The following is a 230686-nucleotide window of genomic DNA, read 5'->3' as shown; positions in this document are numbered from 1 at the left end:
TGATATGCTGCTCGGAGCCTATGATTTATTTCAAAAGCAACCAACCATTTTAAGCCGTTATCAACAGAGATTTTCTTATGTTTTTGTTGATGAATTTCAAGATACTAATAAAATCCAATATGAGCTTATTTCGATGTTAACAAAATCGAAAAATCTCTGTGTCGTCGGTGATGATGATCAATCTATATATGCTTTTCGTGGAAGTGATCCTACTTACATGCTTAAGTTTCGTCAATCGTATCCTGAAGCGAGGATGATCGTACTCAATCAAAATTATCGTTCAACTCATGAAATTGTATCTGTCGCTAATAACATGATTATCTCTAATCGAACTAGGTTGCCAAAAGAGCTCATCGCCCAAGATCAATCAAATATAAGACCTCTCTTGTTTTTTCCTTTTAATGAAGAAGAAGAAGCGTCAATGATTGTTAATGAAATAAAACAAAAAATTGGAAATGGCAGTCAACCAAAAGATTTCGCCATTCTATTTCGTACGAATACAACTGCACGTGCGATCACTGAGAGATTTATCCAATCTAGTATCCCAATTTCAATTAGAAATGGATGGTGAATCCTTTTATAAACGGAGAACAATTCGCAAAGTGCTCGCGTACTTCAGACTAGCTCTAGATGAGAATAATACAAAAGCACTTGAGGATCTTGTCAGTGCACTATTTTTAAAGCAACAGGCTATTGGCGACGTGAAAGCAATTAGTATTACAGAAGATTGTTCACTTGTTCATGCACTAGCTAAATTATCAGGGTTACAACCGTTTCAGCAGCGTAAACTGCAGTCACTTCCTACTAAATTTAAACAGTTAAAACACCTTACCCCATCCAAAGCAATTGATTTCTTGGAGCGAGAAATGGGGTTAGCCGATTATGTAAAAAAGCAAGGTAATGAAGGGAACAAAATGGAACGTGGTTCAGATGACGTGAAAGACTTAAAAGAAATTGCCAAGCAACATGAAACATTGCCAGATTTCTTACAATATATCGATCATATGACTGCTAAATATGATGAAATCCGTTCACAGCCAACACTTCCAAACGCTGTTCAATTGTTAACGATTCACCGTTCTAAAGGATTAGAATTCGAACATGTTTATATAATTGGGGCTGTAGAAGGCGGTATACCACATGACTATGCACTAGAAGCGTTGCGAGAAGGTGATAAACAACCTTTAGAGGAAGAAAGAAGGTTAATGTATGTAGCTGTTACGCGGGCGATTAAGTCAATTTCGATTTCTATTCCGACAAAAAGAAGAGGAAAGCAAGTGCAACGTTCAAGATTTGTGAGGGAAATGAATCAGCTCGCCACGAAAAAAGTAATAGGAGGAGTAACGACATGATAGAAAATACAATTGTGAAAAAACAGAAGAATGGGTCAAATGTAAATTAGAGAACGATTCATCCGGTCACGACTGGTATCATATTAAACGAGTGACTAATATGGCCATCGAAATTGCTCAAATAGAAGGTGGCAATATATTCGTCATTACGTTAGCGGCCCTTCTTCATGATGTTATTGACGATAAAATTGTTGTGAGTGAAGAAGAAGGCATAATAGAAGTGAGAGAATGGTTATCGGCAAATAATGTGTTAGAGCAAGACATCCAATCGATCCTATCAATCATAACCACAATCTCATTTAAAGGAGGTAATAATGCACCTGTGACTTCGCTTGAAGCACAAATCGTCCAAGATGCTGACCGCCTTGATGCAATTGGTGCGATTGGTGTTGCCCGAACCTTTATGTATGCTGGTAACAAAGGTCACCAAATGCATGATCCTACAGCCGAATACAGGGAATCAATGACATTAGAAGAGTATCGGCAAAGACCATCAAGTGCGATTGGACATTTTTATGAGAAGCTCCTTAACTGAAAGACCTTATGAATACGACAGAAGGAAAAAAACGAGCTCTTTTACGTCACGAATTTATGTTGCACTATTTGAAACAATTTAATCAAGAGTGGGAAGCTTCAAACTAGCTTACTACGTTATAAGGCCCTAAAGACGTCTTTCTCCTTTAGGGCTTTATTTGAATCATGCTGGATTTACCTATTCCTTTATTTTCGCTGATTGAATCTCTTTTATCGAAAAGCTAATCCTTTCATTCGAACTCGGATCAACCTGACAAAAAACGAGATCTCCTTCTAATGAGATTGTTCCAACGTACATAGCATCGGCTACTTGCAATTCAACTTGCTTTTTTTCTTTACTTTGTTCCTTTAATAAACTTTCTAACGAAGCATTGTTTATTCCAGAGAGGTCTACACTATAATGCTCCCCTTCCATTAAATCTCCATCAACATCGTTGTCCTGTTCTAGTTCATCATATTTTGTATAGACAAATTCTTGACTAGGTGGATCAACTTCTGCTTCCTTTTTCTGATAAATATACAGTAAAGGGAATGCACGTTTTGTCATGTTTGGACTCCTTCCAGTTATCAAGTTATTACACTATACGAAAGAAATAAGCGAGTTATGTTACTTTTTCAACCGACTTGACTAACTTTTACTTCTCGAACGATCTATTTGGACATATATATAGATAGATATTTAATAGAAAGTGTGGTGTATTATGAACAAACACAATTTAATAGAAGCATTTGACCAGTTGAAAGAGGCAATTAAATCATATGAACGAAATAAAGAAAAAAGCCATGACCTAAAAACAGTTAAACAAATGAAAATCTTTATTAAAGAAAAAGAACACTTTATCATGGATGAAGAAAATCATTCTCTTTTACCAGGACAATCCGTTTCGTTATATTACAAACGCAAACCTATCTCACACATAGATTATTTTCATCTTAAACCACAGCCATTCAATCAATGGATTGCTAGAGGTGTGTGGAAAAAAACATAAACCAAAAAGGTGTTTGTTACGAATAATAGTAACAACACCTACGCTTTAGGCATTATAGTGAAACGATATTATAACCGCTATCTACGTGAAGAATCTCGCCTGTAATCCCTCTCGACCAATCACTCATTAAAAATAACGCCGTATCTCCAACCTCTTCTTGAGTAGTTGTCCGACGAAGGGGAGCACGTTCTTCAATTTCTTTTAATACATCGTTGAAGCCACCAATTCCTTTTGCAGCAAGTGTACGAATAGGACCTGCTGAAATGGCATTTACACGAATATTTTCTTTACCTAAATCATTAGCTAAATATTTCACACTTGCATCAAGAGATGCTTTCGCTACTCCCATTACATTGTAATTTTTAACGACTTTTTCTCCACCTAAGTACGTTAATGTTAAAATACTTCCACCTTCTGAAAGCACTGGACGAGCTGCTTTAACAACAGCTGTTAATGAATAAGCACTAATATTATGTGCCAGCAAAAAGCCATCACGGGTCGTATTCAAATACTCACCTTCAAGCTCCTCTTTATTTGCAAACGCAATACAATGAGCAATCCCATGAATAGTGCCAACTTCTTCTTTAATTTGCGAAAAGGTTTTCTCAATTTCAGCATCATCTGTTACATCACAAGGTAAAATAAGGTGATCTGAGCGCTCCAATGTTTCTGCTAAACTGCGGACATTCTTCTCTAAACGCTCACCTGCATATGTAAAAATTAGTCTAGCCCCAGCTTTCGCGAGCGATTGAGCAATGCCCCAAGCGATACTACGCTTATTCGCTACTCCCATTACAACAAATGTGCGGTCTTCTAAAGAAAATTGAATCATTTTATCTCCTCCGTTATTAGTTGTTCTTAATACCTAGTACTAATAAGTATAGCAGATATTAAGATAGAATTATACACTTCACTTATAGTTGTAATGAATTCAGCTTCCCATTCCTGCGAAGTGTGTCCAAATACAGATAAAAGCTGTCCAAATTAGTCAAAAGAAGACCTTTTTCGGACAGCCTATGGTACATATCATCAAAGCTTCTCTGTAATATTAATCATATGATTTGTTGGAAAGAAACGTTTTCGGCACATCCAATCCTCTCGTTCCACGGGAGCTAACCTTATTCTCTTCTGTTGGATACACCATAATAAAGCTTTTTGATGTAGCATTAGCTAAAACTCGCGGTAAGAGTTCAAGTTGCGGATGCCAAGCAATCGTCCCTCTTCTCGCACTGAAGACGATAACGATATCATCTTTTTTTAATTTAGGTAAGTACTCTTCATTCCATTCATGCCACGACTCAAGCTTCGTTATCGTTACTTGAGCATCTGGCTTCACTTTTTGAAATCCTTTTTGATAAGGCTGAACTTCATCTTTCATCACATAGACAGCAATGGTTGCACCAATTTGATTAGCCATCCGCTTGGCAACTTTGATCGGTTCATAAAAGCCTATTTTATGATCAAAGCCAGAAGGTATTAATATGACAATTCGTTTCGTCGTGTTGAGTGGCTGCTCTAATTTCGATACTAAAACCATTTGTGAAGTACGCTCTAGAAGTTGATCGAGTACGCCACCAAATATTTTCTGAGGTGTTGACAGTTTACCATTCCAACCTATGACAACATTTGTGATTCGTGTGTCTTCAATTGCTCTAACAATTCCAGTTGCAATGTTTGGATCAACACGTGTTAACATGTGGATCGGTACTTCAGCCCCTGCAGCATATTGTACAGCATGACCTAATAGCTTTTCTGCTTCAACCACTTGAGACGATGAATCTTCATCACTACTTCTTGCAACCGACAATGTATACAGCGACTCTGATGTTGATTCCCTCACGATAAATGCTAAATCCATGAGTGACTCTAACGTATGAGGGTTCGCTATGGGGATCATCACACGTTGTGGTGCATTGGTTGGTTCATAAGGCATTTGTGATTCTTTTAAAACGAGACGACGAGCATACTTTTCTACTAAATAAGGTCCAATCATACATGTAACTAAAATCATAACAATTACAGCGTTTACAGTCGCTTTATCAAATAACCCAAGATCGAAACCAACAAGCGTCGCAGCAAGGGTTGCAGCAGCTTGCGGAATCGTTAACCCAAACATTAACCACAACTCCTCATTTGAGTAACGATAAATTTTCTTTGTAATCCATGCAGCACCAAACTTTCCAGCAATAACTAGTGTTATGACAAGAGACGCAATGATCCATGCATTTGGGTCAAGAAACAAAACTCTTAAATCCATTAACATACCGACAGATAAGAGGAAAAACGGGATAAAAATTGCATTTCCGATAAATTTAATTCGATTCATTAGTGGACTTTGCTCAAAAATAAACCGATTTAAAGCTAGACCTGCTAAAAAAGCTCCAATAATTGGTTCGAGACCAGCCACTGTAGCAAAATAAGCCGAAACGAACAAAACCGTCATGACAAAAACAAACTCTAACGTTCCTTCACTGCCATAAGAGCGGAAGAAAAACTTAGCGATAATCGGGATGATAAGGAAAATTGCCGCAACGTAAATAGCCATTGAAAGTAAGAGAGTTAACCAAAATTCAACGGTTAAAGCATCTTGTGTTGATCCGGCTACTACAGCTAATATTAATAATGCGAGCGTGTCAGTTATAATACTCCCGCCCACTGCCATCGTAACTGATTTATTTTTCGCCACTCCTAAACGACTCGCAATCGGATAAGCTAATAACGTATGTGAGCCAAGTAAGGAACCAAGTAATATAGCAGCTGCTAACGGATAACCATAGTATAATATCGCAATACACCCTAATATAAATGGTAAATTAAACGAAAGAAAACCAAACGTTAAACTACGTTTACGATATTTTTTAAATCCTTCTAAATCAATTTCCAAACCGGCAATAAAGATTATATACAATAAACCGACCGTGCCTAATAAGACAATCGTTGGATCACGGTCTAATATACCGATGCCATTGGGACCAACAATAACTCCTGCAAAAATAAGCCCAATAATACCAGGTATACGAAGTTTTCTCATGATAATAGGGGCAATTAAAAAAATCGCCATCGCTATTGCAAATATTAACACTGGGTTTGTTACAGGCTCTAACATGTTGTCATAACCCTCCTTTATTCTACTCTATTGTATATATCATCTAACATGATCAAATCTTGAATGATTAGAAATTTACAGGTATTTGCACACTTATAAACAGATAGGCTATGATGGTTATTAAGAATTTCTTATGGTACGTTTTCTATTCACGTAAATTCATATCATTGGAGGCTCACATGAATATTGATATTATCGGTGATATCCACGGCTGCTACAATGAATTAATCCTATTAATAAAGAAATTAGGTTATGAACAAGAACAAAATGGCTTTGTACATAAAACAGAATCACGAAAGTTAGCATTTGTTGGGGATCTAACTGATCGTGGTCCACGATCGCTTGATGTTATCCGTTTAGTCTATGAGCTTGTCCAACAAGATCAAGCTTACTATGTACCTGGGAATCATTGTGACAAGCTCTACCGTTATTTTATTGGCCGCAATGTCCAAATCAAGCACGGGCTTGAAACAACGGTAGCAGAGCTTAACGCATTAACCAAATTCGAATTTCAACAAATTAAGAAACAATTTATGCAATTAGTTGATCAATCTCCACTTTATCATATACTAGACAAAAGTAGGCTCATTATTGCTCATGCAGGAATTCGCACAAGTGATATCGGTAAACGAAATAAGAGAATAAAATCTTTTGTTTTATATGGCGATATTACTGGTGAGACAAATCCTGATGGAACTCCAGTACGGCGAGATTGGGCATTGCACCACCACGGAAGTGAATGGATCGTCTACGGCCATACCCCGACAAAGGAAGTACGGTTTTTCAACCATACTGTCAATCTTGATACAGGATGTGTATTCGGTGGTGCCCTTTCTGCATTACGATACCCAGAAATGGAGGTTGTTCAAGTTCCATCCGAACAGCCTTTCCAAAAAGAAAAATTTAGAACATTTGATACTTAGAAATAGAGGTGTTTGCATGAAACGAGCGTTAATCTTTAGCCTGCTAAGCTTTTTCCTAGCAGGATGTGGACCACAATTATCAATAGTCATTGACAATGAACAGACACGAATCTTTCTAAATGAGGAAGAGACTCGCTTTAGTATGTATGTGCGCTTTGAAAACGATGGTCAGCTACCAAGCCCTGAACTATATGCAATCTTTGCTTTCTCGGATTCTATACAAGAAAAGCTAGGTGGTCAGGAATCATTGCTTTTTGCCAATCGTGACGGTGAACCAGAATTTTTTCAAATTGATGGCGGGAAAAGCTATGCGATTTCCTCAGATATTATTGAAGTTGACTCGATTACGACAAATGAATTAAAAAATCAAATTACAGTTAAACTATATAACACGGATGATGAACTCCTTGCTGAACAAGTCATCGAAACAATTGAAATAACAGAATGAGATAAACTCGGAGCCATTTTACATATTTTACGCCCCCACATTATTTTCGAGAAAATCGCAGTTTTATCTCGAAAATATCGTGTGGAGGCGGGTCTCTTTCCAAAATCCTACTTCTCCTACTTAGACTAGCCTTATTTTCTAAGAAAAGTCGGTAGATATAAGACTTGCCAAATCTTCCGATAATGGTGAATGAACCTCAACTTCCTTACCCGTAAATGGATGGAGAAATGTCACTTTACTACAGTGAAGTGCCTGACGTAGAATCAAATCCTTCGATCCTCCATATAAATCATCCCCTAATAACGGATGACCTATATAAGAAAAATGAACTCGGATTTGATGGGTTCTTCCTGTCTCTAATCGGATTGAAAGTAACGTATAGTGAGGTTTATGCATGATTACTTCATAATGGGTAATTGCCCTTTTACCGTTTTTCGTCACCGTACGCGTAATGATACTATCAGTAGAACGTCCAATAGGTGCATCAATCGTTCCCTTTCGTTGGTTTACATGTCCTTGAACAATTGCATGATAATTACGTTTTACTTTTCCTTCTTGTTGAAGTGTTGATAATCGATCATGAGCAAAACGATGTTTAGCTATAATTAAAAGCCCTGAAGTATCACGATCCAAACGATTAACTGCATGAAAAGTTGTTGTTAAACCAATACGATCATAATAACCTAATACAGCATTGGCTAATGAGCCGTTTGGATGTTCTCTTGAAGGAATCGTTGACATTCCAGCCATTTTGTCAATAACGATAAAATGATCATCTTCAAATACAATTGAAAGCGGAATATGCTCCACATCCAGTGCCCCACTTCGACGTTCAGCAGGTAAACCAACAGTCACAATGTCACCACATTGCAACGGTGAACGGACTGTTGTTTCAATCCCATTCACCGTAATTAATCCTCCATTAAATTTTATATCAGCTAACCCTTTTTTCGACATTTGACAGTCTTCTCTTAAAAATTGACGTAATACTTTCTGATGGTGCCGCTCCACTTTCCACGTAAACGTTACAACAAACTTACTCACGTATAAACGACTCCTTCACTCTTTTCCAGAAAGGAAACGGACGAAAGCGAGCAAAGCGAATTTTTTCATCGGCTACTCGGCATTGTAGTGAGTGAATATGACGATAATCAAGTGTGTAATGATCAATTGTTACTTGCACTTCTATTTCATTCAACGGTCGTAATAAGCAAACATGGTGTTTAGGCAAAACAAGAGGAGAACCAATTGTTCGATAAACACGATTATTGATAGAAGCCATTTCTGAAATTTGAATCGAAGCTAGAGACGGATGGAGAATTGCACCACCAAGAGCTTTATTATAAGCTGTACTACCCGAAGGTGTTGAAATACAAAGTCCGTCCCCTCGAAATACTTCGAATGTATCGCCTTTAATTTCGACATTACTTACGATCGAACCACCTAACCCTTTAATTGTCGATTCATTTAATGCTAAATGACGCTCATTTTCTCGTTCATTTTGATAAATAATCACTTCAAGCAAAGGGTATTCAACAACTTGAAAAGGATTATAAACAATTTCTTCAATTAGACGGTCAACTTCAGAAGGCACCCAATCCGCATAAAATCCTAAATGACCTGTATGTATACCAACAAAGGCTGTTTCCTCAAGGCGGTTCGAGTAATCGTGGAATGCTTGCAATAATGTGCCATCGCCACCAATCGTAATGACAAGCTTAGGCATATTTTCATCGTACTCGAGCTGGTGTTTTTCTAACTGTTCAATTATTTTCTTTTGTAAATCGTTTGATAGGTCATCTCCTCTTGAGGTTACAGCAAATTTCATTATTTACCCTCCCAATTGGCTACATTTTTCCACTTTGCTCTTGCTTTGCAGTGAGAATTTCTTGAGCATCTCGAACTTCATCCCGAATAATAGATACTTCTTCATCTAATAGAAAAGCCGCTTCAGCAGCCCTCTGCAGTCTCATTTTTATATCTTCAGGGATTTCTCCACTGTACTTATAATTTAATGAATGTTCAATTGTTGCCCAAAAATTCATTGCTAGTGTACGGATTTGTAATTCAACAAGTACTTTCTTTTCACCAGCAATCGTTTGAACTGGATAACGAATAACTAAATGATAAGATCGATAACCACTAGGCTTTTTATGATTAATATAATCTCTTTCTTCGACAATTTCAAAGTCTTTTCGACTTCGAATTAACGATAACACCTTTTCTATATCTTCTACAAATTGTGTCACAATGCGGAGTCCCGCTAAATCTTGCATTTCTACTTCAAGCCGATCCAGAGGTATATTTTTCCGTTCTGCCTTATCAAGTATGCTCATAACTGGTTTTACACGACCAGTTACAAATTCTATAGGTGTATGCTTTGAAGTTTGCTGATATTGTTGACGTATCCCTCTCAATTTTACTTTTAATTCTTCAACCGCCTGCTTATAAGGAGTTAAGAAAATTGTCCAGTTAATCATCTAATCACCATCCATTTCGCTACTTCTTCGATGATTAAGAAACATAAAAACTACTAGGTAGCATTTCATTAAGACAGACATAATAACTTATAGACTTCGCTCCTATGTAGACCCTTGATATTCCAAATATTTGATAAATCATTCTTAAAAAAGTAAATCCAGAAATGCTCCCAACATTGCAGTTAATTAAAAAGCTTCTAAATCAATCGAAATGACTCATTCGTTATCTAAAAACATATATCTAACAGCTTCTTCCATTTCTACACCGTAATTTCCGTTACCTTCAATATTTGATACTAAGTATTCTAATTCATCAACAAACTTCGTTAGTTCCAATTTAACTTTTTCATGAAGATGTACAATACATCGGTGTTCTTGCTTCCTTAATTTATTCAACGATTCCCAAATTGGTTTAGCGAAAGCCAAATAATAATAGCCCTCTTCATTCTCTAGAATATAAAGAAACTCAAGCTGATCTGAATCGACCAACATCCGCTCTCCAGGGTTCAAATCCTTTGCTAAGCTTAATTCAATTGGTTCATCTATTAAAACAACAGTAGGTTCTCCAACTTCAACTGCAGTAACATATATTTTTTTCATCTATGTAACCTCCATTACACCAACATTCATTCTTGTATTACACTATTCTTTACATTAATAGTGTACCATAATCCGTTTTTATTCGATATGAAATGTCTATTTGATACCTGTCTTTAATCTATGAGATACTATAGATAAGTAAATAGATAGAGGGCGTGTCAAAATGAACCAAGAGATTGAAATTGAAGTAAAATCAATGCTTACATATGAAAATTTCAATAAACTATTGCACTTTTTTAATGTACAAAATGACCGGCTAGTCTCTCAGCACAATCATTATATTGAAACAACTTCTTTTTCATTAAAGGAGAAGGGAGCAGGTCTTCGTGTACGTGAAAAAGAAAACAATTATACATTTACGTTAAAACAACCACATTATATTGGGAAGCTTGAAACCCATCAAAAATTAACTAAAAATGAGTGGTTACAAATAAAAACACGAACAACAAATACCAGATGGAGATGTAAAAAAACAGCTTATTACATTAGAAATTCCACTTTTAGAGCTTCGATATGTAGGAACCTTGACAACTGATCGAATTGAAATTGCTTATAACGATGGGACTATTTGTTTAGATCGGAGTAGCTACTTTAACCATGTTGATTACGAAATTGAATTTGAAGGAAAAAACGATGAGCATGCAAAAACTACGTTATATGATTTACTTGGAAAATGTGATATTGAACCGGTCCCGACCGAAAATAAAGTCAAAAGATTTTTCAGACAAAAAGAGATTAACGAACGTCAATAATTCGTTGCCGATGGGACAATGATTTGATATGATCAAAATAAGTACCTATACTGAAGGAGGGATATAATGAACATATCATCCTACTTACCTTTACAACCATTATCAACAAATGCACAAGCAACAAAAATACAACCTACTATTATGCAATCATATTTTTCTACTTTTTTAGCGGAACAAATGGAACGGCTGCAGATGGAATCAAATCTTAAAACACAGCAACGGGGATTATTTTTAGACCCTACTTTAAATGAAATCAAACACAAAACATCAACAGTTTTACCAGCTATAGAAAATAGAAATAAACCAACTACTGTGGATAATAGTGAAATCCAAATTTCCATAGATCGAGCAGCCCAAAAATATCAATTGGATCCTAAGCTTATTTATGCGGTCATTAAACATGAATCTAATTTTAATCCAAAAGCGGTTAGCCCTGCAGGTGCAGCGGGACTTATGCAATTAATGCCAGCGACAGCTAAGATGCTTAACGTGAATAATGTTTTTGATCCTACTGAAAATATTGAAGGCGGTGCTAAATACTTACGTCAAATGCTGGATCGCTATAACGGAAATGTTCAGCTAGCTTTGGCAGCTTATAATGCAGGACCAGGTAATGTAGATAAGTACGGTGGTATTCCACCATTTAAGGAAACAGAAAGCTATGTCCCACGTGTATTTAATACGTATTTAACACTATAATACATACATTCAATAATAGTTATAGGATTTGTCGTAAAAGGAACATCCCCTTGTACGACAAATCCTTTTTTTGATTGTAAACAGTTTATTTGCTGTAAATAGATGACCTTGCTAAAATAAGAACAACAATGAGAATGAGAAAAAAACAGATTAGTGGCACTTATTCTTTTTAGCATATATACTTATGTCTAGCTTATAAGAAGGAGAATGAAAATGGCACAAACTCCGTATGATTATATTGGGGAAGAAAAATTACACGAGCTTGTGGATACATTTTATCGTCATGTTGCAGAGCACAGAGAGCTCTCGCCTTTATTTCCTGATGATTTGACTGAAACCGCACGTAAACAAAAACAATTTCTAACTCAATTTCTAGGCGGACCTATGTTATACACTGAAGAACATGGTCATCCTATGTTAAGAGCCGTCATATGCCTTTCGTTATTACTCCAAAGCAAGCCGAAAACTGGCTAGCATGTATGAGGAAAGCTATGGACGAGGTACATTTGTCTGGAGAAATACGAGATTATATATTAGAACGATTAACTATGACAGCGCACCATATGGTGAACCACCCGTAATAGAAAGGAGAATGACCATTGAACCGTAAAGATAAAACAACTTCTTGTAATCAGCTACTGGGAATATGTGGTCTAGATCCTAACGAGAAAGTAAAACAACATAAACCAATTGAAATCTATACATTTATTGATCCTCTGTGTGCAGAATGCTGGGGGTTCGAGCCGATTTTAAAAAAGCTTCAAGTCCATTACAGTCGATATTTTCGTATTCGCTTCCTTGTAGCAGGACGATTAGAAGCCTGGAATGCATGCAAAAAAACAGAAACAGGTCTGACAAAAACGAAACAAGAATTTGCAAAGGCTTGGGAGGAAATTGCTTCACAATCAGGTATGTCATGTGATGGAGATTTTTGGCTTGAGCACGAACTTGATTCTCCTTATTTAGCGTCCATTGCAATAAAAGCAGCAGAACTTCAAGGACCTCATGCAGGTAAACGTTTTTTAAGAAAAATGCGTGAAGCACTTTTCCTTGAAAAAAAAGATATAACAAAGCAACAAGTTCTACTTCAGTGTGCACAACTAGCCGAATTAGATTTAGATGAATTTAGAAATGATCTAAAATCAAAAAATGCCGTCAAAGCTTTGCAAAGTGATATACACACCACTCACGAAATGGGTGTTGACTTAGTTCCAACCTTTGTCTTCTTTAACGTTGATAATGAGGAGGATGGGATTAAAATAACAGGAAAATACCCTTACCATGTCTATGAAGGAATATTACAGGACTTACTAGGCTTCAAGCCGGAGCCTAATCCGTTGATTTCCTTAGAGGAATTTCTAAAATGCTATGACTTTGTTTCAACTGTTGAAGTGGCCGTGGTTTTTGATCTTACTGAGCAAGAGGCAGAAAAGAAATTAAAAGCTTTAATGCTCCAACAAAAAGTGATTCCTGTCCCAGTTAAATATGGAATGTTTTGGCGGTCGTTACCTTAAGTCCCTTTTTTTCTCAAAGCGACTAACATTTAAATATTGCCACCACTCCACATGAAACGAATAAATTGATCATGTGGAGCAAAATGAAATGGATACGAAGCTGCTTAAAGTAATACATTTACTTTCTTCCTCCTCAACTTCTAATTATTTGCTTATTGCATATCGTTTTTATGAGGAAACTTGGAGGAGGATGACCGACATTGAATCGACTAAAATTGTTAGTAGGTATTCCATTTATTATCATTAGCTTTTATTTTCTTTTACTATCCATCATGAAAGTTTTCCCTATTTGGATTTCTGCTCCCCTTTTATTTATTTCCATTGTGATTACTCTTTCACCTTTGTCTACTCGTAAACGTTTTAAAGGATTTAAAGGATGAAGATATGCTTATATAAAAAGGCCAATAGCCTTTAAGGGAACGTTTATTCCTTAAAGGGCTATTCGTCTTACTTAATTGCCTGCTTATACGTCTGCCAATAACTTTTCCATTTCAGCTAATGTCTCTTCAAACACATCAAGTGCCTGCTCAATTGGTTTAGATGAGGTCATATCTACTCCAGCTTGTTTCAACACTTCAATCGGATAATCGGAGCTACCAGCCTTTAAGAAGTTCATATACCTTGTTACAGCTGGTTCTCCTTCTTCAAGAATTTGCTTAGACAATGCTGCAGCCGCACTATAGCCAGTAGCATATTGATAAACATAAAAGTTGTAATAAAAATGAGGAATTCTTGCCCACTCTAGAGCAATTTCTTTATCAATTGTTAATTCCTCACCAAAATACTTCTCATTTAATTGATAATATATATCCGAAAGAAGCTCAGGTGTTAACGCCTCACCTTTTTCTGACATCTCATGAATTAATTGTTCGAACTCTGCAAACATTGTTTGACGGAAAACCGTTCCTCTAAAGCCTTCTAGAAAATGATTTAATAAATATAGCTTCTTCTTCGGATCCGTTGTTTCTTTCACTAAATAATCATTTAACAGTGCTTCATTAACAGTAGATGCAACTTCCGCAACGAAAATCGTATAATCACCGTATACATACGGTTGGTTTTTCCGAGTGTAATAACTATGCATGCTATGCCCAAATTCATGTGCAAGTGTAAATAAATTGTTCACATTATCTTGCCAATTCATTAAAATGTACGGCATTGTCCCATATGCTCCAGAAGAATAAGCACCACTACGTTTTCCGACGTTCTCCTCAACATCAACCCAGCGCTTATCAAAGCCTTCTTTTAATATGGATACGTACTCCTCACCTAACGGCGAAACACCTTTTGCAACGAGTTCTTTTGCCTCTTCATAAGGAATCTTCATGTCTACATCTTTTACAAGTGGAGTATATAAATCATACATATGTAGTTCATCAACACCAAGCACCTTTTTCCGTAATTTCACATAACGGTGTAGTAAATCTAACCGTTTATTAACAGACTCTACAAGCTGATCATAAACGACTTCTGGTATGTGATTTTTACTCAATGCAGCTTGACGAGCCGAATCATATTTTCTTACCTTTGCATAAAAGCGGTTTCTCTTAACTTGACCTGCCAACGTTGATGCAAAAGTGTTTTTAAACTTCTCATACGTATTATAAACTGCTTTAAATGCCTCTTCACGAACGCTTCGGTCATCGCTTTCAAGAAAAGTTATATATCGTCCGTGTGTAACTTCTACCTTTTCTCCACTCTCATCTGTAATCTCAGGAAACTTCATATCTGCATTATTTAGCATCCCAAACGTTTGGCTGGAGGTATTAACCGCTTCACTTGCTTGTGCTAAAATCGCTTCTTCTGCTTCAGTTAAGACATGATCTCGTTCCCGATTTAGTTCATCAAACATTTGTTTGTAAAGCTGTAATCCTTCCTCTTGCTCCACAAATGTATCAATTACCTCTTTATCAAGTGACAACAATTCTGGGACAATATATGAAGAAGTTTGTGATACTTCCGCTGCTAAACTCGTTGCCCGGTCATTTAAGCCCTGATAAAAGGAATTTGTTGTATCCTGATCATATCGCATATGTGCATAAGTATATAATCGACCGAGCTCTTCGGTAATTTCGTTACTCTTTTGTAATACAGCTAATAATGCTTGTGGTGAATCTCCTAGTGTTCCTTTTCCTTTTAGTAAACCAGGAAGCTTGGACTTAATGGATAGAAAGGACGCCTCCCATTCTTCATTCGTTGCATAAATAGCTTCTAAATCCCACGTTTTTTCTACAGGGATTTCTTCACGCTTTTTAACTGCTTTGCTCATTTTAATAGCACCTCCATTTGGATTCCTTTCATTTTTATTCGACTTTCTTAGTTTAATTCCTTTTTCAAATTAGAATTCAAGTATAATCGATTTTTTTCAATTACGCGAAACATACACTTATGATCTAATTGAATTGCTTGCTTGGCGTTTTCTGGATAAATCGCATCACGAAGCCTAACATACTTCATTTGAGATGGATCATGCTTCTTTATATAACGCATATCCTCTAACCAATTAAGATAACCGTCAATAGCTAGCGTCCAATCGTTCATTTGAAAGAAGGTTCGTTGTGGAAATAGTCGATTTCTGATTAAGCCTTGCATTGTTTGAATAACAATATGCTTATGAAATGGTTGGTGTATAGGTTGATGTTGAAGGCACTCTAATAGGAGGAAGGTTTGCCAAATATATGGTGAAGTTTCAAGAAGTTCGTATTGCAATGAAGGCCATCCAGCTTCAATCGGAAATAAACTTGGAGAGAGACGATGCTTATAATGTAGTTGCTGGAAATATCGTTCTGTCGCTCGAGGGTAAGGATTGGGGTTTTGATAGCGCCAATGCTTTTTAATTGCTAACCATTGTTGTATCATAAAAGGAGTTTCAGTATTTGGAGATAAAACCGTGGTAATCGTCATTTTCGAAAGCGGTGTTTCCTTATATCCTGCTAATACTTTTTGGGACGTATACGGAGTTAGTTGAATTAATTGACTAAACGCTTTTGCTTCAGTGCAATAATACGTTAAGTTCCGCTTCTTTTCGTGCTCATATGAAGCAAACCATTCAAATGTGTGTAACGTAAAATGATGCTGCCCATTTCTTTTTAGTCTGTTACCTCCAAAAATCCATAACGGTATAATCCCTTGTTGTATATAGCCTTCAGTTCGTTTTTCAATACTATCCATCCCTATCGTGGCACATTGAAATTCTAATGCATAGAGTTGATTTTGATAGCGAAATAAAAGGTCTGGTCGTTGACTAATAATTGGGAGATAGTATTCCATCTTAACTTGAACATGTTGTTTCGTTAACCAATCATATAAATCGCGTTTTCCTGTCAAATGATAGTGTGTTTCTCGTTCAGGTAAATATGAGCATCCTTGTTTTGAATGATGAGCAAAATGAGAGTGGTTTTTTCGTCCTATTTTTAAAACGACGGGGTTTTTACAAACGGGGCAATAAAATTGATCCTTTTTGCGAAGTTCCTTTAATTCTTGGAGTGGCCAATCATCTACGAGTGAGATTGTCGTTCCATTTGCTAATGAAGCAGTAAACATTTCACACCTCCATTTAAATTATCATATTTTTGTTTCGACAAGAACGCTCCCTATTCCTGCAAATGTTTTTAATTTTCTTTTCTAAAAAGCAATAGGATTGACCAATTGTGTAATTGATCAATCCTATTTTGTTCCTTTAGATTTACAACAACGGCGACAATAACCGTGATGTCGATTCAATTATTTTATAAAAAACGAACGTTGCCCAAACGAAACAGAATCGAGTTTCGTTGAATGTTCAAAATCATAAATAAAATCACTGACTAATTTATTGACACTTTTTGTTCGATATAAATAAGCATTCACTTCAAAATTCAAATGAAAACTTCTCATGTCCATATTAGATGTTCCGATTGAAGCAATTTCATGATCTACTATGAGAACTTTACTATGTAGAAAACCTCTTTTATATTCATAAATATTAACCCCGGCTTCAAGTAATTCAGGGAAATAAGAACGTGATGCATGAAATACAACTCGCTTATCCGGGCGATTTGGTACAACAATTCTAACATCAATGCCACTTAATGCGGCTATTTTTATTGCACTTAATATATCATCATCTGGAATAAAGTATGGACTGGCAATCCAAATCGACTTTTTCGCTGATGTAATCATTGAGAAAAAAGCTTTTTATTGATTTCCCAACGAGCATCAGGTCCACTCGCAATCATTTGAACACCGCCGTCCCCTTTTTGATGAGGAGAAACTGGCGGCAAATACGTTGGGGTTACAATGGACTCATTGGTAACATAGTACCAATCTTGCAAAAAGATTAATTGTAAATCTCTCACCGATTCACCTTTTACAAAAAGGTGAGTATCTCTCCATAAACCGAAATACGAGTGTCTGCCTAAATATTCGTCTCCAATATTTAGTCCACCAACAAAGCCGATAACACCATCAATTACAATAATTTTTCGATGGTTACGATAATTAATTTTATGGTTGAGAATCGGAAATTTAACTGGAGAAAAAGCCTCGGTCTTAATCCCCGCTTTACGTAAGTCTTCAATATAAGAACGAGCCAGACGCCAGCTTCCAACCGCATCATATAGAAAACGAACCTCTACACCTGTATTTGCTTTTTCAATTAAAATCTCTTTAATCTCTTCACCAATTTTGTCATGTCTAACAATATAATACTCCAAATGAATATGGTGTTTAGCTAACCTTAATGATTGAAGAATGTGAGCAAAGGTTTCCTTCCCATCTGTTAACACTTTTGTCTCGGTTGCAAATGAGACAGGTGTTTTCCCTAGTCGATGTGCTAATTGAAATAACAGCTTTTGGTGCTCACCCATTTTTTTAAATTGTTCTACTTTTAACGTTCTTTCTCCCTCAATTACTTGGAACACTTGTTCATCTTTAATCGCTTTCTTTGAAAATGTTCGTTTTTTTCGAATATTCTGTCCAAATAATAAATAAAAGAAGAAGCCCAGCATTGGAAATGCCGCTAATACAAGAAGCCATGTCAATGTTGTCGTCGGATGGCGATTTTCAAAGAAGATAACTATCGCAATAAAGATAACAGATAGAGTAAAAGCAATACTTATTGCCCCAACGATCCAACCTTCCCAATAGGACCTTGTCATATACAATGCAGCTATAATAATAATTAAAAAAATAAACACATTTAACCGAGTTTTCATATACATCTCCTACTAGTGATATATCATCGTCCGTATGGAGTCTTTACATGCGAGAGTTATTAGGTGAAAGTGAGGTAATGTTCCCATACAAATGGTGAGTGAGCACTCACAAAAATTTCTCCATATAAGTTTTATTTTAGTACAATGTTTGCTGGTAAAGCAAAACACATGTTTATTTATCTTGAAACATATCTGACTAAAAAAAGCCCCAACAGGTCATCTAATATACCTTTTGGGACATGTCAACTTATTGCTCAAATGATGAGCGAATGGCTTTCAATGCATCAGTACCTACAATCTCTTTCCCATACTCTTTAATACGGTAAATAGAAACATCAGATTCATAACCATACTCTAACATTTGACTTAAAATATCATCTTGTTCGTCTTCGTTATATCGTTCATCATTAAAGAGTACATAAACATAGTATGACCCTTCGAAAAAATGCAACTCTGTGTTTAAGTCTTCAACTACTATTCCGTGACTTAAAGAGATCACATCTTCAAAATCGTTAAATCCAATAACAATTTCAAGTTGCTCTATCTCGTCTTCTTGTTGCTCTTCTTCTGCAAGCAAATCAAGCACCGTTTGCTCATCTGAATCCTTGTCGTGGGTAACAGGAATTTCAAGCTTAACACTACCATCGGAAACTTGACCTCTTGTTACAACGATTTCTAGACCTTTATCTAAAGCATGAACTTGAATCCATAATGGGCCATCAAGTTCAAATTCATCATGATCACTTGCTTCGTTCATCATCTCAAAGAAGAGCTCTTCTCCACGCTCACGATTATACCAGATCTCGTCTCGATCAAAACCTCGAGCCTCAATATCATTATACGTTATAAAAAACTTAATCGTTGTTTCATTGACGCGTTCAATATCCATAATTCGCTCTCCCCCCTATTTTCGAATTGTTCCTTGCCAATAGAGATCAATACTAACTCTATCATATCAAGGATAAACAAAGGATCAAAGGATAATATACTGGATCCTTCTAAATTATATTCTATGATAAAACGAATAAAAAAGAAAATCCTAACACCTATTTCATATTAAATTATAATGCTCTTTATTACTAGATCCCTATCATTAGTTTAACAGACATAAAATGAAATATCGAGCCATACAATTAAAAAAGACAAGCATTCCCTTAACAATTATCAATAATAACACTCAAAACAAATGATATGTGAAGAAGATTACATTTATGTTATAAAAGGATGATGCATTTATGGATAGCGAATTTCTCTTTTCATTATTAACGATAGTAGGAATTGATATTATTCTCGGTGGTGATAATGCCATTGTGGTTGCATTAGCTTGTCGCCATTTACCTCCCAAAATCAGAAACCGTGCGATTGTATTAGGAATTTTATTTGCCTTGTTGACGCGAATGGCTCTGACCGTTGTTGCAGTTCAATTGTTAGAAATCCCGTTTTTACTGGCAATTGGCGGTGCATTACTTATTTATATTGCCTATAGTTTGCTCACGGAACAAGAGCAAGAACATAAAATCAAAGGAGGAGCTAATCTATGGGAAGCAATTCGTGCCATTATCATTGCAGATTTAGTTATGGGATTTGATAATGTCATAGCTGTTGCTGGAGCCGCACACGGAGATCATCTTCTCGTAATGATTGGTTTAATTGTATCGGTACCAATTATTATCTGGGGGAGCAAATTAATATTATTAATATTTGACCGTTTTCCAATAATCATTTATTTTGGTGCTGCCATTTTAGCCTTTACAGCATCTCGAATGATTACTCATGAGCCGATGCTAACACCACTATTTGTTGGTCATCCAACCTTTACGATTTTTATTCAAATATTGATCATTACTAGTGTTATCGTAATTGGTGCATATAAAGTTAATAGACAAAAAGAAAGTAGCTCGATAAAATGAGCTACTTTCTTTCTTAATTTACAAGTCGCTGTGCTTCTTGTAATTGGAATGTACGAACTTTTCTTGGTAAGAAACGGCGAATTTCAGCATCGTTATAGCCAACCTGTAAACGCTTCTCATCAAATATAATAGGACGGCGTAACAACCCTGGATGATCACTTATAATTTGAAATAACGTTTGTAGTGGAAGTGTTTCTAAATCCACATTTAACTCTTGAAACACTTTCGAACGTGTTGAAATGATTTCATCCGTACCATCTTCCGTCATTCGTACTATATTTTTACTTCTTCAACCGATAACGGTGATGTAATAATATTTCTTTCTTCAAACGGAATATCATGTTCTTCTAACCATGCTTTTGCTTTCCGACATGAAGTACAACTTGGTGATGTTAATAGCGTAACCATCAGATGACCTCTCCTTTTCTAAACTAAATTTGAGATCTACGAAGAGCTACTTTAAATAGTCTCATCCTAAACCATACAATCGTAACATAGCTTAATCGATTAGCTCACTATTTATTACCCTAATATGTGAACCACTAAACATATTATAACTGATTTTTCTTTTTAAACAAATATGTTTATAAAGTTTTTGAGAATTTTTTTTCATTTTTAGAATTATTATTTCATTATTCCTTCACTTTTTCTAGCGTTTCATCGTACGTTAGTACATCATGAACTTCCTGATAGGATTCACCATATAATTCCTTGTCCTTATACGTATGAATATTTTCATACGTATGCTTCATCTTCTCAAAAATACTTCTTTCTGATTCATCATCCGGAGACCAATATAATATTTCTAACTCATTAATTTCGTTTGTAGCTAAAGACCTCCTGCGATACCCAATAGATTTAGCATGTTTAAATCCTTCTCGACTATAAAAATGCTGTCTTTTTTGGGAGTCCGTATCCTCATAATCAATTGGCTCGACCTCAAGGATGATTGGTTTATTTTTTTCCTTCAATGAATGGATTAACATCTTACCTAACCCTTGACCCCTTGCTTCTTTCGCAACAAATAAATAATCAACAAAAACAAAGTCATCTGTTTCAACATACATTAAAACATGGTTTTGACCTTCGTCTTTTTGATAAATATCAGCTTTTTCTTTTAAAAGTAACTCCATATGTTCTTTTGACTTCATTTCCTCTATTGGAAAATACTGATTTAATTTCTCATACCAATTCATGTTTGATTCCCCCTGCTAATCAATTCTTTTACTATATTCCTCGTTTAAATCAATTTTAAACAGAAAACACACATTCATACTGTTTTCCTTCAGTACAACATAAAAAGCTCTAAAAGGATGAGATTGTCCTTTTAAAGCTTCATTATCCTTTAGGGATTACTATAATTGACACCTTCACTGTAACGATTGGACGCATTCCAAAGTAAAAATTCGTTTATATCTGCTTCATACAGTGCTCGAATTTGATCTTCAACTTCTTTTTTTCCATATGTTTTATAATTTCCAGTCCCTAACCAGCTTGCTGTAAAATCTTGAATCCATGGTCGTGACGTCGGTGGATCATCTAGCTGACCTAGTACTTCATTTTCAACTTCAGCATACGCTTTTGTCAACTCATACGGAAATAAATCTGGCTTATCAATTCCAAAATAAGGTGTCCAGTGACTTGGATAAATCATCGAAGAAATGACGTCCACATTTTCAGCAATTTTCGAGAAATTTTGACCAATCCCTGGTGCTTCATTAATTGTTGCCGCATAACCAAATATATCGACGGAAATATCTACGTTATACTTTTCCAACTGTTCCTTCGCATAAGCAACAAAATCAGTAACAGCAGTGACTCGTTTTTGGACATTGTCACCTTCCCCAACATAATCACCTACTGAATATTTTAAATCCTGATCTCGCCTTTCAAACCCTTCAGGAAACCTAACATAATCAAATTGAATCTCTTGAAAGCCAAGTTGTACTGCCTTTTTAGCGATTTCAACATTATATTCCCACACTTCTTTTAAGAATGGATTTACAAACGATTCACCACGACGATTTTCCCATACTTGTCCATCCTCTACAAAGGACCATTCGGGTTTCTCTTTTGCTAAAACAGAATCTTTAAACACGACAATACGTGCGATTGGATATACTTCATGTTCTTCGAGTATAGTCATTAATTCTTCAATATCTGAAATATAATTTTGCGAAATATCGAAAAATGGTGAACCTTCATCAGGTCGATACGTTAAATACCCATGATCATCTTTTATATCAATGACCATTGAATTTAAGTCGGTCTCATTCAATAGGTCAAGCAATGTGTTAAAACGTTCTCCTCCAGCTGAATTACCAGTTACATAAATTCCTTTTACACCATCTTCTGGATATGAAAATTCGTAATCGGGGCCACTTGTAAAACGAGATAGACCTTCCGGTAACGATAATTGAGCTTTACTAACCTGTTTCGTTGAATGCGTTTTAACTTGTCCCACATCTTCTTGCTCTGCCTGTACAATAATAGGACTTACCAAGTTCAATCCAATTAGAAAGAGGACAATTAACATTTTTTCCCCATGTATATCACTCTTTTCTCAATGGTTGTCTTCATTCTATAGCATATGTATTAATCTTCATCTTTAGCATCCCAATCCTCGGGAAGTGATTCAAGCTCTGCTAGTAACTGTTTTTTTAAAAGATCCAATTGTTCCTTATGACGTTGAAAATAATCCTGATTCACTAGCCAATTTTGACCATCAAAAAGTGCTTTAATATTGCCTTCATGTATTTGTTGTTCTAAATACGCTTCAGGAAGCTCTAAGAAATCAGCCAATTTCTTTAACGTAATATACATTCTTATCCCCCCCAAAGGTGTGCATACCCTCTTTTCTACTTTACGAAAGAGGGAGCACATGAAGTAAAATCATAAAGAAATGTAAGATAGAACCAGCAAGGACGAATAAATGCCATATTGCATGATGGTATTTAAAGCCACGCCATATATAAAAAATCGTACCCACTGTATAGCAAATTCCACCTGCTACTAATAGCACCATACCAGTTGTGGACAAATTAGAAGCGATCGTATTCATTGGAATAATTGCCATCCAACCCATTGCAATATAAAAGACTGTTGACAATATTAAAAAACGCTTCACAAAAAACACTTTAAAGATGACACCAATTGTCGCTATTCCCCAGATTACTCCAAACAAACCCCAACCAAGTGCTCCTTGAACGACGATAAATAATAGAGGCGTATACGTTCCAGCTATATACAAATAAATGGAAGCGTGGTCGAATATTTCAAATAAATTCTTTACTTTACCAGGAGGAAATGCATGCACTAATGTTGATGATAAATATAATAGCAACATTGTTACACCATAAATAGTAAAACTTACTACGTGTAGTGCAGATCCATATATTGATGAAAAACGATTAATAACACAAGTCCAGCAACACTTAACAACGCCCCTAAACCGTGTGTGATCGCATTAGCTATTTCTTCTTGTTTTGTAAATGTGTGAGTGGTCGCCATATTCTACTCACTCTCCTTTCATTACTATCACTACTATAACATAATTTGAAATATCGCGGAGGTCTCATTACAATTTAATTTGTAAAAGAGTATGTAAATCTGTATAATAGAAAAAATACACTTTTTTTCAATAGTTTAAGGAGGAATACGTATGAGACATGTCACGTTACTTGACATATATGAACATCCGATTACACAAAAATATATTAAACGCTCAGGCATGGCTCATGCTATTGCTTGTGCCTACCAGGCTTATCGCCTTTCTTTTAAACACAATGTTGATCCAGATATAGCAACAAAGGCGGCCTTTTTACACGATATTGGCCATTATACATGGTATCGAAATGGACAGTGGGATTACGATCTTTACAAAGAATATGATATTCATGCAATAAAAGGATCTGAACGTGCTCACAAGTTGCTTATTCGTTTAGGTGAACACCCTAAGACAGCTAAGGATATTGCACTCGCTATTCTTTTTCATACTGATTCTTACCTACCAGGTGGCAAGCTCGAACTTAGTCCATTACAGCGTGTAGTCACTTTAGCTGATGAGGCTGATGAAGAACCGGGAGGAAAACACCATTACCGTCAAATTAGTGATGATCGGGCGAAGAAATTACTTGCTCGATTAGATCACAAAATTGAGGAAGAATTTAAAAAGCGGACAATTGGAATTGTTTAAAGAGGAGGCACCCCTCCTCTTTATCTTTATCCTCTGTGAATGATTAGTGATTAAAAATTACAGAATCGATCATGTCTTGTGACAACATCCCATTTAATCGTTCGACAATAATCCCCTCTTCATCAATAACTAACGTTGTCGGAATCCCAATAATTTCATATAAGTCCATTACTTCTCCTTCTTCATCCATCAATGGATCAAATGTGGCACGGAAATAATCTAAGAAAGGCTTTACCTCTTGCTTACTTTTTTCCTGACTCGTTAAATTGACGACAACAAGCTCTCTATTTTCCTTTTTTAAGCGATCATTCAAATGAACTATTAACGGCATTTCCTCTTGACACGGTGAACACCATGTCGCAAAAAAATGTAATACAACTCCTTTACCATTATAATCACTTAAAGCTACTTCTTGACCCGATAAAGTTCGAAGCGAAAAATCCCTTGCTTGTTGACCAACTTGCACACCTGGCTTGACCATATTCGCAACGGCTTCTTCCAACTTTTGAAACGTAGACTGAGATTGACTATACATGTAACCTACCACACATAATAAAACAATTAATACACTACGATAATACATTTGCTTACTTTGGCTGAACATACACTTCCCCTCCAACTTAATGCTGTTATAATGAAACGTATGTCCAATTTGTCCAAATCATGCAATATAAGCTTAATACCTATTTTTTTCCTTTTGGTTACTGACAACTCGTGTTCATACTAAAAGAAGAGATTTAATATCCCATTTACAACTATTGTCCGTAACAATTTTTAGCTAATTACATCATCTGTTTAGCAACAACTTCCTCCTCAACAACCATCTTCCTTTTCTTACTTAGTATTAATCGTTTTTGGTCGTCTATACGTTTAAAGGTGATATACAAAAAAACGCTCGTAAACGTTTCAATAAATAGAGTTTTCATGCCTGTCTCTAGGCATTTGCAATCGGATTTGTTATGATTTGAATATGGAATGTAGAAAGGATGGACATAATGAAAACAGTATTTTCTGGAATACAACCAAGCGGAACATTAACATTAGGTAACTATTTAGGAGCAATGAAGCATTTTGTCGACATGCAGGAGGAATTTAATTGTTATTTTTGTATTGTTGATCAACATGCAATAACAGTCCCACAAGATCGCCTACAGCTAAGAAAAAACATTAAAAGCTTAGCTGCACTTTATTTAGCGGTTGGAATCGATCATAATAAATCAACCTTATTTATACAATCAGAAGTTCCTGCACACGCACAGTTAGGTTGGATTATGCAATGTGTTTCTTACATAGGTGAACTTGAACGAATGACACAATTTAAAGATAAGTCAGAAGGAAAAGAGGCTGTTTCTTCTGCATTGTTAACATACCCACCACTAATGGCTGCCGATATTTTACTATATCAAACAGACATTGTTCCTGTTGGAGAAGATCAAAAGCAACACCTTGAGCTTACACGTGATTTAGCAGAACGCTTTAATAAAAAGCATAATGATATCTTTACAATCCCAGAAGTGAAAATTCCGAAAGTTGGAGCTCGGATTATGTCATTAAATGATCCCCACAAAAAAATGAGCAAATCAAACCCTAATCCGAAAAGCTATATTTCAATGCTTGATGATGAAGCTACGATTAGAAAAAAAATTAAAAGTGCGGTCACAGATACAGAAAGCTCAATCCGTTTGATCGCGATAAAAGCCAGCAGTCTCTAATTTACTAACTATTTATTCTTTATGTTCTGGCATCGAAATTAAGGATTTAGAAGTACAATATGACGGCAAAGGCTACGGAGATTTCAAGTCAGACTTAGCTGAGGTCGTGGTCAACACGTTAAAACCAATCCAACAACGTTATAACGAACTAATTAACTCTGAAGAATTAGATGCAATACTTGACCTTGGGGCTGAAAAAGCAAACAAAGTTGCCGCTAAGATGGTTAAAAAAGCAGAGCGGGCAATGGGGCTAGGACGATAATAGTGATCGTTATGAATGAAAAAGAGGACGCCACTTTTTTTAAAAAATGGCGTCCTTATTACAAAGCAATTAATATCCAGCATTACGCTTCATCACTTTTCCAACGAAAAATGATAAGCCTAACGTTCCCACTAAAATAACTACGGTTAAAATTTGCATCACCGTATATGCAAAGTTATCCATTAAAACACTCTCCCTTCTATCGTTCATCCTTTTTATTATTATAGGAGAGTTCTTTATTCATGTAAATCCTTTTTAACTCTATTTAACACTCTCACTTTGCTCCAGTTCCCAAAGCTTCTCAAAAAAAGCTTGTCCTTTTACCATTGCCTCACATAACGTCTCATGCTTTTGACTCCAACCATCCTTAACAGCTGAATATAATTGAGTCCAAGCTTCCTCTCTGTTTAATAACTGGATCCGTACATAGTCATGAGGACTCCATTCTGTATACCAATACCGTACTTCGGCATCTGTTCCTGTAGTATATAGTTGATCTAATGTCATATACAGAAGCTGTTTAAGCTGTCTCTCCTTACGTGTTAACCCTTTTAACTCATTTGGATGGGGAGAAAGAAGATGATATTCTTTTTCCACCTTTTCATGTAATTCAAAATAAGCTAAGCTCTGCTCGTTTAATTTTTCATATACTACTTGTTCTTGGCGTGGTGTTAATCGGCTTTTTCGAATTGGTGTCTTATACCCCATCGTATCTATAGCGATAGTGCGATCTCCATCAGTTGCAATGAAACAATAATCAAGCTGTATACGTGACATGTTTTTTCGTAAGTAGCTTTGATGATGAACATATGAAAGCAAATCTTCAGGTAGCTCTAACAATTGATTTTCAATAAAATCAAACAATTCACGATTTACCTTTACTAATACAGCTTGATCTAACACTTCAATTCGATCATCACTTCGCCATTCAAAAAAGTCGCATACATTATAACCATTTTCCTCCCCTTCAAACCAATTAACCCATACATCACGGATATGGACCATCGTACCCCTCCTTACTGTAAATCGGTTTTGTATCCACAGTATAGGCAGAGCTCAACCAGTTTATTCCACAGAAATAAGGATTTCTCTCATCCTAACGGTCCTTTCCTTTTTTTCGCCACAATATTTCATAGGTAATGCATATTAAAATTAAGATAATACCGGTTATAAATAGATATAACTCAACTCTTCGAATAATAAATGAAAGGTACATCGAAAATTCATAACCAGCTGTTAGTAAATTTAAATATGCTACTAGCATAACCCCACCAACTGCTGCTAACATAAAACCTAACATAAGAAAAAATAAACGAATCATTTTTTCACCCACTTTTTAAAATTGGCCTCAGTCTCCTTTCTAAATCGACTAAAATTAACTTCCGTAAGTAGATTTCTTATATAAAGACAATGCATCAACTTCCAGCATTTCCTTCGTTGTTTCATATTTCTTCGCTGCCGATTCAACCAATTTATACCCTAAATAATATCCCAACCATATTGGAATACCATTTTCCGGGTCTCCGTATAGCAAAGTATGATAAGATCTCCGTCCCTTTTTAAAGAGGTTGGGCTTTATATATCGCTGAAACCAATGATAGTCATATGGCGTATGGTCATAATAAGTAGTCCAAATTGCACATTCTTTTCCGCCAAGCTCTTCTCTAACTGCCCATTCAGCAAGGCCTTCCATGCAAATGGATTCCAAGAAAGTCATTTTATCTTCTTTTTCTTTTGTGAAGGCTAAACGGCAAGCATGATGGTATTCATGAATGACTAGTGCTCGAATTTGTTCTTTTGATAATGTCGGCTTTATGAACAAAATGATAGTATTTTGTAATGTTATTCCTGTTTTATAGCCTAATTCCTTTAATAGGCGTGGTGGTTGATGTATAAGTGGTAATAGATAAATTTTACAAGCTGGACCGTCCCACTTTTTACGTAATCGCTCATACTCTTTCTTTACAACCGACCAAGGATGATTTTTGAACCAAACTTTTATCTCTTCGCCTAGATCCTGATCTGGTGTAAACAAACCTAATTGCCATAGATGGGCTTGCAAACTTTCTAAATGGTCTGTTTCAAATAAAGAACTCAACGGTTCAATCATCCACTTTTGCTGTCGTACAGTCGCTTCGCTCGAATCATTCACATATGCTTGAAGCCATTTATCAGTTCTAACTACACCCATCTTAACTCACTCCTTATTGCTACTATATGAGTCAACATGAAAATTTGAACCATTCATTGGTGTGTTTTATGAACAAAAATCAACTTACAAGAATAAAATACATAAAGACGTCTGTTATAAGTAGGTGAAAAAATGAGCGATAATACATCTGGAATGATTTTATTAATTGTTACGCTTTTTGTAGTTTTTAGCTTTGTAACAGGTATTGGTGTTAGAGAAGGAGATGTCACATCTGAGGGCCCAGCAAGTCCATTGCTACTATTTGAACAATCTTAAGTGAACAGAGGAGGGGTTATCCATGTATCAAAACGGTCCACCTCATTACAACCCCTATTATGGTCAACAATCATACAAAAATCAGCAGTCGCAAATGACACCTCCACCTTATCAACCTCAACATTCTTCTAATCAGCGCAATAAGAACAAGCCACACATCTCACCAAATACACTTGCTGTTGTGACCGCGCTTTTAACTGATGCCTTAAGAGTGCAATCTATACTGATAGATAAGGATAAGACGATTCAAGTGCTACTAGAAGGTTCTTTACAGGTTAACAAAAAATCAGATCTTGACGTTTTGATCGATCAAGTACGTGATGTCCCTGTTGGAGATTTTATTAAATCTTTACTAAATCAAGACCAATAATGCAAGCTACGTGAAAACTCATGAAAAAGTTCTCGCGTAGCGTATCCTTTTACTATCGTCCAATTTTTCAAATTATGATTCTATCGACATTCCCATTCACGGTCTATTCCAAAAATAGAGTATCAATGTTTCCCACATACCTTAACTCTCCATTTTATGATATAAAGATAGGTGTACGATTCATCCATTACATTGAAATATTAACTAGGAGTACATAATATGAAAATAGTCATTGCTGAAAAACCCGATCAAGCTGCTAAATTGGCAGCTCCCTTTTCTTTCATAAAGAAATCTGGTTATTTTGAAGTTAGAGCAAATTCCTTGTTCCCAAAAGGAGCTATCATTGTTTGGGCTATAGGGCACCTTTGCGAATTAAAGCCGCCTGAGGAGTATAATCCCCTTTGGAAAAAGTGGTCCATCGAAACGTTACCAATGATTCCAGACCTATTTGAATATAGAGTAGCAAATACAAAAAAGAAACCTTTCTCAATCATTAAAAACATTCTAAATAGAAAAGATATTACTGAAATTATCATAGCTGGTGATGCTGGTCGTGAAGGGGAATTAATTATTCGAACAATTATTCGGCTTTGTGGCGTAAATAAACCAATGAAACGATTATGGATATCCTCTTTAACAGAAGGTGCAGTTAAAAAGGGGTTTTCTCATTTACTTACAGAAGAAGAGACACGTTCAATTTATTATGAGGCTTTAAGTCGGACGTGTGCAGATTGGCTTATCGGTATAAATGCATCAAGAGTTTACACGATTCTTCTAACAGAAAAAGGGTTAGCAGATGTCTTTTCAATCGGAAGAGTCCAAACTCCCACTCTCGCTTTAATAGTCAAAAGAGAGCAGGAAATTGCAAACTTCCAATCAAAGCCTTTTTTTGAAGTAAAGGCAACATTTGATTTTAACGGGAGCAAGTTAACTGGGATATGGCATAAAAACAATGAAACGAGAATATTTGAGGAAAAACAGGCAAAGGCCATTGCTGATTTTTGTAAAGATAAAGCTGTTAAAATAACAAACATAACTAAAGAAAAAGAAAGAGTACAAGCCACCCTTCCTTTTTAACCTTTCAGCGTTACAGGCAACGGCAAATAAAGGACTGAAATTTCCTCCTCAAAAAACATTAGACATCTTGCAAAAACTTTATTTAAAAGGATATATTTCCTATCCACGTTCAGATTCTCAATTTTTAACGAAAGAAGAAGCGGTAGGTCTTCCAAATATCCTAAACCAAATAAGGAATATAACAAAATATAAAGACTTTTTCCCTCTTCCCTATCAATCTATTTTAAACAATAAAAGATATGTAAATGAAAAAAGGTAACCGATCATCACGCAATCATCCCGACTGAACAAATACCAATCATTTCGAAACTAACTCCAGATGAGGAAAAATATATGCTCTTATCGTTAAACGTCTAATTGCTGCTCATTATCCCCCTGCAATTACTCTGTACACAACGGTACATTCTCTCGTTGATAGCCGAGCTGAGTTTATGACAAAAGGGAAAGAGCAGCTTGAGGAGGGCTGGAGGAGGCTATTTAACGGCACTAACGAAAACGTTAATAAGGACGTTGATCAGAAGCTTCCCCATATAAATGAAAATGAAATTGGTACGGTAGCAAACCTATCCATTAACAAAGGGGAAACTCAACCACCTAATAGATATACAGAAGGAAATCTCATTACGTTGATGAAAACAGCCGGAAAACATATTGATAATGCACAATTAGAAAAAGTATTAGCACAAACGGAAGGTTTAGGAACAGAAGCAACAAGGGCGGGGATTATTAATTTATTAAAAGCTCGAAATTATATTCAAATTAAACATAACCAAGTATATGCTACAAAAAAAGGAATGATCCTTATTGAAGCATTAGGTGAAAGCATTTTAACTTCACCTAGCATGACAGCCAAATGGGAACAACGACTATCTGAAATTAGCAGCGGGACTGCTTCTCCACAGAATTTTATTGGTCAAGTGAAATTGTTATCACAAAAATTAGTAACAGATGCAAAAGAACAAGCAACTAAATGGTCCTTTGATCAAAACACACTGAAACAGCTTGCTCCAAATTCTGTACCCGCTACATACAAAAAAATAAGTAAGACACCTTTAGGAAAATGCAAACTTTGTAATGGAACGATTATCGACTTAGGAAAATTCTATGGCTGTTCAAACTACAAATTATCGAACTGTACCTTTTCGATCTCAAAAAAAATACTCGGAAAAACGATATCAAAAGCCAACCTGAAAAAACTATTGGAAGCAAATGAAACAAACCTTATCAAAGGCTTCAAAAAAAAGGAGAGAACGTTCGATGCAAAGCTCACATGGAACGAGAAGGAAAAGAAAACAGAATTCCGGTTTATGAATAAAATTAAATGAATGCATGTAAATCAATTAGGTACATTTTCTCTACAAGAAATGATAGTATTAAACCATACTATCATGATTAAAGGAGATTTGTATGTCAACTTCACATCAAAAAGCCCATCTGTCAACCTATACAACCTTTACAAGACAAGAATGGGCTACTTTATCTAAATCAACGCATGACATCTTATCTGAAGAAGAACGCAAGAAAATTGGCAGTATTGATCAAACCATCTCCGCTGATGAAGTGAATGATATTTATTTGCCGCTTTCTCAGCTTCTTTATTTAAATATGGAGCAAGCGTTATCATTACATCGGAATATTAATCTTTTTCTTCAGAAGCAAACGAAAAAAACACCTTATATTATCGGAATTGCAGGTAGTGTTTCGGTTGGAAAAAGCACAACGGCGAGATTACTCCAAGCTTTAATTAGGCGTTGGCCAACGAAACCAGCTGTTGAGCTAGTGACTACCGATGGATTTCTTTATCCAAATGCAATATTACAAGAAAAAAACTTAATGAAACGGAAAGGATTTCCAGAAAGCTATGATATTGAACGGTTAATTCACTTTCTTTATGATTTAAAATCTGGTACACGTAACATTCAAGCACCTGTTTATTCTCATTTAACATATGACGTGTTGCCTAATACGTATCAATCGATTGAAAATTGCGATGTTGTCATAATTGAAGGAATAAATGTGTTGCAAGTCAATAAAAAAATCGCCGCATCCCACATGTGTTTGTATCCGATTTTTTCGACTTTTTCCATTTATGTAGACGCTGAAGAGCACGACATTCAATCATGGTATATAGAACGCTTTAAATTATTACGAAATACGGCGTTCCAAAAACCAGAATCTTATTTTCATAAATATCGCCATTTAAATGATGATGAGGCAGAAAAGATTTCAAAGGAAATTTGGCAAACAATTAATGCTGTTAATCTAGAAGAAAACATTAGGCCAACTCGCCACCGTGCTGATATGATCTTAAAAAAAGCAGCGGGTCATAAAGTCAAAGAAGTAAGGCTAAAAAATTTATAAAACACTAGCAAAATTCATTCCGTGAAACGTGACGTGCTGTACTTAGTGAACCCTCTTACTATCTTATAGCTCTTATGGAGCCGTACAACAGGTGCCCTTTTCGAAGCTTGGCTGATGGAATGAGTTCTATTTTCGACTTGTTCGTTTCCATTTGTAGTCACTTCTTTTTTCTCTGGGTCCATTTCTAGCGATTGCAAAATTGCCGATGTTAGACGATTGTTATGTTGATCAATTATTCGTAAAAGTCCTGAATCGTTCACATATACATTCGTCTTCTCCCCCTTATTTTGTACATATTGAATATCTTCTTCTACGTAAAACTGCTTTTTTGTATCTGTTTTAAATATTTCGCCAGCTTTAATTGTATTTAGCTCAAACGTATCAAATCCATAATCTAATAAAGCTGCTGTATCAGCATAAGCAAGTGAAGCGGATGGAGAATTTAACGTAACAGCAATTAACTCCATCCCATTGTGCATTGCTGTCGTCACTAATGTATAACCTGATTGACTAACATAGCCATTCTTTACACCTGTTACCCCTTCATAGTCCCAAAGCATTCGATGATGGTTGTAAATCGTTGTCTCCCAACCTTCCCCGTGCCAATCCAGTTCTTTCGTAGCAACTATTTCACGAAAGAGCTCATTTTGCATTGCATACTGAGTGATTTTTGCCATATCATAAGCGGTTGTTACATGATTATCATCATATAAACCGTGTGGATTCGTAAAATGTGTATTGCTAACTCCAATTTGTTCATAAATGAATCGGTTCATTTCTTGGGCGAAGGCCTCTTCACCACCTGATAAATGATAGGCAATCGCCGTTGCAGCATCATTTCCCGAATTAATTAATAACCCTTGAACCAACGTTAATAATGGAACTTCTTCTTCTTCTAATAAGTATACTTTTGTTCCTATAACGTCTGTCGCTTCTTTCGGTACAACAACTATATCATCTAATACACCTGTTTCAATCGCTATAATAGCTGTAACAATTTTCGTAATACTAGCTGGATACATCGTCCGTTTACTCTCTTGATCAAATAAAACTTGTCCAGTTTGTGCATCCATTAAAACCGCCGTTTCACTATGTAGAACGATTGGCTCTTTTCCATAAAGAGGTGTTACCTTTAAGAACATAAATAATATAACGAAACCCAAAATTAGTGATTTATGAAACTTCATACTTTCCTCCTACTCTCCAATCATCAACTCCCCCTATTATAACGAATATATAAAGAATTCATGTTACAATTCGTTATCATTCTATTTACGCACATGAAATAATAGGATCTTAGAACTATATTCTGTATTAAGATTTCATTTTGATTTCATTTCTCGTTACATAAATGTAAAAAAGTGCAATTGCTATTAGAGTAGCAAGAGCTTTGAGGAAACTGGCAAATAACTCCTAAAGAAAACCTATTATTTTTCTGGTAGGTTAATAGTCGAACAGTTTTTAGGAGGGATTAACAACATGAAAAAAATGATCATGACTATTTGTGCATCAGCATTATTATTACTAGGTGCACAAGGCGTACAAGCACAAACAACACATGAAGTTGTATCAGGTGACACTCTTTATCTATTAGGTCAAAAATATGGTGTGTCCGTGACGGATATTAAACAAGCAAACAATAAGCAGGTAGATACGATTTATATCGGAGAACAATTAAACATTCCACCAAGTATTTCCGCAGCAGAAAAGGATTTGCTCGCAAGACTCGTACATGCAGAAGCGAAGGGAGAGCCTTATGCTGGAAAAGTAGCAGTTGCTACAGTGGTATTAAATCGAGTTCAACATGATGACTTTCCGAATTCAATTTATAATGTTATTCATGAAGTAGCACCATCTGGACATTACGCATTCTCTCCTGTCCAAAATGGCCAAATTAATCAAGAAGCAGATGAAGAAACGAAACGAGCAGTTAATGAAGCCTTAGCATTTAATGGACAAGGGTCCGGTTCACTATTTTTCTATAATCCAGAAATTGCCACAAACCATTGGATCGCCACTCGTACCGAAACAACGAGAATCGGTAATCACGTATTTGCTAAATAGGCTAAATGGGATTATCATGTACATTCTGGTAATCCCGCTTTTTTGATAATTTTTCATAGATCGTTCATCTTTATGAATAGTAAAACCTTTTCATTGATTTTCTATGTTATTTTGTCATAATAAGTAGTGAAGATCATGCAAAGCTGAGGGGAATAGCTATGGATATAGAAAATCTTGATTTTAATATAAATCAACTAAAAAAGTTTAAGCTTGAAGTAACCCGCTTTATGATGGCATATAAATTTGCACTCGATAAGATGGATACAAAAATTGATATTTTAAAACAGGAATTCGAATACATACACGAATATAATCCGATTGAACATGTCTCATCACGTTTAAAGTCACCGGAAAGCCTATTATCAAAAGTGCAACGAAAGAAAATTCCCTTATCTTTAAATGGAATTAAAGAGCAAATCCATGATATTGCCGGTATTCGGATTACATGTTCCTTCCTATCAGACATTTATACGATTAGCGACATGATCCAACGACAGAAGGATTTACGAGTGATTGAAATAAAAGACTATATTGCCGAGCCAAAGCCTAATGGTATAGAAGTCTTCATTTAATTATAGAAGTACCCGTTTTCATGTCTGATCGAGAGATTCATGTTTATGTAGAAGTGCAAATTCGTACCATTGCAATGGATTTTTGGGCTAGTTTGGAACATAAAATCTTTTATAAATATAATAAAACGATTCCAAAACGGTTAGTTAATGAATTAAAAGAGGCTGCTGAGTCTGCTTCAGCACTTGACTACAAAATGGAATCGATCCATAAAGAAGTGACAAACATTAAAGCAGCTCAGGAAGAAGAAGAGTCATTACGTACACTTAATTGGAACAATGAAACGTTTAAGCTCCCTACAGGCTTACTCCAATCAATATTAAGCAGTGAGAAATGAAAATCTGCTAGAATATAAAAGGCATTAGAAGATTTGAAATGAATCTTTATCAATGCCTTTTCCCCCCAAAAAACTCTCATCATTTGTTAATTTTCGCTATCTTAATATAGAGTTTACATTATATTCATATTCATTTGGTACAATCGTCATGATTCTATAGACGGGGGTGTCATGAATATGAACGACGAGAAAGAAAAAAAAGTATCATTTTATCAAAAAATAATGACTAGGCTAAACTTACGTGTACGATTATTTATTTTATTTTTCTCACTATTAACCATCTCAATTGTTACCGTAGGATTAACTTCCTATATATTAGCAGAACGAGCTACGTTAGAATCAATGGAAAATCGTTTAAAAAGAGAAACGGAACTTATCGGTCATTTAGCCGAAAACTTGCGTTTCCTTTACGTAAGTGATGATGATTATTTTATGCAAATGCTGAATACGAGTATACGAAATCAGCAACAAACTTTCTTAGATGAAGGGATGGATGCTGAGTTCATGTATATTACAAACGGCGCTATTATTCCTTTCAATGTTAGTCAAGATTCGTTACCTCCGGTAAACGAAGACGTAATTTCAGACATAGCCAATCTTAAAAATGGAATAATACATACTTCGTTGGATAATACATTTTATACAATAACATTTCGTGAATTACGCGAATTAGATGGGGTCTATGCGATTCTTATTCCGAGAAACGATTATATGACATCAGTTCATCAAATGGCACGGTTGTCTATTATAACGGGAATTTCAATCATACTCATTTCAGCTATTTTACTCATTTTATTTGTTCGTTCAATCAATAACCCATTAACGACTTTACGAAATACGATGAGAGCAGTGAGAAGTGGTGATCTACAGCAAATTCCAACATTAAGAACGACCATTCCAGAAATTATGTCTTTACATAAAAGCTACATTGCGATGATACAACATATGCGTTCCATGTTAAGTGATTTGAAAAGGACTACTCACGAGCTAGAATCAACAGGTGCACAATTAAAAGGTTCATCAGAAAACACACTCTCCTCTAGCCAACAATTAGTTCAATCTATAAATGTTGTTAAAGAAGGGGCTGAACAAACAGCACTCGGTTCTGAAACTAGTTTAAGTAGCTTTAAAGAGATGAAGAATAAGATTGAAGAAATGATTAATATGATGGAGAAAATGACACTTCAATCTAGAGATGTTAGCCATTCAGCTAAAAATGGTGAGGAAACGATTGCCAATTTGATTCAAACCATCCATACATTTGAACAAGATTTTAATCAATTAAATCAAACAATTAGAGATGTGAACAATCATTCCACTTCCATAATTAACGTGGTTGATTTAATTCGTGATATTGCCGAACAGACAAAGCTACTAGCATTAAATGCTACTATAGAGGCTGCTAGAGCAGGAGACACGGGAAAAGGGTTTGCCGTCGTTGCTAGTGAAGTAAGAAAGTTAGCGGATCAATCAACTAAGGCGACAGAGGAAATCAACAATACCATTACCAATATGGAAAATACGACAAAAGTGGCTACTCTAGAATTTGACCAACTTTTAACAAAGACGAAGTCAAATTTAACAATGGCAAATGACTCAAAGCATTCTCTTGATCAGCTTTTGCACGAATTTTTAGCTGTGAACAATAAACTTGAGCAAATGAAGCAACAATTAGATCAATTCAATGACCTGCTTCCGACACTTGAGCAAACGTCTCATCAATTAACTTCCATTTCACAAGAAACATCAGCAAGTGCGGAAGAAATGCTCACTACTAGTGAAGAACAAATCCAACAAGTCAATCAGACACACAAAATTGGATTAACATTATCTGATCTCTCTGCTTCTCTTGCAAAATTAACAAAACAATTTAAGGTGAATGAATAATAAACATACATATTTCTATGGATTTTACTCGATCACAGTTTTTCTGTGGTCTTTTTTTATTATGCCTATTGACAAATCAGTTCATTACCTTTATGGTTAATTACATAAGTAACTAACCAGTTAACGAAAGAGGTGATAAAATGGATCATCATTTTGATGACGATAAACCATTATTTCTACAAATCGCCGAACGAATTGAAGAAAGTATTCTTGATGGCTCTATTAGCGAAGGTGAGCGAATTCCGTCCACAAATGAATTAGCAAAACATTACCAAATAAATCCAGCGACTGCTGGCAAAGGCATTAATCAGCTAGTAGATCAAGAAATTATTTATAAAAAGCGAGGGATTGGAATGTTTGTTGCAGAAAGGGCTAGAACCATTATTTTAAAAAAAAGGCAAAGTGAATTTTATGACGAGTATATTATTCCATTAAAAGCAGAAGCAAAAAAGCTCGGAATCTCTACTTCAGCTTTAATACAATTCATTAAGGAGGATGAGGAAAAATGATTACATTTAAAGGTGTTTCAAAGTCATATGAGAAAAAGTATGCTCTAAAAGATGTCAACTTAGAACTTACTCCAAACAAAATATACGGTTTACTAGGTCGCAATGGGGCCGGTAAAACAACGATGCTACAACTCTTATCCGGTCATATTTTACCTGATCAAGGACGAATTCTCATTAACGGACAGGAGCCGTTTAATAATAAAAAAGCATTGGACCAAATTTGCTTTATTAGTGAAAGTGGTAATTTTAAACAACGCCTTAAAATTAAGAATGCTTTAAAAATTGCTTCCCTTTACTATCCGAACTGGTCAAACGATGTCGCGTTACGATTATTGGACGTTTTCGAGCTTAATCAAGAGCTAAATGTTAAAGGACTTTCGAAAGGAATGGAGTCAGCATTAGGGATTATTATTGGTCTAGCAAGCCGTTCTCCTATTACGATTTTTGATGAGCCTATATTGGATTAGATGCCTCTTTGCGCTATACATTTTACGATATCTTACTAGAAGAGTACGAGAGCTTACCACGTACCATTATTTTATCAACCCATTTAATTGACGAAGTAAGTGATTTGTTTGAAGAAATTGTTTTAGTTAAAGACAAAAAAATATTGTTACATGAAACTGCTGAGCAACTAAAAACAAAAAAGCGTTAAAATTACAGGTCCTAAATCTATTGTTCAATCATTTTGTGAAGGGAAACAAGTACTTCATCTAACTGAAATGATCGGAAAACAAACCGCTGTTACTTTTGGAGAAACTTCAATAGAGGAAGCAAAAAAAGCTGGCCTTGAGGCTGAGCATTGTCACATTCAAGAACTAATGGTTCATTTAACCACAAAAAAGGAGCGAAAGCCATATGTATCGTGATCTTCGTGCAAATCTCTATTTTCTAAACAATTGATTTTCGATTTTCAATTATAGTATTTTGGTCTATCTTTATAGCTAGTTCCTTACTTCTTTTCGCTTTATCCTTATCTTTGCCTTTCGAGACAACTATTATTCTGTCACCTAGTATGGCGATTTTTGTTTATTGTGGCTTTTCAGGTTACTTAACGGTAAAAGATACCTTTCCATTTATGATTAAAATGGGCTCAACTCGCACTGCATTTGTCGTAAGTGTTATCGTGTTTAATCTTATTCTTGCCTTTATTATGTCGGGAATATCAACGTTCTTAACCAAATTAATAAGCTTTTTCAACGAAACATTCGATAATAACAATCTAAGTATGTATGCTACGACACAATTAACCTCTATAAACGATACATGGTACAATACACTATTGCTTGATTTTTTATCTGTTTCTTCCTGCTTACTGTATTCGTATTTATGGGGTCACTCTTTTATCGTTTTGGCTTAATTGGCGGTGGGAGCGTGGTAGCAGTCTTTCTTATTTTAAATTTAATTGCAAATATTCGTAATTGGTTAATCGGTTTATTTATTGAGATCCAAGACTATCTTATTACCTTTGATTTTTTAAATAGTGTACTATTTCTACTTATTACAATTTTCACCATTTGGCTTATTCTAAGAAAAGCCTCCACAATTGCTAAACCTATACGATAAGACAAAGTATCTGATACGATATAATGTGTAAGTTTATTGCACATAAATAATGGGAAATAGAATGGAAACGAAATTACACTTAGGAGGCTTAAAGTGAAATGGAATTAACCGTATATTTAGCTGGCCAAATTCATAATAATTGGCGTGAGGAATTGATTAATAAAGCGAAGGAAAAGAATCTGCCAGTGAATTTTGTAGCACCGCAAACAAATCATGAACGATCTGATAGCATTGGTGAAGATATTCTAGGAAAACAGCCTGGTAATGTTTATCGTGATGACGCAGCATCCGCCATAAACAACTTTAGAACAGAAGTGCTCATACAAAAATCAGATATCGTTATTGCTTTATTTGGAGAAACGTATAAGCAGTGGAATACAGCAATGGATGCAACAACAGCAATTAACCTTAACAAACCAACGATTATCATCCGACCTAATTCCCTCATTCATCCGCTAAAGGAGCTTTCTAATAAAGCTAATGTAACTGTAGAAACAGTGGAACAGGCGTTGGACGTCATCGGGTATATATTTGAATAGATATAAGTACTGGAGCCATCAGATAAACTAGTAGCAACTAGAATCCTACTTGAACTAGCTACGCTTGGATTGAGCAACACACCAACAAATGGCTCCCCTTCCCTTTTTGTATAAGAGTTCAAAGTAATGAACTCTTTTTGTTTTATTAAATAAAATGACTTGAACTAGAAAACAATACAATTAAACGAGCAAAAGGGGGGATTCGTATGAGCAAACGTTCAAAATCTAAACGTAATATGATTGAAAGCAAAGATGCCGCTCAGCCGAGAACTGGAAAAGAACGAACAACCATTTCAAAAGCCAATCAAGAGCTTGGAATAAAGAAGTAAAGATCAATCACATTAGTAAAGCACTGTGCTTTTAAAATGATTCGTTAAGAACCATGTGTGAAAGCCAGTGCTTTATTCTCATAAGCGTCATCTAACTAGTAGTCACAATTTAGCTATTTTTTAATCCACGATACTGTCCCGTTCGAAGCTCTATTGTATACTCGTTTAGTTCAGGCATATTAACATCAATCGCTCGTTGTATCGCTAAATCGACATCATATGGAACACGCATAAATTGAATGGCAAATGTCCCCTCTTTGGTTTCGTTTGGCTCTCCTTCCAAAATAACGTATGAAGCTTGAATCTTATCAAGTGGATTTCCAACACTGCCAACATTTATGATCGTTTGTCGGTTATGATGCTGTATATATGCATTATGAATATCTCCGTACGCTATTACATTTGGTTCCGTGATCCCCGCTATGTTTTCTGTTAAATTACTGTTTTGTAACAAACTTAACCGTTCTTCAATAGCATCCCAAGGTTGGATTCGCTCATAAACACTTCTTGGTGAAGCGTGAAATACTCGAATCAATTGTCCACTTAGCCAAAATTCATAGGAATGTGGAAGACTACGTAAATAGTCAAAATCATGTTCTGATAATTGCTTTTGATGCCATTTAATAACATCATAATCTGTGGGCTTTGTAATAAAATCATCCCAATTTCCCATTACAACATGATCACAATGCTGTCTAATTAAATCAACGGCCTTTTTTGATTCAGGTCCTTTTCCGACAAGGTCACCTAGACAAATTAACTCATCGATCGTCCTTGCCCCAATATCCTCTAATACAGCTTCTAATGCAGGAACATTACCGTGAATATCAGATATAAGTGCTATCCTTTTCATGTTGCCCTCCTCGCTTAACAGCTTTCGTTATACAAATTTCTTTATTGAACATAAAACTCCTGCTTCTCGTACTATTTTTTAAACGTAAAGAGGTTTCATTCCTTAAAAAAGGGAATATATGTAGTATAAACCTTTTTTATAAGGAGGAGTAACAATGAGCTATAATCGGATGCGATTAGAAAGAATACGCTCAAATTACGTAAATCGTTTAACTTCTTCAACTACAGTTCAAGCTGTTGAAAAAATTGAAGCTACTCGTCCAGTTGAAAATGAAACGAAACATCCGACAGATAACTTTATTCTTTCTTATGAACGGTACTACCGTGCCCTCCAAGAATTAAAAGAAGAATTCAAACAATTTTATCACCGTGAGCAGGAACTAAAAAACGCCATTGAACAATTGGATGAGAATGGAACACTGATTTATCAAACTGAACAACTGATTCAGAAATATAACAAAGCCATTTCTGCACTGATGCAATATGATCGAATAACTGGCTCTGCCCATACTGATGTAATCATAACGATTCTACAACATTACGAGGAAGCCTTTTCCAAAGTCGGAATTTCAATCAATCACCATGCCTATTTATCATTCCAGTGCAATAAATTACTACATTTTTTAACAACAACGTCTAATACTCATGTTACGGAGCTAATTAGAGATTTTAAATCACTCATTATAAAAGAGTACTACTCTTTTATAAAAGTTAAAAATAGACAATCAAAAATGGAAAACACGTATGAGCCTCCCCCATTAATAACAAAAGGACTAATGATTGAAGAACAATGTTGACCGTTTTCTAGTTGATCGCTATGCTAGAAGAAAGCAGTGACCGGAAATAATAGGTATACGAAAGAGGTAACTATGATATGGAAGTGATTGTTTCACATGTGAATTTAGATTTTGATGGCCTAGCTTGTATGTTAGCAGCAAAAAAGCTTTATCCTAATGCAACCGTTGCCCTAACCGATAAACAACAAGCTACTGTAAAATCTTATTTAGCGATCTATCGTGATAAACTATCGTTTAAGAACTACGAGCAAATTACTTGGGAAAGTGTCAGTACACTTATCGTCGTTGACGTTTCTTCATTAGAACGAACTGGAATACCCATTAATCGGCTGCCACATCAAAAAGAAGTGATAATATACGATCATCATCAACCAAAAGATCATGATTATCAAAAGGGAACGAAAATAATAAAACATTATGGTGCAGCCATTACGATTTTAATTGAATATATTCGCGAAAAAGAAATGACTATTTCCGCCTTTGAAGCAACATTATTTGGGCTCGGTCTATATACTGACACTGGTAACTTCACCTTTTTGCAAACACAAGCAGCGGATTTACAAGCAGCAGCCTTTCTATTAAATAATGGAATGGACATCTCCTTAATTGAACGTTTTTCTGAAACAGGTTTTACAACAGTAGAAATTCAGTTGCTACAGACGTTATTATTATCTGGCAATGAACTAGAAAAAGACGGATTAAGACTTTTTATCACTAGTCATGAACTTGACGATTATCAAAGTGGATTAGCAGTTATTACAAGAAAGTTATTGGAGATGACTCATACTGATGGTGTGATTACCATTGTTAAAATGAAGAAACACGTTTATATCGTTGTGAGAAGCAGTTCTGAACGAATTGACTTCCAATTCATGCTAAAGGAGTTAGGTGGTGGTGGACATTCACAGGCAGGTTCAGCGACGATAAAAAATGGCTCACTTGATCTTGCTTTAGAATCCGTCCATTCTCTAGTACATACTATTTTCCAAAAACCAATAACGGCCGCGGACATAATGTCGACCCCCATTAAATTTGTTCTACCTGAAACAACCATTCAATCGACGTTAGATCAAATGTTTCAATTTGGACATACCGGGTTTCCTGTTCTCAATGAAAACGAGCAACTCGTTGGCGTCATTTCTCGTCGCGACGTTGATAAAGCGATTCATCATGGACTAGGACACGCCCCCGTAAAAGCGTACATGTCGACAAAGATCGTAACACTTCCGAAAGAAGCTTCACTTGAGACGATTCAAGCTGTCATGATGAAGCATAATATCGGGAGAATACCGATTTTAGATGGACAAGCAGTCGTTGGTATCATTTCCCGCACTGATTTAATTGAACAGTTGCATCAATCTTTACCTATTGAAATAGACAAGAAACAATTAACTCAAAAAACAATGCTTCATAGACTGAATAACGGATTAACTCCCTCTGTTCTCCAACTGTTAAAAAAAATTGGACAACTAGCTGATCAATATCATTATCCCGCTTTTTTAGTTGGTGGAATCGTTCGTGATTTAATTCTTGAAACACAGAATGAAGACATTGATATAGTTATTGAAGGAAATGCAATTTCCTTTGCCTTGCAGCTTGAACAAACATACGGTGGGACAGTTAAATCTCACGAAGAATTTGGAACGGCAACATGGACAACAAAGGATGGTTTCAAAATTGATTTAGTAACATGCCGAACAGAATATTATCAAAATCCTGGTGTTCTTCCGAGTGTCAAAGCTTCGAACATTCGTGAAGATTTAAGTAGGCGAGATTTTTCAATTAATGCATTAGCTATTCAATTAAACAAAGAAAAGTTCGGATATTTAATTGATTATTACCAAGGTATGGATGACCTTGACCAGAAAGTCATTCGTGTTCTTCATTCCTTAAGTTTTGTAGAAGATCCTACTCGAATCTTTCGAGCCGTTCGCTTTGTTCTAAGATTAAACTATCAATTGTCTACACAAACAAGGAAATTAGCCCTTGATGCTGCACATATGGTTAAACGTATTAGCCCACAGCGACTTATTCGCGAGCTCAAGCTATTTATGCAAGAAGGACAACTTTATAATGGGATGATTCAATTAAATGATCTAAACGTTTGGCAAGAACTCTTTCAAGCTCGTATCACTGCAAAACGGACTCAAATCATTCGTTCATTAACGGAGCTAGATATTAAAGAGATTTTTCCTTATCTTCTCATTTTCTTAGAAGGACACAATGAAGGAATGATTCGCAAATATGCCTTACAACAGAGAACAAGCAAATGATAAATGAAATACAACAATTAGAAATTGATGTAAAAACAGTTGATTCCTTTTATACTGCCCATAAAAAATGGCACCATATTCAAGAAGTCAGCTTGCTTTTTTCAGTGTTCAAACAAACAATGACTGGGTATTGAATTATATTGAACGGCGAAGACAGCTTTCACCACTTTTAACGGGAAAGGATTTAATTTCATACGGTTTAAAACCTGGACCAACATTTAAATCACTTCTTTTCGAACTTGCTTGTTTACAAATTAATGAGCAGATCCATACGAAAGAAGAAGCAGATCAATGGATTAAGGGCACCTTAAAAAGGGAAGGTTAATCCTTTTTAAGTGCCCTTTATCATTTCAAGACTAGTTATTCTTCATACGTCTTAAATACTAATGTAGCATTATGACCGCCAAAGCCTAAAGAATTACTCATCGCTGCTCGTACTTGTTGTTTTCTTGCTTCATTCGGGACATAATCTAGATCACAATCTGGATCAGGTGTTTCATAATTAATAGTTGGAGGAATCATTCCATCTTGGATCGTTTTAACTGTGAGAATTGCTTCCACTGCACCTGCTGCTCCTAATAAATGCCCGGTCATCGACTTTGTAGAACTAATCGCTAGTTGATAAGCATGCTCTCCAAATACCGTTTTTGCAGCCATCGTTTCAAACTTATCGTTATATGGCGTACTCGTACCATGTGCATTTAAATAGTCAATATTTGCTGGAGTTAACTCTGCATCTTCAATCGCTTGTTTCATCGCCCGAGATCCTCCTTCTCCTTCAGGTGCTGGAGCAGTGACGTGGTACGCATCACCAGTAGCACCATACCCTGCAATTTCTGCATAAATACGTGCCCCTCGTTTTTTTGCTGACTCTAAGCTTTCTAGAATGAGGATACCAGCACCTTCACCCATAACAAAGCCATCGCGATTTTTATCAAATGGACGTGAAGCCGTTGCAGGATCTTCGTTAGTTGATACAGCCTTTGCAGCACAGAAACCAGCAACAGCCATATTTGTAATAGGAGCCTCAGATCCACCCGTAATCATAATGTCAGCATCGCCTCGCTGAATTACTTTAAAAGCATCACCAATTGAATTCGTTCCGGAAGCACACGCGGTTACGGTACAAGAATTAATTCCTTTTGCACCTGTTATGATTGATACTTGTCCTGAGGCCATATCAGGAATCATCATTGGAACGAAAAATGGACTAACACGACGATATCCTTTATCTAAAAACTGGTGAAAATTCTTTTCGTATGTTTCCATTCCACCGATCCCAGATCCAATCCATACACCAACTCGTGGTGCAATTTCATCGGTAATCGTCAAATCAGCATCCTTCAAAGCCATTAATGAAGATGCTACAGCAAATTGCGTAAAGCGATCCATTTTACGTGCTTCCTTTTATCGATAAATACACTCGGGTCAAAATTGTCTACCTCAGCAGAAACATGAATAGGAAATTGATCAACATCAACACGTGTTAACGGGCCAACTCCAGATTTTCCCGCTAAAGCATGATTCCATGTTTCATCAACATTCAATCCAAGCGGGTTCACAGTACCCATTCCAGTTACGACTACTCGGCGTTTATCCATAATTACCTCTCCTTTACCCTATTTTATAATGAACTGTTATTTACCCCATCTTAAAGCTACAGCACCCCACGTTAACCCAGCACCAAAGCCTACTAATACAATAACATCTCCATCCTTAATTTTACCAGCCTTCCACTCATCAACGAGTGCCATTGGAATTGACGCTGATGAAGTATTTCCGTACTTTTGTACTGTTAAAGCCATTTTATCCTTATCTAAACCTAACCGCTCTCGTGCTGCTTCCATAATACGAATATTAGCTTGATGAGGAATAAGAAAATCACAATCTTCTTTAGTCAGACCAGCCTTTTCAAGAACATGAACAGACGATTCACCCATCTGGCGAACAGCAAATTTAAATACTTCACGTCCATTCATCTCTAAATATTTATCTTTTTGATGGATATGAAAAGCACCTCCACCGTCTGCACCTAATTCAAATGATAAAATACCACGATCATTTGATACAGGCCCTATTACTGCTGCTCCAGCACCATCACCAAACAATACAGCCGTATTTCGATCATTAAAGTCGGTAATCTTTGATAGCTTCTCAACACCGACTACAAGTATATTTTTATATGCCCCTGTTTCAATAAATTGCTGTGCCGTCACAATGCCATATATAAAACCCGCACACGCAGCACTAATATCCATCGCTGCAGCCTTATTTGCTCCTAGTTGTTCCTGAATAATCGTTGAAACAGTTGGAAAAGGCATATCTGGCGTAACTGTTCCGACTAAAATTAAATCTAGTTCTTCAGCAGAAATCTCCGCATGCTCTAATGCTTCTTTAGCTGCTGCTAATGCCATATGTGAACTATCAATGTCTTCCGTTGCAAATCGGCGTTCTTCTATACCTGTTCTTGTGCGAATCCACTCATCAGAAGTATCTATTTTTTTCTCAAAATCAAAATTAGTCACTACCTGTTCAGGAATATAGCTTCCAATCCCAATAATACCTGCTTTTGTCATTTTTAATCCCCTTTCATCGGAGCGATCTTTTTTGGGTTCATATTAGTACCTGATACTAATTATATTTTAATTCTAACGTTCTGTCCAGTTGTAACCTAGTTTTAGGCTTTTACCTTTACACAACTGGTTATTTCAACCATACACTAACTTAGGAGTAAACTTCTATTTGATAAGGAGGTATATAAATGGCAGAAGAAGAACAACAACCAACGCGTGATTTTTTTCGGAGTTAATGTTTGGACGACCTGAATCAAACGAATCAGCCGTTGAACAAAAGGATACTGACATAGACCAACAACAAATTAAGGAAGAGGACCCATCAGAACAACAAACAGAACAGCAAGCTGGGTATCAACCAACACCAAATCAATTGGATGCAATCATATCACTTGCACAGTCGTTAACTCCCTTGTTCACAGCTATTTCTGGTTGGTTAGCTAAAAAAAGCAAGGACGGTAACGATGCTAAAGAGGAGAAGAGGGAAGAATAACAATTTCCATTACACTTCTCTCACATTCGCTTAGAAATAACATAACATTCAACTAGCAAAAAAAGGCTCACAAGTGAAAGTTCACTCATGGGCCTTCTTTATATTAATAAACAAATTCATTACCATGCATAATATGGTCTTGGTGGAGCATAACCACCATAAGACGGACCGTAATTTGGACCATATTGTGGACCAAATCCGGGACCATAATTTGGACCAAAGTTTGGTCCGTAGCTAGGTGCGTAAGCGTTAGGACGTCCTACCCCACCAAATAAAACAGGGCCAACCGCTAAACCTGCCAGGAATGGTAAAAAAGGGAATCGCTGATCTTGGCCATGGTGATAGCCTGATTGATTACGAAACCCTTGCATGTGAGCATGATGATACATGTATATAGCAACTCCTTCCCATAGGTTAGTAACATCCTATGAGCTGAAACGTAAAATGGAGCTAGTCCACTATGAATGTTCTCGATCTAACTCATTCATCATTGTTTCAAATAATTGATCTAGGTTACTCTTTAAACGCTTTTCCTCTTCATTATTTGCTTTCATTTCTTTGACATTTGCGTACGTTTCAAGAAATCCTTCCATATCACCTGTTCGAAATTGGGCAATGCCATAAGAGACAAAAAGTCGTACATGAGGTGCGTCTCCTTGTTTCATTAACTCAATAAAAGGCTTTAGTTTTTTTAGGGCTTCTTCATATTGTCCGTCTTTTAAAAGAGTAAATCCTTCTTTCATTTCCATTGCAAAAGCCTGGAGCTTTGTTGCCTTTTGTGTCAAAACATTCACTCCTCAAACTATGTATTCAAGTAAGATATATTCAAAAGTAGCATTTCTAAATTGCGACATACGGAGCTGTTTCAATGTTCTAGTTTTGCTCGTATCTTCTGTGAGTTTATTTCGTTCACAAAAAATGAACGGAGGTAGCAAGGGAATTCCCTTTGACATACCTCCTCATCAATAATAGAAACATGTAAAGCGTTTATTCCTCTTGTGATGCTTCTTGTTTTCCTAATTCATATGCTTCATTCATCACATTTAAAAGGATTTCAAGCATTGGCTGTAAATCTTCCATATTCAATTCTATCCCTTTTTCATCAAGCATCTTTTTTCCCTCAGGTAAATATTTCATCGCGATTTGCATAAATTTCATATTTTGTTCTTGATTGATCATATTTTCCACCTCTTGTCCAAATCTTCCCTCATAACCATACTATGCGATCACAGTGAAATCAAGCAAACTGATATAATCGTACGTTTTCATTTTATCCAATTCATAATCTTAAAATATCGAGCTTGTAGGTAACTCACCCGTTTCAATAAAATGATCAACAGCCTCCATCATTTGTACTTGCACTTCTTCAGGAACGTTTGAACCGAATGGCCCTAACGAAATAACTCCATCTTCAAAATTATACATGTAGTTACCCCCTGTTAACTCCCCATTTCGATATTGCTCTGCAACTAACTCATATAGCAAGTCCACCTTTTGAATCGTACTCGTTAAAACCGTTGCTTCACCAAGATCAATTTGATCACTGATATAACCAATCGCATATAACCCTTCGTTTTTCGTTTCTTCAACTAATCTGACATGAAACCCATCACCTGCTGGGTAAAACACATCTACTCCATCTGATACCATTTCTCTAAATATAGCTAGTGCCTTTTCATCATCTATCCAATCTTCTACATAATGAATTTGAACGGTCGTATTGTGATCTAAAGATGCCCCCTCATAAAAACCTTCTACTTCAGATTGCCATGGAAAAGCGGCAATCACTCCCACTTGTTGAGTTTCTGACATCTTTGCAGCAATGATTCCTGCAAAGAACCCCATGGCATAGCTATCAAAATGAAGACTTGTCACATTTTCCCCTTCCACTGAACCATTAAAGCTAACAAAATGAAGGTTATCATATTGTTGTCCCAACCTAGTGAATGGGATTGCATAAAAATTCCCATGGCCAAAAATGAGGGACACTCCTTCTTCTGCAAATTCCTCGACAGCTCGCTCAACCTTTGCTTCTGTATCAATGTTTTCTTTAAAGACAACGTCGATACCAAGTTTAGAATGAATATTTAAAAGTCCTTGATATCCTTTACTATTCCAGCCCTGATCATCAATTGTTGCTTCCATCAATAAACCAATTTTCGAAGAGGATGAAGCTTGCGATTCATCGCCTTCTGAACACCCTACTAATAAGCTAATCATAACGACTATAATAAATAAATAAAGACGGTTGTTCATCGTGTTGACACTCCCTACCCTTACTAAAAGTAGCTTACTATAAAGCTTAAGTAAATTTCAGTCTTATACTTTCGTTACATCTATGCTCAATTCCTTTAATATTGAACTAAATTAACATGATGTAATAAGATTGTAATATTATAATTAGATAACCTAATCCACATACTTTTACATAGTAACATAGAATGCAAAATGATTTATACATTGTTTAACATTTTTACACGCTTCCCCATAATAATTAAATTGTGAAATTGTTTGACTACATTGATATAATAGAAAAGCATAAAATAAGTACAAAGAATTGAGGAATGTCAGAATGTCATATAATGAAGCTGTACGGTCACGTCGTACATTTGCGATCATCTCCCATCCTGATGCTGGAAAAACAACCTTAACTGAAAAACTCTTACTTTTTGGAGGAGCTATTCGTGAAGCCGGAACGGTTAAAGGAAAGAAAAACACGAAACACGCTGTTAGTGATTGGATGGAAATTGAGAAACAGAGAGGTATTTCAGTTACGAGCTCTGTTTTAGAGTTTCAATATGATGGATATCATATTAACATTTTAGATACACCTGGACATGAAGATTTTAGTGAAGATACGTATCGAACGTTAACTGCAGCCGATTCTGCGACGATGTTAATAGATGCAGCAAAAGGGGTCGAGGCTCAAACAAAGAAATTATTTAAAGTATGTAAAATGCGCGGTATCCCTATCTTTACTTTTATGAACAAACTTGATCGACAAGGTCGTGACCCTTTTGAATTAATGGAAGAGCTTGAGGAGCTGCTCGGAATCAGATCTTATCCAATGGGCTGGCCCATTGGTATGGGCCAATCATTCTCTGGTGTTTATGACCGTCTAAATAAGAAACTTGAGTTATACAACCCTGATAATCCAAAGGATATTGATGTAATCCAATTAACAGGACCAGATGATCCTAAATTAGATGAGGCCATTAATGATGACGATTTAGTTGCACAATTTCGTGAAGAATTAGAATTACTAGATGTTGCGGGGGACCCCTATGATTTAAATTTAATCAAATCTGGCGAATTAACGCCAATCTTTTTCGGAAGTGCCATTTCAAGCTTCGGAGTTCAAACGTTTTTAGAGCACTTTTTAAAGCTGTCTCCTTGTCCATCGCCTCGTATGAGCTCGATTGGAGAAATTAATCCATTAGATCATAAAGATTTTTCAGGCTTCATATTTAAAATACAAGCAAATATGAATCCAGCTCACCGTGACCGGATTGCTTTTTTGAGAATTACATCAGGAGCGTTTGAAAGGGGTATGCCGGTTAATCATGTACGTTTAGGGAAGCAAATGAAGTTAACACAACCAACGCAATTTTTAGCACAAAACCGACAAATTGTTGATAAAGCGTACCCTGGCGACATTATCGGTTTATTTGATCCAGGAACGCTACGAATTGGAGATACACTCGTTCAAAACAGTAGTTTTAATTTTGATGAAATGCCTCATTTCTCTCCTGAGTTTTTTAGTGTAATTACGGTAAAAGAAGCTCTGAAACATAAATCATTTGAGAAGGGAATTCTTCAATTAACAGAAGAAGGAGCTATTCAACTTTTCAAAACGTATAATCGCTTTAGTGAACAACAAATTGTTGGTGTAGTCGGTGTCTTACAATTTGAAGTACTTGAATATCGTTTAAAGCACGAATATAAGGTTGATATTCAGCTTGAACGTCTTCCGTTTTCTTTGGCTCGTTGGGTGACGGCTGATGAAGAAACATTAAATACATTTAAAAAATCTCAACGTAATTTAGTTACAGACAGGGATCATCGAATTGTTGCACTATTTGAAAACGAATATCAAATGCGCACGGCGATGGAGAAATATCCTGACGTAACGTTTCATGAAAATTCTTATACACACTCCACTTAATATTCCTCCTTACTAAAATGAGGTTGTACTTTGAGATTCTATCATCTCAAAGTACAACCTCTCTCCATTCCGATTAGAATTCCTTAACAGACTGAAGACGGAAGATACGACTAACTCCATTTCCTGCGTATAAAGACTTCAACTGCAAATCCAGCAATTAAGGCAATTAGCACACTAATACCTTCATGCAATTGAACGACGACTGATAACACGTAAAAGCTTACAATCGTAACGATAGCAAAGACAATTATTCCAATAAATGCTTTCATGCTCCTCCTCCATCCAGTATATCATTTAACTTGTCTTTGCCATTGTTCCACATGTTGACGTTGCTTTTCAATCCCTTCTTTAAGCGATGTTTTCACTTTAAATCCCAAATCCCCTTCTGCCTTATCGGCAGACAATTGCACAATTGGCTGTTGTTGAGTTAATTTGGGATGATTAGGATCAATAAGTGAAAGTGCTCTGAACCATTCGCCCACTTTCCCTGTTGATAGATGATAGGTTTCATTTTCATTCTCTGAATTTGCAGCAAGTAATAAGCCATTTACACAATCCTCTACATAAACGAGGTCAATCGTTGAACGATCAAGGTTAACGTTCTTTTTTCCTAATAATAACTGTTGAAACATCATATCGCCCCGTTGCCATGGCCCATATATGGTTGGCAATCGAAAAATGTAATAGGAAATCCCTTTTTTCTTACATTCTCTAATAATTAATCGTTCGCTTGCTAATTTTGTAATCCCGTATGGTGATGTTGGATTCGTTGGCGTTTTTTCAGTAATCTTACCAGGTCTCTCTCCGTAAACTTCAACTGTTGACGTATAGACGAACTTTGTTTTACTTCTGCAGGCATGAATAAGACGCTCTGTGACCGTTACATTTTTCTCAATCACTTCAGTTAACCTAGGCCATTTACTATCTGCATGTGTTAAAGCAGCTAAATGGAAGACAATATCAACTTTTTTTAGGAGACTTTTCAAATCCATGTTTTCAAGTGAGTCATTAATAAACGTCAATAAATCATGACGCCCGATCCTCATCCACTTTTCCTCTTTTTCAATATCCTTCTCCTCTTGAAATGTATCAATGACGATCACTTCATACCCTTCATATAATAGCCGTTCACATAAATGATAACCGATAAATCCTAACCCACCAGTAACTAATGCTCTACGCATCTTCATCTCCTCCATAACACCACTTTATGTTCTTATACGACGAATATTATAGAAATCAGGCTCTTTCTTCCGTATATGCCCATGCTTTTTTTGTGTGTAAGCTAAGATACTTACACATTTTCACAGCTGTGCTTCATGCTTTTTAAAGAAAGGGTATGCTGCCTGTACGGTACGATAGAAGGATCTCTCGTTCCCATGTATTCGCAAGTTAATATACGTATCGAGCTCAGCTAACTCTTGTAAAATGGTCTACTGTGAACATGTAGTGGAAAACGTTTTTCATTTATATCACAGTGAATTGATAAAGGAGGGACATGATTAATAGTAGTTGGAGGGGAAATCATTCTTATCAGGTTATCCGTCACATTACTTTCGTCTTCATGATAAACATTCGCTATCTCTTTAACAAATCGTTTAAAAAACCACCTGTTTTCCTGTTCTTGCCTGAAATACGCTAACATGTTAAAACATGGATTAATAAAATAACTAGATCGTACTTGTTCTACGTTCTTTTCAAACCATCGCAAAGCTAGTAATGCACCTGTACCTTCAGCCAAAACATGGACTTGTTTATTTAAAATTTCTTTTTTTAACACACTGTGATACATATGCAATACCATTTGATAATCATTTACACTTCCCCAATGGTTTGCATGAAGTGGTGGAACGACAACCGTATATCCACGCTGAAGCAGTCCATTCACGAATCGTTCTTTTTCAGGATGAGCTTCCCAATCACTATCTGATGCCCTTGTCATTACACCATTATCACTTAATAGGAAGACGGCAAATCCATTAGGCCTCTCAGGCAGATACGTAACGCTCCACTCTTTGCCTATTTGTTGATAACGTGCATCTTTCATCATTTAGTTACTCCCATCTTCTCAATGTTCTCCTACTATCGTTACTACATTATGCAGTAAAACGATAAAACGGAAGGGTGATAGTAACCTTTTATCATGTTTAAATGCTAAATAAGGTGTGTCGAAAGGATTAATTAATCCTTTTGACACACCTCACAAATACAATCCTGAAATCAGTACAGCCTAAATCATAGATTAATGTCCTGATCTTCTCTTACTTTTTGGTGACCATTTCCGATTATGATTTGAAGTATCTGGGAAAACATCTCCAGCTTCCATTTTTAGCGATTTAGGATTTTGCACCATATCCCCCGTTTCACCAATTTCAACATAAATCCCATTGTTCGGAGCTTTTTGACCTGGTTCGAACTGTTTATTTTGACCCATTCACATTCCCTCCTTCACTCGGTAGAATACCCAAGGAGCGAGCAAATCATGAATTAGACATTAAAGCGACAAGGATTGACTTTTGTGCATGAAGACGATTTTCAGCTTGGTCATAGATAACAGAATGAGGACCATCAATTACTTGTTCTGAAACCTCTTCTCCTCGATGTGCAGGCAAACAATGAAGGAAAATATAGTCATTTTTCGCTAACGAGGCTAATGATTCGTCAACTTGGTAGACAGAGAATTTACTGATTCTTTCATTCTGCTCTTCTTCGTAACCCATACTTGCCCAAACATCAGTGTAAATCACATCTGCCTCTTTAACTGCTTCTTTTGGATCATTCGTTTGGATAAGTGTTGCACCCGTTTCTTTTGCAGCTTTTTCTGCTTTTTTAAAGATATCTTGATCAACCTCATAGCCTTCCGGCGTTGCAATTGATATATCCATTCCAACCTTTGCTCCTACAGCTAATAAAGAATGAGCGACATTATTGCCATCTCCAACATAAGCAAGCTTCAATCCTTTGAGCTTTCCTTTATGCTCTAAAATTGTTAAAGCATCTGCCATTGCTTGACATGGATGATATCCATCCGTCAGAGCGTTAATAACAGGAACAGAGGCATGTTGGGCTAATTCTTCCACAAGCTCGTGTGAATTCGTACGGATCATAATCGCATCAACATAGCGCGATAGTACATTGGCTGTATCTTTCACTGGCTCCCCTCTACCGATTTGCATGTCACGTGGACTTAAAAACAATGCATGTCCACCTAATTGTGTCATACCAACTTCGAATGAAACGCGTGTACGTGTGGACGCATTTTCAAAAATCATTCCAAGTGATTTTCCTTTCAGTAAATCGGACTGCTTTCCGTTCTTCGTCTCTTGCTTCAGCACACGGGCATGCTGAAGCAAGACATCAATTTCCTTTGGATCAAAATCAAGTAACGTTAAAAAATTCTTACCTCTTAGTGAAGAAATATTGACTACTCCCACTTAAATCACTCCTTACATAGTTAGTTCTTTTCCTTTTTTCCACCATTCTTGAATCGCTTCATACTGCTGGTTCTCAACCTTTATTGCCTTAATCATCCATGATAATGTCGTTAATTCGGAAACGACTGCACAACGTTGCTTTAATGCTTCCTGACGATTTAGTTTACCTTCTTTTGTTCCAAGCTTCGGTAAACTGATAAGTGCAATCGCGTCATCCTGTTGCACCCAATTCTCAAAGTCTTCAGATATGATCGTAAACCCTAACTCTTCTAATTGTGTTTGATATGGAGCAAATGCGGCCTCATATTCAGTTGCGACATCAATATAGATCGTTCCTTTTTGTGTAAAAAATTTCGGCTTTGCTTGTGACCAAACAAATGCTTTTAAGAATGCTTCATCTAACTGATCACTCATACTCATTAATTCACCTGTTGACTTCATTTCAGCTTCTAATAACGGATCAAGACCAGCTAATTTTTGATAAGAAAACACCGGAGCCTTTACAGTATAAAAATTCGGTTCAAAAATTGTGCCATCTTCTATGTTCAGTGCCGGTAAACTTTCCCCTAGCAATAATTTAATCGTATGCTCTATAAATGGCTCATTTGAAATCTTACTTAAAATTGGAACGGTTCTGGAAGCACGAGGATTAATTTCAATCACATATAGGTTTCCTTCATACAAAACAAATTGGATATTAAATATGCCTTTAAAGTCCATTCCTTGGGCAATTTTTTTCGTATAATTGTGAACAAGCTCCTTCACATTTTTTGAAATGCTAAAAGGAGGAACGACAGCCATACTATCACCTGAGTGTACACCCGCTCTTTCAACATGTTCAAACATCCCAGCAATGGCGATATGTTGACCATCCGTTAGTGCATCTATTTCTAGTTCTGTCCCTGGGTAATAAGCATCAATTAATAATGGGAAAGCAATTGTTTGTTCAGCGTCTTCTAAATATTCAACAAACTCAGATTCTGACTGAAATAACATCATTCCTTGCCCGCCAATAACATAAGATGGACGAATTAAAACTGGATAGCCAATCTCTTTCGCCTTTGTTAAGCCGTCCTCTATGTCATTCGCTGTCACACCAGGAATATGCGGAACACTGACAGATTTCATAAAGGAATAAAAGCGACCGCGATCCTCTAATTGGTCAATCGTATCTTGGTTTGTTCCATAAAGCTTCACACCAGCTTCCTCCAACCCTTCGACAAGAGAAATTGCTGTTTGACCACCAAGCTGGATGATCACACCTTCTACTTTTTCTAGCTCAATGACATGAAGGACATCTTCAACTGTTAATGGTTCGAAATATAAACGATCTGCCGTAGCATAATCGGTACTTACTGTTTCAGGGTTATTATTCATCATGATCGCTTCATAACCTAGCTTGTGTAAGCTTTTTATACCTTGAACTGAACAATAATCAAATTCGATCCCCTGACCAATTCGGATAGGTCCAGAACCGATCAAAAGAATCTTTTTCTTATTAGATGAAGGTTGAACATCAGAATCTCCATGCCAGCTTGAATAATAGTAAGCAGTTGAAGCTAGAAATTCACCCGCACACGTATCAACCATTTTATAAGATGGATACAATGATAGCTCTTTCCGCTTTTGACGGACGGCTATTTCCGTAACTCCCCACGTTTTTGCTAACCATTCGTCTGCAAAACCAGCTTCTTTCACTTTCTTTAAGAAACTAGCATCAACGTTTGGAAAAGATTTAGCACGAATCTCATTTTCTAGCGTTATCAGTCGTTCGAAGGCATGTAGGAAGAAAAGATTTATTTTCGTCTCCAGATGCAATTCTTCACTGCTAATACCTCGTCTTAGTAATTCTAATAAGACAAAAAATCTCCGGTCATCAGGCTGTTTAGCAAGCTGCCATAACTGCTCTGTCGTTTTTGCAGTAAGCACCGGCATTTGCAGCCCATGTATTTTTAATTCTAATGAACGGACCGCTTTTTGAATTGCCGCCTCTAAATTTCGTTCAATTGCCATCACTTCTCCGGTAGCTTTCATTTGTGTACCGAGTTGTCGTTGAGCATGAACAAATTTGTCAAATGGCCAACGTGGGAACTTAACAACGACATAATCAAGTGCTGGCTCGAAGCTCGCAAAAGTATGACCCGTAACTGGATTAATAAGTTCATGTAGTTGATATCCCAGACTCACTTTCGCTGCCATCCGAGCAATTGGATAGCCTGTTGCTTTAGAGGCAAGTGCCGATGACCGACTTACTCGCGGGTTCACTTCAATTAAATAATATTGCTTGCTATATGGATCCAATGCAAATTGAATGTTACAGCCGCCAACAATGCCAAGGGCACGAATAATTTTCACTGATACCGTTCGCAGCATTTGATACTCAACGTCTGTTAACGTTTGTGATGGAGCGACAACGATGGAATCTCCTGTATGAACGCCGACTGGATCAATATTTTCCATGTTACAAACGGTTATGCACGTATCATTACTATCACGCATTACTTCGTATTCAATTTCTTTAAAGCCGGCAATGCTCTTTTCAACTAAACATTGGCTAATCGGACTAAGTGAAAGACCAGCTTTAATAATTTGCTTTAATTCAGCTTCCGAATGTGCAATACCTCCACCTGCTCCTCCTAACGTATACGCTGGGCGAACGATAATTGGATAGTCAACTTCCTTGGCAAAGGCCAGTGCAGCTCTTCAGTTGTCACAATATTACTTTCTGGAACGGGCTCATTTAACTCTTGCATTAACGCCCGAAATGCTTCACGGTCCTCTCCCTTTCGAATCGAATCAATTGGTGTTCCTAACAATTCAACATTATATTTTTCTAACAGACCATGATCATATAGATCCATTGCCAAATTTAACCCTGTTTGCCCACCTAATGTTGCTAAAATACCATCAGGCTTTTCTTTTTGTAAAATAGCCTCTACACTTTCGATCGTTAACGGTTCAAAGTAAACACGGTCAGCACATGCTTCATCCGTCATAACTGTTGCGGGATTATTATTGATTAGGACAACTTCTACTCCCTCTTCCTTCAAAGCTAGACAAGCTTGTGTACCGGCATAATCAAATTCCGCCGCCTGCCCAATCACAATGGGGCCAGATCCAATGACAAGTACTTTTTTAATATGTGTATATTTAGGCATAAACTTTTTCTCTCCCTTTACGCTGAAGCATTTCAATAAATTCTTGAAAGAGCTGGCCACTATCAGAAGGACCAGGATGTGCTTCTGGATGAAACTGTACTGTGAAAATTGGATATTTCGTATGGCTTAACCCTTCGATTGAACGGTCATTAATATTCAAATAACGTGCTTTAAAACCTGTATTAGCTAATGATTCTTCCTGAACGACATAGCTATGATTTTGTGAGGTCATATAGACCTGATTTGTCTCTAAATCAATAACAGGCTGATTTGCTCCTCTATGACCAAACGTTAACTTCTTTGTATCTGCCCCAAAGGCCAGAGCTAATAGCTGATGCCCTAAGCAAATCCCCATCGTCGGATACGTTTGTGCTACTTGCTTAATATTTTGCAACAGATCTTTGACGCGTTTTGGATTACCAGGTCCATTAGAGTAAAGACTCCGTCTGGATTTAACTGTTCGATTTCTTTTGCCGTTGTATGAAACGGAGTAATTGTAACGCGCAAGCCAAGATCGACTAATGAATCGACGATTGATTTCTTATATCCGAAATCGACGACAACAATGTGCTGCTCACCACTTCCAAACGTTTGCTGCTCACCAATGGCGACATCAGGAATCACGTCCTTTTGGTCTAATGGTTCGTATTCGTCAAAAGAAACTTCTTCTGGTGTCGTCGTTACAATCGCTCGCATATCACCATGCTGGCGAATCTGCTTCACAATCGCTCTCGTATCAACATCCGATATAAGTGGAATAGAATATGCTTGACAATATTCAGCTAACGATTGTGTAGATTCATAGTGATAACCTGTATTTGATAACGTACTAACAATGACTGCCTCTACTTGTGGTTGTTTGCTTTCAAAATCATTTACATTTATCCCATAATTTCCGATTAATGGATATGTGAAAACAACCATCTGCCCTTTAAATGATGGATCTGTCATTACTTCTTGATAACCTGTCATCCCTGTAAAAAAACAATTTCTGCATGCACGTCTTCTTGCTGCCCTTGAAGGTGCCTGCAAATGTTGCACCGTTTTCTAGTACAATATACCCTCTCATTTCTCCACCCCACAAACGAATACTTATACTTAAATGTTGATTTTTATGCACTAATATACTTAGAGCAGGGTGCCGCTTAGACACCCCATCTATTTAAACTATACATTTAGATGCTGCTTTTCATCAGCTGACTTTAAGACCGACGCCAATACTGAAACTGCTTGACTAATCTGTTCATCGGTCACAACAAATGGTGGTAACAGTCGAATCACATTTGGTCCAGCTGGTAAAACGAGTAGCCCTTGTTTTCGACAAGCATACAACAGATCTGCAATCTCTACTTTACATTCTATGCCAACCATGAGCCCTTTGCCGCGAATATCCTTTACAATATTTAATGCTTTTAACTCTTCAGTCAAATTCTTCATTAACAATTGGCCCTTTGCTTGACTGACTGCAATACGCTATCAGATAACGCTTCTTCTAAAACAGCAGCTGCTGCAGCCATCGCTAATGGGTTACCTCCAAAAGTCGAACCATGACTACCAGGACCGAACGCCTCTTTCAATGATGCTTTACCGACCATTGCACCAACAGGGAATCCGTTTCCTAATCCTTTCGCCAATGTAAAAATATCAGGAGATAAGTTCCATTGTTCATAACCAAAAGCTGTCCCTGTGCGTCCTATTCCCGTCTGAACTTCATCAACAATTAATAGACAGCCTTTTTCTTTACAAATTGTTTTAATTAGCTCACTGAAGCTTCATCCATTAAATGAACACCGCCTTCACCTTGTATAACCTCAACCATGATCGCTGCTGTCGCATCGGTTACAGCATTTTGCAGGGAATCACAATCGTTTAACTCAACATATGAAAAGGAAGGAAGCAATGGCCCGAAACCTTCGTGTACTTTTTCTTGACCAGTGGCTGCTAACGTTCCTAACGTGCGACCATGAAAAGACTGTTTCAGCGTTACAATATGATGCTTGCTTGTTGCTTTACGTGCCAATTTAATCGCAGCTTCATTAGCTTCAGCACCACTATTTGTAAAGAACACATAATCTCCGACACTATGAAGAGTGAGCATTTTTGCTACTTTTTCTTGACCCTCGTGATGAAATAAATTAGAAGCATGCCACAACTTATCTACTTGCATTTTGACAGCCTCATTGACACGTGGATGACAATGTCCTAAATTACATACAGCGATTCCTGCCATAAAATCTAAATATTCAGTACGGTTTTGATCTATTAAAATGGCTCCATTGCCTGAGACGGCTTGAACTTCCCATTTTGCATAGGTCGGAAATAGTGCACTCATTCGTTGCTCCTCCTTTTTATACGTGAAATTGTACAGGCGATTTTGTTATAACGGTTCCTTTAATTGATCCATCTTCTTTTACAGTCGTATTTTTGCCGTTCATAATCATCACTGAATCAACATCTGATAAAGAAGCTAATGCTGCTTTTACTTTCGGGATCATCCCACCATAAATGACTCCATCCATTATTAACGTTTCAATTTCTTCTGCTGTAATAGCTTGTAAGCATTCCCCATCTTTTAAAATTCCATCAACATCTGTTACAAACACAAGCTGGTCAGCTTGCATAGCTTTTGCAATTGCCCCAGCAGCACTATCAGCATTTACATTGTAATGTAAGCCCAATCGATTAATACCGATAGGAGCAATTACAGGAATCATCTCCTGATCTAATATCGAGTTTAATAGACTGCTATTAATCGAAGTCGGTTCTCCTACATATCCGAACATATCTTCATTAATTGGCTCAACTTCAATAAGTTTGCCATCACAGCCAGATAATCCAACAGCAAGCCCACCTGCTAATTGAATATTCGTTACAAGTTGCTTATTTACTTTTCCACAAAGCACCATCTCGCAGTCTCTAATACATCTTCTGTCGTTTTACGTAAGCCGTCAACAAATTCAGACTTGATTTCAAGCTTTTGTAATAGCTGATTAATCATCGGACCGCCACCATGTACGATAATCGGAAACTTTCCGTCCTGTTTCAATTGAATCACACTTTTAAAAAAATCGTTAGACAGCTCAGCAATTGTACTACCACCACATTTTATGACTACAATTTCTTTCAAGACTAGTCAACTCCTCAGTTCATTCACTTAAGTCCGATAGCCAGCATTAATTCGCACATAATCATATGAAAGGTCACAACCCCATGCCTTACCGTTGCCTTCACCTAAATGTAGGTCAACATCAATCGTAATCGTATCATTTTCTTCTAAATATGCCTTAGCCTTTTCCTCTGAAAAGCGAATAGGCTGGCTATTTTCAAGGGTTTGAATAGGTCCTATCGCAATGTCAATCGTTTCTGGATTAATTTCACAACCACTATAGCCAATTGCACAAATGATCCGTCCCCAATTCGCATCTGTCCCGTAAACAGCTGATTTTACAAGATCTGAGCCGACAACCTTTTTGGCAATTTTTCCAGCATCTTCGTTTGTTAATGCCCCTTTTACACAAACTTCAATGAGTTTAGTTGCCCCTTCTCCATCACGAGCAATTTGCTGTGCTAATGATTGGCATGTTAATGTTAATGCTTGATAAAAGCCTACCCAATCTGGATGGTGTGGAGTTAGTTTCTCGTGGTCAGCTAAACCTGAAGCCATAACAACGACCATATCATTCGTTGATGTATCTCCATCTACTGTAATTTGATTAAAGGTGTTATTCGTAATATCAGTTAATGCTTGCTGCAAGACGCTTGAATCAATAACAGCGTCAGTTGTCACAAATGATAGCATTGTCGCCATTTGCGGATTAATCATTCCCGAACCTTTTGCTACTCCACCAACGGTTACCACTTCGCCATTAATAACGGTTTGAAAGCAGGCTTTTTTGTTGACAGTATCGGTTGTTAAAATCGCCTGATTAAATGCCTCGGCTCCATCATAGGTCGCTGATGGCTGCAATTGTTCAATTCCTGAAAGTAGCTTATCCATATCCAAATATTCACCAATCACACCTGTTGAAGTTACCGCTACATAATGCTCTGCTAAGTTAAAATGATTAGCTCCTTGCTTTCTCATCGCATAAGCATCAGCAAGGCCTCTTGCCCCTGTACAGGCATTTGCATTACCACTATTTACAACAAGAGCTTGTAGTTTACCTTCTTTTGCTAAACTCTCCTTCGTTACTTTCAGAGGAGCTGCTTGAATTCGGTTTGTCGTATAAACAGCAGCTGCTGAAGCTGGAACAGAGCATACAATCGCTCCAAGGTCAAATCGCTTTCTTTTCATTCCGGTATGAATTCCAGTAGCAGCAAATCCCTTAGGAGACACGATGCTCCCCTGCTCTACTTCGACTACTGAATTTGTTGCTATTTCTTCCATGCTGCTCCACCTTTCCTACGGATACATTGGAACGTTATTCAATGACGTTCCTTCCTCAAATCCATTCATTACATTAAAGTTTTGAATTGCTTGCCCTGAGGCACCCTTTACAATATTATCAATGACAGAAACAATCGTAATTCGTCCTGTTCGTTCATCATATGTTAATCCGATATCACAATAATTGCTTCCATAAACTTCTTTCGTAGCTGGGAATTGCCCCTCTGGTCGAATCCGAACAAAAAGTTCATCTCGATATACTTCCTTGTATAATTCTCGAAGTTCTTTTTCAGACATTTCCTTTTTTGCATTCATATACATCGTTGACATAATTCCTCTTACCATCGGAACTAAATGAGGTTGAAATGTAACCGCAGCTGCATCCTCATTCCAGATTCGTAGCTGTTGTTCAATTTCTGGGACATGTTTATGTTGATTGATTTGATAAATTTTGAAATTTTCGCTCATTTCACTATAATGTGTCATCATACTAGCTGAACGGCCAGCACCTGAAGTTCCCGATTTCGCATCAATAATAATCGATCGAACGTCAATTAATCCTTCTTTCACAACTGGAGCTAATCCTAATAACGTTGCAGTCGGATAGCAGCCAGGATTGGCAATGAGTCTCGCTTTTTGTATCTGCTCACGATTCCATTCTGTTAACCCGTACACTGCTTCTTGTAGCAATTCCTCGGATGCAGCCTCACGTTTATACCATTTCGTATACGTTTTTGGACTGTTTAAACGAAGATCACCTGACAAATCAATCACTTGACAGTTTGACTCAAGTATCGCTATTGACCATTTAGACGATACGCCTGGTGGTGTCGCTAAAAAGACCGTATCAACTTCTTCATTTAAGCTATCCGTCGTTAATGCTTTTAGCGGCTTTTCATAAATCTTCGCAAGGTGAGGATATGTTTCATGTATATTCATACCTTCTTTTGAAGAAGTGTATAATACAATATCTGATATGTGAGGATGATGGTTAAGTAATCGAAGCAATTCAGCTCCACCATATCCAGTTGCACCAACAATACCAACTCTCATCCTAATCTCTCCCTAATTCCGTTTTCTCTCTTCTTTTGTCTTGCTACTCATTATATATATGTATAAAAATAAATTCAACTGTATTTTTAAAACTTCTTTATTTTTCTGAAATAACGTATGATTCTCAAAATAAAAAAGTGCCTATTTTATAAAATTCAAACAAAAAACAAGCACTAATAGAGGTCTCACCTCATACCAGTGCTTGTTTACTTATGGCATATTTTCAAATTGCTCATAAATTAAATTAGCAGTTGCTTCTATTTGCTCGCCCCACATATCATTTTGCTGATGGTAAATATACGCACCATCTTTATCTAAAATACTAAATCCTCGATACGACATCTCACTATTCATCATGTTAACATGCTCTAGCGTTTCAAACGTTTCATCAGATAAAAACGTAAATGTAAATGAGCCTGCTTCTTTTAACATTAAGGAGTTTTCCGGAGTATCAACACTAATGGCATAAATATCAGCATCCAAATCTGAAAATAATCCTAAATTCTCTTGCAACTGAACTAGTTGCATTTGGCAAAGGCCTCAACCAACCTCTGTAAAATGAAATAAGATCGTTGCACGCTCTTTATTTACTAGCGTTACTTCATTTCCTTGTTCATCTTTAACTACTAAATCACTATCTGGTAGCTCCCCTGAAGCATTAGAACAGCCACTAATGATCAAAACAATTAGTATAAATAAAGCCCAATAATTCTTCCGAATCATAAACTCACCTCTTTTTCTATCAAGTCTTTTAAACTCGGTCTAGTTTACATACATTCATTATAATAAGCCATTTATTTGCTTACCATTTTAGTAGTAAAAAATCTCTTTACCTCCATAGCCGAAAAAACTGTTTAAGTTTATTTAATCGTATTTTTTAAATCAGAAATAATAGATTCTTGGTCCGTTGAATAACCATCATACGTACGAATCATTAGTCCTTCAGGGTCAATTAAATAAAAATAAGTTGGATGCATAATATCGTCCTCTGTTGGTTGAACGACCGCTTTAAAACTATCTCGAGCAAATTGAGAAATCTCATCTTCATTATAACCAGTTATAAAATGCCAAGATTCTAAATCTGCCCCCACATTCTGTCCATACGCCTTTAATATATCAGGAGTGTCTCTTTCTGGGTCAACGGTAAATGATATAAAGGTTACCGGAATATTAGCAGCAATCATTTCTTTTTGTAAGTTAAGCATATTAGGTGTCATGATTGGACAGACTGAGGACAATTCGTAAAAATAAAATTTGCCATCCAATATTGTCCTGATAACTGTTCCGTTCCGAACGGTTCACCTAATTCATTTGTAAATTCAAATGGTTCAATGACATTTCCAGCTGCTGACACATCTGCATTAGAGTTTGTTTCTTCTCCATTTGTACCAATTTCGTACATCCATCCACACCCCGTCAATAAGGCAATCATGACGATGTAGAAAACTATTTTTTTCATATTTAACACCTCACCTCTCTTACGGTCTTGCAGTAGGAGCATCACTTATTGTTAACTTCCCATCCTGTTGTTTCTCTTTGGCTAACCATTGCTTAAATACGAATCCAATGGCAATTCCATACACAAGCTCTTGGAATACTTTCATCATCACTCCAGCTAATTGCTGATCAGTACGTGGTTCTAAAAATGCAAATGAGCTTGGTCCAATAAAAAGCTCAGTTGGAATACTAGCTCCTGCTGGTAGCAATAAGCCATAACGTTTGCCCATACAAGTGGATCTGTATACGTGCTATACATCGCCGAACTAGCAAAAATAATTAATGCACAAGCTGGTGTAATTAAAAGCCCATTACCGAAAATATACCCAATTCTTTTTAAATCAGATAATGGTGTCATAACAGGTAAAGGCGTTAGCATAAACCACCACATTAAAAAGGACGCAAAAAGCAATGCGTATTCATACATGCTATGCAAAATAGCTGATTGCATTAACGTATCAAACATAAGTGGTACGTGATAAAAAGAAAATAAACCATTGAATAAAAACAAAGCGACAATGGGACTCCATACTATTTTAAATAAACGAATAGTAAAAGGATTACGGTATTTATTTATAACAGCATGCAAAAACCATTTCGGTATACCTAACAAGAAAAGAGGCACTGCAATAAAATAGGCAAACACCATTTGTAACATGTGAAAGCTAATCATCAAATGCCCTGTAATATAAAGCGGGCTCCCCCAACCTAAATACAATGCAAACAAACCTAGGAAAAAAAACACTTTCTGTCTCGTTTTTACCGGTTCTGAATTTGTAAAGCGACTACGCCAACTCGTAACGAGTAACATATATAATAAACCAACGAAAGCTAGTCCAACGAATAACTCCGGTGTCCACATGACACGAATACTAAATGTATCGAATAACGAAGTCATACTCTCACCCCTTATTAGGATATCAGTCATACTCAATTAGTTATATCCTTACACGTATCATACCATAACTTCCTTCATTATAATTTGAACGAATTAAGACAAAAATGATTGATGATTTTTTATTCTGTTTAAACGATAATTGCATACAATATGTTAAAATAAGGAGTCGTTACATGTAGTTGCTTCTAAGTAAAGACGATTTCTTCGTCTTACTTATTTCAATTCGAAAGGAAGATAGGATGAGCTATAATCAACATTTAATTGTCTTAGATCTTGACGGTACACTATTAAAGGATGATAAAACGATTTCCGATTTCACTAAACAAGTATTGTCTAAAGCTCGTCAACACGGACATCTCGTTATGATTGCAACCGGGAGACCATATCGTGCAAGTAGAGCTTATTATGATGAACTTAATTTAAATACAGCCATTGTAAATTTTAATGGTGCCTTTGTTCATCACCCGAAAGATAAGAGCTTTGGGCTGTTCCACCATCCTTTAGATCTAGAAACTGCCAAAACGATTATTAAAACATGTCAAGCATTCAATGTCAGCAATATTATGGTTGAAGTTCTAGATGATTTTTACCTTCATTCTTTTGATCAAGTCATCGTTGATGAATTTCTTGCAGGACAAAACCCAATTGAACATGGTAATTTACTTAAGCAATTACAAACTGACCCTACAAGTATTCTTGTGCATCCTGAGGAGCACCATGTTCAAGAGCTTCGCCACCTTCTAGAAGACGCCCATGCGGAAGTCATTGAACAACGGATGTGGGGAGCACCATGGAACATCATTGAGATTATTCGCTCCGGTATAAACAAAGCGATCGGCATTCAAAAAGCTGCAGAATATTACAATATCCCGAAAGAACGAATTATTGCTTTTGGTGATGAAGATAATGATTTGGAAATGATTGAATATGCAGGACAAGGGGTGGCGATGTCCAATGCCATTGAACCTCTTAAATCGATCGCAAATGCAGTTACTTCATCTAATGAGGAAGATGGCATCGGTTTATATTTAGAAGAAGCTCTTAAGCTTTAACTTCTAAAACAGGTTCGTCAATGCGTCGGCTAAACCATCCATTGGTAGGTCATTCTTCAAGTGTAACGAGTGGAGTCGACGCTTTTCCATTTCCATGAAGCAACTAACATCTCCGTTAATTGTCCACTTTTAACAAATAAACGTGAAAATGTATACGTTTACAAATTTGTGACTAACCAAATTGGTTTCCCACCCAAATTCAATAGAAAGTAGGCGATTCACTTCTTTTTTCCCTATAGTCTTCATATGATATAGCAATCTAATTGAATACGATGTAGGCGTCAAAGGAGCGTGCATGTCATGAGAAATTCTTTTATCGATGTAGAATTTACGAATATCCAAATTAAGTTATCCAAACCTGCTCTACATCAATTTATTAAAAGAATGATGAATGAACACTATTCCCTTTATTGGCGATATGATTCCAAGACTATTTATCTCATGATCGAACGTGATGAGTCTGTTCATGAACTTCCCTTTTTACGCAATACAGAGTTCTTAACTCTTTCAGCAGAATCACTCTATATTAATGATGAAGGCTTGGCTAGTGCACTAGAAAGTCTCCTCCAACATGAAAAAGGAACTGGGATTGTTAAGCGTTCGACAGATGGCCCACTTTATATTATTTCATATCAGTCCGGTGATATTGAATCAATGATTGAAATTGATGGGAGTGAGAAGGTAATGATGAATCAAAATGGATCTATGATTCATTACAAGGGAAATGATAAGTCCTTGAATGCTAAAACGATTTACAATGTTATGAACCTTGAAATTGATTATGTACTAATGGAATTACATGAGGCAATGAAATGTTCCAATAAAGAGATGGTCGAAGTTCATAAGCGTAAGTTAAAACAATTACTGTCCAGACGTGAACAAGTCGAGCAACTACTCTAACGTTTAAAACCTCATTCGTTTCATCGCAAGCACTAAAAGGGTGCTTGCATTTTTTAAGCAAAATCCTCTGTTAGCCTTCTTATCATGACTACTCTTACTCACACCTTTCTTTCTTTCAACAGAAACGATACAATGTAAGAATGGACTCATTGAAGAGGTGACGAACATTGATTCATTCTTACACGTTGAATGAAACTGATTTTCCACAATTGAAAGTCATGGTTGAAGAAATGTACGATCAATTAACAGCAACTCGATATGTAACAAATCGTTCACTAGAAACGTTAGTGCAAGACACCGTCCGAACGATCAGCCATTCAAATTGGAGGCCTAAATGGTTAGTAATTATTTATATAATTGATTCACTATCGAAATCCTCACACGCTGACAACACATATGAATTATATGAACGAAGATTTCATTTTGTGTTTGAAGCACTATTTCAAGCTTTATTCGAAAATGAAGAATTAAAAAATGATTGTTTAATGAAAATTACTGAACTAATAATAGAACAAGCAACGTTTGAGCAATCTCCTTGGCCGGGATTAATACAGGTACATGCTGATTGTCTGCAACAGAGTCAATATGAATACATTTATGAGGCCTTATCACATGTTGATAAAACGAATTCTTATTCATTCGCACTTTTGTACGCATACATTGCATTAATAAACGGTCATGAAGATAAATCGTTACATCACTTATTACAGCATAAGCACACGATAATTGAGCGAGACATTTATCCACATTTTTCTATATTAAAACAGCGGGAGCGTTGGCTTACAATTGAGCGATGGTTTATGAGTCTATTTATAAAACACAGACCATCTTATGGTTCATTGCAACCAATATGGGAAGAACAACAGGCCTTCCATGCAAAAACAACGAAAGATCAGGATAAAGTCTGGAATCGTTGGCTCATGACGCCAAATTTCCAGCGCTTCCTTCACCTGAGTCAACATTTAACCCCGGAGGAAAAAGAGGTGAGAGCGTTGACTTTATTAAATGAATTGGAAAACCACCTATACCATGTAGACTCTGCTAAAGCATACGAACAGTTGCTTTTATATACAAAACAATATGAGAGAGCACAAGAATATTTGCTTCTTCATGAACTGGACCCAGTGAAAATGCGCGCTGAAAAAAAGGAATTATTGGATATGCTCAAAAAGGAAAGTCCCAAATTAGCGATCTCTATCTATCACCAGCTTATTATTCGACTAGTTGAACGGAAATCTAGAATCCATTACCAGCACGCTGCATTGACTGTAGTAGAACTTCAAAAGTTATATGGAAAGCTTCATGAAGAAGAACGATTTCATTCCTATCTAATTCGACTAAAAAAGCAATACCGAACGTACAAAGCGTTCATTGAGGAGTTGAAGGCATTTGAACTCTAATTGTATTATTCATGGAAGTTGGATAGAGCAATCATTTTTTATATGGGGTGAATGCTCTCCAACGTCACGTTTCGAACAAAAGGGGAACTTCCAATACCCTTTTTTATATTCACCCTTTGAGTTAAAACTACGTCTTTTTCGCAAAGACCCTATTTCCTTTTATGGAACCTTTATTGAAGAAGGAAGAGGTGTTTTGAAAGCACCAATTAAAGAAAGGCGATATCAGTCCTTTGCAGGTGAAGCAACGATTTATCAAGCAACAACAGCAATGAAGGAATACCCTTTTCCAATTGAAGGATTATGTTTATCGATCGAATCTCTACTTTCCTATATATCGCTATTTAAGTGTTGGCATGATGACGATGCTATCATACTAGCTCCAGATTTCAAATGCTGGTTCGAACTATTTACATTTGTCAAAAAGATGATCCAGCAAGGTTATTTTGAGCCAACTACTGAGGGGACCTGGCAATTAACTCAGTTTCCACTGACAAAATGGTATAACTCTTTGCCAAAGGCTGCTAAAGCAGTTTATCCAGTTCGTTCACACATTAGTATAAATGATGAAGGAATGACGCTTGCCAATTTTGAAGCAATGATTCAGAAATTAACTGATCACTGGATTCGTTCAATTATACAGAAAAAGGACATCACTCCTTTATTTCATCATTGGTTAGCAACGGTAGATGATCCAATTAAGCAAACAGTGAAAACGTTGCAAACAGACAAAAAGCATTCAGCAAAAATGCCTGTACAAGAATTTAATATAACAGCAGGAATTACTGCTTCAAAGCCATTTCGTTCAGGTCTTGTACTTGAAGAACCAAAAACGGAAGACGAAGCTTGGACGATTTCTCTTTGTATGGTTGATCGTAAGCATACGAACCGGGTCATTAAGATGGAACAACTCCAATTAGGAGAACACCCTTGGCATGAAAACCCAATTGCCCAATTAAAAGAAGATGTCCAAAATCTTAGGGAACAAATTCCTTTATTAAAACCTTTACGCATTTCCTCCCCCTCACTATCTTTAACGTCAGAGGAAACATTCGACCTATTTATGAACGAGGATGAGGTCATGCGTAAGTTAGGATTTCATTTAATTATCCCAAAGTGATGAGTGAACGTCCAAAACCAAAAATAACTCTCATGCTTGAAAGCAATCAGCAACAATCACCTACAGAGCCTTTATTAAATTGGCAAAGTGTTGCCTCCTTTTCTTATCAGGTTGCTCTTGGTGATGAGCTAATTAATGAAGAACAATTTGAACGATTTGTCGAAGAACAAAAGCCTTTTATTTTTATGAATGGTCAGTGGATTGCATGGGACCGTTCTCTAGGGGATAAGTTATTAACGAACTTAGAATATATGAAGCAGCGCACTTCATATTTAGAAGCATGGAAGCTAGAACAGACAAACCATTTAGACGAGTACCTCGATGATATGGATGTTGAGCTTGACATTGCTTGGCAAGAAAACCTTAAGCTGGGCTTAGAACAACTCTATACACAAAATCCACCCGAAGTTAAATTGCCTAAACAGTTAAAAGGAGAGCTTCGTCCTTATCAGCATCAGGGTGTTTCTTGGCTCATCCATTTACGTCATATTGGTTTTGGTGGTTGTTTAGCCGATGATATGGGGTTAGGGAAATCAATCCAAACAATAGCATATATGCTACATATTATTGAACGACAACAGAAAGAAGATATGGAACGAAAGCCGTTTTTACTCGTTTGCCCAACGTCACTTTTACAAAATTGGGTAGACGAATGCCAACGGTTTGCACCTTCTTTATCTATCTTCATACACCATGGTTCAAATCGCTTGATTGATGTTGAGGGTGTAATGAAATTTGATTTGATTATTACGACATATCAGCTAATCGTAAAAGATCAATCATTCTTTAATGAAATTGAATGGAATAGCCTCATTTTAGATGAAGCACAACATATTAAAAATATTGAAACGAAACAAAGGAGAGCGGTTAAACGTATTAATGCTGTTCATCGAATTGCGTTAACGGGTACACCAATAGAAAACCGATTACGAGAATTATGGTCTTTACTTGATGTTTTGAATCCTTCATTCCTAGGCTCTTATTCATCTTTCCAAGCTACTTTTATGAAGCCTATAGAACAGGATCAAAATCAAGAACAATTACGTAAATTACAAGCTCTCATTCGCCCATTTTTACTTAGAAGAACAAAAGCTGATAAAGCACTCGCTTTAAATCTTCCAGAGAAAAACGAAAAGGTACACGAAGTCTATTTAAGTGTGGAACAAGCAAGCCTTTATCAAGCCGTTGTAGAAGAAGCGGTATCCTATTTAAATGAAGCCCCAGCACTAGAGCGGCGTGCACATATATTGCAAACCTTAACGAAGCTGAAGCAAATTTGTAACCACCCTGCCCACTTTTTGAAAGAGAAATTATCAGGACATCAATCAGGAAAATGGGATCGCTTGGTTACACTAATAGAAGAAATGTATGACCAACAAGAAAAGGTCCTTATTTTCACTCAATACAAAGAAATGGGGCAATTAATTGTTGATGAGCTAACGAATCGCTACAGTCAAGACGTTCCTTTTTTACATGGCGGCTTATCACGAACGAAACGCACAGAAGCCATAAATACATTCCAGAAAAATAGTCAAACTCCATTTTTTGTATTGTCGTTAAAAGCCGGTGGAGTTGGGTTGAATTTAACTGCTGCTTCTCACGTTATCCATTTTGACCGATGGTGGAACCCCGCTGTTGAAAACCAAGCAACTGACCGTGCGTACCGAATCGGACAAACAAAGGATGTTACGGTTCATAAGTTAATTACGAAAGGAACATTGGAAGAAAGAATTGACCGATTATTAACTCAAAAACAACAGCTTGCCAACCACATACTCGCAGCTGGAGAGCAACGAATTACTGAACTTTCAAATGAGGAAATTATGGAGCTCATTAAGCTTACATAAAAAAACTTTAGGAGGATAAATAAACATGGCAAAGTTTGAAGAACCATTTCACACTTTTTGGCACGGGGAAGTACGGCAATTACCTAAACCAAAAATAGAGAAGCTTTCTTCTGCTAATAATAAAGACCATCCTTATTACAAATTAAAAACAGCCATCCAGCAAGAAATTGTTAAAAACGATTAATCGTAATAGACTTAACTTACAGGGGTTGTCCTATTAAAATAGGACAACCCCTTTTCTAAATTTAGGCTGCAACACAATAATGAGTAATCTGTCGGAACAGCTTACTCATTAGCAGTCTTAAAATATTATCTCTTAGTTAATTTCCACTCTTTCTTCTTTTTTAAACATTCCATCTTCAGGTTCGTTGCCATCTATTGAAACAATTAGTAATTTTGCTTCAAGCTCGTATTGTCCGCTATCAATCCCATCTAACGGTATTGCCTCCGAAAAAGTTAAGGATTCACCTGGGGATAGTTGCTCTATCATAATCGCCATTGTAAACATTTTCCCTTCGGAATAACGATATAAAACTTCGTCAGATTCATCTCTTATTATTAGTTCATACTGCTGTCCTGAGGAAAATTCAATTTCGCTTGCTTTCTCTAGATGGTTTGACACAGTCATTGTAACGTGAAGCTCATTATCCTTTTGTACAGTTTCAACCTCATATGACCACTCTTTTATCTGTTCCATTTCTTCTTCCCCTTCACTTCCTGATGTTGGAGTATTTCCTCCTTGTCCACATGCGACTAAGACAAGCAATATTAACATCCCCACCCATATATAGCCTTTTTTCATACCGATCCCCCTTACTTTATCTTATCCAAATGAGATATTAAGCAGATTAATCCTTTTTAAAGAAGCCGAAAATCCCTGCTGTCTCTACAATATTTGTAAAAGCTTCTGGATCTGTCTCCTGAATAATTTGCCTTAGTTCATATAATTCATAGCGTGTAATGACAATCATGAGCACTTCCTTATCTTCTGAGGAATAGCCTCCTTTTGCTGGAATTCGTGTGATTCCTCTGACAATCGAATTATAAATGGCTTTAACGACCTCATCTGCCTTTTTTGTTACAACCATAGCCGTAACCTTTACATGACGAGTATAAACTGCATCAATTACCCGCGATGAAACGTAAAGTGCAACGAGAGTATAAAGAGCCTGTTCAGCATCAAAAAGAATACCTGCCGTTAAAACGATAATGCTATTTAAAACAAAGAAATAAACTCCAACTGGTCGATCGCTGACTCGTGATAAGATAAGAGCGATAATATCTAAGCCACCTGAAGATGCACCCCATTTTAACGTAATTCCAGCACCAACCGCTAATAATACCCCACCAAACACAGCATTAAGCAATATATCCGGAGAAAAGTGGACGATTGGAACAACTTCTAAAAAGAATGTTGTAAGCACGACATTTAAAAAGCTATATAACGTGAAACTTTTTCCTACCTTTAACCAACCTAAAATTGCAACAGGGACATTTAATAGAAACAGAATAACACCTGTTGATAAAGGAATGACAACAGCAATTAGTTGTGCGACACCTGTAAATCCACTTGCAAAAACATTTCCTGGAATTAGGAAGAAGTTTAATGCCATGCTATAATTAAAGCCCCAACTACAATGATAGCCGTTTTCTCTATTTCCTTAATAATGGACATTATGAAATTTGATCCTTTAGTAAATGTTTCTCAAACCATTCAATCGAGGATAAAACCGCAGTTCGCGAAACTTTATGGGCAACACGATCCTCAGCAATAAACTTCAAACGATGTGGATGCTCTTCATAATACCTTTCTAATTCATCATATAGCCGTTCAGAAAATGGATATGGAACAACTTGATCTTCCTTACCATGCCAAATCATCAATGGCCGACCATTTAGCCTGTCTAATTGTGCGGTTAGATCATATGGTTTAATTTGGTTTAGGACTTCTTGTTTAAGTTGACCTAATTCAATTTCTTGTTCTTCTAATGACTGTAATTGTTCTTGTAAAAACGCTTGATAGTAGGCAGTACCCATAAAAGATACAGCTGAAGCGATCCAAGGATAACGCGTTAATGCCCCATACATCGTAATTGCTCCCATTGAAGTACCTATGACACCAAATTGCCCATTAGCTAATCCTTTAATGACAATATCATTTTTTAACTTCTCTAATTCATGAATGGAGGTTAAGACAATTTCCCAAAATTTCAAATCACTATGTCCCTCCGTAACTTGTCGTTCTCCATGATAAATGGCATCAGGCAACAAAACACGAAATCCTTTTGTCGCTAACATGTATGCAATGTGTAAATTATGCTCTTTTGCACTCGTATACCCGTGAAAAAAGAAAATTGTCGGGAGCTTTTCTTTCTGCTTTTTCTGATCTACTACATGTAACGTAGGAATTCCCTCAATTGTTTCATGATCAATTACTATCATACACTCACTTCCAATCCATTCTTTTTTCCTAATTATAGCATTTCCCATTCAAAAAGAGAAAAATGTAGAACGATTAGAAAAATATGCAGTTTATTTAAACGAATTCTCTGCTTGAATATATAGTAACCTATTTCCCACAGAAAAAGATCACCTTACTGGTGATCTTTTTGCTGAGCCCTATTGAAGTAATGAATACTCGTCATCGCTCCTTCATCGACCATATTGTTATCTTCATAATCATATGGATGAGAATGGCCAATTTTTTGCATTTGTACTTTATTTGAAACAACACTTTTTCTAAAAATATTTTTTACCTGTCCAGAATTTTTTTTCACCTTTAACCGAAGTTGTTCATTTGTGAGCAGCCATGTTACCGTACCAGCTGCACCAGCTAACAGCAGCCATCTTTTTCTCTTTTTCATTTCCATCACCCCATTAGATTGCTTAGTTACTACTTACCCTTTCTATACTTCTTTAAACATTCATATTTCACGGAAAAACGGAAACGCTAAAATTGAAATGAGGTGACATTATGGCAAATACAGGAGACAATAACAAAAAGAAAAAGGACAATAATGCAAAAAATATGCTTAAAAATGAACAAGCTTTAGAGAATGCACGACATGGAAAGCATTCTTATTCTAAAAAAACGGATCACCTATAAAATAAGGTGATCCTCTCTCTAGACTATCCTTCATTTCCGTCTAACTCTTTAACATCCTTTACAACCCATTCTAGGCCTGACTCTACTTCACCGTCCCAGGTTAACATTCCACCTGCAAAGTTTTTCACATCATCAAAACCTTGCTCCTTTAAGTATAAGGCAACCTGTTGACTTCGACTTCCGCTTCGACAAATAAATAGATAAGACTGACTTTTCTCAAGCTTTTCTACATGCTGTGGAATTGTATGCATTGGGATTAGTGGAATGCCAGGTATATGAGCTTGATCATATTCATCATATTCACGTACGTCAATTACGATTGTATCGTTTTCTTCTTTTAATAATACTGCTAATTCTTCCGCGTCTAGCTGTTCTATACCATCGATTACATAACTCAACTTTAAACACCTCTTTTCATTACGATACGATACCTTTCATACTACTCATTGTCAATCAGTAGGTTTACTTCTTAACCGCCAAAGACGATATGAGTGGGAAACGATCACCTTTCCTACAGCATACGTCGGAACGGCAAGCAATAAACCAAAAAAACCAGCAAAACGTGCTGCAACTAATAGTAATAAAATAATCGTTAATGGGTGAATATCTAACTTCCTCCCCATCACCTGTGGAGAAATAAGGTTACTCTCAATTTGTTGTACAACTACTACCACAATAATAACGAGCAAAGCCATAAATGGGGATTCAATTAGCCCTACAATAACCGCTGGTACCGTTCCAATCCATGGCCCAACAAATGGTATCACATTTGTAAACATTGCTACTAAGGCTAATACAAGCGAGTATTCAACACCGATAACCAGATAGCCAATATACATCAATACCCCAACACAAACACTAACTATAATTTGTCCTTGGATATAGGAACTTAATGCATAATCCATATCTTTTAAGATGCGACGCCCCTCCTGCTGTTGCTTATCTGGTAATATCCGTAGAACTTGCTTCGGAGCTTTCTCCCCTTCTTTTAACATATAAAAGAGAATAAAGGGAATCACGATTAAAATGATAACCACATTAGCAATAAACCCGACAAAGCTAGCAATATTTGATCCTAAAGCTGCAACAAAATTATTCAAATATTCACCGAAATCAGCAATGATAGTATCAATTGAAAATTCATTCCCTTGTTGAAAGCGGGCTATGTATTCATTTTCCTGCAGTGCATTATACATCGATTGAACTTCTCGCGTAAATGCTGGAATTGTCTCAATTAAACTATTAAACTGCTTCTGTAGTTCTGGACCAATTATTAAAACAAATATAGATACGAGCAATATCCCCATTAAATATAAAATAAGAATCGCTAACCCACGCGGAATCTTTCTTGATAATAGGTTGACAAAGGGGCGTAATAAATAAAATAAGACTCCTGCTAAAGCAATCGGAGCAAATAATGTTTGAACTAAAACGACAACAGGTTTAAAGATCCAATCTACTAATGTACCTAAATAAATAATGAGTAAGATTAGAATCAATGCATACATAATGCGAAATGATTTAGTTTGTGGCATTTATGTACTCCTCTCTGACATATTATACCTATATTATAGCATTATCTTCTACATATAACTGTCCTTTTTCACGTTTCATTTCGTTACTTAATATTTATCTCTTTTTTACACACAAATGACTGATTATAGAGTATAATCTTCAAATGATGATTTTTGAGGTGAGGAAATGGACGTTCAACAACAAAATAAAAAGAAAGTTCAAAAGCTTTCCCTTTTCGCCTTAACGTGGCCTATTTTTATCGAAATCATGCTCCATATGATTATGGGGAATGCTGATACATTAATGCTTAGCCAGTATTCTGATGATGCTGTCGCTGCTGTAGGCGTAGCTAATCAAATCTTTATGTTTGTTATTGTTATGTTCGGTTTTATTGCTACTGGCACAAGCGTACTTGTCGCACAACATTTAGGTGCGAAACAGCGAAAAGAAGCTGGTCAAGTAACCGTTGTCTCGATTGGGGCGAATTTAGTGATCGGCTTATTACTTAGCATTGTACTGATTTTTTCGGTGCACCTTTATTAACGATGATGGGGTTACCTGAGGAATTGTTACAAGAAGCAACAATGTATCTAGTAATCGTCGGGGGCTTTTCATTCGTTCAATCACTTTTAATGACCGTAAGTGCGATCTTAAGAAGCTACCAATTCACTAAAGATGTGATGTATGTCACAATCGGAATGAATATTCTTAATATAATAGGTAACTATTTATTTATTTTCGGAGAATTTGGCTTTCCAGTATTAGGAGTAACGGGCGTTGCCATCTCCACTGCAGTTAGTCGCTGTATTGGCCTGATCATTGTAGCTTACTTGCTGTATCGTAGAATTCCTAATGACCTACCGTTTTCTTATTTAGTTAGAGGTATTCCTAAAGTTGAGCTACGTAACTTATTGAAAATTGGAATTCCTGCAGCAGGTGAACAAATGTTTTATAACGGTTCACAGCTTGTCATAATGTCATTTATTTTAATGCTCGGTGCTGAGGAGCTAACAACACGAGTTTATGTACAAAATGTAACGATGTTTGCTCTCTTATTCGGTTTAGCTGTCGGCCAAGGTACACAAATTATCGTCGGCTACCAAGTGGGAGCTAAGCAGCTTGATGCTGCTTATAAACGTTGTATCCACAGCTTACAGTTAGCCATTATCATATCGCTTGCTATGTCGGCGATCTTCTATTTCTTAAGTAATCCGATCTTACGTATCTTTACTGATAATCCTGACATTATTGCATTAGGAAGCATCCTCTTGCTCCTCCATGTCATAATGGAACCAGGTCGATCGTTTAACTTAGTCGTCATTAACTGTTTACGAGCAGCCGGTGATGCAAAATTCCCTGTTTATTTAGCCGTTATCTCGATGTGGGGAGTTAGTATTCCGATTGCTTACTTTTTCGGTATTCACTTAGAGCTTGGCTTAGCTGGTATTTGGCTTGGCATGGTTGCCGATGAATGGTTACGTGGCTTTTTAATGTATATGCGTTGGCGTGGTGGGAAATGGCGTGAAATGGCGTTTGTTGGTAAGAGGCAAGGAGAGCATGCTGCTTCTTAATGTAAACCTTTGTTGAGATTAACATTCTTTGCGAATAACTTCATGATTAAGTCAATATTAAAAATCCGAACGAATTCAAATTCAACTTTAGAATTTTGAAGCATCGTTCGGATTTTTATCTGTTATAGTATCTATTTCTTAATTAAACCACTCTACTTTTTGTGCAGCAATGAAAACATTGGCCTTCTTAATTCATGATTCATCGTTGGCTCACGTTCCATCCATTCATTACTGAGGGATCTTTAATGATCGAATGCAATAACCTTCAAAAGTAGATCTATTAACACTTTCTCAATTCACGCACGTTTTATACTAATTATAATTAATCACTCTAGAAAAACCTCATTTCCCCTCCGCTTAATCTATTATGAATATTTTCGCTTCAGATCGTTCTATGGTATGATTCACAAAAGAGCATACATGAATAGAATTGAGGGATTTTTCTATGAAAACCGTCTTAACGACGTTAAACGCAAAGTATATTCACACTTGTTTAGCACTACGATGTTTAAAGGCTTACGCTGAGCCAGACTTTCCGATTGACATGGTTGAATTTACAATTAAAGATCCAACGATGAACATCGTTAGTGATTTATACGCACGTAAGCCAGATGTTATCGGTTTTAGCTGTTACATATGGAACATTGAAGAAACGATTAAAGTAATTGAGATGTTAAAAAAAGTGATGCCTCAAGCAAAAATTGTCCTTGGTGGACCAGAGGTGTCATATGATACGAAAGATTGGATGGAAAAGCTTTCATCAGTTGATTTTATTATTATGGGTGAAGGAGAAGAAACGTTTAAGCATTTACTAGAAGAAATTTCTACTACGCAAAAATATCATATGGTTTTTGGGCTAGCTTATCGTAAAGAAGGAGAGATATTACTTAACGCCCCCCGACCAAAATTGAAGTTAGACGACCTTCCGTCACCCTATCGCTTTTCAGAGGATTTAGACGGGCTTGCAAAACGAGTAACCTATTTCGAAACGAGTCGAGGCTGTCCTTATAGTTGTCAATTCTGTTTATCTTCTATTGAAGTTGGAGTACGTTACTTTCATATCGAACGTGTAAAAAGCGATCTCCTTTATTTAATTAATAGTGGAGCTAAATTGATTAAATTTGTCGACCGAACCTTTAACATCAAACGCGATTATGCACTAGAAATTTTTCAATTTCTCATTGATAACCATAAGCAATGTGTCTTTCAATTTGAAATTACGGCAGATATCATGCGTCCAGAAGTACTTGAATTTTTAAATGAGCATGCACCGCCTGGGATTTTTCGCTTTGAAATTGGGGTTCAATCAACAAATGATACGACAAACGAGCTTGTCCAACGTCGACAAAACTTTAAGAAGCTATCCCGAACAGTCACAATGGTCAAAGAGGGTGGAAAAATTGACCAACACTTAGATTTAATTGCTGGATTACCTGAAGAGGATTACTCCTCCTTTCGCCGTACATTTAATGATGTATTTGCGATGCGACCTGAGGAGCTCCAGCTCGGCTTTTTAAAAATGCTACGAGGTACAGGCTTACGTATTCGTGCAAAGGATCATGACTATATTTATATGGATCAAGCACCGTATGAAATCTTGAAAAACAATGTATTATCGTTCGATGAAATCATTCGAATTAAACGTGTCGAAGACGTGTTAGAGAAATACTGGAATGACCATCGGATGGATCGAACAATAGAATATCTTGTTACACATGAGTTTGAATCAGCATTTGATTTCTTTCAGCTCTTTGGCGATTATTGGGATGTTCAAGGCTGGGCTAAGATTGGTCACCAGCTTGAAGACTTATTCAAACGTCTCTATCAATTCCTTGAACATCACGGAACAAAAGCGAAAGCTTCATACATTCAAAGCTTAATGATCGTTGATTTCTTTGAAAATCAAAAGCATAAACCACGAAAAACGTGGTGGACATTCTCACTTAATAAAAAAGAACAAACCGATTATTTAACGCTACTAGCTGAGAAGCCGTCAATTGTATCAGCAGATTTTGCAGCATTAAGCTTACAAGAAAAAGAGTTACATAAACATACGATGGTTGAAGTCGTTCCATTTGAGATAAAAGAGGATTCTTATGAAAATAGGCCGTCTTTGCTTATTGCCTATTTCTCGCCAAAGGAACATAAATCGTACTTGTTTACAGTTCCACTTTCACTTTTAGAAGAAGCCGTATCCTAACTTTTTTAAAGGAGTTCATCTAATTGCTTTTTTAGCTGAACTCCTTATTTGCTTTTAATGATAAGTCATTCCTTACTTTTCTATTTAACGTTCGAATAACGTCTAACACAGCCTCACATACGACAGTTCCTGGTCGAAAAATTGACTCAATCCCCAAAGTCTTTAAATAAGGAATATCCGTATCGGGAATAACACCCCCAACAACAATATGAACTTTGCTTTTCCCTAACACATTTAATTCGTAAACAAATTGCTTTATTAATTCTCGATGTCCACCTGCTAATGAACTAATTCCGACACAATCGACTTTTTCTTTTTGACAAAGTCTTGCTGCCTCTGTTGGTGTTTGGAACAGCTGTCCCATTCGCACATCAAAGCCAAAATCAGCAAAGCCTGCTGCAATCACCTTAATTCCACGATCATGCCCATCTTGCCCAAGTTTGTTAACAAAATCGAGGGAATCTTTCCTGTCCACTCTTCATACCATTTTATTTCTTCTTCAATTTTCTTTCTTTCATCTTTATACATCCATTCTTTTTTATAGACGTCTTTCACATAAAAAAGCGTATCTTCATAGCGGCCAACAACCTTTTCAATTGCGTATGAAATCTCTCCTAACGTAGCTCTTGCTCTAGCTGCATCGATAGCTAATTGAAGTAAACGACCGTTTTCTCGCTTCATACTATTTGATAATTCAGCTAATCTTTCTCTAACTACTCGCTCATCCCGCTTCTTCTTCACTTCCTTTAGTTTCGCTATTTGCCTTTCACGAATTTGTTGACCTCCTGAGTGATGGATATCATGATCCTCTTTTTCCTCTCTACTTCTATGTTTATTTAAACCTACTATTACTTCCTGATTTGTGTCAATCATAGCCTGACGTTCAGTCGCAGCTAGTGCAAGCTTTTGTTGAGGGATCCCTGCCGTAATTGCCGCTAACATCCCACCATTTTTTTCAATATCTACAATATGCTGCAATGCCTTTTCATACAATTGAATAGTTAACGATTCAAGATAGTACGAACCCCCAAAAGGATCGATAACATCCGTTACTCCCGTTTCATCACGGAGAAACTGCTGAGTTTGCCGTGCAAGCTTTGCCGAATAGCGACTTGGTAATGCAAGTGCTTCATCATAAGCATTCGTATGGAGAGATTGTGTATGTCCAATCACTGCAGCTAGTGCCTCTAATGTCGTACGGACTAAATTATTATATGGTTCTTGAGCCGTTAAGCTCCAACCAGATGTTTGAGTATGGGCTCTTAGGCGATACGAGTGTTCATTTTCAGGGTGAAAACGCTTCATTTTTTCTGCCCATAATAGCCGTGCCGCCCTCATTTTAGCGATTTCTTCAAAAAAAGTCCATTCCGACTCCCCAAAAAAATGAAATTCTAGGTGCAAATTGATCAACACCTAATCCAACTTCCATCCCTGCTTTTACATATTCCATCCCATTGCAAATGGCATACGCAAGCTCAATGTCCGTTGATGCCCCTGCTTCTTTCATATGGTAACCTGAAACACTTACACTATTAAATGAAGGAATCGAATGAGCTACATACGCCATAATATCAGTTGCTATTTTTATTGCTGCTTTCGGAGGATAAATATACGTGTTTCGAACAATATACTCCTTTAAAATATCATTTTGGATCGTTCCTCTTAGCTTTGTTTTATCAACTCCTTGTTCCTCGGCAGCAACAATAAAAAAGGCCATGATCGGTAGTACGGCACCATTCATAGTCATTGAAACACTTATTTTGTCAAGGGGGATACCTGAAAATAATTCAACCATATCATCAACCGTATCAATTGCTACCCCAGCTACTCCAACATCACTGAATACAGCAGGATGATCAGAATCGTAGCCACGATGAGTTGCTAAATCAAAGGCTACCGATAAACCTGTTTGACCTGCTTGTAAACATGAACGATAATAACGATTGCTAGCTGATACATTCGAAAAACCACCATATTGCCTAATCGTCCACGGTTTCTTTTTATACATTGTTGAATAAGGACCTCGTACAAATGGGCGTATACCAGGGAGTGAATCAAGATACCGATAAGAACGGTCGACTTCATCATTGTAAAAAAATGCTGACCCTTTTTGATAGTTTGGTTCATGTTCAGATCGAATAAATGAAAAAAGGGTTTCGGAAAATTGCTGCCTCTTCATATTTTCCCTCCCATTATATGTTTTTCTAACCATCCACCTGTCCAAGCTGCTACAATTCCACCTTGTCGCTCAATATCCAAAAACAAATTCCAGGACTTCTCCGCTAGCTGTTCTGTTAAAGCTTCAATGTAATAGGAGCCACCGACACTATCAATTGGGAAATATAGAAAAGCCTCGTCTCTTAAAATAAGTGCCGCTTGACGTGCAAGATGTTCATCTAAATTTGGACGAATGAAAAGATGGTTTGCCCCGCCTAATATCGCTGCTAATCCACTAACTGTTGCCTTCACAATTGACATATGTGGATCATTTTCAACTTGTAGCTCACGAGCTGTTCTAGCTTCTATCCAAGCTTGTTGTGCTAATGGATCCGCTTTATATTCCTTCATTACGCTTGCCCATAACGTTCGAAAGGCACGCAATTTTGCTATTTCAACACCTATATAACTGCCGATTGAAAAGGTAAACATCATTTTTTTGCTTACTTCATTTGGTTCAATGTCATGTTTTCGCAATTGCTCTATATATTCAACTCCAACAGCCATAGCAAGTGCCAATTCCATCACAACATTTACTCCTAATAACCGATAAGGCTCGGTATCAATCTGGAGTAGCCGGATATGTGGAAATATAGACATCTCTATACAATCAGCTAGCGACCGATATCTTTCCTTTTGTTGATCATTGTTATTCTTAAAGATTAACGACTGCAGTGGATCAACCAATATAGCACCTTTTATTTGTGTTTTTTCATGCCAATTAGTACACGACGTTAGTTTCTCTATGATCGGTTTTTGTAACTTCCCCGCTTCCATAAGGAGCTGTACTTTCGTATTTTGAAAAATGCGTATCATTTTCTCGATCTCGTGTTGATACTCAAATACTTCTTCTGACCATATATCACAAGGTAGTATTAATTGCAGACAATCGATGTCAGCCTCGCTCATTTCCTTTACTCGTCTTTCTACTTGTTCTTCGCCGTCTCTCATATTGACTTTTTGCATGATAAGCGGCTTTTGTAATTGAGAAGATCCACCTCTTGTATATGGAAAGTTTCCCGGATTATGATAAGGGATTTGACGATTTTGATCACTTCGATATAGAAGTTCAATGACCACATCTTTATCAATTATCGTTTGTCCCTCCTCGAACGGGAATGTATCCTCTACCGCTTTCTTCCACCGATCATAGTCTGCCACTCTTAATTCCTCCATTTTTTTACTATTTTATTAGGATATGAAGGTTGTTATGATTATTACGTCACTTTAATTTCAATTTCACCGTTTAATTTACAGGTGGAAAGAATGTGATCGATTCCACAGCATTGAATATGAGATTTTGATGGCAATCAAAAAACTTAATTATTAGAACCTACTATTTATGACTGATGGCTATATCATACATCGTATGCTTTCTGGAGATGATCTTTCAGATTACGAACTAGACAGCATATGGAATTTACTTTGGAATGGCTTAAAAGTTAAAGAATAGGAGAGGAGACGATCATGATCCTATTTCACTTTTTAATATTTTATGTCACGTAAAATAGGATTTACAGAGGAAGATTTGTTTAATTCAACACATACTTGTTAAATATCAAGAAAATAAACGGTTGATCTTTACCTGTACGCAAAATTACTAGCAATTAAATCATAATATAAGAAGCCCCAAGACTTGTTGTTGGAGCTTCTCATTTGTTGGGTGTGTTAAATTTCCATCCCATAATCTTATAACTTCTCTGGGGTCTTAAGGCCAGCGCCATTTTGAACCTCAGTTATTATGGTGCCTCCCGAAAAAACGTAATACTTTAGTGTTCAAACGGTAAGTATACTTGAAATCCATCTTCACTAATTATCTTTCCATCTGCATGCTCAACAAGCAATTCTTTATACTCTTTGGAATATCGTTGAAAGCTTTCCTTATCTCTTTCTAATAACGCTCGATCTATCGCTACCTGTAACTGTTCCTTTTTATAATGATATAGCGAATATTCTAGAATCGCTTGTGCGTAGAGAGAATGAACCGTCTTTTGCGAACGACTTTGTAATGAATTAATTAACTTTAATTGCTTGATCACCTTTTTATCTAATTGTTTGTCCATTTCTTTTCCCTCCCTCGCCTTTCTATTTTACTAATACCCGCTTTTCTTCATTTAAAACATAAATTTTTCTAAATCTACACCGTTGTATTTCTATAACGAACGGAGTATAATAAGAACATAAGTTCCCTTTGATGAGGTGAGAAATGTGAAGCTAACAACCGAAGATCAACGCATCATCCGTCTATATATCCTCCTTTCTATATCGCGAAAAGCATTGGAAAATGATTGGATTCAGCTAGAAAAAGCTTCTCTACGTTTACAAACTCCTTATTTGGAGTTAACTCGTTCTACATTAGATCAAATTAGTAAAGAGATGTCCACCATCAAACAATATATGTTTCGCCACCATATGAAAATAGAGAAATACAAAAATGATGGTCTATTTACCGAATATCGTTATATTTGTCGTGGTTATGAAGGAAGTATGAAAGTTCTTAACTCACACCTTAAAAACCAAGTATTTGACTATATCACTTCCTGCTTCCTAACAATAAAACACCCTTCCTAAAAAACGGTTTTCGTTCTTAAAATAAAAAACAAATGCAAAAGGTGTAACCCTTTTTGTGCATTTGTTTTTTATGTAGATTATTGCGATTTCCTTTTGAAGTACATGTTTAGATCAGTTTTGTCGGTAAATACGAGAATGGATAATTTATCAGAATTATAGAAAGATTAGTCGTATCTCCGTACACATAAATGTATTTGCAACTCTATTAGATCTGTACCGTGGCTACTGCTCTTAAACAAAGAAGCTGACAAATAAAGCATTACAGCTTTATTGTCAGCCTCTTCAAATTACTATCCTAATACTTTATTAATTGCATCAAGAACACGATCAGCTTGGAACGGCTTTACAATAAAATCTTTCGCTCCTGATTGAATTGCATCAATAACCATTGACTGCTGTCCCATCGCTGAACACATAATGACTTTAGCTCCTGAATCAATTTCTTTAATTGCCTTTAATGCTTGGATACCATCCATTTCTGGCATTGTAATATCCATCGTCACTAAATCAGGCTTAATTCTTTATATTTTTCAACAGCTTCAGCACCATTTGCTGCCTCACCAGCAATCTCAAAACCATTTTTAGATAAAATATCTTTAATCATCATCCTCATAAACGCTGCATCATCTACAATCAAAACAGATGCCATTACTATCACCTCATTACTCTTCTTTAACAATTAAGATACATCAATCACTTTTTCTAAATTCAATAATGTAAATAAACGTTTTTCAATTTTAACAACCCCACGTAAGTACTCAGCTTCTACACCACCAACAACTTCTGGAGTTGGCTCAATCTTCTCAACAGGGACATCAATGACATCGTTGGCTCCATCCACAATGAAGCCCATCTCCATTTCATCTTGATGGATCACTAAAATACGTGTTGAGTCATCGTACTCTTTCTCCTGTAACCCAAAACGAGTTCGCAAATTAATAATCGGTGTAATCACACCGCGCAAATTCATCACACCCGTCACAAACGGAAACGTACGAGGGATTCTCGTTACAGGCTGCATACGTTCAATCGATTGAATATAATCTACTTCAATCGCATACTCCTCGTCACCTAATTGAAAAACAATTAATTTTAAATCCGTCTTTATCAGTGCTTCGCTTGTCAAAAGGATCTCCTCCCCTCTCGTTTCCTATTTAATTAAAGCATTGGTATCAACGATTAAAGCAACTTGTCCATTACCTAAAATCGTCGCACCTGAAATGGCAAAAACATCTTTCAAATAGTTTCCAAGTGATTTTAAGACAACATCATGCTGTCCAATTAGGGAATCGACTACTAAACCAGCCACCTTCTCACCTTTATGTACAATGACAAGTGAACATAAATCGTCTTCAATCGTTTCACCTGGTATTTCAAAGACATCTTTTAAATAAACGAGTGGGACTACTTTCCCTCTAAAGTCAATCACCTTTTGACCATGTGCACTATAAATATCTGACTTGTTCACAATTGCCGTCTCAACAATAGAAGATAGTGGAATAGCATACTTCTCTTCTCGAACTTCAACAAGCATGACATCAATAATTGATAATGTTAATGGCAACCGAATTGAAAAAACGGACCCTTTCCCTAATTCCGAATTAACAGTAACCACTCCACCTAACGATTCAAACGTACTACGAACAACATCTAAACCAACCCCTCGTCCCGAGATGTCCGTGATTTTTTCAGCTGTACTAAAGCCAGATGAAAAGAGTAAGCTATAAATCTGTTGGTCTGTCATCTTCTCAATGTCGTCTTCTTTAATAATTCCATTAGACAATGCTCGTTTTATGACTTTTTCACGGTCAATTCCAGCACCATCATCCTCAATTTCAATAAACACATTATTACCGGAATGATAGGCTCTTAAAATAACTGTTCCCTCTTCCGGTTTCCCGTTCGCTAAACGTACATTCGGCGTTTCAATGCCATGATCGATTGAATTTCTCAATAGATGAACAAGTGGGTCACCTATCTCATCAATAATCGTTCGATCTAGCTCCGTTTCAGCTCCAATAATCTCTAAGTTTACCTTTTTGTTCAGTTCCTTCGATAAACTACGGATCATGCGTGGAAAACGTTTAAAGACTTGTTCAACCGGCATCATTCTCATATTTAAAATAATTTCCTGCAAATCACTTGAAATCCGTGACATACGTTCAACTGTTTCATTTAATTCAGAGTTACGTAAATCAGAGGCAATTTGTTCTAAACGACCACGGTCAATAACGAGCTCTTCAAATAAATTCATCAAAACATCCAAGCGCTCAATATTTACACGAATCGTCTTATTAGCTTCCGACCTCTTTGTTGCCTCAACTGTCCGTTCTTTCTGATCGTTGTTCACTGCTTTTGGTGTAGGTGCGGTTGCGGTTGCCGCAACTTCGTCCGCTGCATTAGGCTCTTCAGAAGGATTAGAAGAAGGTTTCAAATCAACTTTCTGAATTTCAACTTTCTCAATTTCAGATACCTGCAAAACACGTTTTTTCACATCATCAGCTGTTAACTTCGAAACAACAATTAACGTAAAAGAATGATCAAACCTCTCTTCTTCTAAGTCCTCAGCAGAAGGATTTGTCTTAATGACTTCACCTACTTGTTCTAGAACGTCTAAAACCATAAAAACACGTGCAGCTTTCAGAAGTGCTTTCTCATCTAATGTAACTCTCAGTTGAAAAGCTTCAAATCCTTGTTCAGCAGACTGCTCGAGTACAGTGCGTTCAAATTCATCTAGGCCCTCTTCTTTCAGAGCGTCAGATTTTTCTTGATCTTGAGAAGAGTGATCCTTGGTAACAGATTCGCCTTTTTCAATTTTTTCTAACTGTGCAACAACTTCGCGTACATCGTGCTTCCCATCACCGCCACCTGCAATATCTTGAACCATGGCTTCTAAATCATCAACCGCAAGGAATACGACATCAAGTACATCCGATGTTGCTTCTAACTTTGACTGACGAATCCCATCTAAAACATTCTCCATAATGTGGGTTAATTGAGCAAGATCCTCAAACCCCATTGTTGCAGCCATTCCTTTTAACGTATGAGCTGAACGAAACACTTCTCCGACAATTGATAAATCATCAGGGGTTTGCTCTAGTTTCAAGAGATTATCGTTAATCGCCTGGAGATGTTCCTGACTTTCATCTAAAAAAACATCTAAGTATTCTGAATTAACCAAGACATTATCACCTCGATGTATTTTAAAATAACCGATGAGGTTCACTAGTATATGTAAACAACATACGGAGCTTTTGTACCATCATAGCATATTTTTAAACAAAAATAGTACCTAAAAATTAGGAAAATAGAAATAGTTCAAATTCTCCAATAAAACCCTTTGTTACCCTAACTAAATACTCTCTCAATTGAATGCTTGCCCTCCTTTAGTATGTCCCATCTAGGTATGTAGTCATAAATCAAGTATACCATCCCTATTATGATTTCAACAATATAATCTAATAAATAAGTACGATTTATCATAGTAGTTGAAGGTTCATAGATTTACCGATACATAATAGTAGATTGAATTACTTCTCTAACTGTTTATTAAATTATTGTAATGTATGTAAAATTTTTATTGAGTTATTGTTAAAAATAGTATATTCCATTGATTTGAAACTAGTAATCCTTCAAAATCACAGATGTACGACAAAATGTTACATAAATTCAAAAAGGGGTTGAATGAATTGAAAAAATTATTACCTTGGTTACTAGTTCTAATGCTAGCAATCGTACTTGTTGCCTGCGGTACAGGTGATTCAGATGATGATGCAGAAAATAACACTGGTTCTAGTGAGACAGAAGAAACAAACGATAACAACGAAGATGATGACGCAGCCGAAACAGATGATGCACCTGAAGCAGAAGCATCAGAAGATTTACCAAGTGAAATCGTAATGGGATTCGTTCCATCTCAAGATTCAGCTAATATTGCTAGCACTGTTGAACCGCTTGCTGAGCGTCTGACAGAAGAGCTTGGGGTCACAGTTCGCGGTGAAGTTATGACAAATTATACTGCTCTAGTTGAAGCAATGGGAAATGACCAGGTACACATTGGTTTCATCCCGGCATTCGGTTACGTATTAGCAACTGACCGTTATGACAATATCGAGGCAATTTTGAAATCTATTCGTCACGGAAGTTCGACTTATAAAGCACAATATACAGTTCGTGCAGATTCAGATATTGAATCAATTGAAGATTTAGAAGGGAAGATTTGGACTTTCCCAGATCTAGCCTCTACAAGTGGTTTCCTATACCCTGCTGCACAATTAATGGATGATTATGACGTTGAAAATGTAGAAGATTTCTTCTCTGATATGATACAAGCAGGTTCACATGACAATGCAATCATTACCGTTTTAGAAGGTGATGCTGATGTTGCAACAACATTTGATGATGCTCGTACAGCAGTTGAAGAAGATTATCCTGAGGTTATGGATGAATTACGAGTATTAGGGTACACAACAGAAATTCCAAATGACACAATTTCTATTAATACGAACCTTCCTCAAAGCTTTACTGATCAAGTAATCTCTGTATTCCTTTCTTTTAATGACGATGAAGAAATGATCACGATTATGGATGAAGTTTACAACTGGACTGGAATTGACAATGCAAGTGATAGTGACTATGACGTTGTACGTAGTGTAGCTGAGAAATTCTCAGATGAGGTTTCATTAGATTAACAGCATTTTGGAGGGAGAAAAGATCTTTCTCCCTCCTCTTATGCTTTTTTGTTTAAAAAGCATAAGAGGAGGATGAAACCCTTCTACATTTACATTTATATAAAAGAATCGAGGGGGATTACCATGATTGAATTTAAAAATGTTTCACTAACTTATCCTAATGGAACTCAAGGTTTAAAAAACGTAAACTTAACAATAAATAAAGGTGAGTTTGTCGTGATTGTAGGTTTATCAGGAGCCGGAAAATCAACTTTAATTCGTAGTATGAATCGTCTCGTTACACCTACAGATGGGGAGTTACTTTTTAACGATGATAATATATTAACATACAATCAACGTAAGCTTCGCTATTTACGGACAAAAATCGGCATGATTTTCCAAAATTATAATCTCGTTAAACGTTCTACTGTTATGAAAAATGTGTTATCGGGACGTTTAGGACAAACCAATACAATTGCAAGTATTTTTAACTTATTCCCAAAGGAAACAGTCTCATTAGCCTACCGTAGTTTACAACGTGTTAATATTGCTGAGAAACTATATCAACGAGCGGATCAGCTTAGTGGAGGACAGCAACAGCGTGTAGCCATTGCTCGTGTATTAACACAGCAACCCGATGTTATTTTGGCGGATGAACCAGTTGCTAGTTTAGATCCCCCGACATCTCACCAAGTTATGACTTATTTAAAAAAGATTAATAAAGAAGATCATATTACAACCATTGTTAACTTACATTTCATTGATATGGCAATGGAATATGCTGACGAATTATTGGAATGCGGGCTGGAGAAGTTGTTTTTGATGGCCCTGCAAGCAGTGTCACAACAAAAACATTTGAAGAGATATATGGTCGAAAAATTCGAGAGGATGACCTTGTAGGAGGTCAAGATAATGACTAATACACCTAATAAAATCACAGTTATACCAACAAAAACGAAAATAAGGATTACCATTATTTTTCTTTTAATTGTTGGTATCTATGCTTATACTTCTTGGGCTACCCGCTCTACTCCTTTAGATATTATTCGAGGTTGGGGAGGAATTCAAAATATAGCTGTTAACCTATTCCCGCCAAACTGGGGCTATGCACCACAAGTTTTAGATAAGTTATTCGAAACAGTTCAAATGGCAATAATAGCCACAACATTTGCAGCTATTATTAGTATACCTATTTTCTTATTGTCAGCTGCAAATCTATTTCCACAACCGTGGATTCACCAGCCTGTTCGATTTCTTATGAACGTTCTACGTACGATTCCTGATATTTTATTAGCGATTATTTTCGTTGGAATATTTGGAGTAGGAGTTTTCCCAGGTATTATGGCCCTTTTTATCTTTTCACTTGGACTCCTAGCAAAGCTTATGTATGAAACGATTGAATCAATTGATATGAATCCGTTAGAAGCGATTCGGTCCTCGGGTGGGAACACGATCCAAGTTATTTGGTATGCTGTTCTTCCGCAAGTATTACCTCAATTTGTTTCTTTTGGATTATATGTATTTGAAGTAAATGTTCGAGCATCAACTGTACTTGGCTTTGTCGGAGCCGGTGGTATCGGACTCCTTTTACAACAGCAGATAAGCTTTTTTAATTATCCAAGAGTTATGACCATCATTATCATTATCTTTATTGCTGTTGTGCTTATCGATTATACTAGCAATAAAATAAGGGAGAGAATTGTATAATGGAATTGATTATGCCACCTAAAAAAGAACGATCAACCCTTATCCTTATACGTAATATTATCATTACTATTTTTCTAGTTTCTTTATATGTTTGGACGTTTACAACAATCGATGTCAAATGGGAACGAATTTTTAGTGAACGCACAATTACTAATTTTGGGAGAGTTATTCCACAGCTGTTTTCTCCAGACTGGGGAGCTTTTCAAAATGTTATGAAACTCATGTGGCAAACTCTACAAATGGCTTACACAGGTACGTTACTAGCTGCTATTTTAGCGATTCCTTTTGGTTTTGTTGCTGCAAGTAATATGGTTAAGAACAAATGGCTAAATACATTATCAAAATGGATTCTTGATGCTATTCGTGCCTTTCCGGAACTTGTCTTAGCTCTAATGTTTGTTGCCGCTATTGGCCCTCGTCCATTTGCTGGTGTGTTAGCAATCGCAATCGGCTCAATTGGGATGCTCGGTAAATTATATAGTGAAGTAATTGAATCGATAGATATGAACGTTATCGAATCATTGGAAGCGAACGGGGCAAATAAAATTCAAATTTTATTTTACGGGATTATCCCACAAATTATACCTGAATTTCTATCTTACGCAATCTATCGCTTTGAAATTGATGTGCGTGCCTCAACAATTCTTGGAATTATCGGAGCCGGTGGTATCGGAACTTTAATTACCATATCTATTCAAAATCGAAATTGGGACGAAGTTGGAATGATTCTCCTTGTCATTATTGTCGTTGTTACGATCATTGACATCCTAAGTGCCCAAATTAGAAAACGAATTGTATAAGTTACTCAGCTTTCTCTACTTGAGCTTTGTGTAAACTCATGCCCCATACTACCTGCTACGAAAGCTGGCTAATCATTAAAGAAGCAGAGGATCTCCATAATCCTCTGCTTTCCTCTATTTTGTTTTCGCTTCAATATACTCTTGTCGACCGGCTTCCTTTTGTCTTAAAGCAATTAACCTCTTTATAGCACTCAACACCTTTTCTTCTTCCTCTTTCTTAAATGATAAAGTATGGATCGGTTTCTCTCTATCGTTAAAAAGGTAGAGAGAAGCAGAGGCTACAGCTTTCTTTGTCTCCTTCTCATAAGCATAGCTGTATAAATAGAGTTGTGGCTTGTAATAATCAAGCCACTCTTGACTTGATCGAACACGAACATTATTCGTTTTAAAATCATAAAGGTGAATATGGCCATCTTTCTCAACAATTTTATCAATTTCACCAATCATTTCTACACCATCATATGTTGTTACAAATGCCCATTCATTCGCAATTGGTTTTCCTAATGATTGACGAACCTCATCCGAATAATTGGCCATCAATCGTTCCATTCCCTTTTTATAAATCATTATTTCTTCACTGTCTACCTCTTTAAGAGCAGCATCGATTGCATGTTTCGCTGATATGCCATGATCGCGGAGTTCGCATGCACGGTGTACTAAAGTACCAAGTAAAGTAGGGTTATACCCCTTATATTCTGGCTTTGACTGCCATGATCGTGCTCACTTTCGATAGGAATACCAAGAACAAATCGTTGATAATACATATCTGGATCATGCATAAACATCATAATTTCAGAAACAGTCAAAGAAAAGTTCTGTGTATTTCTTTTCTCTATACGTGGTAATGAATACGATCTCGTATTCTCTCTTTGCCAATTCCTCTCATCGTATTTTTGAGATTCAATGATATATCGTTGCAATTGATGTTTCTCCAATGCACTTTTTAAAAAAGACAACCATGTTCGATTGCCTGTAGACTCATTACCAATTAAGTATAAATAATCACGGGCACGTGTCATCGCTACATATAGCAAACGCTTCGACTCCTCAAGAGCCTCTGCATCTGCTATTGATTTAACCAATTCGTACCCTGGCGTATCGATAATCTCTGACTTTTCATCGAGGTTATCATGCTCTTTTTTGACATTTAATACAAATCCAAACTGTGGATGAAACCGTACCCTTCCGCTGTCTTTTCGTAACGCTCGTTCTAATTGTGGCAAAAAAACGATCGGAAATTCTAAACCCTTTGAAGCATGGACAGTCATTATTTGTACAACATCACCTTGTACACGTTCAATCTCTGAATCGCCTTCTTTTTCACTGAGTTCAATACGTACATCTAATTCAGCTAAAATCACTTCTAAATTTCCTTCTTGACGTTCGACCATCCAACGAATCACTTTTTCAACATTTTTCACCTTTTGCAAACCATGCTCTTGTAGTAATAAAGATGCACGTAACCCTGTATCAACAAATACTTCCATTAAAGAATCTTCCAAACCGTTCACTTCAGTTAATGGGACCCATCTATTAAGCCAGCTTTGTATTCGCTCAAAGACTTTTTGAACTTCATTTGAAAGAAACATCCATTTATCTGAGTATTCATATACTATTTCAAATAGAGCTTGTCCATCATCCAAAGTTTCCTCAATTTGAAAGAAGTCTTCTACACTTAGACCATTTAAAGGACTACGTAGCACGGCCAACAAATGGATTTCTTCAAACGGTCGCGTTAACCAACGAATCATCGTTACAAAATCAATCACTTCCTGGCGTTCAAAAAAACCAACTCCACCATTAATGACATAAGGAATATTCTTTTTTGTTAACGATTGTTCCAGTGATAGTAAATTCGTTCTCGAAGGAATCAATATTGCCATATCTCCCCATGTAGGAGCACGCCAGCTTTTATCTTCAACTAAAATTTGTTTATCTTCCACCATTGCAACCATTCGATTAGCTAATTGGTCAAATTGGCTTTCCTTTTCTAAGTCTTCTTCAGACATAATCATAAGCTCTACTCGTTTTTGTTCAATATCCTGATCTAAATGACGATGACCAATCAACGGGGTATAAACAGTTTGAAAGTCTTCTGTTCTTTCTTTCACCATAACAGTTGCAAATAATTCATTAATCGCATCAATGACTGGAGAAAGAGTTCGATAGTTTTCATTCATTAACAATGCTTCAGCATCTTCCTCATTCTTCGCTTTTTCCTCCATTTCATTCATTAAGCGAACATTAGCTCCGCGGAAACGATAAATAGATTGCTTTTGATCTCCAACAATAAATTGATAATACGGATCAATTTTTTCCAATACCTCTAGCTGCAGGCGATTTGTATCTTGAAATTCATCTACCATCATATGGCGAAACTGCTCTTTGCAATACCTTTGAATAGATGGTTTATTTAACAAGCTAACTGCTTTTTGTTGAAGATCATTAAAATCGAGTAAAGTAGCCCGCTGCTTTTCAAGCTGATAGCGATGATTGAATTCTTTAATAAGCGATACAATCGCTTCTAACAAAACAGTTGCTTCCGTATTAACCCGAGTCGGACCTCCTATTTTTTTCCAATCCTCTTTAAGTGGTTTCCAATGCTTTTCGTACAACTCGTATAAAGAGGGTGCCTGTTCTTCCCATGACTTATTCGTCCGTTTAGGCATAGCCTTCATTGCAGCATCCATATAATTATTAGGATCTTCGGGAGATATCCCGGTAAATATCTCTTGAATTGCTAGTAAATGCTTCTTTATTGTACTAGATACCTCGTTACTACTCGGAAATGCTTCGATGCAGCTAATGCCTCTTTATGAAATGACTGGAGAATAACATTTTGTTCCATTCGTTTTGCTTCCATTTGAACATGTAACATTTTGTCTACTTCAAGTTGGTTAATCGCTTCTTCTCCAACCGTTAATTCTACAATTTCGCCATGTAGCTGTTCGATCGTTTCCATCAGTTGTTGCTCACTCATGATAGAAAATAATGAATAAGCACGTTGGAATAGCTCTTTTTCTTCAAACATTTGATTTAAGATTTCTCTCTTTTTAACAGTTGATTCGAGATCATCGAGTACTCTCGTACGCGGAGGTAAATCTGCATGTAGGGCGTATTGTGATAATAACCTTTGACAAAAACTATGAAAAGTTGAAATAAAAGCACGCTCAAGTAGTGTTTGCTGCTCTTTCCAAAACAACGCTTCTCCCTCTGTAGCAGCATGATTTTCCTTCTCTTTCATCCTTTTCCTAATACGATCTTTCATTTCACGGGCTGCTTTTTCAGTAAATGTAATTGCAACAATTTCATCAACAGAAGCTCCTAATGGATTTTCAGGGTCATTGTAACGAACTTCACATAAATAAACAAAACGTTCGGTTAAAACACGTGTTTTTCCTGAACCGGCACCTGCAGAAACTAATAATAATGATTGATTACTAAAAATTGCCTGTCTTTGAACCGTATTGAACTCCATTGTTCATCTCCTCTCATTGTTTCCCTTGCCTTTGTTCAGGTGTCGCACGGCAAATACTTATATACGGGCAAAATGACGAACACTCTTGCGGGGCGACGTCATAGAACTGAGACATCCCCTCCCACAATGTCGCAACCTGCTCCGTAATTTGATATTTATCTAAAAACGCTCTCGTGCCAAATTCCTCTTCTTTATTTTTGCAAAATGAACTTACATGATAGGGAGAATCCTTGCCAACTAGATCCACACGCCAAATCCCATTGTTTGAGCGTTTATCTGGCTCCTTTAACGAAATATATGATGCTCCATCTACGAAGATTTTTTTCTTTTCATTTCGTTCATACTGTTCACGAAGAGCATAAGCATATAATGGTAATTGTAGCTTTAATCCGGACTGTACCTCGTCCATTTTTATTGATGCTAAACCTGTTTTATAATCATAAATCACTATAGAGTCTTCTTTTCGGTCTACCCGATCAACTTTACCTACTAAAATAATTGATTCCTCTTCAGATAAAGGTAGTTCAAATCGTATTGGGTGTTCAAAAGCAACTATCTTCATACTCGCTAAAGCATTATTATGCCAAAAGTGTTTTAATTCAGCTTGCCACCATCTACTTAAGCGTTGCTGCCACTGTTCCTTTTTTAATACTAAATGAAACCGTGACAACTCAACGTTCTCTTTCTCAACCTCTAACCACTTTTCCTCAAACCGTTCACGTAGTCGAATCGGAACATGTTGCAGTTCTTTTTCTGAAACGGAACCAAACTCTCGGTTGATTAACTGACAATCTTTATATACACCTTCTATCAAACTATGAACGATTTGACCAATAGTAAGCGGAGATACGTCTGATTGTTTCTCCTTTAATTCACCAACCTTTAATTCACGGTCAAGCGCATACCGAAATGAGCACCGTGCATAACTTTCTAGTTCTGTCACAGCTACAATATGTTTTTTTCTCCTAGTGGCATATTCCACTGAAAGCCGTTCTTTAGCATCTGTTAATCGTAATTGATGCTTTTTAATGTCCGATAATGTACTCGGTATTGGCTCGACTTTGTATCCTTCACCGATTTTCACTGCAATCATGTCGATGTACGATTGCTCTGTTACACTGACATCTTTTTGCATCCGCCCGAGCCACGTCCATTCCTTTTCAATATCATAATCTACAATATATGGTGAAGGATGATGTGGATGTTCTGGATCAACACCTTTTACATACGTAAAAACAATTTGATCAATTCCAAGGTAATCAAGCTGTTCAAAATATGCATCTTGCTTCAATTGAAAATGCTTCTGTGTTGGCGGGCTATATCGAATACTAAGGTCCATTAAATCACGTTCAGTCACATAGCCACTTAAACGATGTCGAGCTGGGAAACTACCTTCATTCATCCCAACAACATATAAACGTTTCCCTGAAAATGAACGGACGTCACGCCACGTATGAACAGCAACTCCCTTATTTTGAGCTCGTTCTTTAAAAATCGTTGTTATTAAACCTAACTCACGGAACCATTCAACAAACAGGTCATGAGTTACGCTAACATCAATTTCTTTTTCAACTAGCTCTGCCAACTCGGCCTCTACTTTCCGTTCGATTAAATCTAATGCTTTGTATTCATCGGCTATCTTTTTTAGAATAGTAGGTGATTCATTTCCTTTTAATTTCCCCATCCAATAGTCCATAAGTGGTAATTCTCTTAACCAGCTTAATAACCTTGACAAATACTCTGTAAACAATCCTTCAGTAGGCCATCTTAACTCATTCAATTTATCATACAGTAGCTCATACTTTTCCTCAGTCCAATCTCCATCCTTAATAAATTGTTGCTTTTGTTTCGAATATGCTAATCCGCTCACATGATATAGTTTTAATATTTGTTCTACTTTAGGAAGCTTATCCCACTTTGTGAATGTTATTTCAGCTTCAATTGCCATCTTTACGAAGGAGAAAATCGCCGTAGTTGATAGTGAACGTTTTTTGGCGATTTGCAATGGAATAGAATACATTTCAGCGTAACGTTGTAATTCTTGTATATCTTCCTGTTCATCGACGATTACTATTCCGATTTCTTCAAGTGCATCACAATGACTAATCTCTTCCATTAGACCTCGCCACTGCTCCTCAGCAGTTGTTGCGGAGACAACTAATTTATCACTATCTGCAACGTTCCGTTCACACCTGTTCAAATGATTATCAAAGCCTATTTCTACGAGTTCAGCAACTGTCTGCTCAACAATCTCAAACGACTTCTCATAAGGGAGAATGATTTCAATCCTTACTCCTAATCGACATAACGCTTCAATAAGTAGAGATTGCAATGGGCTAAAGTCAAAAAAGCCGTCAATCACTACAACTGATAAATGAATCTCCTTTATATTCTTTAATCGTTCAATTGCATGTAATATCTGATTTTCTGGGTCAAGCATCTGTTTATTTTGTACAATTTCTTGTTCATACTTCTTAAACAACGGAATTAGCGTTTTTAACGAGCCGGTTACCCTATCTAAAGAAAGTCCTAAACGCTTTATTTGTCCATACGTATCGGCGTATGCTCTTGCTTTTGCTAAATTCCACTCCTGTTCAAATGATCGTTCATGTTTAACAAATTGCTGAAAAAAAAGAGTTCGTTCCTGTTCCGTCAATGGTAAATACGTACAATTTGTTTGTTCAAGAATGTAAGTTGCTAAATCATCAAATGTACAAATCATTAACCCCGGTTGTACTTCCCTCGCTTTTTTCATCCATGTATATGAAGGTAGTAGATAGAAAGCGGGTTTATTCTCTTTTTGCTGACGTTTATAAGCTTTTTCTAATCTAATTTGACTCGCTACATCTTGTAATGCTGTACCTACAATAATTTGCTCACCCATTAGTAAATCACTCCCTCCAATTAAATTCCTTCTACTAGTTTACCACTTCAAACAAAAAAGAGGCACCTCAAAAGGCTGATCACCTTATGAAGCACCTTATAACATGTAATATTGTAACTAGAAACGAATAACGCCAAATCCCATTAAGACGACAATAATTGTAATTAGAGCAAATGCACCCAAATAGATCCCAGCCTGTTGTTGGAGAGTATTTTTCTTCGTTCTCACTAAGATCATTTCCATAACATAAATAAGGATAAGTGCTAATATTCCTTTTACAATCAGAACCACTGGGAATTGGTAGCCAATTAACGTACCAATTCCAGATACAAGCATGATAATATAAAATAGTCTTGTAATCATATGTACGATTTTCGCACCTATATCCTTACGCAGCTTATAAAGAAGAAAAGCAACAACGAACAAAATAAGTAAAATCGCCCACGATCCACGATGTGCCTCATAAAATATATTAATCAATGATTGTGACATCCATTTCTCCTCCTTTCATATACTCTTTCCTTAAGTATAATCGACTCGGTGCTGTTTCACAAATTCAAACGATACATTTTTATTACAGATTTATGAATTGTGTCATGTATTCTATTTTAAAGATCTTAATATAAGAAAAAATCCGTTTGAGTTTCAAATCTCATACGGATTAAGCTATCATTAGTTTAAATCAAAGTGCTTACCATTCACTTCATATATAACCCATTCAGCAATATTTGTAGCATAATCGGCAATTCGTTCAATAAAGCGTCCAATAAAAGCTAGTTGAGTAATTTGGTTAATTTCAATCGTCTCATCTTCGTTTGAAAACAAGGTACGAATAAACTGTCCGTACATTTGATCTACTTTATCATCCATATGAGCAATTTTTTGTGCAGTAAGTACATTTGTTTGCTTATATGAATCCAAAGAGACTCGCAACATCTCCTGTGCTTTTTCACCCATTTGAATAATGAGAGGATGAAAAGGAGTCTTATGAGTTATTCGTTTTGATTGTTTAGACATATCCACTGCTAAATCAGCTACACGTTCAAGGTCGCTAGAAATTTTTAAAGCTACCACTAATTTACGTAAATCTGTAGCAACGGGCTGTTGTTTTGAAATTAGCAAAATGATTTGATCATGCATACTTAGCTCTAGTTGATTTATTTTCTCATCACCATTAATGATTTTCTCCATTTGAGCATAATCTGCTAGATCAAATGCTTTCATAGCTTCTTTTAACACTAAGCCAACTTCATTACCCATTTCAAGTACATTCTCTTTTATAATATCAAGCTGGCTATCAAATTGTGATCGGATTGACATATACTAACCTCTCTTTATCCAAAACGACCTGTAATATAGTCTTCCGTACGTGAATCGCTAGGGTTTGAAAAAATATGATCTGTTTTATCAAATTCAACAACTTCTCCATTTAAAAAGAATGCTGTTTTATCAGAAATACGTGCAGCCTGCTGCATGTTATGAGTTACAATAATAATTGAATATGATTCTTTTAATTCTTGAATGAGCTCTTCAACTTTTAACGTAGACTTCGGATCAAGTGCAGAAGTTGGTTCATCCATTAAAATGACATCCGGTTCAATTGCTAAACATCTAGCGATACATAAACGCTGCTGTTGACCACCCGATAATCCGTAAGCATTTTCTTGTAAACGATCCTTCACTTCATCCCAAATATATGCACCTTTTAAGCTTTTCTCCACAATTTCATCTAATACTTTTTTGTTACGTATTCCATGAATACGTGGCCCATATGCGATATTATCATAAATTGATTTAGGGAAAGGATTTGGCTTTTGAAATACCATTCCTACACGAGTTCTTAAGTCTTCTACTTTATAGGATTTATCAAGAATGCTTTTACCGCGATACATAATATCACCGGAGATTTTTACAATTGGAATTAACTCTACCATACGGTTTAATGTTTTTATATACGTTGATTTTCCACAGCCAGAAGGCCCAATAATTGCTGTGACTTCTTGTTCATGTATAGATAAATTAATATTTTTAAGTGCATGATCTTTTCCGTACCATAAATTTAATGATTTTGTATCATACACAACAGATTTATCTGTATTTACTTTCTTTTCCTGCCCGCCCTCTACATTATTCACCACTTGATTTTGCTTTGCTGATGCAAGTACCATATCATACAACCTCCTTAAATTAATATCTTTTTTGATATTTATTTCGAATGATGATAGCAGCCGAATTCATTAAAAAGAGTACTAATAGTAAAACAACAATTGTCGCTGCTGCCAAATTCGCATATTCCGCCACTAACGCAGCATCAATCGTCCAATAATAAATCTGCATCGGTAATACGGTAAAACGATCCATAATACCACCAGGAAATGGAATTAATAAAGCTGGAATACCAATAACAACAAGTGGTGCAGTTTCTCCAATAGCACGTGACAACGAAAGGATTGCCCCAGTTAAAATACCAGGTATAGCAACTGGTAAAATAACATTTTTAATTGTTTGCCATTTTGTTGCTCCCATTCCATAAGAAGCCTCACTTAAGAATCCAGGTACAGCTCTAATTGCCTCTTGACTAGCAACAACGATAATTGGCAAAACGAGCAATGACATCGTTAAACCACCAGCTAATATAACATTTCCAAGACCTAACAATCGGACAAATATTGTTAAACCTAAAATTCCGAATACGATGGAAGGAACTCCAGCTAAATTGGAAATATTCGTCTGAATAAATGAATGAAATTTCCCTCTTTTTGCATAACATTCTAAATAAATTGCCGTACCAACCCTAAAAACAATGTTACGGGTCCTACTATTAGCATGAGCCATAACGTTCCTAGAACTGCTCCCATAATACCAGCATTATCAGCGTTATTAGATAATCTTCCTGTTAAAAAATTCAAATCAATCCATCCGATACTTTCAGAAACAACTCTTGCAATAAGTACTGCTAGCACAGCTAGACCAAATAATGTCGATAGGAAAAAAGTAATTTTACAAATTTTATTAAAAAGTAGCCGTGAATTCATTCGTTTTGCAACTTGTACATGATCAATGTATTTCATGATTAATATTCCTCCCTATACCTACGAGAAATATATTGCGCTAGCAAATTCATTACTAATGTAAACACAAACAATGTCATCGCCACCGCATATAGACTATAATATATCGTCGAACCAGCAGGGGCATCTCCACTGGAGACTTCAACAATGTATGCAGTCATTGTCTGCATAGATTGGGTAATATCAAAAGTAAAATTCTTTGAGCTTCCACTCGCAATTGTTACAATCATCGTTTCACCAATTGCACGAGAAATACCCAAAACAAAGGATGCAATAATACCAGATGTTGCAGCCGGAATAATGACTCGACCTGTTACTTCTAACTTAGTCGCCCCTAATGCAAGTGCTCCTTCTCGCATTGAATTCGGTACTGAACTCATTGCATCTTCGGATAAGGAAGCTACCATTGGGATAATCATAATTCCCATTACAATACCTGGACTTAATATATTCGTCAACTCTAAACCAGGTATAAATGAACGTAATAGAGGTGTTACAAACGTGAAAGCGAAGAATCCATAAACAATCGTTGGAATACCTGCTAACACTTCAAGCATTGGTTTTAAAATTCTTCTTACTTTATCTGATGCATATTCGCTTAAAAAAACAGCTGTCATTAATCCAATTGGAATCGCAACAAGCATTGCAATGACAGAAGACAATAACGTACCCATGATTAAAGGTAGTACACCGAATTGAGGTTCTTGACTCAATGGTCGTAATACAGTACCTGTAAAGAAATCAATTAGTGGAACTCTACGGAAAAATTCAAAAGTTTCGGTTAGTAGTGTAAATATAATACCAATTGTTGTTAAGATCGAAATTGTTGCAATGAGTAATAATAGTTTTGGAATAAGTTTTTCAAAAACACTTAAAAAACTCCTAGAACTTTTCTTTTCAGCTATTAATTGTTGAACATTGACAGCCTTCCCCATTTTCATTTCCACTTTAGGATTTCCCCTTTCACCCAGTTCCTTATAAAACTACTTGCTTTAAAAAACAGAGAAGATGAGAGTAGTAATCCCTCATCTTCTGCTACCTCTTCGTATTGCTTATTTTAACCCTTCAAGGATTTCAATATATGATTGTATTTCTTCATCTGGAAGTGGTGCAAAACCAGTTTCGCCTGCAAAATCATTGAATTTGCTAACAGCATAGAGAGCAAAATCTAATACTTGCGGCTTTTCTTTTGCCATATCAACATTTAAGTAAGTGAATACAGGGCGTGTAAATGGAGCATAATCACCTGATTCATCAATTGTGTCTAGGCTTGGCTCAACTGGGCCATTACCAAAGTCAACTTTAACTGCTTGTACCTGATCTTGATTGTTCACATAGTAACCAAAACCAAAGAATGCAATTCCGTTTACATCTTCAGATACTAGATTAACAAGTGTAGAATACTCTTGTTGAAGATTAACTGAATCAACTAAATCTTCTTTTTCTAAGATCACTTCATAGAAGAATTCATATGTTCCGTGGTTTTCATTTGGTCCCATTGGTTTAATTTCATCATCTGGGAAACTAGGGTCAAGATCAGACCACTTTGTTACGCCACCATCATGCTTAAAGATACTAATAAGTTGTTCTTCTGTTAATTCAGTTGCCCAATCGTTATCAGGGTGAATAACAAATGTTAAACCATCTAACGCAACCTTGAACTCTTGTACTTCTATTCCTAACTCTTCTGCAAGCTCTAATTCTTCTTCTTTAATTTCACGTGATGCATCGTTGAAATCAGTTCCGTCTTCTGCTAAGAAGCGTTGGAACCCAGCACTCGTTCCCGCACGACTTACTTCAACTGATACATTTGGCTGAGCATTTACCATATAATCTTCAGCAACAACTGACATTAATGGGAAAACTGTACCTGAACCATCAATAACCACACTTCCGCTTAAATCAGCTGCTTCTTCTGTTTGAGCGTCCTCATCAGTTCCTTCATCCTCTGAACCATCATCAGTAGTCTCTTCTGTTTCAGCACCGCCCGTATCTTCCTCAGGAGCATCTGTTTCATCTCCAGCTCCACACGCTGCAGCAACAATCATAAGAGCTGCCATAATTAAAAGCATTAATAGTTTTTTCACTTCATTGTCCTCCCTTTTTCTTTAACGAGAATGTGTAATAGGTTTCCCTCTCACATTTGCTAGTATAGTTGTGCATTATTAAGTGAGTATGAGCTGTATGTAAAGGTTTTGTAAATAGATGTTGAAATCTATCAAATGATCGTATAATGAGCCGATTATCTCTACAAATTTAGAGCATTGTCCCTTTAACAAAACAAAAAACACCTAGATTATTATTCTAAGTGTTCGTCTCTGTATAATCGCTTTACTCATTGATCTACTTTACTGCTTACATTTCCTAATATAAGGTTTTATTTAATCCTAGATTTCCAATCACAATCTTTGCTTCCATGAATAAAAATGAACGATATCTAGTCAAAGTTCAAAATAACTATAATGTAAATCATAGTAAAACTGCAGTTGAAACTAGGTTCAATCCTTTATTCAAGTGAACGTTAACCATCCTAATTCTTACTATGATCTCGGCTTTTGAATTCGCACGATCAGCTTCACAACATCTACCTTACCATCTTTGAATCTTAAAAGGAAAACTGATTTGATAGTAGCACATATAGAATGATTTGATTTTGCTAGAAAAAGGTAAATACGATGATTAGAAAAAGTTCTAATCATCGCATATTTTCCATTTAATGTCCTGAAGCTTTTGATAAACCACCAATTTTTTCTTTTAGTTGTGCACTTTCACTATTTAAGCCAATATACGTAACACGAATCTTATTTTGTTCGAATTTACTTTCGATTTTATCTAGTGCTCCGATTGCGGAATCATCCCATAAATGAGCGTTTGTTAGGTCAATTTCAACATGCTTAACTGGAAGCTTAAAATCAAATTTATTGACAAAATCCGTAACAGATGCAAAGAATAATTGTCCTTTTACACGATAAATTAGTTTATTCTTTTCCTTTACGTTCACTTTTTCAACATCAACCTTTGAAATTTTTGCTGCAAAGAAAATCATACTTAAGAGAACACCTGCAAGTACGCCAATTGCTAAATTATGTGTCCATACAACTGTGCCTACTGTAACAACCATAACGATTGCATCTGTTCTTGGTAGCTTATGAATGTTTCGTACGGATCCCCAATCAAAAGTACTAATTGATACCATGATCATGACGCCAACTAGTGCAGCCATTGGTATTTGTACGACAATATTACCTAATACGATAATTAAGAACATAAGAAATGTACCAGCAACGAGTGCCGATAAACGCCCGCGGCCACCTGATTTAACGTTAATAACAGATTGTCCGATCATTGCACAGCCTGCCATCCCTCCAAAGAAACCCGCTACAATGTTCGCAATTCCTTGACCACGACTTTCCTTGTTTTTATCACTTTCCGTATCTGTCATATCGTCGACAATATTTGCTGTTAATAAAGATTCAAGTAAACCAACGATTGCTAACGCTAACGAATATGGAAAAATGATCATTAATGTTTCAAGCGTAAACGGGATATCAGGTATTAAAAAGATAGGGAAGGTTTGTGTTATTTTACCCATATCTCCGACTGTTGAAACGTTGAATCCACCAAATATTACGACAGCTGTAATAACGATAATTGCTGCCAGAGCAGATGGGAATGCTTTCGTAATGCGCGGTAAACCATAAATGATAAAAAGCGTTGCGGCGACTAAAACGTACATTAACCACGTTGCACCTTCAAATTGCTCAAGCTGGGCCATAAAAATGAGTATCGCTAATGCATTCACGAAACCGATCATAACTGACCTGGGGACAAATTTCATCACACGAGCTAGCTTAAACACGCCAAACAAAATCTGTAAAACTCCGGTTAAAATGGTTGCTGCCAATAAATATTGTAGACCGTGATCTGCAATGAGTGTAACCATAACAAGTGCCATCGCACCTGTAGCAGCGGAAATCATCCCGGGGCGTCCACCAACAAAAGCGATGACAACAGCAATACAAAAAGAAGCGTACAACCCAACCATCGGGTCGACTCCTGCGATAATGGAAAAGGCAATGGCTTCTGGAATCAATGCAAGTGCGACGACAAGACCAGCGAGTACATCTCCTCTCACATTGCTAAACCATTCCTGTTTGATTGTTTGTAAATTCAATTCTACACCTCTCCTATTCTTGTTGTAAAATGACTTTTGACTCTCACAAAAGTCGGGTCCGTTTTTCACAAATTGTATCATATCATCATTCACAAAAATAATAAACTATCATGTAAGCGTATACATATAATAGATGCTTCGTAATACTTATGTATTCATAGATTTAAAAAAGAAATCATAAAGTTGTCATATTACCTTGCTTTTTGTCAACCTATTTTTACCAATTACTTAACCGTAGCCATAAGAGTATGAACATTATCCATACATTTCTCAGATTATATATTTGAACTATTTGTTTCTATTCTCATTTATTCTTTTTCGTTCCATTTCTAAAATCAATTCCGTCAATAATCTACGCTGCTTGTGATCATTTGCATCGCAAAGTTGTTCGCGTATTATGTCAATACGATCTTGTGTTTTCTGTTTCACTACAAACTCTCCTTCATTAATACATCATGTGTACAGAAGTTAGTATTGACATATTTTTGCAAATAAACAAAGGGTATGGCAAACAGAAGACTTCTCCTTTAGCCATACCCTTTTCATAAAGAAAAGCTAACAAAAGGCAATAAACCGTTTGTTAGCTTTCCAAATCATTATTGTGCAGCTGGATAAACACTTACTTGCTTACGGTCACGACCAACACGCTCAAACTTAACAACGCCGTCTACCTTTGCAAATAACGTATCATCTCCACCTTTTCCTACGTTCACACCAGGGTAAATACGAGTACCGCGTTGGCGAACTAAGATTGAACACCTGTTACTGCTTGACCGTCTGCACGCTTAGTACCAAGGCGCTTCGATTCAGAGTCACGACCGTTCTTAGTACTACCTACCCCTTTTTTCGATGCGAAAAATTGAAGATTCATTTTCAACATGGAAATCACCTCCCGCTTTTTTCATTTATTTCGATAAATGCACTGTATTCCTCAGCAATTGATTGTAACGAGACTAACATCCCTTCCAAAAGAAGCTGAACCTTCTCAAATGTTGTTTCATCTAAACCAGATGGTATACAACAGCGGAGAAACCCTCCATCTTCTTTCGATTCGACATCCAATTCTACGTTACACAAAGTTACAATTGCATTAAGTGTTCCAATTGAAATAGCTGAAGCTCCAGCACAAACGAGATCTTGACCATAAGGACCTGAGTCGGCATGACCACTCATCGTAAACGATTCAACCTTTTGATCACGATTACGTCTAACATCTACTTTAATCATCTTACGCGTTAATCTTTTCGATGATGACTTTCGTATATGGTTGACGATGTCCTTGCTTACGACGATAGTTCTTCTTCGCCTTCATCTTCCAAACAATGATCTTCTTCTGACGACCGTGCTTTTCAACTTTACCTGTAACAGAAGCACCTTCTACGTATGGGGCACCGACCTTTACATTATCGCCACCTACGAATAAGATGTTATCGAAGCTCACTGTTTCTCCAGCTTCTGCATCTAATTTCTCAATGTAGATTTCTTGGCCTTCTTCAACTTTAACTTGTTTACCACCAGTTTCAATAATTGCGTACATTTTCTGCACCTCCTCATATACTCAGACTCGCCATCCTAGGTAAGGGGAACCCCTTTTTAAAAGAAACCTATTCTGTGCGGTTATAGTTGTTTGGGTGCGACCAAATAACTAACAAGCGAAATTGTACCATAAATTAGAGTCCCTTGTCAATTGGACTTTAATCGCTCCAACTGCTTTCCTGCCTCTTCTAATGCTCCAACATAACGTATTTGTGCTCCCACTACTAACCGTTTATTCGGGTATAATAAAATCCTCATGCCTAGGGCTTCCTCTAACCTTTTCAAATGCTCACCATTTGAACCAGCAAACACTGACAAAATTGCTGATGGAAGTTCTACAACCATTGCTTCGTGATCTGTGTCTTTATGTTCCCATAGAAGTCGTTCAAGCTCAAACGCCTGTGTCTCATCCGCAGGTACCGCCCCTTTTCCTTGACATGTAGGACAAGATTTCATTAATGTATCCTGTAAATTTTGACGTACTTTTTTACGTGTCATTTCAACTAAACCTAATCCTGTAATACCAACAACGTTTGTTTTCGTTCGGTCATTTTTAAGTTCAGCTCTTAGTAATTGCACAAGTAATTCACGATCTTCTTCTCTTCGCATGTCGATAAAATCAATAATAATCATTCCTGCAATATCTCTTAAACGTAGTTGCCTTACTATTTCCTTTGCTGCTTCTTTATTCGTTTTCCATATCGTTTCGTTAAAATTATTTTTGCCAGTAAATTTTCCCGTATTAACATCAATTACGGTTAACGCTTCCGTTTGATCTATCGTAATATAAGCACCGCTTTTTAGCCAAACTTGTCGTCGTAAGGCTTTTTGTAATTCTTTATCGATATGATACTCTGTAAAAATAGGTGTTTGTTTTTTATGAAGCTTAATGCGATTTTGCCACTTGGAGCTCTCAGCAAATATTTCCTTCATTTGTTTATACGTTGTAAAATCATCGACAATAATTTCTTGTAAATCGTCATACATATGATCACGAATGACGCGCTCTGTTAACGTTGCATCCTGATATAAAAGTCGACCAGAAGATTGTTCATACAAACGTTTATTTACTCTATCCCATTTTCTCCGCAGGTCACTTACTTCCTCTTCTAAAACGTCACCAGGACGACCTTCACATGAAGTACGAATAATAAGACCTTCTTGACCTTCTGTGATCTTCTCGCCATATATTCTCCACTTTTCCCGTTCTGTTTCTGATGTAAAGCGTTTTGAAACACCAATATAATCTCCGTACGGCATGTAGATTGCATAATGACCTGGAAACGCGAGAACACCTGTTAATCGTGGACCTTTAGATCCAAATTCTTCTTTCGTTACTTGAACAACTAACTCTTCTCCTTCATGAACAAATTCCGAAACAGACCGTTGCTTCTTTTTTTCCTCTGCTTCATTACTTAGATGAAAGGATAGAAGATTATCACGATATAGGAAACCATGCTTATCACGTCCGATATCAACAAATGCCGCTTGCATTCCAGGTAATACTTTCACAACACGACCTTTGTAAACATTGTTTACAATCCGCTCTTCTTCATTTTGTTCAATCATCATTTCTGTTACACGTCCATTTTCAATAAGAGCAGCACGTTTTTCTCTTGTTACTAAATTAAATACGATTTTTTTCACTAAGAATAAGCCCCTTTTTTCCTTCATACTCTTATTGTACACAATTTCTCATAAAATCTCGATTCTATACACGAAAGCCCGTCTATGAGCATTTTCATAGGACGGCTAGTAAGGTGAGAGCTGATGACGTATTTTCAATGCGATTCGATAAGTGCAGTCAAGGGATCATCAATCAATGTCCGATTTAAATAAGCCTTTCTTATATCTTCCTCAGATACTTGAACCATTTTTCTATGTTTATCGTCATAAAAGTGAAATGTTAATGAATATCCTCTTCTGCAAAGCTTGATCGCTTCTTTTACTAACAACGACCCTGAAACACGAACCGTTAATTGCTTTGTCAATCCATCTTTTTCTTCCTTACCTATAATAAATTTCATAAAGTTGTAATGCCGTCGTTTCCACTCCAAATAATGAATAATTGAAATATAACAAAGAATTAACCACAAATGTAAAGAGCTATAATAGAACGATGCAACAAAAAAAAGCAGTAATAATAATAAACTTGAAACTTTTCTCATTACATTTATTCCTTTAGCAAACGGTAAGTAATACATCAATAGTATTTGAAGTAATCTACCTCCGTCTAAAGGTAGAATAGGTAATAAATTAAAAAGAAGGATCATCAAATTATGCCAAACAAATAACTGATGATCATATGCTGACCAAAACGAAAATTGAATACAATAATATGAGAACATCATGAGCCACAGATGTTGGATCGGGCCAGCTAGGATGACAATCAGTTCTTCATGGAAAGGTTTGTTAGATGTGTCTTCTACCTCTGCAACTCCTCCAAATGGGAGCAATTCAATTTTGTAAATAGTCCATTGAAAATATCGTGCAGCGATAGCATGCCCAAGCTCATGAACAAACACAATAACAAACACCATCATCATTTCTTTAAAATAACCTGTAATTAGTGCAGATGCAATAACAAGCCAGAAGAAAGGGTTTATTTTTACTTTTGTTAAAAGATCGATCATAACATTAGTCAAATGTGAGCACTTCACTAGGATCAATGTAGCCATTCTCATCTTTTAGTGCAAAATAAAATATACCTCTATTCATCCCTTCCGCTGACTGAACCGCCCCAATCTTCGTTCCTGCTTGTATATGGTCATAAAGTTGAACTTCTATTTCGTCAAGCATGCCATAAATCGCTTCCGTTCCATCATAATGTTCAATAACAACCACTTTTTCGATTGTTGGGTCTTCACTTTGACCAATTGAACGAACAACACCACTTTTTACCGATTCAATATACGTATTTTCAGCAGTTTCAATTAAAATACCTTGTCCACTTTCTTTAAAATCTTCACGAATTGTCCCACTTGCAGGTAATGCGTAAATCAATTCCATTTGCTCATTTGGATCACCTTGTGCAATATTAGAATCAAGTGGTAACAACGCTAATGGACGTCCAAATTGATCTTCATACCAGCTTGCAATTGCTGCAAATTGAAATTCATTTTCAAATGTTTGCCGAACAAATTGTTCAATTTGGTCTGATTGTGGAAGTTTTGATTGAAATGCAATACCGACTAATAAAAATAGAAAACTAGCAATTAAACAGCGAAATATAAAAAATTGAGCCGTTCTTGTTGGTGGTTTGTTTTTATCCGATCGTTCAGTCGAAGCAGCTTCGATCTCTTGATTTCCATCTTCATAATACGTATTTGATGGTATAATCGTTCTTTCTCTATGTTTAACGGAATGATCAATTGCTCTTCTTCTTGATTCAAGTTGTCTTCGTAATTTGTTTAGATCCTTAGCCATGCCAATCCCGCCTTTTTTCTTTCATTCTATATTGAAAGATATGCTCGTCTCTCACTCTTTATTACTTTTATAAAAGTTATAGAAAATGGTTAAGAAAAGACCAAACTATTCGCTTTTAGCAGTTTTACTTGGTAATATACATGTAAACAAACAGTATGGAGGGATTTCTGTGAAGAAGCGTAGGCTTGGACAATCTGAGTTATTTGTAAGTGAAATTGGGCTCGGTTGCATGAGTATCGGTACAAATTTATCAGCAGCGAGAAGAACGATTGATGAAGCGTTAGCTTTAGGAGTGAATTACCTCGATACAGCCGACCTCTATGATCAAGGTATAAATGAAGAAATCATTGGATCCGTTTTGAAAGGGAAAAGACAAGAGGTCATCCTAGCAACAAAAGTGGGAAACCGTTTTGAAAAGGGGAAAGAAGGATGGACATGGGATCCTTCAAAGGTTCATATAAAAGAAGCGATTAAAGATAGCCTCAAGCGTCTGCAAACAGATTATATTGATTTATACCAATTACACGGCGGAACGATTGATGACCCAATTGATGAAACAATTGAAGCGTTTGAAGAATTAAAAAAAGAGGGACTTATTCGAGAATATGGTATCTCGTCAATCCGACCAAACGTTATTAAAGAATATGTAAAACGCTCCTCCATTGTAAGCGTAATGATGCAGTATAGTTTACTTGATCGTCGACCTGAAGAGTGGTTCCCATTATTAGAAGACCATCAAATAAGTGTCGTTGTACGTGGAGCTGTTGCAAAAGGGATTCTGACTAATCGTTCGTTTTCTACACTGAGTGCAAGTATTCAAGGAAATGGCTATCTTTCATATACAGTAGACGAATTGAAGCAATTACGTGAGCAACTCGCTCAATATGAATCCTATTCTCTTAACGAGCTCGCTCTGTCTTATGTTCTCTCCTCAAAAGTTGTTGCTTCTGTCGTTGCAGGAGCAAGTAAGGTCGAACAGGTAAGAGAGAATGTAAAAGCTAGTCAAATAGAACGTCTATCAACAGATGCTTTAAATGAACTAAAACAAATAACAAAAGAAGATACATACCTGCAACATCGCTAGATAGATTTTCGCACGTAAAACGAAAGCGACTTACGAAAGCACTAGCTCTCATAAGTCGCTTCTTCAATTAAAAAGATGTATTCGAAACTTTAACCTGATCAAGTAAAATTTCACGTACAACTTGACTAATTTCAGGAAGAATAATCCGTTCCATAGCCATCTTCACTGCTCCTGTTGCACCTGGCATTGAAAAAATTGCCTTTCCGTCTCTAACTCCTGCAACGGCTCTGCTTAGGATCGCTGCTGTTCCCACTTCTTCAGTAAAGCTTAAATGGCGGAACAGTTCACCAAAACCTGGCATTTCTTTATCTAAACTATCCCGTACCGCTTCATGAGTCGTATCATTTAAGCCAATTCCGGTACCTCCAGTAATTAGAACAGCATCAACATCAGCACGAATAGCGGCAACTTTAATCCAATGTTGAATATGACTATATTCGTATCCAACCTGTTGATATTCCGTCACTGAATGACCTTCTTTTTCTAACAATGATCGTATAAGCTGACCATTGTTATCATCTTCATAAGTTGTTGCCTCAGAAACAGTTAAGATCATACAGCGTATTGACTTTGTTGATTCATTTACATGCCCATCAAGAGTCATAAATGAATGTTCCTCCCTCTCTTTTCTTCTAAAAATAATCATACCATACGCTTCCAATAATTTGGTTACTATAAATGAGATAGTGCATTATATGATCAGAAAGTGAAGAATCAAAAGTCATAGTCAGCTCAGATAAAGTGACGCATATTCACGAACCATTTTCTCGAAAAATGCACTTAAATGGATTGATTTCATATTAAATAATGGCAAAAATATACTTTCATTTATCCCCTATCCAGTGAACTTGAATAAGTAATAAAAATGAGCCCATATGTGGATGTAACGAGCGGGCATCGCCGCTTCACCATCAAATTATTTTAATTCATTCGCTTTACCCTATCCAATCAGGCTAATCTAAGATTTACCTAACACTAAAAAATTGCTTAATCTTCGCCATAACACCCTTTGAATCTTCTATCGACATTAGAGGAACCGTCTCACCAAGAATTCTGCGAGCAATATTTCGATATGCAATGGAAGCTTTACTTGAAGACTGTAAAGCAATCGGTTCCCCTTTATTCGAACACTTAATAACATTTTCATCATCTACAATTATACCTATTAGATCTATTGATAATATAGAAGCAATCTCATCGACATCTAACATTTCACCGTTTTTCATCATATGAGAACGAATCCGATTGACAATTAAACGTGGAGGTTCAATATCCTCCTTTTCTAATAATCCGATTATCCGATCAGCATCACGAACAGCAGACAATTCTGGTGTCGTTACAACAATCGCTCGATCAGCACCTGAAACGGCGTTGCGGAACCCTTGTTCAATACCAGCTGGACAATCGATAATAACATAATCATTTTCCTGCTTAAGTTCATTAATTAAATTCTTCAACTGATCAGGTTCTATATCTGTTTTATCCTTTGTCTGAGCAGCCGGTAATAAATATAAGCTGTCAAAACGTTTATCCTTAATAAGAGCCTGCTTTAGCTTACAACGACCTTCTATAACGTCAACGAGATCATAAATAATACGGTTTTCTAATCCCATAATGACATCTAAATTTCTTAAGCCGATATCTGTATCAACTAAACAAACCTTTTTACCTGATAGTGCAAGAGCAGTCCCTAAATTTGCTGAGGTGGTTGTTTTACCAACACCACCTTTACCACTTGTAATAACGATCGCCTCTCCCACGTTCATAACCCCTTTCTGTCTATTCCATTACCTGATCTAAAGATTTACTTAGATGCCGGTGTGTATGAACAAGTTGCTGAACTCTAGCTATTTTTAATGATTGAGATTCATGATCAATATATGCAGATGTCATAATTGCTTCATCTGGCGATGGATCAAATATTTTCACTTTATCTGCTATCCTTAACTGAGAAGGATCTAACACTGATGCTGAAATAACAGCTGAATGATCCCCTTTTATGCCAGCATGAGCAATCCCTCGTAATGCACCCATTATGTATATACTGCCAGATGCTTGCAATTTTCCACCTGGATTGACATCACCAATTAATATAATATCACCATCAACTTCAATTACTTGCCCTGAACGGACGATACTTGTAAGTGTGACCGTTTGATTTTTCCGCTGAATCTTCTTAGCCTCTTCCAGTGAAATAACGTTTGAATGAAACACTTCTATAGCGAGATTACGGCCATCAGTAATAATCGCTTCTATTTCTTCTTTTTGCTCTTCTTTTAAATAACGATATCCACTTTCAACCTTTACAAGTAAATTGGGACCATCTGATAGTTGATAATGCTTAGAAGTAAGCTTTTCCTTTAATTCATTTATTAATAGCTCATAGGAACAACGATCATCTAACAAAAAGACCAACCTTCTTTTGTCCCTTTAATCGTAACATGTTGTTTGTTCGGAACCATCACCGTGTTCACCTCTGTCTCCCTTACCTTTTGTGTTCCTATTTTGATATTGTGTTTATAAAATGCGTATTGTGTTAATTTACATTCAATGAAGGTGAAGGGCCCGCTTTAAACACAATACGTCTAACGTACATCGTACATTTATACATTCAACATTAAAAAAGAGAATCCCTTTTTCTTTTAAGAAAAAAGGTTTTATCTTGTTCTCAATCTCTCTTGACTCTGAACATAATCCATTAACTTTAGAAATGGATAATAGCATAAAATGGCAAAAGTAAGATTAAAAACAACACTTGTCAATAAACGTTCTTGTAAAAATACATTATGCAATGTATCGTTAAGTCCAATTAACATATACAGCCCGAATTGATAGTATTCAAAAAAGGATATTGCAATAACTATGATCGCCAACTGTAATAAAAAGCGGTCCTGAACTTGTTTATATGGAAAAACGAAGAAATAGCCAATTAAGGCAAAGCCGAAAGTATAAACACCTAAAAGCTGTGTATAAACAACATCGTACATTAAACCAATGATGAGTCCATATACTAAACTTACTGATCGGGCAATATGGATACCGATTAATATGATAAATACAATCATAAATCGTGGAACAAAGACATATGACCACTCATGATGATGCGGAACAAACAGCTGTACTAAAGTTCCTTCTATCACAAAGAAGAGGAATACAACGATAGGAATATAAGTTCGACTCACTACCTTTCCTCCTCTAACAGCCCAGGATCAAGCGATGTACTTGCTCGTTCTATTACAAACACATAATCCAATGAATAAAAGTCTGCTGTCGGTTTAATATAAGCATTTTGCGTCAGTCCATATTCATCCGGTTCAACACTAACAACTTCACCTATTAAAATCCCACTTGGGTATACTCCGCCCATCCCTGTCGTCGTTACAATTTCCTCTTCTTCGATTTCTGCTTCAAGGTCAATCATCCGCATAATTAACAAACCTTTGTCTTCATCATACCCTTCAATAAAGCCATTAATCGTTTGATCTGAAGAAATCATTGCTGATACCCGGTTTGTCCGATCATTGTCACTCAATAACTGAATCCTTGCTGAGAATTCACTCACTTGTTGAATTTTACCGATTAATCCACCTTTTGAATCAATAACGCCCATATTAGGCTGAATTCCGTGTTCCGTACCTTTATTAATACCAATATATTCTGTCCAGCGATCAGGATTTCGATGAATGACGACAGCCGAACGAAGTAAATAATCGTTTAAGCTTTCTTCGAGATCAAGCATATTTTTCAAAGTCTCATTTTCATTACGTAACGTGTTGCGTTCAATTGAAATTTGTGCGTACTCATCTAATCTAGCTTTTAATAATTGATTCTCGTCATAGACTTGCTTAATATCCTGAATATTTTCAAAGAAACCCGCAATTGAATATGCGGGTTTCATGAAGACTGTCTGCACCCAAGCAACAGAGTCTCTTATCACTTGTTCTGGGCCAGATACGGTTTCTCGATCACGCATTGTATAACCGATCAGGCCAACTAAAATAATTATACCGACAAGGAGAACAATGAGCTTTTTATTTGAGAAGAAAGATGACATCACCGACACCTACTTACAATTTTCGATCTGATCGTGATGTAATACCATTTTTAGAGCGGAATAAATGGAGATTTTCCAATGCTCTACCAGTTCCAATTGCGACACAGTCTAATGGATTCTCCGCAACAACGACAGGCATACTTGTTTCATCACTTAAAGCACGATCAAGGTTACGCAATAACGCTCCCCCACCAGTTAAGACAATTCCACGATCCATTATATCGGCAGCAAGCTCAGGTGGCGATTGCTCTAATGTATTTTTAACGGCTTCAATGATTATTGATACCGTATCAGACAGTGCTCCTGATATTTCTTCTGCCGTAACCGTAATCGTTTTAGGCAAACCTGTTAATAAGTCACGTCCACGAATATCCATATCATCAACACCATCTGGATCTCCTGCAGACCCAATTTCTACTTTCAATGATTCAGACGTACGCTCCCCAATCATTAAATTATATTTTTTCTTAACGTATTGAATAATTGCATCGTCCATTTCATCACCAGCAACTCGAATCGATTGACTTGTTACAATCCCACCTAATGAGATAATCGCAACTTCTGTCGTACCGCCACCAATATCAACAACCATACTACCCGTCGGTTCCCAAACTGGAAGATCTGCACCAATCGCTGCTGCAAATGGCTCTTCTAACGTGTATGCTTCTTTCGCTCCTGCTTGTTTCGTCGCATCTTCAACTGCACGCTTCTCAACCGCAGTTATACCTGATGGAACACATACCATGACTGACGGCTTGCGTGTAAATAAAGAACGATTTTTTAATGCTTGACGAATAAAGTATTTTAACATTGTTGCTGTAGTATCAAAATCAGCAATAACCCCATCCTTCATAGGTCGTACTGCAACAATATTCCCTGGCGTACGCCCAATCATGTTTTTCGCATCATTACCTACTGCTTCAATTGAACCTGTGTCAGTTCGTAAAGCGACAACTGACGGTTCACGTACAACAATCCCTTTCCCTTTTGCATATACAAGTGTGTTAGCTGTACCTAAATCTATACCTATATCTTTTGAAAAACCACCAAACATCTATGTATCTCCCTTCAATTATATCCGAAATCGTACGATTCATTATATCGAAATTCGCGAAAAAAAATAGCTTCCGTTCCCCGAATTCTAAAAAAAAGTCATAAGCAGTTAACTTACCATTCTCTATGTTACCACTCTTACCTCTCCTACGCTATCCTCAAAACGGACGATCTTTTTGAATTTTTTAGACGTAACCTTTCTCCTTAAGACTAACAAAACGATGATCACCTATAATAATGTGATCAAGTAAATCAATACCTAGTACTTTCCCTGATTCAGTAAGTCTTTTTGTTACTTCAATATCTTCACGGCTTGGCGTTGGATCGTAGGGTCGATCATGTGCGCCTTTTAAAAATTCACAGGTTTCACATATCTCCCTCAGAACCGTACGTACCTCTTTCAAAGTATACGGCTCGCCGATTGACCTTTATAAACACTTCATTCCTTAAAATCACTGTACTTCAACAAACGATACATAACTTCCTTATCATCTTGTCCGTTATCTAATAACGTTAAGCAGCCTTGCCTATACTTTCTCATGCTTTTAGCCACTTTACGAACCGTCGTTTTCCGTTTATAAGCGATTGTCTTTAAAAAGCTTCCCTCAGCATAAAAGAACAGTAATGTAAGCTGTGAATGATTAGAAGCTAGCCTGTATAAACGAACAAAGCGATCAAGTTCATTATTATAGATATTCAGAATATCAATTTCCGATTTGTTTGATAAGTGAGGTCGATGATAAATTTTCCTATTTTCTATATTCCATATCCTTTAAGTTGAATAAACCGTTTCATTTCATAATATGGGATCAAATACTTCATAAAATACAGCCTTGTTTTAGGATGCCTCTTAGCTAACATATCATACTGGTGAAAGCGAGAAGAATCTGTTACATGACGGATTTGTAAGCTTATTTGAACAATCTCTTCACTTTTAATGCTTTTAAGAATATGTTTTGCCACTAATTTTCTTCCGACCACCCCGATTCGAAAGTGTGAATGACAACGAACATAGTAAATGTGATTCGATTGTTGCTGTAAAGGAACAATCAATTGATCTAATTGTTGTAAATAGCAGTTTATACATATGCTCAATAAAGGAGTTTTATCCGAAAAATACTGTTTCTCCCACTCAAAAACCACTGAGAGCAAAGCTAAAAAACGGCGATCGTCAATTTTCTTCGCTAAAAACTCTAATAGTAGCGGCTGCTCATTTCCTTCTTGAATTGTCCCTTCAATATACCATGTAACAGCTGGAAAGACTCGTCTTAGGTGAAATAATGCTTCGTGAACATCATCATAGACAGCACAATTGCGATATCTCCTATCATAAGGGGGATAGATCGTCAACAACACTATCTTTATAACATTCATTAATGCCTTGAGCCGGCGTAATGAAGACGTAATGGTCAAGAAGTCTCCCTTTCTTAATGCACAGCATAATAGCTCTATTTCAATATGATTCAACCTAGTTTTATTTTGTTGATTATAAAGTACATGCTCCCATAATAAATGATTATAAAGAAGCCGGTAACAATCAGTGATTTTACGGTTTTGTAACGAAGCATTTTTTATCACGTCTAGTTGTTGCAATGGATTTCGTGCCATCTTCATGACTCCTTCCCATTTAGACGATCGTTCAATCTTTCTCCCTTCCCCATGACTTACTCATTACAAGCAGACGTTGAGTACTACGGAGAATCCGTTACCCTATGCAAACATTGCACTTAGGCAATCCCTGAATTATATCATTTATTAGATACGTAATGGTTAGGTATCCCGTTTGACGTTTTTCTCAACTTGAGAACTGCAAGGTAGTCTTTGCTATAACGTATGTTCAGGTGATACATAGTATCCTACCTACATTGCCTATTAACGACCGTAGACAATGGTGCACCCTACACACATCCATCTAGGATTCAAGCAGTTTAGCCTTTACCATACATTACTTGGTCTGAAGAACGGACTCGACTAGATCGTTTCGTCGTCTCTTCTCCTTTTCCCATCATGCTATTGTCCCTTACTCCGTTTCCTCATAAGGTAAGAGGGTGACCATAGAATCATGCAAAGAATTCTAAATCAAGATTGCTAATAAACCATACCGTACAGGCGCACACCTGATGGGTGATTATGCAAGCAAATGATCGAAGCTGCTGATCGCTTCAACGCTTCTTTGAACACCTCTCTAGGGTGTACAATGCTTGCATTTAAACTGCCAATAAAAACCGTCTTACGAAGAATAACTTGGTTCTTAGTGTTTAGATAGAGGCAATCGAAATGTTCCTGCTGCAAAAAGCGCATATCCTCCATCACATAATTAGCGACATCCTCAGGAGAACGAATGACATACCGTTCTCCTGTTTTTATACAATGAATCCGTCTGCCAAGTTCAATTGCTGCAGCAAGTTCTATCGCTTTCGCTTCACCAATTCCGTTAATTAGACATAACTCTTCAATAGCCGCTTCCTTTAAATGGACGAGACCATCGAAGGCAGCAAGTACACGCTGAGCAAGTTGAAGAACAGATTCGTTTTTTGTACCATTACGTAATAATATCGCAATGATCTCTTGGTTTGATAGGGAACAAGGACCTAACTTTAACATACGTTCACGTGGTCGTTCAGAATGGGGTACATCCTTTATAAGTAACGTAGTAGCATTTACTCGGTTCAAATCCGAAGCACTCCTCTCAAATGTCGGATCGACCGTGTGAGGAAGCAAATATTTTTTTAGAGAGGATCAATCGCAAATGCTCGTAATGCACGTACTGTTTTTGCTAGCGGCAATCCCATTACTGTATAATAATCACCTTCCATTCTTTGCACAAAATAAGCACCAAGCCCTTGGATGCCATAAGCACCAGCTTTATCAAATGGCTCTCCACTTTTTACATACCAATTGATTTCTTCTGACGTTAGCGAATAAAACGTTACATCCGTATAATCGAAAAATCGAACCGTCTTCTGCTCAGAATAAATTGTTACACCGGTATACACTTGGTGAGACCGACCTGATAATTGTTCAAGCATACGTTTTGCGTCATATTCATCAACTGGCTTACCAAGGACCTGGCCACGATCGTAAACAATCGTATCGGCTCCTAATACAATTTCTTTTTGATCCTGTCTCCAAACGTCTTCTGCCTTTTGCTCGGCTAATGCCATCACAAGTTCATGTGGCGGCAAAGCATCATCGACTTTTTCTTCTTTTTCACTAGCTTTCACAATAAAAGAAAGATTCATCTGTTCTAGGAGTTCTTGTCGCCTCGGGGAACGTGAGGCTAAAATGAATGGCTTCATGAAGGGTCACCTCGACAATAAGTTTTATACTATTGTACAAGGTATTATTAAGAATACCAAATTGACTGATAATTAACAATGGGGGAAACGAAAGTATTAATAATTTCATAAAATGAATATATTGCCTTTCCTATTCCATAAATAAGCTAAAGAGAGGTATCACAAAGTAGTACTTTGAAATACCTCTATGATCATTTTACTAACCTTACTGCACCTAGTTAAGCATATGGATAAATTCCTCATAGGTAATCATAGTGTCTAATAATATTTGTTGACCATTCCACAAATTCTCTTCATTACCATCCGAAGCATAAGCTTTCAATTCATCCTTCGCTTGCATTAATTGATCGCCCATTGTTAATGCAATTGGTTGAACATCCTCCTCTAAAGGGGCGAACGCCTGATTACGTTTATCTTGTAAAGAATCAAAAGCATTCTCAATCTGATCTATTCGCTCACTCGTAATCATCGTCCCTCCGTTTAAACCGTCTATAGAGAGCTGTACCATATCATAGTACAGACTAATCGCATTTGTAAACCATTCGTATAATTCTGGTGCTTGTCCGCTCACATTCTGTCCCTCAACACCATACGATTTTAAATACGTATCTTGGCCGTAGCCTTCATAAATCTCATTTATTTTCGCTGCTTGAGCACGATCACCTGCTACACCAATGAACATATAAATAGGTTCAGTTTCACTTGTCAATGTTGCAGCAAAGCCTTGATCCATAATTGCATCACGACTTTTCTCAGCTTGTTCCAAATCAGTAAATGCAGCCCCTTGCACAATTTCTAAAGATAGATTAGGCATTCCTTCTTTATCTTCAGTAAAGCTTGGAATTGCTCCTGTTGTTTGTTCCGCTTCATAAGAAACATCACCATTTTGCCCGGTAAACATATTTAAAATGACTAAACCTAGACTAACCCCCACTATAATCGCTGAGCCTAATGCTGCAACTAACATATACGGAAACGTTTTACCTTGTGAATATGGTTTCTTTTTTCGTTTAAATGGTATTTTTGGTCCCGTTTCACGATTGCCATCATCCAGAATGGCTGCTCACTCTGCTTTCTCACTTCCTGCTTCTCACCAAAATCAATCACATTATCTTGGGGTGGTATAAAGGGATGTTTAGTATCTTTTCTTTCATCTGTCACAATGGTTTTTTCTTGCACATTATGCTCTTTACCATTTAAACGTACGGAAATCGACTGTTTCTTTTGCTCCATTTTATTTGCACCCCTTTCTATCATGTCTAATTGCTATACTGTATTCTATTAATAAATTGTATATGATAGAACTATGAATTGAGAAGATATTATCTAAATATTATAACGTTTAAAAATATAAAACGAAGTTCAATTCTTATTTTAAAAGACTTATATATAATTGTATTAAAAAGGAGCCAAAAAAATAAGTAACCATAGTACCTATCGCAATATAAGGGCCGAATGATATTGGCTGTCCTTTACTAACCTTACCAAGCATCATTCCAACTCCACCGATGAGTGCACCAAAAAAACAAGACAACATAAAGGCTAGCAGAACACCATTTAACCCAAGAACAATCCCTAGCACTGCAAACAGCTTCACATCACCTCCACCCATACGTCCATGGCTGATCGTTTTAATTAACCACAACATTATAAATCCTACTAACATCCCTGCTAATGATTCAAACGCATTGGAAGCAGGTGCAATTGTATAACGCAATAACAGAAAGACAGGACAGAAAAAAAGTAGAATTCGATCAGGAATAATCATATAGCGAATGTCACTAACGGTGATAATCATCAGAAGGGAAATAAGTAGTAGAGCAACGAGGAGTTCGGCTGTTAAACCTAAATGGAAATAAGCTACTAAAAACAATAAACCTGTTAAAAGTTCAACTAGAGGATAAATCGCCGAGATTTTTTTCTTACAACTTTGACAACACCCTTTAAGAAGGATAAAAGAGACCAGTGGGATTAGCTCAATTGTTGTTAAAGATCGCTTACAGTTAAAACATTGCGATCTTGGCCAGACGATTGATTTTCCAATTGGAATACGTAAACCTATAACATTATAAAATGAACCTAAAATAAGTCCTAGTGCCAATACGAATATTACTATCAAATGATCCATTATAAAATACCTCAATCTAATAGTTTTACTGTCGAATGTTTTTTGGGAACGATAATGTTTTTAATGGGGATTCTTTTATAGAAGGATGGGGGATACATGACAAATAGAGTATAAACTAACTTTTCAATTGATTTTACTATATTATAATCAAAAATTGGAAAAATCTGAAGTGGCAAACTAAAAAAACTTAGAGGAAACCTCTAAGTTCTAACATTTAGCCACTTCCTGACGTTCGAAATAAAGTACAACGAACCGCAAACAATTAACATATTTTGATCATCTAGTTTTTTGCTCGATTCTAACAATGCATTCTTCCAATCTTCGTTCACCTGTGACGTTGCCTTTAATAGGCTGAGTTCTTATATAAGTCGTTTGCTTTGGCAGCACGATAAAATGGAAATGTTGTAAATGTAACTGAGCAATCGTGACGATCTAATGGTTGAATAACTGTACGCACATCTTTTTCCTTTGTCATCGCGACCACAAAATGATACCTTTTATTTGGATAATGCTGATTTAAAGTAGCGGCAAGTGCTTGAATACCTTCAACATTGTGAGCTCCATCTAATACGATAAGAGGTTATTTTGAATAACTTCAAATCTCCCGATCCACGAAGTACGCTTCATCCCTTCTTTTATCTTATGTATATCTAATGGAAACCCTCTATTTTGTAATAACTCAATGGTCTTTATTGCAACTGCTGAATTATCACGTTGGTGTGGACCTCTTAAGTGAATACTAACGTCATATATCTTATCTCCGCTATAATGAAGCTGTTGAACATCTGCGGTGCTATGAATAAAATCTACTGTGAAATCTTCGCCGAGCTGATAATAACTTGCACCTTTCTCTTTTACAACTTGTTCAATAACCTTTTTTGCCTCTAATTGTTTAACGCCGGAAACGACGATTCCACCTTGTTTTATAATTCCCGCTTTCTCGAAAGTGATTTTCTCCAATGTGTCCCCAAGTATATTCATATGATCATATCCAATTGATGTAATGATTGAAACGAGTGGTGTAACAACATTAGTCGAATCAAGCCGTCCACCTAGTCCAACTTCTAATAAAACGAGATCTGGATTCGCTTTTTCAGCAAAGTATACAAACGCCATTAATGTAATAACTTCAAATTCTGTAGGCTGATCTCCCGTTTCTCTTATAAGCTCATCAACACATTTCCGTACTTTATTTGCACAGTAAACGAGATCTCCCTCAGAAATTGGTTGACCATTTAAGGAGATTCTTTCTTCAAATCGCTCTATATATGGTGAAGTGAAAGTACCTACCTTATATCCACCTTGTTCATATACATGACTTAATAAACTTACCGTTGAACCTTTGCCATTCGTTCCAGCTACATGGATCACTTTTAACTTTTGTTCTGGATGACCGAGCTTTTCTAATAGAATTTCCATTCTCGTAAGTCCTGGTCTAACGCCAAATTGCAATAGACCATGAATCCATTCAATTGCTTCTTCACCACTTTTCATGATGTCATCCCCTTAACTCTAACTCTGTATTTATTTCTTTATTTTAAACTTTGTCAAGCTGAATGATTCTCGAAAACTGTGTTCATTAAAAAGGAGATTTCATAACTCATTTGTTATGAAATCACCTTCTCGTCTACTTGCTGTTATCCTTCTAGCTCTGAAATACGAGTTCTTACAGCTTCCCGCTTTGTTTCATAGTCGGCCTTTTTCGCTTTTTCGTCCTCTATTACTTTTTCGGGTGCTTTAGCTAGGAAGCCAGCGTTACTAAGTTTCTTATCTACACGTTCCACTTCTTTATCAAGCTTTTTGAGCTCATTTTCCAAACGTGAAATTTCGGCATCTAAGTCCAATAGCCCAGCTAATGGTAAATATAGTTCGACTCCTGATAACACTTGTGACATTGATTTTTCAGGTGCTGTTAATCCAGTAGCCATCGTTAACGTTGCAGGATTACAGAACTTTTCAATATAGCTTTTACCACGTGTTAATTGATCAAGTACATCATCTGATGACGCTTGAATTAAAAGTTCAATCTGTTTACTCATCGGTACATTTAATTCCGCACGGGTATTACGTACAGAGCGAATAATTTCTTTCAACAAATCCATATCCTTCACAGCATCTTCAAAAATGAAGTCGTCATTTTTTACAGGCCATGAACTTACAGTAATTGATTCGCCTTCATGCGGCAAGTGTTGCCATATTTCCTCGGTAATAAATGGCATCATCGGATGTAATAATCGCATCGTTTCATCTAAAACATATGCTAGTACAGAACGTGTCGTATGTTTTGCAGCTTCATCCTCACCATATAATGGGAGCTTAGCCATTTCAATATACCAATCACAAAAATCATCCCAAATAAAGTTATACAAAATCCGTCCAACTTCACCAAACTCGTACGCATCCATCAAACGTGTTACGTCTTTAATTGTTTGTTGCAAACGTGTTAATATCCATTTATCAGCGATTGATTTTTCGCCCGTTAAATCGATATCTTCGACTTTTAACCCATCCATATTCATTAAGGCAAAGCGTGATGCATTCCAAATTTTATTACCGAAATTCCATGTTGATTCGACCTTTTCCCAGTAAAAACGCAAATCATTTCCCGGGGAACTTCCAGTTGACAAGAAGAAACGTAGTGAGTCAGCACCATATTTCTCAATAACATCCATTGGGTCAACACCGTTCCCTAGCGACTTACTCATTTTCTGCCTTCTGAATCACGAACAAGTCCATGGATTAAGACATCATGAAACGGTTTCTTACCTGTGAATTCCAATCCTTGAAAAATCATTCGAGATACCCAGAAAAAAATGATATCGTAACCTGTCACAAGTACATCCGTTGAATAAAAGCGGTTGTAATCACTTGCTTCTTCATCAGGCCAGCCCATTGTCGAAAATGGCCAAAGAGCAGAACTGAACCACGTATCTAATACATCTTCATCCTGATCCCAGTTTTCGATATCCTTAGGGCTTCATGACCAACATATACCTCGCCCGTTTCTTTATGATACCATGCTGGGATTCTGTGTCCCCACCATAGTTGACGGGAAATACACCAATCGCGAATGTTCTCCATCCAACGTAAATACGTTTTTTCAAAGCGATTTGGAACAAAGTGAACTTTTTCCTGATCTGATTTTTGTAGCTCAATGGCTGCATCTGCTAATGGCTGCATCTTAACAAACCATTGCGTAGATAAGTAAGGCTCCACAACTGCCCCACTTCGTTCTGAATGCCCAACCGAGTGTGTGTGTTCTTCAATCTTGAACAAAACACCTTGCTTTTGTAAATCACTTACTAGTTTCTTACGACATTCAAAACGATCTAATCCCTGATATTCACCTGCATTTACGTTCATCGATCCATCTTCATTCATGACTAAAATCCGAGCCAAATTATGACGATTTCCAAGCTCAAAATCATTCGGATCATGAGCAGGTGTAATTTTTACAGCCCCTGAACCAAATTCCATATCAACATAATCATCAGCTACAATTGGAATTTCCCTACCGACTATCGGTAATGTAACTGTCTTACCAATTAAATGCTTATAACGGTCATCATCAGGATGTACAGCAACGGCTGTATCACCAAGCATCGTTTCAGGTCTAGTCGTTGCCACTTCAATTGATCCTGTGCCGTCTGATAATGGATAATTCATATGATAAAATGCACCTTGAACATCTTTGTAAATAACCTCGATGTCGGATAGAGCTGTTCTTGTTTCAGGGTCCCAATTAATAATATATTCTCCTCGATAAATTAGCCCTTTTTCGTATAACTTAACAAAAACTTCTCTTACCGCCTTTGATAATCCTTCATCAAGGGTAAAACGCTCTCGCGAATAATCTAACGAAAGACCAAGCTTTGCCCATTGATTGCGTATAAATGAAGCGTATTCCTCTTTCCATTCCCATGATTTTTCTAGAAACTTTTCGCGACCAAGCTCATATCGATTCGTTTTTTGCTCTTTAAGCCTTGCTTCAACTTTCGCTTGAGTAGCAATTCCAGCATGGTCCATACCTGGTAACCATAACGTGTCATAGCCTTGCATTCTTTTCATACGAACTAAAATATCTTGTAAGGTCGTATCCCAAGCATGGCCTAAATGGAGCTTCCCTGTTACGTTTGGTGGTGGGATAACAATCGAATATGCTTCCTTACCTTCCTCACCTTTTGCTTTGAAGAATCCTCCTTCAAGCCAATAGGAGTACCATTTCGCTTCTGTTTCCTGTGGATTGTATTTTGTCTGCATTGTATGTTCCTGATTTTCCATCTAACTAACCTCCATCTTTCTTTATGTAATCATTATTCTCTCTTTAAATATTGCCTCAATTGCACTAATAGGAAGTATACGTAACTACAAATCACTCCCTAAATCTGTACAATCAAAAAAACCCCCTCATCCAAAGGACGAAGAGAGTTTAATTCGCGGTACCACCTTTGTTTGTAGCCATACTAAAGCACTACACACCTCAGTCTGTTAACGGTCAGCTCCGTCCGAGCCTACTTACTGTTCAGCTCAGCTGCTCCTAGGCGACATTCAACTCGTACATCTTAAGAAATCTCTCAGCAACTGATTTCTCTCTCTGAAAGGTTCCGAGCCTACTCTTCCTAATCTTCACATTCATTATTTGGTACTATTTTAGTTTATCTTTAACGATACGTCAAGAACAGCTATATCCATATTTTCACTTCGTTAAACATGCTAATCACCCAAACTAAGCAAGTAACATAACGTAGTAGTATGAAAGCTTGAGAAAGTGGGATGAACATGTTTAACAAACGATTTCGATCATATCACCCCTACCACGGACCACCAAATTGGTGGATGAAGTGTAAGCTATTGTTTCTGCAAATCTTAGTGCCTCTAATTATTTTTCAACTTATTCGGACATTATTATTTCCTACAACATTTGATGTTATTTTGTTAACGTTAATGATTGTATTATATTGTTCGTTAAAGTTGAGATTACTATAACAATGACAGAATGAGCGAAGTTGCTTCTTAATTAAAATGGGCATTCGCTCCTTTTTTCGTTTAAGTGCTTTTTAAGAAGATCAACGTATACTCGTTACATGTATAGAGACAATAGATCTATTTTCAAATATAACATTTAGATAGAAAGGACCAGTAATGAATACTCTGATCAAACTCGTATAATGATAGGTTTAGCAACTTTAGCCGTTCTTTTATCGATTAACCTTTAACTTACTAGAATTTGCAATTTCGTAATGCCTTAAAGGGGCACTGTAAAAGGTAGTTTTACCTTCTACAGTGCCCTCATAATTGTATTTTTAATCTTTATCAGGAATAATGATTAACTTTTGTGTTACCCTTTGTATTCTCCTCATTGACATTAATCGTTTTTCTAAACGTTGGACATGCTCCAGCTCTTTCATTGATTTATGTGAATGAACGTACGATTCAACAGCATAGGCAATTGGTTCAGGGAAATTCAAGTAAGCACAAGTTAAGTACTTCTCTTCTTCAAGCAATGGCAAATGACGTTCATATCTCATAAACCATGTTAAAATATCCTCATCAGTCCAAAAACCTTTTGAAAAACTATAGCGACAAAAGCTAGCTAAGTCGCGAGCTGGTGTATCAATAGACGCACGTTCAAAATTTAATAAATACGGTTCATTTTCTTGATTAAAAATCGCATGGGATCGTTGCATTCTACCATGACATAGTACAGTTCGATACGTTTCTTTCTCTAAACAGAGCTCATACCATTTTTTCAAATATCCCTTCGCTGTTTCAGCCATTTGATCTAACATATATGCATGTGTTAAAAATGTTAATTCGAACGGAGACATGTACGTTCTCTTTTCTGCTTGATCAGCAAAACGTGTTAATTCAAGGCGACGAAGCTCCCAGCGCTGTAATAACTGATTATACGATTGATCTACGTTTTCCTTTAAAAAAGGTTGGGTTTTTACTGATATCCGATGAATAATCCCTAGCTGACCTGCTAGCTTTTCCTCCATTGATTCGCGTGCAGTATATTCAACTGGTTCAATCCACGGCATAACATAATACGTATGCGTATTCGTTGATACCGTATATTCGCCATACTTTGTCGGTAATATTGGAACAAACTTATTGTAGCCATGCTTCATTAATTTTTTAAAGAGTGAATAAATTCATCTGCTTGCTGTCTTGAAATGGTGATTCCTTTAAAGCAACGTCCCACGATTTGTTGTCACTTTCTTAATTTTTCCTAGTTCTTCAATCTCAATTGGATATATATCGTAATAATACAAAATAGATTCATAGCTCATGAAATCGACACCTTCTTTTTATCGATCGTCATACTGATTATTTGAACGAGTTGTTTTGTTATCTCCCACTGCTCTTGCATCCGCTGAAACGATTCAGCCAAACGGCTATTATCCAATGCAACATGCTGGCTCCAATTGTTCCATTCATTAGGCTTCACAATTTCAGCTAGCAACTGAATTGCCTGATTTCGATCAAGCTTTTCAATTAAATGCTCAATAAGCTTCCTACTTGAACTCTCTCCTACTTGTAAAAACATTTCCCTAAAAAACTGATCCAAGCCAACATAACCTTTTATCGGTTCATCCATCGTTCCGACCCAGTATAAAACATTAGCAGTTGTTCTAACTTGTTTCACGGATAGAATTGGATCAAGGGTTGGTAAACGAGTTGATTTAGTCGTTTGCAGAAGGGCAGCAGCCTTTTCTTCTCTACGTATTGCTTCTTTCCGATAAAAGTGATAATCCGTTAGTCCTTCAGTTTCTAGGAACATATGGTCTGCTGTAAACAACTCTTTTTCAAGGTGTGTAGAGCTATGCTGCTCTCTATTACTTTCTACTTTCAACCCATAATGAATAAATGTAGCAAGAGCACTAGCTACAGCCGACTCTTGTCCTTTTATTAAGAAAGGTTCAACAATTTCGTCATGGACAGTTACATATGCACCTTCAAATGAAACAAACGGTTGCTGCTCCTTTGTCCGTAGCATTCGATCAACTAGTAGATAAGGCGTGTCACTACAGTGATCACGCCAATTTATATGCCAATCTAATAGCTGTTTGTCAGACCAATATCGAATTCGTTTTAAGCCTTTATCTGTTTCTATTAAATCATTATCTATAAAACGCCCCTCAACCCAATTATATTGCTCTTTTAATAAGTCGATTAACATAATAAGACGACCCCTTTAAGATTCTACCGATACAGGTATATATAAAATTTGCCCTTCCTCAACTTGTTCACCTTGAAGACGATTCATACGTATTAATTGACTCAAACTAATATCATAACGTTGGGCAATCGTTTCTAATGATTCATTCTCTTGAATGATGCACATTTTCCATTTTGAAAACCTTTCTTCACCCTTCGAAAGCATCTTAGTTAAATACAATGCATTTTCTTCACGAGGTTTTTCCTCTTGCACTTCTTGCTCATGATGAATAACGTCTTTTTGATTACTAGGTTCATTTGATTCGTTTAATGGAATATCATCGAATTCCTTAGATGAAAAATGAACATTCAGCTCGGGTTGCGTTTCATTGTATTCTTCACGAACTAGCTCTTCTTCATTTTGATCTAACTTTTCTTCATCTTGATTCTCTACTAGTACTTCTTCGCTCTCATTGTCTTCTACTTTTCCATGATCTTCGTTCACTAACTGTTTTTCTTGCTCTTCGTCTTTTAGTAGATCTGATTCTTCATTATCTATCTGCTTCAGATCTACCTCCTCAAGTCTTTCCACCTGTTCTTCTTTCCTTACTTCACTTTGTTTTTGAATACTTTGCTCCTTCTTTGCTTCAAACGAAAAAGCAGTTGGAGCTGTACTTTCTACCGATTCTACTCTTTCCTCTGTTCGTTCTTCATGTTTATAGGTCATCCCACTAATCGCAATATCAGCTGTCAACTGAATGCAGCTTGGTTCAGGTAGATCATAATCGAATGATTCAACTTGAACAAACACATCATCTAAATTTTGAATTCGATTGCTAGGAATTGTGACATCAATCGGAAAGTAGTGCTTTATTTCTCCGATACCATTAGATGACACTGCCACATCTTTCACTGAACGAAAAGTGACTTGCTGTTCCAAAGATCCTCCTTCCGCAATCGTTTCATTATCAGTTGAACGATATTCTCCTAATAGACGTAATCCCCCGCGGATATAGACATGATGATCCCGTTCCTCAATGACAATCTCTGGTTCTAATGACATCCCAAGCACTTCTTCTACTTCTTCACCTTTATTCAACCAAACCGATTCCTCAATTGAAAACGATAGTTTCGATGGATGTTCAAATGACACGTTTCATTCCTCCTTGTCAAAATGATACGTTCCTATTCAGTACAATATCACTCTATGACAAGTCCCTGCCGTTTATGCTAACAATATAAGAAAAACACAGAAAGCAGCTTTTCTTTCCGTGTATCATATCAATTGGATATAGCTCCTTTCTTTTAACTGTAACACTGCACAAATAACACTCACGCTTCATTCATATAATAAAAGAAAAGAATGCTCTCAAATAATCTTTATGAGAACATTCTTCCATTTATATCATTATGAGCTCTTTATGACCGCAAATGCTTTTTCTGCTGCTTGAATCGTTTGATCAATATCCTCTTCCGTATGTTTTGTTGATAAAAACATTCCTTCAAATTGAGAAGGTGGAAGTGAAATGCCTTGTTTGAGCATCTCTTGGAAGTAAGTTGTGAAATACTCCAGATTAGATGTAGAAGCTTTTTCGAAATTAATGACCTCTTCATCTGTAAAGAAGAAACCGACCATTGACCCAGCACGATTAACCGTGTGTGCGATTTCGTATTTTGTCGCAGCCTTTGACAGTCCATCCGCAAGCCGTTTTCCTAGACGTTCAAATCTTTCGTAATCGTTTGGTGTTAATTGTGATAATGTTTCGTATCCCGCACACATTGCAAGAGGATTTCCAGATAATGTCCCCGCTTGATAGATAGGACCACTAGGGGCTATTTGTTCCATTATTTCTCTTTTTCCACCGTAAGCTCCGACAGGTAATCCCCCACCAATCACTTTTCCAAGGCAAGTGATGTCTGGAGTAACCCCAAATGACCCTTGTGCACAATTGTAACCAACTCGAAAACCTGTCATCACTTCATCAAAAATAAGCAATGTACCGTTCTCTTCCGTGATCTTTCGAAGTTCCTCTAAAAAGCCCGGCAAAGGTGGGACAACCCCCATATTACCAGCAACTGGTTCAATAATCACACCCGCTAAATCATCACCATATTGTTCAAAGACGTAACGAACGCTTTCTAAATCATTATAAGGGACGGTGATCGTATTTTGGGCGACTGATTCCGGTACCCCTGGACTATCAGGAAGTCCTAACGTCGCAACTCCTGAACCTGCCTTGATTAATAAGGAATCACCGTGCCCATGATAGCAGCCTTCAAACTTCAAGATTTTACTTCTACCTGTATACCCACGTGCTAGCCGAAGTGCACTCATCGTCGCTTCCGTACCAGAGTTAACCATTCGCACAACCTCTATTGAAGGTACTCGTTCAATTACTAACTTTGCAAGCTTTGTCTCAAGCTGATTTGGTGCACCAAAGCTTGTCCCTTTTTCAGCAGTCTCTTTTAAAGCTGAAATGACTTTTGGGTCGGCATGTCCTAAAATAAGAGGCCCCCATGACAAGACATAATCAAGATATTCATTGCCATCAATATCATAAATTCGTGTTCCTTCACCTTTTTCCATGAATACTGGATCCATTTTAACTGATTTAAAAGCACGAACTGGACTGTTCACGCCACCTGGCATTAAAGGCTTTGCTTCCTCAAACGCTTGTTTTGACCTTTCTAAACTAGTCATTTTTTCCCTCCTTATTCTTCTAGTAACCACGCCGCAACATCTTTTGCATGGTACGTTAAAATTAAATCAGCACCTGCTCGTTTCATACTAATTAATTTCTCGAGCACAATCTCTTTTTCATTTATCCAACCATGCTCACTCGCAGCTTTCACCATTGAATACTCTCCACTTACATTATAGGCAACAACTGGTGCACTGACATGATTTTTCACTTCACGGACAATATCTAAATAAGATAGTGCTGGTTTTACAATGAAAAAGTCAGCTCCTTCTTCCATATCTGATTGTGCTTCTCGAATCGCTTCCAAACGATTAGCAGGGTCCATTTGATAAGTCTTTCGATCGCCGAACTTCGGAGAACTATGGGCTGCGTCGCGGAATGGTCCGTAGAAGGCTGATGAATATTTAACAGCATAAGACATAATCGGTACATCTATGTAGCCCGCTTCATCTAGCCCTGCCCGAATTGCCGCAACAAAGCCATCCATCATATTAGAAGGTGCGATAATATCAGCCCCAGCAGCTGCTTGTGAGACAGCTGTTTTAGCTAATAAGGTTAACGTTGTATCGTTCACAATTGTTCCATCTTCAATTACACCACAATGACCGTGATCTGTAAATTGACATAAACACGTATCGGCAATGACTGTTAATTCGGGATGATTACTTTTTATTTGGCGAATAGCTCGTTGAACAATTCCTTGTTCCTCATAGGCACATGAACCTACCTCATCTTTTTCACTAGGAACGCCAAAAACAATAATCGCTTCGATTTGCAAATCGACAATTGACTTAATTTCATCATCAAGTAAATCTAAAGACCACTGAAAAACATTCGGCATTGATGGTACCTCATTCTTCACATTTGATCCTTCCGTCACAAAAATCGGATAAATCAAATCTTCAGTATGTAAATGTGTCTCTCTAACTAAATTTCTAATCGCCTTTGTTTTACGTAAACGTCGATGGCGTTTAAATTGTAGATCCATTTCTTTTCTCCTCCTCTAAATAAGTAATGATCTCCTCAACTAGTGCCTCAATAGTATAAACACGTGGCATGACATCTACTTTTAAACCTGATTGCATCGCACTTTTCTTTGCGATTGGTCCAATGCAAGCAATTTTACTTGAGATGCTAGATAACTCTATACCTATGTCAGAACATAATTGAACAAAATGACGTACAGTTGATGAGCTAGTAAATATGAGAAACGTAGGATCGAGCTGCATTGCACATTTGAATTCTAGATGGTTTGTAGGACAATACGTTTCATATACAACTATTTCTTTTACCTCTATACCTTTTCTAACCATGCCTTTTATTAACGTTGCTCTTCCTAACTGACCACGTGCAACCAGAACTTTATCGGTTGGTTTTAATTTACTGTGTAATGTATCTAGCAGATCTTCTGCCACATATTCACTCGGCAGCAAATCTGCCATTAGACCGTAAGTTAGTAAGGCTTCTGCTGTTTTTTCACCTACTACTGCAATTTGAAAATGATCTCGAAATTGTTTAATATGCTCTGCATATGATTGTAATGTATATCGCACACCATTTGCACTCGTGAAAATGAGCCAATCGTATTCGTATAGTCGCTTCATTTCCTTCTTTAGCAACTGTTCATTAACTGCACGAAAGGCAATTAGTGGTACTTCGATCGGAACTCCTCCTGCCATTTTAATGGCATTTGATAATACATATGCTTGTTCTTTTGCTCGTGTCACTAACATTCGATGACCAATTAATGGTCGTTCACTCATTGTTGATCAAGCTCTTTCTTAACTTGATCCAAAATATCCTTTGCTCCACGTTTTATCAGCTTAGTAGAAGCTTCCATTCCAATTGAAACGGGGTCAGAGCCTTTAACCGTTTCTTTCAACAATATCTGTCCATCCGGAGAGCCAACAAGTGCAGTTAACGTTACTTCTTCACCGTTAACAGTTGCATATCCAGCGATCGGAACTTGGCATCCCCCTTCCATCTGATTCAAAAAGGTACGTTCAGCAGTTACAGCTTTAGCTGTCTGTTCATCTTGAATCTTTTGTAACAGTTCTATTAATTCATAATCATCAGTACGACATTCTAATCCAAGTGCCCCCTGTCCGACAGCTGGTACACACACTGAGGCTCTATATACTCAGTTACTATATTTTCGGGAAATTCAAGTCTCTTTAAACCAGCTGCAGCTAATATAATCGCGTCAAAATCCTCTTCTCTTAGCTTACGTAAACGGGTTTCAACATTACCACGAATCCATTTGACGGTTAAGTCAGGCCGTTTTGCTAAAATCTGTGCTGAGCGTCTTAAGCTGCTCGTACCAACAATTGCTCCTGTAGGTAAATTAGCTAACTTAATATGATCATTGGAAATCAATACATCGCGAGGATCCTCCCGTTCTGTAATAGCAGCCAGTGTAAATGGTTGTTGCAATACAGATGGGACATCTTTCATACTATGAACTGCTAAATCTATTTCCCCTTCCAATAAAGATTGTTCAATCTCTTTAACAAACAGTCCTTTTCCACCGACTTTAGAAAGCGTCACATCTAAAATGCGATCACCCTTTGTTACAATTTTCTTAACCTCAAATTCAAAGGGCACATTTAACGCTGATAAGCGATCAATAACCCAATTTGTCTGCGTTAAAGCCAAGTTGCTTTTACGTGATCCGATGACAATTTTCCTCATGCTTATCCTCCAATTTGTCAGCTTAATACCAAAAATGAAATTTTGAATATTGACCTGACAAGAAATAATTAATTAACAAAATTAAAAAGCCAGCTATCGCAAGTAAAGCCATATTATAACCTCTTATCAATTTGACCACTCGCAAGTATAAATAAACCCCATAGATCGACAAAACGAGTAATGAATTGATAACTTTTACATCCATAAATGGGAGACTTTCTAATTGGCTGTACGCCCAAACGAAACCTAGAATAAGACCTATAAATAATAAAGGCCATGCTCCCAGCACAGAAAAATAAGAAATTGAATCTAGTCTAGATAATGCACCAAAACGTCCTAAACGCTTTCCCCACTTTTTCTTTTTCAACATATGATGCTGCATGACATACATAAGCTGACACGCAAATGCAACCGTAAAACCTGAGTATGAAAGGAAAATCATTGAAATATGTATGATGAGTAATTCTGATGCGAGCAACTCCGACAAAGCTTGGGGTACCTCCAGATCAGGGGTGAATAAACTAAAGGTCATCATACTAAAACCAATTACATTTGTGAAAAAAACGAGGAAGTCGACACGAAAATACCAGTTAATGATTAATGATAGAGTGACGACAAGCCACGCATAAAAGAACAATCCTTCAAACGGTGTAACGAGTGGTACTCTATCTAATTCAAACAATCGAATAATAAAAAACGTTGTTTGCAAAAGCCATACAATCGAAAGCAACCAGAAGGCCATCCGATTGACCTTCCGGTTGTTTTGTAAAAAATCAAGAAAATAGCCGAATACACTAAAGCTATATAAAACAATTGTAATAGGATAAATCCAATTCATAAACAGTCCTTCTTTCTTAAGAACGGACAACCGCTTTACGCTTCGTTGCAAGGGTTACATACTCTTTCTTGCTTTCTTCCCACTGTTTCTCAAGTTTCACTATGCGCTCTTCTTCCTCTAGAGAGGCTAATTCCTCTTCAAGTGCAAAAATTTTAGTAAAAAGCTCTAGTGCTTGGTCAGCATCGTCCTCACCTGCTAATTCCTTTACGCGAGTGATCGGATCACGAAGCAGTTGATTAACAATGCTCTTTGTATGCTTACGAAGTACTTTCTTTTCTCGCTCCGATAAATTGGGAAGCTTGCGTTCAATACTTTCCATTGTATCTGCTTGTACGTTAAGAGCTTTAGTACGTAATGCGGTTATAATTGGAACGACACCAAGTGTATTTAACCATTGGGCAAAATCAGCAAGCTCCTTTTCAATCATAAGCTCAATTTTTTCTGCTTCTTGCTTTCTTTCGGCTAAATTAGATTCAACGATATGTTGTAAATCATCAATGTCATATAAATAAACATTATCATAATCAGCAATGTTAGGATCTAAATCACGAGGAACAGCGATATCTACCATAAATAGTGGACGACCTTTACGCTTTTTTAACGCTTGGGCAATCATTTCTTTTGTCACAACAAAATGGCGTGAGCCTGTTGAGCTTATAAAAACATCAGCATCAATTAGCATTTGTTCTAACTCAGAAATAGACTTCGCTTCTCCACGAAATTGCTCAGCCAATATCTGAGCTTTTTCAATCGTGCGATTTATGACCGTAATCTCTTCAGCCCATTATCATGTAAGTGCTTAGCTGTTAATTCGCTCATCTTCCCAGCACCTAGCAAAGAAACTTGCTTGCCTTTAAATTGACCGAAGATTTTTTTTGCAAGTTCTACCGCTGCATAACTTACCGAAACAGCATGCTCACTTATTTCTGTCTCCGTGTGTGCTTTCTTTCCTAATGTGATAGCCTGTTTAAATACTTGATTAAAGATTGTACCCGTTGCTTTTTCTTCTTGTGCTAGTAAAAAGCTTGATTTCACTTGACCTAAGATTTGTGTTTCACCAAGAATCATCGAATCCAATCCACAGGCAACACGGAATAAATGCTCAACCGCATGCTCATTTTCACGAATATCTAAATAAGGAGTGAAGTCTTCCTTCGCCATCTGAAACCAATCGGCTAAAAATGTTTTTGTATAATGTCGACCTGTGTGAAGTTGATCAGCAACAACGTACACTTCTGTCCGATTACATGTCGAAACAATTGTGCACTCTAAAATACTCTTCATTTGTCTTAGCTGTAATAACGCCTTAGGAAGCTCTGACTGTTGAAATGCAAATTTTTCTCTCAACTCAACAGGTGCTGTTTTATAATTAAATCCAGCAACAATAATATGCATCCTGACGTTCACCCCTTAATTCATATCCATACATCATCATTATTTATTTTTATTATTCTTTACAATTCATCATTAAACTCCTAGTTCACTCAACATTATAACATGTCTCTCTTCGAGCTCAAAAAAAATTGTGAACAGTTCATGAATCTATTCTTTTATAATAATTATTATAATCTAATAATTTAACTAATTCAACTACCTTGCTTCCGGAACTTATTCTATGAATGTTACTAGTTATGTATACTAAAAAAGAACCTACATTCTTAACTTTAGCAGGTTCTCTTTAATCATTTATGAACAATAGTACAAAATCGTTTTCCAAATTTGTTCTTTTCCATACGCTGTTTCCGATGAAAACAGCAGTAATGGATCAGACTCTTCCTTTTGTAATTCTTTTTCTATTATTTTTAAGTGCTTTTGCCATTTTCCTTTAGGGATTTTATCACATTTGGTCGCTACAACAATAACTGTCATATCAAAATGCTTCAACCATTTATACATCGTTTTATCGTCAGCAGTTGGCGGATGACGCACATCAATAATTTGGACAACCGCTTTTAACGCTGGGCGGTTTTCAAGATATGTCTCGATCATTCTTCCCCATGCTTCGCGTTCTGACTTCGGTACTTTCGCATAACCATACCCCGGCACATCAACAAAATAAAGCTGTTCATTAATTTCATAAAAATTTAATGTTTGCGTCTTACCAGGACGTTGTGATGTACGAGCTAACGATTTCCGATTAATCATTTTATTAATAAATGAGGACTTCCCCACATTCGAGCGGCCTGATAACGCAATTTCCGGTAAATGACCGGTTGGATATTGCTCTGGTTTAACCGCTACATGTGCTAATTCAGCTTTAATTACTTTCATCTTTCTCTCCTAACGCGTGTTCAATCACTTCATCTAAATGACTAACAAGAACATATGTCAACTCTTCTCGGACACTTCCAGGTACATCTTCTAAATCCTTTTCATTATCTTTTGGAATAATAATCGTCTGTAATCCAGCACGATGTGCACTCATTGATTTTTCTTTTAAACCACCAATTGGAAGAACACGTCCACGCAAAGTCATTTCCCCTGTCATTCCAACTTCTTTTTTACTTTACGTCCGGTTAATGCTGAAATAAGAGCTGTTGCCATTGTAATACCTGCCGACGGGCCATCTTTAGGAGTTGCCCCCTCAGGGACATGGATATGAATATCATTTTGTTCATGAAAGCTTGGATCAATATTTAGTTCATTTGAACGTGAACGAATATAACTGAACGCAGCATGAGCAGATTCTTTCATGACATCTCCTAATTGACCAGTGAGAGTCAACTTTCCCTTCCCAGGTGCAACGGATACCTCAATAGATAGGGTATCACCACCTGCAGCTGTATAAGCTAGCCCCGTTGCAGCTCCAACCTGATCCTCTACTTCAGCGAGACCATATCGGAAACGCGGTTTTCCTAAGTAAGTTTCAACTGTATTTTCTGTTAAAATAACGCGTTTCTTTTCCTTTGATACGATTTTCTTTGCGGCCTTCCGGCATATTGTCGCCATTTGCCGTTCTAAATTTCGTACACCAGCTTCTCTTGTATAATAACGTACAACCTTCTTAATTGCCCCATCTTTCATTTGTAGCATACCTTTTGTTAAACCGTGATCCTTCATTTGACGAGGTAATAAATAGTTCTTTGCTATTTGGATCTTTTCAACCTCTGTGTAACCAGCAATTGAGATAATTTCCATACGATCACGCAATGGGCCAGGAATTGTGGCAATATTGTTCGCTGTTGTTACAAACATCACTTTAGATAAATCGTACGATTCCTCGATATAGTGATCGCTAAACGTATTATTTTGTTCGGGATCTAATACTTCTAGCAATGCAGCAGAAGGGTCTCCACGGAAATCATTAGCCATTTTATCAATTTCATCTAATAAAAAGACCGGGTTGATCGACTGGGCTTTTTTCATTCCTTGAATAATTCGACCGGGCATTGCCCCAACGTACGTGCGCCGATGACCACGAATTTCAGCTTCATCACGAACTCCTCCAAGTGAAATACGGACAAATTTCCGCTCAAGCGAACGAGCAATAGAACGAGCTAAAGAAGTCTTACCGACTCCCGGAGGGCCTGCTAAACAGAGAATTGGTCCCTTCAATTCTCTTGTTAACTGTTGGACTGCTAAATATTCTAGCACTCGTTCTTTTACTTTTTCTAATCCGTGATGATCTTTATTTAATATCTCCTCAGCACGAATGACATCAAGCTGATCCTCTGTTTCGTATGTCCATGGTAGTTGAATAAGCCAATCAAGGTACGTACGTAACACAGAGCTTTCTGCGGAATTAGCTGGCATTTTCTCAAATCGATCCAGCTCTTTTAATGCTTTTTCCTTCACATTATCAGGCATGTCCCCTTCTTCAATTTGCTCCCGAAGAGAGGCGACTTCCCCTGTACGTCCTTCCTTTTCACCAAGCTCTTTTTGGATCGCCTTTAATTGTTCACGTAAGTAATATTCCTTTTGCGTTTTCTCCATTGATTTTTTAACACGTTGTCCAATTTTTTTCTCTAATCCCAGTACCTCTTGTTCATTATTCAAAATTTCAATCAATTTAATTAGACGTTGCTTCACATTCGTTGACTCGAGCAAGTCTTGCTTTTGCATTAATTTCAACGGCAAATTGGCAGCAATAATATCCGCAAAACGACTTGGGTCATGAATATCTTTCACAATTGTAACTGTCTCATTTGATACCTTTTTTGATACTTTTGTGTATTGCTCGAACATTGTGATAATATTTCGCATTAATGCTTGTATTTCTGTTGTCGGCTGATGTTCCTCATCTTCTAAAACAGCTGCTTCTACCAAAAGATAGTCTTCATGCTCCATATATTTTTCAATTCGTGCTCGCCTTAATCCTTCAACATGAACACGAACTGTTCCATTCGGTAATTTTAGTACATTTTTTACATTTGCAATTGTTCCTACCTTATAAATCTCATCGTCCATTGGTTCATCAATTGAGATTTCTTTTTGCGTAGCTAACAATATTTCACGATCTTCTTCCATAACCTGCTCTATCGCTTGCACTGATTTACGTCTTCCAACATCTAAATGTAACACCATTGAAGGAAAAACAAGTAAACCACGTAACGGTAGAAGCGGAATTTGTCGGATTGATTCGACCATCCGCAAACACCTCCATCCTATTTCCGAAACCTAATCTTATAATCCGCATCATTAAGTGAATATTCCTCTTATTTCATTCTATCGTATCATAGTATGTTTTGTCTAACGTTTACACCGGTGCGATTGTTGGACTTAATTCTCCACTTGCCGGAAGAACTTCTGTATTTCCTTCCTCTAGTGCAAGATCTAACACTTCGTCCAAATGCTCAACAGCGACAACTTCAATTCCTGTTATGTTTTTAATTAGTGATTGTTCGTTTTCTTTTGGAATAATGACAAGTTTTGCACCAGCAAGTTTTGCTGCTTCAACTTTTGCAACAACTCCACCGATTGGCTTTACTTTTCCATGTATCCCAAGCTCTCCTGTCATTGCTACTGTATTTTTCACTTTAAATCCTTGAATCGCAGAGTATATTCCTGTTGCAATTGCTATACCAGCTGAAGGGCCATCTACCGGACCTCCACCTGGGAAATTCACATGGATATCGTAGTCATATGTCGGGATTCCCATCCGACGAAGTACAGTGACCACATTTTCAACTGAACCTTTTGCCATACTTTTCCGACGGATAGACCGCATCTGATTTCCAGTACTTTCTTCTTCTGCAATACCGGTTATATTCACTGTTCCCTTTCCTTTATTCTCAATCACATTCACTTCTATTTCTAACAATGCCCCTAAATTAGGACCATATACTGCAAGTCCGTTTACTAGACCAACCGTAGCATCTGCATGTATTTTCTTTTCAGGGCGTGGTGTAAGCTGACTTGAATGTAATACCCACTCAACGTCGGCTATTTTTATTTCTTTACGTCCCTCTGCCGTCGCCACCCCAGCTGCGATTTGAACGATATTAACTGCTTCACGTCCATTCGTCGCATAGTTAGCAATTCTCTCAATTGCTCCTTCTTCAACTTTAGCTTGAATTTTCTTTGCCGCCTTCTCAGCAATTTGAATAATTTCTTGTGGGTGTAATGCTCTAAAATATACTTCCAAACATCGTGACCGAATAGCAGGAGGTAGTTCATTTGGCGTTCTTGTTGTTGCACCAATTAAGCGGAAATCTGCCGGTAATCCGTTCTGAAAGATTTCATGGATGTGTCTTGGTATTTGTTGATTTTCAGCACTGTAATAAGCACTTTCAAGGAATACTTTACGATCTTCTAATACTTTTAACAGTTTATTTAGCTGGATAGTATGAAGCTCACCAATTTCATCAATGAACAATACGCCACCATGTGCTTTTGTGACCGCACCATGCTTCGGTTGCGGAATACCCGCCTGTCCCATTGCACCTGCACCTTGATAAATTGGGTCATGAACAGAACCAATTAATGGATCAGCTATCCCACGCTCATCAAAGCGGGCAGTTGTCCCATCTAATTCAACAAACACAGCATCTCTTGCAAATGGAGAATCGGCATGTTTTTTGCTTCCTCTAAAACGAGTCGAGCAGCTGCGGTTTTCCCACGCCAGGTGGTCCATAGACAATGACATGCTGAGGATTAGGTCCACATAAGGCAGCTCGCAATGAACGAATACCTTCCTCTTGACCAATTATATCTGAAAATGATGACGGTCGAACTTTTTCTGCTAACGGCTCACTAAGTGAAACAGATCGCATCTTTCTTAACTGTTCCATTTCCTTTTTTGATTCACGATCTACCGATACTTTTTGACTACGCTGACTCTTTAATAAATTCCAAAAGTAAATTCCAATAACGACACCAAAGAACAATTGAATAAATAACACTATTCCTGTCCAATTCATCATGTAACCTCCCAGAAGTATTCATTGTTTTTTTAGTATGACCGGGAAAAAGCTCCCTAAACAAAGAAACTTCTGTAAGAAATGAACTCCTAATTTTACCAATAACCTAGATTACTATGCAGCAGTGTGACTAATCATTTTTTCGTTTGGATTGAAGCAAAAAGAAAAAGCGTTTTAGACTTAATTAGTCCAAAACGCCTTCTGATTTTATGCACTTTCCTTTGGTTCTTTTTTCGATAAAGTCATTTCTGTCCCATCTTCAGTTAATAATGTCGGTGCATCATTATCGGTAATACATTTTTCATGGATAATGCATTTTGCGATATCCTCTCGAGATGGTAAATCAAACATAACATCCAACATAATTGCCTCAATGATCGAGCGTAAACCACGTGCACCTGTTTTACGTTCAATGGCTTGATTAGCAATTTCTCGAAGAGCTTGCTCTGTAAATTCGAGTTCTACATCATCTAGCTCTAGCAACTTTTTATACTGCTTAACAAGGGCATTTTTTGGTTTTGTTAAGATGGCAACTAATGCATCTACATCTAATGGCTCTAAGCTCGAAATGACCGGAAGTCGGCCGATAAACTCTGGGATTAATCCAAAACGCAATAGGTCTTCAGGTAGCACTTTAGCTAAGTATTCCCCTGGTTTTAAGTCATCTTGCTTAACTTCCGAACCAAACCCTATCACTTTTTTACCTAGGCGACGTTTAATAATTGTTTCAATTCCATCAAATGCCCCACCACATATAAACAACACATTAGTTGTATCAATTTGAATAAATTCTTGGTGAGGATGCTTACGTCCTCCTTGTGGTGGAACGCTTGCTGTTGTTCCTTCTAATATTTTTAACAACGCTTGCTGAACCCCTTCACCTGACACGTCTCTTGTAATGGAAGGATTTTCAGACTTTCTTGCTACTTTATCAATTTCATCGATATAAATAATACCTTTTTCTGCTTTCTCAACGTCATAATCAGCTGATTGAATAAGCTTAAGCAAAATATTTTCAACATCTTCCCCGACATATCCAGCCTCTGTCAACGATGTAGCATCGGCTATCGCAAAAGGAACATTTAAAATACGTGCTAACGTTTGAGCTAGTAACGTTTTACCGCTACCAGTAGGTCCAATCATACAAATGTTACTTTTTGCTAATTCAACCTCATCTGCACGGCTTAATGAGTTAATACGTTTATAATGATTGTATACTGCAACAGATAAAGACTTTTTAGCCCGGTCTTGACCGATTACATAATCATCTAAGATTTGGCGTATTTCGTTAGGCTTTGGAACTTCTTGAAACTCAACTTCTTCTTCAGTCCCTAATTCCTCTTCCACAATCTCCGTACAAAGCTCAATACATTCATCACATATATAAACGCCGGGACCAGCAACTAATTTACGTACTTGATCTTGCGTTTTCCCGCAGAACGAGCACTTAAGCTGACCCTTTTCTTCGTTAAATTTAAACATGCAATCACCCCTCTGAAAGTATTGTACCATCCTCACGCATGAAATGCTTTTATGAAGACTTTTTAACAAAATGGACATATATCCACTACAGTAAGCTGCCATTTTTCAATGGCCGCCCTTTAACTTTTATGCCTCCTTACCCTTCCCTATGGCTTATTAGCATAAACGAACAAATTTAGCTTATGCAAGAACAATCATTATGTATGGATTGATTATACATTCAATATTCACATCTAAAAATCCTTTTTCTTTTCTAATAAATGTGAATCCAAAACATTTGCTGTTTCTATGTCCTTTTGTTCTATTTAGTTTTCACCATAATCCGAAAGCTCATACATCATTCTTAATCAGAAGACATAAAGTATTGAAAAACAAGGCACGAATTTCCGCGCCTTGTGTATGAACTTTATTCACTTTATTGCTAAATTATGCTGATTTTTTACTGTGATCAACTAAAAATTCAACAGCTTTTTGAACTTTCAAATCAGCTTTTAAGCTATCCACTCCACCTTGAGCAGCAAGAAGGCTTCTAATTTCATCAGCAGAACGTTTGTACATCTCTGCCATTTTTTCTATTTCCTTATCAACATCTTCATCAGATGCTTCCAAATTCTCGGTTTCAGCAATAGCTTCTAACGTTAAATTCATTCGTACGCGCTTTTGTGCATCTTCCTTAAATTGTTCACGCATTGCCTCTTCATCTTGACCAGAGAATTGGAAGTACATTTCAAGGTTCATTCCTTGAGCTTGTAAACGTTGCTCAAATTCTTGCAGCATACGGTCAACTTCTGATGCAATCATTGCATCTGGAATATCGATCGTCGCATTCTCACTAGCCTGTTGTACAAGGGCATCACGAACTTGGTTCTCAGCCTGATTCTCTTTATCTTTTTGTAAGTTTTCTTTTAGGGAAGCCTTTAGTTCATCTAATGTTTCGACTTCTTCATTAACGTCCTTTGCAAATTCATCATCTAATTCAGGTAATTGCTTACGTTTAATATCATGCACTTTCACCTTAAACGTAGCTGGCTTACCGGCAAGGTTTTCAGCATGATATTCTTCAGGAAATGTTACTTCAATATCTTTTTCATCTCCTGCTTTTAAACCAATTAGTTGATCTTCAAAACCTGGAATAAATTGACCAGAGCCAATTTCAAGTGAGTAATTCTCCGCTTGTCCACCTTCAAACGGTTCGCCGTCTACAAACCCTTCAAAATCAAAGACGGCCGTATCTCCTTCTTCTATTTCACCATCTTCTAACACGACAAGTTCTGCTTGACGCTCTTGAAGAGTCTTTATTTCTGCTTCAATATCCTCATCCGTAACGTTTGTATCAGGAACTTCAACTTCCAAACCTTTATACTCACCAAGTTCAACTTCTGGTTTGACAGTCACTTTGGCAGTAAATACTAATTTGCTTCCTTTTTCCATTGACTCAATATCAATTTCAGGACGATCAACTGGCTGAATACCTGTTTCTTCCACAGCTTGAGCATATTCTCCTGGTAAAAGAATATCAAGTGCATCTTGATAAAGTGATTCAACACCAAATTGCTTTTCAAAAATCGGGCGTGGTACTTTCCCTTTGCGGAACCCAGGTAGATTCACTTTTTTGACGACCTTTTTGAAAGCTTGATCTAATGCTGTATTCACTTTATCAGCTTCAACTTCAACTGTTAATACTCCTTCGTTTCCCTCTAATTTTTCCCATTTTGCAGTCATGTGCTATTCCCTCCAACTTATTACATCTTCTACATTTTATGAACCATTCATTCATTCTTAGACTTTGGCAACCATTCTAGTATACCATAACGTTTCATCAATTCAAATAATACTATTTGTTAATCATATTGATTATAGCCGATAATCAGCAGACTCTATATCCATTACCTCTTCTACCTTTTGTATCAACAGCTTTTGATCGATTTCCTCAAAATGAATAACCTCTTGACATTCTAAGCCGATTCTTTCTGCAGCGCAAGCATAAAATACACAAGCCCAAACCCTTTCATCTTTCGGTTCAGGGAAAAGTGGATAAATGGATAACATATAAGTAACACACAATTGCTTGGCAATATCTAATAATACAGGATCTTCATTCTCAACCAAATCCTCTAATTTTGCCACAATCGCTCTTTGAAATGTTTCTAATCCATCTTGATCAATTTCATTCGGATTTGTTTGTTTTGTTTCTTTACCTCTTTGATATGTAACTATTTGATTTAATCCTTTGTCTTTCAACGCTTGGATCGCTAATGAAACAAGAACTGGATCTCGATTATCTTCGTTTATGTATGCAATTAATAAAGAGATAGCATCTTTTGCATCTGAATCCTTTAACATAGTAATCGCAGAAGCTTGTAGTTCTATTGATTCTGCTTCTAACATTGGTTTTACAGTATCTGAGATCGATTCATCTTCCCTAGAATTACTCCATTGTTGACCACTTACCATTTGTCTACTAAAATGAAGCAGCTGATAAAAGGATTCAGCATATTGAGATGGGAGCTTTTCTTCTGTTATAACAGCTTCTAGTAATTGAACAACTTCATTATAATGTCCAAGTTGAACGAGTAAAGAGATATGCACTTGTAATATTTCATAATAATCTCCTGTTCCACCATGTAAAAGTTCCTTGGACTGTTTCAAAGCTTCGTTCAAACGTCCTAACTCAATTAGACTTAACATTTTACCAAATGTAACTTGAGGGTTTGCTTCATCATACGTTTCTGCCTCTAAAAAAAACTCCAATGCCGCTTGCCCATTTTTATCCTTTAATGCATCCATTCCCTTTTCAATTAAACGTTTTACTAAACCAGGGTATAAAATAAGATTATCCTTCTTATCACGCTTATCCACTATAGAATCGCTCCACTCTATAAATTGTCGTTGTTCCTCTCATTTTCTCACCATCATCCTCATAAGTAGCGGTTGCGGTAGCTATGATTGTTGAACGACAGGAACGCTCGTACTAAGAATCAATTCCAACTGAAAATCTGCCTATTACGTATATTATAACCGTTTAATTTAATTATACGTTCATTTGCCAATTGTCTTTTAGTAAAGGCAATAGTGGTTACACAGTTAATAGACTACTTTTTAAGTGGTGGTTGTTCAATTTAGTTTAACAGCAAGTATAATAAATCACAATGCTCATATACCTAAACATATCTATATTAAGTCATTCATCACTATACTTACCGAGAAGCAATAACTATAACAAGTATTTCACCGTCTTTAATTTTAACAAAACCACTGAAATAAGAAGTTATCTTCTTTTATTCAGTGGCTAAGAACACTTGTTGTTATGCAATTAATTTACTTGTTTTTCAAATGCAGTAATTTCCTTCTCAAATTTTAACGTTAAACCAATCTCATCCCAACCGTTTAGAAGCATCTCTTTCCAATATGGATCAATACTAAATGATACTTGAATATTTTCCCCAGTAATTGTTTGATTTCTTAAATCTACCGTCAGAGTAAATCGTTCGGTTCCTCTTCCGAGAAGTTCGTAAACAGTTTCTTCTTCTAATCTGATCGGTAACATCCCGTTTTTTACACAGTTATTATAAAAGATATCAGCAAAACTAGGTGCGATAATCACTTTAAAGCCGTAATCCGCTAATGCCCACGGGGCATGCTCCCGTGACGAGCCACAACCGAAGTTATGCGCCGCTACTAGGATACTAGCTCCCTTTGTATGAGATTTATTTAATTCAAAATTAGGGTCAGGTGAACCATCGGTCAAAAAACGCCAATCATAAAATAAAAACTGTCCAAAGCCCGTACGTTCTACCCTTTTCAAAAATTGTTTTGGAATGATTTGATCGGTGTCAACATTAACACGATTCATCGTAGCTACAATTCCTTCATGTTTCACAATTGGTTCCATCACGATCCCCTCCTACTTGGCAACTTTCTCAGATTTCCACTTACGTATATCGACAAAATGACCAGCAATTGCCGCTGCAGCTGCCATTTCTGGACTTACTAAATGTGTACGTGCCCCTTTACCTTGACGACCTTCAAAATTTCGGTTAGATGTCGAGGCACATCGTTCTCCCTCAGGTACAACGTCGGGTTCATACTTAAACACATACTACAGCCAGAATGTCGCCATTCAAAGCCTGCCTCGATAAAAATCTTATCCAATCCTTCTTCTTCTGCTTGTTTTTTCACCTTTTGTGAACCTGGTACAACTAACGCACGAACATGATCTGCCACTTTATGACCTTTAACAATTTGTGCTGCTGCACGTATATCGCTTAATCGTGAATTTGTACATGATCCGATAAATACATGTTGAATGTGAATATCGGATACGTTTGTTCCTGGATTTAAATCCATATATTCAAGTGATTGTTCAATTGCCCGACGACTTGCTTCTGTTTTAGCGTCTTCTGGAGAAGGAACCGTTTGACTAATCCCAACTCCTTGAGAAGGATTTGTGCCCCAAGTAACCATCGGTTCAATTTCTGACGCATCAATCGTAACGACACGATCATACGTTGCTCCTTCATCTGTGGCAAGCTGCTTCCATTCCTCTACTAATGCTTCATACTCTTCACCTTTAGGAACATATTGACGACCTTTTAAATAGTCAAATGTCACCTGGTCTGGACTGATTAAGCCTGCTTTCGCTCCAGCTTCAATTGACATATTACAAATTGTCATTCTCTCTTCCATCGTTAATCCACGAATTGCTTCTCCAGTAAATTCAACAATCGACCCATTTCCAACATCAACACCAAACTTTGAAATAATCGCTAAAATAATATCTTTCGCTGCTAGATTAGGATCTAGTTTTCCAGTTACATGAATTTCAAGAGTTTTTGGTTTGGATTGCCAAATGGTTTGTGTTGCTAATACATGCTCAACTTCACTTGTTCCTATACCGAAAGCTAATGCTCCAAACGCACCGTGAGTAGACGTGTGACTATCACCACATACTATTGTTTTTCCTGGCTGAGTTAAACCAAGCTCCGGCCCGATAACATGAACAATTCCGTTTTCTGGATGCTCTAAATCAGCTAAATCAATACCGAATTCTTCACAATTCTTTTTTAATGTATCCATTTGCGTACGGGCAATTTGATCACTAATATCATAACGGTTCACAGTTGGAACATTATGATCCATTGTTGCAAAAGTAAGGTCTGGTCTTCTTACTTTTCGATTAGCTAGCCGTAAGCCCTCAAAAGCTTGTGGGGATGTTACTTCATGAACCATATGCAAATCAATATAGAGTAAGCTCGGCTTTCCCTCTTCTGCTAACACTTCATGCTTATCCCAAATCTTTTCTATAATTGTTTTTGCCATTTACTATTCCCCCTTATCTCCTCATAGATTTCTTTTTACAAAACCCGCTATGAGATTGGACATCATAACGGGCGTAACGTTTTACTGAACCTTTTTCCGCAATGCTTCAACTACTTTTCCAGTCATTTCTGTTGTTGTAAGTGCTTGTTCACGAATGCTCGTTAAGTCTGCTGTACGGTAACCAGCATCCAAGACATCATTAATCGCTTCCTGCAATGCATTGGCTTCTTGATGCATACTAAATGAATAAGCGAGCATTAACGCAACAGACGATAAAGTTGCCAAAGGATTCGCAATATTCTGACCAGCAATATCCGGTGCTGATCCATGAATTGGCTCAAACAATCCCGGACCATCAGCACTTAAGCTTGACGATGGTAACATTCCTAATGAACCCGTAATCATTGAAGCTTCATCACTTAAAATATCGCCAAACATATTTTCAGTTACCATTACATCAAACTGCCGAGGATTACGGATTAATTGCATAGCAGCATTATCAACTAGCATATGAGAATATTCAACTTCAGGGAAATCTTTTGCTACTTCATCCACAACTTCTCGCCACAGTCGACTCGATTCTAAGACATTCGCTTTATCAACAGATGTTAAATGGTTTCGGCGACTCTTAGCGAGCTCAAACCCTTTACGTACAATTCGTTCAATCTCAGAACGGGAATATTGTAGTGTATCAATCGCAAGTGTTTCTCCGCCTAACTCACGGCGTTCGCGTGGTTCACCAAAATATAGTCCACCTGTCAGCTCCCGAACAATTAATACATCTACACCTTGAATAATCTCATCCTTTAACGGTGAAGACTGTGCAAGAGCATCATAAATCATAACTGGGCGTAAGTTAGCAAATAATTGAAGTTCCTTTCTTAGACCTAGTAAGCCTTTTTCAGGACGTTTGTCTCCAGGAAGCTGATCCCACTTTGGACCACCGACAGCTCCTAATAAAATTGCATCGCTTTTTCGGCAAATTGTCAATGTTTCTTCAGGTAAAGGAATTCCATATTTATCAAGCGATGATCCACCAATTTCCCCATACGTGTAATCGAACTGATGATCATAAAGCTTCTCAATTTCTTTTAAAACGTGAATAGCCGCTTCACAAACTTCTGGTCCGATCCCATCACCCGGTAGAATTGCAATACGCTTTTCCATTCTTCTTTCATCCCCTAGACATTATTTACAGATAATCGCTTCATTGTACGTTGCAACCTGAGGATGTTACTACTTCTTGGTCCACCTTCTAAAATAATAGAAGGGACACCAACAAGTTCAGGTGTCATTTAATCGACTTCAACGCAACTATTTTTTCTCCGAAAATGCTTTTCATTGAGGCCAAATATAGCCTCAATGAAAAGTGTGGTGCGTATATGTTAAATATTTGATTTTTCTTTAACGAATGGCATCATTGCACGTAGTTCACGGCCAACCACTTCAAGTGGGTGTTGACTTTCTGCACGAGTAATTGCTGTAAACTCTGGACGGTTTGCTTGATTTTCAAGAATCCAACCTTTTGCAAATTTACCTGTTTGAATGTCTTTAAGTACTTTACGCATTGCTTCCTTTGTATCGTCAGTGATAATCTGTGGTCCAGCAACGTAGTCACCCCATTGTGCTGTATCAGAAATGGAATAACGCATTGTTTCTAATCCACCTTCATACATTAAATCAACGATTAGCTTTAATTCGTGTAAACACTCAAAATAAGCAACTTCTGGTTGATACCCAGCTTCTACTAGTGTTTCAAAGCCAGCTTTTACAAGTGCTGAAGCTCCACCACAAAGTACTGCTTGTTCTCCGAAAAGATCTGTTTCCGTTTCTTCTTGGAAAGTCGTTTCAAGAACACCAGCACGTGCTGAACCAATTTGCTTCGCATAAGCTAGTGCAATATCCTTTGCTTTACCAGTAGCATCTTGATATACAGCGATTAAACCTGGTACACCGCCACCTTCTTGGAATACACGACGAACAAGGTGACCAGGCCCTTTTGGTGCAGCTAAAAATACATCAACATTTGCAGGTGGTACAATTTGATTAAAGTGAATGTTGAAACCATGTGCGAATGCTAATACTTTCCCTTCAGTAAGCTCAGGCTCAATTTCGTTTTTATAAACAGTTGGTTGAAGCTCATCTGGAAGTAATACCATAATAACATCTGCTTTAGCTGTTGCTTCACGTACAGAGTATACGTCAAAGCCATCATTAACAGCCTTATCCCAAGATTTACCTGGTCGTAAACCGATAATAACATCTTGACCACTTTCACGCATGTTTAGTGAATGAGCATGCCCCTGTGAACCATAACCGATAACTGCTACTTTCTTTTCTTTTAAAATTGCCTCATTTACATCTGAATTGTAATAAACCTTTGCCATAATTTACTCTCTCCTCTTTTATAAATCTGTTTTATATGAATTTTCAAAATTCAACGATAGTTAGTTAATTAGCGTCAAACGATGTGGGTCAACAGACGTTTTCTTTGTACTGCGATTAAAAGCTGTTATTCCTGTTCGCGCTAATTCTTTTATTCCATATGGACGAATTAAATCGATAAAAGCTTCTACTTTTTGTTGATCACCTGTAATTTGTACCGTTAAGCTTTCCCTTCCAACATCAATCGTTGATGCACGGAACGTATTTACAAGTGCAACTACTTCTCCTCGTTGTTGAGGGGTAACAAGAATTTTAATTAAAGCCAGTTCGCGAGCAACAATTGATTCATCCGTAATATCTTTTACTTTCAGGACATCAACTTGTTTATTTAATTGCTTAATGACTTGCTCTACATTTTGCATACTATCAACAGCGACAACAAATGTCATTCTTGACACAGCAGGGTTTTCTGTCATTCCAACTGTAATACTTTCAATGTTATAATGACGTCTTGCAAATAAACCGGTAATTCGATTTAGTACACCAGAAGAATTATTAACAGTTGCTGTTATGATTCGTTGCATGGTTTAACCCCCTCCATTTGATGTTGACCTTTACCAGGAGAAATCATCGGATAGACATTTTCTTCTTTTGCAACACGAATGTCCATTAAGACTGGTCCAGGATGTGCCATCATTTCCTCTAGTGCAGCCTTTAAATCTGACAAGTGATCAACTCGAATCCCTTTAACATCATAAGCTTCAGCTAACTTAATAAAGTTAGGTTGAATTGGGAATAAAGAGTTTGAATAACGTTCACCGTGGAACAATTGTTGCCATTGGCGTACCATGCCAAGTGCAGCATTGTTTACAATGACAATTTTCACCGGTAAATTTAGCTCTTGTAAAATTGATAATTCTTGAGCAGTCATTTGGAAACCGGCATCACCAAGTACAGCTACAACTGGTGATTTTGGTTCAGCAAATTGGGCTCCAATAGCAGCTGGGAATCCGAAGCCCATTGTTCCAAGCCCACCTGAAGTAACCCAGCGGTTCGGCCTATTAAAACGATAAAATTGTGCTGACCACATTTGATGTTGACCAACATCAGTCGTAACAATCGCATCACCGTTAGTCACTTCATGAATCATTTCAATTAATTGTTGAGGCTTAATTGTTTCTCCGTCTTCTTCATACCACAAAGGATATTCTGTTTTCATCTTATTTAGTTTTTCAACCCAAGCTGTTGTATCTCCACGTTCACTTTCCTCTTCATTAAGCATTTCAAGTGCTTGTTTTGCATCACCTACGACTGGAATTTCCGTCGGGATATTTTTCCCAATTTCAGCAGGGTCAATATCAATGTGGCTACTTTTGCATTCGGTGCAAAATATTCTAAATTACCAGTTAAGCGATCGTCAAAGCGTGCACCGAAATTAATTAATAAATCGGATTCGTGCAAAGCCATATTAGCGGTATACGTACCATGCATACCAGCCATACCATAAAACAGCTCATCATCTCCTGGGTAGCCCCCAAGTCCAAGAAGTGTATTGATTACAGGAATACGATAATGCTTCGCAAACGTAAATAGCTCCTCAGATGCTTTGGCATGGAGAATACCAGCTCCTGCTAAAATAACTGGCTTTTCCGCTACTTTTAACGCCTCTAATACTTTTTTAATTTGTAAGCGATTCGGAACAATCGTCGGTTGATAACCTGGCAAGTTCACATCTTTATCATAATCAAACATCCCGGTTGTTAGCGAAACGTCTTTAGGTAAATCAATTAATACAGGACCAGGTCGTCCAGTTGTTGCGATGTGGAATGCCTCTTTTATAATTCTTGGCAATTCGTCAACGTTACGTACTTGGAAATTATGCTTTGTGATTGGCATTGTAATGCCGATCATATCCGCTTCTTGGAAAGCATCTGTACCGATTACAGTTGATGCCACTTGACCAGTTATAACTACAAGAGGTAATGAGTCCATCATTGCATCAGCAATTCCTGTAACAACATTTGTTGCTCCAGGGCCAGATGTTACAACACAAACGCCCGGCTTACCAGATACTCGTGCATATCCTTCTGCTGCATGAATCGCACCTTGTTCATGTCTTGCAAGCACATGATGGATACCAGTTTTGTAAATTTCATCATAGGTTGGAAGAATCGCTCCGCCTGGGTATCCGAAAATGACTTCAACGCCTTCCCTTCTTAATGCTTCGATGACCATGCCCGAACCTGAAAGTTCTTGAATCAATTCTTCCTCTGACTGATTGTTTTGTTCATTCTTTTGATTGGGCTTCCATTTTGTGTTCATCACTCATGCCTCCCTATTTATATATTCAATAGTACTAATAACCCTACATACGAAAAAAACCTTCCCACCCCATATAAAGCCACTATTTCACTGTAGCTAAAAGGGGCGAAAAGATTCCTTTCCACGGTACCACCCTTATTCATCAAACAACGTGTTTGATCTTATGGATAAGCTTATACTTATCACATTTTGATAACGAGTGCTGTACAACACTCGATTAACCTTACTTTTAACATTCAGGTTAATACTCCGAGGTGAGTTTCATTGTTAACGACAACACCGCCTCTCAGCAAATGCGGCTCTCTGTAGGAGTCTATTAACAACTACTTTCCTCTTCAACGCTTTAACATCTTATATTTTCATAACTCCACCAGTATTAGCAGAAGTCACTAATTTTGAATATCTTGCCAGATAGCCTTTTTTCACCTTTGGTTCTGGTTCAACCCAGCCTACTTTACGTTTTTCTAGTTCCTCATCTGATACGAGTAACTCTAACGTACGATTAGGTAAGTCTATCTTAATTTTATCACCATTTTCAACGAATGCAATAGGCCCTCCTTCTGCCGCTTCAGGAGAAATATGACCAATTGAAATGCCTCTAGATGCACCCGAGAACCTTCCATCAGTTAATAGGGCAACATCCTTCCCTAGTCCTCTACCGGCAATTGCTGAAGTTGGTGCTAGCATTTCTGGCATTCCAGGGCCACCTTTTGGTCCTTCATATCGAATGACGACTACATGACCTGCCTTTACCGTTCCTGCATTGATTTCCTTCTGTGCTTCTTCTTGTGATTCAAAAACGATCGCTTCGCCTTCAAATACTTTAATAGAAGGATCAACAGCTCCTACTTTAATGACAGCACCATCTGGTGCTAAGTTTCCGTAAAGAATTGACAATCCACCTACAGGGCTATAAGGATTATCCTTTCTTCGTATCACTTCATCATTTGTTATATCGGCATGCTTATGTGTATCATATAAACTCTTGCCGGTAATCGTAATACGATCTGGATGGATAGCACCTTCAATTGAGCAAAGCTCCTTAATTATGGCACTAACTCCACCAGCTTTATGGACATCATCCATGGAATAGTCTGAGGCTGGGCTAATTTTACATAAGTATGGAACACGTTCTGCAACTTCATTGATTCGATTTAAATCATATTCAATTTCCGCTTCATTTGCGATAGCTAATGTATGCAAGACTGTATTTGTTGAACCACCCATTGCCATATCTAGTGCAAACGCATCATCAATCGTTTCTCTTGTGACGATGTCACGCGGACGAATATCTTTTTCAATTAAATTCATTAAATGCTTAGCAGCGTCTTTAATTAATTGATGACGATCTACAGATGTTGCCACAAGCGTTCCATTTCCTGGTAACGCTAGTCCTAGCATTTCCATTAATGAATTCATTGAGTTAGCCGTGAACATTCCCGAACAGGAGCCACACGTTGGACAGGCTGACTGTTCAATTTCAAGCAACTCTTCACGTGTCATTTTACCAGATGAAAATGCACCGACACCTTCAAATACTGAAGCAAGTGACAAGCTCTGTCCATCCTTCGTACGACCAGCTTCCATCGGACCACCTGATACGAAGACAGAAGGGACATTTGTTCTCATTGCAGCCATTAACATACCTGGCGTAATTTTATCACAGTTTGGAATGAAGAAAACTCCATCAAACCAGTGAGCGTTAATGACTGTCTCTGCTGCATCACAGATAATTTCACGGCTCGGTAGTGAATAACGCATTCCGATATGCCCCATTGCAATGCCATCATCAACACCAATTGTGTTAAATTCAAATGGGATTCCACCAGCTTCTCGGATCGCTTGCTTTGCCACTTCAGCAAATTTATTTAAATGCATATGGCCTGGAATGATATCTATATAAGAATTACAGACACCAATAAAAGGCTTATCCATTTCATGTTCCTGAACTCCTGCTGCACGTAATAAACTACGATGCGGGGCACGATCGATCCCCTTTTTAATCATATCACTTCTCATATTATACTCGCTCCCTATTCGTTTGCTTTTTTCTTATTTCTCTAACTATTATAAGCATCCGAAACACTTAAAAGAGGATGTTGAATTTTATCTCTAAAATAGTTGTTGTTTGAGGTTTATCATACGCTCATTCATGGTTATGGTCAACCACTTTTTTAAAAATAATTAGACTATTTTGATTAGTCCATACACTTGAAAGCGTTTACTATACTATCAATTCTTTATTCCTCATTTTTAACTTCCATATATTCCTAAATGTAGCATATGGATTTGATTTCTAGGACATGATATAAATGGGTGATAAAATATGCTGAAATTCATTAAACGTAATGTTAGAATAATTAAATCATTTCCATTTATTAAATTTAATCGAGCTTTTCAACCTTCCTTAGTTATTGTTGAGGACCTTGAACATATTTGTAGGACAGATGTAGAAATACTGCTTTATCAAAAATTACGAAGACACATGTATTATCCAACCCCTCATTACCGTGTTAATCACATCGTTGTCAATATAGCACTCATTCCTTTTCGAGTTGCACTAATCGAACAGCATAATGGGGTGGACGAGAAACAATTAAAGAAATATTTAAATCGAAAAGCTGGTCGGTTATTTTCTATAATCCTCAACACTTAATAAAGGAAGAGCAACATTTCGTTAATCGAATCGTTGCATTGACAAAGAATCATACACAAGCTAGTCTATGATTTTTCTAACGATCAAGGAAGCTACAGCAGAAAATGAACAATGTAGCTTCCAAAATAAACCTTTCATTAGCTTAAATAACTATTTTACCTACTCGTTCTATGTGGGACTCTACATTCACTTCGATATCTATTGTTGAAAACACTTGTTGCCACTTTTCTTTTGTTTTAATTGAGTCATTCCATAATTCTGAATGTTGCCCTCTTACAATTTCTCCAATTCCTATAATATCAGATTCATCATTTTGTAATCTCTGTACTAATTGTAACATTACATTCTTAGCTCTTTTCGACCATTCCTCTTCAATTTTACGAATATCATTAGAATCAAACTCTTTACTTAAATGAGTTTTCTCTTCTATTGCTCCGTATAAGGTAACATCAAATGTTGCTTTTAAATTCCCATTTTCATTTTCAACAGTCATATTAGATTTTCTTCGTTCTACACGGATAATTCCGCTTTCATTATGAACATCAGGTAAAGGAATCGCTCCTCTATATCCCGATGGATTTTCCCCTCTTAATGCCATAAACGTACCAATTTCAATTGGTGCAGTTCGTCCTACCATCTTGTCTCCTTTAAAGTAAGCTAGCCCATCAAGCAATATATTTTCACCATTGACAACTTTAATATAGGGCAAAAAGCCGTCTCTTCCTTTTCTTGAAGTAGCTATCCAAAAATGGCCAATATATTGTTTAGGTAGCTTTCCCAATCGAACAGAATTGTCTAATGTTTGTGATAAAAATAATGAAGGAATTTTAGTAACTGGTGGAGCTGCTTTCAACGTATCACCTGCGTTTTCTCCATTTACCAATAACCAAGCTGTCCTTCTTACCTCATTATTTCGATGCAAGTAATCATTAATTTCCCCAACTCCCTCTCTAGCAATTTCTTCAGAAAGAATTACTAATTGCAAATGCCCTAAATACAGTTTTTGTGATAGTTCTTGCTGCAAATTTTCCATAGCATCTGCGAGCGTGTTTCCTAATATTTCTATAACCCAAACAGTATCTTTAGAATCCCCTTGTCCGTCATTTGGCCCTAAAGGGATTGACCTGGTAGGGCAATCTGAGTAGTTAGACGAATCAACTTCTTATCTGCTGGAAACTCATCTAAATGAGTTGCTTGTGGATTTATTAACGTATTATATTCTTCTTCCGGTAAATCCTCCACCAAGTCAAGTGCAATCCCTAATATATTAGCTCTCTCTTCTATTTCAAAGCGATCCCAGCATCCTGTTAATATGCAAAGAATTAACGAAATAACCGTTAGTTGTTTAAAATGTCTCATTAGTTGATTCACTTCCCTTCATCTTATGTACAACTATGAGAAAAAAGGGATAACCAATTACAACAATTATGCCGATATTAGATACAAATTTAATCAATTCATACATCTCATAAATATCTTTAGGATATAACGAAATCAAAAAAACGATTAAAAATAAAGTTACCGCCATGATTCGATGTCTAACACTACTAATAAGTTCTGAAGTAGCTCGTACAATGAAAAAATATGTTGAATACAATGTTGTAAACACAGCGAACAGCCAAGCAACTAGTAATATCGCATCTAATCGCTGAAATATTTCTGCTGGAATTCGTACAAGCCTCCCTAAGACTAAGATAGGCCACATCAAATATTCTAATTCAATACTTCCAAAGATCGCTAACGAAAAAACATCGATGATATGAACAATATCGTGACAATTCCCCAACTAATAAGGCTTGCTAATATTGCTTTTTCGGGCTGCCTCATAAAAGGAATGACAATTGAAATTACAAAGAAATTAAGCATAATCTTTGTGACGACAATTGCTCCGTTCATGAACCCACTCCATGTTGTTTCATTCCCTAACAGCGGTTGGATATATACCCAATCAATCTCAGAGATTGAAGCGACTAAAATAAAGAGAATGGGGGCAACAGTAAAACCAATATAAAAGAAATGAATATACGCAAATATATTTACCGAATGTAAACTGACTATTAAACAAATAAACGCCATGATCATCATTGGGATTATAATAGGAGTTTTAGGAAGAAGAGCTCCAATAACCACCTCGCCAAATTGCCGTAATTCAAGACCTGTTAAAATAATAAAAAGAAACAATGATCATCAAACTAAAGAAGGAACCAATTTTTTTCCCTAGTATAGATTGGCTGTACCCCACAAATGTTTTGTTTCTATATGTTTTACCTAAGTAAGAAACAGCTATTATTCCTATCAGAGCTATACAAGCACCTACAGATGTAGCTAATATAGAAGCAGTTTCCGCTTCAACTACAACAAATCTTGGAAATGCTAACATCGAAACGCCGATGTTTGTACTAATTAAAATAACCGCTAACTGTGTTACCGTAATTTCACGATTATCCATATCATTTGTCCTCCTTCGGTAAAAGAGGTGAGTGTGGTTTTCTTCGTTTTCTCTCACTCCTAACTGTATTATAGGTGTGTAGTTCTTCTGGTCTTTTCAATAACCAACGTAGTGGAAAACGAACAATTGAGTCACGTAAACTATACCAATCTGCAGGAGAAATAGGGCTCAAATAAGGGACACCAAATGACTTTAGGGCGAGCATATGATTAAACATGAGAAGCATCGCACTAACTAACCCAAATAAACCGAACATTCCTGACAGTAATAATATAGGAAAGCGCAACAAGCGAAAGGCTATCGCAACATTGTAAGCCGGTGTAGCAAAGGAGCCGATAGATGATAGTGCGATAATAACGACTGTTACTGGTGAAACGAAGCCAGCCTCTACAGCTGCTTGTCCAATGACAAGTACACCGACAATTGAAAGAGCACCACCTACTTGCTGTGGCATTCTAACAGTGGCCTCTCGTAATATTTCCATTGCAATTTCCATAAGTAAAACTTCTACAACTACTGGAAACGGAATGCCACCTCTTCCACTAGTAACTGCGACAGCAAACTCTGCAGGTATCAACTCTGGATGAAAGGATAAAACCGCAACATATAACGAAGGAAATAAGAGTGATGAACCTAGTGCTAATATACGGATCATTCTTATAAGGCTAGATATTAGAGCACGTTCATTATAATCTTCAGATGTTTGCAGGAACTGATTAAAGGTAGCTGGACATATCAATACGAGGGGCGTCCCATCGATGATAATGATCACCCTACCTTCGACTAAATTCCCTACTGCTTTATCTGGCCTTTCTGTGTATTGAACTTGTGGAAATGGAGAACTCGGATTATCTTCAATTAGTTGCTCGATATACCCACTATCCAAAACCCTATCAATATTCGCGTTGCGGAGACGACTTTCAACCTCTTCAACTAACTTTTTGTTTACAGTCTCATCAAGATAGCAAATGGCAACTGACGATTTTGTCATTAACCCTACCTTTAATTCTTTAACCCTTAGCTTCGCTACTGGTATACGACTTCTTATTAAAGCAATGTTAGTTTGTAAATGTTCTATAAAACCATCTCTTGGTCCTCGTATTACTTGCTCCCCTTGTGGCTGTTCAATCGCTCTTTTTTCTAATTCTTTTTCATCGAATAAAAACGCTTCCGTTAAACCTTCCATTAAAACTGCACACTGACCAGTTAGAATTCCTTCAAGTAATTCGTCTACAGAAGCGACTTTTTTCCTTGAGAATGATAAATAACCGCTTCAAATAATTGATCCTTTATTTCACTCTTGCTCTTTTTTAAGTCATTATTATTTTGCTGATCTGTTAGAGCTAGCATGGGTTTTATAATGTGACTGTTAATGCTGTCCTTATTTACTAAACTCGCTAAATAGATAACCATTATTTTTTGGTTTCCTAGTATTTCAAGTTCACGTTCGTTATAATCAAGATCTTGCCCTATAATATCTTTAATTTCTTTCACACTATTTTTTAATGTAGGATCAATGCTCTTTTTTTGTTTATTCACATACTTTATGGTCTTTTTCCACTGTCGCTTTTTTCTAAACATCGCTCGAAAAACTCCTCATGGAAAATGATCTAACCTATTTACGCATATATAAATAGGTTAATCGTATTGTTACTTAACTTAGCTCATTCTATGCATTCCTTTTTAAAACTTCTTCTTTATACACAACCTTTACGTTATTTTTCTAAGTGAGTACAGCATATTATTCGAAGAGGTACTTTAAAATTATAGGAAACCGATACGAATCATCGTGGTGCTAACTTGTTTTGGAGAGAAAGAATGGGGAAAAAGCCCTTCACACATTTGTGAAGGCTTTTTAAGCTAGACTCTCAGATGATAATTTAATACGGATTATTTCAATCCACACTTCCTTTGCAGGTCGTGACCTTTTCTACTAGTAATAATATACATCTTCACTTAAAAAACGCTTAATTTCTCATTCAACAGAACCGAGTAATCATGCATATGACAGGGATTACGGATCATTAACATCCGTTTAGTATTATGGAAACTTCGACCAATAAAACAATTTGGAGGGTTTTCATTATTCAATATTCTTATCTATCAACAAACAGCCTGTAGCTCATTAATACAGAGGAAAATAAATATTTTATAATTGAACAAATAACCCCTATCATATTGTTGTTAATGCAGGAATTATACATTGCCTAATTGAAAATATTAATTATCAAATCATGGGAGAATTAATCTTAATGGACATGAAGCAGAGAAGGATTTGGAATGAAAACCATAAAAAATTAAAAAGAGCACATGAAAAAAGCTGAACAACATTCAGAGGCAGTTAAATTATTTCAATCTCAGCATTCTTTACTACACTCTTCCTCTATGACATATACTACTGATGTCACTCTAGAAGATGCCGTGTTGAAAGATTTGGATGAAGAATCATTTAGAAAGTATCCAGTTACTAATCCTGATACAAAAAACTCTATTGTCTGGCATTTATGGCATATCACTAGGATTGAGGATATATCAATGAATATTCTAGTAGCTAATGACCAACAAGTATTAAATGCTAGAAATTGGCTTGAAAAAATGAATATTGATTACACCCATTCAGGGAATGATATGAGCCAAAAGGACATTGCAAAATTAAGTTCAAATATTAACCTTCATTCATTATTAGCATATAGAGCATCTGTAGGAAAGCAAACACAAAGAGTTATATCCTCCTTAGAACCTGGACAATTTAAGATGCAAGTTGACCCAGCTAGAGTTAACAGATTATTTGATGAAAACGCAGTAATGCAAAATTCTAAGTGGTTAGCTGACTACTGGAGCAAAAAAGACATTGCAGGTTTAATATTGATGCCCGCAACAAGACATATTTTTTTTCATTTAAATAAATGCATCCGCATTAAGGATAAACTTAATAGAAAAAAAGGATAATTAACATCTAGATTACATTGCTGATATATTAGTTTAGCATCACAGGACATAGGCATTCAAGAACCTTGTAATTTCGCTCGCTAGGATGATATGGGGGCTGCCAATTCTAAAGCATACTGTTTATTTTCTTCTAATATATCAACAACAGTAACTTCTGCACCTACTATTTTGATAAAGGAACTGTTTTCTGCCATTAGAGCCACAAAGATGGGCAATTACTTTGCGGAGAAGTTTTCAAAATACTGTATATTTTTTTAGTTGTGATTTAGGATTTTCTTATATTTACTTAGCTTTGCTTCTAGATGTCCAATATGTCCGACACTCCCAAGCTTTTTTATTTTGAGTGGTTTAATCATTCATCATCTATACCTCCCTCATAAAAAGAATTTTGGTTCTTTCTTTGGACCCGGTTACACTCTTCTGCTGAATACCTCTCTAAGTCTCTGCCACCTTTCTTGTCTTAACATATTCAACAAAGATGACCTTTATCATAGTCAGACTACCTCCTCCAGTAAATAAACTAGGAGGTTAGAACCTTTAATTAATATTGTAGATATAAAAAAAGATGCTCCCACAGTATTCTAATCTGCGTTAGCATCCCTTATTTGTCCAAAACCCTTTCATATCAAGGGTTAAAGTGTTATGTAATGGCGTCCCAGGAGAGATTCGAACTCCCGACCGACGGCTTAGAAGGCCGTTGCTCTATCCTGCTGAGCTACTGGGACATAAAAGCGGGTGATGGGAATCGAACCCACGACATCAGCTTGGAAGGCTGAGGTTTTACCACTAAACTACACCCGCATACGGACTACATTTTTCCTCTTTTGTTTTTCATGTCTCTTCCTCTTCCAGTATCGCTTTGATGTATACTGCGTCGAGACAACTCGCTAGCTTTTCATTGATGTCTTGCTCGTGGCTGAGGTTTTACCACTAACCTACACCCGCACAGTTTTTCAGCGACATCTATAAATATACAGCCCTATAATCAAAAAGTCAACCTTTTTTTCAATTTTTTTATTCGTAAGGAACTACGTAAAGTTTCGTTTTACGTAGCTCCTTCTCTTACTCTTTAATCATAAACCTTTGTTAACTCTTCAACAATTTCTCCGTCTGTTTGTTGATGAAACGTCACAGTCGTTACATCATTTATGCGTTCACAAATGGCATAAGTTTTTGTTCTTCCGCCAAGAGGAAGTTTAATACTTCCCGGGTTAATATAAATCACTCCATTTTGTTCAAAGGATGTTGCAATATGTGTGTGGCCAAAACAAGCAATTGCTGCTCCCATTTCTTCAGCACGATAAGAAAGTCGATCTGTTGTCAATTTCACATTATATAAATGCCCATGAGTAATATAAAAACGAACACCTTTCACGTCTTCTTTGATCTCATTGGGAAAATCAACTCCAAAATCACAATTCCCTTTAACTACATTTGCATCTTTTAACACTGGATGATCTTGGTCTAACTCTGAATCACCACAATGGTATACCACATCAACCTCGTCGCGATGACGGTCAATGATTTCCTTTACTTCATTCGTCCAGCCGTGGCTATCACTTAAAATTAATGCCTTCATTTTTACACCTACTCTTCATTCCATTCATGTTCATGAGCAAATAATTGTTCAATGGCCTTTGCTCGATGACTTCTACTATTTTTCTCTTGAGGACTTAACTCAGCCATCGTTCGTTGTAAATCCGGCAAGAAAAATATCGGATCATAACCAAAACCATTCATTCCTGACTTTTCTCTTATGATATACCTTCACAGTCGCCCTCATAAATCAATGTAGCTTTGTTCGGTCTAGCCACAGCAATTGCACAAAAAAAACGTGCTGTCCGATCGCCATTAGGAACGTGCTCTAATTCTTGAAGAACTTTACGAATGTTCGCTTCATCATCTTTCGCTAATCCTGCATACCTTGCAGAGTAAATCCCTGGTCGACCGTCTAGAGCATCAATGATCAAACCTGAGTCATCCGCGATTACAAGTTTATTTAGCTTTTGACTTAAAGCCTCTGCTTTTATTGCTGCATTTTCAGCAAAGGTTTGACCGTCCTCTTTAATATCAGGAATGTCTGGATAATCCTTTAGCGAACGTACAATCCACTCATTTGATGGAAATAGTTCGCGAAATTCACGTACTTTCCCTTCATTTGTCGTAGCAATGATTACTTCTTTTTTCATCTGTTTCTCCTTTATTTAAAACGTTCTGCCACGTGTCCTAACGCTTCTTTTTGTGCAATTAATAACCTATCTATACCTAACTCTGCTAATTCTAGCATCTTATGTAATTGTTCTTTTGAATACGTTGCTTCTTCACCCGTTCCTTGTAATTCAACAAATTGATGTGAGCCAGTCATAACGACATTCATATCAACTTGTGCAGTGGAATCCTCAACATAGTTAAGATCTAGAATTACCCCATTCTTTTCCTCAATTCCAACCGAAATCGCAGCTAAATAATCTGTAATCGGCCATTCTTTCACCTTTTTCGTAGATATCGCTTTCTCCATTGCTAATGCAAGAGCAACAAATGCACCTGTAATAGAGGCCGTTCTTGTTCCACCATCTGCTTGAATGACATCACAATCAATCCATACCGTACGTTCACCTAATTTGTTGAGATCAATAATTGATCGAAGAGCTCTTCCAATGAGACGTTGAATTTCCATCGTACGCCCCGTCACCTTCCCTTTCGAAGACTCACGAATCGTTCGCTGCTCTGTTGCTCTTGGTAGCATAGCATATTCAGCTGTTACCCATCCTTTCCCTTGCCCACGTAAGAATGGTGGAACACGCTCCTCAATACTCGCGGCACAGATCACCTTTGTGTCTCCCATTGATATAAGCACTGACCCTTCAGGATGTTTTATGTAATTCGTATCAATGACAATCTTTCGTAATTCATTTGCTTGCCTACCATCGTTTCTCACAAGCGAACCTCCTATGTACTCAAACTTTCCCAACTGCTATTAAAGTAACAGCAAGAAGGTGATTCAAGCGGAATCACCCTAATTCACCTTTATCTTTTTATTATAAAGAAGTTTCTATACCTCGTCCAACAAATCACTTATTAATATGCTCCAAAATTATATTGTTCTGGTCTAGATACATGCTCGATCGATTGACCAGATTCATTTAAAACATTTCCTTCCCCTTCAACCTCTATCGCTACTTGTTCAACGCCTTCCTGTTCCGTTAACGTTAAAGCAAGCATATCTAAGACATCAGAAGAAATGGCTGTAGATTGTAGTTGACTTAAAATGTTTTCATTAAAATTCAAAGTCACAACACCATTTTGATAGTGAGGTTCTTCTAACAATTCTACTCCTTGACGTAAATCAGTTAATAGCGGAGATTCAAGCGCTGGACCTTTTATTAGTTCATTTACGGCTGTCTCAAGCAGTTCTCCTTCCATTTTCACTCGTCTAGTAACTGGTACATAATAAGTGTTGTCCCCATTTTGTGCAAGGAAGTAAAGGGTCACCCCTTTACTATTTACCATATCTGCTAATCCACCCGTCTCAATGTTAATTCCATCTGCACGACTAACACCTTCACCTATTGGGGTTCCACTGATCGGCATCGTTTCTTGTAGATGGCCATTTACTTTTATCTGTACTTTCTCAACATTTTCAAATTCGGTTAAAGTCCATGTAATTGCTTGAAGAATTTGCTGTTCTAATTCTGGATTATATTCATTAAATTCATTTGAAAAGTCTGCAATAGCGATACCCTCTTCTAAATGAACATCTACCTCTGTACCAGCAGGTATAACTGCACTAAAACCACTCGGTAATAGATTCGTAACAGGTCCACCATCAACTAAATATTCAAGAGATTGTCTTAGCACACTTTCTGTTTTCGGTAAATTTAATGTTTGCGGAACGACCATCCCGTTTTCATCAATTAGATAGAGCTTTCTAGTGACCTGATCTAAGTCATCTGTTTCATTTTCATCAATTTGCTCATTATCTCCTTCTGGTTCTTCATAATCTGATGGATCGGGTGTTTCTTCTTCATGATTACTATAATCAGTAGGTGGTATATCCATTTCATTAACGCCATTATTTGCTCCGAATGAGCATGCCGCCATTAATAATATAAATAAAACACTATATAATCCCTTCATTAACCTACTTCGCATTGTTTTCCCTCCTAAGATAGTTTGTACTACATGTATACGAGCTATCTCATACTTTAGACCAAAAATATAAGAAAAAACTTATAAACGTTTTGGTCTCAGTACTTGTAACAAGGGGAGGGCTTTTAAAAATCACCTTTATCGTTATCGTCAGGAAGAGGATGGATTATTTGTTCTGGACAGATTTTATGAGTGGATTTACAGTGAAAGGCACAGTTCTCCTTTCGTAAAAAGTAGAATCCTATTGTTATAGGTCCTGCAAGCCTTTCATTGTGGAACGTACCCAATTAAGCTCCGCTTGATAGGTGGAAATTCCATTTTTTAAAATAGACTCCCACAAAAATTTTTCTTTTGCTGTTCTACTTCTTTTCCATGTTTTTTTGAAGTACTTCACTTTCATATAGAGCCAATCTCTCTTCAAGCTGCTTACCATATTGATTGAGTTGACTAAGAATCTGTTCCGTTGGTAATCGATCTGACCATGAAAGCTGGACTAAGAGTTTATGTCTAATAGGGGGAATTTCAGTAGGCTCCATTACCCAATCATACAATGCCTTTTTGCCTTTTTCGGTTGCATGAAAGATTTTTTTGTTAGGGAGGTCTTTCTGATAGACAAATTCTTCCTTTACCCATTCGTCTTTTTTCATTTCATCAAGCGTTCGGTATATTTGACTATGCGTTGCACTCCAGTAGAAATTTACACTTGCCTCAAACATTTTTTTCAAATCATAACCTGACATTGGCTCCATATCAATAAAGCCTAGCATCGCGAACTTTAAAGACATTCGCTCACCACCTCAAACTTCTTTTTGTGACGTTTGTTTGACTATCATTATACACACAAACCATTATTTTAAATCATATATTTCTCGGTAAAGAGTTTCTTCAAGCCTTCCTGCTCTTCTATACAATGCTTCCTCCATGGGGAAAGACCTCCTGACCATGAGGATAATAACTTCTCGAATGCACTATAAAACTGGATACCGATCGTTAACCGAATATTCGTATCTTCCGAATCTATGCTTTCAAAATCAAAAAAACAATGAGTATTACTTTTACTATCAATCTCTTTCCAGGGCAGTTTAATTTTTATATGAGACGGTGTTGAATTGTAACGAATTCTTTCATTTTCAATAACTTCTGAGACAACATATTTATGTAGAGCGGTTTGATTACTCACAGACTCCAAACAATCTAAAATAGAACCAACTTCTAATTGATTTCCCTCCCTTAAAGTAAGGTATTCATGATCCTTTGATATCTTTTGATAATACTTCGATAAACGATTACTGACGAAAAAGTCAAATACTTGATCAACACTCACTGGAACACGAATAATATGCTGAATAAACACTGTATTTTTCAATTCAGGTAATGGCCTCACGATTTACCAACTCCTCAAGTTTTATAGTCCACTTGTATACTATGTGATATTGTATTATCAAGTATTTGATTTATAGCAACAACGCAAATTAAAAAAGCCGCTGCATGAAAAGGATAAAACCATCCTTCATGCAGCGGCATGCCTTCAAATCCTATTTAGAGCCCAGTGAAACTGTCTCAACGCGTTCAATACTAACCTCAAGCCATTGATCTGCTAATACTTTGAAACGCTCAGCATTACCAGTTGTCAAAAAATGATGAACTGGAATACGTTCAGCAGTATAAAGCAAATTCTTGTGATATAGTAAGCTACTTACTTCACGAGCTGCTTCAGCACCCGATGAGATAATGTTGACATGCTCACCAATCGATTGACGGATCACATCTAGTAATAAAGGATAATGAGTACAACCTAGAATTAACGTATCAAACTCGCGACCTTTTAATTCTTTTAATGTCTCATCAACCGTTCGTTGTGCCTCTTCGCCAGTAAATATCCCTCTTTCCACTAAAGGGACAAAGCCCGGACAAGCTAGGCTATCGATCGTAATCGTACTTTTTATAGAATGAAGTGCTAGTTCGTAAGCTTTGCTTTTGATTGTTCCTTCTGTTCCTAGTACAGCTACGTGGTCATTTTTCGTTACCTTTAATGCACTTAACGCTCCAGGATGAACAACACCAATTACAGGAATTGACAGCTTTTGCTTCACTTCCTCTAGTACAACGGCTGCAGCTGTATTACAGGCAATTACTAGCATTTTCATCTTTTCTGCCTCAAGTCGCTGAATCATTTCCCAAGTAAACGATCGCACTTCATCGGGTGTTCTAGGTCCATATGGACATCTAGCAGAATCACCTAAATAGACAATCTCTTCCTTAGGCAACTGTCTCATGATCTCTTTTGCTACTGTTAATCCGCCTAAACCAGAATCTATAACACCAATTGGTCTTTCCAACAATCTTCCCTCAATTTCTGCTTTATCGTAATAGTTTCATTTTTCATGTAATACAAATAAGCTTTTCTCTAAATAATCAACTTCATCCTGTGTAAATTGTGATAATACTGATTCTAAATAATCCTGTCTCTTATTAATGACCTCTTTAATTATCACACGACCTCGGTCTAATAATTGTATCCGAACCACCCGTCGGTCCTGTGTATCCTTCACTCGTTGAACGAGCTCGTTCTTTTCCATTCGGTCTATTAGATCGGTTGTCGTACTACAGGCTAAATACATTTTTTGCGATAATTCACCAATCGTCATATCGCCATATTCATTTAACCATTGCAAAGCAATAAACTGTGGCGGGGTAATAGGAAATTGCGTTAAGATTTCACGACCCTTTTGTTTAACGATATCTCCAATTCTTCTTAATGAGCGTTCAATATCCTCAATTTGACGATCGTCCACCTTACGCACCACCTCAATTTTATCCTTAAATTAACCCACCTTACATTTTCTCTTTTTTAGAACGATTTTCAATCGTCTTTTTTTGACAATTATTTGAACTGTTAATTCTTCAAGTATTAAAAAGAGACAAAAGCTGTACACTTCTGCCTCTTTGATAAACGTTTATTCAACCGAATGTAATAATTCTTTTACTTTTCGTTCAACCTCTTCTGCAGTATCCATATAAAGCATATCATTAGCAAAAGACTGTAACTCTTCCTGTGATAGTGATAACAACTGACTTCTAGCTGGTAAAATTGATGTCGCACTCATGCTAAATTCGTCTAACCCTAATCCTAATAATAATGGGATCGCTACTTCATCACCAGCCATTTCACCGCACATGCCAGCCCACTTCCCTTGCTTATGCGCTGCGTCAATCACCATCTTAACAAGTCGCAGTATAGCTGGGTGATATGGTTGATATAAGTAGGAAACACGTTCGTTCATACGATCTGCAGCCATTGTATATTGGATTAAATCATTCGTTCCAATACTAAAGAAATCAACTTCCTTTGCAAATAGGTCAGCCGCTACTGCTGTTGACGGGATTTCTACCATCATTCCTACTTCAATATCGTCTGACACTTGTACCTGTTCTGCAAGAAGCTTGTCTCTTTCTTCAGCTAGCATCGCTTTAGCTGCCCGTAATTCTTCAAGTGTAGCAATCATCGGAAACATGATTTTCAAATTACCAAAAGAACTCGCTCGTAATAATGCACGTAGTTGAGTACGGAATATATCCTTTTCTTCTAAACAAAGTCGAATCGCACGAAAGCCAAGGAATGGATTCATTTCCTTAGGAAGATTTAAATAAGAAAGTTCTTTATCGCCACCAATATCAAGCGTACGAATGACTACTGGCTTTCCTTCCATCTTTTCAACCACTTCTTTATACGCTTCAAATTGCTCTTCTTCCGTTGGAAGCTCAGTACGATCCATGTATAGAAATTCAGTTCGATATAAACCGACACCTTCGCCGCCATTTCTAATTACGCCTTCAACGTCTTTCGGAGTCCCGATATTAGCAGCAAGCTCAACATGTTTGCCATCTTTTGTTGTCGTTTGTTCATTGACTAATTTAGCCCATTGTTCCTTCTGCTTTAGAAAATCTTCACGTTTCTTTTCGTATTCGCGAAGCTCTTCATCTGTTGGATTAATAACAATGTTCCCATCAATACCATCAACAATGACAACATCACCCTGCTGTGCTTTTTTAGTAATCAATTTTGATCCTACAACAGCTGGAATTTCTAATGACCGAGACATTATTGCTGAATGTGATGTACGCCCGCCTATATCGGTTGCAAACCCTTTTACAAACTCCGGATTAAGCTGTGCGGTATCTGACGGTGTTAAGTCTTCAGCTATAATAATCGTTTCTTCTGAAATCGTAGCGAGTGACTTGACTTGAACATTTAACAAAATTCCTAAGACGCGCTTTGATACATCTCGGATATCAGCAGCACGTTCCTTCATATATTCATTATCCATACCTTCAAACATTGTAACAAACATCGAAGATACTTCATTCATCGCGTATTCAGCATTTTGCTGTTCTGTATTAATTTTATCTTTAACAGCATCAACGAGCTCTGGATCACTTAACACAAGAATATGAGCAGCAAAGATTTCTGCTTTATCTGCTCCTAAGTCTTTTTCTGTTTTATCCTTAATTTCACTTAACTCCGATATTGCCTGCTTTAGTGCAGCATCGAAACGTTTTACTTCCTCATCTGCATTCTCGACTTTACGTAGCTCGACAGATAAATCCGGTTCTTGGTGTATAAAAGCCTTAGCAATCGCAACACCGGGAGATGCTGCGATGCCAGTAAGTTTTAAATGCATTTGTTATTCTCCTAACCCTTCCTTAATCACTTCTTCGATAGCTTGTAGTGCTTCTGCTTCGTCAGAACCTTCTGCTTTAATTGTCACTTCTGCACCTTGACCTACTCCTAAAGACATTACGCCCATAATTGACTTTAAGTTAACAGATTTCCCTTTATATTCTAAAGTGAGATCAGAAGAAAATTGACCTGCTTTATTTACTAGTTGTGTTGCTGGACGTGCATGAATTCCTGTTTCAGCTGTAATTTTAAATGTTTTTTCTGCCATCATTAATCAACCTCTCTTTTTATAATTTCATTATCCTTAACAGTATGTGCAATTTTTAGATTCTCTCTCATAACTAAATGCTCTTTAGCTACACGTTTATGCCTAAAAAACAGGCACAAGTAAGAATATGATGCATAAAGAGGGATACACTTATCCCGTTATAGCTCATACACTGTCTTACTTATGCCTGATCTTGTCAGTAACACGTAAATAGAGTGTAACCTTCTATGTAGTTTAACAACCTTTGTTTCATTGCACACAGTTTAAAGTGAATCTTAAAAGTAGTATAGCATAATAAAAAAAATAAATTTCAACTATTTCAATTAAAAACACGTTAATTTAAATTCTATCTACACATAAGTGCACACGTCAATTTATAAATGACATATACTATTGAGACTAAAACCTTCATAATACGCGGGGATTGACCCTAAGCTCTCAGCCCGAGCAAGAAGGAGTGAACTCATTGAAAGGAGCAGAATTCGGACCTAAACCCTTGCTTACAAAAAGAGAACGCGAAGTATTTGAATTACTAGTTCAAGATAAGACTACAAGGGAAATTGCTCAGCAACTCTTTATAAGTGAGAAAACTGTAAGAAACCACATATCGAATACGATGCAAAAGCTTGGAGTCAAGGGGCGCTCTCAAGCTGTTATTGAACTCATTCGACTAGGGGAGCTTGAAATATAACCACAATTTACCTTTCTCATGTTTTAGTCACAGATACTCTCTCATAACGGGGGAGTATCTGTTTTTTCTTTAGAGTCAAAGCTCCTCAGGTAACGGTTATTAACATAACTGAGTACATAATAAAAATAATTTTAAAAAATCCGAACTAATTCAAATTCAGCTTAAGAATTTTGAATCAACGTTCGGATTTTTCTTTTCTTGTCTCTTTGTTACTTATTATGCACCGAAGAAGTTCTTAAATGATTGCAAGGTTGTTGAACGGTTTAACGATGCAATCGACGTAGTTAGTGGAATTCCTTTCGGACATGATTGAACACAGTTTTGCGAGTTACCACAGCTAGCTAATCCACCTTCACTCATTAATGCTTCTAGACGCTCTTCCTTATTCATCTCACCTGTTGGGTGTGCATTAAATAAGCGTACTTGCGACAATGGAGCAGGTCCGATGAAGTTCGATTTACTATTAACATTTGGACATGCTTCTAAACAAACACCACAAGTCATACATTTCGATAATTCGTACGCCCATTGTCGCTTCGACTCGGCCATTCTTGGGCCAGGTCCAAGGTCATACGTTCCATCAATCGGAATCCATGCTTTTACTTTTTTCAATGAATCAAACATTCTACTACGATCTATTACTAAATCGCGTACAACAGGGAAAGTTTTCATTGGCTCTAAATGAATCGGTTGCGTTAATTGGTCGACAAGTGCGGTACAGGATTGACGAGGCTTCCCGTTAATAACCATCGAACAAGCACCACAAACTTCTTCTAAACAGTTCATATCCCAGGCGATTGGTGTCGTCTTCTCCCCCTTAATATTAACTGGGTTGCGACGAAACTCCATCAATGCCGAAATAACATTCATGTTAGGGCGATAAGGTACTTCAAATTCCTCTATATAAGGAGTACTGTTTTGGTCATCTTGTCTCGTTACTTTAAAATGGATTTTCTTTTCACTCATGATTTAACAGCTCCTTGCTTCTTTTGAGAATAGTCACGCTTACGTGGCTTAATTAATGATGTATCAACATCCTCATACGAAAATTCAGGACTCTTAGTAGTAGGATTATACTTCGCCTTCGTCGTCTTCAAGAATTCTTCATCATTACGCTCAGGGAAGTCCGGCTTATAATGTGCCCCCGGCTCTCATTACGATGATAAGCTCCCAATGTAATAACACGAGCAAGGTTCAGCATTCCTTTTAACTGTCGTGTAAAGGAAGCTCCTTGGTTACTCCATCTAGCTGTATCATTGATATTAATATTTTGATAACGCTCAAGTAACTCTTGAATCTTCTCATCTGTTTGTAGAAGTTTATCATTGTAACGAACAACTGTTACATTATCAGTCATCCATTCACCTAATTCTTTATGAAGCATGTACGCATTTTCTGTACCATCCATACTCATAATATCATCAAAACCTTGCTGTTCCTTCTTCACCTCATCTTCAAATAATGAAGACGGCATTGCATCAGCTGACTTTTCTAATCCATTAAGATAGTCAACTGCTTTCGGTCCAGCAACCATTCCACCATAGATAGCAGATAGTAAAGAATTGGCCCCTAAACGGTTTGCACCATGCTGAGAATAATCGCATTCTCCTGCTGCAAACAAGCCTTGTATATTTGTCATTTGATCATAGTCAATCCACATTCCACCCATTGAATAGTGAACCGCAGGGAAAATTTTCATTGGTACCTTACGTGGGTCATCGCCCATGAACTTTTCATAGATTTCAATAATTCCACCAAGTTTAATATCCAACTCTTTCGGGTCTTTATGTGAAAGGTCAAGGTAAACCATATTCTCACCATTAATACCCAGCTTCTGATTTACACAAACATCAAAAATTTCACGAGTCGCAATATCACGAGGTACTAAGTTCCCATAAGCAGGATATTTCTCCTCTAGGAAATACCATGGTTTTCCGTCTTTATATGTCCATACACGGCCACCTTCACCACGGGCAGACTCACTCATTAAACGTAGTTTATCGTCACCAGGAATCGCAGTTGGGTGAATTTGAATAAATTCTCCATTCGCATAGTATACGCCTTGTTCATATAGCTTTGCCGCTGCATAACCAGTGTTAATAACCGAGTTTGTCGATTTCCCAAAGATAATACCAGGACACCTGTTGCCATAATGACCGCATCACCAGCAAAACTGCGAATTTCAGAAGTACGTAAATCCTGTGCCGTAATCCCACGACAGATTTGATCATCATCAACGACAGCTGATAAGAATTCCCAGCCCTCATATTTTGTTACAAGACCACTTACTTCGTGTCTTCTAACTTGTTCATCCAATGCATATAAAAGCTGTTGACCAGTTGTCGCCCCTGCAAAAGCGGTACGGTGATGCTGAGTACCACCAAAACGTCTAAAATCTAGTAACCCCTCTGGTGTACGGTTAAACATAACACCCATTCGGTCCATTAAATGAATAATCCCTGGAGCTGCTTCTGTCATCGCCTTTACTGGTGGCTGATTCGCTAAAAAGTCTCCTCCATAAACCGTATCATCAAAATGTTCCCATGGTGAATCCCCTTCACCTTTTGTATTAACTGCTCCATTAATTCCACCCTGTGCACAGACCGAGTGTGAACGTTTCACTGGTACAAGCGAGAAAAGATCGACTGGTACTCCCTTTTCCGCTGCTTTAATTGTAGCCATTAATCCAGCTAATCCACCACCAACAACGATGATTCTCCCTTTACTCATGATTGACCCACTCCTTATTTCTTATATGTTTGCTAAATCCGGATTAACGAACGCCAGAATAGCACGAATTCCAATAAACGTTAATGCAAAGAAAATTGCCATTGTCACATATGTTGCTATTCTTTGTGAGCGTGGAGTGACTGTTATTCCCCACGAAACTGCGAAAGACCATAATCCGTTTGCAAAATGGAAAGTCGCAGCAAGAACTCCAACTATATAGAAAGCAATCATAAACGGATTGCTAAAAATATTAGCCATCATGTCAAAATTAACTTCAGTTCCTAGAGCAGCTTGAACTCTTGTTTCCCACACATGCCATGTAATCCAAATAAGTAAGAAAACACCCGTCCATCTTTGAATACGGAACATCCAGTTTCGGAAAAAGCCATAACGTGCCGTATTATTTCTTGCTTGAAAGGCAATAAATACACCATAAATAGCGTGATAAAGCAATGGAACAAAAATAATGGAAATCTCTAAAAATAGCGAAATGGTAAACTTTCCATAAAGTGTGCAGCTTGGTTAAATGCACTAGCACCACGTGTAGCAAAATGATTAATAATAAGGTGCTGAATTAAAAAAATACCTACAGGAATAACTCCAAGCAACGAATGAAGCTTACGATTAAAATACTCTCGATTACCTGACATACTAAATTCCCCCCAAAAAAGTTCCTATCCATGTCTTATTATGTTGTGTTTTCTCTGATTACTCTATTAAAAAACTATGACATTATGAATCTAATCCGAGAAAACTGACAGGTTAATTGTACTCTTATCCCCGCTATTGGTCAAGAAAACGGATACAACTTTTCATTCATGCTGAGATTAAATATACCTTATAAAACTAAGCTATCCTCATGCAAAATTCTCTATATTAATGCGAAGTAATGTACAAATGGGGAAGAAGCAGTTAGACGAAGTGAGTAACGTGGAAAGAGTGGGAAATGGAGAAAGCCACTACTTACTTCGAAGGAGGACGCCAGTATCACCTACAGTAACTAGACAAAATAACGTAAAAACGCCTTTGAGAATCAACTTCTCAAAGGCGTTTTGTCTACAGTCTGTGCACTGAAAAGTCATTTTCAGTAAAACATGTTTACCCGATAATAATTCGCTCTGTTGGATACTTAAAATAGCTTTTTTGTTCTTTTCGTCTAATTGAAAATAAGAATGCAAGTAAACCTACTCGTCCTATAAACATCAGCATCATTAAGATACCTTGACTAGCTAACGATAAATCAGCAGTAATTCCCATCGATAACCCACACGTTCCGAAAGCTGAGGCCGTTTCAAAAATAATCGCCATTAATGACAAGCGTTCTGTTCCTTCAAACGCAACGATTAACGTAACGGCAGCAAATAGCATGACGAGAAAAACAGATAGGACAATAAATGCCTTTTGCTTATCTTCTGAATGAATTTGGCGCCCAAACACTTTCACATCTTCTTTCCCTTGGGCGAAGCTTCGAATCGTGAGAAACATAACTGCTATCGTTGTCGTACGTATTCCTCCACCTACACTTGAAGGACTTGCACCAATTATCATTAAAAACGAGATAAACAACAGCGTTGCCATATGTAATTCAGACACATCCATTGTTGCTAAACCACCGCTTCTTGCTGTTGCGGAATTAAACACTGCATTAAATAACTGTTCATGCCAATGTAAACCGACGTAATAATGACCACTTTCTAATGCCCATATTCCAACTACTCCAATGACAAATACGGCCAAAAAGGTTATCGTTGTTATTTTCGTAAATAAACTAAATTTAAAGTTTGGGTTTTTATTCGATAAAAACTCACGTAATTCTAATAAAACAGGAAAGCCAATTGCCCCAGCGAAAATAAGCAAAATAACAACAAGCTGAACATAATAGTCATCTGCAAACGGAATAAGCGATTCTCCCGTTACGTCAAATCCGGCATTTGTAAATGCACTTAAACTTGCAAATGCCCCTTGATAATAAGCTTGTGCGGGAGTATCAAAATAACGTAAAAAATAAGTACCTAGTATAAGTGCTCCAACTAACTCAATCAGAATTGCGACAATTAAAATTCCTCTCATTAAATTAACTAGTCCCGAAAAGTGATTTTGGTTTTGGTCCACCATAATTAACATTCTTTGCGAAAAATTAATTTTACGACCAAAAAGCATCCATACAAATGTACCCATTGTCATAATACCAATACCACCAAGCTGAATTGCTAAAGCTAAAAAAACAATTCCGATATAATTAAACGTTTCTGATACATTAATGACAGTTAACCCAGTAACACTAACAGCACTTACAGACGTAAACAGAGCTTCTGAATAAGATAGCTCTACACCTGGTAAATGTGAAATTGGTAAATACAACAGAACACTAAATAATATCATTGCTGCAACATATGATATAAGTATAACGCGAAAGGGTGTTAAGAATAGATTTCTGCCAGACTTCATTTTTTTACCTCCATCTACAATACGCGATTAAGTATACCATTTTGAAAAAAAGCATGCTAGAAGTGCTAGAGAAATATTACATTACAGCATATAATAAAAAAGGAGAGAGGTGCTTACATAGATGGATGAAATGAATCAATTTGGATATAACTTAATTCGGAACGATGTATTAAAAGACGTATTAGGGAAAGAGCATGATCAGATTTTATATTGGATAGGAAAATCGTTAGCACGTAAATATCCAATAGCAACAATGGAAGAGCTACCAGAATTCTTCTTAAAAGCCAATTGGGGGAATCTTACGTTAGAAAAGGAAAAAAGAAACCTATATATATACCTTTTAAGCGGAGATTGGATGGGTAAAACCGATACACGCTGTTATCAGCTTGAGGCAGGGTTTTTAGCACAACAATTTGAGATGTGGGAAAACCGCGGCGTGGGAGTTACTCCTTCTGTCCAACGGTCTTCAGTTAAATTCGAAATTGAAATGGACCGATTATAATACGCTTACTTTTAATCGCTAATTACGTTCATTTATCAATAAAAAAGAACAACTAACGCTTTGTAACCTTAGTTGTTCTTTAATGTTTCAACGATCTCGTTTGCTACAGAAGCAGGAATTGATAACGCCATGAAATCATCAACCGTAGCTTCTTTCATTTTCTTTACGGAACCAAAGTGTTTTAAAAGCACTTTCTTTCTCTTCTCACCGACACCAGGAATGTCGTCTAGTATTGATTGAAAAAGTGATTTAGAACGAGTTTGTCTATGAAAGCTAATTGCAAAGCGATGAACTTCATCTTGAATACGTTGTAATAAATAAAATTCATGACTATCACGCTTTAATGGAATGACCACTGGTGGGTCTCCCATTAGTAATTGAGACGTTCGATGCTGATCATCTTTTGCTAAACCACACACTGGTATGGTTAATCCAAGTTCATCTACAATAACCTCTTGTGCTGCACTAATTTGACCTTTGCCACCATCAATGACAATTAAATCTGGTAAAGGGAGCTCCTCCTTCAATAATCGTACATATCTCCTTCTAACAACCTCTCTCATCGAGCCATAATCATCAGGACCTTTTACTGTCTTAATTTTGTATTTTCGATAATCTCTTCGACTAGGCTTACCGTCTAGAAAAGTAACCATCGCAGATACTGGGTCTACACCTTGAATATTAGAATTATCAAATGCTTCAATTCGATAAGGGGTAGCTATGTTTAAACGCTCGCCAAGTCGCTCAACTGCTTTAATTGTTCGTTCTTCATTAATTTCGATCAACGCAAATTTTTCGTTTAGGGCTACTGTTGCATTTTGGTTGGCTAATTGTAAGAGCTCCTTTTTCCTTCCTCTTTGAGGAGAATGCACAGGTATTTCTAATAGCTGCCCTAATAATTCTGAATCTACCTCAGACGGTACAATGACTTCAGCCGGCTTTAAGTGCTCTTTTTTTAAATAAAATTGGCCAATAAATGTCATTAAGTCATCTTGTTCCTCTTGATAATAAGGGAAAATTGAAACATCACGTTCAATAAGCCGACCTTGTCGAATGAAAAAAACTTGCACACACATCCAGCCTTTATCAAATGCAAAGCCAAAAACATCTCGATCTAGTCGATCTGAAATCGCCATTTTCTGTTTTTCCATGACTACTTCCATATGACTTAATGTATCGCGTAGTTCCTTCGCACGTTCGAAGTCTAATTCTTCAGAGGCTTTTAACATCCGCTCCTTTAATTGCTCCTTCACCTCTTCGTGTCCAGAGCGTAAAAACTTACTTATCGCTTGCACCATCTCCTGATTATTTTCAGTCGATATTTCATTGACACAAGGTGCTAAACATTGTCCTATATGATAGTATAAACAAACTTTATCCGGAAGAACTCGACATTTACGCAGTGGATAAATACGATCTAATAATTTCTTTGTTTCAGTCGCTGCCCCTGCATTTGGATAAGGACCAAAATATTTACCACCATCTTTTTTCACTTTTCTCGTAATGATTAATCGCGGATGCTCCTCATTCGTTACCTTCAAATAAGGATAAGATTTGTCATCTTTTAGCATGACATTATATTTCGGATCATGCTTTTTTATTAAATTCATTTCTAAGATAAGTGCTTCAATATTGGATGATGTAACGATATATTCAAAATCAGCAATTTCACTAACAAGTCGCTGAGTTTTACCATCATGCGTACCTGTAAAATAAGAGCGAACACGATTTTTTAACGATTTTGCCTTTCCTACATAAATAATCGTTCCTTGCCGATCTTTCATTAAGTAACAGCCGGGTTCCCCTGGTAATACAGCTAGTTTATCTTTTATCATTAATAAAACACCTCCCTTTTAAGAGTCGGATATGTTCCTTATAATTATATCCTCTTAGAAAAAGCGTCTAAAGAGGGATGCCTCTTTAGACGCCTTACACGTTTTTTTAGATTATGCGTGTTTGTTTAATAATTCGGCTAATGCATCTTTCGGCTGAAAGCCAACAACTTGGTCAACAACGTCACCATCTTTAAAAACAAGCAATGTCGGTATGCTCATGACATTATATTTTCCTGCTGTTTCTTGGTTGTCATCAACATTTAATTTAACGATTTTAGCTTTATCTCCCATTTCTGAATCAAGCTCTTCTAGTACGGGTGCAATCATTTTACAAGGTCCGCACCAAGGAGCCCAAAAGTCTACAAGAACGACTCCTTCACTTGTTTCAGAAGAAAATGTTTGATCAGTTACATTTACGATAGCCATTATATTGCCCTCCTCATCGTATTTCTTTACTTCATGACTAGTATAACATTACAGGTCACCGAGCGCGAATATGTTGCTCAATTTTATTCTACCCGAACTATGTATGAGAAAAACGTTTTCACGCTTTTCTCATAATAAAAACACATAAGCAATCCCTGCTAATATAAAGGCCGCACAGCAGACATACAATATTTTCATTAATGTTTCCATTAAGAGAGCTCTCCTTTATTATCTCGCAATGATACTTGCCCCAATTACATAAGATAAGCCGATTGATAATAGCATCGCAATTAATCCTACTGCTCGATTATCACGTTCTATTTCTTTGTCAACATGAAAGCTTGGGGTTAAAAATTCAAACACAAAATAACTAATTAATAATAAAACAAATCCAAATGCACCCCACCCTAGCATCGTGAACAAAGAATCGGAATGTTCGATGGAATGGCGGAAAATATTGACTACGCCAAATATTTTCCCTCCTGTTGCCATTGCAACAGCTAAATTACCCTTCTTTATTTCCTTCCAATTGCTATAACGTGTCACTAATTCAAATACACCTAAAAACAAAATAAGTGCCAAAACAGACACACTATAATAAGCGGCTGTTCGTACAAATTCATATTCAAATAAGGTGTCCATCTTTTACTCCTCGCTTATTTTAATTCAACTACTGTATTACCAAGTCCACCTTCATTCATCCCACCATCTCTTTCACTTTTAACGTGTGGATGTTTCTTTAATAATTGCTTAACTCCTTTTCGAAGGGCACCGCTTCCTTTACCGTGAATAATTGATACTTGATGGTAGCCAGCTAGCAATGCATCATCGATATATTTTTCTACCTTTCTCATTGCATCATCATAGCGTTCCCCACGTAAATCAAGCTCTGATTTCACATGATGGTCCCTTCCACGAACCATAGCCATCGGCTTCGTCTCAATTGGCTTAGGACGCTCAATCAATTGCAGATCATCAGCCTTCACTTTCATTTTCATAATCCCCATCTGCACCTGAAATTCATCATCAGATACTTTCTCAACTACAAAGCCTTTTTGGCCAAAGCTTACTACTTTCACTTCATCACCTGCATGAATCGTTTGCTTAGCCTTTTGAGCAGCCTTTTTCACTTTTTTTCTGTTTTTCCGTTAACTGTGGTGCAGCTAATTCAAGATGTTTCTTCGCATCGATAATTTGATGCTCTTTAACAGAATGCCCTTGCTTTTGCAGTTCTCTTAATTCCTCAATAATGATTTCTGCTTCTTCTTTAGCTTGCTGAACGGCTTTTTCAGCTTTTTCTTCCGCTTCTTTCAATAGTCGTTCTTTCTGTTTTTCAAACGACTTAAGCTCCTCTTTTAATTCCTTTCGAAGCTGTTCTGCTTCATGACGAATTACTTCTGCCTCATTCCATTCCGATTCAGCAGATTTTTGACTCGTTTCCAAAGAAGCAATCATTGATTCAATCTGATTTGTTTCACTATCAATTTGCTCTTTCGCTCGCTCGATAATCTGCTCATCTAAGCCTAATCGCTTTGAAATCGCAAAAGCATTACTTCTGCCTGGCACACCAATAAGTAAGCGATATGTTGGACGCAGCGTCTCTACATTAAATTCGACACTTGCATTCATAACACCTTCACGATTATAAGCATATCCTTTTAATTCACTGTAATGAGTCGTAGCAACGGTACAAGCTCCCCGCTTATAAACATCATCTAAAATAGCAATTGCAAGGGCCGCCCCTTCAGTTGGATCCGTTCCAGCACCTAGTTCATCGAATAAGACTAGGCTTTGAAAATCAACTTTACTTAATATATCAACAATATTCGTCATGTGTGATGAAAACGTACTTAAACTCTGTTCAATAGATTGCTCATCACCAATATCTGCGAATACTTTTTTAAATACCGCTAATTCCGATTCTTCTTCAACTGGAATGTGTAAGCCTGACTGAGCCATTAAGGTTAATAAACCAACAGTCTTGAGTGTAACAGTCTTTCCTCCCGTATTTGGACCAGTAATAATTAACGATCGAAATTGATCGCCTAATTCAACGTCAATTGGTACAACTTCATGATCAGATAGTAAAGGATGACGAGCTTTTTTTAAATTCATGAAACCACGATCATTTAATAGCGGTTCTGTTGCACGGATTTGTTTCGCGTAACGGGCCTTTGCAAAAATAAAATCAATTTTCCCTAGAATTGTTACATTTACAATTAATTCATCGGCAATTTCCGCTACTCGATTCGTTAATTCTATTAATATCCGTTCCACTTCACGCTCCTCTTTACCTTTTGCTTCACGTAACTGATTGTTTATCGTCACGACTGCTTGTGGTTCAATAAACAACGTGGCTCCAGAAGCCGATTGATCGTGAACAATCCCACCAAAAGCACTACGGTACTCCTGCTTAACGGGGATAACAAACCGTTCATTTCGTATTGTAATAATGGCGTCTGATAGCATTTTTTGCGTATTAGACGAACGAATGGTATTTTCTAATTTGGAACGAATCGCCGATTCATAGCTTTTAACTTGTTGGCGAATCGTTCGCAAAGCTGGACTAGCAGTATCAAGTACTTGTCCATGATCATCTATACATTGTTTTATTGCTTTTTCCGTATCGGTTAATGTGAATATCTGTTGCACATACTCATATAACTTTGGTAGAGAAATTTCTTCCTCATCAACCATTGTCATAATAAATTTCTTTAGACGCCGACTTCCATATATCGTACTTGCAACTTCATTTAATTCAGAAGCTGACAACATCCCACCAATTTTAGCCCGCTTTGCATGTGCTGTTACATCAAAGATCCCTCCAAGAGGAACTTGGCCTTTTAAGCGGAGAACCTTCACCCCCTCAGCTGTATCCTTTTGCCAGTTTTCCACTTCATCTAATTCAACCGATGGCGTTAACTGCTGTAATTGTTTTAAACCTAATGAAGAGGAAATATGTTCACGTATTTGCTCTTTCATTTTTTGATATTCTAAAACTCTTAAAACCCTTTCCATTTTTCATCTCCTTTCTACCCTTCTAAAAGCACTTACCAGCTTATTTCCTATCTCCTTATCCCATACCATTCTCAAACCGTTTTCTTATCTCGTAAAAAATCCATTAGCTCTTCTAATGTCCATGTATTCATAACCGACTTTGTTGGAAGCATGGCTTTGCGGGCAGTTCCTGTGCCATAACGCATATCATCTAGTCCTTCGACACGATGTGCATCGGTGTTTACGGCAATTGTTACCCCTGCTTCCTCAGCCTTTTTTAACCAGTCAGCGGATAAATCTAATCGGTATGGGCTAGCATTTAATTCAAGAGCAGTTCCTGTTTCTTTTGCCAATTGGATCAACTCCGATACATTGACGTCGTAACCTTTCCTTCTTCCTAATACTCTTCCTGTCGGGTGTGCTATAATGTCGACGTGTGGATTATACAATGCAGACTTTAAACGCTCCATGATCTTCTCTTCACTTTGTTGAAACGAAGAGTGAATCGAAGCAATAACCAAATCAATCTCTGCCAATAAATCATCTTCAAAATCAAGCGAACCATCAGGTAAAATATCCATTTCGATTCCTGTTAAAATCGTTATATCTTCGTATTGCTTATTAAGTTCTCTAATATAAGCATGCTGCTCTCTTAAGCGTTCTTCTGTCAAACCATTTGCTACTCTCAAAAATTTTGAATGATCGGTAATGGCAATATAGGTGTAGCCTTTATCCCTAGCTGCTTCTACCATTTCTTCTATCGAATTTGCCCCATCACTCCATGTTGAGTGCATATGAAGATCTCCACGAATTTCTTCATCTTTGAGATAAGGAAAGGTCCTTTTTCTGCAAGCTCTATCTCTCCTTGATCTTCCTTGCTTCTGGGGGAATATAAGATAATTGAAAATGGGAAAAGAATTCTGCTTCTGTCAAAAATGTCTTAACTTCACCTGTATCGACATTTTCAACACCATATTCACTTATTTTTTCACCACGTTTTTTAGCTAATTGACGTAATTTGACGTTATGATCTTTTGAACCCGTAAAATGATGAAGAGTGGTTGCAAACTCTTCCATCTTCACAAGACGAAAATCAACTGACACAGGATATGTACCTGTCACTTCAACTGAAACCTTCGTATCACCTTTAGCAATTACATTCGTAATAAAAGGGAAAGCAACGATTTCATCTCTTACTAAATTTGGCTCTTCTGTTGCAATAATAAAATCCAAATCCTTTACATCTTCTCGTAAACGTCTAAAGCTTCCCGCACGAGAATACGTTTGCACTTTATCCATCTTAGACAAACTCGTTTCAATTTGTTCAACAATAGAGATAACATACGGTAGAACTAACCGTTCTGGACGTGTTCCGATTTCTTTAACCGCTGCCATAATTTTTTCTTCTGTTTTTTTCCCGAACCCAGCTAATGTTTGGACTTTCTTTTCCAAACATGCCTGCTTTAATGATTCGATATCAGTCACACCAATTTCTCGGAATAGCTTCCCTATTTTTTTTCCTCCTAAACCAGGCAGGCTTAAAAGGGCGATTAACCCCGTAGGCAACTCTTGCTTCAATTCTTCAAGTAAGCTAGATTTGCCTGTTTCTTTCAACTCATTAATCACTTCAGCAGTTGCTTTACCTATACCATTAATAGAAATTGGATCATCAATTTCTGTTAGTGTCCGTTGCTCCGTTTCTAATGCTTGGGCAGCCTTACGATAAGCTGCTACTTTAAAAGAATTCTCTCCTTTTATTTCTAAATAAACTGCTATATGTTCAAGTGTACGAATGACATCTTTAATATTCAATTTAACCGTCCCCTTCCTTTTCCATCATACCGATAACAAAAGGGAAAATGCAACAATATAAGATTTGTGAAACACAAGCGATTCTCCCTCGTTTAACTTCTTAATATTTTATCCATCTCTTAAATAAAAAATCTGACTCCACTAAAGAGACAGATTTTCATACTTTATAGGACGTTCTCTTCCCACAACGTTCGAACCCACTCAGATAGAAATGGCGTATTGTGCATGATAAAATCAGCCACAATTGAACGCTGTAAATGTTCTTGGATGAAATCAATTGGTAACAATGCTCCTGCTAACAATACAACGAAAATAATTAAATATGCTTCTACAAAGCAAAGGATACCACCTAGCAGCTGATTGACTGTTCGCAAAAAAGGTAAATGAGCCAAAAAATCTAACATTGAGCCAACAATGTGAAGGATAATTTTCGTCCCAAAGAAAAGCATCGCAAAAGCTATACCTGAGTAATAGACACTCTCAGCTTCAAACGTTTGAAAGATCATACCTACTGGACTATCTGTTGAAAATTGCGGGTAAGGGATCCATAAACGAATAAACGCCGCAAACTCACTAAAATAAGAATAGGCTACATAAATCGCTACAAAATAACCAATAAGGTGTACAAGTTGTAATATAAACCCTCGTCTTTGCCCAATAAAAAAGCTAAAAACTAACGTTAAAATGATAATAAAACTAAGCATTCTACTCGTCTCCCGTCGTTCTCCGTTCTCCCTTTACTTTCTCTAATTCTTCTAATACTTTAAAATAATCATCAACTACATTTATCGCTGTCAAAACAGCTAAGCGTGTTGTATCTAGATAAGGGTTATGTTTTTTTATTTCACGCATTTTTTGATCAACTGCTCTTGCTACTTCTTTAACGTATGCCGGAGACTCTTGACCGACAACTGTATACGGTTGACCATATATTGAAATTGTAATCCGTTGTTTGTTGTCTTTCTGGTCAGTCACTAACATAGCCTCCCATCTGTGATTGTGAAAATTCCAACTTCTATCTTAACACGAAGTGACCTTGTTGGAAATCCTTTTCTAAACCATCCTACACATTCCTACCTTTTTTCATATAAACGCTATGTGTTTTTAAAGCAGTTGCGTGTGAGTGCGTTATGATTCGTTTTACGTTTTTCTAAAGATGGATTCTTTCTGAAGCACCTCCCTTAGTCAATGCTTTCAATTGTTTCGTGTTTCGTTTGCAAATTGATAAACAAAAAAGAAATGGTTAGTAAATGAGAAATTACGCCTTTTTCCTCCGCCGCCATAATTGCCAAAAAAACCGCTATGGATGACCTTACCCATAGCGGTTCAACGGAAAAACTCACCTTATGCCCGTAATGTTGCTCCTGTTTTTTCTTTTAACTCATCTAAAATGTGCTCATGGACTTTTGTTACTTCTTCATCAGTCAATGTTTGTTCTAAATCTAAGTAAGTCAATGAAAACGCAAGTGACTTTTTGCCTTCTTCCATATGCTCACCTTCATATAGATCAAAGAGCTTAACTGCTTTTAAAAGCCTACCACCTGCTTGTTTAATGACTGATTCAAGCTCTCCTGCAGAACGACTTTGATCAACCACTAATGCAATATCACGTACGATAGCTGGGAAGCGTGGAAGCTTTTCATAAACAATTTGCGATGCTTCATACGTTAACAACGCTTCTAGGTCTAATTGATACACATATGTTTCCTTTAAGTCAAGCTCCTTTTGCTTCATAGGGTGAACTTGACCAACGAAGCCGATTTCCTCGCCGTTTAACTTTACAACTGCGGTACGCCCTGGATGCATATCAGGCAGTTGTGCTTGTTCAAATGAAACAAACTCATCTAGTCCTAAACTTTGGAATAAGGCCTCTAATATCCCTTTAACAACAAAGAAATCGACTGGCTTTTGTTCCCCCTGCCATTCATGTTCTAGCCATACTCCTGTCAATGCACCTGCTAACATCTCTTGCTCACGAGGTTGCTTCGTTAATGTATCTTCTTCACTTAAGAAAATTGAACCAATTTCATATACATGAACGTTAGCATTTTTCCGATTCAAATTGTAGCTCAACACATCAAATAAATGAGGAATTAAGCTTGTTCTCATCGTACTACGATCCTCACTCATCGGCATTGATAGACGAACTTCCTGTGTATTTGCTGATAGCCCAGCGAATCCTTTTGCCTTTTCTGGACTTGTTAAAGAATAAGTAATTACTTGTGCCAAGCCGGATTGTTCAAGAGTACGACGAACGTGGCGACGTTTCTTTTGATAGTCCGATAATCCGCCTTGTGTCGTTGTTCCAACAGGTAAAGTTGTTGGAATGTGATCGTAACCATATAAGCGAGCCACTTCCTCAAAAAGATCCTCTTCAATCTGAATATCAGTTCGTCTCGTTGGAGCTGTCACATATACATTCATACCATCCTGTTTAGACGTAAAACCTAAACGTTCCATAAAACCAGTAACTGTGTCCATTGTTAATTCCATACCTAATCGTTCATTTAAACGGTCTAGGTTCAATTTAACTGTAGTAGGCTCAACTTGAAGCTTATTTACTTCAACAACTCCTGAGACGACAGTTCCTCCTGCCAACTCAGTAATCAAGCTAGCTGCTCGTTTCCCTGCATCAAGTACACGACTAGGGTCAACACCTTTTTCGTAGCGTGCACTTGCTTCACTGCGCAAGCCTAAATCACGGGAGCCTTTCCGAACCGTTACAGGATTAAAGTATGCTGCCTCTAATAAAATCGTTGTCGTCCCATCATGTACTTCAGAATTTGCTCCACCCATTACACCAGCAATTGCAACTGGCTCTTTTCCATTCGTAATCAAAAGGTGATCACTTGTTAACGTCCGTTCTTCATCATCTAGCGTTACGATTTTCTCGCCATCATGAGCTCGGCGAACAACTACCTCATTCGTCCCAAATCGTTCAAAGTCAAATGCATGCAATGGCTGACCGTATTCAAGGAGAACGTAGTTTGTGACATCGACAACATTACTAATTGGGCGAATTCCCGCAGCCATTAAGCGGTTTTGCAGCCATAATGGGGACGGACCAATCTTGACGTCTTTTATGATAATCGCTCCATAATAAGGATTATCCGTAATTGCATCAACCGTAACAGATACATAGTCCGAAGCTTGTTCATCGTTCGTCTTTAATTCGATAGTTGGTACCTTCACCTCTTTCTCGAATAAAGCTCCTACTTCATAAGCAACACCAAGCATATTTAAGCAATCTGAACGGTTTGGTGTTAAATCAAGCTCTAATATCTCATCATCTAAGTTAAGAGCGGCTAATGCGTCACTTCCTACTTCAACTTCATCTTGAAAGACGTAAATACCATTTTGATATTCCTTTTGAACAAGCTTGCTGTCAATTCCTAGTTCTTGTAAGGAACAAATCATTCCTTGAGATACTTCACCGCGAAGCTTTGCTTTTTTAATTTTGAAGTTTCCTGGCAAAACAGCTCCTACTTTAGCAACAGCGACATGTTGACCTGCCGCTACATTCGATGCCCCACAAACGATCTGGACCGGCTCTTGTTCACCGATATCGACTAAACATACATTTAGCTTGTCAGCATTCGGGTGTTGTGAACATTCCTTCACATACCCGACAACAACGTTTTTAAGACCTTCATTTAGCTTATGGACAAAATCAATTTCGATCCCGCCTCTAGTCATTTTTTCTGCAATATCACGTGCTGACACATCTGACACATCCACATAATCTTGCAACCATTTATATGAAACAAGCATCATTTTCCTCCTTACGCCCGCGTAAATTGTTTTAAGAATCTCACATCATTTGTATAGAAATGGCGAATATCATCAATATCATATTTTAGCATCGCTAAACGCTCTACTCCCATACCAAACGCAAATCCACTATATTTCGTTGAATCAAATCCACTCATTTCTAACACTCGAGGGTGAACCATTCCGGCACCTAATACTTCAATCCACCCCGAATATTTACAAATCCGGCAACCCTTTCCACCGCAAATTCCACACGATACATCAACTTCTACAGACGGTTCGGTAAAAGGGAAAAAGCTTGGTCTTAAACGAATAGAACGATCTTCGCCAAAGAATGACTTTGCAAACGATTCTAATACCCCTTTTAAGTCACTCATCCGTACCTTCTCATCAACATATAAACCTTCTATTTGCATAAATTGATGTGAATGTGTCGCATCGTCATCATCACGACGGAATACTTTCCCTGGACAGATAACCTTAACAGGACCTTTCCCTTCGTGTTTTTCCATCGTACGTGCTTGAACTGGTGACGTATGTGTACGAAGTAGTAGCTCATCAGTAAAATAAAAAAGAATCTTGCATATCTCTAGCTGGATGATCCTTCGGAAGGTTTAACGCTTCAAAGTTATAATAATCGACTTCAATCTCAGGACCTTCTGCAACAGAAAAACCTAATCCTGTGAAAATGTCTTCAAGCTCTTCTATAACATTCGTTAATGGATGTGATGTACCTACTTGTGGAGTTCTTCCAGGTAAAGTGACGTCAATCGACTCCTCCTCTAACTGCTTTTCAACTGCGGCTTTCTCAAGCTCAGCTTCCTTTGCCTCAACTTGTAATTTAATCGCATCACGCACTTCATTCGCAAGCTGACCGATGACTGGTCTTTCTTCAGCAGAAAGTTTTCCCATTCCTCTAAGTACTTCTGTGATCGGACCCTTCTTCCCTAAATAGGAAACACGTACATCTTGTAATGACTTCATATCTGTAGCTATTTCAATTTTTTCTAATGCTTCGGTCTTTAACGCCTCTAAACGCTCTCGCATATTCCTTCCTCCCTATACTTCAATTCAAGTAATAAACAATAACAGTCGATTTAAACTCCACGCTCAATAAGAACGCAAAAAACCTCCATCCCAAAAGAAGGGACGAAGGTTTCGCGGTACCACCCTTATTGCTGTACAAATGAGTCAGCATCTTCATTGAACTAACGGTTCTAAACCGGAACACCTTTATAAGTCAACTTATAATCCGGTGCCTGCTCCAGAGTGAATTCAATCAAACCATTCCAAAAAAGTGCTTTCAGTCCAAGGCACTTTCTCCCTATTTGGTGGATTTTGACTTACTACTCTCTTTCGTCGCATTTAACACTATAATAAATCGTATATTTCTATATTATAGAGAATGTTCACCAACGATGCAACTGCTTATCGCCTGAAATGATATAAAAGAATCGCAGTGGCAATCGCAACATTTAATGATTCTGCTTTTCCATATATCGGCACATATATATTTTGATCAGTTTTATTAAGAAGTTCTTTATCGACACCATCGCCTTCATTACCTACAATAAGTGCAAATGATTCAAGCGGCTCAAAATTAATATAAGAGCTAGCCTTTTGCAAAGCCGTTCCAAATACCGCTACACCTGCTTCCTGAAATTGCGAAACCAATTCACTTAACTTCCCGTTCATAATTGGAATGTGAAATAACGACCCTTGTGATGAACGAACCACTTTACTATTATATTTATCAACGCACCCTTCTCCTAAAATAACTCCAGTGATACCAGCTGCATCAGCCGTTCGAATAATCGTTCCTAAATTTCCCGGATCTTGAATACGATCAATTAACAAATAACGTCCTGACATTTGTTTAAGCGGTTCTTCTTTAAGAAAGTCACAAATTGCTACAACCCCTTGTGGAGTTTGTGTATCAGATAGTTCTTTTAGTACAGCCTCACTAACTTCTATCCGTTCCTCTTGTTTACTTTGCCAATCCTTAGGCCAATCCAGCCCCTCTTCTAGCAAAATATGTGAAACATCTATGTCTGAACGTAACGCTTCCTCAACTAAATGAAAGCCTTCAATGATAAATTGACCTGCTTTTTCTCTCCCTTTTTTTGTATGGAGCTTTTTCCATTGCTTAATACGTTCATTTTTCACTGAATCAATCCGCTTCATCCTAATCTCCTTTTAATCTTTCATTGTTTCATCTATCATACCGATTTTTTTTCGGATAATCTAGTGTGACACCGTACATAATAAAGACAGAAACAACTATTAAAAAGGGGTGTCTCAACAATGGGATTTAACTTGCGTAACGCAATTTTGTCAAATATTAAAGGAAGCTCTGAACAAGAGGTTGAAGCAACGATTGCAGACGCTATTTCTCGTGGTGAAGAAAAAATGCTTCCAGGACTTGGAGTTATGTTTGAAGTGTATTGGCAACATGCAAATGAAGAGCAGAAAGAACATTTATGTGAAGAAATTAGTAAAGGACTTCAATAAGAAACACACACGTAACGTTTCTTTAGATGTTTCGTACAGAGCATTACCAGTACATGTACAGAATTAGCTTCCTCCTCTCCTCTTACAAAGTATATAAAAAGGATGTGTAATAAGGAAAACTCCTTTTACACATCCTTTCTAGTATTTAATCAAAAGTTATTTCGTGAACGGTTTCTAGATCTAACTTTTTAATAACTTCGGTAATCAATTTAACCGCATTTTCGTAATCATCTCGATGAAGAATCGCTGCGTGTGTATGTATATAACGAGTCGCTACAGTAATTGATAATGCGGGAACACCATGTGCTGTTAAATGAATCGCTCCTGAATCCGTTCCACCACCAGCCATTGAATCAAATTGATACGGAATTGACAATTCATCTGCTACATCCGTTACAAAATCACGTAATCCTTTATGTGATACCATCGATGCATCATATAAGACAATCTGTGGACCTTCTCCCATTTTCGCTAACGCTTCTTTTTCCGTTACCCCTGGTGTATCACCTGCGATTCCAACATCGACCCCAAAGGCAATATCTGGTTCGATTAAATGAGCTGAAGTACGTGCTCCTCGTAAGCCAACTTCTTCTTGAACAGTACCGACTCCATAAACCACATTCGGATGGCTTACACCTTTAAGTCCACGCAATACATCAATCGCAATCGCACATCCAATTCGATTGTCCCATGCTTTCGCCATTAAAAATTTTTCATTTTTCATGACCGTAAACTCACAGACAGGTACAACTGAGTCTCCAGGGCGAACCCCAAATTCCATTGCCTCTTCCTTACTAGTTGCCCCAATATCAATAAACATATCTTTTTTATCTACAGGTTTTTTGCGTACTTCTGCAGGTAAAATATGCGGTGCTTAGAGCCAATAACGCCAGGTATATTTCCGTTTTTTGTCATAATTGTTACTCGCTGAGCTAGCATCACTTGCTCCCACCAGCCACCTACTGTTTGAAAACGTAAAAAGCCTTTCTCATCAATACTTGTTACCATAAAACCAATTTCATCAAGATGTCCGGCAATCATTATTTTCGGACCATTCTCATCGCCTATTTTTTTGCAACAAGGCTTCCTAATCGGTCTGTAGTCACCTCGTCAGCAAAAGGTTCAATATGCTTTTTCATGACAGCTCGGACTTCTTTTTCATTCCCTGGAATACCATTGGCATCAGTTAATTCCTTTAACATTTGCAAGCGTTCATCCATTTAGTCAACAACCCCTTTATTTGAATTAATTCAAGTATACAAAAGCTCTATTCCTAAAACAAATTTCTTAGTACCCTTCATCTTGTCTTTTGTGATTCACTTTATTTTTCGCTAGATAGGCTTCTTCTACCTCTTCTGGTGAAAATCCTAGTGCTTCCCCTAAGGAGAAATATGTAAGAAACAACTGTTTATATGTATCAAGCTCTCTCGTTTCTTGTAAACGATGCGTTAATGCCATAACGTCTAGAAACTGTACAGTTAATGAACGTTCCATTTGTTCAAAAGAATCTATTTCAACATCGGTAAATTTTAAAGCTAGTCCAATTGTTAACAAAAAGTGAACTCCATCGACATATTCCTCTAATATAATTGCTTTTTCCGATGCCCCTTTTCGACTCCAGTATTTAAAACACCTTGTTTCATTTGCCAACTCACTAACTTCAACAAGAAATGCTAGCAATTGCTCTTGAAAAAGATTATGCTCAACAAGCTGATGCTCACTCATTATTCGATCATTTAATTTTTGTTGAATTGTAAATAACTCTTGTATGTTCATAGGTTTATCTCCCTCCTCTGTCTTGTATTATTATAACAGTTTTTTTTATCAGAAATGAAACTTAGACGAAAATGATACGTATATGATAGTAAGTGTACACTAATGATGGTATCCAACGACAAGGAGGAGTCTATATGGTCTTTTTAGTACGCTTCTTAATCCTTATAGCACTCGTTATTTTAGCTTACACCGCGATAAAATATTTATTTCATCCACGTCGTAAGCTTGAGCAAGCACATGAGAAGAAGCAATATTACTTTTATGATGATCCAAAGGATGTTAGAAAGAACTTCTTTATCACGTATAAAGGTGTCATGTTTGAAGGCGAGAAATATTTAGGTACAACCGATGAAGCATTTGATATAGTGTCAATTTATGTGTGGGTAAAACAACCTGAGAAATTAGCAGGACTTAAGAAAGAGGATTTTCATTTTATTGCGGAAGATATTTATTTGCGGTATCCAAGTGCGAAATTAGAGTGGAAAAGTCCTATTAAAGAATTCCTTTAAAAATAAAGTTAAATGGAGAGTTGTAAGGATGGGGCTCGGTTGATTGTATACTACAACGTGTAACAAGTGTACGGCATTCTCCAGTTATTCTGTTAATTAAATTTCTCCTCTTATTAGGGAAGCGTGATGGTGTCGATCGTAGCATTTCTATTCCACATGAAAGTGGATTTTCTTTCATGTGGAGAGTAACAATTTAAAGTTGTAATAATTGCTTAAACTAGTTGTTAGTTCTTTTGAAAAAAGGTCTCCCAAGAAATTGTTGTCTCTTTCTTTCTTAAGACAAGCATTAAAATTAACAAAAAGGCGATGAACACGATTGTACCTGCTAACGGTAATTCATGAATCATATCTCCAAAAGCTGTATACACGATTGCAGGCGGAATACTGACAAGTAGTGATCTTTTCGTATATTGCCTAAAAGAAGAGGTCGTTTTCAATAAATAAATTGAAATAACATGAAAATGAACAAAAGGCATCATTCTTAATACCATCAATTGAGCTATATTTAGCTGGTGCTTCCCTAATAGTATTTTCTCTTGTAAACGCCCTAATTTTCCTCTTAAAGAAGGAAAAAGTTCAATAATTCCGTAAAAAATGATACTTACCAATGTTAAACCGATAACGGAATAAACCGAACCATAAAATGTCCCGAATATATAACCACCTAAAAGACAGATAAATAGTACAGGTACAAAAAATACTTGCCGAAATACATGGAGAAGAATAAAAAAAAGCGGTGCTAACCAGCCTGCTTGTTCGATCATTTGTAGCGAACGTTCTAAAAACTCTTCCATTTCACTCGCCTCCATTTCTATTCTATGCTTAAATGGACAGGAAAATGATCGTTACGACTACGATTTGGGTGATAACTACAAAAGGAATCCCAACCGTAAAGCTCCGCTTTTTCGTTTTATGTCGGAAATGCTTCATTCCAAACCAAATCCCTATACTTCCTCCTAGCCAAGCAAGGACAAATAATGTTTTTTCCGGTATGCGTCTATTGTTTCGCTTCGCTCGACTTTTATCTATTGTCATCACAGCATACGATACAACTGTTATAATGGTGAAATATAGAAATAGAATCATAGTTAACATCACTTCACCTTCCTCATCCAAAATAATTACTGACGTCATGTTTAGCATAATTCAAAAAAATGGCATCTCAAAAGAGACGTTTAGCCCTTTTAAGACACCATTTAAAAGCATTCTATTCGCTTTTATTAGCCATTTAAGCTTTGCTTAGCTTTTTCAGCTAACTGTGAAAAAGCTTGTTCATCATTTACGGCAAGATCCGCAAGAATCTTACGGTTTACGTTAATATCTGCAAGCTTTAATCCATGCATGAAACGGCTATAAGAAAGACCGTTCATACGTGCTGCTGCGTTAATACGTGTAATCCATAATTTACGGAAATCACGCTTCTTTTGACGACGGTCACGATAAGCATAAAGCAATGACTTCATGACTTGACCTTGTGCAGACTTAAATAATGTATGTTTTGAACCGAAATATCCTTTAGCTAACTTTAAAACCTTCTTACGACGACGACGAGCGACATAACCGCCTTTTACTCTTGGCATCGACGTTCCCTCCTTCTTTCTATCTCAAATCAGATCAGTTATTTTTTGTACGTTAACATTGAACGAATACGTTTGAAATCTCCAGAATGAACCATTCCAGCTTTGCGAAGCTTACGCTTTTGCTTTTGTGATTTATTCTTGAATAAGTGACTTGTAAATGCGTGTGAACGCTTCAGCTTTCCAGATCCTGTCTTCTTGAAACGCTTAGCAGCGCCACGGTGAGTTTTCATTTTTGGCATAACTTAGGTCCTCCTTTAATCTTGTTTCTACTCTCCTATTTCGCTTCCGTCTTAGGAGCTAAAATCAGAAACATACTTCTACCTTCCATCTTAGGCATTGCTTCAATAACAGCAATATCTTCACATTCTTTTGCGAGACGCTCTAAAACTTTACGTCCTATTTGAGAATGGGTAATCGCACGACCACGGAAGCGGATAGCAGCTTTTACCTTATCTCCCTTTTGAAGAAATTTACGAGCGTTACGAAGCTTCGTATTAAAGTCATTATCTTCAATTGTCGGCTCAAACGCACCTCTTTGACATTAATGACCTTCTGCTTTTTACGGGTTTCCTTCTCTTTCTTTTGTTGCTCATAACGGAATTTTCCGTAATCCATGATTCGACACACGGGTGGTTTCGCATTCGGTGCAACACAAACAAGGTCAAGGTTCACATTTTGCGCCATTTCAAGCGCTTCTTGCTTCGACTTTACACCAATTTGATCTCCATTCGCACCAATAAGACGAACATCACGTGCACGAATCCCTTCATTGACCAACATATTGTCCTTACTAATAATGAGCCACCTCCATAGGATTTTGACAAACCAAAGCAACGATCATCTACCCATGCTCTCATGCAAACAAAAAAGTGTGGGCGCATACTACGCCCACACTTAGTCCATCTAACATGAAACTGTTCATACCTGTCAACCATTCGTCGATCAGGTGAGAAGCGGGCGCTTCTTCTTGCCTAGTTCGTATAATTCAATTGATCACTGATATACCTTACCACACAATTACGTAGGTGTCAATTTATTTAGTAAACGACTATATAAGTGTAACGAATCACCTATAGAAAATCAACCGTTTATTTTACAAAAACAGATAAGATTGTGTTGACCTTGTCTGTTTTTGTAGTAATGACTGTATTCTGGACGACTAGTCGCTATTATTTTTTTATTTCTGTAGCTAATTGGTTAACAAATGCATCTAATGAAATAGATTCAGAGTCTTTTTCTCCATACTTACGAACATTCACTTCATTAGCATCTTGCTCTTTATCGCCAAGTACAAGCATATATGGAATCTTTTGCATCTGTGCTTCACGTATTTTATAGCCAAGTTTCTCATCACGGACATCCATTTCAACCCGAACACCAGCTGATTGCAATGTTGCTTGAACTTTTTTAGCATAATCCATATGGACATCAAGCGAGACCGGAATGACTTGGACTTGAACAGGTGCTAACCATGTTGGAAATGCCCCCTTATATTCCTCAAGTAAAAATGCAACGAATCGTTCCATTGTTGATACGACTCCACGGTGAACAACGACTGGACGATGCTGTTGCCCGTCCTCTCCTACATACGTTAAGTCAAAACGTTCAGGTAATAAGAAATCTAGTTGTACAGTTGATAACGTTTCGTCTTTTCCTAATGCTGTACGTACTTGAACATCAAGCTTCGGCCCATAAAACGCAGCTTCTCCATCAGCCTCATAGTAATCAACATCGCCAAGTTCATCCATTGCTTCTTTAAGCATCGATTGTGCCTTGTCCCACATAGCATCATCATCAAAGTACTTTTCCTTATCTTCTGGGTCGCGATAAGAAAGACGGAATGAATAATTTTCTAAACCAAAATCTTTATAAACTTCGCGGATTAAGTTGACAACCCGAATAAATTCTTCTTTAATTTGATCTGGTCGACAGAAAATATGGGCATCATTTAACGTCATACCCCGTACTCGTTGCAAGCCGGAAACAGCCCCAGACATTTCGTAACGATGCATCATACCTAGCTCAGCAATTCTTAACGGCAATTGACGATAGCTTCTCATATCTTGCTTATAGACCATCATGTGGTGTGGACAATTCATTGGTCGCAAAACAAACTCTTCATTATCACGTTCCATAACCGGAAACATATCTTCTTGATAATGATCCCAGTGACCAGACGTTTTATACAGCTCCGAACTACCTAAAATCGGTGTATAAACATGTTGATAGCCGAGTTTTTCTTCCTTATCAACAATATAGCGTTCAATAATACGACGAATCGTTGCTCCTTTTGGAAGCCAAAGAGGCAGACCTTGTCCAACCTTTTGCGATAACGCAAAAATACCAAGCTCTTTTCCTAACTTACGATGATCACGTTCCTTTGCTTCTTCTAATAACCGTAAATGCTCTTTTAAATCCTCTTTAGAGAAAAATGCTGTACCATAGATTCGTTGTAACATTTTATTGTTACTATTGCCACGCCAATATGCTCCTGCTAGACTTAGTAGCTTGAATTCTTTAATTTTATTTGTTGTAGGAATGTGGACACCTCTACACAAGTCAAAAAATTCTCCTTGTTCATAGATCGTAAGCATGTCCCCTTCAGGAATTGCTTCAATTAATTCAAGCTTATATTCATCACCGATTTCTTGGTAACGTTGAATCGCTTCTTCTCGCGTTACTTCAACACGCTTTATTTCTAAGTTTTCCGAGATTATTTTCTTCATTTCTTTTTCAATTTTCGGTAAATCCTCTGGAGTCAATGATTCAGGCGAATCGATATCATAATAAAAGCCACCTTCAATGACCGGGCCGACGCCAAGCTTTACATCTTTGTACAAACGTTTAATCGCTTGAGCCATTAAATGTGCGGTACTATGACGAACGATTTCTAACGCTTCATCCGAGTCTGGCGTAATGATTGCAATATCACCATCTTCTGTAAGCGGTGTACGCAAATCAAGCAAAACACCATTCAGCCTGCCTGCTAGTGCTTTTTTCTTTAGACCAGGACTAATGGATGCAGCAACATCTTCTGTTGTTGTTCCTTTCTCAAACTCCTTCACAGAACCATCTGGAAATGTTAATTTTATTTGTTCCATAACAATCCACTCCTTTTTCATTGATCTTCTTCTTACTACTGAATCATACAAATGAAATTTTCAACATAAAAAAACACCCATCCCTCCAAAAAAGGGACGAGTGTGGTTTCGTGGTTCCACCCTTACTTCCCACTGCAATTTGACAGTGGCTCTTCACAATAACGGTTGTGTCTCCGACAATTGATACTTCACATAAATATGTGTTTCCCTATGTAGTTCAGAGGTGGTAAGACCTATATCTTGTTAAGAAGCTTTCAGCAGGTGCCTCTCTCTCTGTAAACAATCATGTAGATCTCATGTCCTCATCATGACTTTTCTCATCATAGATCTCTGTTATGTAGTATTATAGGGAGCACACATGAGAAAATCAACCCCATTTCGAAATTACCGCCATTCTTTTTCATACATTTTTAAAGGGTACACGTGTAATCGCTCTTGGAAAATCGATTGAATTGAGATAATGATACCGTGATCAGGGTTATCAGAAAATATATATACCGACTTTGGTAGCATACTTACGAGTGGACTAATAACCATTTCTTCAATCTCAACCTCTTGCTCAAATACGATATCGTTATTTAAATAAAACAATAATTCATCTTTGGTCATTTTGCGAAACTGTTCATCTAAAAAAGTGAAGGATTTGTTATGAATTAAATATACGGAATCCATTTTCGGTTGATGTTCATTCACATATTTTCGTAAGCCCTCAATCATGTTTTGATACTCTTGCTCAAGCATATATTCATCTATAGCCAATTCAACACAATCTATTAAACACTCTCCGTAATCTCGCAAGCGAAATGTTAAAAAGGGCTCGTAATGAAAATCAGTATTCTCATCTAAATGGGAAGCAAATGCCTCATAAATTACAGCACGACGGTTCAATAATTCATTTACTTTCGGTAAGTCGGTACGGTCCCCTTCTAATATGGCATGAGCAATACTAACTATTTGTCGCTTTTCTTCCTCATCCTGAAAATAAAACATCGTCTCAACAATATCATGTAACCACTCATCTTCATGTGATTCAATAACAAAATCAGTCAAAACCGAGGAGAGAAATGGATGAAACGATTCATAAAAGTCCACATCTTTACGATCGTACTCTATTAGAAGGGAGCTTTTATCCTCAATTTTAATGGTCCCTCCTAATCCAATCATAGAAAACTTTTGAAAGTAATGTTCAAGCTGAGTATATAATGCCTTACAATCTTCCCCTTCTTCGAAATGAATAGCAATCAACATTTATTCCCCCTTACAATAACTTTCAGACAGGCTCTACTCCCATCGTATGTAGAAGGAATGAAGATGATGACAAGAAAAATGCATTAGGTACACCATTGGTAAAAAGCTTAATATACTCACAAACAAAAAAGAGTAGAAGCTCATATGCCCTCCTACTCTTAACTATCAATTTTGCATCACAAAGTCCTTATCAGCCGTTTCACCTTGATCAAATACTTTTACTATATTATAAGCTGTATCACGTTGTGCAGGTATCTTACCTGCTTCGCGGATAAGCTGTAATGTCAAGTTCGTATTAACTTTATGCGTAGCCCCAGCCGCTGATACAACGTTCTCCTCCATCATCGTACTTCCAAAATCGTTGCAACCGTATTGCAATGATAGTTTACCGATTTCCGGTCCCATTGTTACCCAAGAGGATTGAAAATTAGCAATGTTATCTAAGAACAAGCGTGAAATCGCGACATTTTTCAAATAATCACGTGAAGTTAGCTTTTTCGTTTTATACATTCCTGTATTTTCAGGTTGTAGCAGCCATGAAATAAACGCAGTAAAACATTCAGTCTCATCTTGTGCATCACGGACTCGTTGAAGATGAAGAGCTCTTTCTTCATTTGATTCCCCAAACCCAATTACCATCGTAGCAGTCCCATGCATACCGACACGCTTTGTCGCTTTCATTGCTTCAATCCATTGTTCCCATGTGACTTTCAGACGACTGACACGTAAGCGCGTCTCTTCTGTCAAGATTTCAGCTCCGCCACCAGGCATGCTATCTAAACCAGCTTCATGCAATTCACGTAATACTTCTTCAACAGACATATCGGAAACCTCAGCAATTTTCCACACTTCTGCTGGTGAGAATGAATGCATCCAAATATTATATCGTTTCTTTATTTCCTTTAATAGATTCGTATAATAGCTAAGTGGCAAATCGGGATTTGTTCCACCTTGCATAAGAATTTCTGTTCCGCCAACTGCTAGCGTCTCTTCTATCTTCTGAAATATTTCCTCATTGCTTAAGACGTATCCTTCTTTATGTCCAGGAGCACGATAAAATGCACAAAAACGACAATACGTATCACAGAAGTTTGTGTAGTTAACATTACGACCAATCACAAATGTCGTAATCGGTTCGGGGTGCCATTTCAACATAACTTGATTGGCAGCTTCCCCCATTTTTTCCACTTCATCACTTTCATATAAGGCTACCGCATCCTCCATTGATAATCGCTCACCATTTACCGCCCGCTCCAAAATTGCATCTATGCTCATGACGTAACCTCCGTAACTCGCAATTAATGCATTTATCGTAACATAGTTCACAGCAAACGAAAAGAGAAAGTACTTTTGTTTGCTTATCACTTTTCACGGCGATTGGCTCCTTCAACTTTTACAAATGACGTAAAATGCTTTATCCGTTCCATAATTCGTTTTGCCTTTAATTCTTCAATCCCGCCTTTATCAGAATATGATAAATGGCGTTCTAACTCTTCGTAGTCATAATTTGATGTAAATAAGGTCGGTAACTTTTCAAGCATGCGATGTTGTAAAATAACCCCTAACACGTCATCTCTTACCCACGCAGATATCGTTTCAGCACCAATGTCATCCAATATAAGAACTGGAGCTTTTTTTACGATATCAATCTTTTTTTGAAACGTTCCATCTCCAATCGATTGTTTCATTTCACGGAAAAAGTCGGGGGTATAAACGATAAAGCTCGAAATACCACGATCTTTCAATTCATTGGCGATAGCTCCCATTAAATACGTCTTACCAACACCGAATTTCCCATAAAAATATAGTCCTTGTCCATCTTCTCCTGGATTTGCTTTAAGAGAGAAAGCTAATGCAAGTCGACTTGCTTCCTCGCGGTTAGGATCTTGATCTAGCGTATCAAACGTCGCCGTTAAAATTTCTTTTGGCACATAAAATGATTTGATCATTTCTTTTTGCTTCCGCTCTTGTTCGGCTGCCGTTTTTTTCTCACAAGGATAATAGGAAAGCTCAATTGATTGACGAACAATTGAAAGCTCAGGTTGATAGCCCTTCATCATATTTGGACAGTTCGCTAATCCTGGACAATCATTACAGTTAGACCGTTCCTTTTTATATTCAAATAAATTGACAAGTGCGTTCTCAATCATTTCTTCCGTAACGGGAGCCTCTTGATTTTGCAAAGCTTTCTGTATAATAGGATCTCTCACTATCGCTACCCTAGCTTCATTTAATCGCTGCTGTAATTTATTATTTTCAGTCCATAGTTTAAGGGATTTTTGAATTGATTCCATCGGATGCCTCCCTATTCTTTTTGTTTATTGCGCTCAGCTAATAGTTCAGCAAAGCTTTTTTCTTGATTATCATCTTTTTGCTGCTGTGGTTGTGGTTTTTTGAGTGCTTGTTCTTCTAGCAACCATTTAGGCAATTGATCCCTCCGAGTATTCGAATGTTTGCTATTTTGAAGCTTTCTTTCCGTTGCACCGTTCGATTTGTTGGCTTGCTTCTTCGCTTTTTCCTGTTCCTTTAAAGCAAAAGTCATCGCTTCTTTAACGGTTTGAATGTTCTTTCTAGACCAATGCCCACCTATTTTATCCACAAGTGCTTTTGATAGTTTCATATCTTGACTCCATAATACAAAATCGAGTAAGACATTGACAACACCTGGATTTAACTGATGGTCAAGCATGAGTGATTCTATGATTTTCACGTCTGCTAACGGAACCTTTGCACCTTGCGAACGAATTTCTAATAATGAAAGTGGCGACGTGTTTTCATAAAATTGAATCGTTCTCTCTTCCTCTGTTAATGCTTGACGATTATGCATCGTTCGTTTATTAGCTGGCTGTGTTCGTAATGCTAAACCAGGTGGGTCCGAGCCATGCTCAACTTTATACCATTCCTGCACTTTTTTTCGCAATTCCTCAATGTCGAGATAATCGTCATGTAATAATGCTTGTAACAAAATACTACTCATCTCCAATGGAGTAATTTGATAAACAAATGCTAGCCGAACAATCGCTAGTCTTACCTCTGGAGTTAAAACCTGGTCAACATTAATTGTTGACATTAAACTTTTTTCTAACAATTCAAAGTCGAAGTCATCTCCATTTATTTTAAACTCATTTTCATCCCGTTTTGTAATAATTTCTTCCCCGTCTTGGATTTTTAATGTTTTCCCATCATCTGATTTCAAGCTCGAAACCATCTCTGAATGGTGAATCGATGTGAATACTTCATCGAAAGCATACGTAACATCTTGGTATTGCTGTGAATCAATTGTTGGAACGATGAAACGATCCCGTAGCTGTCGGTAGTATGTTTTTCCAAGCCGATTAAATAAATAGACGCTTAATACATCATTTTCAAAAAATTGCTTAGGTGTCATAGGTGGCTGTATTTCGTATATATAAGAAGATCCATGCTCATCTGTTGACTTATATGACTTTAGCAATCCGACCGCTTCAAGCTTTTTCCGTTCTTCATAAATCACTTCAAGTGAGGTACCAAGAATGATCATTAATTGGCGATGAGTATTTTCTCTACTCCAATATTGCTCTTTTTCTAATTGAGAAATGAGTGTTACATATAAACTATTGGCAATGGGCCCAATAAGCGGTTGATATAAGAGTGTAATAATTTGTTTATCATCATCTGTGATGTATTGCTCCAATCGGACAGTGTAACGATCGATTGGTATTAGCTTCTTCCAATGCCAAGACATTCTTAGAACCTCCCCTTTTATTTGTCCAATTGCCCCTTAGTATCATACAAAGGCTTCTTCTTTTTTAAAAGCGTAAAAAGAGCTTGCAGCATCTATTGCTTTAAGCTCCTTTTTAATCATTCTTATTCATTAGTTCTGTTAATTCTTTAATGAACACATTAATATCCTTAAATTGGCGATAAACTGATGCGAAACGTACATATGCAACGTCATCCACATCGGCTAGTCGTTCCATAATGAATTCGCCGACATCTCGGCTTTGCACTTCACTTTTCCCTAAGCTTCTTAACTCACGCTCGGCACTATTTACGATCTCTTCAAGGGTTTCTATCGCTACTGGCCGTTTTTCACAAGCTCTAATTAAACCTCTTAAAAGCTTGTCACGGTTAAACTCTTGTCTAGTCCCATCCTTCTTTACAACAATTAATGGTACTTCTTCTACCATTTCAAATGTTGTAAAGCGATGATGACATTGCTCACATTCACGTCGACGCCTAATCGATCTTCCTTCATGGCTAGGGCGTGAATCAAGTACACGTGTTCCGTTGTACTGACAGGCTGGGCATATCATGAAATCATCTCCACTACTATCATAACATTGATCCTATCATATCTTATTTATATAACGCCTGACAAGTCTTTACAAAAGTTCCTTCCCTAAGCTTGATCCAATATATGTAAGCTCTTTATCAATTTTATTGTATACATCAATAATGACCTTACGGCTATGACCAAAGTCAGTAGGTAACACCGTATCCGTTGAACAAGATAGGTCAACGGCTGTCTTAAATGGTTTAACCGTTATAATTGTCAATACAAGCATTTTCCGCTTACCTTTTTTCATATTTGCAACAATCTCTCCTCGTTCTTCTTCCGATCTGGCAATTTCCCAGCCAGACTGAATTAAAACGTTCTCAATTGTTTGCATCGCCTTATCTTTCGTCGTTTTATAATATCTTGTTTGCAATTCTTTCAGCTCATGTTCCTCCGTCGTTTCAGTACGGATACTAAAAAAACGTCTAATACTACTAAATGCTCCCATAAACTCTACACCTTCCTCATTTTTCTCTTATTTCTATCATACCATAGAAAATAGTCCGACTGCTAAAAAATCTATAGTGGTCTTTTCTATATTGTAAAATAAAGGTTGTTGAAGCATATAGCAAAAAAGCTGCTTTTTACTTACTATACTGCAAAAGGCCATAAGTTCCATTTAATAGAACTTACAGCCTTATTCTTATAGTGATTTAATCATTGATTTTTCAATTTTTATCGGTCCCATTCCTCTAGGGACTTCAATTACTTCACTCTTTGTTGCTTGTAATGATGATGCGATAAAATCTGATGCCACTGTTGGATCAAGATCTCCACACGTGTAAACATCTATACTCGCATAACCATGTTCAGGAAAACTATGAATCGTTAAATGTGATTCAGAGATGATTACTACCCCACTAACACCGTGAGGAGCAAATTTATGAAACGCAACTTCCCGAACTTCTGCCCCTGCCTTCAGTGCAGCATCTACAAATAATTGTTCAATATAATTCATATTATTCAACTTTTCTTCATCGCATCCCCATAGCTCTGCAATGACATGACGTCCCATTGTGTCCATCAGTTGAATCCCCCTTTACAAAAAAATCATGCCTTCTCAAGCATGTAGGAATGCTTTATTACACGGGGGAAAGTTAGTCCAAAGAGGTCCTAACCCAGTATGCAAGAAATCACTCCTAATTTGCTTTAATTGAAGTTCACGAACATCAGTATACTTTGTTTAGATTATGATTGCAACCTAAATTTTTTCGATTACTTTATGGGAAATTCTTATACTTTCTAACCTATTGTTATTTGCCACTTCTGCATTAATGCAATAAGCTGCTTTTTTGTCTCGTCTACTGAACCTGCATTATCAATAATCGCATCTGCACGCTCTTTCTTCTGCTCAAGCGACAGCTGCGATTGAATTCGTTTCATTGCTTCTCGTTTATTCAGCTGATTTCGATTCATTAATCGTTTTAATTGTGTTTTTTGATCAACGTATACAAGCAACACTTTATCGACTAGATGAAATAAATTGCTTTCATATAAAAGTGGGATATCATACACAATCGTAGATACCCCATTTTTTAATAACCGCTCTTTTTCTTCTTCCATACGTTCCCTAATAAGAGGGTGAGTAATACGATTTAACGAGTTCCTCTTTTCATCATTTGCAAATATGATTTGTCCAAGCCGTGCACGATTTAGTGAACCATCATCCATAAGAATGTTCTGTCCGAAATGTTCAACAATTCTGTTTAACCCAACAGACCCCGGTTCAACAACTTCTCTGGCAATGAGATCTGCATCGATAATAGGAAATCCGAAGTTTCGGAACATCTCACTTACAGTTGATTTACCACTAGCAATTCCACCAGTTAATCCAATTAGCATTTTGCTACTCCTTTATCACGTGAAACTAAATACACCGATCAATATTAATAGTGTCCCTGGTATAAAAGCGAAACGCTTAATTAAAAGCGAATTCGAAAAAAGTCGCCCACTTTTCATTCCTAGTAGCACAAAGAGAGCACTCATAGTTGCAACACTCAATGCCATCCATAATGGTGACATTCCAACTAGTGAAGCACCTATCCCCGCACCAAAAGCATCAAGCGATAATGCAATTCCTAAAAGCATTGCCTCTCTACCAGTTATCGTTCCAGAATTATCAATATCCGCAACCATAGGTTTCCTTAAAATTTGAATAACAATTCCGAGCATTTTAATTTCAAATTTGAAAACCCACTCATCTTCTTTTGACTTTTCATTCGTTTCAGCTGGTTTATAAGCTTGGTAAATGGCCCAGGCTCCAATTAAGCAGAGAATGCCCCCCCCGATTCCTTCTGCAATAGCTGTTGGCAAGTAAGAAAGGAGCCAACTTCCAAAAAACATTGCTATTAATATCGACGTAGCCGAACATCCTGCTATAAATAATAAGGATCGCCAAGGTAGTTTCATCTGACGTAGACCATACGTTAAGCCAACACCGAAGCTATCAAGACTCACCGCAAAAGCAATTGTTAATAATGAAAGTACTCCAACCATACAACATGCCCCTTCCATACATACGTTACGATATTATATGGATAGAACTTGTCTAACGTACATTTATTTTTGGCACTTAATACAATAATGAGTACCTCGACTAGCAACGACTATTTTTTTTATTGACGTACCACAAATCACACATGGCTGATCTTTTTGTCCATAAACGGCCAGATTTTGTTGAAACATCCCCATCTCACCTTGACCATTTACATATGATTTTATTGAACTTCCGCCTAGCTCAATCGCTTCCTTTAATGTAGAAATAATGGCTCGGTGTAAATCCTCTAGTTCTTTATCTGATATAGTTGATGCACTTCGTGTTGGCAATATACTTGCTTTAAATAAGGCCTCATCAACATAAATATTGCCAAGCCCAACTACAAGCTTCTGATCTAATAATACTGATTTTACTGTTCGTTGTGTTCGTTCAAATGTTGCTCTCATTAAATCAACTGTAAACTCAGTAGAAAACGGCTCTACTCCTAATTGTGAAAGAGGCAGTGCCTTTAACTCCTCTCCCTTTTTAAATAGGTGCATTGTTCCAAACTTTCGTACATCTTGGTAACGTAGTTCCGTTTGATCAGTGAACGAGAACAACACGTGAGTATGCGGCTCGATTTCCTCTTTTTTTTCATAGAGTCCATACCGGCCTTCCATTCGCAAATGGGATACAAGACTAACATGATCAAATTCAAAAATAAGAAACTTCCCTCTTCGATGTATGTCTTGAATGGTTTGACCTATAAGAGCATGACCAAATTCATCTGGGTCAGCAGGTTTTTTAATTATATTTCCCCAGTGAACTGTTACAGCAGTAATTGTTTTGTTTAAGACTAATTGTTTCAAGGTACGGCGAACCGTTTCAACCTCAGGTAATTCAGGCATGGCCCCTCTCCCTCACCTTCTTGATTGTTTATTATTTAGCATCGTACCACGTATCTCCGTATGAAACATCGACCTTTAAAGGGACATCAAGAGTGACTGCTTTCTCCATCACTTCAGGTACGAGTTCCATCATGACATCTAATTCATCATTTGGAACTTCAAAAATTAATTCATCATGTACTTGTAAAATCATTCTACTTTTCACTTGCTTATTCTCCATTTGTTCAGCCATTTGCACCATTGCTTTTTTAATTATATCTGCTGCAGTCCCTTGAATAGGCGTATTCATCGCTGTTCGTTCAGCAAAACTCCTTTTATTAAAGTTGCGGCTCGTTATATCAGGTAAATACCGCCTTCTATGGAGCAATGTTGACACATATCCTGTTTCCCTAGCTTTACTAACTGTTTCATCCATATACTCTTTTACTTTAGGATAACTGTTAAAATAACGCTCAATAAAATCGCCCGCTTCTTTTCTCGTAATGCCAAGGTTTTGTGATAAGCCGTAGTCGCTGATACCATAGACAATCCCAAAATTAACTGCTTTTGCACCTCGACGCATTTGTGCTGTCACTTCATCCTCCTGTACATGGAACACATCCATTGCTGTTTTCGTGTGGATATCCATATTGTTTCTAAAAGCTTCTATTAATTTCTCATCTCCAGCGATGTGAGCTAGTACACGTAATTCAATTTGCGAGTAGTCTGCAGCAAGCATTTTCCATCCTTCTTGTGACGGAACAAACGCTTTTCTAATCTTTCTTCCTTCCTCCAAACGAATTGGGATGTTTTGCAGATTCGGATCAGTAGAGCTTAATCTTCCTGTTTGTGTTAAAGCCTGGTTGTAACGAGTATGGATTTTGCTCGTATCTGCTTTAATCACTTTTGATAAACCTTCTATATAAGTTGATTTCAATTTCCCTAGCTGGCGATAATGAACAATATATTCTGCAATTTCATGCTCTACAGCAAGCTTTTCAAGAACATCAGCAGAAGTGGAATAGCCTGTTTTTGTTTTCTTAACTGGTGGTAACCCCAGTTTCACAAATAAGATTTCCCCTAATTGCTTTGGTGAATTAATATTAAATGCTTCACCAGCTAATGAGTGTATTTTTCTTTCAAGCTCTTCTAACCGTAGGTCAAGATCTTTTCCCATCTTCTGAAGAATCTCTTGATCAACTTTTACCCCCTGCTTTTCCATATGACCTAAAACAATTGAAAGAGGCATTTCTAACTCACGATAAAGTTTATCCTGGTCATTCGCTAGCAAATCCTCTTCAAGCACTCGTTTTAGCCGGAAAACTGCCTCAGCCTTGCGTACTAAATGCTCTGCAAGCTCGTCCTCCTCTGGTAACTTTTGTTTAGCCCCTTTTCCATATACGACTTCATCTGATTGAACAATTGACAATCCTTTTCTAGTTGCAACATCATGAATGTCATGTGAGGACAGTGATGGATCGAGTAAATATGAGGCCATTTGCACATCAAAATCCACTCCATTCAGCACTGCTCCTTTCCAAGTAAGAGCTACGACACTTTTCTTCGCATCAAACACCCATTTTTTACACGTTTCATCACGTAGCCATTCTAAAAAATCTTCAGATGCTAAAGCATCCTCTGCACGAATATAAAAGCGGTTCTTTTCGTTAACTATCGCTAAGCCTATAATGTCAGCTTGATGATAGTGCTCGTCAAACACTTCAATTAATACAGCCGCTTCGTCTCCTAAATCCTCTTTAGATACAGAATCAACCTTTTCAAATTCAAGCTCATCTATGGCTTCTACGGCTACTTCTACATCAAGCTTTTCTAGTAGGGAAGTGAATTCAAGCTCTTTTAAAATCGATATTACTTTATTTAAATCATATTCACCAAATGCATATTCATCTAGAGACTTGTCAATCGGAACATCTAAAAATATCGTCGCTAACTCCTTACTCATTAGTGCCTGCTCACGATTTTCTTCAAGACGTTCTTTTAATTTTTTCCCTGATATTTCATCAATTGATTCTAACACCTTTTCGACCGTACCAAATTGTTTTAATAACTTTAGGGCTGTTTTCTCACCGACACCGGGTACACCAGGAATATTGTCCGAGCTATCTCCCATCAACCTTTCATATCTATAATTTGTTCAGGTTTAATTCCGTATGTTTCATCAATCATATTCGGGTCATAAGCTTCAACGTTCGTAATCCCTTTTTTCGTCAGGACGACTGTCACTTGATCTGAAACGAGTTGTAATAAATCCTTATCCCCGCTATACACTTTCACTTCCCATTTTTCCTCTGCCGCATTCTTCGCTAATGTTCCAATGATATCATCTGCTTCATATTGTTCGGCTTCATAACGTGATATATTATAGGCATCTAACAATTCCCTTACTAACGGGAACTGTTCAGATAATTCTGGTGGCGTTTTTTGTCTTCCACCTTTATACTCTCCATATGTTTTATGACGGAATGTCGTTTTCCCAGCATCAAATGCTACAAGCATATGAGTTGGATTCTCTTCCTCAATTATTTTCATCAGCATCATCGCAAAGCCATACACCGCATTCGTGTAAACCCCTTTTTGGTTATTCAATAAAGGCAACGCAAAAAAAAGCACGATATGCAATACTATTTCCATCAATTAATACGAGTTTACTCACACTTAAAACCCCTCTCTACAACGAACATTGTTAATTAGTATTGTATCACAATCACATAAGAAAAACGCGGAGCTGCTTTTCTTAGAAAAACAAGAAAGGTTTGTGCAAAAGGTCAAATTTCCCTTTTAACACAAACCTACTGTAAACCTACTCAATATAGCCAAGCAACAAGCGAGCATATGGAGAATCTGCTGGTAATACTATAACGGTCTCTCCATTAATTGTCGTTTGATATGATTCTAGCGTTCGATATAATTGATAGAATTCTTCATCCTGTCCAAACGCTTCGTTATAAATACTAGCTGCCTCACCTTCACCTTCACCAATGATTTCATTGGCATCAGCGTTAGCTGTTGCAATCATTTCCTGTACTTCTCGATCCGTATCTGATTCAATCCGATTGGCTTCTGCTTCCCCTTGTGATAAATATTCTTGGGCCGTAGATTCACGCTCAGAAATCATGCGACGGTAAACAGCTTCTTCATTTTCAACAGGTAAATCGGTACGTTTCATGCGAACATCAGTAATGCTAATTCCATAACCAGAACGTTCTAGTGCCTCATTTACTCGATCTCGTACGAGTTCATTAAAGCTACCACGAGAGGATTTATCCTCGTTAATAATTTCATCAAAATCAAGCTGACCTAATTCTGCACGAATAGCGGAAAAAATTTGCTCTCCCATAATGGCTTCAGCACGTTCTAAAGTTACAGCTGTTGAAATCATTGCTTGTGGGTCATCTACTTTCCAGACAACATAATGATCAGTTAACATTCGCTTTGTATCGCGCGTGTTAATTTCAGCTGGAGGAATATCATAAATCATTTGATACTTCGGTACCGAACTTACTGATTGAATAAACGGTATTTTATAACTTAATCCAGGCTCCTCTTCAATACGAACGACTTCTCCGAATTGGCGGACAACTTTATATTCCCCTTGTCCGACGATGAATAAATTACTAATAATCGTTGTAACGACAGCAATTAAAATCACTAATACCGCACCCAATTTCAAATAACGACGCCACTCTTCTCCAGAGCGTTTCTTTTCATTTAAATCGACGATATTTTCATCACTCATTATTTGTACCTCCTTCTGACGCTTGCACTTGCTGTTGCTGACGTTCAAGAGGACGAATTGGTAAATAATTTACCGTATCATTTCCATCCATTATATATATTTCTGTATCAGGCAAGACTTCATCCAATGTTTCTAAAATGAGACGTTGCCTTGTCACTTCAGGATTAACTAAATATTCATTATAAAGGGCATTAAACTTTGCAACATCACCACGAGCCGTTTCAACTCTTTCTTTTTTTGAACCTTCTGCACGGGAAATGATTGCGTCTATTTCCCCTTGAGCCTCATTCACTTGCTGGTTACGGTAACGCTCTGCTTGATTAATTCTCGTTAAGCGTTCCTCACGAGCATCCGTTACTTCTGTAAAAGCCCGTCTTACTTCTTCAGTCGGTAATTCAACATCTTGGAGCCTAACATCTTGAATACTAATTCCCATATCATAAATTTCAAGCAATTCGACTAGATTATCAAATACCTCTGCTTCGATTTCTGGTCTCTGGTCTGTCAATGCTTCATCAACGGTTGAACTCCCTATTACTCCGCGTAGCGAAGCAGAAGTGGCGTTGTATAATAGATCTTCTGGATCTTGTGTACTGAACAAATATTTTTCAGGATCAGTAATACGCCATTGGACAGCTAAATCAGCAAATAAAATATTTTCATCACCTGTAATCATTTTTGCTTCATTCGTAAATTCAATGACTTCACCATTATCCTCCTCATAACCTACTTGAAGATTAAACGTACCTCGAGATAAAATTTCAACCTTTTGAATCGGCCAAGGTAATTTAAAGTTCAATCCTGGCTCCGTAACTGTGTCCTCGACCTTTCCAAATGTAATTACAGCCGCTTGTTCTGATTCATCAACGATATACCAGCCAGTTACTAAAAACAAAACTAATATTGCAGCAGCTATTAATGACACAAATCCAACTACTAATTGTTTAACCGTCATCTAACCATCCTTTCTCTAAATCGTTCCCATTACATTCATTTACGTATGACTATCATCATAGGTTTCAATTCTTACAAACTATCCCCATTCTATAGATTCAGTGCTAATAGAAAGTAAGCACTACGTAAGATACTTTTCCTAATATATTTAAAATCAAAAAAATAGAACGAAAGCAACTGGGAAGCTTTCGTTCTTAATGGGGATATAATCCTTTGCAACCGCAAAGGAAATTAACCGTTCAAGTAACAGTATACTCCCCATTCGTAAAAAATCGATAAACTACACGTTAATTTTTTGTAAAGCTTTCCGAAATCTTTTAAGATTCTTCTTCTCTCTGCCTGTTAAATGTAATTGTAAATGTCGTTCCTTTTCCAAGTTCACTGTCCACACTAATCTTACCTTCATGTGCTTCAACTAAATGCTTTACAATGGCTAAACCCAAACCAGTACCACCTGAATGTCTACTTCTAGCTGGGTCTACACGATAAAAGCGTTCAAAAATCCGCGGCAATGCCTCTTCACTAATTCCTACACCAGTATCACTAACAGTAAGATCAATTGTATCACCATGATTTGTCGCTATAACTTTCACCTTTCCAGCATTTGAAGTATACGTAATAGCGTTATGCACTAAGTTAATCATAATCTGTTTAACTCGTTCAGGATCTCCCTCAAATTTACAGTCATCATCAATGTCGAATTCAAGCTTAATCTCTTTTTCACTTGCTTTTTCAGTAAGAAGCTGGTCAACGTCCTCACTTATGCTAGCTAATTCAACATCTCGCCACTGTAATTGGAAAATATCCTTTTCAATTCGAGAGAGCTCAAGTAAATCATATATTAGGCGTTGTAAGCGATCACTTTCTTTATTAATAATATTTAAAAATTTCACTCGTAATTCCTTTGATTCCATTGCACCATCTAGTAGCGTTTCTGTAAAACCCTTTATCGATGTAACCGGTGTTTTTAATTCATGAGATACATTAGCAACAAAGTCTTTTCGGATTTGCTCAAGCTTCTTTAACTCTGTAATATCGTGTAATACGAGAGCAATCCCTTTTAACCGTCCTTGATTACTAACGATTGGTGCACCATATACATCAAAATGCCTCATTTCATACATAACAGGGAAGCTCACTTGCTGTCGATAACGTTGTTCTGTAATAAATATTGTTTGAATAACTCGGATCAATTCTTTATGTTTAATAACATCATGATAAAGCTCGTTCAACCACACATCTGTACGCTCGCCAAAAATTTCATCACACGTTCGGTTGATGAGTGATATATCTCCTCATGCCGATTAAAAGTAGTCCGCTTCCCATATTTTCAATTAACGTTTCCATTCGTTCCTTTTGCATTTGATGTCGCCTAGTTAATTGCTCCAAATTGTATGCCAGAACATTAATCGATTTCGTTAATAAACCGATTTCATCATGCTTACTTTCATAGGTTCGTGCTTTATAATTTCCTTCTGCCAATTCGATAGCAACATTTGTTGCATTTTCAACAGGCTTAATCATTTGATTAGCAATTCGATACGTAATATAAACCATTACTACAAAAGCAATCGTAAAACAAACGAGAATAATTCCCCATATTGTCTGACTCATATCATGAATATCATTAGTCGATAAGCCTAGTCTAATATAACCGATTATTTCATCCGTATTTATAATTTCTGCAGCATAATATAGCAACTCATCTTGAACCGTATTACTATAGCGTATTTCAGTCCCTTCCTTACCTGCTATCAAATCTTGAATTTCTGGACGGTTAAGGTGATTATCCATCAATCCTGGATTCGTCGCAGTATCTCCAATCACATCTCCGTTCGGAAGAATAACCGTAACACGAGCTTCTAGCTTGTCAGCAATTTTTTCAGCTAATTCTTGAGCTCGCTCCTGATGTAATGATTCATCGCCAAACATGTATGCTGCTAACTGTGCTTCTTTCTCAATTCGTTCTTTAATATGATTCATATAATAATTTTCATAAATTTGACCAATAACAAAAGCCAATGATGCTAAAACGAATAAAATAACGAGTAACACAGAAAATACGAGCTTATAACGGAGCTTATGCATCAAGCTGTGGCTCCTCTAATTTGTATCCTAAACCACGAATTGTTTTTATATAAATTGGCTTCTTTGTGGAAGGCTCTATTTTTTCACGTAAATGACTAATATGAACATCGACAATCCGGGTATCACCAACAAATTCATAATTCCATACTGCATTTAATAATTGATCCCGAGTTAATACGCGCCCTTTATGATTAAATAAATATAATAAAAGTTCAAATTCTTTCGGGGTAAGCTCTAGTGCCTTTTCTTTATAATAAACTTCATAATTATCTGGGTATAACTTAACATCACCACATACCAAATAATCCTCACTATTTTCCGTTTCCTCAGCAACTTTCGTTTGAGATCGCCGTAAAATAGCTCTTACTCTTGCAACTACTTCACGAGGACTAAATGGCTTAGTCATATAATCATCCGCACCCAATTCCAACCCTAAGACCGTATCAAACTCATCGTCCTTTGCAGTGAGCATTAAAATAGGAAGGTGCACTTTATTCTCACGTAATTGCTTACATACATCAAGCCCATTCACTTCTGGTAACATTAGATCCAAAATCATTAAATGAAACGATTCTTCTTGGGCTACTTGCAATGCTTCTGCACCATCATTAGCCGTCACAACCTCATATCCAGCTTGCTCTAAGTTAAATTGCAACAAAGTTACAATAGATTCCTCATCATCTACTACTAAAATACGCTGGCTCATTCTTTCTCCTCCAAACTACAAAGCTAAATTGTAACGGTTATTATATCCCATATAACACTTTCTCTTTAACCACTATTCTACTATCTAACTATAGCGAAATGCAATAACGTTCGGTTCATCCTTACTATTAGAAAGAATGGGTTCTATATATTAATCGGTAATCTTTCAAAAAAAACTAGCCAAAGTATCACTTTAACTAGCTATCAAGACATCATCAATTTATTGTTATTGCAAAGCTTCCATTACGTTTTGAACCGAAGTAGCAGATTTCTCTAAGGCAGTCTGCTCTTCATCTGTTAAATCAAGCTCAATGATCTTCTCAATACCATCACCACCTAGTATTGTCGGCACTCCTAAGTAAATGTCCCTAAAGCCATACTCACCTTCTAAATAAGCTATAGTCGGTATGATTCGTTTTTTATCTTTTAAAATTGCTTCAACCATTTGTACAAGCGAGGCAGCTGGAGCATAGTAAGCACTACCATTACCTAATAAGCTAACGATTTCTCCACCACCTTTTCGTGTACGTTCTACAATCGCATCTAATCGTTCTTTATCAAGAAGCTTTTCAAGTGGTACACCACCGGCAAATGAATAACGAATAAGTGGTACCATGTCATCTCCATGCCCGCCTAGAACAAACCCAGTTATATCTTCAACAGAAACGTTCAATTCTTGAGCAACAAATGTCCGGAAGCGAGCTGTATCTAATACGCCAGATTGCCCGATTACGCGATTTTTCGGAAAGCCTGATTGTTTAAAGACTGTATACGTCATAGCATCTGCAGGATTGGTTAGCACAATGATATAACAATTAGGTGAGTGTGCTACGATTTCCTTTGTAACTGCTTGCATGATGTTTGCATTTGTACTGACAAGATCATCACGACTCATTCCAGGCTTTCTGGCGATGCCTGCCGTTATGACAACAACATCCGATTCTCTCGTATTGGCGTAATCCGACGTTCCGATAATCTTTGCGTCTGTTCCAATGACAGGGGTTGACTCGAGCATATCTAACGCTTTCCCTTTTGTAGAGTTTTCCATTTGTGGAATGTCTACTAAAACAACATCACCCAATTCCTTTTGAGCTAACATTAATGCTGTAGTCGTACCTGTAAAGCCTGCACCAATTACTGAAATCCTCCTACGCATAATCGCCATGAACAGTCACTTCCTTTCATTATATTCGATGAAAATCTTATAAAAAAGCTATCTCCAAAGATCAGTAAACGACCTTTGGAGATAGATGTTCTATTTAAAGATTCTTAATTAACGCATCTGCAAATCCAGAGCAAGACACTTCTGTCGCTCCGTCCATTAAACGAGCAAAATCATAAGTGACTACTTTGCTAGCAATTGTTTTATCCATTGAAGCCATAATTAAATCAGCTGCTTCATTCCAACCAAGGTGACGAAGCATTAATTCACCAGAAAGAAGAACAGATGAAGGATTTACTTTATCTAAACCAGCGTATTTCGGTGCAGTACCGTGAGTTGCTTCAAAAATTGCATGGCCTGTATCATAGTTGATGTTCGCTCCTGGTGCGATTCCAATTCCACCTACTTGTGCAGCAAGGGCATCAGAAATATAGTCACCATTCAAGTTCATTGTAGCAACAACATCAAATTCTTTTGGACGAGTTAAAATTTGTTGTAAGAAGATATCAGCAATCGAATCTTTTACAATAATTTTACCAGCCGCTTCAGCTTCTGCTTGTGCTTTATCTGCCGCTTCACGACCTTGTGACTCAGCAATCTCATCATATTTTGCCCATGTGAAGACTTTATCACCGAATTGTTGCTCAGCTACTTCATATCCCCACGTCTTAAATGCACCTTCAGTAAACTTCATAATATTACCTTTGTGTACTAGAGTTACACTCTTACGACCTTCATCAAGCGCATACTGAATTGCTGCTTTTACGAGACGTTCAGTACCTTCTTTTGAAACCGGCTTAATTCCAATACCAGACGTTTCAGGGAAACGAATCTTCGTAGCACCCATTTCATTTTGCAAAAACTCAATTACCTTTTTCGCTTCTTCAGTACCTTCTTGAAATTCAATACCAGCATAGATATCTTCTGAGTTTTCACGGAAAATAACCATATCTGTATCTTCTGGGCGCTTAACTGGTGAAGGAACGCCTTGGAAATAACGAACTGGACGAAGGCATGTATATAAATCTAACTCTTGTCGTAAAGCTACGTTTAGAGAACGAATACCACCGCCAACAGGAGTCGTTAAAGGACCTTTAATCGCAATCGTAAATTCACGTACTGCGTCTAACGTTTCGTCTGGTAACCAAGAGCCTGTTTCATTAAATGCTTTTTCTCCAGCAAGAATTTCCTTCCATGCAATTTTCTTTTCTCCGTTGTATGCTTTTTCTACCGCTGCATCAATAACACGAGATGCTGCAGCCCAAATATCAGGACCAGTTCCATCCCCTTCAATAAATGGGATAATTGGATTGTTTGGTACATTAAGTACACCGTTGTTCACTTTAATTGCTTCTCCATTTGCCATAAATAAATTCCCTCCTAATTATCTTTCATGCCTATCCTAAATTATATATGTACAGAGAAGAACATACCCCTCTTTGTACGTTACTATGAGCGTTGGTCAATTGGGACATACTTCCTTTTTTCAGGACCAACATATTCCGCACGAGGACGGATCAAACGATTATTACTATACTGTTCTAAAATATGTGCTGTCCAACCTGACGTACGACTTATGGCGAAAATCGGGGTGAACAAATCACTCTGTATCCCTAAACTATGGTACACGCTAGCCGAGTAAAAGTCTACATTTGGCAGTAAACCTTTCTCAGTTGTCACAATTTCATTAATCTTTGTTGACATTTCATACCATTTCGTTTCACCGGTAATTTCCGTGAGACGCTTTGACATTTCTTTTAAATGTTTAGCACGCGGATCGCCATTTTTATAAACTCGGTGACCAAATCCCATAATTTTTTCTTTATTATCTAACGCTTTACGGATATATGGTTCAACATTTTCGAGAGTTCCAATATCTTTTAGCATATTCATAACTGCTTCGTTAGCACCACCATGTAAAGGACCTTTAAGTGCACCGATAGCAGCTGTAATACCTGAATACATATCAGATAATGTCGCTACACAAACACGTGCAGTGAACGTTGACGCATTCAACTCATGGTCAGCATGTAATACTAAAGCCTTATTAAACGCATTAATTGAAATATCATCAGGTTCTTCACCTGTAAGCATATAAAGGAAATTAGCAGCAAATCCTAACCCTTTACGCGGTGCTACTGGCTCAAGACCATCACGAATTCGGGAAAACGCTGTCACAATCGTAGGAATCTTAGCTTGGATCTTAATCGCCTTTAAACGATTTGCTTCCTCATCCATTACATCCGCATCTTCATCAAATAGTGATAAGCTTGAAATAGCTGTACGTAACGCCGCCATAGGATGTACAGTGTTTATTGGATATGACTTCATTTGAGCAATCAGTTCTTGTGGAATTGACGCATGGTTGCTTAAATCTGTTTGTAGTTGGTGCAATTCCTCTCCGTTAGGCAAATGACCATTCCATAATAAGAAAATAACCTCTTCAAAACTAGCATTATCTGCTAAATCATCAATGTCATATCCTTGGTACGCTAGGACACTTTCAATAATCGAACTAACACTTGACGTCGTTGCAACAATACCCTCTAGACCACGAGCAGTACTCACGTTAACCTCTCCTTTTCTCCTTGTTATCTTAGCCTCCACACACTAGTAAATGCTTACATTTTCCAGCAATTCTATTATGTTTAAGCACTTATATGTACTAGAAATAACTCACATGTTCCATTATAACGATTAATTGCTATTTTGTGAACGTTTTAGCTCAAACTATTTATGAAGAAAACCGTAGTAGCTTTCTTCCCCACACACTCACCCGTTACAAATTTTTCTCTAAATAGAGTAACTTGACTCACTTCTTGTTTGTACTTCCCTTTGATCTACTCATGCATTTTATAGATTTTGTTTATGAAATTTGCTACAACTTTTATTCTCACTACCTTCTAATCATAAATATAAAATTCCCATTTTGTATCATCTTATGAATGATTTTCGTTAAAAACGCTTTAACATACCCTCTCGTTTTAGGATGAGCAAACAGAAACCAAATAGATCGGTTATAAAACCTGGTGTCAATAAAACAACTCCCCCGATTAATATACATAACCCATCCATCATGACATTATTCGGTAGCTGCCCTTGTTGCATTTGTAACTGTGCTACTTTTAATGCTTGCAAGCCTTCTTTTTAGCAAGCCAAGCACCTAATATACCTGTCGAAATAATTAATATAACGGTAGGCAAAATCCCTAAAGCATAACCTGACAAAATTAATAGCCCGACTTCAAGTGCAGGGACTACAATTAATAATAAAAGTAGAACTCGAAACATAATGGTTACCCTCTTTCCTTATAGCATACGAATATTTTACACCTTATTCGCACTAAAATGGAAGAGGAGGTGTTCTAAGGGAATATAACCCTCTTTCACACCTCCTCAGATTATGCTCTTACTAAATTATAATACACACGTATGTCCGCGGTAAATATCCCCACGAGCACTATCAACTGTAATTTCTTCTCCTTCTTCAAACATGCTAAGTGCCCCTTCTACACCAACGATAACTGGCGTACTTAAATCGAGACCTACGACCGCTGCATGGGAAGTTAACCCACCTTCTTCAGTAATAACAGCTGCTGCTTTTTCGAAGGCTGGAATCATATCTTTATCTGTACTAAATGTAATTAAGATAGAATTTTCTTTTGTTTTTTCATTTGCTTCTTCAGCATTACGGGCTATAACAACACGTCCAGCTGCTGTGCGACGACCAATTCCTTGACCTTTTGCAATAACCTCTCCAATAAGATGTACCTTCATAATATTTGTCGTGCCCGGTTCATTAATTGGCACACCCGCTGTAATAACAACTAGATCTCCTTGCTTGATTTCTCCTGAATTCATTGCAAAATCAATTGTTGATTCAAACATTTCATCTGTAGTTGCAGCAGATTTCCCAAGTACAGGCTTAACTCCCCATACTAAATTCAACTTACGAATTACTCTTTCATTACTAGTTACAGCAATAATTGGAGAAAGAGGACGATATCGCGAAACAACACGAGCTGTATGCCCACTCTCTGTTGCAGTTAAAATGGCTGCTGCTGACAGATTGGAAGCTGTATGTGCAACCGATTGGCCAATTGCATTTGTAATTGATGTTTGAGCCTCTTTTGTCTTCTTACGTAAAATCGCATCATAATTTAACGCTTTTTCTGTTCGTGTTGCTATATTGTGCATTGTTTCAACTGACTCAACTGGATAATCACCAGCAGCCGTTTCACCCGAAAGCATAATTGCATCCGTGCCATCAAAAATCGCATTGGCGACATCACTTGCTTCCGCACGTGTAGGGCGTGGGTTACGTTGCATAGAATCAAGCATTTGTGTCGCAGTAATAACAGGCTTCGCTGCTACATTACATCGTTTAATCAGTTCTTTTTGAACTAGTGGAACATCTTCTGCTGGAATTTCTACCCCTAAATCACCACGGGCAACCATTAAGCCATCTGAAACTTCAAGAATTTCACCGATGTTATCGACACCTTCCTGGTTCTCAATTTTCGGGATAATATGAATATCGCTTCCACCATTGCCATCCAATAACTCACGAATTTCAAGAACGTCAGATGCTCGACGTACAAATGAAGCTGCAACGAAATCGACACCTTGCTCAATTCCAAATTTGATATCGGCTATATCCTTTTCAGTAATTCCTGGCAAGTTCACACTTACATTAGGAACATTTACACCTTTTTTATTTTTCAAGACACCATCATTTAGTACAACTGTAACAAGTTCATTTTCACGTACTTCCTTTACTTCAAGGCCAATTAAACCATCATCTAATAAAATCTTAGAGCCAGGCTCTACATCATTAACAAGTCCAGGATAGGTAACAGAGATTTTCTCTTTGTTTCCAACAACCTCAGACATTGAAATAATTAATTCTTGACCTGCTACTAACTCAGCCGCACCACCTTCAAGCGTTTGTGTACGAATTTCAGGACCTTTCGTATCAAGTAAAATCGCTACTTCCTTCCCAGTACGCTTCACTGCCTCACGAATATTCTTAATTCGATTACCATGCTCTTCAAAATCACCATGTGAAAAGTTTAGGCGAGCTACATTCATACCAGCATTAATTAATTGTTCAAGCTTCTCTACTGTCTCACTTACAGGTCCTATCGTACAAACAATCTTGGTTTTACGCATATTTGCCTCCTGTTTCTAGTTCATAATTAGATTTATTTTAAATGGATAGTTCTTTAGATAATGTGTACATGTCTAGATCAATTGTATGTTTACGTGATAGAGCTTCATTAATGTCATAATAGACGAGCTTGTTATTTTCAATACCAACGGTTATACCAGCTTTTCCTTCTAGAAGATGATCAACCGCTTTCGCTCCTAATCTACTTGCTAAAACACGGTCCGCTGCAGTTGGAGAACCTCCACGTTGAATATGACCTAACACCGTGACACGCGTTTCTATATTCATCTCTTTTTTAATTCGTTCACCAAATTCAAAACCACTTCCTACACCTTCTGCTACAACAATAATACTATGTTTCTTACCACGATCTTGTCCACGTTTTAAACGAGCGATAACATCACTCATTTCATAATTTGCTTCTGGAATGACAATCGTCTCTGCACCATCTGCTAAGCCTGACCATAACGCTAGGTCTCCAGCATGGCGTCCCATAACTTCAACTACATATGTACGTTCATGTGAAGTGGCCGTATCACGAATTTTATCAATCGCATCAATCACAGTATTTAAAGCAGTATCAAAGCCAATGGTAAAATCAGTTCCAGGAATATCATTATCAATCGTTCCCGGTACACCAATTGTTGGGAATCCATGCTCCGTTAGCTTCTGAGCTCCGCGAAAAGATCCGTCTCCACCAATAACAACAAGTCCTTCTATTCCGAATTTCTTAAGTTGCTCAATGCCTTTCTTTTGCCCTTCAATTGTCTTAAATTCTTCGGATCGTGCAGTGTAAAGCATTGTACCACCGCGGTGGATAATATCACCAACAGATCCTAATTCCATTTTTTTAATATCACCAGCCATTAAGCCAGCATATCCGTAATAAATACCATAAACTTCTAAATTATGATAAATCCCTTTACGAACGACTGCACGAATAGCAGCATTCATTCCTGGAGAGTCACCACCACTTGTCAACACTCCAATTCTTTTCATATAACAATCCTCCTCAATCAATCATCATATATTTTGAAAAGTTCCACATCGCTTATAGCTTGTGTACTTTTACCCTCAACTAACATAGGAAGCACTTCACACACATTTAGCATGTAAACTTTTTGACATAAACAGTAAAGGCGATTCCAATCATTTATTACTATTGACATCGAACTGGAGGCTCAAACCTATCCCATTTTTAAAAATAACACTTTCGTTCAACAAATACAATACAGAACGTTTTAAATAAAATAACTACACCCACGAATTAGGGTGTAGTTTTTCTTTATTTTATAGGCATGGTATCGGTTACAGCCTTATATTGTCCAATTTTTTTGTATTTTTCATATCTATGCTCAATCAGCTCATCCCCACTTAAACGGCGAAGCTCAAAAAGCGAGCGTTCAATCACATCATCAATCGCTTCTGCTTGTTCTTTAATATGACGATGTGCTCCGCCTTTTACTTCGCGAATGACTTCATCAATCACTCCTAATTCCTTTAAATCTGGTGCAGTTATTTTCATCGTTTCTGCTGCCTTTTGAGCTAATGAAGCATCTTTCCATAGTAACGCTGCTGCCCCTTCAGGAGAAATAACGGAATATGTCGAGTTCTCCAACATATGTAAATGGTTACCAACACCTAATGCTAACGCTCCTCCGCTTCCTCCTTCACCAATTACAACGCAAATAATTGGTACGCTCAAGCCAGACATTTCCAGTAAATTACGTGCAATTGCCTCACTTTGTCCACGTTCTTCTGCTGCTTTACCGGGGTATGCTCCCTTCGTATCAATAAAACAAATAATCGGACGTTTAAATTTGTCAGCTTGTTTCATTAAACGTAACGCTTTTCTATATCCTTCTGGGTGAGGCATACCAAAATTGCGATAAATATTATCTTTCGTGTCCTTTCCGCGCTGATGACCAATGACAGTAACAGGAATTCCTTTATATTTAGCTATTCCTCCAACGATTGCCGGATCATCCCCATACAAACGGTCCCCATGTATTTCAAGGAAATCAGTAAACAAATGATCGATATAATCAAGGGTCGTTGGACGGTCATTATGACGAGCAATTTGCACACGTTCCCACGGCTGCAAATTCCCATATATTTCTTGCTCTAGTTGGTGTAATCTTTTCTCTAGCTTTTGAATTTCATCACTTAAATCAATATCCTTCTCTTCTGTAAATGAACGCAATTCTTTAATTTTATTTTTTAATTCAACAATTGGCTTCTCAAATCCTAAATTAGTTGTCATTAGGCTCACCTCCTTGGTGAATATTTAAAATGGTCGTTAATGTATCCTTCATTTCATTTCGTGGAATAACGCGATCTAACTGACCATGTTTTAAAAGAAACTCAGCCGTTTGGAAATCTTCAGGAAGCTCTTGGCGAATGGTCTGCTCTATAATTCGTCGCCCCGCAAAGCCTATTAACGCCTTCGGTTCAGCAAAGTTGTAATCACCTAATGAGGCAAAACTAGCAGAAACACCACCAGTTGTCGGGTGGGTCATGACCGAAATAAACAAGCCACCTTGTTTATTTAGCTTTTGTAATGCTGCACTTGTTTTGGCCATTTGCATTAAGCTTAATACCCCTTCCTGCATACGAGCTCCTCCTGAAGCGGAAAATAGGATTAATGGAGCCTTCTTCTCAATTGCATCTTCAACAGCTCTCGTAATTTTTTCTCCTACTACTGACCCCATACTCCCCATGCGAAAACGTGCATCCATAACAGCGATAACTGCCTTAAAACCATTAATCGTACCATATCCTGTCACGATCGCTTCATTCAGCTCCGTCTTCGCCCGATCTGCTTCTAGCTTATCTTCATATGTTGGAAACTTTAATGGATTTGCACTAAGCATGTCCCTATTCGTTTCAACAAAAGACCCTTCATCCATTAAACTAGCAATTCGCTCAGGTGCTGTCATTCGATGGTGAAACCCACAAGAATGACAAACAAGTAAGTTCTTTTTTAATTCTTTTGTATACATGATTGTTCGACATGATGGACACTTTGTCATTAAACCTTCTGGAACTTCCTGTTTAGCACGCTCAGAAGGGATCGTAGCATACTTACGTTTTTTCTTCAAAAAGTCTTTAAGCATCATTACACCTCTTTTGCTTTGTCATTCTAGTTATTCAAATATATTTTAAAAAGGACTATATTTCAAATGTTCTAATAGTATACGTTTGGATAATTCTTTGTTTCTATTGCTTAATGCATGAACGAGTTGAACATGCTCTTTTGTATGTGTTATTAACTTTGATTCTTGTAACGGTCGTGCCACTACTACTTTGTTATATTGTACAAGTGAATCCCAAATATTTGTTAACAATCGATTTTTGCTATACGTTACAAGCTTTCTATGAAAAGCATAATCGTCTTCTTGTTTCATGACTTTATATTTATAACATTGAACAAAGTCTTTTAACTCAACTACATCATCCTGACTCATTCGTTCACAGGCCAACTTTAATGCTTCAACTTCAATAATTCTTCTAGTTTCTTCAAGATCCTGCTTAGCATTTTCATCTTTTAAAAGAAATGATAATAACAACTCAACTAGACGTCGGCTATTTGCCTCTTTTATAAACGTTCCTTCACCACGTCGTGTTTCTATAAATTCTAACAATTCTAACGCTCTCAATGCTTCTCTAACTGAAGAACGGGCCACTCCTAATCGATTACTTAGTTCACGTTCAGAAGGGAGCCGATCACCTTCAACAAGCTGATCGGCCTCAATAATCCCTCTAATTTGTGAAATAATTTCTACATAGCGTTTTTGTTGACTTACCATGATTACGAACTTCACCTCGTCAATTTGAATCGTCTTGAATCATTGCTAAGGCCTCCGTCCGTTTGGCAACATCCTCTAGGTTCACTTGCACCCTGGCTACACCACTTTCCATAGCAGCTTTCGCAACAGCCTTTGCAACAGCAGGTGATACTCGCTTATCAAATGGGGCAGGAATGACATAATCAAAAGACAATTCATTTTTTATTAAATCTGCAATTGCATACACTGCAGCAACCTTCATTTTTTCGTTAATCTCGGTTGCACGTACATCTAAAGCACCACGGAACACTCCTGGAAAGGCGAGCACATTATTAACTTGATTCGGATAATCAGATCTCCCAGTTCCGATCACTTTTACACCGGCAGCTTTAGCATCTATTGGTGTAATCTCTGGGTTCGGGTTAGCCATCGCAAAAATGATTGGATCTTGAGCCATTTCCATAACCATTTCCTTTGATAGTACCCCTTCTACCGAAACTCCGACAAAAATATCTGCATCTTTTACAATCGTTTTAAGATCACCTTTCTTCTTATTGCGATTTGTAAACATTGCTACTTCATGCTTATGTTCATTCATCCATCAGACCGTCCAGCGTAAATAGCCCCCCGTGAATCACATAAACTGATATTGTTTGCCCCTAAATTTCGCAAAAGCTTAATAATCGCAATTCCTGCTGCTCCAGCACCATTTACAACAATTTGGGATGTTTCAAGCTTTCTACCTGTTAATTTACACGCATTGATTAAACCTGCTAACGTGACAATCGCAGTCCCATGCTGGTCATCATGAAAAACAGGGATGTTCATTTCCTTTTTTAATCGTTGTTCGATTTCAAAGCAAGAAGGGGCGGCAAAGTCTTCTAAATTTATCCCACCAAATGTCGGTTCAAGCTGTTTAATCGTTTTGATGATTTCATCTACCTCTACAGACTTCATACATATCGGAAATGCATCAACGCCGGCAAACGTCTTAAATAAGACAGCTTTTCCTTCCATCACTGGCATTGCAGCTTCAGGACCAATATGACCTAGTCCTAATACTGCCGTCCCGTTACTTACAACTGCGACAGAATTCCCTTTCATCGTATACTCATATACTTTTTCTTTGTCACGATAAATCTCTTCACAAGGATCTGCAACGCCTGGTGAATAAACTAAACTTAAATCATGAGCATTCTTTACTGGCACTTTCGTTGATGTCTCTAGCTTTCCACGGTGCTTACGATGAATGTCTAATGCTTCTTTCTTAAAAGATGTCACCACGAACACTCCTTTTTCATGATCATCCATACTGGTCAGACCACTCAAAAACTTCCCTAATTATATATAATCTTTCTTCATTAGCCAAGTGACAATTTAAGAACGCAGCTTTACATTTTCTTGACCTAACAATTGACTAAGCTTATAAAGACAAGCATTTGAGGGATTAATAGAGTACTCTTTTGTTAAATATTTTGTTTCATTTGTTTGATCATAAAATAAAATGACTGGAACATCACCTCTATGCTTTTGGATTACCTGCTTTAGCATTTGTAATTTCTCTTTCTTAGTTTCATTCATTATTCTTAAATAAAGCCGCTGATTTGATTTATTAGCACTTTCAAGTGGGTACAACCGTTCAATAATTAACGTCGGTCTTTGTTTAGCAAGGTCAGTCCGCCCATCTAGTACGTACAGTTCGTCTTCCTTTAGAAAATCTCGTACATTTGACCAAACAAGTGGAAACATTGTCACGTTTATCGTGCCCGTTTCATCAACTAATGACGCAAAAGCCATTGCATCACCTTTTTTCGTTCTAATTCGTTTAATCGACTCGATCTTTCCTGCAACAACAACTTGCCCGAATGAGCTAGAGCCTCTCTAATCGTTATTCTCCCTTTAGAACGTAGCGTTTGTTCATATCGTTCTAGTGGATGACCGGATAAATAAAAGCCTAATACTTCCTTTTCAAATTCCAATCGTTCATAATCGGTATACGGCTCTACCTTCTGGTAATCTGGCGCTTCTAAATCCAATTTAAATAAACCTGCTGTTTCCTCCTGAAACTCTTTTATTTTTTGTGCGAATTCAATTGCATCATCTACCGTAGCTAATAGAGTAGCTCTGTCTTCACCAAAATGATCACATGCACCCGCTTTAATTAGCGACTCTAATGCCTTTTTTGAAAGCTCAGGATATAGTTGAACAACAAGTTGAAACAGGTCAAGGATCGTTTTTTCTATACGTCCTTTTAGAATGGCCTTAACAGCTTGCATTCCAACATTTGAAATAGGGAGTAACCCAAAGCGAATCGCCTGTTCTTCTATTGAAAAAAGCCAATCACTTTTTTCAATAGAAGGGGGATATATTTCTATCCCCTTGTCTTTACATTCTTGAATAAAGCGATACAGACGTTCCTGCTGATTCCAAACAGATGACAGAAGAGCCGTATAAAATGGCAGTGGATAATGAACTTTTAAATATGCAAGCCAATAACTTATTAAACTATAAGCTACGGCATGACTTCTATTAAAGCCATAATTTGCAAAACGTTCAATTAATTCAAATGTTTCTGTAGCAACTTTTTCAGAGTAGCCGTTATGAACTGCTCCTTGAATAAACGATATTCGTTGTTTCTCTAAATCATGCTTTTTTCTTTTTACTAATTGCTCTACGCAATAGATCAGCTTCAGCTAATGAAAAGCCAGCTAGTGCTGATGCGATTTGCATGATTTGTTCCTGATAAATTAGCACACCATATGTATGCTCCAAAAACGGTTTAACAACTTCGTGTGAAAATTGGACTTTTTCTTGCTTATGCTTACGTTTAATATATGTAGCAATATATTCCATTGGCCCTGGCCGATACAAAGCGTTAACAGCAACAATATCTTCAAATTCAGTCGGTTGTAAAGACGCTAACACACGTCTCATCCATCTGATTCGAGTTGAAAAACCCCAGTTGTATCAGCTCTGCTTAACAAATGAAAGGTTGCCGAATCATTTAATGGGATCTTTTAACATCAATGTTATTACCAGTTTGTTGCTCAATGAAATAGACAATCCTCTCAAGTAACGTTAAATTACGTAATCCTAAAAAATCAAACTTCAATAAACCTAACTGCTCTACAACATCCATCGTTGCCTGTGTTAAAGAAACATTCGTCGTACCTTCCTGAAGTGCCAGAACTTCCGTTAGAGGCTTATCACTTATGACAATCCCAGCAGCATGAGTCGATGTATGACGAGGTAATCCTTCAAGCCGAGTTGCGATTTCCCATAGCTGCTTTGCTTCATCTGATCCACAGACGAATTCCTTTAATTTCTCACTTTCTTTCCACGCTCTAGCTAATGTCATCCCAGGAGAAGAAGGGATTTCCTTGATTATCTGATTTATCACATAAGCCTTAACCCCCAACACTTTACCTACATCACGAATAACGGCTCTAGCCGCAAGAGTACCGAATGTTAAAATATGTGCAACCCTATTCGCCCCATATTTCTTTTGAACATAGTTGATCACTTCATCGCGTCGGTTATCAGGAAAATCAATGTCAATATCAGGCATAGAGACGCGCTCAGGATTTAAAAACCGTTCAAATAGCAAATGATAGTCCAATGGATTAACATCCGTTATCTCTAGTAGATAAGCAACTAACGAGCCTGCAGCTGATCCTCTTCCAGGTCCTGTCATAATACCATGTTCCTTCGCATAGTGCATAAAGTCCCATACGATTAAAAAATAATCACTGAACCCCATTTTTGAAATAACAGCAAGCTCTTTTTTTATCCTCCGATCTATTTTCTCTGTCTTTTGTTCAAGTCGCTTTTCACATCCTGCCCAACATAGCTCCTCCAACAGCTCATCCGCACTTTTTCCATTCGTAGGAAAAGAGGGGAGCTGAAACTGGTTGAATGTAAATTCAATAGTACACATATTAGCTAGATGAGCTGTATTTTCTAGGGCATCTTCAAACCCGTTGAAATCAGCCTCAAGTTCAGATGGAGTTTTCAAGTAATATTGACGTTCTTCACCTGATACCTCGCTCTCTACTACCTTTTCTCCATCACCGATTGCACGTAATACTTGATAGGCACCAAAATCGTCTTGACGTAAAAAGTGACAAGGATTTGCTGCTGCTAATCGCAAAGGAAATTGTGAGATAAGCTGCTGAATTTGTTCTACTATATGAGCTTGGCGAATTGCTTCAGTTGTTATTTCTAAAAAGGTTTGCTTAGTCCATCTTTCAGGTATCCACCCTTTTAGCCAAGCCGTCGCTTTTTGGCTGTCTCCACTTTTTAGCATATCCGTTATTGGGCCGTTCTTAAATGGTAGCACGATCACGACGTCATCTAGCGAATCGGCCAGCTCTTCTTTTGTTAAAAAACGCTCCTCACGCTTTTTATGATGCCATTTTGATGAGAGCCATAATAGTTTCTTATAACCTTCATTATTCTTCGCATAAAACCGAATATCTCTGACAATTTTCGGTTGAACTAAAACGGTTAAACTCACACCAATAATTGGCTTTACTCCGAATTTTTGGCACGCATTATAGAAAGGAACGACTCCATATAAGACTGTTTTATCTGTTAAAGCTAGCTGCTTATAACCTTGTTGCCGTGCATATTTCACAAGCTCCTCAACTCGATTGGTTGATGAAAGTAAGCTATATTCACTTAACACGTGGATTGGTACAATATCCATTCCCCATCCTCCTTTCACTTTTGAAAGCTTGTCATATCTTTCTCTTCAGTTAACTATATATAAGTATGATTGACAGTCAAACCTTTTTGGCAGTAATGATTTCTATAATTATAAATCTCGTTTTATTGAAAGGATGAGTCCATTGTTAAACCGTGAGCTTTTAGCAACATTGATTATTGATTTTTTCGTTGCATTTGGTGTCATTATTGGTGGCGCCCTCATCGGTGGAATCGGTGCTTTCTTAATTGGCAAACCGCCATTATCTGTGATTCATAACTTAGCAGGCAATTTAAAGATTTGGGCTATCGTAGCAGCAATAGGTGGCACTTTTGACGCAATTTCAAGTATTGAAAGAGGTTTATTTGAAGGCATTCATGACGACATTGTTAAAACAGCCCTGATGATTTTTGCTGCTTTATGCGGAGCGCAAACTGGGATAACGGTTATTCAATGGCTCGTAGGGGAGTCCGTTTCCTCATGAGAATTCCACCATTATATAAACGCACCACATTTCAACGTTTTCTTGCTGGATTATTCATAGGTGTGCTTTGTGGATGGTTCTTTTTTCTCTTTCAATATGGACAACTCTATAATCAATTAATGATCCAGCTTTCTGAGCAACGATCTACAATCACTTCACTAGAAGCCCGCATTGCCGAATTAAATAGTGAACAGACAAAATTAAATGAAGAAAACAAGCGAAAATTAACGATTCAAACAATTGAAATCGAATTAAATAATGCTCGTCGTTTACGCTTGAATCAGTTAACTCAGCTAGAACTACGAACGCAAATTATGGAAGAGCTCCAGCATTTAGAGCGAGAAGACATTGAATCTGTTGCGAATATGAAAGATTTATTAATACAAGCACTCGAAAATAAAGTGTTTAAAGTCGACGATAATGAATTCCAAGTCGATGTCCAAGGGCTATATTTATTTACAACTTTACGAATAGAAGTTGCTATTAAGCCAGCAAGTAATTAAGAAAATAGACTTCACTTAATTACTTGCTTTTTTGAAATATCTACTAGTTTATTTACAATAAGATCTGCTTCATCCCATGAATATGCGTTTGCTCCCGCTGCCTTTGGATGACCACCTCCGTGGTGCTCAGCGGCAATTTGATTAATGACAGGTCC

General features: G+C 37.2%; 200 protein-coding genes, 2 tRNA genes, 42 pseudogenes and 5 other annotated features (2 of these 249 only partly in view). Of the genes and pseudogenes, 57 read left to right on the top strand and 187 right to left on the bottom strand.

The genetic code is table 11. From position 1 onward, the window contains the following. The 3 genes and pseudogenes from JCM19034_RS23975 to JCM19034_RS06055 all read left to right on the top strand — a co-directional run. Positions 1 to 571, top strand: the 3' end of a protein-coding gene (locus JCM19034_RS23975; RefSeq protein WP_269431663.1) for an ATP-dependent helicase. It extends 968 nt beyond the left edge of the window; 571 of the gene's 1539 nt are visible here — the last part of the coding sequence; its start codon lies off the left edge, out of view; it ends in the stop codon at positions 569 to 571. 31 nt (positions 572 to 602) lie between these two features. Next, positions 603 to 1352 (top strand): 3'-5' exonuclease, encoded by a 750-nt coding sequence (locus JCM19034_RS23970; protein ID WP_269431662.1) that lies wholly within the window; start codon positions 603 to 605, stop codon positions 1350 to 1352. A 1-nt stretch (position 1353) separates the two neighbouring features. Further along, positions 1354 to 1994, top strand: a pseudogene (locus tag JCM19034_RS06055) (HD domain-containing protein); the annotation flags it as partial. 70 nt (positions 1995 to 2064) lie between these two features. Here JCM19034_RS06055 and JCM19034_RS06050 read toward each other — a convergent pair. Then, the gene (locus tag JCM19034_RS06050; RefSeq protein ID WP_062048103.1) at positions 2065 to 2433 is read right to left on the bottom strand and encodes a hypothetical protein; all 369 of its coding nucleotides are present in this window, start codon (positions 2431 to 2433) and stop codon (positions 2065 to 2067) included. 154 nt (positions 2434 to 2587) lie between these two features. Here JCM19034_RS06050 and JCM19034_RS06045 point away from each other — a divergent pair, with 154 nt between their 5' ends. Beyond that, positions 2588 to 2875 carry a hypothetical protein gene (locus JCM19034_RS06045; protein WP_062048101.1) on the top strand — a complete coding sequence of 96 codons (288 nt, stop codon included), beginning with the start codon at positions 2588 to 2590 and terminating at the stop codon, positions 2873 to 2875. Between the two features lie 52 nt (positions 2876 to 2927). On the opposite strand, the gene fabI is transcribed toward JCM19034_RS06045, so the two are convergent. Next, positions 2928 to 3704 carry an enoyl-ACP reductase FabI gene (gene fabI, locus JCM19034_RS06040; RefSeq protein ID WP_197276354.1) on the bottom strand — a complete coding sequence of 259 codons (777 nt, stop codon included), beginning with the start codon at positions 3702 to 3704 and terminating at the stop codon, positions 2928 to 2930. Between the two features lie 219 nt (positions 3705 to 3923). After that, complete coding sequence (locus JCM19034_RS06035; RefSeq protein ID WP_062048096.1) at positions 3924 to 5981, bottom strand: cation:proton antiporter; 2058 nt, start codon at positions 5979 to 5981, stop codon at positions 3924 to 3926. Positions 5982 to 6160: 179 nt separating this feature from the next. Between JCM19034_RS06035 and prpE the strand changes: the two genes are divergently transcribed. Together prpE and JCM19034_RS06025 are read left to right on the top strand one after the other, a co-directional pair. Further along, complete coding sequence (gene prpE / locus JCM19034_RS06030; protein ID WP_062048094.1) at positions 6161 to 6904, top strand: bis(5'-nucleosyl)-tetraphosphatase PrpE; 744 nt, start codon at positions 6161 to 6163, stop codon at positions 6902 to 6904. Between the two features lie 16 nt (positions 6905 to 6920). Next, positions 6921 to 7352, top strand: coding sequence for a hypothetical protein (locus JCM19034_RS06025; protein ID WP_062048092.1), 432 nt, complete (start codon positions 6921 to 6923; stop codon positions 7350 to 7352). 138 nt (positions 7353 to 7490) lie between these two features. Here the strand turns inward: JCM19034_RS06025 and JCM19034_RS06020 are convergent, their stop codons facing one another. The 4 genes from JCM19034_RS06020 to JCM19034_RS06005 all read right to left on the bottom strand — a co-directional run bounded on the left by JCM19034_RS06020 (position 7491) and on the right by JCM19034_RS06005 (position 10432). After that, on the bottom strand, positions 7491 to 8396 hold the full coding sequence (locus JCM19034_RS06020; protein WP_062048090.1) for an RluA family pseudouridine synthase: 906 nt from the start codon (positions 8394 to 8396) through the stop codon (positions 7491 to 7493). After that, positions 8389 to 9180, bottom strand: coding sequence for an NAD kinase (locus JCM19034_RS06015; protein WP_062048087.1), 792 nt, complete (start codon positions 9178 to 9180; stop codon positions 8389 to 8391). Before JCM19034_RS06015 ends, JCM19034_RS06020 begins: the two co-directional genes overlap by 8 nt. A 19-nt stretch (positions 9181 to 9199) precedes the next feature. Further along, positions 9200 to 9832: a GTP pyrophosphokinase family protein gene (locus JCM19034_RS06010; RefSeq protein ID WP_062048083.1), complete on the bottom strand. Its 633-nt coding sequence runs from the start codon at positions 9830 to 9832 to the stop codon at positions 9200 to 9202. 216 nt (positions 9833 to 10048) lie between these two features. Continuing rightward, entirely contained in the window at positions 10049 to 10432 is a 384-nt protein-coding gene (locus JCM19034_RS06005; RefSeq protein WP_062048081.1) for a hypothetical protein, read from the bottom strand. A 163-nt stretch (positions 10433 to 10595) separates the two neighbouring features. On the opposite strand from JCM19034_RS06005, the gene JCM19034_RS23965 reads away from it, so the two are divergent. The 6 genes and pseudogenes from JCM19034_RS23965 to JCM19034_RS05975 all read left to right on the top strand — a co-directional run bounded on the left by JCM19034_RS23965 (position 10596) and on the right by JCM19034_RS05975 (position 13777). After that, positions 10596 to 10967, top strand: a complete 372-nt coding sequence (locus tag JCM19034_RS23965; RefSeq protein ID WP_062048079.1) for a CYTH domain-containing protein — start codon at positions 10596 to 10598, stop codon at positions 10965 to 10967. Next, a complete protein-coding gene (locus JCM19034_RS23960; protein ID WP_082393776.1) occupies positions 10882 to 11184 on the top strand; it encodes a CYTH domain-containing protein in 303 nt (100 codons plus the stop codon). Before JCM19034_RS23965 ends, JCM19034_RS23960 begins: the two co-directional genes overlap by 86 nt. A gap of 66 nt (positions 11185 to 11250) precedes the next feature. Then, entirely contained in the window at positions 11251 to 11883 is a 633-nt protein-coding gene (locus JCM19034_RS20875) for a lytic transglycosylase domain-containing protein (RefSeq protein ID WP_082393774.1), read from the top strand. A gap of 207 nt (positions 11884 to 12090) precedes the next feature. After that, a pseudogene (locus tag JCM19034_RS05985) lies at positions 12091 to 12464 on the top strand (globin). A gap of 18 nt (positions 12465 to 12482) precedes the next feature. Beyond that, positions 12483 to 13397, top strand: coding sequence for a ClpXP adapter SpxH family protein (locus JCM19034_RS05980; protein WP_062048074.1), 915 nt, complete (start codon positions 12483 to 12485; stop codon positions 13395 to 13397). Positions 13398 to 13597: 200 nt separating this feature from the next. Then, entirely contained in the window at positions 13598 to 13777 is a 180-nt protein-coding gene (locus JCM19034_RS05975) for a hypothetical protein (protein WP_062048073.1), read from the top strand. 83 nt (positions 13778 to 13860) lie between these two features. Here JCM19034_RS05975 and pepF read toward each other — a convergent pair whose 3' ends face one another. The 4 genes and pseudogenes from pepF to mecA form a co-directional block, all read right to left on the bottom strand. Then, the gene (gene pepF / locus JCM19034_RS05970; protein ID WP_062048071.1) at positions 13861 to 15666 is read right to left on the bottom strand and encodes an oligoendopeptidase F; all 1806 of its coding nucleotides are present in this window, start codon (positions 15664 to 15666) and stop codon (positions 13861 to 13863) included. Between the two features lie 47 nt (positions 15667 to 15713). Continuing rightward, entirely contained in the window at positions 15714 to 16940 is a 1227-nt protein-coding gene (locus tag JCM19034_RS05965) for a competence protein CoiA (protein ID WP_062048069.1), read from the bottom strand. A gap of 142 nt (positions 16941 to 17082) precedes the next feature. Further along, positions 17083 to 18592: pseudogene (gene cls, locus JCM19034_RS05960) on the bottom strand (cardiolipin synthase). 247 nt (positions 18593 to 18839) lie between these two features. After that, the gene (mecA, locus tag JCM19034_RS05955) at positions 18840 to 19481 is read right to left on the bottom strand and encodes an adaptor protein MecA (protein ID WP_062048067.1); all 642 of its coding nucleotides are present in this window, start codon (positions 19479 to 19481) and stop codon (positions 18840 to 18842) included. Between the two features lie 346 nt (positions 19482 to 19827). On the opposite strand from mecA, the gene JCM19034_RS05950 reads away from it, so the two are divergent. After that, positions 19828 to 20502, top strand: a complete 675-nt coding sequence (locus JCM19034_RS05950) for a TerC family protein (protein ID WP_062048065.1) — start codon at positions 19828 to 19830, stop codon at positions 20500 to 20502. A 13-nt stretch (positions 20503 to 20515) separates the two neighbouring features. Here the strand turns inward: JCM19034_RS05950 and spxA are convergent. The 5 genes and pseudogenes from spxA to JCM19034_RS05925 form a co-directional block, all read right to left on the bottom strand. After that, positions 20516 to 20910 (bottom strand): annotated as a pseudogene (spxA, locus tag JCM19034_RS05945) (transcriptional regulator SpxA). 224 nt (positions 20911 to 21134) lie between these two features. Beyond that, positions 21135 to 21698, bottom strand: coding sequence for an N-acetyltransferase (locus JCM19034_RS05940; protein ID WP_062048062.1), 564 nt, complete (start codon positions 21696 to 21698; stop codon positions 21135 to 21137). A 149-nt stretch (positions 21699 to 21847) separates the two neighbouring features. Further along, positions 21848 to 23038: a putative glycoside hydrolase gene (locus JCM19034_RS05935; protein ID WP_062048060.1), complete on the bottom strand. Its 1191-nt coding sequence runs from the start codon at positions 23036 to 23038 to the stop codon at positions 21848 to 21850. Positions 23039 to 23097: 59 nt separating this feature from the next. Next, a complete protein-coding gene (locus JCM19034_RS05930) occupies positions 23098 to 23325 on the bottom strand; it encodes a hypothetical protein (protein ID WP_062048058.1) in 228 nt (75 codons plus the stop codon). A gap of 40 nt (positions 23326 to 23365) precedes the next feature. Next, positions 23366 to 24012: pseudogene (locus JCM19034_RS05925) on the bottom strand (hemolysin III family protein). Between the two features lie 151 nt (positions 24013 to 24163). Between JCM19034_RS05925 and JCM19034_RS05920 the strand changes: the two are divergent. After that, positions 24164 to 24697 carry an HD domain-containing protein gene (locus JCM19034_RS05920; protein WP_062048057.1) on the top strand — a complete coding sequence of 178 codons (534 nt, stop codon included), beginning with the start codon at positions 24164 to 24166 and terminating at the stop codon, positions 24695 to 24697. Between the two features lie 43 nt (positions 24698 to 24740). Here the strand turns inward: JCM19034_RS05920 and JCM19034_RS05915 are convergent, their stop codons facing one another. Next, on the bottom strand, positions 24741 to 25301 hold the full coding sequence (locus JCM19034_RS05915) for a redoxin domain-containing protein (protein WP_062048054.1): 561 nt from the start codon (positions 25299 to 25301) through the stop codon (positions 24741 to 24743). Positions 25302 to 25479: 178 nt separating this feature from the next. Then, positions 25480 to 25623 (bottom strand): hypothetical protein, encoded by a 144-nt coding sequence (locus JCM19034_RS21620; protein WP_156323893.1) that lies wholly within the window; start codon positions 25621 to 25623, stop codon positions 25480 to 25482. A gap of 66 nt (positions 25624 to 25689) precedes the next feature. Between JCM19034_RS21620 and trpS the strand changes: the two are divergent. Further along, a pseudogene (trpS, locus tag JCM19034_RS05910) lies at positions 25690 to 26671 on the top strand (tryptophan--tRNA ligase). 261 nt (positions 26672 to 26932) lie between these two features. On the opposite strand, the gene JCM19034_RS05905 reads toward trpS, so the two are convergent. From JCM19034_RS05905 to JCM19034_RS05895, 3 genes are all read right to left on the bottom strand, one after another. Next, entirely contained in the window at positions 26933 to 27676 is a 744-nt protein-coding gene (locus JCM19034_RS05905; RefSeq protein WP_062048052.1) for a YjbA family protein, read from the bottom strand. Positions 27677 to 27767: 91 nt separating this feature from the next. Next, the gene (locus JCM19034_RS05900) at positions 27768 to 27992 is read right to left on the bottom strand and encodes a hypothetical protein (protein WP_062048147.1); all 225 of its coding nucleotides are present in this window, start codon (positions 27990 to 27992) and stop codon (positions 27768 to 27770) included. 54 nt (positions 27993 to 28046) lie between these two features. Continuing rightward, positions 28047 to 28862, bottom strand: coding sequence for a DUF2268 domain-containing protein (locus tag JCM19034_RS05895; protein WP_062048051.1), 816 nt, complete (start codon positions 28860 to 28862; stop codon positions 28047 to 28049). A gap of 132 nt (positions 28863 to 28994) precedes the next feature. On the opposite strand from JCM19034_RS05895, the gene JCM19034_RS21615 reads away from it, so the two are divergent. The 5 genes and pseudogenes from JCM19034_RS21615 (at position 28995) to coaA (ending at position 32946) form a co-directional block, all read left to right on the top strand. Then, positions 28995 to 29138: a hypothetical protein gene (locus tag JCM19034_RS21615; RefSeq protein WP_156323892.1), complete on the top strand. Its 144-nt coding sequence runs from the start codon at positions 28995 to 28997 to the stop codon at positions 29136 to 29138. 22 nt (positions 29139 to 29160) lie between these two features. After that, positions 29161 to 29508, top strand: coding sequence for a hypothetical protein (locus tag JCM19034_RS05890; protein ID WP_062048048.1), 348 nt, complete (start codon positions 29161 to 29163; stop codon positions 29506 to 29508). A gap of 219 nt (positions 29509 to 29727) precedes the next feature. Then, positions 29728 to 30844: pseudogene (locus JCM19034_RS24655) on the top strand (DNA topoisomerase). A gap of 70 nt (positions 30845 to 30914) precedes the next feature. After that, on the top strand, positions 30915 to 31910 hold the full coding sequence (locus JCM19034_RS24650; RefSeq protein WP_370621827.1) for a DNA topoisomerase: 996 nt from the start codon (positions 30915 to 30917) through the stop codon (positions 31908 to 31910). An 82-nt stretch (positions 31911 to 31992) separates the two neighbouring features. After that, entirely contained in the window at positions 31993 to 32946 is a 954-nt protein-coding gene (gene coaA, locus JCM19034_RS05880) for a type I pantothenate kinase (RefSeq protein ID WP_062048045.1), read from the top strand. A 14-nt stretch (positions 32947 to 32960) separates the two neighbouring features. Here the strand turns inward: coaA and JCM19034_RS05875 are convergent, their stop codons facing one another. Then, entirely contained in the window at positions 32961 to 34133 is a 1173-nt protein-coding gene (locus JCM19034_RS05875) for a D-alanyl-D-alanine carboxypeptidase family protein (RefSeq protein ID WP_062048043.1), read from the bottom strand. 292 nt (positions 34134 to 34425) lie between these two features. Here JCM19034_RS05875 and JCM19034_RS05870 point away from each other — a divergent pair, with 292 nt between their 5' ends. The 9 genes and pseudogenes from JCM19034_RS05870 (at position 34426) to JCM19034_RS23955 (ending at position 40747) form a co-directional block, all read left to right on the top strand. Continuing rightward, the gene (locus JCM19034_RS05870; RefSeq protein ID WP_062048039.1) at positions 34426 to 35010 is read left to right on the top strand and encodes a cell wall hydrolase; all 585 of its coding nucleotides are present in this window, start codon (positions 34426 to 34428) and stop codon (positions 35008 to 35010) included. Between the two features lie 158 nt (positions 35011 to 35168). Continuing rightward, positions 35169 to 35917 (top strand): annotated as a pseudogene (locus JCM19034_RS05865) (GTP pyrophosphokinase family protein). Positions 35918 to 36094: 177 nt separating this feature from the next. Then, entirely contained in the window at positions 36095 to 37804 is a 1710-nt protein-coding gene (locus JCM19034_RS05860) for a methyl-accepting chemotaxis protein (protein WP_231686822.1), read from the top strand. 140 nt (positions 37805 to 37944) lie between these two features. After that, entirely contained in the window at positions 37945 to 38313 is a 369-nt protein-coding gene (locus JCM19034_RS05855; protein WP_062048035.1) for a GntR family transcriptional regulator, read from the top strand. Next, complete coding sequence (locus tag JCM19034_RS22905; RefSeq protein ID WP_231686821.1) at positions 38310 to 38780, top strand: ATP-binding cassette domain-containing protein; 471 nt, start codon at positions 38310 to 38312, stop codon at positions 38778 to 38780. The genes JCM19034_RS05855 and JCM19034_RS22905 overlap by 4 nt, the downstream gene beginning before the upstream one ends. Before the next feature lie 8 nt (positions 38781 to 38788). After that, positions 38789 to 38968: a hypothetical protein gene (locus JCM19034_RS22900; protein ID WP_231686820.1), complete on the top strand. Its 180-nt coding sequence runs from the start codon at positions 38789 to 38791 to the stop codon at positions 38966 to 38968. A 719-nt stretch (positions 38969 to 39687) separates the two neighbouring features. Further along, positions 39688 to 39879, top strand: coding sequence for a hypothetical protein (locus JCM19034_RS05845; protein WP_062048033.1), 192 nt, complete (start codon positions 39688 to 39690; stop codon positions 39877 to 39879). 98 nt (positions 39880 to 39977) lie between these two features. After that, positions 39978 to 40418, top strand: a complete 441-nt coding sequence (locus JCM19034_RS05840; RefSeq protein WP_062048031.1) for a YtoQ family protein — start codon at positions 39978 to 39980, stop codon at positions 40416 to 40418. A 206-nt stretch (positions 40419 to 40624) separates the two neighbouring features. Beyond that, positions 40625 to 40747 carry a hypothetical protein gene (locus tag JCM19034_RS23955; protein ID WP_269431661.1) on the top strand — a complete coding sequence of 41 codons (123 nt, stop codon included), beginning with the start codon at positions 40625 to 40627 and terminating at the stop codon, positions 40745 to 40747. Positions 40748 to 40856: 109 nt separating this feature from the next. Here the strand turns inward: JCM19034_RS23955 and JCM19034_RS05835 are convergent, their stop codons facing one another. Then, positions 40857 to 41600, bottom strand: coding sequence for a metallophosphoesterase (locus JCM19034_RS05835; RefSeq protein WP_062048029.1), 744 nt, complete (start codon positions 41598 to 41600; stop codon positions 40857 to 40859). Positions 41601 to 41754: 154 nt separating this feature from the next. On the opposite strand from JCM19034_RS05835, the gene JCM19034_RS05830 reads away from it, so the two are divergent. The 3 genes from JCM19034_RS05830 to JCM19034_RS05820 all read left to right on the top strand — a co-directional run bounded on the left by JCM19034_RS05830 (position 41755) and on the right by JCM19034_RS05820 (position 44994). Then, positions 41755 to 42396: a hypothetical protein gene (locus JCM19034_RS05830; RefSeq protein WP_062048027.1), complete on the top strand. Its 642-nt coding sequence runs from the start codon at positions 41755 to 41757 to the stop codon at positions 42394 to 42396. 77 nt (positions 42397 to 42473) lie between these two features. Beyond that, positions 42474 to 44669, top strand: coding sequence for a CBS domain-containing protein (locus JCM19034_RS05825; RefSeq protein WP_062048025.1), 2196 nt, complete (start codon positions 42474 to 42476; stop codon positions 44667 to 44669). 67 nt (positions 44670 to 44736) lie between these two features. Beyond that, complete coding sequence (locus tag JCM19034_RS05820; RefSeq protein WP_062048023.1) at positions 44737 to 44994, top strand: hypothetical protein; 258 nt, start codon at positions 44737 to 44739, stop codon at positions 44992 to 44994. 35 nt (positions 44995 to 45029) lie between these two features. Here JCM19034_RS05820 and fabF read toward each other — a convergent pair. Both fabF and JCM19034_RS05810 read right to left on the bottom strand, forming a co-directional pair. Beyond that, positions 45030 to 46270 (bottom strand): annotated as a pseudogene (gene fabF, locus JCM19034_RS05815) (beta-ketoacyl-ACP synthase II). Between the two features lie 36 nt (positions 46271 to 46306). Further along, positions 46307 to 47245 carry a beta-ketoacyl-ACP synthase III gene (locus JCM19034_RS05810; protein ID WP_062048021.1) on the bottom strand — a complete coding sequence of 313 codons (939 nt, stop codon included), beginning with the start codon at positions 47243 to 47245 and terminating at the stop codon, positions 46307 to 46309. 232 nt (positions 47246 to 47477) lie between these two features. Between JCM19034_RS05810 and JCM19034_RS05805 the strand changes: the two genes are divergently transcribed. Next, on the top strand, positions 47478 to 47735 hold the full coding sequence (locus tag JCM19034_RS05805; RefSeq protein ID WP_062048019.1) for a hypothetical protein: 258 nt from the start codon (positions 47478 to 47480) through the stop codon (positions 47733 to 47735). Positions 47736 to 47854: 119 nt separating this feature from the next. Here JCM19034_RS05805 and JCM19034_RS05800 read toward each other — a convergent pair whose 3' ends face one another. From JCM19034_RS05800 to JCM19034_RS05785, 4 genes are all read right to left on the bottom strand, one after another. After that, positions 47855 to 48124: a hypothetical protein gene (locus JCM19034_RS05800; RefSeq protein WP_062048017.1), complete on the bottom strand. Its 270-nt coding sequence runs from the start codon at positions 48122 to 48124 to the stop codon at positions 47855 to 47857. Positions 48125 to 48193: 69 nt separating this feature from the next. Further along, complete coding sequence (locus tag JCM19034_RS05795; RefSeq protein WP_062048015.1) at positions 48194 to 48520, bottom strand: hypothetical protein; 327 nt, start codon at positions 48518 to 48520, stop codon at positions 48194 to 48196. Between the two features lie 202 nt (positions 48521 to 48722). Next, positions 48723 to 48914, bottom strand: a complete 192-nt coding sequence (locus JCM19034_RS05790) for a ComZ family protein (RefSeq protein ID WP_062048012.1) — start codon at positions 48912 to 48914, stop codon at positions 48723 to 48725. 108 nt (positions 48915 to 49022) lie between these two features. After that, entirely contained in the window at positions 49023 to 49991 is a 969-nt protein-coding gene (locus JCM19034_RS05785) for a BMP family ABC transporter substrate-binding protein (protein ID WP_062048010.1), read from the bottom strand. A gap of 316 nt (positions 49992 to 50307) precedes the next feature. On the opposite strand from JCM19034_RS05785, the gene JCM19034_RS05780 reads away from it, so the two are divergent. Further along, entirely contained in the window at positions 50308 to 51900 is a 1593-nt protein-coding gene (locus tag JCM19034_RS05780) for a peptide chain release factor 3 (protein ID WP_062048007.1), read from the top strand. Positions 51901 to 52010: 110 nt separating this feature from the next. Here JCM19034_RS05780 and JCM19034_RS21610 read toward each other — a convergent pair whose 3' ends face one another. From JCM19034_RS21610 to ctaG, 16 genes and pseudogenes are all read right to left on the bottom strand, one after another. Continuing rightward, positions 52011 to 52169: a hypothetical protein gene (locus tag JCM19034_RS21610; RefSeq protein ID WP_156323891.1), complete on the bottom strand. Its 159-nt coding sequence runs from the start codon at positions 52167 to 52169 to the stop codon at positions 52011 to 52013. A gap of 21 nt (positions 52170 to 52190) precedes the next feature. Beyond that, positions 52191 to 53084, bottom strand: a complete 894-nt coding sequence (locus JCM19034_RS05775) for an NAD(P)-dependent oxidoreductase (protein WP_062048005.1) — start codon at positions 53082 to 53084, stop codon at positions 52191 to 52193. A gap of 230 nt (positions 53085 to 53314) precedes the next feature. Further along, entirely contained in the window at positions 53315 to 53950 is a 636-nt protein-coding gene (locus JCM19034_RS05770; RefSeq protein ID WP_062048003.1) for a hypothetical protein, read from the bottom strand. Between the two features lie 192 nt (positions 53951 to 54142). Beyond that, a complete protein-coding gene (locus tag JCM19034_RS05765; RefSeq protein ID WP_062048001.1) occupies positions 54143 to 54334 on the bottom strand; it encodes a YjzC family protein in 192 nt (63 codons plus the stop codon). Positions 54335 to 54380: 46 nt separating this feature from the next. Next, positions 54381 to 55334: an ornithine carbamoyltransferase gene (gene argF / locus JCM19034_RS05760; RefSeq protein WP_062047999.1), complete on the bottom strand. Its 954-nt coding sequence runs from the start codon at positions 55332 to 55334 to the stop codon at positions 54381 to 54383. 12 nt (positions 55335 to 55346) lie between these two features. Continuing rightward, positions 55347 to 58492, bottom strand: a pseudogene (locus tag JCM19034_RS05755) (carbamoyl phosphate synthase large subunit). Continuing rightward, positions 58485 to 59443, bottom strand: a pseudogene (locus tag JCM19034_RS05750) (carbamoyl phosphate synthase small subunit). Before JCM19034_RS05750 ends, JCM19034_RS05755 begins: the two co-directional pseudogenes overlap by 8 nt. Before the next feature lie 216 nt (positions 59444 to 59659). Beyond that, positions 59660 to 60824: pseudogene (locus JCM19034_RS05745) on the bottom strand (acetylornithine transaminase). 16 nt (positions 60825 to 60840) lie between these two features. Beyond that, positions 60841 to 61619 (bottom strand): annotated as a pseudogene (argB, locus tag JCM19034_RS05740) (acetylglutamate kinase). Positions 61620 to 61646: 27 nt separating this feature from the next. Next, positions 61647 to 62879, bottom strand: coding sequence for a bifunctional glutamate N-acetyltransferase/amino-acid acetyltransferase ArgJ (argJ, locus tag JCM19034_RS05735; RefSeq protein ID WP_062047996.1), 1233 nt, complete (start codon positions 62877 to 62879; stop codon positions 61647 to 61649). Positions 62880 to 62894: 15 nt separating this feature from the next. After that, positions 62895 to 63932, bottom strand: a complete 1038-nt coding sequence (argC, locus tag JCM19034_RS05730) for an N-acetyl-gamma-glutamyl-phosphate reductase (RefSeq protein ID WP_062047994.1) — start codon at positions 63930 to 63932, stop codon at positions 62895 to 62897. 210 nt (positions 63933 to 64142) lie between these two features. Beyond that, entirely contained in the window at positions 64143 to 64460 is a 318-nt protein-coding gene (locus JCM19034_RS05725; RefSeq protein WP_062047992.1) for a redoxin domain-containing protein, read from the bottom strand. Between the two features lie 12 nt (positions 64461 to 64472). Continuing rightward, entirely contained in the window at positions 64473 to 64655 is a 183-nt protein-coding gene (locus JCM19034_RS05720) for a hypothetical protein (protein WP_062047990.1), read from the bottom strand. A 137-nt stretch (positions 64656 to 64792) separates the two neighbouring features. Continuing rightward, positions 64793 to 65391 (bottom strand): annotated as a pseudogene (locus tag JCM19034_RS05715) (SCO family protein). A 19-nt stretch (positions 65392 to 65410) separates the two neighbouring features. Beyond that, positions 65411 to 65659: a cytochrome c oxidase assembly protein gene (locus tag JCM19034_RS24645; RefSeq protein ID WP_370621821.1), complete on the bottom strand. Its 249-nt coding sequence runs from the start codon at positions 65657 to 65659 to the stop codon at positions 65411 to 65413. Then, entirely contained in the window at positions 65572 to 66327 is a 756-nt protein-coding gene (ctaG, locus tag JCM19034_RS05710; RefSeq protein WP_370621820.1) for a cytochrome c oxidase assembly factor CtaG, read from the bottom strand. The genes JCM19034_RS24645 and ctaG overlap by 88 nt, the downstream gene beginning before the upstream one ends. Before the next feature lie 239 nt (positions 66328 to 66566). Here ctaG and JCM19034_RS05705 point away from each other — a divergent pair, with 239 nt between their 5' ends. From JCM19034_RS05705 to JCM19034_RS21605, 6 genes are all read left to right on the top strand, one after another. Further along, positions 66567 to 67379 (top strand): Cof-type HAD-IIB family hydrolase, encoded by an 813-nt coding sequence (locus JCM19034_RS05705; RefSeq protein WP_062048145.1) that lies wholly within the window; start codon positions 66567 to 66569, stop codon positions 67377 to 67379. Between the two features lie 300 nt (positions 67380 to 67679). After that, positions 67680 to 68279 (top strand): hypothetical protein, encoded by a 600-nt coding sequence (locus JCM19034_RS05700; protein ID WP_062047989.1) that lies wholly within the window; start codon positions 67680 to 67682, stop codon positions 68277 to 68279. A gap of 167 nt (positions 68280 to 68446) precedes the next feature. Then, positions 68447 to 69679 carry a hypothetical protein gene (locus JCM19034_RS05695; RefSeq protein ID WP_062047987.1) on the top strand — a complete coding sequence of 411 codons (1233 nt, stop codon included), beginning with the start codon at positions 68447 to 68449 and terminating at the stop codon, positions 69677 to 69679. Beyond that, positions 69669 to 70796, top strand: a complete 1128-nt coding sequence (locus JCM19034_RS22895; RefSeq protein ID WP_231686819.1) for a hypothetical protein — start codon at positions 69669 to 69671, stop codon at positions 70794 to 70796. The genes JCM19034_RS05695 and JCM19034_RS22895 overlap by 11 nt, the downstream gene beginning before the upstream one ends. Further along, positions 70796 to 72643, top strand: coding sequence for a DEAD/DEAH box helicase (locus JCM19034_RS22890; protein WP_231686818.1), 1848 nt, complete (start codon positions 70796 to 70798; stop codon positions 72641 to 72643). The genes JCM19034_RS22895 and JCM19034_RS22890 overlap by 1 nt, the downstream gene beginning before the upstream one ends. Before the next feature lie 25 nt (positions 72644 to 72668). After that, a complete protein-coding gene (locus JCM19034_RS21605; RefSeq protein WP_156323890.1) occupies positions 72669 to 72827 on the top strand; it encodes a hypothetical protein in 159 nt (52 codons plus the stop codon). Between the two features lie 132 nt (positions 72828 to 72959). On the opposite strand, the gene JCM19034_RS05685 is transcribed toward JCM19034_RS21605, so the two are convergent. The 4 genes and pseudogenes from JCM19034_RS05685 to JCM19034_RS05670 form a co-directional block, all read right to left on the bottom strand. Next, positions 72960 to 73445, bottom strand: coding sequence for a BsuPI-related putative proteinase inhibitor (locus tag JCM19034_RS05685; RefSeq protein WP_062047985.1), 486 nt, complete (start codon positions 73443 to 73445; stop codon positions 72960 to 72962). Positions 73446 to 73491: 46 nt separating this feature from the next. Next, positions 73492 to 74318: pseudogene (locus JCM19034_RS05680) on the bottom strand (YitT family protein). Next, entirely contained in the window at positions 74318 to 75085 is a 768-nt protein-coding gene (yjfP, locus tag JCM19034_RS05675; RefSeq protein WP_062047983.1) for an esterase, read from the bottom strand. The pseudogene JCM19034_RS05680 and the gene yjfP overlap by 1 nt, the downstream one beginning before the upstream one ends. A gap of 152 nt (positions 75086 to 75237) precedes the next feature. After that, the gene (locus tag JCM19034_RS05670; protein WP_062047981.1) at positions 75238 to 75507 is read right to left on the bottom strand and encodes a hypothetical protein; all 270 of its coding nucleotides are present in this window, start codon (positions 75505 to 75507) and stop codon (positions 75238 to 75240) included. 110 nt (positions 75508 to 75617) lie between these two features. On the opposite strand from JCM19034_RS05670, the gene JCM19034_RS20870 reads away from it, so the two are divergent. Further along, the gene (locus JCM19034_RS20870) at positions 75618 to 75749 is read left to right on the top strand and encodes a DUF3941 domain-containing protein (RefSeq protein WP_082393772.1); all 132 of its coding nucleotides are present in this window, start codon (positions 75618 to 75620) and stop codon (positions 75747 to 75749) included. A gap of 23 nt (positions 75750 to 75772) precedes the next feature. Here the strand turns inward: JCM19034_RS20870 and JCM19034_RS05665 are convergent, their stop codons facing one another. Both JCM19034_RS05665 and JCM19034_RS05660 read right to left on the bottom strand, forming a co-directional pair. After that, entirely contained in the window at positions 75773 to 76147 is a 375-nt protein-coding gene (locus JCM19034_RS05665; protein ID WP_062047979.1) for a rhodanese-like domain-containing protein, read from the bottom strand. 51 nt (positions 76148 to 76198) lie between these two features. Further along, positions 76199 to 77284 (bottom strand): AI-2E family transporter, encoded by a 1086-nt coding sequence (locus JCM19034_RS05660; protein WP_062047977.1) that lies wholly within the window; start codon positions 77282 to 77284, stop codon positions 76199 to 76201. A gap of 166 nt (positions 77285 to 77450) precedes the next feature. Here JCM19034_RS05660 and JCM19034_RS05655 point away from each other — a divergent pair. Both JCM19034_RS05655 and JCM19034_RS05650 read left to right on the top strand, forming a co-directional pair. Beyond that, positions 77451 to 78835 (top strand): annotated as a pseudogene (locus tag JCM19034_RS05655) (MATE family efflux transporter). 445 nt (positions 78836 to 79280) lie between these two features. Continuing rightward, positions 79281 to 81035, top strand: a complete 1755-nt coding sequence (locus JCM19034_RS05650) for a B12-binding domain-containing radical SAM protein (RefSeq protein WP_062047975.1) — start codon at positions 79281 to 79283, stop codon at positions 81033 to 81035. 31 nt (positions 81036 to 81066) lie between these two features. Here JCM19034_RS05650 and JCM19034_RS22195 read toward each other — a convergent pair whose 3' ends face one another. The 5 genes from JCM19034_RS22195 to JCM19034_RS05635 all read right to left on the bottom strand — a co-directional run bounded on the left by JCM19034_RS22195 (position 81067) and on the right by JCM19034_RS05635 (position 85315). Beyond that, positions 81067 to 81441 carry a cobalamin-dependent protein gene (locus tag JCM19034_RS22195; protein ID WP_231686817.1) on the bottom strand — a complete coding sequence of 125 codons (375 nt, stop codon included), beginning with the start codon at positions 81439 to 81441 and terminating at the stop codon, positions 81067 to 81069. After that, positions 81438 to 82436 (bottom strand): methylmalonyl-CoA mutase family protein, encoded by a 999-nt coding sequence (locus JCM19034_RS22190; RefSeq protein WP_197276347.1) that lies wholly within the window; start codon positions 82434 to 82436, stop codon positions 81438 to 81440. Before JCM19034_RS22190 ends, JCM19034_RS22195 begins: the two co-directional genes overlap by 4 nt. After that, positions 82387 to 83214 (bottom strand): methylmalonyl-CoA mutase family protein, encoded by an 828-nt coding sequence (locus JCM19034_RS22185; protein WP_197276346.1) that lies wholly within the window; start codon positions 83212 to 83214, stop codon positions 82387 to 82389. The genes JCM19034_RS22190 and JCM19034_RS22185 overlap by 50 nt, the downstream gene beginning before the upstream one ends. Further along, entirely contained in the window at positions 83211 to 84413 is a 1203-nt protein-coding gene (locus JCM19034_RS05640; RefSeq protein ID WP_062047973.1) for a methylmalonyl-CoA mutase family protein, read from the bottom strand. Before JCM19034_RS05640 ends, JCM19034_RS22185 begins: the two co-directional genes overlap by 4 nt. Before the next feature lie 608 nt (positions 84414 to 85021). Beyond that, complete coding sequence (locus JCM19034_RS05635) at positions 85022 to 85315, bottom strand: IDEAL domain-containing protein (RefSeq protein WP_062047971.1); 294 nt, start codon at positions 85313 to 85315, stop codon at positions 85022 to 85024. A 145-nt stretch (positions 85316 to 85460) separates the two neighbouring features. Between JCM19034_RS05635 and JCM19034_RS05630 the strand changes: the two genes are divergently transcribed. Continuing rightward, positions 85461 to 85823 carry a hypothetical protein gene (locus JCM19034_RS05630; RefSeq protein ID WP_062047969.1) on the top strand — a complete coding sequence of 121 codons (363 nt, stop codon included), beginning with the start codon at positions 85461 to 85463 and terminating at the stop codon, positions 85821 to 85823. A gap of 290 nt (positions 85824 to 86113) precedes the next feature. On the opposite strand, the pseudogene JCM19034_RS05625 reads toward JCM19034_RS05630, so the two are convergent. The 3 genes and pseudogenes from JCM19034_RS05625 to JCM19034_RS05615 all read right to left on the bottom strand — a co-directional run bounded on the left by JCM19034_RS05625 (position 86114) and on the right by JCM19034_RS05615 (position 89004). Beyond that, positions 86114 to 86472 (bottom strand): annotated as a pseudogene (locus JCM19034_RS05625) (response regulator). Positions 86473 to 86502: 30 nt separating this feature from the next. Further along, positions 86503 to 86949 (bottom strand): chemotaxis protein CheW, encoded by a 447-nt coding sequence (locus tag JCM19034_RS05620; protein ID WP_062047967.1) that lies wholly within the window; start codon positions 86947 to 86949, stop codon positions 86503 to 86505. 24 nt (positions 86950 to 86973) lie between these two features. Then, complete coding sequence (locus JCM19034_RS05615) at positions 86974 to 89004, bottom strand: chemotaxis protein CheA (protein ID WP_062047965.1); 2031 nt, start codon at positions 89002 to 89004, stop codon at positions 86974 to 86976. 508 nt (positions 89005 to 89512) lie between these two features. Between JCM19034_RS05615 and JCM19034_RS05610 the strand changes: the two genes are divergently transcribed. The 4 genes and pseudogenes from JCM19034_RS05610 (at position 89513) to phnE (JCM19034_RS05595) (ending at position 93000) form a co-directional block, all read left to right on the top strand. Then, a complete protein-coding gene (locus JCM19034_RS05610; RefSeq protein ID WP_062047963.1) occupies positions 89513 to 90514 on the top strand; it encodes a phosphate/phosphite/phosphonate ABC transporter substrate-binding protein in 1002 nt (333 codons plus the stop codon). A gap of 123 nt (positions 90515 to 90637) precedes the next feature. Beyond that, positions 90638 to 91413: pseudogene (gene phnC, locus JCM19034_RS05605) on the top strand (phosphonate ABC transporter ATP-binding protein). After that, the gene (phnE, locus tag JCM19034_RS05600) at positions 91406 to 92200 is read left to right on the top strand and encodes a phosphonate ABC transporter, permease protein PhnE (protein WP_062047961.1); all 795 of its coding nucleotides are present in this window, start codon (positions 91406 to 91408) and stop codon (positions 92198 to 92200) included. The pseudogene phnC and the gene phnE (JCM19034_RS05600) overlap by 8 nt, the downstream one beginning before the upstream one ends. Beyond that, a complete protein-coding gene (phnE, locus tag JCM19034_RS05595; RefSeq protein WP_062047960.1) occupies positions 92200 to 93000 on the top strand; it encodes a phosphonate ABC transporter, permease protein PhnE in 801 nt (266 codons plus the stop codon). The genes phnE (JCM19034_RS05600) and phnE (JCM19034_RS05595) overlap by 1 nt, the downstream gene beginning before the upstream one ends. Before the next feature lie 114 nt (positions 93001 to 93114). Here the strand turns inward: phnE (JCM19034_RS05595) and JCM19034_RS05590 are convergent, their stop codons facing one another. From JCM19034_RS05590 to JCM19034_RS05510, 18 genes and pseudogenes are all read right to left on the bottom strand, one after another. Continuing rightward, positions 93115 to 93624, bottom strand: coding sequence for a PD-(D/E)XK nuclease family protein (locus tag JCM19034_RS05590; protein ID WP_231686833.1), 510 nt, complete (start codon positions 93622 to 93624; stop codon positions 93115 to 93117). A gap of 32 nt (positions 93625 to 93656) precedes the next feature. Further along, entirely contained in the window at positions 93657 to 95690 is a 2034-nt protein-coding gene (locus tag JCM19034_RS05585) for a 3'-5' exonuclease (RefSeq protein ID WP_062047957.1), read from the bottom strand. A 65-nt stretch (positions 95691 to 95755) separates the two neighbouring features. Further along, positions 95756 to 96478, bottom strand: coding sequence for a UvrD-helicase domain-containing protein (locus JCM19034_RS05580; RefSeq protein ID WP_062047954.1), 723 nt, complete (start codon positions 96476 to 96478; stop codon positions 95756 to 95758). 13 nt (positions 96479 to 96491) lie between these two features. Further along, positions 96492 to 99362 carry a PD-(D/E)XK nuclease family protein gene (locus tag JCM19034_RS05575; RefSeq protein ID WP_062047952.1) on the bottom strand — a complete coding sequence of 957 codons (2871 nt, stop codon included), beginning with the start codon at positions 99360 to 99362 and terminating at the stop codon, positions 96492 to 96494. Between the two features lie 117 nt (positions 99363 to 99479). Beyond that, positions 99480 to 99854: a DUF1516 family protein gene (locus JCM19034_RS05570; protein WP_062047950.1), complete on the bottom strand. Its 375-nt coding sequence runs from the start codon at positions 99852 to 99854 to the stop codon at positions 99480 to 99482. A gap of 180 nt (positions 99855 to 100034) precedes the next feature. Beyond that, positions 100035 to 100682, bottom strand: coding sequence for a phosphate signaling complex protein PhoU (gene phoU, locus JCM19034_RS05565; protein ID WP_062047947.1), 648 nt, complete (start codon positions 100680 to 100682; stop codon positions 100035 to 100037). A gap of 14 nt (positions 100683 to 100696) precedes the next feature. Next, on the bottom strand, positions 100697 to 101530 hold the full coding sequence (pstB, locus tag JCM19034_RS05560) for a phosphate ABC transporter ATP-binding protein PstB (protein WP_062047945.1): 834 nt from the start codon (positions 101528 to 101530) through the stop codon (positions 100697 to 100699). A gap of 19 nt (positions 101531 to 101549) precedes the next feature. Then, positions 101550 to 102433: pseudogene (gene pstA, locus JCM19034_RS05555) on the bottom strand (phosphate ABC transporter permease PstA). Positions 102434 to 102435: 2 nt separating this feature from the next. Beyond that, on the bottom strand, positions 102436 to 103374 hold the full coding sequence (gene pstC / locus JCM19034_RS05550; protein WP_156323899.1) for a phosphate ABC transporter permease subunit PstC: 939 nt from the start codon (positions 103372 to 103374) through the stop codon (positions 102436 to 102438). A 111-nt stretch (positions 103375 to 103485) separates the two neighbouring features. Further along, on the bottom strand, positions 103486 to 104505 hold the full coding sequence (locus JCM19034_RS05545; protein WP_062048141.1) for a phosphate ABC transporter substrate-binding protein PstS family protein: 1020 nt from the start codon (positions 104503 to 104505) through the stop codon (positions 103486 to 103488). A gap of 641 nt (positions 104506 to 105146) precedes the next feature. Then, entirely contained in the window at positions 105147 to 106607 is a 1461-nt protein-coding gene (locus JCM19034_RS05540) for a SulP family inorganic anion transporter (RefSeq protein ID WP_062047943.1), read from the bottom strand. Between the two features lie 288 nt (positions 106608 to 106895). Further along, positions 106896 to 107036 (bottom strand): hypothetical protein, encoded by a 141-nt coding sequence (locus JCM19034_RS21600; protein ID WP_156323888.1) that lies wholly within the window; start codon positions 107034 to 107036, stop codon positions 106896 to 106898. Between the two features lie 167 nt (positions 107037 to 107203). Next, a pseudogene (rpmA, locus tag JCM19034_RS05535) lies at positions 107204 to 107487 on the bottom strand (50S ribosomal protein L27). Between the two features lie 5 nt (positions 107488 to 107492). Next, entirely contained in the window at positions 107493 to 107834 is a 342-nt protein-coding gene (locus JCM19034_RS05530) for a ribosomal-processing cysteine protease Prp (RefSeq protein WP_062047941.1), read from the bottom strand. Between the two features lies 1 nt (position 107835). After that, positions 107836 to 108144, bottom strand: coding sequence for a 50S ribosomal protein L21 (rplU, locus tag JCM19034_RS05525; protein ID WP_062047939.1), 309 nt, complete (start codon positions 108142 to 108144; stop codon positions 107836 to 107838). A 13-nt stretch (positions 108145 to 108157) separates the two neighbouring features. Next, positions 108158 to 108236, bottom strand: a sequence feature (ribosomal protein L21 leader region). Between the two features lie 54 nt (positions 108237 to 108290). Beyond that, positions 108291 to 109790 (bottom strand): Rne/Rng family ribonuclease, encoded by a 1500-nt coding sequence (locus tag JCM19034_RS05520; RefSeq protein WP_062047937.1) that lies wholly within the window; start codon positions 109788 to 109790, stop codon positions 108291 to 108293. A gap of 134 nt (positions 109791 to 109924) precedes the next feature. Further along, complete coding sequence (locus JCM19034_RS05515) at positions 109925 to 110788, bottom strand: M50 family metallopeptidase (protein WP_062047935.1); 864 nt, start codon at positions 110786 to 110788, stop codon at positions 109925 to 109927. Continuing rightward, positions 110781 to 111569: a M23 family metallopeptidase gene (locus JCM19034_RS05510; RefSeq protein ID WP_062047933.1), complete on the bottom strand. Its 789-nt coding sequence runs from the start codon at positions 111567 to 111569 to the stop codon at positions 110781 to 110783. Before JCM19034_RS05510 ends, JCM19034_RS05515 begins: the two co-directional genes overlap by 8 nt. 169 nt (positions 111570 to 111738) lie before the next feature. On the opposite strand from JCM19034_RS05510, the gene JCM19034_RS05505 reads away from it, so the two are divergent. Next, positions 111739 to 112653: an aldo/keto reductase gene (locus tag JCM19034_RS05505; RefSeq protein ID WP_062047932.1), complete on the top strand. Its 915-nt coding sequence runs from the start codon at positions 111739 to 111741 to the stop codon at positions 112651 to 112653. A 67-nt stretch (positions 112654 to 112720) separates the two neighbouring features. Here JCM19034_RS05505 and JCM19034_RS05500 read toward each other — a convergent pair whose 3' ends face one another. The 39 genes and pseudogenes from JCM19034_RS05500 to ilvD all read right to left on the bottom strand — a co-directional run bounded on the left by JCM19034_RS05500 (position 112721) and on the right by ilvD (position 156465). Then, positions 112721 to 113257, bottom strand: a complete 537-nt coding sequence (locus JCM19034_RS05500) for a molybdenum cofactor biosynthesis protein B (protein WP_062047930.1) — start codon at positions 113255 to 113257, stop codon at positions 112721 to 112723. 361 nt (positions 113258 to 113618) lie between these two features. Beyond that, positions 113619 to 114413, bottom strand: a complete 795-nt coding sequence (minD, locus tag JCM19034_RS05495) for a septum site-determining protein MinD (RefSeq protein WP_062047928.1) — start codon at positions 114411 to 114413, stop codon at positions 113619 to 113621. A gap of 19 nt (positions 114414 to 114432) precedes the next feature. Next, entirely contained in the window at positions 114433 to 115059 is a 627-nt protein-coding gene (gene minC / locus JCM19034_RS05490) for a septum site-determining protein MinC (RefSeq protein WP_231686816.1), read from the bottom strand. 251 nt (positions 115060 to 115310) lie between these two features. Beyond that, positions 115311 to 115835 carry a rod shape-determining protein MreD gene (gene mreD / locus JCM19034_RS05485; RefSeq protein ID WP_062047926.1) on the bottom strand — a complete coding sequence of 175 codons (525 nt, stop codon included), beginning with the start codon at positions 115833 to 115835 and terminating at the stop codon, positions 115311 to 115313. Then, entirely contained in the window at positions 115835 to 116707 is an 873-nt protein-coding gene (gene mreC, locus JCM19034_RS05480; protein WP_062047924.1) for a rod shape-determining protein MreC, read from the bottom strand. The genes mreD and mreC overlap by 1 nt, the downstream gene beginning before the upstream one ends. 13 nt (positions 116708 to 116720) lie before the next feature. Next, positions 116721 to 117761 (bottom strand): rod shape-determining protein, encoded by a 1041-nt coding sequence (locus JCM19034_RS05475; protein ID WP_062047922.1) that lies wholly within the window; start codon positions 117759 to 117761, stop codon positions 116721 to 116723. A 184-nt stretch (positions 117762 to 117945) separates the two neighbouring features. Continuing rightward, positions 117946 to 118152, bottom strand: a pseudogene (locus tag JCM19034_RS05470) (JAB domain-containing protein); the annotation flags it as partial. A 155-nt stretch (positions 118153 to 118307) separates the two neighbouring features. Further along, positions 118308 to 118505, bottom strand: a pseudogene (locus JCM19034_RS24640) (group II intron reverse transcriptase/maturase); the annotation flags it as partial. 11 nt (positions 118506 to 118516) lie between these two features. After that, on the bottom strand, positions 118517 to 119368 hold the full coding sequence (locus JCM19034_RS05465; RefSeq protein WP_062047921.1) for a hypothetical protein: 852 nt from the start codon (positions 119366 to 119368) through the stop codon (positions 118517 to 118519). A gap of 480 nt (positions 119369 to 119848) precedes the next feature. Then, the gene (gene radC, locus JCM19034_RS05460; protein ID WP_269431660.1) at positions 119849 to 120433 is read right to left on the bottom strand and encodes a DNA repair protein RadC; all 585 of its coding nucleotides are present in this window, start codon (positions 120431 to 120433) and stop codon (positions 119849 to 119851) included. Positions 120434 to 120489: 56 nt separating this feature from the next. Next, positions 120490 to 121059, bottom strand: a complete 570-nt coding sequence (locus tag JCM19034_RS05455) for a nucleoside triphosphate pyrophosphatase (protein ID WP_062047919.1) — start codon at positions 121057 to 121059, stop codon at positions 120490 to 120492. Positions 121060 to 121273: 214 nt separating this feature from the next. Beyond that, positions 121274 to 122026, bottom strand: coding sequence for a hypothetical protein (locus JCM19034_RS05450; protein WP_062047917.1), 753 nt, complete (start codon positions 122024 to 122026; stop codon positions 121274 to 121276). After that, complete coding sequence (locus JCM19034_RS05445) at positions 122020 to 122292, bottom strand: hypothetical protein (RefSeq protein ID WP_062047915.1); 273 nt, start codon at positions 122290 to 122292, stop codon at positions 122020 to 122022. Before JCM19034_RS05445 ends, JCM19034_RS05450 begins: the two co-directional genes overlap by 7 nt. A 136-nt stretch (positions 122293 to 122428) precedes the next feature. Beyond that, the gene (locus JCM19034_RS05440) at positions 122429 to 123187 is read right to left on the bottom strand and encodes an A24 family peptidase (protein WP_062047913.1); all 759 of its coding nucleotides are present in this window, start codon (positions 123185 to 123187) and stop codon (positions 122429 to 122431) included. A 343-nt stretch (positions 123188 to 123530) separates the two neighbouring features. Then, a complete protein-coding gene (locus JCM19034_RS23950; RefSeq protein ID WP_269431659.1) occupies positions 123531 to 123662 on the bottom strand; it encodes a hypothetical protein in 132 nt (43 codons plus the stop codon). A gap of 89 nt (positions 123663 to 123751) precedes the next feature. Continuing rightward, the gene (locus JCM19034_RS05435; RefSeq protein ID WP_231686815.1) at positions 123752 to 124681 is read right to left on the bottom strand and encodes a folylpolyglutamate synthase/dihydrofolate synthase family protein; all 930 of its coding nucleotides are present in this window, start codon (positions 124679 to 124681) and stop codon (positions 123752 to 123754) included. Positions 124682 to 124824: 143 nt separating this feature from the next. Continuing rightward, positions 124825 to 127468, bottom strand: a pseudogene (locus JCM19034_RS05430) (valine--tRNA ligase). Positions 127469 to 127598: 130 nt separating this feature from the next. Then, positions 127599 to 127823 (bottom strand) — a binding site (T-box leader). A 667-nt stretch (positions 127824 to 128490) separates the two neighbouring features. Further along, positions 128491 to 129342 (bottom strand): spore coat protein YsxE, encoded by an 852-nt coding sequence (gene ysxE, locus JCM19034_RS05425; protein WP_269431665.1) that lies wholly within the window; start codon positions 129340 to 129342, stop codon positions 128491 to 128493. Between the two features lie 134 nt (positions 129343 to 129476). Continuing rightward, complete coding sequence (locus tag JCM19034_RS05420) at positions 129477 to 130370, bottom strand: hypothetical protein (protein ID WP_062047911.1); 894 nt, start codon at positions 130368 to 130370, stop codon at positions 129477 to 129479. Positions 130371 to 130385: 15 nt separating this feature from the next. Further along, complete coding sequence (gene spoVID, locus JCM19034_RS05415; RefSeq protein ID WP_062047909.1) at positions 130386 to 131501, bottom strand: stage VI sporulation protein D; 1116 nt, start codon at positions 131499 to 131501, stop codon at positions 130386 to 130388. A 255-nt stretch (positions 131502 to 131756) separates the two neighbouring features. Continuing rightward, positions 131757 to 133049, bottom strand: coding sequence for a glutamate-1-semialdehyde 2,1-aminomutase (gene hemL, locus JCM19034_RS05410; protein WP_062047908.1), 1293 nt, complete (start codon positions 133047 to 133049; stop codon positions 131757 to 131759). Between the two features lie 11 nt (positions 133050 to 133060). Then, positions 133061 to 134038, bottom strand: a complete 978-nt coding sequence (hemB, locus tag JCM19034_RS05405) for a porphobilinogen synthase (protein WP_062047906.1) — start codon at positions 134036 to 134038, stop codon at positions 133061 to 133063. Next, positions 134022 to 134813: a uroporphyrinogen-III synthase gene (locus JCM19034_RS05400; protein WP_062047904.1), complete on the bottom strand. Its 792-nt coding sequence runs from the start codon at positions 134811 to 134813 to the stop codon at positions 134022 to 134024. Before JCM19034_RS05400 ends, hemB begins: the two co-directional genes overlap by 17 nt. Beyond that, positions 134810 to 135741 (bottom strand): annotated as a pseudogene (hemC, locus tag JCM19034_RS05395) (hydroxymethylbilane synthase). The gene JCM19034_RS05400 and the pseudogene hemC overlap by 4 nt, the downstream one beginning before the upstream one ends. 22 nt (positions 135742 to 135763) lie before the next feature. Beyond that, entirely contained in the window at positions 135764 to 136579 is an 816-nt protein-coding gene (locus JCM19034_RS05390) for an inner membrane protein YpjD (protein ID WP_062047902.1), read from the bottom strand. Between the two features lie 16 nt (positions 136580 to 136595). Continuing rightward, positions 136596 to 137974: pseudogene (gene hemA / locus JCM19034_RS05385) on the bottom strand (glutamyl-tRNA reductase). Positions 137975 to 138265: 291 nt separating this feature from the next. Further along, positions 138266 to 138850: a ribosome biogenesis GTP-binding protein YihA/YsxC gene (gene yihA, locus JCM19034_RS05380; protein ID WP_062047901.1), complete on the bottom strand. Its 585-nt coding sequence runs from the start codon at positions 138848 to 138850 to the stop codon at positions 138266 to 138268. Next, positions 138837 to 141166, bottom strand: a pseudogene (gene lon, locus JCM19034_RS05375) (endopeptidase La). Before lon ends, yihA begins: the two are co-directional and overlap by 14 nt. A gap of 109 nt (positions 141167 to 141275) precedes the next feature. Further along, positions 141276 to 142938 (bottom strand): annotated as a pseudogene (gene lonB / locus JCM19034_RS05370) (ATP-dependent protease LonB). Positions 142939 to 143145: 207 nt separating this feature from the next. Then, positions 143146 to 144420, bottom strand: coding sequence for an ATP-dependent protease ATP-binding subunit ClpX (gene clpX / locus JCM19034_RS05365; RefSeq protein ID WP_062047899.1), 1275 nt, complete (start codon positions 144418 to 144420; stop codon positions 143146 to 143148). A 426-nt stretch (positions 144421 to 144846) separates the two neighbouring features. After that, complete coding sequence (gene tig / locus JCM19034_RS05360; protein ID WP_062047897.1) at positions 144847 to 146142, bottom strand: trigger factor; 1296 nt, start codon at positions 146140 to 146142, stop codon at positions 144847 to 144849. A 132-nt stretch (positions 146143 to 146274) separates the two neighbouring features. Then, positions 146275 to 147279, bottom strand: coding sequence for a hypothetical protein (locus JCM19034_RS05355; RefSeq protein ID WP_062047895.1), 1005 nt, complete (start codon positions 147277 to 147279; stop codon positions 146275 to 146277). Positions 147280 to 147733: 454 nt separating this feature from the next. Continuing rightward, on the bottom strand, positions 147734 to 148312 hold the full coding sequence (gene leuD / locus JCM19034_RS05350; protein ID WP_062047893.1) for a 3-isopropylmalate dehydratase small subunit: 579 nt from the start codon (positions 148310 to 148312) through the stop codon (positions 147734 to 147736). Between the two features lie 12 nt (positions 148313 to 148324). Further along, positions 148325 to 149739 (bottom strand): annotated as a pseudogene (gene leuC, locus JCM19034_RS05345) (3-isopropylmalate dehydratase large subunit). A gap of 81 nt (positions 149740 to 149820) precedes the next feature. Continuing rightward, complete coding sequence (leuB, locus tag JCM19034_RS05340; protein WP_062047891.1) at positions 149821 to 150906, bottom strand: 3-isopropylmalate dehydrogenase; 1086 nt, start codon at positions 150904 to 150906, stop codon at positions 149821 to 149823. 218 nt (positions 150907 to 151124) lie between these two features. Continuing rightward, on the bottom strand, positions 151125 to 152126 hold the full coding sequence (gene ilvC / locus JCM19034_RS05335; RefSeq protein WP_062047889.1) for a ketol-acid reductoisomerase: 1002 nt from the start codon (positions 152124 to 152126) through the stop codon (positions 151125 to 151127). A 60-nt stretch (positions 152127 to 152186) separates the two neighbouring features. Beyond that, a complete protein-coding gene (gene ilvN / locus JCM19034_RS05330) occupies positions 152187 to 152708 on the bottom strand; it encodes an acetolactate synthase small subunit (protein ID WP_062047886.1) in 522 nt (173 codons plus the stop codon). Then, positions 152693 to 154359 (bottom strand): annotated as a pseudogene (gene ilvB, locus JCM19034_RS05325) (acetolactate synthase large subunit). The gene ilvN and the pseudogene ilvB overlap by 16 nt, the downstream one beginning before the upstream one ends. Positions 154360 to 154544: 185 nt before the next feature. Then, positions 154545 to 154794, bottom strand: a binding site (T-box leader). A 3-nt stretch (positions 154795 to 154797) separates the two neighbouring features. Next, positions 154798 to 156465 carry a dihydroxy-acid dehydratase gene (gene ilvD / locus JCM19034_RS05320; protein ID WP_062047883.1) on the bottom strand — a complete coding sequence of 556 codons (1668 nt, stop codon included), beginning with the start codon at positions 156463 to 156465 and terminating at the stop codon, positions 154798 to 154800. A gap of 307 nt (positions 156466 to 156772) precedes the next feature. On the opposite strand from ilvD, the gene JCM19034_RS05315 reads away from it, so the two are divergent. Beyond that, positions 156773 to 157102, top strand: a complete 330-nt coding sequence (locus JCM19034_RS05315) for a hypothetical protein (protein ID WP_062047881.1) — start codon at positions 156773 to 156775, stop codon at positions 157100 to 157102. A gap of 142 nt (positions 157103 to 157244) precedes the next feature. On the opposite strand, the gene JCM19034_RS05310 is transcribed toward JCM19034_RS05315, so the two are convergent. From JCM19034_RS05310 to JCM19034_RS23940, 6 genes and pseudogenes are all read right to left on the bottom strand, one after another. Continuing rightward, complete coding sequence (locus tag JCM19034_RS05310; RefSeq protein ID WP_082393759.1) at positions 157245 to 158222, bottom strand: Ger(x)C family spore germination protein; 978 nt, start codon at positions 158220 to 158222, stop codon at positions 157245 to 157247. After that, entirely contained in the window at positions 158213 to 158461 is a 249-nt protein-coding gene (locus JCM19034_RS05305) for a hypothetical protein (RefSeq protein ID WP_062047878.1), read from the bottom strand. The genes JCM19034_RS05310 and JCM19034_RS05305 overlap by 10 nt, the downstream gene beginning before the upstream one ends. Further along, positions 158448 to 159232: pseudogene (locus tag JCM19034_RS22885) on the bottom strand (GerAB/ArcD/ProY family transporter). Before JCM19034_RS22885 ends, JCM19034_RS05305 begins: the two are co-directional and overlap by 14 nt. A 19-nt stretch (positions 159233 to 159251) precedes the next feature. Continuing rightward, entirely contained in the window at positions 159252 to 159551 is a 300-nt protein-coding gene (locus JCM19034_RS23945) for a GerAB/ArcD/ProY family transporter (RefSeq protein WP_062047871.1), read from the bottom strand. 1 nt (position 159552) lies between these two features. Continuing rightward, positions 159553 to 160764 carry a spore germination protein gene (locus tag JCM19034_RS05285; protein ID WP_197276351.1) on the bottom strand — a complete coding sequence of 404 codons (1212 nt, stop codon included), beginning with the start codon at positions 160762 to 160764 and terminating at the stop codon, positions 159553 to 159555. A 17-nt stretch (positions 160765 to 160781) separates the two neighbouring features. Next, positions 160782 to 161132 (bottom strand): spore germination protein, encoded by a 351-nt coding sequence (locus JCM19034_RS23940; protein WP_062047867.1) that lies wholly within the window; start codon positions 161130 to 161132, stop codon positions 160782 to 160784. Positions 161133 to 161861: 729 nt separating this feature from the next. Between JCM19034_RS23940 and JCM19034_RS05275 the strand changes: the two genes are divergently transcribed. After that, entirely contained in the window at positions 161862 to 162500 is a 639-nt protein-coding gene (locus tag JCM19034_RS05275; protein WP_231686813.1) for a DinB family protein, read from the top strand. Positions 162501 to 163148: 648 nt separating this feature from the next. On the opposite strand, the gene JCM19034_RS05270 is transcribed toward JCM19034_RS05275, so the two are convergent. From JCM19034_RS05270 to JCM19034_RS05215, 12 genes and pseudogenes are all read right to left on the bottom strand, one after another. After that, positions 163149 to 163225 (bottom strand) — tRNA-Arg (locus JCM19034_RS05270). A 5-nt stretch (positions 163226 to 163230) separates the two neighbouring features. Next, positions 163231 to 163301: transfer RNA gene (locus JCM19034_RS05265), tRNA-Gly, on the bottom strand. 268 nt (positions 163302 to 163569) lie between these two features. After that, positions 163570 to 164079, bottom strand: a complete 510-nt coding sequence (locus JCM19034_RS05260; protein WP_062047865.1) for a metallophosphoesterase family protein — start codon at positions 164077 to 164079, stop codon at positions 163570 to 163572. An 8-nt stretch (positions 164080 to 164087) separates the two neighbouring features. Beyond that, positions 164088 to 164689 (bottom strand): annotated as a pseudogene (locus tag JCM19034_RS05255) (XTP/dITP diphosphatase). Between the two features lie 11 nt (positions 164690 to 164700). Continuing rightward, complete coding sequence (gene rph / locus JCM19034_RS05250; RefSeq protein WP_062047864.1) at positions 164701 to 165438, bottom strand: ribonuclease PH; 738 nt, start codon at positions 165436 to 165438, stop codon at positions 164701 to 164703. A 140-nt stretch (positions 165439 to 165578) separates the two neighbouring features. Beyond that, the gene (locus tag JCM19034_RS05245) at positions 165579 to 166652 is read right to left on the bottom strand and encodes a GerMN domain-containing protein (RefSeq protein ID WP_062047863.1); all 1074 of its coding nucleotides are present in this window, start codon (positions 166650 to 166652) and stop codon (positions 165579 to 165581) included. A gap of 356 nt (positions 166653 to 167008) precedes the next feature. Beyond that, positions 167009 to 167434, bottom strand: coding sequence for a PadR family transcriptional regulator (locus JCM19034_RS05240; protein ID WP_062047861.1), 426 nt, complete (start codon positions 167432 to 167434; stop codon positions 167009 to 167011). Positions 167435 to 167502: 68 nt separating this feature from the next. Continuing rightward, a complete protein-coding gene (locus tag JCM19034_RS05235; protein WP_062047859.1) occupies positions 167503 to 168033 on the bottom strand; it encodes a hypothetical protein in 531 nt (176 codons plus the stop codon). Positions 168034 to 168184: 151 nt separating this feature from the next. Further along, complete coding sequence (gene racE / locus JCM19034_RS05230) at positions 168185 to 168988, bottom strand: glutamate racemase (RefSeq protein ID WP_062047857.1); 804 nt, start codon at positions 168986 to 168988, stop codon at positions 168185 to 168187. A gap of 36 nt (positions 168989 to 169024) precedes the next feature. Continuing rightward, entirely contained in the window at positions 169025 to 169444 is a 420-nt protein-coding gene (locus JCM19034_RS05225; protein ID WP_062047855.1) for a MarR family winged helix-turn-helix transcriptional regulator, read from the bottom strand. Positions 169445 to 169606: 162 nt separating this feature from the next. Continuing rightward, on the bottom strand, positions 169607 to 171331 hold the full coding sequence (gene ptsP, locus JCM19034_RS05220) for a phosphoenolpyruvate--protein phosphotransferase (protein WP_062047853.1): 1725 nt from the start codon (positions 171329 to 171331) through the stop codon (positions 169607 to 169609). A gap of 3 nt (positions 171332 to 171334) precedes the next feature. Beyond that, complete coding sequence (locus JCM19034_RS05215) at positions 171335 to 171598, bottom strand: phosphocarrier protein HPr (RefSeq protein WP_062048135.1); 264 nt, start codon at positions 171596 to 171598, stop codon at positions 171335 to 171337. A 466-nt stretch (positions 171599 to 172064) separates the two neighbouring features. On the opposite strand from JCM19034_RS05215, the gene JCM19034_RS05210 reads away from it, so the two are divergent. Next, a complete protein-coding gene (locus tag JCM19034_RS05210; RefSeq protein ID WP_035342583.1) occupies positions 172065 to 172289 on the top strand; it encodes a response regulator transcription factor in 225 nt (74 codons plus the stop codon). Positions 172290 to 172505: 216 nt separating this feature from the next. Here the strand turns inward: JCM19034_RS05210 and sdhB are convergent, their stop codons facing one another. The 4 genes and pseudogenes from sdhB to JCM19034_RS05190 all read right to left on the bottom strand — a co-directional run bounded on the left by sdhB (position 172506) and on the right by JCM19034_RS05190 (position 177467). Next, positions 172506 to 173255, bottom strand: coding sequence for a succinate dehydrogenase iron-sulfur subunit (gene sdhB / locus JCM19034_RS05205; RefSeq protein WP_062047851.1), 750 nt, complete (start codon positions 173253 to 173255; stop codon positions 172506 to 172508). Further along, positions 173252 to 175019, bottom strand: a pseudogene (gene sdhA, locus JCM19034_RS05200) (succinate dehydrogenase flavoprotein subunit). Before sdhA ends, sdhB begins: the two are co-directional and overlap by 4 nt. A 21-nt stretch (positions 175020 to 175040) precedes the next feature. After that, positions 175041 to 175669, bottom strand: a pseudogene (locus JCM19034_RS05195) (succinate dehydrogenase cytochrome b558 subunit). 448 nt (positions 175670 to 176117) lie between these two features. Next, positions 176118 to 177467 carry a TrkH family potassium uptake protein gene (locus JCM19034_RS05190; protein WP_062047849.1) on the bottom strand — a complete coding sequence of 450 codons (1350 nt, stop codon included), beginning with the start codon at positions 177465 to 177467 and terminating at the stop codon, positions 176118 to 176120. 121 nt (positions 177468 to 177588) lie between these two features. On the opposite strand from JCM19034_RS05190, the gene JCM19034_RS05185 reads away from it, so the two are divergent. Beyond that, positions 177589 to 177969 carry a YslB family protein gene (locus JCM19034_RS05185; RefSeq protein WP_062047847.1) on the top strand — a complete coding sequence of 127 codons (381 nt, stop codon included), beginning with the start codon at positions 177589 to 177591 and terminating at the stop codon, positions 177967 to 177969. A gap of 68 nt (positions 177970 to 178037) precedes the next feature. Here JCM19034_RS05185 and uvrC read toward each other — a convergent pair whose 3' ends face one another. The 10 genes and pseudogenes from uvrC to JCM19034_RS05135 form a co-directional block, all read right to left on the bottom strand. Next, positions 178038 to 179804 carry an excinuclease ABC subunit UvrC gene (gene uvrC / locus JCM19034_RS05180; protein WP_062047845.1) on the bottom strand — a complete coding sequence of 589 codons (1767 nt, stop codon included), beginning with the start codon at positions 179802 to 179804 and terminating at the stop codon, positions 178038 to 178040. Positions 179805 to 179915: 111 nt separating this feature from the next. Next, positions 179916 to 180230, bottom strand: coding sequence for a thioredoxin (gene trxA / locus JCM19034_RS05175; protein ID WP_062047843.1), 315 nt, complete (start codon positions 180228 to 180230; stop codon positions 179916 to 179918). A gap of 228 nt (positions 180231 to 180458) precedes the next feature. Further along, a complete protein-coding gene (locus JCM19034_RS05170) occupies positions 180459 to 180872 on the bottom strand; it encodes a DUF350 domain-containing protein (RefSeq protein WP_062047841.1) in 414 nt (137 codons plus the stop codon). Positions 180873 to 180886: 14 nt separating this feature from the next. Beyond that, positions 180887 to 183248, bottom strand: a pseudogene (locus JCM19034_RS05165) (endonuclease MutS2). A gap of 71 nt (positions 183249 to 183319) precedes the next feature. After that, positions 183320 to 185039, bottom strand: a pseudogene (polX, locus tag JCM19034_RS05160) (DNA polymerase/3'-5' exonuclease PolX). A 164-nt stretch (positions 185040 to 185203) separates the two neighbouring features. Further along, positions 185204 to 185743 carry a CvpA family protein gene (locus JCM19034_RS05155; protein ID WP_062047839.1) on the bottom strand — a complete coding sequence of 180 codons (540 nt, stop codon included), beginning with the start codon at positions 185741 to 185743 and terminating at the stop codon, positions 185204 to 185206. Position 185744: 1 nt separating this feature from the next. Next, positions 185745 to 186014, bottom strand: coding sequence for a cell division protein ZapA (zapA, locus tag JCM19034_RS05150; protein WP_062047837.1), 270 nt, complete (start codon positions 186012 to 186014; stop codon positions 185745 to 185747). Positions 186015 to 186383: 369 nt separating this feature from the next. Further along, positions 186384 to 188810 (bottom strand): phenylalanine--tRNA ligase subunit beta, encoded by a 2427-nt coding sequence (pheT, locus tag JCM19034_RS05145; protein ID WP_062047835.1) that lies wholly within the window; start codon positions 188808 to 188810, stop codon positions 186384 to 186386. Between the two features lie 11 nt (positions 188811 to 188821). Next, positions 188822 to 189857 (bottom strand): annotated as a pseudogene (gene pheS / locus JCM19034_RS05140) (phenylalanine--tRNA ligase subunit alpha). 95 nt (positions 189858 to 189952) lie between these two features. Next, positions 189953 to 190179: a binding site (T-box leader), on the bottom strand. 59 nt (positions 190180 to 190238) lie between these two features. Further along, entirely contained in the window at positions 190239 to 190994 is a 756-nt protein-coding gene (locus JCM19034_RS05135) for an RNA methyltransferase (RefSeq protein ID WP_062047833.1), read from the bottom strand. Positions 190995 to 191114: 120 nt separating this feature from the next. On the opposite strand from JCM19034_RS05135, the gene sspI reads away from it, so the two are divergent. Continuing rightward, entirely contained in the window at positions 191115 to 191321 is a 207-nt protein-coding gene (sspI, locus tag JCM19034_RS05130) for a small acid-soluble spore protein SspI (protein WP_062047831.1), read from the top strand. A 145-nt stretch (positions 191322 to 191466) separates the two neighbouring features. Here sspI and JCM19034_RS05125 read toward each other — a convergent pair. Then, positions 191467 to 192541, bottom strand: a pseudogene (locus tag JCM19034_RS05125) (M42 family metallopeptidase). A gap of 67 nt (positions 192542 to 192608) precedes the next feature. After that, on the bottom strand, positions 192609 to 193097 hold the full coding sequence (locus JCM19034_RS05120; protein WP_062047829.1) for a dUTP diphosphatase: 489 nt from the start codon (positions 193095 to 193097) through the stop codon (positions 192609 to 192611). 134 nt (positions 193098 to 193231) lie between these two features. Between JCM19034_RS05120 and JCM19034_RS05115 the strand changes: the two genes are divergently transcribed. After that, the gene (locus JCM19034_RS05115; protein WP_062047827.1) at positions 193232 to 193606 is read left to right on the top strand and encodes a hypothetical protein; all 375 of its coding nucleotides are present in this window, start codon (positions 193232 to 193234) and stop codon (positions 193604 to 193606) included. A 224-nt stretch (positions 193607 to 193830) separates the two neighbouring features. Here the strand turns inward: JCM19034_RS05115 and JCM19034_RS05110 are convergent, their stop codons facing one another. From JCM19034_RS05110 to dnaE, 36 genes and pseudogenes are all read right to left on the bottom strand, one after another. Then, the gene (locus JCM19034_RS05110) at positions 193831 to 194400 is read right to left on the bottom strand and encodes a TVP38/TMEM64 family protein (protein WP_062047825.1); all 570 of its coding nucleotides are present in this window, start codon (positions 194398 to 194400) and stop codon (positions 193831 to 193833) included. 28 nt (positions 194401 to 194428) lie between these two features. Continuing rightward, a complete protein-coding gene (locus JCM19034_RS05105; RefSeq protein ID WP_062048132.1) occupies positions 194429 to 194701 on the bottom strand; it encodes a DUF1294 domain-containing protein in 273 nt (90 codons plus the stop codon). A gap of 125 nt (positions 194702 to 194826) precedes the next feature. Beyond that, a complete protein-coding gene (gene rplT, locus JCM19034_RS05100; protein WP_062047823.1) occupies positions 194827 to 195186 on the bottom strand; it encodes a 50S ribosomal protein L20 in 360 nt (119 codons plus the stop codon). 38 nt (positions 195187 to 195224) lie between these two features. After that, positions 195225 to 195425, bottom strand: coding sequence for a 50S ribosomal protein L35 (gene rpmI, locus JCM19034_RS05095; protein WP_035342523.1), 201 nt, complete (start codon positions 195423 to 195425; stop codon positions 195225 to 195227). A 35-nt stretch (positions 195426 to 195460) separates the two neighbouring features. After that, positions 195461 to 195966: pseudogene (gene infC, locus JCM19034_RS05090) on the bottom strand (translation initiation factor IF-3). A gap of 77 nt (positions 195967 to 196043) precedes the next feature. Next, positions 196044 to 196161: a sequence feature (ribosomal protein L20 leader region), on the bottom strand. A gap of 194 nt (positions 196162 to 196355) precedes the next feature. Continuing rightward, positions 196356 to 198287, bottom strand: coding sequence for a threonine--tRNA ligase (gene thrS, locus JCM19034_RS05085; RefSeq protein ID WP_370621819.1), 1932 nt, complete (start codon positions 198285 to 198287; stop codon positions 196356 to 196358). A 384-nt stretch (positions 198288 to 198671) separates the two neighbouring features. Next, complete coding sequence (ytxC, locus tag JCM19034_RS05080; RefSeq protein ID WP_231686812.1) at positions 198672 to 199535, bottom strand: putative sporulation protein YtxC; 864 nt, start codon at positions 199533 to 199535, stop codon at positions 198672 to 198674. A 165-nt stretch (positions 199536 to 199700) separates the two neighbouring features. Continuing rightward, a complete protein-coding gene (mqnC, locus tag JCM19034_RS05075; protein ID WP_062048128.1) occupies positions 199701 to 200810 on the bottom strand; it encodes a cyclic dehypoxanthinyl futalosine synthase in 1110 nt (369 codons plus the stop codon). Between the two features lie 86 nt (positions 200811 to 200896). Then, on the bottom strand, positions 200897 to 201829 hold the full coding sequence (gene dnaI, locus JCM19034_RS05070; RefSeq protein WP_062047819.1) for a primosomal protein DnaI: 933 nt from the start codon (positions 201827 to 201829) through the stop codon (positions 200897 to 200899). A gap of 11 nt (positions 201830 to 201840) precedes the next feature. Beyond that, entirely contained in the window at positions 201841 to 203259 is a 1419-nt protein-coding gene (locus tag JCM19034_RS05065) for a replication initiation and membrane attachment family protein (RefSeq protein ID WP_062047817.1), read from the bottom strand. Positions 203260 to 203371: 112 nt separating this feature from the next. Beyond that, positions 203372 to 203830, bottom strand: coding sequence for a transcriptional regulator NrdR (gene nrdR, locus JCM19034_RS05060; RefSeq protein ID WP_062047815.1), 459 nt, complete (start codon positions 203828 to 203830; stop codon positions 203372 to 203374). 69 nt (positions 203831 to 203899) lie between these two features. After that, positions 203900 to 204301 carry a hypothetical protein gene (locus JCM19034_RS05055; protein WP_062047814.1) on the bottom strand — a complete coding sequence of 134 codons (402 nt, stop codon included), beginning with the start codon at positions 204299 to 204301 and terminating at the stop codon, positions 203900 to 203902. 195 nt (positions 204302 to 204496) lie between these two features. Next, positions 204497 to 204877 carry an adenosylmethionine decarboxylase gene (speD, locus tag JCM19034_RS05050; RefSeq protein WP_062047812.1) on the bottom strand — a complete coding sequence of 127 codons (381 nt, stop codon included), beginning with the start codon at positions 204875 to 204877 and terminating at the stop codon, positions 204497 to 204499. Between the two features lie 218 nt (positions 204878 to 205095). Then, positions 205096 to 205695 (bottom strand): dephospho-CoA kinase, encoded by a 600-nt coding sequence (gene coaE / locus JCM19034_RS05045; RefSeq protein ID WP_062047810.1) that lies wholly within the window; start codon positions 205693 to 205695, stop codon positions 205096 to 205098. 15 nt (positions 205696 to 205710) lie between these two features. Next, positions 205711 to 206349 carry a sporulation membrane protein YtaF gene (gene ytaF, locus JCM19034_RS05040; RefSeq protein ID WP_062047808.1) on the bottom strand — a complete coding sequence of 213 codons (639 nt, stop codon included), beginning with the start codon at positions 206347 to 206349 and terminating at the stop codon, positions 205711 to 205713. A gap of 63 nt (positions 206350 to 206412) precedes the next feature. Further along, positions 206413 to 207237, bottom strand: a complete 825-nt coding sequence (gene mutM, locus JCM19034_RS05035; protein WP_062047806.1) for a DNA-formamidopyrimidine glycosylase — start codon at positions 207235 to 207237, stop codon at positions 206413 to 206415. Positions 207238 to 207268: 31 nt separating this feature from the next. Further along, positions 207269 to 209890: pseudogene (polA, locus tag JCM19034_RS05030) on the bottom strand (DNA polymerase I). 147 nt (positions 209891 to 210037) lie between these two features. Then, positions 210038 to 210973 (bottom strand): protease modulator HflC, encoded by a 936-nt coding sequence (gene hflC, locus JCM19034_RS05025; RefSeq protein ID WP_062047804.1) that lies wholly within the window; start codon positions 210971 to 210973, stop codon positions 210038 to 210040. Next, positions 210966 to 211928 carry an FtsH protease activity modulator HflK gene (hflK, locus tag JCM19034_RS05020; RefSeq protein WP_062047802.1) on the bottom strand — a complete coding sequence of 321 codons (963 nt, stop codon included), beginning with the start codon at positions 211926 to 211928 and terminating at the stop codon, positions 210966 to 210968. Before hflK ends, hflC begins: the two co-directional genes overlap by 8 nt. A gap of 316 nt (positions 211929 to 212244) precedes the next feature. Continuing rightward, positions 212245 to 213165 carry a two-component system histidine kinase PnpS gene (gene pnpS, locus JCM19034_RS22880; RefSeq protein ID WP_231686811.1) on the bottom strand — a complete coding sequence of 307 codons (921 nt, stop codon included), beginning with the start codon at positions 213163 to 213165 and terminating at the stop codon, positions 212245 to 212247. A gap of 25 nt (positions 213166 to 213190) precedes the next feature. Next, complete coding sequence (locus JCM19034_RS22875; protein WP_231686810.1) at positions 213191 to 214015, bottom strand: HAMP domain-containing protein; 825 nt, start codon at positions 214013 to 214015, stop codon at positions 213191 to 213193. Continuing rightward, positions 214008 to 214721, bottom strand: a complete 714-nt coding sequence (locus JCM19034_RS05010; RefSeq protein WP_062047800.1) for a response regulator transcription factor — start codon at positions 214719 to 214721, stop codon at positions 214008 to 214010. The genes JCM19034_RS22875 and JCM19034_RS05010 overlap by 8 nt, the downstream gene beginning before the upstream one ends. A 225-nt stretch (positions 214722 to 214946) precedes the next feature. Further along, on the bottom strand, positions 214947 to 215885 hold the full coding sequence (mdh, locus tag JCM19034_RS05005; RefSeq protein ID WP_062047798.1) for a malate dehydrogenase: 939 nt from the start codon (positions 215883 to 215885) through the stop codon (positions 214947 to 214949). Between the two features lie 94 nt (positions 215886 to 215979). After that, a complete protein-coding gene (gene icd, locus JCM19034_RS05000; protein WP_062047796.1) occupies positions 215980 to 217248 on the bottom strand; it encodes an NADP-dependent isocitrate dehydrogenase in 1269 nt (422 codons plus the stop codon). A gap of 83 nt (positions 217249 to 217331) precedes the next feature. Continuing rightward, complete coding sequence (citZ, locus tag JCM19034_RS04995; RefSeq protein WP_062047794.1) at positions 217332 to 218450, bottom strand: citrate synthase; 1119 nt, start codon at positions 218448 to 218450, stop codon at positions 217332 to 217334. Between the two features lie 387 nt (positions 218451 to 218837). Continuing rightward, positions 218838 to 219172: pseudogene (locus JCM19034_RS04990) on the bottom strand (FxsA family protein). A gap of 126 nt (positions 219173 to 219298) precedes the next feature. Next, positions 219299 to 221053: a pyruvate kinase gene (gene pyk / locus JCM19034_RS04985; RefSeq protein WP_062047792.1), complete on the bottom strand. Its 1755-nt coding sequence runs from the start codon at positions 221051 to 221053 to the stop codon at positions 219299 to 219301. Positions 221054 to 221090: 37 nt separating this feature from the next. Then, on the bottom strand, positions 221091 to 222050 hold the full coding sequence (pfkA, locus tag JCM19034_RS04980; protein WP_062047789.1) for a 6-phosphofructokinase: 960 nt from the start codon (positions 222048 to 222050) through the stop codon (positions 221091 to 221093). 286 nt (positions 222051 to 222336) lie between these two features. Next, a complete protein-coding gene (accA, locus tag JCM19034_RS04975) occupies positions 222337 to 223314 on the bottom strand; it encodes an acetyl-CoA carboxylase carboxyl transferase subunit alpha (protein ID WP_062047787.1) in 978 nt (325 codons plus the stop codon). Continuing rightward, the gene (accD, locus tag JCM19034_RS04970; protein ID WP_062047785.1) at positions 223304 to 224167 is read right to left on the bottom strand and encodes an acetyl-CoA carboxylase, carboxyltransferase subunit beta; all 864 of its coding nucleotides are present in this window, start codon (positions 224165 to 224167) and stop codon (positions 223304 to 223306) included. Before accD ends, accA begins: the two co-directional genes overlap by 11 nt. A gap of 45 nt (positions 224168 to 224212) precedes the next feature. Continuing rightward, positions 224213 to 224860 (bottom strand): FadR/GntR family transcriptional regulator, encoded by a 648-nt coding sequence (locus JCM19034_RS04965; RefSeq protein ID WP_062047783.1) that lies wholly within the window; start codon positions 224858 to 224860, stop codon positions 224213 to 224215. A gap of 19 nt (positions 224861 to 224879) precedes the next feature. Next, positions 224880 to 226150: pseudogene (locus tag JCM19034_RS04960) on the bottom strand (NADP-dependent malic enzyme). 66 nt (positions 226151 to 226216) lie between these two features. Continuing rightward, positions 226217 to 226636 carry an OB-fold nucleic acid binding domain-containing protein gene (locus JCM19034_RS04955; protein WP_062047781.1) on the bottom strand — a complete coding sequence of 140 codons (420 nt, stop codon included), beginning with the start codon at positions 226634 to 226636 and terminating at the stop codon, positions 226217 to 226219. Then, positions 226618 to 227208: a hypothetical protein gene (locus JCM19034_RS22870; protein ID WP_370621826.1), complete on the bottom strand. Its 591-nt coding sequence runs from the start codon at positions 227206 to 227208 to the stop codon at positions 226618 to 226620. Before JCM19034_RS22870 ends, JCM19034_RS04955 begins: the two co-directional genes overlap by 19 nt. 274 nt (positions 227209 to 227482) lie before the next feature. Continuing rightward, a pseudogene (locus tag JCM19034_RS04945) lies at positions 227483 to 227823 on the bottom strand (hypothetical protein). Between the two features lie 20 nt (positions 227824 to 227843). Continuing rightward, a complete protein-coding gene (gene dnaE / locus JCM19034_RS04940) occupies positions 227844 to 229547 on the bottom strand; it encodes a DNA polymerase III subunit alpha (protein WP_062047776.1) in 1704 nt (567 codons plus the stop codon). 142 nt (positions 229548 to 229689) lie between these two features. Here dnaE and JCM19034_RS04935 point away from each other — a divergent pair, with 142 nt between their 5' ends. Then, entirely contained in the window at positions 229690 to 230028 is a 339-nt protein-coding gene (locus JCM19034_RS04935; RefSeq protein WP_231686809.1) for a YtrH family sporulation protein, read from the top strand. Beyond that, positions 230025 to 230531 (top strand): sporulation membrane protein YtrI, encoded by a 507-nt coding sequence (gene ytrI, locus JCM19034_RS04930; RefSeq protein WP_062047772.1) that lies wholly within the window; start codon positions 230025 to 230027, stop codon positions 230529 to 230531. The genes JCM19034_RS04935 and ytrI overlap by 4 nt, the downstream gene beginning before the upstream one ends. Positions 230532 to 230542: 11 nt before the next feature. Here ytrI and JCM19034_RS04925 read toward each other — a convergent pair whose 3' ends face one another. Continuing rightward, positions 230543 to 230686, bottom strand: partial view of a bifunctional oligoribonuclease/PAP phosphatase NrnA gene (locus tag JCM19034_RS04925; protein WP_062047770.1) — the final stretch only. 795 nt of this gene lie beyond the right edge of the window; the window shows 144 of its 939 coding nt (coding positions 796-939); its start codon lies beyond the right edge, outside the window — the gene reads right to left on this strand; the stop codon is at positions 230543 to 230545.

The organism is Bacillus sp. JCM 19034 (genome assembly GCF_001310635.1).
Lineage (GTDB): Bacteria > Bacillota > Bacilli > Bacillales > Bacillaceae_D > Halalkalibacter.
Note: the sequence above shows the minus strand (reverse complement) of the source record. Positions and strands in the feature narration are given on the sequence as shown.

Excerpts from the sequence above, each read along its gene's own strand:
- JCM19034_RS06025 (WP_062048092.1), top strand. The coding sequence starts at position 6,921 with ATGAAACGAGCGTTAATCTTTAGCCTGCTAAGCTTTTTCCTAGCAGGA.
- JCM19034_RS05855 (WP_062048035.1), top strand. The coding sequence starts at position 37,945 with ATGGATCATCATTTTGATGACGATAAACCATTATTTCTACAAATCGCC.
- pheT (WP_062047835.1), bottom strand. The coding sequence starts at position 188,810 with ATGCTTGTTTCATATAAATGGTTGCAAGATTATGTGGATGTGTCAGAT.
- JCM19034_RS24645 (WP_370621821.1), bottom strand. The coding sequence starts at position 65,659 with ATGGGCAAACGTTATGGCTTATTGCTACCAGCAGGAGCTAGTATTCCA.
- hflK (WP_062047802.1), bottom strand. The coding sequence starts at position 211,928 with ATGACGGTTAAACAATTAGTAGTTGGATTTGTGTCATTAATAGCTGCT.
- JCM19034_RS05445 (WP_062047915.1), bottom strand. The coding sequence starts at position 122,292 with ATGGAGCAAAAGAAACAGTCGATTTCCGTACGTTTAAATGGTAAAGAG.
- JCM19034_RS22875 (WP_231686810.1), bottom strand. The coding sequence starts at position 214,015 with ATGCATAAGCTCCGTTATAAGCTCGTATTTTCTGTGTTACTCGTTATT.
- argJ (WP_062047996.1), bottom strand. The coding sequence starts at position 62,879 with ATGGAAGAAATAGCAACAAATTCAGTAGTCGAAGTAGAGCAGGGGAGC.
- JCM19034_RS06005 (WP_062048081.1), bottom strand. The coding sequence starts at position 10,432 with ATGAAAAAAATATATGTTACTGCAGTTGAAGTTGGAGAACCTACTGTT.
- JCM19034_RS05875 (WP_062048043.1), bottom strand. The coding sequence starts at position 34,133 with ATGAAGTTTCATAAATCACTAATTTTGGGTTTCGTTATATTATTTATG.
- pstB (WP_062047945.1), bottom strand. The coding sequence starts at position 101,530 with ATGGTACTTGCATCAGCAAAGCAAAATCAAGTGGTGAATAATGTAGAG.
- pyk (WP_062047792.1), bottom strand. The coding sequence starts at position 221,053 with ATGCGTAAAACCAAGATTGTTTGTACGATAGGACCTGTAAGTGAGACA.
- JCM19034_RS05435 (WP_231686815.1), bottom strand. The coding sequence starts at position 124,681 with ATGAAAAGTGGTGAAGAAGCAATTGAATGGATTCATGGTCTATTGCAA.
- rpmI (WP_035342523.1), bottom strand. The coding sequence starts at position 195,425 with ATGCCAAAAATGAAAACTCACCGTGGCGCTGCTAAGCGTTTCAAGAAG.
- JCM19034_RS05810 (WP_062048021.1), bottom strand. The coding sequence starts at position 47,245 with ATGACAAAAGCAGGTATTATTGGGATTGGAAGCTATATTCCTGAACAG.
- hflC (WP_062047804.1), bottom strand. The coding sequence starts at position 210,973 with ATGAGTGATGAAAATATCGTCGATTTAAATGAAAAGAAACGCTCTGGA.
- JCM19034_RS05105 (WP_062048132.1), bottom strand. The coding sequence starts at position 194,701 with ATGTTAACTATGATTCTATTTCTATATTTCACCATTATAACAGTTGTA.
- JCM19034_RS21615 (WP_156323892.1), top strand. The coding sequence starts at position 28,995 with ATGAGCGATAATACATCTGGAATGATTTTATTAATTGTTACGCTTTTT.
- phoU (WP_062047947.1), bottom strand. The coding sequence starts at position 100,682 with ATGTCAATCCGATCACAATTTGATAGCCAGCTTGATATTATAAAAGAG.
- JCM19034_RS05450 (WP_062047917.1), bottom strand. The coding sequence starts at position 122,026 with ATGTTAGTTGCAGCATTAGGCTCAGCGATTATAGTGGGGGTTAGTCTA.
- JCM19034_RS05465 (WP_062047921.1), bottom strand. The coding sequence starts at position 119,368 with ATGGCACGAAATCCATTGCAACAACTAGACGTGATAAAAAATGCTTCG.
- JCM19034_RS05010 (WP_062047800.1), bottom strand. The coding sequence starts at position 214,721 with ATGAGCCAGCGTATTTTAGTAGTAGATGATGAGGAATCTATTGTAACT.
- rplU (WP_062047939.1), bottom strand. The coding sequence starts at position 108,144 with ATGTACGCAATTATTGAAACTGGTGGTAAACAAGTTAAAGTTGAAGAA.
- JCM19034_RS05685 (WP_062047985.1), bottom strand. The coding sequence starts at position 73,445 with ATGAAAAAAGGCTATATATGGGTGGGGATGTTAATATTGCTTGTCTTA.
- JCM19034_RS05570 (WP_062047950.1), bottom strand. The coding sequence starts at position 99,854 with ATGTCACAATCATTGATTAATATATTTTATGAGGCACATCGTGGATCG.
- JCM19034_RS05720 (WP_062047990.1), bottom strand. The coding sequence starts at position 64,655 with ATGATTCGGAAGAATTATTGGGCTTTATTTATACTAATTGTTTTGATC.
- JCM19034_RS23945 (WP_062047871.1), bottom strand. The coding sequence starts at position 159,551 with ATGGATAATCGTGAAATTACGGTAACACAGTTAGCGGTTATTTTAATT.
- JCM19034_RS05900 (WP_062048147.1), bottom strand. The coding sequence starts at position 27,992 with ATGATTCGTTTATTTTTTCTTATGTTAGGTTTTATGTTAGCAGCAGTT.
- JCM19034_RS05155 (WP_062047839.1), bottom strand. The coding sequence starts at position 185,743 with ATGCTTAGTTTTATTATCATTTTAACGTTAGTTTTTAGCTTTTTTATT.
- JCM19034_RS05660 (WP_062047977.1), bottom strand. The coding sequence starts at position 77,284 with ATGCCACAAACTAAATCATTTCGCATTATGTATGCATTGATTCTAATC.
- prpE (WP_062048094.1), top strand. The coding sequence starts at position 6,161 with ATGAATATTGATATTATCGGTGATATCCACGGCTGCTACAATGAATTA.
- JCM19034_RS06045 (WP_062048101.1), top strand. The coding sequence starts at position 2,588 with ATGAACAAACACAATTTAATAGAAGCATTTGACCAGTTGAAAGAGGCA.
- JCM19034_RS05240 (WP_062047861.1), bottom strand. The coding sequence starts at position 167,434 with ATGTCTTTAAAGTTCGCGATGCTAGGCTTTATTGATATGGAGCCAATG.
- JCM19034_RS20875 (WP_082393774.1), top strand. The coding sequence starts at position 11,251 with ATGAACATATCATCCTACTTACCTTTACAACCATTATCAACAAATGCA.
- JCM19034_RS05820 (WP_062048023.1), top strand. The coding sequence starts at position 44,737 with ATGGCACCATATTCAAGAAGTCAGCTTGCTTTTTTCAGTGTTCAAACA.
- icd (WP_062047796.1), bottom strand. The coding sequence starts at position 217,248 with ATGGCAAATGGAGAAGCAATTAAAGTGAACAACGGTGTACTTAATGTA.
- JCM19034_RS05800 (WP_062048017.1), bottom strand. The coding sequence starts at position 48,124 with ATGTATCATCATGCTCACATGCAAGGGTTTCGTAATCAATCAGGCTAT.
- JCM19034_RS05790 (WP_062048012.1), bottom strand. The coding sequence starts at position 48,914 with ATGATCAATCAAGAACAAAATATGAAATTTATGCAAATCGCGATGAAA.
- JCM19034_RS22890 (WP_231686818.1), top strand. The coding sequence starts at position 70,796 with ATGAGTGAACGTCCAAAACCAAAAATAACTCTCATGCTTGAAAGCAAT.
- JCM19034_RS20870 (WP_082393772.1), top strand. The coding sequence starts at position 75,618 with ATGGCAAATACAGGAGACAATAACAAAAAGAAAAAGGACAATAATGCA.
- clpX (WP_062047899.1), bottom strand. The coding sequence starts at position 144,420 with ATGTTTAAATTTAACGAAGAAAAGGGTCAGCTTAAGTGCTCGTTCTGC.
- JCM19034_RS21610 (WP_156323891.1), bottom strand. The coding sequence starts at position 52,169 with ATGAAAGCATTTATTGGAATAATTGTCTTTGCTATCGTTACGATTGTA.
- pstC (WP_156323899.1), bottom strand. The coding sequence starts at position 103,374 with ATGAAAATGGGGAAGGCTGTCAATGTTCAACAATTAATAGCTGAAAAG.
- trxA (WP_062047843.1), bottom strand. The coding sequence starts at position 180,230 with ATGGCTATCGTAAATGTAACTGATCAAACATTTTCTTCTGAAACAAGT.
- accD (WP_062047785.1), bottom strand. The coding sequence starts at position 224,167 with ATGCTTAAAGACTTTTTGAAGAAAAAACGTAAGTATGCTACGATCCCT.
- JCM19034_RS05895 (WP_062048051.1), bottom strand. The coding sequence starts at position 28,862 with ATGGGTGTAGTTAGAACTGATAAATGGCTTCAAGCATATGTGAATGAT.
- JCM19034_RS05245 (WP_062047863.1), bottom strand. The coding sequence starts at position 166,652 with ATGCGAAGTAGGTTAATGAAGGGATTATATAGTGTTTTATTTATATTA.
- JCM19034_RS05305 (WP_062047878.1), bottom strand. The coding sequence starts at position 158,461 with ATGAGACATTTTAAACAACTAACGGTTATTTCGTTAATTCTTTGCATA.
- pepF (WP_062048071.1), bottom strand. The coding sequence starts at position 15,666 with ATGAGCAAAGCAGTTAAAAAGCGTGAAGAAATCCCTGTAGAAAAAACG.
- JCM19034_RS05940 (WP_062048062.1), bottom strand. The coding sequence starts at position 21,698 with ATGAATTGGTATGAGAAATTAAATCAGTATTTTCCAATAGAGGAAATG.
- JCM19034_RS23955 (WP_269431661.1), top strand. The coding sequence starts at position 40,625 with ATGAGCAAACGTTCAAAATCTAAACGTAATATGATTGAAAGCAAAGAT.
- JCM19034_RS05950 (WP_062048065.1), top strand. The coding sequence starts at position 19,828 with ATGGATAGCGAATTTCTCTTTTCATTATTAACGATAGTAGGAATTGAT.
- argC (WP_062047994.1), bottom strand. The coding sequence starts at position 63,932 with ATGAGAGTTGGTATTGTTGGTGCAACTGGATATGGTGGAGCTGAATTG.
- JCM19034_RS06035 (WP_062048096.1), bottom strand. The coding sequence starts at position 5,981 with ATGTTAGAGCCTGTAACAAACCCAGTGTTAATATTTGCAATAGCGATG.
- uvrC (WP_062047845.1), bottom strand. The coding sequence starts at position 179,804 with ATGATAAAAGATAAACTAGCTGTATTACCAGGGGAACCCGGCTGTTAC.
- mreC (WP_062047924.1), bottom strand. The coding sequence starts at position 116,707 with ATGTCATCTTTCTTCTCAAATAAAAAGCTCATTGTTCTCCTTGTCGGT.
- JCM19034_RS05545 (WP_062048141.1), bottom strand. The coding sequence starts at position 104,505 with ATGCTTTTAATTATGGCAGCTCTTATGATTGTTGCTGCAGCGTGTGGA.
- nrdR (WP_062047815.1), bottom strand. The coding sequence starts at position 203,830 with ATGATATGCCCAGCCTGTCAGTACAACGGAACACGTGTACTTGATTCA.
- JCM19034_RS05915 (WP_062048054.1), bottom strand. The coding sequence starts at position 25,301 with ATGTTCAGCCAAAGTAAGCAAATGTATTATCGTAGTGTATTAATTGTT.
- accA (WP_062047787.1), bottom strand. The coding sequence starts at position 223,314 with ATGACAACTAATTTAGGATTTGAGAAGCCAATTGTTGAATTAAAAAAT.
- JCM19034_RS21620 (WP_156323893.1), bottom strand. The coding sequence starts at position 25,623 with ATGAAAACTCTATTTATTGAAACGTTTACGAGCGTTTTTTTGTATATC.
- yihA (WP_062047901.1), bottom strand. The coding sequence starts at position 138,850 with ATGAAAGTAATTAAAGCTGAATTAGCACATGTAGCGGTTAAACCAGAG.
- JCM19034_RS05115 (WP_062047827.1), top strand. The coding sequence starts at position 193,232 with ATGGTCTTTTTAGTACGCTTCTTAATCCTTATAGCACTCGTTATTTTA.
- mecA (WP_062048067.1), bottom strand. The coding sequence starts at position 19,481 with ATGGATATTGAACGCGTCAATGAAACAACGATTAAGTTTTTTATAACG.
- sdhB (WP_062047851.1), bottom strand. The coding sequence starts at position 173,255 with ATGAGTGAAAAGAAAATCCATTTTAAAGTAACGAGACAAGATGACCAA.
- JCM19034_RS05475 (WP_062047922.1), bottom strand. The coding sequence starts at position 117,761 with ATGTTTGGTGGTTTTTCAAAAGATATAGGTATAGATTTAGGTACAGCT.
- ytaF (WP_062047808.1), bottom strand. The coding sequence starts at position 206,349 with ATGGTTGGAGTACTTTCATTATTAACAATTGCTTTTGCGGTGAGTCTT.
- JCM19034_RS05635 (WP_062047971.1), bottom strand. The coding sequence starts at position 85,315 with ATGGACAAACAATTAGATAAAAAGGTGATCAAGCAATTAAAGTTAATT.
- JCM19034_RS05670 (WP_062047981.1), bottom strand. The coding sequence starts at position 75,507 with ATGAAAAAGAGAAAAAGATGGCTGCTGTTAGCTGGTGCAGCTGGTACG.
- JCM19034_RS05420 (WP_062047911.1), bottom strand. The coding sequence starts at position 130,370 with ATGTTAATCGACTTATTAAAAGAGCAATATAATTGGGTTGAGGGGCGT.
- JCM19034_RS05805 (WP_062048019.1), top strand. The coding sequence starts at position 47,478 with ATGTTTGGACGACCTGAATCAAACGAATCAGCCGTTGAACAAAAGGAT.
- phnE (WP_062047961.1), top strand. The coding sequence starts at position 91,406 with ATGACTAATACACCTAATAAAATCACAGTTATACCAACAAAAACGAAA.
- JCM19034_RS05650 (WP_062047975.1), top strand. The coding sequence starts at position 79,281 with ATGAAAACCGTCTTAACGACGTTAAACGCAAAGTATATTCACACTTGT.
- JCM19034_RS05920 (WP_062048057.1), top strand. The coding sequence starts at position 24,164 with ATGAGACATGTCACGTTACTTGACATATATGAACATCCGATTACACAA.
- JCM19034_RS05580 (WP_062047954.1), bottom strand. The coding sequence starts at position 96,478 with ATGGAGTTCAATACGGTTCAAAGACAGGCAATTTTTAGTAATCAATCA.
- JCM19034_RS05510 (WP_062047933.1), bottom strand. The coding sequence starts at position 111,569 with ATGGCTAAGGATCTAAACAAATTACGAAGACAACTTGAATCAAGAAGA.
- phnE (WP_062047960.1), top strand. The coding sequence starts at position 92,200 with ATGGAATTGATTATGCCACCTAAAAAAGAACGATCAACCCTTATCCTT.
- ytrI (WP_062047772.1), top strand. The coding sequence starts at position 230,025 with ATGAGAATTCCACCATTATATAAACGCACCACATTTCAACGTTTTCTT.
- JCM19034_RS05785 (WP_062048010.1), bottom strand. The coding sequence starts at position 49,991 with ATGAACAACCGTCTTTATTTATTTATTATAGTCGTTATGATTAGCTTA.
- JCM19034_RS05275 (WP_231686813.1), top strand. The coding sequence starts at position 161,862 with ATGAAAAAAGCTGAACAACATTCAGAGGCAGTTAAATTATTTCAATCT.
- ilvC (WP_062047889.1), bottom strand. The coding sequence starts at position 152,126 with ATGGCAAAGGTTTATTACAATTCAGATGTAAATGAGGCAATTTTAAAA.
- mdh (WP_062047798.1), bottom strand. The coding sequence starts at position 215,885 with ATGGCGATTATGCGTAGGAGGATTTCAGTAATTGGTGCAGGCTTTACA.
- JCM19034_RS05055 (WP_062047814.1), bottom strand. The coding sequence starts at position 204,301 with ATGGGAGCATTTAGTAGTATTAGACGTTTTTTTAGTATCCGTACTGAA.
- JCM19034_RS05500 (WP_062047930.1), bottom strand. The coding sequence starts at position 113,257 with ATGACTCTTGATGGGCATGTAAATGAATCAACAAAGTCAATACGCTGT.
- ilvN (WP_062047886.1), bottom strand. The coding sequence starts at position 152,708 with ATGCAACGAATCATAACAGCAACTGTTAATAATTCTTCTGGTGTACTA.
- ptsP (WP_062047853.1), bottom strand. The coding sequence starts at position 171,331 with ATGCATTTAAAACTTACTGGCATCGCAGCATCTCCCGGTGTTGCGATT.
- ytxC (WP_231686812.1), bottom strand. The coding sequence starts at position 199,535 with ATGTTGATTGCTATTCATTTCGAAGAAGGGGAAGATTGTAAGGCATTA.
- tig (WP_062047897.1), bottom strand. The coding sequence starts at position 146,142 with ATGACTGCAAAATGGGAAAAATTAGAGGGAAACGAAGGAGTATTAACA.
- JCM19034_RS05170 (WP_062047841.1), bottom strand. The coding sequence starts at position 180,872 with ATGGACACCTTATTTGAATATGAATTTGTACGAACAGCCGCTTATTAT.
- JCM19034_RS05835 (WP_062048029.1), bottom strand. The coding sequence starts at position 41,600 with ATGAAAAGGATAGCACTTATATCTGATATTCACGGTAATGTTCCTGCA.
- JCM19034_RS22905 (WP_231686821.1), top strand. The coding sequence starts at position 38,310 with ATGATTACATTTAAAGGTGTTTCAAAGTCATATGAGAAAAAGTATGCT.
- leuB (WP_062047891.1), bottom strand. The coding sequence starts at position 150,906 with ATGGAAAAGCGTATTGCAATTCTACCGGGTGATGGGATCGGACCAGAA.
- JCM19034_RS06010 (WP_062048083.1), bottom strand. The coding sequence starts at position 9,832 with ATGATTAACTGGACAATTTTCTTAACTCCTTATAAGCAGGCGGTTGAA.
- JCM19034_RS05890 (WP_062048048.1), top strand. The coding sequence starts at position 29,161 with ATGTATCAAAACGGTCCACCTCATTACAACCCCTATTATGGTCAACAA.
- JCM19034_RS05770 (WP_062048003.1), bottom strand. The coding sequence starts at position 53,950 with ATGATGAAAGATGCACGTTATCAACAAATAGGCAAAGAGTGGAGCGTT.
- yjfP (WP_062047983.1), bottom strand. The coding sequence starts at position 75,085 with ATGATAGTAATTGATCATGAAACAATTGAGGGAATTCCTACGTTACAT.
- JCM19034_RS23950 (WP_269431659.1), bottom strand. The coding sequence starts at position 123,662 with ATGACAAAGGAAAAAGATGTGCGTACAGTTATTCAACCATTAGATCGT.
- JCM19034_RS05935 (WP_062048060.1), bottom strand. The coding sequence starts at position 23,038 with ATGTTAATTGTCCTCTTTCTAATTGGATTGAACTTGGTAAGTCCTATT.
- JCM19034_RS05870 (WP_062048039.1), top strand. The coding sequence starts at position 34,426 with ATGAAAAAAATGATCATGACTATTTGTGCATCAGCATTATTATTACTA.
- dnaI (WP_062047819.1), bottom strand. The coding sequence starts at position 201,829 with ATGGAATCAATTCAAAAATCCCTTAAACTATGGACTGAAAATAATAAA.
- JCM19034_RS05780 (WP_062048007.1), top strand. The coding sequence starts at position 50,308 with ATGTCATATAATGAAGCTGTACGGTCACGTCGTACATTTGCGATCATC.
- JCM19034_RS05110 (WP_062047825.1), bottom strand. The coding sequence starts at position 194,400 with ATGGAAGAGTTTTTAGAACGTTCGCTACAAATGATCGAACAAGCAGGC.
- JCM19034_RS05530 (WP_062047941.1), bottom strand. The coding sequence starts at position 107,834 with ATGATTAAAGTAGATGTTAGACGTAATCGTGATCAAAAGGTTGAATCG.
- pfkA (WP_062047789.1), bottom strand. The coding sequence starts at position 222,050 with ATGAAAAGAATTGGAGTGTTGACAAGTGGTGGTGACTCTCCAGGAATG.
- JCM19034_RS05725 (WP_062047992.1), bottom strand. The coding sequence starts at position 64,460 with ATGCAACTAGTTCAGTTGCAAGAGAATTTAGGATTATTTTCAGATTTG.
- JCM19034_RS05065 (WP_062047817.1), bottom strand. The coding sequence starts at position 203,259 with ATGTCTTGGCATTGGAAGAAGCTAATACCAATCGATCGTTACACTGTC.
- JCM19034_RS05705 (WP_062048145.1), top strand. The coding sequence starts at position 66,567 with ATGAGCTATAATCAACATTTAATTGTCTTAGATCTTGACGGTACACTA.
- dnaE (WP_062047776.1), bottom strand. The coding sequence starts at position 229,547 with ATGGATATTGTACCAATCCACGTGTTAAGTGAATATAGCTTACTTTCA.
- JCM19034_RS05260 (WP_062047865.1), bottom strand. The coding sequence starts at position 164,079 with ATGAAGGCATTAATTTTAAGTGATAGCCACGGCTGGACGAATGAAGTA.
- JCM19034_RS05135 (WP_062047833.1), bottom strand. The coding sequence starts at position 190,994 with ATGAAGCGGATTGATTCAGTGAAAAATGAACGTATTAAGCAATGGAAA.
- JCM19034_RS23965 (WP_062048079.1), top strand. The coding sequence starts at position 10,596 with ATGAACCAAGAGATTGAAATTGAAGTAAAATCAATGCTTACATATGAA.
- JCM19034_RS05840 (WP_062048031.1), top strand. The coding sequence starts at position 39,978 with ATGGAATTAACCGTATATTTAGCTGGCCAAATTCATAATAATTGGCGT.
- JCM19034_RS21605 (WP_156323890.1), top strand. The coding sequence starts at position 72,669 with ATGGCAAAGTTTGAAGAACCATTTCACACTTTTTGGCACGGGGAAGTA.
- coaA (WP_062048045.1), top strand. The coding sequence starts at position 31,993 with ATGTCAACTTCACATCAAAAAGCCCATCTGTCAACCTATACAACCTTT.
- JCM19034_RS05860 (WP_231686822.1), top strand. The coding sequence starts at position 36,095 with ATGAACGACGAGAAAGAAAAAAAAGTATCATTTTATCAAAAAATAATG.
- speD (WP_062047812.1), bottom strand. The coding sequence starts at position 204,877 with ATGGACACAATGGGACGTCATGTCATTGCAGAGCTATGGGGATGCGAT.
- JCM19034_RS05185 (WP_062047847.1), top strand. The coding sequence starts at position 177,589 with ATGGATGAAATGAATCAATTTGGATATAACTTAATTCGGAACGATGTA.
- JCM19034_RS05400 (WP_062047904.1), bottom strand. The coding sequence starts at position 134,813 with ATGAGTGAACGACCATTAATTGGTCATCGAATGTTAGTGACACGAGCA.
- hemL (WP_062047908.1), bottom strand. The coding sequence starts at position 133,049 with ATGACTAGTTTAGAAAGGTCAAAACAAGCGTTTGAGGAAGCAAAGCCT.
- JCM19034_RS05700 (WP_062047989.1), top strand. The coding sequence starts at position 67,680 with ATGAGAAATTCTTTTATCGATGTAGAATTTACGAATATCCAAATTAAG.
- JCM19034_RS05575 (WP_062047952.1), bottom strand. The coding sequence starts at position 99,362 with ATGGGTGAGCAAATTATTGTAGGTACAGCATTACAAGATGTAGCGAGT.
- JCM19034_RS05825 (WP_062048025.1), top strand. The coding sequence starts at position 42,474 with ATGGAAGTGATTGTTTCACATGTGAATTTAGATTTTGATGGCCTAGCT.
- JCM19034_RS06015 (WP_062048087.1), bottom strand. The coding sequence starts at position 9,180 with ATGAAATTTGCTGTAACCTCAAGAGGAGATGACCTATCAAACGATTTA.
- ctaG (WP_370621820.1), bottom strand. The coding sequence starts at position 66,327 with ATGACTTCGTTATTCGATACATTTAGTATTCGTGTCATGTGGACACCG.
- JCM19034_RS05120 (WP_062047829.1), bottom strand. The coding sequence starts at position 193,097 with ATGAACATACAAGAGTTATTTACAATTCAACAAAAATTAAATGATCGA.
- JCM19034_RS05965 (WP_062048069.1), bottom strand. The coding sequence starts at position 16,940 with ATGTTTACTGCTTCATTAGCAAATGGAACGACAATCTCACTCGTAGAT.
- mutM (WP_062047806.1), bottom strand. The coding sequence starts at position 207,237 with ATGCCTGAATTACCTGAGGTTGAAACGGTTCGCCGTACCTTGAAACAA.
- JCM19034_RS05765 (WP_062048001.1), bottom strand. The coding sequence starts at position 54,334 with ATGGGTCAAAATAAACAGTTCGAACCAGGTCAAAAAGCTCCGAACAAT.
- thrS (WP_370621819.1), bottom strand. The coding sequence starts at position 198,287 with ATGGAACAAATAAAATTAACATTTCCAGATGGTTCTGTGAAGGAGTTT.
- rplT (WP_062047823.1), bottom strand. The coding sequence starts at position 195,186 with ATGCCAAGAGTAAAAGGCGGTTATGTCGCTCGTCGTCGTCGTAAGAAG.
- JCM19034_RS05830 (WP_062048027.1), top strand. The coding sequence starts at position 41,755 with ATGAGCTATAATCGGATGCGATTAGAAAGAATACGCTCAAATTACGTA.
- JCM19034_RS05440 (WP_062047913.1), bottom strand. The coding sequence starts at position 123,187 with ATGGATCATTTGATAGTAATATTCGTATTGGCACTAGGACTTATTTTA.
- JCM19034_RS05315 (WP_062047881.1), top strand. The coding sequence starts at position 156,773 with ATGCTGAAATTCATTAAACGTAATGTTAGAATAATTAAATCATTTCCA.
- coaE (WP_062047810.1), bottom strand. The coding sequence starts at position 205,695 with ATGCTAATTGGATTAACTGGTGGAATTGCTAGTGGTAAATCAACTGTA.
- JCM19034_RS05190 (WP_062047849.1), bottom strand. The coding sequence starts at position 177,467 with ATGAAGTCTGGCAGAAATCTATTCTTAACACCCTTTCGCGTTATACTT.
- sspI (WP_062047831.1), top strand. The coding sequence starts at position 191,115 with ATGGGATTTAACTTGCGTAACGCAATTTTGTCAAATATTAAAGGAAGC.
- JCM19034_RS23940 (WP_062047867.1), bottom strand. The coding sequence starts at position 161,132 with ATGTTTAGAAAAAAGCGACAGTGGAAAAAGACCATAAAGTATGTGAAT.
- JCM19034_RS05390 (WP_062047902.1), bottom strand. The coding sequence starts at position 136,579 with ATGAATTGGATTTATCCTATTACAATTGTTTTATATAGCTTTAGTGTA.
- JCM19034_RS22185 (WP_197276346.1), bottom strand. The coding sequence starts at position 83,214 with ATGAAGAGGCAGCAATTTTCCGAAACCCTTTTTTCATTTATTCGATCT.
- JCM19034_RS05215 (WP_062048135.1), bottom strand. The coding sequence starts at position 171,598 with ATGGCAGAAAAAACATTTAAAATTACAGCTGAAACAGGAATTCATGCA.
- JCM19034_RS05930 (WP_062048058.1), bottom strand. The coding sequence starts at position 23,325 with ATGTATATTACGTTAAAGAAATTGGCTGATTTCTTAGAGCTTCCTGAA.
- JCM19034_RS04965 (WP_062047783.1), bottom strand. The coding sequence starts at position 224,860 with ATGGTAAGTCAACAAAAACGCTATGTAGAAATTATTTCACAAATTAGA.
- leuD (WP_062047893.1), bottom strand. The coding sequence starts at position 148,312 with ATGGAACCAATTGTGAAACATGAAGGAATTGTAGCTACGATGAATCGT.
- JCM19034_RS05775 (WP_062048005.1), bottom strand. The coding sequence starts at position 53,084 with ATGCGTAGAGCATTAGTTACTGGTGGGTTAGGATTTATCGGTTATCAT.
- JCM19034_RS05585 (WP_062047957.1), bottom strand. The coding sequence starts at position 95,690 with ATGGATGCTGCAATGAAGGCTATGCCTAAACGGACGAATAAGTCATGG.
- JCM19034_RS06050 (WP_062048103.1), bottom strand. The coding sequence starts at position 2,433 with ATGACAAAACGTGCATTCCCTTTACTGTATATTTATCAGAAAAAGGAA.
- mqnC (WP_062048128.1), bottom strand. The coding sequence starts at position 200,810 with ATGAGCATAGATGCAATTTTGGAGCGGGCGGTAAATGGTGAGCGATTA.
- ilvD (WP_062047883.1), bottom strand. The coding sequence starts at position 156,465 with ATGAGAAGTGATATGATTAAAAAGGGGATCGATCGTGCCCCGCATCGT.
- JCM19034_RS05905 (WP_062048052.1), bottom strand. The coding sequence starts at position 27,676 with ATGGTCCATATCCGTGATGTATGGGTTAATTGGTTTGAAGGGGAGGAA.
- JCM19034_RS05455 (WP_062047919.1), bottom strand. The coding sequence starts at position 121,059 with ATGAAGCCATTCATTTTAGCCTCACGTTCCCCGAGGCGACAAGAACTC.
- JCM19034_RS04955 (WP_062047781.1), bottom strand. The coding sequence starts at position 226,636 with ATGGCTTTTGCGTCATTAGTTGATGAAACGGGCACGATAAACGTGACA.
- hemB (WP_062047906.1), bottom strand. The coding sequence starts at position 134,038 with ATGGATCTACAATTTAAACGCCATCGACGTTTACGTAAAACAAAGGCG.